At 69.2% G+C, this 228,219-nt stretch carries 208 protein-coding genes, 2 pseudogenes and 1 riboswitch (1 of these 211 running past the window's edge); of the genes and pseudogenes, 96 read left to right on the plus strand and 114 right to left on the minus strand.

Translation table 11 applies throughout. The annotated features are described in order from the left end of the window. From ACQHIV_RS23490 to ACQHIV_RS23545, 12 genes are all read right to left on the minus strand, one after another. Positions 1–2,245, minus strand: partial view of an AAA family ATPase gene (locus ACQHIV_RS23490; protein ID WP_427885149.1) — the 5' portion only. 518 nt of this gene lie to the left of the window's left edge; only the first 2,245 of its 2,763 coding nucleotides appear in the window; the start codon lies at positions 2,243–2,245; its stop codon lies off the left edge, out of view. Positions 2,246–2,354: 109 nt separating this feature from the next. After that, positions 2,355–3,890 (minus strand): amino acid permease, encoded by a 1,536-nt coding sequence (locus tag ACQHIV_RS23495; protein WP_427885150.1) that lies wholly within the window; start codon positions 3,888–3,890, stop codon positions 2,355–2,357. Between the two features lie 87 nt (positions 3,891–3,977). Next, a complete protein-coding gene (locus ACQHIV_RS23500; RefSeq protein WP_427885151.1) occupies positions 3,978–4,697 on the minus strand; it encodes a FadR/GntR family transcriptional regulator in 720 nt (239 codons plus the stop codon). 10 nt (positions 4,698–4,707) lie between these two features. Then, the gene (locus tag ACQHIV_RS23505) at positions 4,708–5,484 is read right to left on the minus strand and encodes a 3-oxoacyl-ACP reductase (protein WP_427885152.1); all 777 of its coding nucleotides are present in this window, start codon (positions 5,482–5,484) and stop codon (positions 4,708–4,710) included. A gap of 3 nt (positions 5,485–5,487) precedes the next feature. Next, the gene (locus ACQHIV_RS23510) at positions 5,488–6,834 is read right to left on the minus strand and encodes an aldehyde dehydrogenase family protein (protein ID WP_427885153.1); all 1,347 of its coding nucleotides are present in this window, start codon (positions 6,832–6,834) and stop codon (positions 5,488–5,490) included. Then, positions 6,831–7,544, minus strand: a complete 714-nt coding sequence (locus ACQHIV_RS23515) for a gamma-glutamyl-gamma-aminobutyrate hydrolase family protein (protein WP_427885154.1) — start codon at positions 7,542–7,544, stop codon at positions 6,831–6,833. The genes ACQHIV_RS23510 and ACQHIV_RS23515 overlap by 4 nt, the downstream gene beginning before the upstream one ends. Further along, the gene (locus ACQHIV_RS23520) at positions 7,519–8,871 is read right to left on the minus strand and encodes a glutamine synthetase family protein (protein WP_427885155.1); all 1,353 of its coding nucleotides are present in this window, start codon (positions 8,869–8,871) and stop codon (positions 7,519–7,521) included. The genes ACQHIV_RS23515 and ACQHIV_RS23520 overlap by 26 nt, the downstream gene beginning before the upstream one ends. 55 nt (positions 8,872–8,926) lie before the next feature. Then, positions 8,927–9,253 (minus strand): hypothetical protein, encoded by a 327-nt coding sequence (locus ACQHIV_RS23525; protein WP_427885156.1) that lies wholly within the window; start codon positions 9,251–9,253, stop codon positions 8,927–8,929. Between the two features lie 140 nt (positions 9,254–9,393). Beyond that, a complete protein-coding gene (locus ACQHIV_RS23530; RefSeq protein WP_427885157.1) occupies positions 9,394–10,017 on the minus strand; it encodes a hypothetical protein in 624 nt (207 codons plus the stop codon). A gap of 1,307 nt (positions 10,018–11,324) precedes the next feature. Continuing rightward, entirely contained in the window at positions 11,325–11,711 is a 387-nt protein-coding gene (locus tag ACQHIV_RS23535; protein WP_427885158.1) for a polymorphic toxin-type HINT domain-containing protein, read from the minus strand. A 377-nt stretch (positions 11,712–12,088) separates the two neighbouring features. Continuing rightward, positions 12,089–12,523 (minus strand): hypothetical protein, encoded by a 435-nt coding sequence (locus tag ACQHIV_RS23540; RefSeq protein WP_427885159.1) that lies wholly within the window; start codon positions 12,521–12,523, stop codon positions 12,089–12,091. A 3-nt stretch (positions 12,524–12,526) separates the two neighbouring features. Further along, a complete protein-coding gene (locus ACQHIV_RS23545; RefSeq protein WP_427885160.1) occupies positions 12,527–21,757 on the minus strand; it encodes a putative adhesin in 9,231 nt (3,076 codons plus the stop codon). A 344-nt stretch (positions 21,758–22,101) separates the two neighbouring features. Here ACQHIV_RS23545 and ACQHIV_RS23550 point away from each other — a divergent pair, with 344 nt between their 5' ends. The 3 genes from ACQHIV_RS23550 (at position 22,102) to ACQHIV_RS23560 (ending at position 26,377) form a co-directional block, all read left to right on the plus strand. Next, positions 22,102–24,087, plus strand: a complete 1,986-nt coding sequence (locus ACQHIV_RS23550; protein ID WP_427885161.1) for a tachylectin-related carbohydrate-binding protein — start codon at positions 22,102–22,104, stop codon at positions 24,085–24,087. A gap of 168 nt (positions 24,088–24,255) precedes the next feature. Then, positions 24,256–25,185 carry a zinc metalloprotease gene (locus ACQHIV_RS23555; protein WP_427885162.1) on the plus strand — a complete coding sequence of 310 codons (930 nt, stop codon included), beginning with the start codon at positions 24,256–24,258 and terminating at the stop codon, positions 25,183–25,185. A gap of 46 nt (positions 25,186–25,231) precedes the next feature. Then, complete coding sequence (locus tag ACQHIV_RS23560) at positions 25,232–26,377, plus strand: D-alanyl-D-alanine carboxypeptidase family protein (protein ID WP_427885163.1); 1,146 nt, start codon at positions 25,232–25,234, stop codon at positions 26,375–26,377. Positions 26,378–26,409: 32 nt separating this feature from the next. Here the strand turns inward: ACQHIV_RS23560 and ACQHIV_RS23565 are convergent, their stop codons facing one another. The 6 genes from ACQHIV_RS23565 to ACQHIV_RS23590 form a co-directional block, all read right to left on the minus strand. Further along, entirely contained in the window at positions 26,410–27,435 is a 1,026-nt protein-coding gene (locus tag ACQHIV_RS23565; protein ID WP_427885164.1) for a YihY/virulence factor BrkB family protein, read from the minus strand. Positions 27,436–27,439: 4 nt separating this feature from the next. Next, positions 27,440–27,952 (minus strand): 2'-5' RNA ligase family protein, encoded by a 513-nt coding sequence (locus ACQHIV_RS23570; RefSeq protein WP_427885165.1) that lies wholly within the window; start codon positions 27,950–27,952, stop codon positions 27,440–27,442. Beyond that, the gene (trpS, locus tag ACQHIV_RS23575) at positions 27,949–28,998 is read right to left on the minus strand and encodes a tryptophan--tRNA ligase (RefSeq protein WP_427885166.1); all 1,050 of its coding nucleotides are present in this window, start codon (positions 28,996–28,998) and stop codon (positions 27,949–27,951) included. Before trpS ends, ACQHIV_RS23570 begins: the two co-directional genes overlap by 4 nt. An 89-nt stretch (positions 28,999–29,087) precedes the next feature. Continuing rightward, the gene (locus ACQHIV_RS23580) at positions 29,088–29,513 is read right to left on the minus strand and encodes a hypothetical protein (RefSeq protein ID WP_427885167.1); all 426 of its coding nucleotides are present in this window, start codon (positions 29,511–29,513) and stop codon (positions 29,088–29,090) included. 29 nt (positions 29,514–29,542) lie between these two features. Then, the gene (ngcE, locus tag ACQHIV_RS23585; RefSeq protein ID WP_427885168.1) at positions 29,543–30,886 is read right to left on the minus strand and encodes an N-acetylglucosamine/diacetylchitobiose ABC transporter substrate-binding protein; all 1,344 of its coding nucleotides are present in this window, start codon (positions 30,884–30,886) and stop codon (positions 29,543–29,545) included. Between the two features lie 28 nt (positions 30,887–30,914). Beyond that, on the minus strand, positions 30,915–31,706 hold the full coding sequence (locus ACQHIV_RS23590; protein ID WP_427885169.1) for a sugar isomerase domain-containing protein: 792 nt from the start codon (positions 31,704–31,706) through the stop codon (positions 30,915–30,917). Between the two features lie 169 nt (positions 31,707–31,875). Here ACQHIV_RS23590 and ACQHIV_RS23595 point away from each other — a divergent pair, with 169 nt between their 5' ends. Then, positions 31,876–32,853 (plus strand): N-acetylglucosamine kinase, encoded by a 978-nt coding sequence (locus ACQHIV_RS23595; protein WP_427885170.1) that lies wholly within the window; start codon positions 31,876–31,878, stop codon positions 32,851–32,853. 47 nt (positions 32,854–32,900) lie between these two features. Here ACQHIV_RS23595 and ACQHIV_RS23600 read toward each other — a convergent pair whose 3' ends face one another. Beyond that, positions 32,901–33,284, minus strand: coding sequence for a YciI family protein (locus ACQHIV_RS23600; RefSeq protein WP_427885171.1), 384 nt, complete (start codon positions 33,282–33,284; stop codon positions 32,901–32,903). 92 nt (positions 33,285–33,376) lie between these two features. On the opposite strand from ACQHIV_RS23600, the gene ACQHIV_RS23605 reads away from it, so the two are divergent. Then, a complete protein-coding gene (locus tag ACQHIV_RS23605) occupies positions 33,377–34,207 on the plus strand; it encodes an alpha/beta fold hydrolase (protein WP_427885172.1) in 831 nt (276 codons plus the stop codon). On the opposite strand, the gene ACQHIV_RS23610 is transcribed toward ACQHIV_RS23605, so the two are convergent. After that, on the minus strand, positions 34,208–35,800 hold the full coding sequence (locus ACQHIV_RS23610) for an MFS transporter (RefSeq protein WP_427885173.1): 1,593 nt from the start codon (positions 35,798–35,800) through the stop codon (positions 34,208–34,210). Between the two features lie 70 nt (positions 35,801–35,870). Here ACQHIV_RS23610 and ACQHIV_RS23615 point away from each other — a divergent pair, with 70 nt between their 5' ends. Continuing rightward, positions 35,871–36,461 (plus strand): helix-turn-helix domain-containing protein, encoded by a 591-nt coding sequence (locus ACQHIV_RS23615; RefSeq protein ID WP_427885174.1) that lies wholly within the window; start codon positions 35,871–35,873, stop codon positions 36,459–36,461. A gap of 3 nt (positions 36,462–36,464) precedes the next feature. Beyond that, the gene (locus ACQHIV_RS23620; RefSeq protein ID WP_427885175.1) at positions 36,465–37,718 is read left to right on the plus strand and encodes an MFS transporter; all 1,254 of its coding nucleotides are present in this window, start codon (positions 36,465–36,467) and stop codon (positions 37,716–37,718) included. Here ACQHIV_RS23620 and ACQHIV_RS23625 read toward each other — a convergent pair. Then, complete coding sequence (locus ACQHIV_RS23625; protein ID WP_427885176.1) at positions 37,669–38,988, minus strand: hemolysin family protein; 1,320 nt, start codon at positions 38,986–38,988, stop codon at positions 37,669–37,671. The genes ACQHIV_RS23620 and ACQHIV_RS23625 overlap by 50 nt on opposite strands. Before the next feature lie 167 nt (positions 38,989–39,155). On the opposite strand from ACQHIV_RS23625, the gene galT reads away from it, so the two are divergent. Together galT and galK are read left to right on the plus strand one after the other, a co-directional pair. Next, positions 39,156–40,202, plus strand: a complete 1,047-nt coding sequence (galT, locus tag ACQHIV_RS23630) for a galactose-1-phosphate uridylyltransferase (protein ID WP_427885177.1) — start codon at positions 39,156–39,158, stop codon at positions 40,200–40,202. Then, positions 40,199–41,329 (plus strand): galactokinase, encoded by a 1,131-nt coding sequence (gene galK / locus ACQHIV_RS23635; protein WP_427885178.1) that lies wholly within the window; start codon positions 40,199–40,201, stop codon positions 41,327–41,329. Before galT ends, galK begins: the two co-directional genes overlap by 4 nt. Here galK and ACQHIV_RS23640 read toward each other — a convergent pair. After that, positions 41,322–42,134, minus strand: a complete 813-nt coding sequence (locus tag ACQHIV_RS23640; protein WP_427885179.1) for a DeoR/GlpR family DNA-binding transcription regulator — start codon at positions 42,132–42,134, stop codon at positions 41,322–41,324. The two genes, galK and ACQHIV_RS23640, sit on opposite strands and share 8 nt — an antisense overlap. A gap of 69 nt (positions 42,135–42,203) precedes the next feature. On the opposite strand from ACQHIV_RS23640, the gene ACQHIV_RS23645 reads away from it, so the two are divergent. The 8 genes from ACQHIV_RS23645 (at position 42,204) to ACQHIV_RS23680 (ending at position 49,483) form a co-directional block, all read left to right on the plus strand. After that, on the plus strand, positions 42,204–43,334 hold the full coding sequence (locus ACQHIV_RS23645) for a GNAT family N-acetyltransferase (protein WP_427885180.1): 1,131 nt from the start codon (positions 42,204–42,206) through the stop codon (positions 43,332–43,334). Between the two features lie 117 nt (positions 43,335–43,451). Further along, positions 43,452–44,114 (plus strand): GNAT family N-acetyltransferase, encoded by a 663-nt coding sequence (locus tag ACQHIV_RS23650; protein ID WP_209697879.1) that lies wholly within the window; start codon positions 43,452–43,454, stop codon positions 44,112–44,114. Between the two features lie 503 nt (positions 44,115–44,617). After that, complete coding sequence (locus ACQHIV_RS23655; RefSeq protein WP_427885181.1) at positions 44,618–44,992, plus strand: CAP domain-containing protein; 375 nt, start codon at positions 44,618–44,620, stop codon at positions 44,990–44,992. A 190-nt stretch (positions 44,993–45,182) separates the two neighbouring features. Continuing rightward, positions 45,183–46,160, plus strand: a complete 978-nt coding sequence (locus ACQHIV_RS23660; RefSeq protein WP_427885182.1) for a CAP domain-containing protein — start codon at positions 45,183–45,185, stop codon at positions 46,158–46,160. Between the two features lie 1,448 nt (positions 46,161–47,608). Beyond that, complete coding sequence (locus ACQHIV_RS23665; protein WP_427885183.1) at positions 47,609–47,743, plus strand: hypothetical protein; 135 nt, start codon at positions 47,609–47,611, stop codon at positions 47,741–47,743. 117 nt (positions 47,744–47,860) lie between these two features. After that, positions 47,861–48,079: a hypothetical protein gene (locus ACQHIV_RS23670; RefSeq protein WP_427885184.1), complete on the plus strand. Its 219-nt coding sequence runs from the start codon at positions 47,861–47,863 to the stop codon at positions 48,077–48,079. A 278-nt stretch (positions 48,080–48,357) separates the two neighbouring features. After that, positions 48,358–49,152 carry a CAP domain-containing protein gene (locus ACQHIV_RS23675; protein ID WP_427885185.1) on the plus strand — a complete coding sequence of 265 codons (795 nt, stop codon included), beginning with the start codon at positions 48,358–48,360 and terminating at the stop codon, positions 49,150–49,152. Between the two features lie 70 nt (positions 49,153–49,222). Next, positions 49,223–49,483, plus strand: coding sequence for a hypothetical protein (locus ACQHIV_RS23680; protein ID WP_427885186.1), 261 nt, complete (start codon positions 49,223–49,225; stop codon positions 49,481–49,483). Here the strand turns inward: ACQHIV_RS23680 and ACQHIV_RS23685 are convergent. Beyond that, the gene (locus tag ACQHIV_RS23685; protein ID WP_427885187.1) at positions 49,459–50,412 is read right to left on the minus strand and encodes a GlxA family transcriptional regulator; all 954 of its coding nucleotides are present in this window, start codon (positions 50,410–50,412) and stop codon (positions 49,459–49,461) included. The genes ACQHIV_RS23680 and ACQHIV_RS23685 overlap by 25 nt on opposite strands. 82 nt (positions 50,413–50,494) lie before the next feature. On the opposite strand from ACQHIV_RS23685, the gene ACQHIV_RS23690 reads away from it, so the two are divergent. The 3 genes from ACQHIV_RS23690 to ACQHIV_RS23700 all read left to right on the plus strand — a co-directional run bounded on the left by ACQHIV_RS23690 (position 50,495) and on the right by ACQHIV_RS23700 (position 52,693). Then, entirely contained in the window at positions 50,495–51,256 is a 762-nt protein-coding gene (locus ACQHIV_RS23690) for an MBL fold metallo-hydrolase (protein ID WP_427885188.1), read from the plus strand. Between the two features lie 114 nt (positions 51,257–51,370). After that, positions 51,371–51,841, plus strand: coding sequence for a lamin tail domain-containing protein (locus ACQHIV_RS23695; protein ID WP_427885189.1), 471 nt, complete (start codon positions 51,371–51,373; stop codon positions 51,839–51,841). Positions 51,842–51,904: 63 nt separating this feature from the next. Then, on the plus strand, positions 51,905–52,693 hold the full coding sequence (locus ACQHIV_RS23700) for a phosphotransferase (RefSeq protein WP_427885190.1): 789 nt from the start codon (positions 51,905–51,907) through the stop codon (positions 52,691–52,693). Positions 52,694–53,222: 529 nt separating this feature from the next. Here the strand turns inward: ACQHIV_RS23700 and ACQHIV_RS23705 are convergent. Continuing rightward, complete coding sequence (locus ACQHIV_RS23705; RefSeq protein WP_427885191.1) at positions 53,223–54,086, minus strand: MOSC domain-containing protein; 864 nt, start codon at positions 54,084–54,086, stop codon at positions 53,223–53,225. A 58-nt stretch (positions 54,087–54,144) separates the two neighbouring features. Between ACQHIV_RS23705 and ACQHIV_RS23710 the strand changes: the two genes are divergently transcribed. After that, complete coding sequence (locus ACQHIV_RS23710; RefSeq protein ID WP_427885192.1) at positions 54,145–54,657, plus strand: helix-turn-helix transcriptional regulator; 513 nt, start codon at positions 54,145–54,147, stop codon at positions 54,655–54,657. A 267-nt stretch (positions 54,658–54,924) separates the two neighbouring features. On the opposite strand, the gene ACQHIV_RS23715 is transcribed toward ACQHIV_RS23710, so the two are convergent. Together ACQHIV_RS23715 and ACQHIV_RS23720 are read right to left on the minus strand one after the other, a co-directional pair. Beyond that, entirely contained in the window at positions 54,925–55,731 is an 807-nt protein-coding gene (locus ACQHIV_RS23715; protein ID WP_427885193.1) for a spermidine synthase, read from the minus strand. Between the two features lie 18 nt (positions 55,732–55,749). Beyond that, positions 55,750–56,853 (minus strand): glycerophosphodiester phosphodiesterase, encoded by a 1,104-nt coding sequence (locus ACQHIV_RS23720; RefSeq protein ID WP_427885195.1) that lies wholly within the window; start codon positions 56,851–56,853, stop codon positions 55,750–55,752. Between the two features lie 193 nt (positions 56,854–57,046). Here ACQHIV_RS23720 and ACQHIV_RS23725 point away from each other — a divergent pair, with 193 nt between their 5' ends. Then, positions 57,047–58,039 (plus strand): malate dehydrogenase, encoded by a 993-nt coding sequence (locus tag ACQHIV_RS23725; protein ID WP_427885197.1) that lies wholly within the window; start codon positions 57,047–57,049, stop codon positions 58,037–58,039. 51 nt (positions 58,040–58,090) lie between these two features. Here the strand turns inward: ACQHIV_RS23725 and ACQHIV_RS23730 are convergent, their stop codons facing one another. The 5 genes from ACQHIV_RS23730 to ACQHIV_RS23750 all read right to left on the minus strand — a co-directional run bounded on the left by ACQHIV_RS23730 (position 58,091) and on the right by ACQHIV_RS23750 (position 67,295). Further along, complete coding sequence (locus ACQHIV_RS23730) at positions 58,091–61,309, minus strand: S8 family peptidase (protein ID WP_427885198.1); 3,219 nt, start codon at positions 61,307–61,309, stop codon at positions 58,091–58,093. Positions 61,310–61,378: 69 nt separating this feature from the next. Then, a complete protein-coding gene (locus ACQHIV_RS23735; protein ID WP_427885200.1) occupies positions 61,379–64,675 on the minus strand; it encodes a S8 family peptidase in 3,297 nt (1,098 codons plus the stop codon). 153 nt (positions 64,676–64,828) lie between these two features. Next, positions 64,829–65,533: a transporter substrate-binding domain-containing protein gene (locus tag ACQHIV_RS23740; RefSeq protein WP_427885202.1), complete on the minus strand. Its 705-nt coding sequence runs from the start codon at positions 65,531–65,533 to the stop codon at positions 64,829–64,831. Positions 65,534–65,588: 55 nt separating this feature from the next. Then, positions 65,589–66,830, minus strand: a complete 1,242-nt coding sequence (locus tag ACQHIV_RS23745) for a M48 family metallopeptidase (protein ID WP_427885204.1) — start codon at positions 66,828–66,830, stop codon at positions 65,589–65,591. Positions 66,831–66,860: 30 nt separating this feature from the next. Next, the gene (locus ACQHIV_RS23750) at positions 66,861–67,295 is read right to left on the minus strand and encodes a GNAT family N-acetyltransferase (protein WP_427885206.1); all 435 of its coding nucleotides are present in this window, start codon (positions 67,293–67,295) and stop codon (positions 66,861–66,863) included. Positions 67,296–67,328: 33 nt separating this feature from the next. On the opposite strand from ACQHIV_RS23750, the gene ACQHIV_RS23755 reads away from it, so the two are divergent. Then, entirely contained in the window at positions 67,329–67,964 is a 636-nt protein-coding gene (locus ACQHIV_RS23755; RefSeq protein ID WP_427885208.1) for a phosphotransferase, read from the plus strand. Here the strand turns inward: ACQHIV_RS23755 and ACQHIV_RS23760 are convergent. Beyond that, positions 67,952–68,911 carry a helix-turn-helix domain-containing protein gene (locus tag ACQHIV_RS23760; RefSeq protein WP_427885210.1) on the minus strand — a complete coding sequence of 320 codons (960 nt, stop codon included), beginning with the start codon at positions 68,909–68,911 and terminating at the stop codon, positions 67,952–67,954. The two genes, ACQHIV_RS23755 and ACQHIV_RS23760, sit on opposite strands and share 13 nt — an antisense overlap. Before the next feature lie 71 nt (positions 68,912–68,982). Between ACQHIV_RS23760 and ACQHIV_RS23765 the strand changes: the two genes are divergently transcribed. Then, positions 68,983–69,294: a cupin domain-containing protein gene (locus ACQHIV_RS23765; protein ID WP_427885211.1), complete on the plus strand. Its 312-nt coding sequence runs from the start codon at positions 68,983–68,985 to the stop codon at positions 69,292–69,294. On the opposite strand, the gene ACQHIV_RS23770 is transcribed toward ACQHIV_RS23765, so the two are convergent. Next, positions 69,291–70,310, minus strand: coding sequence for a pirin family protein (locus tag ACQHIV_RS23770; RefSeq protein WP_427885212.1), 1,020 nt, complete (start codon positions 70,308–70,310; stop codon positions 69,291–69,293). The genes ACQHIV_RS23765 and ACQHIV_RS23770 overlap by 4 nt on opposite strands. A 138-nt stretch (positions 70,311–70,448) precedes the next feature. On the opposite strand from ACQHIV_RS23770, the gene ACQHIV_RS23775 reads away from it, so the two are divergent. From ACQHIV_RS23775 to ACQHIV_RS23790, 4 genes are all read left to right on the plus strand, one after another. Next, a complete protein-coding gene (locus tag ACQHIV_RS23775; RefSeq protein ID WP_427885213.1) occupies positions 70,449–72,374 on the plus strand; it encodes an ArnT family glycosyltransferase in 1,926 nt (641 codons plus the stop codon). Between the two features lie 924 nt (positions 72,375–73,298). Next, positions 73,299–74,156 (plus strand): bifunctional methylenetetrahydrofolate dehydrogenase/methenyltetrahydrofolate cyclohydrolase, encoded by an 858-nt coding sequence (locus ACQHIV_RS23780; RefSeq protein WP_427885214.1) that lies wholly within the window; start codon positions 73,299–73,301, stop codon positions 74,154–74,156. 12 nt (positions 74,157–74,168) lie between these two features. Then, positions 74,169–74,438 (plus strand): DUF3017 domain-containing protein, encoded by a 270-nt coding sequence (locus ACQHIV_RS23785; RefSeq protein ID WP_427885216.1) that lies wholly within the window; start codon positions 74,169–74,171, stop codon positions 74,436–74,438. A gap of 314 nt (positions 74,439–74,752) precedes the next feature. Then, on the plus strand, positions 74,753–75,130 hold the full coding sequence (locus tag ACQHIV_RS23790) for a GNAT family N-acetyltransferase (RefSeq protein WP_427885218.1): 378 nt from the start codon (positions 74,753–74,755) through the stop codon (positions 75,128–75,130). On the opposite strand, the gene fes is transcribed toward ACQHIV_RS23790, so the two are convergent. The 4 genes from fes to ACQHIV_RS23810 all read right to left on the minus strand — a co-directional run bounded on the left by fes (position 75,123) and on the right by ACQHIV_RS23810 (position 79,897). Continuing rightward, positions 75,123–76,331 (minus strand): enterochelin esterase, encoded by a 1,209-nt coding sequence (gene fes / locus ACQHIV_RS23795; protein ID WP_427885220.1) that lies wholly within the window; start codon positions 76,329–76,331, stop codon positions 75,123–75,125. The two genes, ACQHIV_RS23790 and fes, sit on opposite strands and share 8 nt — an antisense overlap. A gap of 5 nt (positions 76,332–76,336) precedes the next feature. After that, positions 76,337–77,896, minus strand: coding sequence for a bifunctional phosphoribosylaminoimidazolecarboxamide formyltransferase/IMP cyclohydrolase (gene purH / locus ACQHIV_RS23800; RefSeq protein ID WP_427885222.1), 1,560 nt, complete (start codon positions 77,894–77,896; stop codon positions 76,337–76,339). Further along, positions 77,893–78,522 carry a phosphoribosylglycinamide formyltransferase gene (purN, locus tag ACQHIV_RS23805; RefSeq protein ID WP_427885224.1) on the minus strand — a complete coding sequence of 210 codons (630 nt, stop codon included), beginning with the start codon at positions 78,520–78,522 and terminating at the stop codon, positions 77,893–77,895. The genes purH and purN overlap by 4 nt, the downstream gene beginning before the upstream one ends. Before the next feature lie 124 nt (positions 78,523–78,646). Then, a complete protein-coding gene (locus ACQHIV_RS23810) occupies positions 78,647–79,897 on the minus strand; it encodes a DUF6350 family protein (protein WP_427885226.1) in 1,251 nt (416 codons plus the stop codon). 174 nt (positions 79,898–80,071) lie between these two features. Here ACQHIV_RS23810 and ACQHIV_RS23815 point away from each other — a divergent pair, with 174 nt between their 5' ends. After that, entirely contained in the window at positions 80,072–81,406 is a 1,335-nt protein-coding gene (locus ACQHIV_RS23815) for a hypothetical protein (protein ID WP_427885228.1), read from the plus strand. 45 nt (positions 81,407–81,451) lie between these two features. Here the strand turns inward: ACQHIV_RS23815 and sucD are convergent, their stop codons facing one another. Further along, the gene (gene sucD, locus ACQHIV_RS23820) at positions 81,452–82,342 is read right to left on the minus strand and encodes a succinate--CoA ligase subunit alpha (protein WP_380200112.1); all 891 of its coding nucleotides are present in this window, start codon (positions 82,340–82,342) and stop codon (positions 81,452–81,454) included. 14 nt (positions 82,343–82,356) lie between these two features. After that, positions 82,357–83,529, minus strand: coding sequence for an ADP-forming succinate--CoA ligase subunit beta (sucC, locus tag ACQHIV_RS23825; RefSeq protein WP_427885230.1), 1,173 nt, complete (start codon positions 83,527–83,529; stop codon positions 82,357–82,359). 127 nt (positions 83,530–83,656) lie between these two features. On the opposite strand from sucC, the gene ACQHIV_RS23830 reads away from it, so the two are divergent. Continuing rightward, positions 83,657–85,294, plus strand: a complete 1,638-nt coding sequence (locus tag ACQHIV_RS23830) for a glycoside hydrolase family 13 protein (RefSeq protein WP_427885232.1) — start codon at positions 83,657–83,659, stop codon at positions 85,292–85,294. Positions 85,295–85,461: 167 nt separating this feature from the next. Here ACQHIV_RS23830 and ACQHIV_RS23835 read toward each other — a convergent pair whose 3' ends face one another. The 4 genes from ACQHIV_RS23835 to ACQHIV_RS23850 form a co-directional block, all read right to left on the minus strand. Continuing rightward, a complete protein-coding gene (locus ACQHIV_RS23835) occupies positions 85,462–86,316 on the minus strand; it encodes a carbohydrate ABC transporter permease (protein ID WP_427885233.1) in 855 nt (284 codons plus the stop codon). Then, entirely contained in the window at positions 86,316–87,371 is a 1,056-nt protein-coding gene (locus tag ACQHIV_RS23840) for a carbohydrate ABC transporter permease (protein WP_427885234.1), read from the minus strand. Before ACQHIV_RS23840 ends, ACQHIV_RS23835 begins: the two co-directional genes overlap by 1 nt. 96 nt (positions 87,372–87,467) lie before the next feature. Next, on the minus strand, positions 87,468–88,790 hold the full coding sequence (locus ACQHIV_RS23845; RefSeq protein ID WP_427885236.1) for an ABC transporter substrate-binding protein: 1,323 nt from the start codon (positions 88,788–88,790) through the stop codon (positions 87,468–87,470). A 296-nt stretch (positions 88,791–89,086) separates the two neighbouring features. Continuing rightward, a complete protein-coding gene (locus ACQHIV_RS23850) occupies positions 89,087–89,503 on the minus strand; it encodes a cobalamin B12-binding domain-containing protein (protein ID WP_427885238.1) in 417 nt (138 codons plus the stop codon). A 134-nt stretch (positions 89,504–89,637) separates the two neighbouring features. Between ACQHIV_RS23850 and ACQHIV_RS23855 the strand changes: the two genes are divergently transcribed. The 5 genes from ACQHIV_RS23855 to ACQHIV_RS23875 all read left to right on the plus strand — a co-directional run bounded on the left by ACQHIV_RS23855 (position 89,638) and on the right by ACQHIV_RS23875 (position 94,171). Then, the gene (locus ACQHIV_RS23855; protein ID WP_427885240.1) at positions 89,638–90,495 is read left to right on the plus strand and encodes an esterase/lipase family protein; all 858 of its coding nucleotides are present in this window, start codon (positions 89,638–89,640) and stop codon (positions 90,493–90,495) included. A 189-nt stretch (positions 90,496–90,684) separates the two neighbouring features. Continuing rightward, entirely contained in the window at positions 90,685–91,590 is a 906-nt protein-coding gene (locus tag ACQHIV_RS23860; RefSeq protein ID WP_427885242.1) for a M23 family metallopeptidase, read from the plus strand. Between the two features lie 42 nt (positions 91,591–91,632). Beyond that, positions 91,633–92,151: a DUF6886 family protein gene (locus ACQHIV_RS23865; protein WP_427885243.1), complete on the plus strand. Its 519-nt coding sequence runs from the start codon at positions 91,633–91,635 to the stop codon at positions 92,149–92,151. After that, a complete protein-coding gene (locus ACQHIV_RS23870) occupies positions 92,115–93,608 on the plus strand; it encodes a lanthionine synthetase LanC family protein (RefSeq protein WP_427885245.1) in 1,494 nt (497 codons plus the stop codon). Before ACQHIV_RS23865 ends, ACQHIV_RS23870 begins: the two co-directional genes overlap by 37 nt. After that, positions 93,605–94,171 carry a DUF6461 domain-containing protein gene (locus tag ACQHIV_RS23875; RefSeq protein WP_427885247.1) on the plus strand — a complete coding sequence of 189 codons (567 nt, stop codon included), beginning with the start codon at positions 93,605–93,607 and terminating at the stop codon, positions 94,169–94,171. The genes ACQHIV_RS23870 and ACQHIV_RS23875 overlap by 4 nt, the downstream gene beginning before the upstream one ends. Here ACQHIV_RS23875 and ACQHIV_RS23880 read toward each other — a convergent pair. Both ACQHIV_RS23880 and pcrA read right to left on the minus strand, forming a co-directional pair. Then, on the minus strand, positions 94,168–94,728 hold the full coding sequence (locus tag ACQHIV_RS23880; protein WP_427885249.1) for a hypothetical protein: 561 nt from the start codon (positions 94,726–94,728) through the stop codon (positions 94,168–94,170). The genes ACQHIV_RS23875 and ACQHIV_RS23880 overlap by 4 nt on opposite strands. Positions 94,729–94,801: 73 nt before the next feature. Further along, the gene (gene pcrA, locus ACQHIV_RS23885; protein ID WP_427885250.1) at positions 94,802–97,117 is read right to left on the minus strand and encodes a DNA helicase PcrA; all 2,316 of its coding nucleotides are present in this window, start codon (positions 97,115–97,117) and stop codon (positions 94,802–94,804) included. A 142-nt stretch (positions 97,118–97,259) separates the two neighbouring features. On the opposite strand from pcrA, the gene ACQHIV_RS23890 reads away from it, so the two are divergent. Beyond that, entirely contained in the window at positions 97,260–97,853 is a 594-nt protein-coding gene (locus ACQHIV_RS23890; protein WP_427885252.1) for a ClpP family protease, read from the plus strand. Further along, a complete protein-coding gene (locus tag ACQHIV_RS23895; protein ID WP_325036536.1) occupies positions 97,850–98,458 on the plus strand; it encodes an ATP-dependent Clp protease proteolytic subunit in 609 nt (202 codons plus the stop codon). The genes ACQHIV_RS23890 and ACQHIV_RS23895 overlap by 4 nt, the downstream gene beginning before the upstream one ends. Positions 98,459–98,707: 249 nt before the next feature. Here the strand turns inward: ACQHIV_RS23895 and ACQHIV_RS23900 are convergent, their stop codons facing one another. Beyond that, positions 98,708–99,778, minus strand: coding sequence for a serine hydrolase domain-containing protein (locus ACQHIV_RS23900; protein ID WP_427885254.1), 1,071 nt, complete (start codon positions 99,776–99,778; stop codon positions 98,708–98,710). 43 nt (positions 99,779–99,821) lie between these two features. Here ACQHIV_RS23900 and ACQHIV_RS23905 point away from each other — a divergent pair, with 43 nt between their 5' ends. The 4 genes from ACQHIV_RS23905 to ACQHIV_RS23920 all read left to right on the plus strand — a co-directional run bounded on the left by ACQHIV_RS23905 (position 99,822) and on the right by ACQHIV_RS23920 (position 103,528). Continuing rightward, positions 99,822–100,535 carry a PIG-L deacetylase family protein gene (locus ACQHIV_RS23905; protein ID WP_427885256.1) on the plus strand — a complete coding sequence of 238 codons (714 nt, stop codon included), beginning with the start codon at positions 99,822–99,824 and terminating at the stop codon, positions 100,533–100,535. A gap of 41 nt (positions 100,536–100,576) precedes the next feature. Beyond that, complete coding sequence (locus tag ACQHIV_RS23910; protein WP_427885257.1) at positions 100,577–101,302, plus strand: alpha/beta fold hydrolase; 726 nt, start codon at positions 100,577–100,579, stop codon at positions 101,300–101,302. 244 nt (positions 101,303–101,546) lie between these two features. Continuing rightward, positions 101,547–102,743 (plus strand): MurT ligase domain-containing protein, encoded by a 1,197-nt coding sequence (locus ACQHIV_RS23915; protein ID WP_427885259.1) that lies wholly within the window; start codon positions 101,547–101,549, stop codon positions 102,741–102,743. Positions 102,744–102,751: 8 nt separating this feature from the next. Continuing rightward, entirely contained in the window at positions 102,752–103,528 is a 777-nt protein-coding gene (locus tag ACQHIV_RS23920; RefSeq protein ID WP_427885260.1) for a type 1 glutamine amidotransferase, read from the plus strand. 10 nt (positions 103,529–103,538) lie between these two features. On the opposite strand, the gene ACQHIV_RS23925 is transcribed toward ACQHIV_RS23920, so the two are convergent. The 3 genes from ACQHIV_RS23925 to ACQHIV_RS23935 all read right to left on the minus strand — a co-directional run bounded on the left by ACQHIV_RS23925 (position 103,539) and on the right by ACQHIV_RS23935 (position 107,279). Further along, on the minus strand, positions 103,539–104,861 hold the full coding sequence (locus ACQHIV_RS23925; protein WP_427885262.1) for an aminopeptidase C: 1,323 nt from the start codon (positions 104,859–104,861) through the stop codon (positions 103,539–103,541). A 91-nt stretch (positions 104,862–104,952) separates the two neighbouring features. After that, positions 104,953–105,594 carry a response regulator gene (locus ACQHIV_RS23930; protein WP_427885263.1) on the minus strand — a complete coding sequence of 214 codons (642 nt, stop codon included), beginning with the start codon at positions 105,592–105,594 and terminating at the stop codon, positions 104,953–104,955. Beyond that, on the minus strand, positions 105,591–107,279 hold the full coding sequence (locus ACQHIV_RS23935; RefSeq protein WP_427885265.1) for a PspC domain-containing protein: 1,689 nt from the start codon (positions 107,277–107,279) through the stop codon (positions 105,591–105,593). Before ACQHIV_RS23935 ends, ACQHIV_RS23930 begins: the two co-directional genes overlap by 4 nt. Before the next feature lie 166 nt (positions 107,280–107,445). Between ACQHIV_RS23935 and ACQHIV_RS23940 the strand changes: the two genes are divergently transcribed. The 10 genes from ACQHIV_RS23940 to ACQHIV_RS23985 all read left to right on the plus strand — a co-directional run bounded on the left by ACQHIV_RS23940 (position 107,446) and on the right by ACQHIV_RS23985 (position 117,453). Beyond that, positions 107,446–108,747 carry a PspC domain-containing protein gene (locus ACQHIV_RS23940; RefSeq protein ID WP_427885267.1) on the plus strand — a complete coding sequence of 434 codons (1,302 nt, stop codon included), beginning with the start codon at positions 107,446–107,448 and terminating at the stop codon, positions 108,745–108,747. Next, on the plus strand, positions 108,744–108,932 hold the full coding sequence (locus ACQHIV_RS23945) for a hypothetical protein (protein WP_427885269.1): 189 nt from the start codon (positions 108,744–108,746) through the stop codon (positions 108,930–108,932). Before ACQHIV_RS23940 ends, ACQHIV_RS23945 begins: the two co-directional genes overlap by 4 nt. Before the next feature lie 110 nt (positions 108,933–109,042). Then, positions 109,043–110,179 carry a Cmx/CmrA family chloramphenicol efflux MFS transporter gene (locus tag ACQHIV_RS23950; protein WP_427885270.1) on the plus strand — a complete coding sequence of 379 codons (1,137 nt, stop codon included), beginning with the start codon at positions 109,043–109,045 and terminating at the stop codon, positions 110,177–110,179. A gap of 27 nt (positions 110,180–110,206) precedes the next feature. After that, complete coding sequence (locus tag ACQHIV_RS23955) at positions 110,207–110,407, plus strand: cold-shock protein (protein WP_427885272.1); 201 nt, start codon at positions 110,207–110,209, stop codon at positions 110,405–110,407. 50 nt (positions 110,408–110,457) lie between these two features. After that, positions 110,458–111,606 carry an L-histidine N(alpha)-methyltransferase gene (locus tag ACQHIV_RS23960; RefSeq protein ID WP_427885274.1) on the plus strand — a complete coding sequence of 383 codons (1,149 nt, stop codon included), beginning with the start codon at positions 110,458–110,460 and terminating at the stop codon, positions 111,604–111,606. Further along, complete coding sequence (locus tag ACQHIV_RS23965; RefSeq protein WP_427885276.1) at positions 111,603–112,166, plus strand: hypothetical protein; 564 nt, start codon at positions 111,603–111,605, stop codon at positions 112,164–112,166. Before ACQHIV_RS23960 ends, ACQHIV_RS23965 begins: the two co-directional genes overlap by 4 nt. Positions 112,167–112,294: 128 nt before the next feature. Further along, positions 112,295–114,313 (plus strand): hypothetical protein, encoded by a 2,019-nt coding sequence (locus tag ACQHIV_RS23970; protein WP_427885278.1) that lies wholly within the window; start codon positions 112,295–112,297, stop codon positions 114,311–114,313. Positions 114,314–114,403: 90 nt separating this feature from the next. Then, positions 114,404–115,669 (plus strand): extracellular solute-binding protein, encoded by a 1,266-nt coding sequence (locus ACQHIV_RS23975; protein WP_427885280.1) that lies wholly within the window; start codon positions 114,404–114,406, stop codon positions 115,667–115,669. A 104-nt stretch (positions 115,670–115,773) separates the two neighbouring features. Further along, the gene (locus ACQHIV_RS23980) at positions 115,774–116,589 is read left to right on the plus strand and encodes a carbohydrate ABC transporter permease (protein ID WP_427885281.1); all 816 of its coding nucleotides are present in this window, start codon (positions 115,774–115,776) and stop codon (positions 116,587–116,589) included. After that, positions 116,590–117,453: a carbohydrate ABC transporter permease gene (locus ACQHIV_RS23985; protein WP_427885282.1), complete on the plus strand. Its 864-nt coding sequence runs from the start codon at positions 116,590–116,592 to the stop codon at positions 117,451–117,453. A 247-nt stretch (positions 117,454–117,700) separates the two neighbouring features. Here ACQHIV_RS23985 and ACQHIV_RS23990 read toward each other — a convergent pair whose 3' ends face one another. After that, entirely contained in the window at positions 117,701–118,666 is a 966-nt protein-coding gene (locus tag ACQHIV_RS23990; protein WP_427885284.1) for an LLM class flavin-dependent oxidoreductase, read from the minus strand. 94 nt (positions 118,667–118,760) lie between these two features. On the opposite strand from ACQHIV_RS23990, the gene ACQHIV_RS23995 reads away from it, so the two are divergent. The 3 genes from ACQHIV_RS23995 (at position 118,761) to ACQHIV_RS24005 (ending at position 122,219) form a co-directional block, all read left to right on the plus strand. Then, positions 118,761–119,861 carry a mandelate racemase/muconate lactonizing enzyme family protein gene (locus ACQHIV_RS23995; protein ID WP_427885286.1) on the plus strand — a complete coding sequence of 367 codons (1,101 nt, stop codon included), beginning with the start codon at positions 118,761–118,763 and terminating at the stop codon, positions 119,859–119,861. 11 nt (positions 119,862–119,872) lie between these two features. After that, positions 119,873–120,826: a dihydrodipicolinate synthase family protein gene (locus ACQHIV_RS24000; protein WP_427885288.1), complete on the plus strand. Its 954-nt coding sequence runs from the start codon at positions 119,873–119,875 to the stop codon at positions 120,824–120,826. Positions 120,827–120,995: 169 nt separating this feature from the next. After that, the gene (locus ACQHIV_RS24005; RefSeq protein WP_427885290.1) at positions 120,996–122,219 is read left to right on the plus strand and encodes a hypothetical protein; all 1,224 of its coding nucleotides are present in this window, start codon (positions 120,996–120,998) and stop codon (positions 122,217–122,219) included. Here ACQHIV_RS24005 and ACQHIV_RS24010 read toward each other — a convergent pair. The 6 genes from ACQHIV_RS24010 to ACQHIV_RS24035 form a co-directional block, all read right to left on the minus strand. Next, positions 122,201–122,581 carry a prolyl oligopeptidase family serine peptidase gene (locus tag ACQHIV_RS24010; protein ID WP_427885292.1) on the minus strand — a complete coding sequence of 127 codons (381 nt, stop codon included), beginning with the start codon at positions 122,579–122,581 and terminating at the stop codon, positions 122,201–122,203. The genes ACQHIV_RS24005 and ACQHIV_RS24010 overlap by 19 nt on opposite strands. A 64-nt stretch (positions 122,582–122,645) precedes the next feature. Next, positions 122,646–123,692 carry a zinc-dependent alcohol dehydrogenase family protein gene (locus tag ACQHIV_RS24015; protein WP_427885294.1) on the minus strand — a complete coding sequence of 349 codons (1,047 nt, stop codon included), beginning with the start codon at positions 123,690–123,692 and terminating at the stop codon, positions 122,646–122,648. A gap of 14 nt (positions 123,693–123,706) precedes the next feature. Continuing rightward, positions 123,707–123,985, minus strand: a complete 279-nt coding sequence (locus tag ACQHIV_RS24020; RefSeq protein ID WP_427885296.1) for a ubiquitin-like small modifier protein 1 — start codon at positions 123,983–123,985, stop codon at positions 123,707–123,709. Then, entirely contained in the window at positions 123,982–125,247 is a 1,266-nt protein-coding gene (gene thrC, locus ACQHIV_RS24025; RefSeq protein WP_427885298.1) for a threonine synthase, read from the minus strand. Before thrC ends, ACQHIV_RS24020 begins: the two co-directional genes overlap by 4 nt. A gap of 14 nt (positions 125,248–125,261) precedes the next feature. Continuing rightward, positions 125,262–125,401: riboswitch (SAM riboswitch) on the minus strand. Between the two features lie 681 nt (positions 125,402–126,082). Further along, on the minus strand, positions 126,083–127,027 hold the full coding sequence (locus tag ACQHIV_RS24030) for a DNA-3-methyladenine glycosylase family protein (protein ID WP_427885300.1): 945 nt from the start codon (positions 127,025–127,027) through the stop codon (positions 126,083–126,085). Positions 127,028–127,056: 29 nt separating this feature from the next. Next, positions 127,057–128,220: a Fic family protein gene (locus ACQHIV_RS24035; RefSeq protein WP_427885302.1), complete on the minus strand. Its 1,164-nt coding sequence runs from the start codon at positions 128,218–128,220 to the stop codon at positions 127,057–127,059. A gap of 97 nt (positions 128,221–128,317) precedes the next feature. On the opposite strand from ACQHIV_RS24035, the gene ACQHIV_RS24040 reads away from it, so the two are divergent. Beyond that, on the plus strand, positions 128,318–128,785 hold the full coding sequence (locus tag ACQHIV_RS24040; RefSeq protein WP_427885304.1) for a hypothetical protein: 468 nt from the start codon (positions 128,318–128,320) through the stop codon (positions 128,783–128,785). Here ACQHIV_RS24040 and otsB read toward each other — a convergent pair. The 3 genes from otsB to ACQHIV_RS24055 all read right to left on the minus strand — a co-directional run bounded on the left by otsB (position 128,751) and on the right by ACQHIV_RS24055 (position 130,560). Then, positions 128,751–129,584 (minus strand): trehalose-phosphatase, encoded by an 834-nt coding sequence (otsB, locus tag ACQHIV_RS24045; RefSeq protein WP_427885306.1) that lies wholly within the window; start codon positions 129,582–129,584, stop codon positions 128,751–128,753. The genes ACQHIV_RS24040 and otsB overlap by 35 nt on opposite strands. A 7-nt stretch (positions 129,585–129,591) precedes the next feature. Next, complete coding sequence (locus tag ACQHIV_RS24050) at positions 129,592–130,188, minus strand: LytR C-terminal domain-containing protein (protein ID WP_427885308.1); 597 nt, start codon at positions 130,186–130,188, stop codon at positions 129,592–129,594. A 63-nt stretch (positions 130,189–130,251) separates the two neighbouring features. Further along, positions 130,252–130,560, minus strand: coding sequence for a DUF3263 domain-containing protein (locus ACQHIV_RS24055; RefSeq protein WP_427885310.1), 309 nt, complete (start codon positions 130,558–130,560; stop codon positions 130,252–130,254). A gap of 148 nt (positions 130,561–130,708) precedes the next feature. Between ACQHIV_RS24055 and ACQHIV_RS24060 the strand changes: the two genes are divergently transcribed. Genes ACQHIV_RS24060 through ACQHIV_RS24075 form a run of 4 tightly spaced genes read left to right on the plus strand, consistent with a single transcriptional unit; the run spans position 130,709 to position 135,918 of the window. After that, positions 130,709–132,112: an amidase gene (locus ACQHIV_RS24060; protein ID WP_427885312.1), complete on the plus strand. Its 1,404-nt coding sequence runs from the start codon at positions 130,709–130,711 to the stop codon at positions 132,110–132,112. Then, complete coding sequence (locus tag ACQHIV_RS24065; protein ID WP_427885313.1) at positions 132,103–133,104, plus strand: Gfo/Idh/MocA family protein; 1,002 nt, start codon at positions 132,103–132,105, stop codon at positions 133,102–133,104. The genes ACQHIV_RS24060 and ACQHIV_RS24065 overlap by 10 nt, the downstream gene beginning before the upstream one ends. 8 nt (positions 133,105–133,112) lie before the next feature. Then, on the plus strand, positions 133,113–134,510 hold the full coding sequence (locus ACQHIV_RS24070; protein ID WP_427896541.1) for an alpha,alpha-trehalose-phosphate synthase (UDP-forming): 1,398 nt from the start codon (positions 133,113–133,115) through the stop codon (positions 134,508–134,510). Further along, entirely contained in the window at positions 134,497–135,918 is a 1,422-nt protein-coding gene (locus ACQHIV_RS24075; protein WP_427885315.1) for an FGGY family carbohydrate kinase, read from the plus strand. Before ACQHIV_RS24070 ends, ACQHIV_RS24075 begins: the two co-directional genes overlap by 14 nt. A gap of 10 nt (positions 135,919–135,928) precedes the next feature. Here the strand turns inward: ACQHIV_RS24075 and ACQHIV_RS24080 are convergent, their stop codons facing one another. After that, positions 135,929–136,537 (minus strand): hypothetical protein, encoded by a 609-nt coding sequence (locus ACQHIV_RS24080; protein ID WP_427885317.1) that lies wholly within the window; start codon positions 136,535–136,537, stop codon positions 135,929–135,931. A 128-nt stretch (positions 136,538–136,665) separates the two neighbouring features. Here ACQHIV_RS24080 and panD point away from each other — a divergent pair, with 128 nt between their 5' ends. Beyond that, positions 136,666–137,106, plus strand: a complete 441-nt coding sequence (gene panD / locus ACQHIV_RS24085; RefSeq protein ID WP_427885319.1) for an aspartate 1-decarboxylase — start codon at positions 136,666–136,668, stop codon at positions 137,104–137,106. After that, entirely contained in the window at positions 137,103–138,536 is a 1,434-nt protein-coding gene (locus tag ACQHIV_RS24090) for an aminopeptidase P family protein (protein WP_427885321.1), read from the plus strand. Before panD ends, ACQHIV_RS24090 begins: the two co-directional genes overlap by 4 nt. On the opposite strand, the gene ACQHIV_RS24095 is transcribed toward ACQHIV_RS24090, so the two are convergent. From ACQHIV_RS24095 to ACQHIV_RS24115, 5 genes are all read right to left on the minus strand, one after another. Next, positions 138,533–139,240, minus strand: coding sequence for an aspartate/glutamate racemase family protein (locus tag ACQHIV_RS24095; RefSeq protein ID WP_427885323.1), 708 nt, complete (start codon positions 139,238–139,240; stop codon positions 138,533–138,535). The genes ACQHIV_RS24090 and ACQHIV_RS24095 overlap by 4 nt on opposite strands. Continuing rightward, positions 139,237–140,745, minus strand: coding sequence for an NCS1 family nucleobase:cation symporter-1 (locus tag ACQHIV_RS24100; RefSeq protein ID WP_427885325.1), 1,509 nt, complete (start codon positions 140,743–140,745; stop codon positions 139,237–139,239). The genes ACQHIV_RS24095 and ACQHIV_RS24100 overlap by 4 nt, the downstream gene beginning before the upstream one ends. Before the next feature lie 134 nt (positions 140,746–140,879). Then, entirely contained in the window at positions 140,880–141,584 is a 705-nt protein-coding gene (locus ACQHIV_RS24105) for a GntR family transcriptional regulator (protein WP_427885327.1), read from the minus strand. A 43-nt stretch (positions 141,585–141,627) separates the two neighbouring features. Continuing rightward, positions 141,628–142,080: an LppP/LprE family lipoprotein gene (locus ACQHIV_RS24110; protein ID WP_427885328.1), complete on the minus strand. Its 453-nt coding sequence runs from the start codon at positions 142,078–142,080 to the stop codon at positions 141,628–141,630. A 278-nt stretch (positions 142,081–142,358) separates the two neighbouring features. Beyond that, positions 142,359–145,049 carry an ATP-binding protein gene (locus tag ACQHIV_RS24115; protein ID WP_427885330.1) on the minus strand — a complete coding sequence of 897 codons (2,691 nt, stop codon included), beginning with the start codon at positions 145,047–145,049 and terminating at the stop codon, positions 142,359–142,361. 117 nt (positions 145,050–145,166) lie between these two features. Between ACQHIV_RS24115 and ACQHIV_RS24120 the strand changes: the two genes are divergently transcribed. After that, a complete protein-coding gene (locus ACQHIV_RS24120; RefSeq protein ID WP_427885331.1) occupies positions 145,167–145,559 on the plus strand; it encodes a DoxX family protein in 393 nt (130 codons plus the stop codon). Further along, positions 145,556–146,857 (plus strand): FAD-binding oxidoreductase, encoded by a 1,302-nt coding sequence (locus ACQHIV_RS24125; protein ID WP_427885333.1) that lies wholly within the window; start codon positions 145,556–145,558, stop codon positions 146,855–146,857. The genes ACQHIV_RS24120 and ACQHIV_RS24125 overlap by 4 nt, the downstream gene beginning before the upstream one ends. Here the strand turns inward: ACQHIV_RS24125 and ACQHIV_RS24130 are convergent, their stop codons facing one another. The 3 genes from ACQHIV_RS24130 to ACQHIV_RS24140 all read right to left on the minus strand — a co-directional run bounded on the left by ACQHIV_RS24130 (position 146,858) and on the right by ACQHIV_RS24140 (position 150,038). Next, positions 146,858–148,801, minus strand: a complete 1,944-nt coding sequence (locus ACQHIV_RS24130) for a M13 family metallopeptidase (protein ID WP_427885335.1) — start codon at positions 148,799–148,801, stop codon at positions 146,858–146,860. It lies immediately after the preceding gene. Positions 148,802–148,894: 93 nt separating this feature from the next. After that, positions 148,895–149,176, minus strand: a complete 282-nt coding sequence (locus ACQHIV_RS24135; protein WP_427885336.1) for an HU family DNA-binding protein — start codon at positions 149,174–149,176, stop codon at positions 148,895–148,897. 76 nt (positions 149,177–149,252) lie between these two features. Next, positions 149,253–150,038 (minus strand): phytanoyl-CoA dioxygenase family protein, encoded by a 786-nt coding sequence (locus tag ACQHIV_RS24140; RefSeq protein ID WP_427885338.1) that lies wholly within the window; start codon positions 150,036–150,038, stop codon positions 149,253–149,255. Positions 150,039–150,108: 70 nt separating this feature from the next. Here ACQHIV_RS24140 and ACQHIV_RS24145 point away from each other — a divergent pair, with 70 nt between their 5' ends. From ACQHIV_RS24145 to ACQHIV_RS24230, 18 genes are all read left to right on the plus strand, one after another. Then, on the plus strand, positions 150,109–150,909 hold the full coding sequence (locus tag ACQHIV_RS24145) for a helix-turn-helix domain-containing protein (protein ID WP_427885340.1): 801 nt from the start codon (positions 150,109–150,111) through the stop codon (positions 150,907–150,909). An 84-nt stretch (positions 150,910–150,993) separates the two neighbouring features. Continuing rightward, on the plus strand, positions 150,994–152,013 hold the full coding sequence (locus ACQHIV_RS24150; RefSeq protein ID WP_427885342.1) for an LCP family protein: 1,020 nt from the start codon (positions 150,994–150,996) through the stop codon (positions 152,011–152,013). A 20-nt stretch (positions 152,014–152,033) separates the two neighbouring features. Further along, entirely contained in the window at positions 152,034–152,669 is a 636-nt protein-coding gene (locus ACQHIV_RS24155) for a YndJ family transporter (protein WP_427885344.1), read from the plus strand. Then, complete coding sequence (locus tag ACQHIV_RS24160) at positions 152,656–153,201, plus strand: DUF1990 family protein (RefSeq protein ID WP_427885345.1); 546 nt, start codon at positions 152,656–152,658, stop codon at positions 153,199–153,201. The genes ACQHIV_RS24155 and ACQHIV_RS24160 overlap by 14 nt, the downstream gene beginning before the upstream one ends. 140 nt (positions 153,202–153,341) lie before the next feature. Continuing rightward, a complete protein-coding gene (locus ACQHIV_RS24165) occupies positions 153,342–154,019 on the plus strand; it encodes a uracil-DNA glycosylase (protein WP_427885347.1) in 678 nt (225 codons plus the stop codon). A 15-nt stretch (positions 154,020–154,034) separates the two neighbouring features. Next, positions 154,035–154,433, plus strand: coding sequence for a hypothetical protein (locus ACQHIV_RS24170; RefSeq protein ID WP_427885348.1), 399 nt, complete (start codon positions 154,035–154,037; stop codon positions 154,431–154,433). 67 nt (positions 154,434–154,500) lie between these two features. Beyond that, positions 154,501–155,202 carry a DUF969 domain-containing protein gene (locus ACQHIV_RS24175; RefSeq protein ID WP_427885350.1) on the plus strand — a complete coding sequence of 234 codons (702 nt, stop codon included), beginning with the start codon at positions 154,501–154,503 and terminating at the stop codon, positions 155,200–155,202. Then, a complete protein-coding gene (locus tag ACQHIV_RS24180; protein ID WP_427885352.1) occupies positions 155,199–156,170 on the plus strand; it encodes a DUF979 domain-containing protein in 972 nt (323 codons plus the stop codon). Before ACQHIV_RS24175 ends, ACQHIV_RS24180 begins: the two co-directional genes overlap by 4 nt. Positions 156,171–156,189: 19 nt before the next feature. Further along, a complete protein-coding gene (locus ACQHIV_RS24185) occupies positions 156,190–157,164 on the plus strand; it encodes a DUF2891 family protein (protein ID WP_427885354.1) in 975 nt (324 codons plus the stop codon). Between the two features lie 145 nt (positions 157,165–157,309). Beyond that, the gene (locus ACQHIV_RS24190) at positions 157,310–158,497 is read left to right on the plus strand and encodes an ROK family protein (protein WP_427885356.1); all 1,188 of its coding nucleotides are present in this window, start codon (positions 157,310–157,312) and stop codon (positions 158,495–158,497) included. A 12-nt stretch (positions 158,498–158,509) separates the two neighbouring features. Continuing rightward, positions 158,510–159,832 carry an ABC transporter substrate-binding protein gene (locus ACQHIV_RS24195; RefSeq protein WP_427885357.1) on the plus strand — a complete coding sequence of 441 codons (1,323 nt, stop codon included), beginning with the start codon at positions 158,510–158,512 and terminating at the stop codon, positions 159,830–159,832. Beyond that, entirely contained in the window at positions 159,829–160,755 is a 927-nt protein-coding gene (locus tag ACQHIV_RS24200) for a carbohydrate ABC transporter permease (protein ID WP_427885358.1), read from the plus strand. The genes ACQHIV_RS24195 and ACQHIV_RS24200 overlap by 4 nt, the downstream gene beginning before the upstream one ends. Further along, positions 160,752–161,576, plus strand: a complete 825-nt coding sequence (locus ACQHIV_RS24205) for a carbohydrate ABC transporter permease (RefSeq protein WP_427885360.1) — start codon at positions 160,752–160,754, stop codon at positions 161,574–161,576. Before ACQHIV_RS24200 ends, ACQHIV_RS24205 begins: the two co-directional genes overlap by 4 nt. Then, the gene (locus ACQHIV_RS24210; RefSeq protein WP_427885362.1) at positions 161,573–162,829 is read left to right on the plus strand and encodes a 6-phospho-beta-glucosidase; all 1,257 of its coding nucleotides are present in this window, start codon (positions 161,573–161,575) and stop codon (positions 162,827–162,829) included. The genes ACQHIV_RS24205 and ACQHIV_RS24210 overlap by 4 nt, the downstream gene beginning before the upstream one ends. After that, complete coding sequence (locus ACQHIV_RS24215; RefSeq protein ID WP_427885364.1) at positions 162,817–163,821, plus strand: N-acetylglucosamine kinase; 1,005 nt, start codon at positions 162,817–162,819, stop codon at positions 163,819–163,821. Before ACQHIV_RS24210 ends, ACQHIV_RS24215 begins: the two co-directional genes overlap by 13 nt. A gap of 81 nt (positions 163,822–163,902) precedes the next feature. Beyond that, the gene (locus ACQHIV_RS24220) at positions 163,903–164,601 is read left to right on the plus strand and encodes a hypothetical protein (protein WP_427885366.1); all 699 of its coding nucleotides are present in this window, start codon (positions 163,903–163,905) and stop codon (positions 164,599–164,601) included. Between the two features lie 39 nt (positions 164,602–164,640). Further along, the gene (locus tag ACQHIV_RS24225; protein WP_427885368.1) at positions 164,641–165,165 is read left to right on the plus strand and encodes a hypothetical protein; all 525 of its coding nucleotides are present in this window, start codon (positions 164,641–164,643) and stop codon (positions 165,163–165,165) included. Positions 165,166–166,286: 1,121 nt separating this feature from the next. Beyond that, entirely contained in the window at positions 166,287–166,625 is a 339-nt protein-coding gene (locus ACQHIV_RS24230; protein ID WP_427885369.1) for a hypothetical protein, read from the plus strand. Between the two features lie 48 nt (positions 166,626–166,673). Here the strand turns inward: ACQHIV_RS24230 and ACQHIV_RS24235 are convergent, their stop codons facing one another. Further along, the gene (locus ACQHIV_RS24235) at positions 166,674–167,519 is read right to left on the minus strand and encodes a mechanosensitive ion channel family protein (RefSeq protein ID WP_427885371.1); all 846 of its coding nucleotides are present in this window, start codon (positions 167,517–167,519) and stop codon (positions 166,674–166,676) included. Between the two features lie 235 nt (positions 167,520–167,754). Between ACQHIV_RS24235 and ACQHIV_RS24240 the strand changes: the two genes are divergently transcribed. Continuing rightward, a complete protein-coding gene (locus ACQHIV_RS24240) occupies positions 167,755–168,210 on the plus strand; it encodes an N-acetyltransferase family protein (protein WP_427885373.1) in 456 nt (151 codons plus the stop codon). On the opposite strand, the pseudogene ACQHIV_RS24245 reads toward ACQHIV_RS24240, so the two are convergent. The 5 genes and pseudogenes from ACQHIV_RS24245 to ACQHIV_RS24265 form a co-directional block, all read right to left on the minus strand. Next, positions 168,203–168,628, minus strand: a pseudogene (locus ACQHIV_RS24245) (neutral zinc metallopeptidase); the annotation flags it as partial. The gene ACQHIV_RS24240 and the pseudogene ACQHIV_RS24245 sit on opposite strands and share 8 nt — an antisense overlap. A gap of 239 nt (positions 168,629–168,867) precedes the next feature. Continuing rightward, positions 168,868–169,557: a neutral zinc metallopeptidase gene (locus ACQHIV_RS24250; RefSeq protein ID WP_427885375.1), complete on the minus strand. Its 690-nt coding sequence runs from the start codon at positions 169,555–169,557 to the stop codon at positions 168,868–168,870. A gap of 35 nt (positions 169,558–169,592) precedes the next feature. Further along, positions 169,593–170,492 (minus strand): neutral zinc metallopeptidase, encoded by a 900-nt coding sequence (locus tag ACQHIV_RS24255; RefSeq protein ID WP_427885376.1) that lies wholly within the window; start codon positions 170,490–170,492, stop codon positions 169,593–169,595. Then, on the minus strand, positions 170,492–171,757 hold the full coding sequence (locus tag ACQHIV_RS24260) for a neutral zinc metallopeptidase (RefSeq protein WP_427885377.1): 1,266 nt from the start codon (positions 171,755–171,757) through the stop codon (positions 170,492–170,494). The genes ACQHIV_RS24255 and ACQHIV_RS24260 overlap by 1 nt, the downstream gene beginning before the upstream one ends. A gap of 18 nt (positions 171,758–171,775) precedes the next feature. After that, positions 171,776–172,984, minus strand: coding sequence for a neutral zinc metallopeptidase (locus tag ACQHIV_RS24265; protein ID WP_427885378.1), 1,209 nt, complete (start codon positions 172,982–172,984; stop codon positions 171,776–171,778). Positions 172,985–173,197: 213 nt separating this feature from the next. Between ACQHIV_RS24265 and ACQHIV_RS24270 the strand changes: the two genes are divergently transcribed. The 3 genes from ACQHIV_RS24270 (at position 173,198) to ACQHIV_RS24280 (ending at position 175,438) form a co-directional block, all read left to right on the plus strand. Continuing rightward, positions 173,198–173,620 carry a hypothetical protein gene (locus ACQHIV_RS24270; protein ID WP_427885380.1) on the plus strand — a complete coding sequence of 141 codons (423 nt, stop codon included), beginning with the start codon at positions 173,198–173,200 and terminating at the stop codon, positions 173,618–173,620. A gap of 89 nt (positions 173,621–173,709) precedes the next feature. Continuing rightward, positions 173,710–174,261, plus strand: a complete 552-nt coding sequence (locus ACQHIV_RS24275; protein WP_427885382.1) for a TetR/AcrR family transcriptional regulator — start codon at positions 173,710–173,712, stop codon at positions 174,259–174,261. Between the two features lies 1 nt (position 174,262). Beyond that, positions 174,263–175,438 carry an FAD-dependent monooxygenase gene (locus tag ACQHIV_RS24280; protein ID WP_427885384.1) on the plus strand — a complete coding sequence of 392 codons (1,176 nt, stop codon included), beginning with the start codon at positions 174,263–174,265 and terminating at the stop codon, positions 175,436–175,438. A gap of 54 nt (positions 175,439–175,492) precedes the next feature. Here ACQHIV_RS24280 and ACQHIV_RS24285 read toward each other — a convergent pair whose 3' ends face one another. The 8 genes from ACQHIV_RS24285 to ACQHIV_RS24320 all read right to left on the minus strand — a co-directional run bounded on the left by ACQHIV_RS24285 (position 175,493) and on the right by ACQHIV_RS24320 (position 183,848). Then, complete coding sequence (locus tag ACQHIV_RS24285) at positions 175,493–176,026, minus strand: MOSC domain-containing protein (protein ID WP_427885385.1); 534 nt, start codon at positions 176,024–176,026, stop codon at positions 175,493–175,495. 1 nt (position 176,027) lies between these two features. Next, entirely contained in the window at positions 176,028–176,777 is a 750-nt protein-coding gene (locus tag ACQHIV_RS24290) for a phosphotransferase (RefSeq protein WP_427885387.1), read from the minus strand. Beyond that, positions 176,731–178,227 (minus strand): arylsulfatase, encoded by a 1,497-nt coding sequence (locus ACQHIV_RS24295; protein WP_427885388.1) that lies wholly within the window; start codon positions 178,225–178,227, stop codon positions 176,731–176,733. The genes ACQHIV_RS24290 and ACQHIV_RS24295 overlap by 47 nt, the downstream gene beginning before the upstream one ends. After that, entirely contained in the window at positions 178,224–179,213 is a 990-nt protein-coding gene (locus ACQHIV_RS24300; protein ID WP_427885390.1) for a LacI family DNA-binding transcriptional regulator, read from the minus strand. Before ACQHIV_RS24300 ends, ACQHIV_RS24295 begins: the two co-directional genes overlap by 4 nt. Before the next feature lie 180 nt (positions 179,214–179,393). Beyond that, complete coding sequence (locus ACQHIV_RS24305; protein ID WP_427885392.1) at positions 179,394–180,269, minus strand: carbohydrate ABC transporter permease; 876 nt, start codon at positions 180,267–180,269, stop codon at positions 179,394–179,396. Beyond that, entirely contained in the window at positions 180,266–181,225 is a 960-nt protein-coding gene (locus tag ACQHIV_RS24310; protein WP_427885394.1) for an ABC transporter permease, read from the minus strand. Before ACQHIV_RS24310 ends, ACQHIV_RS24305 begins: the two co-directional genes overlap by 4 nt. Beyond that, positions 181,225–182,841, minus strand: coding sequence for a sugar ABC transporter substrate-binding protein (locus ACQHIV_RS24315; protein ID WP_427885396.1), 1,617 nt, complete (start codon positions 182,839–182,841; stop codon positions 181,225–181,227). Before ACQHIV_RS24315 ends, ACQHIV_RS24310 begins: the two co-directional genes overlap by 1 nt. 152 nt (positions 182,842–182,993) lie before the next feature. After that, on the minus strand, positions 182,994–183,848 hold the full coding sequence (locus ACQHIV_RS24320; protein ID WP_427885398.1) for a hypothetical protein: 855 nt from the start codon (positions 183,846–183,848) through the stop codon (positions 182,994–182,996). A 204-nt stretch (positions 183,849–184,052) separates the two neighbouring features. On the opposite strand from ACQHIV_RS24320, the gene ACQHIV_RS24325 reads away from it, so the two are divergent. Continuing rightward, entirely contained in the window at positions 184,053–184,640 is a 588-nt protein-coding gene (locus ACQHIV_RS24325; protein ID WP_427885400.1) for a hypothetical protein, read from the plus strand. On the opposite strand, the gene ACQHIV_RS24330 is transcribed toward ACQHIV_RS24325, so the two are convergent. The 5 genes from ACQHIV_RS24330 to ACQHIV_RS24350 are packed head-to-tail and all read right to left on the minus strand — an operon-like array spanning position 184,637 to position 190,079. Next, positions 184,637–185,635: a LacI family DNA-binding transcriptional regulator gene (locus ACQHIV_RS24330; RefSeq protein ID WP_427885402.1), complete on the minus strand. Its 999-nt coding sequence runs from the start codon at positions 185,633–185,635 to the stop codon at positions 184,637–184,639. The genes ACQHIV_RS24325 and ACQHIV_RS24330 overlap by 4 nt on opposite strands. A 13-nt stretch (positions 185,636–185,648) precedes the next feature. Then, positions 185,649–186,467 (minus strand): carbohydrate ABC transporter permease, encoded by an 819-nt coding sequence (locus ACQHIV_RS24335; RefSeq protein ID WP_427885404.1) that lies wholly within the window; start codon positions 186,465–186,467, stop codon positions 185,649–185,651. Continuing rightward, the gene (locus ACQHIV_RS24340) at positions 186,464–187,360 is read right to left on the minus strand and encodes a carbohydrate ABC transporter permease (RefSeq protein ID WP_427885406.1); all 897 of its coding nucleotides are present in this window, start codon (positions 187,358–187,360) and stop codon (positions 186,464–186,466) included. The genes ACQHIV_RS24335 and ACQHIV_RS24340 overlap by 4 nt, the downstream gene beginning before the upstream one ends. Beyond that, positions 187,357–188,616, minus strand: coding sequence for an extracellular solute-binding protein (locus tag ACQHIV_RS24345; RefSeq protein WP_427885408.1), 1,260 nt, complete (start codon positions 188,614–188,616; stop codon positions 187,357–187,359). The genes ACQHIV_RS24340 and ACQHIV_RS24345 overlap by 4 nt, the downstream gene beginning before the upstream one ends. After that, positions 188,613–190,079 carry a sulfatase-like hydrolase/transferase gene (locus ACQHIV_RS24350; RefSeq protein WP_427885409.1) on the minus strand — a complete coding sequence of 489 codons (1,467 nt, stop codon included), beginning with the start codon at positions 190,077–190,079 and terminating at the stop codon, positions 188,613–188,615. The genes ACQHIV_RS24345 and ACQHIV_RS24350 overlap by 4 nt, the downstream gene beginning before the upstream one ends. Positions 190,080–190,181: 102 nt before the next feature. Between ACQHIV_RS24350 and ACQHIV_RS24355 the strand changes: the two genes are divergently transcribed. Then, complete coding sequence (locus ACQHIV_RS24355; RefSeq protein ID WP_427885411.1) at positions 190,182–190,379, plus strand: hypothetical protein; 198 nt, start codon at positions 190,182–190,184, stop codon at positions 190,377–190,379. Here the strand turns inward: ACQHIV_RS24355 and ACQHIV_RS24360 are convergent. From ACQHIV_RS24360 to ACQHIV_RS24370, 3 genes are all read right to left on the minus strand, one after another. After that, positions 190,372–190,995: an aspartate/glutamate racemase family protein gene (locus tag ACQHIV_RS24360; protein ID WP_427885413.1), complete on the minus strand. Its 624-nt coding sequence runs from the start codon at positions 190,993–190,995 to the stop codon at positions 190,372–190,374. The genes ACQHIV_RS24355 and ACQHIV_RS24360 overlap by 8 nt on opposite strands. Positions 190,996–191,033: 38 nt before the next feature. After that, positions 191,034–193,226: a carbohydrate-binding protein gene (locus ACQHIV_RS24365; RefSeq protein ID WP_427885415.1), complete on the minus strand. Its 2,193-nt coding sequence runs from the start codon at positions 193,224–193,226 to the stop codon at positions 191,034–191,036. A gap of 104 nt (positions 193,227–193,330) precedes the next feature. Next, on the minus strand, positions 193,331–193,981 hold the full coding sequence (locus ACQHIV_RS24370) for a DUF1345 domain-containing protein (protein ID WP_427885417.1): 651 nt from the start codon (positions 193,979–193,981) through the stop codon (positions 193,331–193,333). Between the two features lie 91 nt (positions 193,982–194,072). Here ACQHIV_RS24370 and ACQHIV_RS24375 point away from each other — a divergent pair, with 91 nt between their 5' ends. Further along, positions 194,073–194,516, plus strand: coding sequence for a hypothetical protein (locus ACQHIV_RS24375; RefSeq protein ID WP_427885419.1), 444 nt, complete (start codon positions 194,073–194,075; stop codon positions 194,514–194,516). Positions 194,517–194,519: 3 nt separating this feature from the next. On the opposite strand, the gene ACQHIV_RS24380 is transcribed toward ACQHIV_RS24375, so the two are convergent. From ACQHIV_RS24380 to ACQHIV_RS24445, 14 genes are all read right to left on the minus strand, one after another. Next, positions 194,520–194,906, minus strand: a complete 387-nt coding sequence (locus tag ACQHIV_RS24380) for a hypothetical protein (RefSeq protein ID WP_427885421.1) — start codon at positions 194,904–194,906, stop codon at positions 194,520–194,522. 75 nt (positions 194,907–194,981) lie between these two features. Continuing rightward, positions 194,982–195,311, minus strand: coding sequence for a cupin domain-containing protein (locus tag ACQHIV_RS24385; protein ID WP_427885422.1), 330 nt, complete (start codon positions 195,309–195,311; stop codon positions 194,982–194,984). A gap of 68 nt (positions 195,312–195,379) precedes the next feature. Next, positions 195,380–196,495, minus strand: coding sequence for a ring-opening amidohydrolase (locus tag ACQHIV_RS24390; protein ID WP_427885423.1), 1,116 nt, complete (start codon positions 196,493–196,495; stop codon positions 195,380–195,382). Further along, the gene (locus ACQHIV_RS24395) at positions 196,485–197,657 is read right to left on the minus strand and encodes an amidohydrolase (protein WP_427885425.1); all 1,173 of its coding nucleotides are present in this window, start codon (positions 197,655–197,657) and stop codon (positions 196,485–196,487) included. The genes ACQHIV_RS24390 and ACQHIV_RS24395 overlap by 11 nt, the downstream gene beginning before the upstream one ends. 3 nt (positions 197,658–197,660) lie before the next feature. Continuing rightward, on the minus strand, positions 197,661–198,875 hold the full coding sequence (locus ACQHIV_RS24400) for an amidohydrolase family protein (protein WP_427885427.1): 1,215 nt from the start codon (positions 198,873–198,875) through the stop codon (positions 197,661–197,663). Then, positions 198,868–200,217: a hypothetical protein gene (locus tag ACQHIV_RS24405; protein WP_427885429.1), complete on the minus strand. Its 1,350-nt coding sequence runs from the start codon at positions 200,215–200,217 to the stop codon at positions 198,868–198,870. The genes ACQHIV_RS24400 and ACQHIV_RS24405 overlap by 8 nt, the downstream gene beginning before the upstream one ends. Next, complete coding sequence (locus tag ACQHIV_RS24410; protein WP_427885431.1) at positions 200,211–200,999, minus strand: ABC transporter ATP-binding protein; 789 nt, start codon at positions 200,997–200,999, stop codon at positions 200,211–200,213. Before ACQHIV_RS24410 ends, ACQHIV_RS24405 begins: the two co-directional genes overlap by 7 nt. Further along, entirely contained in the window at positions 200,992–201,975 is a 984-nt protein-coding gene (locus tag ACQHIV_RS24415; protein WP_427885433.1) for an ABC transporter ATP-binding protein, read from the minus strand. Before ACQHIV_RS24415 ends, ACQHIV_RS24410 begins: the two co-directional genes overlap by 8 nt. Next, positions 201,972–202,862, minus strand: coding sequence for an ABC transporter permease (locus ACQHIV_RS24420; RefSeq protein WP_427885435.1), 891 nt, complete (start codon positions 202,860–202,862; stop codon positions 201,972–201,974). The genes ACQHIV_RS24415 and ACQHIV_RS24420 overlap by 4 nt, the downstream gene beginning before the upstream one ends. Next, entirely contained in the window at positions 202,859–203,881 is a 1,023-nt protein-coding gene (locus ACQHIV_RS24425; protein ID WP_427885437.1) for an ABC transporter permease, read from the minus strand. Before ACQHIV_RS24425 ends, ACQHIV_RS24420 begins: the two co-directional genes overlap by 4 nt. 17 nt (positions 203,882–203,898) lie before the next feature. Then, on the minus strand, positions 203,899–205,431 hold the full coding sequence (locus ACQHIV_RS24430; RefSeq protein WP_427885439.1) for an ABC transporter substrate-binding protein: 1,533 nt from the start codon (positions 205,429–205,431) through the stop codon (positions 203,899–203,901). Positions 205,432–205,438: 7 nt separating this feature from the next. Then, positions 205,439–206,974: an ABC transporter substrate-binding protein gene (locus ACQHIV_RS24435; RefSeq protein WP_427885441.1), complete on the minus strand. Its 1,536-nt coding sequence runs from the start codon at positions 206,972–206,974 to the stop codon at positions 205,439–205,441. A 141-nt stretch (positions 206,975–207,115) separates the two neighbouring features. After that, positions 207,116–207,781 (minus strand): GntR family transcriptional regulator, encoded by a 666-nt coding sequence (locus tag ACQHIV_RS24440; RefSeq protein WP_427885443.1) that lies wholly within the window; start codon positions 207,779–207,781, stop codon positions 207,116–207,118. 10 nt (positions 207,782–207,791) lie between these two features. Beyond that, positions 207,792–208,694, minus strand: a complete 903-nt coding sequence (locus tag ACQHIV_RS24445) for a hypothetical protein (protein ID WP_427885445.1) — start codon at positions 208,692–208,694, stop codon at positions 207,792–207,794. A 73-nt stretch (positions 208,695–208,767) separates the two neighbouring features. Between ACQHIV_RS24445 and ACQHIV_RS24450 the strand changes: the two genes are divergently transcribed. Continuing rightward, complete coding sequence (locus ACQHIV_RS24450) at positions 208,768–209,838, plus strand: ankyrin repeat domain-containing protein (protein WP_427885447.1); 1,071 nt, start codon at positions 208,768–208,770, stop codon at positions 209,836–209,838. Positions 209,839–209,882: 44 nt separating this feature from the next. Further along, the gene (locus ACQHIV_RS24455; RefSeq protein WP_427885449.1) at positions 209,883–211,442 is read left to right on the plus strand and encodes a N,N-dimethylformamidase beta subunit family domain-containing protein; all 1,560 of its coding nucleotides are present in this window, start codon (positions 209,883–209,885) and stop codon (positions 211,440–211,442) included. A gap of 2 nt (positions 211,443–211,444) precedes the next feature. Here ACQHIV_RS24455 and ACQHIV_RS24460 read toward each other — a convergent pair whose 3' ends face one another. The 4 genes from ACQHIV_RS24460 to ACQHIV_RS24475 form a co-directional block, all read right to left on the minus strand. Then, complete coding sequence (locus ACQHIV_RS24460; protein WP_427885451.1) at positions 211,445–212,167, minus strand: polysaccharide deacetylase family protein; 723 nt, start codon at positions 212,165–212,167, stop codon at positions 211,445–211,447. Positions 212,168–212,191: 24 nt separating this feature from the next. Then, positions 212,192–213,424 (minus strand): alpha/beta hydrolase-fold protein, encoded by a 1,233-nt coding sequence (locus ACQHIV_RS24465; RefSeq protein ID WP_427885453.1) that lies wholly within the window; start codon positions 213,422–213,424, stop codon positions 212,192–212,194. A 49-nt stretch (positions 213,425–213,473) separates the two neighbouring features. Next, positions 213,474–213,677: a hypothetical protein gene (locus ACQHIV_RS24470; protein ID WP_427885454.1), complete on the minus strand. Its 204-nt coding sequence runs from the start codon at positions 213,675–213,677 to the stop codon at positions 213,474–213,476. Positions 213,678–214,344: 667 nt separating this feature from the next. Continuing rightward, entirely contained in the window at positions 214,345–216,231 is a 1,887-nt protein-coding gene (locus ACQHIV_RS24475) for a DNA/RNA helicase domain-containing protein (RefSeq protein WP_427885456.1), read from the minus strand. A 146-nt stretch (positions 216,232–216,377) separates the two neighbouring features. On the opposite strand from ACQHIV_RS24475, the gene ACQHIV_RS24480 reads away from it, so the two are divergent. From ACQHIV_RS24480 to ACQHIV_RS24490, 3 genes are all read left to right on the plus strand, one after another. After that, on the plus strand, positions 216,378–216,725 hold the full coding sequence (locus ACQHIV_RS24480) for a nucleotide pyrophosphohydrolase (RefSeq protein WP_427885458.1): 348 nt from the start codon (positions 216,378–216,380) through the stop codon (positions 216,723–216,725). Positions 216,726–216,928: 203 nt separating this feature from the next. Further along, positions 216,929–217,246, plus strand: a complete 318-nt coding sequence (locus tag ACQHIV_RS24485; RefSeq protein ID WP_427885460.1) for a hypothetical protein — start codon at positions 216,929–216,931, stop codon at positions 217,244–217,246. Between the two features lie 72 nt (positions 217,247–217,318). Beyond that, positions 217,319–217,549 carry a hypothetical protein gene (locus ACQHIV_RS24490; protein ID WP_427885462.1) on the plus strand — a complete coding sequence of 77 codons (231 nt, stop codon included), beginning with the start codon at positions 217,319–217,321 and terminating at the stop codon, positions 217,547–217,549. Here ACQHIV_RS24490 and ACQHIV_RS24495 read toward each other — a convergent pair. Continuing rightward, on the minus strand, positions 217,527–218,033 hold the full coding sequence (locus ACQHIV_RS24495; protein ID WP_427885463.1) for an LCP family protein: 507 nt from the start codon (positions 218,031–218,033) through the stop codon (positions 217,527–217,529). The genes ACQHIV_RS24490 and ACQHIV_RS24495 overlap by 23 nt on opposite strands. A 303-nt stretch (positions 218,034–218,336) precedes the next feature. Further along, on the minus strand, positions 218,337–218,669 hold the full coding sequence (locus ACQHIV_RS24500) for a hypothetical protein (RefSeq protein WP_427885464.1): 333 nt from the start codon (positions 218,667–218,669) through the stop codon (positions 218,337–218,339). 243 nt (positions 218,670–218,912) lie between these two features. On the opposite strand from ACQHIV_RS24500, the pseudogene ACQHIV_RS24505 reads away from it, so the two are divergent. Then, positions 218,913–219,726, plus strand: a pseudogene (locus tag ACQHIV_RS24505) (undecaprenyl-diphosphate phosphatase). 28 nt (positions 219,727–219,754) lie between these two features. Here the strand turns inward: ACQHIV_RS24505 and ACQHIV_RS24510 are convergent. Then, the gene (locus ACQHIV_RS24510; protein WP_427885466.1) at positions 219,755–220,387 is read right to left on the minus strand and encodes a hypothetical protein; all 633 of its coding nucleotides are present in this window, start codon (positions 220,385–220,387) and stop codon (positions 219,755–219,757) included. Between the two features lie 461 nt (positions 220,388–220,848). Between ACQHIV_RS24510 and ACQHIV_RS24515 the strand changes: the two genes are divergently transcribed. Beyond that, a complete protein-coding gene (locus ACQHIV_RS24515) occupies positions 220,849–222,561 on the plus strand; it encodes an alpha/beta fold hydrolase (RefSeq protein WP_427885468.1) in 1,713 nt (570 codons plus the stop codon). Positions 222,562–222,652: 91 nt separating this feature from the next. Here ACQHIV_RS24515 and ACQHIV_RS24520 read toward each other — a convergent pair whose 3' ends face one another. Then, positions 222,653–225,898 (minus strand): S8 family peptidase, encoded by a 3,246-nt coding sequence (locus tag ACQHIV_RS24520; protein WP_427885470.1) that lies wholly within the window; start codon positions 225,896–225,898, stop codon positions 222,653–222,655. Between the two features lie 86 nt (positions 225,899–225,984). Between ACQHIV_RS24520 and ACQHIV_RS24525 the strand changes: the two genes are divergently transcribed. Beyond that, positions 225,985–226,938, plus strand: coding sequence for a LysR family transcriptional regulator (locus tag ACQHIV_RS24525; protein ID WP_427885472.1), 954 nt, complete (start codon positions 225,985–225,987; stop codon positions 226,936–226,938). 159 nt (positions 226,939–227,097) lie between these two features. Here ACQHIV_RS24525 and ACQHIV_RS24530 read toward each other — a convergent pair whose 3' ends face one another. Together ACQHIV_RS24530 and ACQHIV_RS24535 are read right to left on the minus strand one after the other, a co-directional pair. Then, entirely contained in the window at positions 227,098–227,565 is a 468-nt protein-coding gene (locus ACQHIV_RS24530) for a hypothetical protein (RefSeq protein ID WP_427885474.1), read from the minus strand. Positions 227,566–227,572: 7 nt separating this feature from the next. Further along, positions 227,573–228,046 carry a hypothetical protein gene (locus tag ACQHIV_RS24535; RefSeq protein ID WP_427885475.1) on the minus strand — a complete coding sequence of 158 codons (474 nt, stop codon included), beginning with the start codon at positions 228,044–228,046 and terminating at the stop codon, positions 227,573–227,575. Positions 228,047–228,219: the final 173 nt, after the last annotated feature.

Raw genomic sequence — 228,219 nt, forward strand, 5'->3', positions numbered from 1 at the left:
CCGCCCGCGACCGGATCTCGGCGATCAGCGCGGCCGCGTCGTCCAGCCGGCCGGCCGCGACCAGCGCCTCGGCGTAGTCGGCGTGCCACGGGATGATCGCCGGGTCGAACGGCATCGCGGTGTCGCCGGACTCGGCGATCGCGTCGAACGCCTCGACCGCCCGCTGCGGGTCGCCGGCCAGTACGCCGGTCAGGCCGATCGCGGCCAGCGCCGGGCCGGTCCACTCGTCGTTCCCGACCAGCCGGACGGCCTCGAGCGCGGCCTCCGCGAGCTGCCGCGCCATCGTCGCCGTACCGCCGGCCCACTCGGCGCGGCTCGCGATCACCAGGCCGACCTCGGACTCGTCGCCGATGTCCTGCATCAGCTGGTGGCACTCGTGCCCGGCGGCGAGCGCGTCGGCGCCGCGGCCGCTGCGCTCGTAGATCGCCGTCGCGGAGATCAGTACGGACGCCAGCCAGCGCATCGCGCCGTGGTCGCGGACCTCGTCGGCGAGCGCGTTGATCGCGGTGATCGCCTCGGCGGTCCGGCCGCGGAACAGCTCCTGCATCGCGGCCATCTGGCGGGCGTTCACGGTGGTCCGGGTGAGCGGCAGGCCCTTCGCGAGCTCGGCGGCCTGCTGCAGCAGCGCGTCCGCGGACTCACCGGCGTCGCGGACCACCAGCACCGAGCTGGCCGCGCTCAGCGCGTCGACGACCGCCTCGGTGTCACCGGCCTCCCGGGCCAGCTGCTCGGCGGTCCGCGCGTCCTCCCACGCCTCGTCGAGACTGCGGTCGAAGTAGTGGCTGTTGGCGCGTTCGATCCGGACCCGCGCCTCGAGCGCCTTGTTCCCGACGGCGGCCTCGAACGCCTCGGCGAGCAGCTCCACGCGGCGCTCGCGGTCCGGCCAGACCGCGTCGGCGCAGAGCAGCAGCGCCGGCACCTTGGTCGCCGGCGTGGTCGCGATCTGTACGGCGAGTCGCGCCATGTCGGCCGACTCCGCCGGGTGGCCCGCGGCGACCGCGTCGTCGGCGGCCCGGGTCAGCCTGCGGGCGCGCTCGTCCGCCTCGGTGACCGGCGTACGCTCCGCGCTCAGCCGCCACAGGTTCGCGGCGGCGCCGGGTGCGCCCCGGCCGGCGGCGACCGTGGCGGCCTCCTCGATCGCGGCGGCCAGCTGTACGTCGGCCTCCTGGGTGGCGAGCGCGCGGTGGGTGGCGTTCTCGACCGGCTCGTCGACGACGGCGGCGAGCTTGGCGTGCGCGCGGCGCCGGTCCGCCGACGTGGCCTCGGCGTACACGAACTCGCGCAGCAGCGGGTGCGTGAAGCGGAGCCGTTCCGCGGTGACGTCGATCAGGCCGAGCGTCTCGGCGGCCGCCAGATCGGCGTCGATCGGGCGGTCCAGCGACCGGGCGAGCTGCGTCGTGGTCGGGCGCGGCGACGACGCGGCGTGCAGGAGCAGCTCGTGCGTACCGGCGGACATGTCGGCGAGGCGCTCGCTCAGGAGCGTCTTCAGGCGGTTCGAGACGGGGAGCGGGTCGTTGGGCGAGACGCTCTTCGGATGCCGCAGTACGGCGCGACCCAGCTCCAGCGCCATGAACGGGTTGCCGGCGCTCGCGGCGAAGATCCGGCGCGCCGTACGCACCGGGAGCGGGCTGGACAGGCGCTGCCGGAGCAGACCGAGTACGTCGGGCTCGGTCAGCGGCGGGACCTCGAGCTGCAGGACCGGCTCCGGGCACGCGGCCGCCATCACCGGGAGGTCCCCGTCGGCCACCTGCTCGGTCGCCAGCACGTGGACGCCGTCGGACAACCGGCGAGCACAGAACGTGAGCACTTCGAGGCTTGACGGGTCGACCCACTGGATGTCGTCGACGACGATCAGCACGGGTCCGGTCGTGGCGAGGCGGCGGAGGACGTGCAGTACGGCGAGTCGTACGGCCAGCTCGTCACGCACAGTGTCCGGCGCGCTGGCCTTGAGCAGCGCGACCTCGAGCGGCTGCCGGAGGTGGTCGGGCAGCACCTGCCAGGCGAACTCGAGCTGGCTGGACAGCAGGTCGAGGAGCGTGACGTACGGCAGGCCTGCCTCGGCGTTGGACGGCGCCGCGCTCAGCAGGCGACAGCCCTTGCGGGCGAGGTCCGCGACCAGCGCGCGGCCGAGGGCAGACTTTCCGATACCGGTCGGGCCGTAGAGCAGCACACTGCCACTGGTCTCGAGCTGCTTGGTAGCACGCTCGACCAGTGCGGCACGTCCGACCAGCTCGTCGTCTGTCAATCCAGCTCCCTGAAGGATTACCTTCGAGGATTATCACAGCCCGGAGGCACAACGACACGGCACGATCGTGCCGGGGCACGCTTGAGCCCCGGCACGACGGGTGAATCGGCTAGATGGACTCGAGGTCGCGTTCGATCGCGGCGAGCTCCTCCTCGCTGCCCTGGACCTTCGGCCCGGTGAACCAGCGGCGGGCGGACAGGAACCAGTACGCCGCCGCGAACCCGAGTACGACCAGCACCGCGATCGGCGTGTAGTTGAAGGTGCTACCAGTGACCGGGCTGACCTGCGGCAGCATGAACAGGATCGTGATGAACACGACCCAGACGATCGCGACGATGCCGATCGGCCGGCTCCAGCGGCCGAGGTTCCACGGCCCGGGCTGGAAGCGGTCGCCCTGCAGCAGCCGGAGCAGCGTGGGCAGGACGTAGGCGATGTACAGGCCGATCACCGCGATCGACGTCACCGCGGCGTACGCCGTCGCGTTCCACAGGTACGGCAGGCCGAGCACGAACGCGCCGCCGGCTGCCAGCCAGATCGCGTTCGTGGGCGTCCGGGTGCGGTGGTTGATCTTGTGCCAGAACGTCGACCCGGGCAGCGCGCCGTCCCGGGAGAACGCGTAGATCATCCGCGAGTTCGCCGTCACCGACGACATCCCGCAGAACAGCTGCGCGCCGATCACGATCAGCAGCAGGATCTTCCCGGTCACCGCGCCGGCCGCGTCGATGAAGATCTGCGCGGGCGGTACGCCGGTCGAGCTCTTCAGCGCGCCATCGTAGCTCTGGATCGCGAACGTCAGCCCGATCAGCAGCACCCACCCGGCCGCCAGCGAGACCAGGATCGACATCACGATCCCGCGCGGCCCGGAGATCGCGGCGTTCTGCGTCTCCTCGGTCATGTGCGCGGAAGCGTCGTACCCGGTGAAGGTGTACTGCGCCAGCAGCAGGCCGAGCAGCGCGACGTAGAAGGTCGAGCCCCAGCCGGTGTTGTTCACGAAGTGCCCGAACACGAACGACGCCGACTGGTGCTTGGCCGGTACGACGATCAGTACGACGACGATCGCGAGCACGCCGACGATGTGCCACCAGACGCTGATGTCGTTGAGCTTCGCGACCAGCTTCACGCCGAACGAGTTCAGCAGACCGTGCACCAGCAGGATGATCCCGAACAGCAGGATCGTGTGCCCGGGCGTCGCGGCGAAGCCGAACTGCAGGTCGAGGAACGCGTTCAGGAAGAACGCCGCGCCGAAGTCGATGCCGGCCGTCACCGCGACCTGGCCGAGGAAGTTGAACCACCCGGTGAACCACGACCAGGCGGCACCGTTGCTCGGCGCCAGTTTCGCGGCCCAGTAGTACAGGCCGCCGGCGGTCGGGAAGCTCGAGCAGACCTCGGCCATCGCGAGGCCGACGAACAACGTCATCAGGCCGACGACCGGCCAGCCCCAGACGATCATCGTCGGGCCGCCGGTGTTCATCCCGAACCCGTACAGGGTCAGGCAGCCGGACAGGATCGAGATGATCGTGAAGGACACCGCGAAGTTCGAGAACCCGGACATCGTCCGGGACAGTTCCTGGGCGTAGCCCAACTGGTGCAGGCGTTTCTCGTCGTCGGTCATCGGGGCGGCGGACTCGGCACGTTCGTTGCTCACTGCTGGCCTCCTGGACAGTGGCGCCTCAATGGTCTCCCCCCAGACCTTTAGTTCATTGCGCCAGCCGGGCGGCCCGGTGTCAAGGAGTCAGTCGAGAAAGCCGTGCAGGAGTACGGCGGTACCTTGCAGGTGCTCCTGCATCGCGCGCCGGGCGGCCCCGGGATCCGCCGTGAGGATGGCGTCGACGATCGCGGCGTGCTGTTCGTTGGAGTGCTCGATGTTCCGCTCGAGGAGGGGAATCGCGTCCAGTAGTTCGTTGAGGCGCATCCGGACGTCGGCCATCGCGGACGTCAGCGACGGCGAGCCGGTGACCTCGGCGATGGCCAGGTGCAGGCGGGAGTCCAGCCGGCGGTAGTCGGTCAGGGAGGCGGCGGCGTTGTCGGCCAGGCAGCGTTGCAGGTGATCGCGTTCGGCGTCGCCGAGGGTGCGGGACGCGGCGGCTTCGGCGGCACCGGTCTCCAGGACCAGGCGGAGCGTGAGCGCGTCCTCCAGCCCGGCGCCGAGGTCACGGGCGAGCCGTTTGGCCGGCGTACGGCGGGGTTTCGGGAGCTGCTCGTTGACGAACGTGCCGCCGTACCGGCCTCTTCTCGACTCGACGTACCCGGCCTCGGTGAGCGCGTGGATCGCCTCCCGGAGGGTGACCCGGCTGACGTTCAGCCGGGCCGCCAGCTCGCGCTCCGGCGGCAGCCGGTCGCCGGGCACGACGACACCGAGCTTGATTGCCTGCAGCAACCGCTCGACCGTCTCCTCGAACGGGTTCCCGGCCCGCACCGGCCGGAACACCGCGTCATCTGCCTGAACGACCATGTGCTCCAGACTAGAGGGGAGTCACGTAGGCGCCGGAGATTCCCCCGTCCACCAGGAACGTGTTGGCGGTGATGAAGGACGAGTCGTCGCTGGCCAGGAAGGCGACCGCGGCGGCGATCTCCTCGGGTTCGCCGAAGCGGCCCATCGGGACGTGCACCAGCCGGCGCTGGGCGCGTTCGGGGTCCTTCGCGAACAGCTCGGTCAGCAGCGGCGTGTTCACCGGGCCCGGGCAGAGCGCGTTCACCCGGATCCCCTGCCGCGCGAACTCGACGCCGAGCTCCCGGCTCATCGCCAGTACGCCGCCCTTGGACGCGGAGTACGAGATCTGCGACGTCGCCGCGCCCATGATCGCCACGAACGACGCGGTGTTGATGATCGAGCCCTTGCCTTGGCGCTGCATGTACGGGATCGCCGCCTTGCAGCACAGGTACACCGAGGTCAGGTTGACCTCCTGCACCTTCCGCCACGCCTCCAGACCGGTGTCCAGGATCGACGCGTCGTCGGGCGGCGAGATGCCGGCGTTGTTGAACGCGATGTCGACCGCGCCGTACGTGTCGAAGGCCTGCTGGAACAGGTTGTCCACCGCGGCCGCGTCGGTGACGTCGGTCGGCACGAACAGGCCGCCCACCTCGTCCGCGGCGTTCTTGCCGGCTGCCGGGTCGAGGTCGCCGATCACCACGTGGGCGCCCTCCGCGGCCAGCCGCCGTACCGTCGCCAGGCCGATGCCGCTGGCACCGCCCGTCACCACGGCGACGCGGCCTTCGAGCCGGTGAGCGTTGACGTCCATTTCTCAGTCCTCCGTGGAGATGAAGATGTTCTTGATCTCGGTGAACGCGGCGAGCGCGTCCGGGCCGAGTTCCCGGCCGAGGCCGGACTGCTTGTACCCGCCGAACGGGGTCGAGTACCGGACCGAGGAGTTGGAGTTGATCGACAGGTTGCCCGCCTCGATCCCGCGGCCGACCCGGATCGCCCGGCCGACGTCGCGGGTCCAGATCGACCCGGACAGCCCGTACTCGCTGTCGTTCGCGATCCGCACCGCGTCCGCCTCGTCCTCGAACGGAATCACCGCGACGACCGGGCCGAAGATCTCCTCGCGCGCCGCCCGCTCGTCCGGCGGCGCCAACACGGTCGGCGGGAACCAGAACCCCGCACCTGTGGGCGCACTGCCTTGAAATGCAGGGTTCTGGACATACGAGGCGACCCGCTCGAGTTGGGCCTTCGAGATCAACGGCCCCATCTCGGTCGCCGGATCATTGGGGTCACCAACCTTGAAGTTCTTGACCGCGGGCTCGAGCAGTTCCATGAACCGGTCGTACGCCGACCGCTCGACGAGGATCCGGGACCGCGCGCAGCAGTCCTGCCCCGCGTTGTCGAACACGCCGTACGGCGCCTGTGCTGCCGCCTTCTCCAGGTCCGCGTCGGCGAAGACCACGTTCGCGGACTTCCCGCCCAGCTCGAGCGTCACCCGTTTCACCTGGTCCGCGCAGCCCGCCATGATCTCTTTGCCGACGGTGGTGGAGCCGGTGAAGACGACCTTGCGGACGGCCGGATGCGTGACGAAGCGCCGGCCGACCGTCTTCCCAGGACCGGGGACGATTTCCAGGACGCCCTCGGGGAGTCCGGCTTGGAGGGCCAGTTCGCCGAGGCGGATCGCGGTCAGCGGGGTGAGTTCGGCGGGCTTGAGGACGACGGTGTTGCCGGCCGCCAAGGCGGGGGCGAAACCCCAGCCGGCGATCGGCATCGGGAAGTTCCACGGGACGATCACGCCGACCACGCCGAGCGGCTCCTGGAACGTCACGTTGATCCCGCCGGAGACAGGAATCTGCCGACCGAAAAGGCGTTCCGGCGCGGCCGAGTAGTACGTGAGCACGTCGCGGACGTTGCCGGCCTCCCAGCGGGCGTTGCCGATCGTGTGGCCGGCGTTCTCCACCTCCAGCGCCGCCAGGTTCTCCAGGTCCGCGTCGACCGCGTCGGCGAACCGCCGAAGCAGCCGCCCGCGATCGGCCGGCGCCACGTTCCGCCAGGAATCGAACGCCTTCCGGGCCCGTTCGATCGCCGCGTCCGCGGCCGGCACGTCGGCAAGCTCGATCGTCCGCACCACCTTCTCGGTGGCCGGATTGAGTACGTCGTACATCATCGATTACTCCTGATCAGTGCGGTGAAGAGCCGCAGGTCCTCGGGGGTCTCCTCCGGGTGCCACTGGACTCCGAGCGCGAAGGGTTTGCCCTCCACCTCGGCCGCCTCGACCGTGCCGTCGTCGGCGCGGGCGGTGACCTTGAGGGCGGGCGCGACCACGTCGAGGGCCTGGTGGTGGTAGCAGCTACCGGTCGCCCGGTCGCCGAGGATCCGCGCGGTCAGCGTGCCCGGCTCGATCTTCACGTCGACCCGCCCGAACTCCGCCGGCGCCGGGCGGTGCCCGTCGTGCGCGACAACGTCGGGGAGATGCTGCTGCAACGTCCCACCCAGCGCCACGTTCAGCACCTGCAACCCCCGGCACACCGCCAGCAATGGAAGTTCACGGTCCAGGGCTTCTCGGATCAGGACTGTTTCGTGGAGGTCTCGGTCCGGCCTGGTGTCCACGGTCTCGGGATGCGGCGTCGCGCCGTACTGCCCTGGGTCGACGTCGCATCCACCCGCGATGACGAGACCGTCCAGTAGGCCCAGTACTGATGGGTCGGTGCCAACGGGCGGCAGTAGGAGGGGGGTGCCGCCTGCTGCGGCGATTGCGTCGAGGTACACGCGAGGCACCAGTGCGGCCTCGCGGTGCCAGATGCCCCAGGTGGCCGGTTCGAGGTACGTCGTGATGCCGATCCGCGGCCGCTCAGAGCCGTTCGAAACCACGGACACGCTCCCAGTCGGTGACAGCCGCGTCGTACGCGTCGAGCTCCACGCGGGCGGCGTTGCTGTAGTGGTCGACCATCTCGTCGCCGAACGCCGTACGGGCGAGCTTCGAGCCGGTGAACAACGCCGACGCCTCGCGCAGCGTGGACGGGACGTGCTCCTTGTCGGACTCGTACGCGTTGCCCTCCAGCAGCGGCTCGAGTTCGAGCTCCTGCTCGATGCCGTGCAGGCCGGAGGCGATGATCGCGGCGACCGCGAGGTACGGGTTCACGTCGCCGCCGGGGAGCCGGTTCTCGACCCGGAGCGAGTCGCCGTGACCGACCACGCGCAGCGAACACGTCCGGTTGTCGAGGCCCCACGCGACCGCGGTCGGCGCGAAGCTGCCCTTCGCGAACCGCTTGTAGGAGTTGATGTTCGGCGCCAGCAGGTACGTGAACTCGGACAGGCAGGCGAGCTGCCCGGCGATGAAGTACTCCATCAGTTGGGAGAACCCATGATCACGGTCGCCGGCCAGCACCGGGTCGCCGTCGTCGGCGCGGAAGCTCAGGTGGATGTGGCACGAGTTGCCCTCACGTTCGTCGTACTTCGCCATGAACGTCAGGCTCTTGCCGTGCTTGGCCGCGATCTCCTTCGCGCCGGTCTTGTAGATCGAGTGGTTGTCGCAGGTGGCCAGCGCCTCGTCGTACCGGAACGCGATCTCGTGCTGGCCGAGGTTGCACTCGCCCTTCGCGGACTCGACGTACATGCCGGCGCCCTCCATCCCGTTGCGGATGTCGCGCAGCAGCGGCTCGATCCGGGAGGTGCCGACCAGCGAGTAGTCGACGTTGTACTGGTTCGCCGGTGTGAGGTCGAGGTACCGCTGGTTCCAGGCGGTCTCGTAGGTGTCATCGAAGACGATGAACTCGAGCTCGGTCCCGACGTACGCCTTCAGCCCCTTCTCGGCCAGCCGGTCGAGCTGCCTGCGCAACACCTGCCGCGGCGACGCGACCACCGGCGTACCGTCCAGCCACTGCACGTCGCACAGCACCAGCGCGGTCCCCTCCAGCCACGGCACCAGCCGCAACGTGTCCAGGTCGGGCGCCATCACCATGTCGCCGTACCCACGCTCCCAGGAGGACATCGCGTACCCGTCGACGGTGTTCATGTCCACGTCGACCGCCAGCAGGTAGTTACACCCCTCGGTCCCGTGCTTCAGCACCTCCTCCAGGAAGTACCGAGCCCCACACCGCTTCCCCTGCAACCGCCCCTGCATGTCCGTGATCGCCACCAACACGGTGTCAACCACACCGTCCGCCACCAGCCGCCGCAACTCCTCGACACCCAACACGACCACTCCCAGAGCCTATTGGTCTGTTTCCAGTCCATTGACTCAGGCCACCGAACCGCTGTCAACCCGCCGACCGCAACCCCACCCCGTCGAGAAACTCGAGAAACCCCGAGTACGCCGCCTCCACCACCTGATCGTCGTGGTACCAGAAGCTCACCCGCTCCTCACACACCGTCCCGCACCCGAAACCCCCACCAGTCCCCCGTCCCCACCGGCGCCACCGCGACACACCCAGGAATCTGCTCGTCCCAAGCTCCTTCTCGACCGCCCGGATCTCCACCTCCGACACCATCTGCAGCTCGAACAACGGAAACTCCGCGGGCCACCCCGAAGCCACCCGCCCCTCCCGCACCCGCTCCAACCGCCGCGCGAACTCCTCCAGGTCCATCACTGCACCCCGGCATGCCGGCGGATGCACGGTCCCACCGCCACACGTTCCGAAGTGAGGTAGATCCCAGCCGTCCACGGCGATTCCTCCTCATCGGAAATCGCGAACCAGGACGCCAGATCGAAACTCATGCTCCAGCCTCACCCATCCCACTCGACGAGCCGCGCGACGAACTCTCCCATCCCCAGCGCGACCTCGACCCCTGTCGCGGGCACATCGCCGAGAACCACGAGCCGGCGGTCGAAGTCCATCACCACGTCCACCACGTCGAGCCTCAACTCCACCCGGCCGGCATCCTGCTCGATCACCGCGGTCAGCAGAGTACGACGTACCGCTCCGTTCACCTGGTCCTCGAAGAACCGCCGTACCAATGCGACGCCGCCGGCCGCCCCGTCCAAGTCAGCGATCATCTCGTCGACCAACTCCGCGGACACCCTGAACGGCTGAAAACAGAGACCCAGGTAGTCGCGCTTGTCCTCGCGACTGCCTAACGACCCCCACTCCGCGCCCAACCGACGCCGCACCACGCCCCACTCGGCCCGACCCCTGGACATCTCCCGCCAGTCCTCCCACCGCTCTGCCTCCCCGAACCGTCCCTCACGCCGGCACAGAGCAGTCATCTCGTCGACAACTCCGCTGTGCACCTTCGCCAGATACGGACTCCCCAGCAGCGTCGGCGTCTCCGGCTCATCCACGAACCGAGCAGCCATCAACGCCCGATGAACCGCCAGTAATTCGGCGTACTCCTTCAACTCGACAGCCATGCCTCATTCTGTCCTCAGCCGTGCTGCTCCGGTGTCGTCACGCGCGAGGACGAGCCCGCTGTGCTCGACGGCAACGAACGTGTACGACCCCGCCGAGCACCACGCCGAAGATCGCCGTGAGCATCTGGCATGCTGTCTGCACTTCCCGCGGACGGAGCGCGGGTGGCGGGAGTAGCTGATACCGGCACGATCGCCCAGGACGCCGATGGCAGGTACCTGCTTGTCATGCTCGAGGAACGCCCGTGGGGTGCTGACGTCGAGCTCGGGTCGCAGCGAACGCCGCCTGCGGTGACCGTGATCTCACGCCCGAGGATGCGTCCGCGCGCGGTGTCGAAATCTGCGACAGCGCGATCGACACCAGTCGCACCCTGGGAGACAGGACCAGAGCCGCCGCGTCCTCCGGCTCGCCGGACTCCACCCAGCCGCGGTCGGGGATGTAGAAGGGGTGTTCGGTGGTGAGCACTACCTTGTCACCGTTGGCGAGGGTGATGGTCAGCAGGTCTTCGAGGCCGCGCCCCCTGGCTGGAGTCCATTCGGAAGAGCACCGCCGACGGCGGGTCCCTGACGGTGAACTTCAACAACCGCCAGGTCTCGATACGCCGCCAGAAAGCTCTGGACAGGAGCCTTCGATCACCCATCCTCGACGCGACGCCCCGCATCCCTCCAGGTTTGTCCCTCCAGGAACCTCCGGCAGACACCACTCGTTGCGAACCTGAGGGAATCGCAGACCAGAATCCCAGATCGAAGCTCATGGTCGCATTCCTATCGGTCCCGCTTCATCACAGCGCATCCATACGGTGGAGTGATCTGCTCCACGGCGCATGAGCTGCGCGATTCGCTCACTCGCATCCTGTGCATGGCTTAGCGAACGAATCTCCGAGCGCACGCATCCTGACGGAATCTTGCGTCAGCTCGTACGTAGTGTCGCGCTCGGCGAGGAACGTCCGAACAGCATCCGGCTCCCCGTAGACCAAGCGGTCGTGGTGCTCCGCATCGACAATCAACGCGTCGTAACCACACAAGGCCAGTACATAATCAGGATCTACAACCGTGCCGAACGTCCAGCCGGCTGGTATGCGGCCATCCGTGACCTGAAAGAGGTCAGCGTGCAACCAGCCGGGTCGTCCCAGATCAGTAAGCACAAGGAATCCGGCGCCCGATCTCCACCATGCCAATGCGTAGACGACGTACTCCTTTCCGAGACTCACATGAAACACAGACGCCGTTGTATTTCCGGAAAGCTCCAATGAGCGACTGTTGAGATCCGCTCCTCGATTCCCGCGCGCAATAACTCTCACAACGTAATCCTACTTGTCCGGCGGTACGTCATACCAATCCTTGGGCTTGAAATCATCGGTTCTCAAGGTTTCGTGTTGTGCCGGCCATCGCTCGTCCTGCATCCGGAGCGGGAGGCGCTCGCCCTGCTCTGGGTACTCTCGAGCGAGGTCCAGCGCCCACTGTTCCTGCGGGGAAACGTTTGTACGTCCTGTCGATCCCTTGGACGCATCTGATGGCCCGATTGGGCAGTTGTGTACGAGGAGTCCTGCTGTGCCGACGTAGTAGTTGTGGTCGTCTTCTACGGAGAAGTTGTAGACCGTGGCGGCTGCGCGGGCCTGCGTGATGGAGCCGATGTAGGCGGTCTTGCCGTCGCGTTGGAGGAGTTTGTCGCCCGGTTGGAGGTCGCCGGACTCCACTCAACCGCGGTCGGGTGTATGGAAAGGATGCTCGGTGGTCACGGCCACCACACCGCCGCTGACCAGAGTGATTGGTTTCCTGCTTTTGGAAGAGGCCTGTGACCTTGCGGAGCTCGGACTTGCCGGTGACCTGGTCGCGGGCCCAGACGCGGTCGCCGACCTTGATGTTCTCGATCGGCTTCTCGGGTGGCGCCTCGGACTCCCTTGGCCTCTTTCGCGGCTTTGAGGCCTTGTTCGCGTACCTCGTGGCCTTGGTGTCGACGACGCGGATCGCCATCGTTCCGTGGCCGCACTGCACGGCCCCTCAAGAGCAGCCCACCCGAGGGCGATAAACCGACCGCAACCCCGCGCGGTCGCGCACCCCGTCACCATTGACGCTACTGCGACAAGCCCGGGAATCTGCCCCCAAGTTCATCCGGTCCACACTCACTCAAACGCCATTCAACGGCTTCCAAGAATTCCATGGGCGGCTTATATTGATGAGATGAAATATAGTGAACGATCAACGACGGAGCGGAATAGACAATCCCCTGACGGCTGGCCACATGAAACTCACCCATACCCAGCGAGACGTATCCACGCTCGACCGGAGCCGGCACCCTGAGCGGTGACTCCGCATCACAGAAGTCGCAGTCGTGCACCCCCCGAAGGAGCGTGCTGTCGTCTATCGGCCACACGAGCAACGCACGCAAAAAGTCGTCGGGGACCGCACCCCTGGAATAACTGTACTCCGCCGACAACCATCCAATATTCACCATATCTGGCTGATTCGACAGGTATTCGTACGGAGAAAGATCCGCGTAATAACTCACGATTCACCTCGTGTTAGTGCAGGCCGCCCAATGACATACTCCCATGTTCGGGGCCAGCAAATCGCTCAGCGGGGTCCGGCGACCAACAGTTCGGGAGCCGGCGTGGATCGTCAAATTGTCCGGAGTTTTCAAGACATAATTTGGAATAGCCGATCCAGGTCCGTAGATATCAACTGGAACCACTTTTCCTCCTGTCTCGATGGCCCGGCCGATGGAATCTGGAATACCGTCGCCGAGCTTTGAGTAAACATACACCGTCGTTCCGGCGGGGACGACTGTGTCGCCATCTCCCCAACTGTACGTTCCGTGTCCGGCGAAGACCGTTTGGCCGTCTGCCCGCCCGCCCGCGAGCACCTTCGCCGCATAGCCTTCACCGTCTCCTCCCCTCATCACTACTTTGGCACCCTTGGCGGCCTTCGCGGCTTTGAGGCCCTTGTTGGCGTACTTCGTGGCCTTGGCGGCGGTGGCGGCGTAGCCGGCTACGGGGATGGCGGAGGCAGCGCTGAGGGCGGCGTTGACGTAGTCGCCTTCGGCGGCGTACCAGCCGGCGTTCGCTAGGTCGGCGACTTCTCCGACGACCGGGATCAGGCCGATGCCGTCCAGGATGGCGTGGCCGATGTCGGCCTTGTGGTGTTTGACGGTGTCGAGGAAGTCCTTCCAGTTCTGCTTGATGTTCCCCTTGCCAGGGCCGTCGATGCTGTACTGCTGCGATGCGTTGTTGACGACGTTTCCGGTCTGGTTGACGGCGTCCTGGTAGATCTCATCGGTCTGGCCCCGCGTGTCGTTGACCAGGTCCTGAGAGGTGCCGCCTCCGGTCGGGTTGCCCCGCGTGACGATCGGCTTGGTAACGCCAGGTGCGTTGGGTTGCGGGTTGTTCTTGACCTGTTCCTCGAGGTCCTGCCGTGCAGCGATCGCGGGATCCGGCGGCTTCGGCTTCGCCTTGGGCTTGGTCGGCGTCGGGTCGTGCGGCTTGTTCGGCTTGTCGGTGTCGTCCGGCGGGTCGACGGGGCAGGACAGGCGGGGGTCCGGGCACGTCGGCTTCACGGGCGGCGGCTCATCCGGGCACTTTCGCCCACCTTCACAGATGTCCTTCGGGATCTTGCCGCCCGTCCAAGTGCACTGAGTGCTGCTGGCGGAGTACGACGTCGCCGCGGCGAAGGCTGCGATCGCCGGCCCTGCATCGACGGGATATCCGCCGGGCGGTTTGCGGCCGTCGTTGCTTCCACCGGTGCTCTTACCCGGCTTGTCCTTGCAGACCTGCTTGATCGGGCCGTACGGATCTGTGGCGTAGTTGCCGGTGGGGTCGTAGTTGGTCAGCGGGTCGGCGTTCCCGTACAGGTACTTGTTGGCGCCGGCGGACGGGCCACCGGAGTAGCCGACGGTATCCCGCGAAATGAAGGAGCCGGTGTCCGGGTCGTACCACCGGGCGCCCATGTTGACGTTGCCCGTCGAGGGATCGCTCCAGTCGCTCTGGTAACCCACGCCGTACTTCAGTCCCGTGGCGGCCAACTCCTTGCCGAACGGATCGTACGATCGTGAGTCCGGTAGCGCGCTCAGAGTCGCGTCCGCGGGGTCGAAACCGCCGGTGATGTCCGTATGGCCGTCCGACAACAGCAGGCGCCGGGTCTGCCCCTGCGCAAGCGACAACACATCGCCCCCGGCGCCGCGGCCGTACGTCTGTGTGCCGTCGGCAACCACTTCGTCGCCGAGCCCCGCGTACTGCACGTTCGTGCCACCCGCGGTCACCGCACGGTCGTTCCCGTCGTACTGGTACGAGCGTCCGCCCTGCTCGACGATCCGGTCGAAGGCGTCGGACTTCGTGGACTCGGTCACGGATCCGGTGGTCTTCGACAGCAGTGTCCCTCGGGCCGAGTAGCTGTAGTCCGCCGTTCCGTCCGTGATCAGGCGGTTGCGTTCGTCGTACCGTGCGGTCGTCGCATCCACCTCGGTGCGGTTGCCGGAGTCGTCCCAGCCATACGTCGTAGTCTTTCCGCCGACCGTCCAGGTTTTGAGCCGCCCCGCGTCGTCGTAGGTGTACGAGTTGGCGCCGGCCCCTTCGACGCCGGTCGTCGTCTTCCCGGTGAGCCGGTCGTCCAGGTCGAACCCGTACGCGACCGAGCTGACCGTGGCGCCCGTGCTGTTCTTCAAGGCGTCCGACTTCAGCCGGCCCAGGTCGTCGTACTCGAAGGTCCGGACACGGCCGAGGCCGTAGCCGATCGACTTCGGCAGACCGGCATTGTCGTATCCGAGCGTTTCCGTTGTCCTGGTGACCGAGTCCGTGACCGAGGACAGCCGGCCCTTGGTGTACCCGAAGTCGGCCGTTCCGGAGGCGTCGGTCCGCTGCACGAGCGCGCCGTCCGGGTTGAAGGAGAAGCTGGCGTCGCCCGACGTACCCGACGCCGTCAACAGCTGGCCCCGGTCGTTGTAGGTGTAGCCGTTGTCGGTGCCGGGCCCCTTGACCGAGGTCACCCGGCCGAGCGAGTCGTACTCGATGTGGCGCTCGGCGGCCGTTACGCCGGTGCCGCTTCCCGACTCGTCGGTCAGCCGCCCGGCGGCATCGAAGGTACGCGTCCGATTGACTCCACCCGGTTCGGTCAGACCGACCGGATTACCTGCCGCGTCATAGGCTGTGGTCCAGGTTCGATCGGCGGCGGCGGCCGGATGCGCGACCGTCGACGGCTCGATGACCGACTCGGTCAGCCCCAGGCTGTTCAGGGTCGTGTACGTCGAGTTGCCGCGGCCGTCGGTGTAGCGCGTCTGGTTGCCGGCCGCGTCGTATCCGAAGGTTGTGGTGATCGTCTTGCCCGACGTCACCGTCTCCTGTTGCTGGGTCAGCCGGGACAGCGCGTCATAGGTGTACGACGTCTGCCCGCCGACCGGCGGCGTCGCCGTCAGGACGTTGCCGTCCGCATCGACCGTGTAGCTCGTCTTCCGCAGCTGTGTCTGCGCCGCATCCAGATCGCTCTTCTGGAGCAGACGATCCGCCAGGTCGTAGGTCGAGACATTGGTCCGTCCCAGTCCGTCGACCTGTTCGACCTGCCGCCCGAGGAAGTCGTAGCCGAACTGCGTCACGACGTTCGACGGGTCCGTCACCTTGATCGGCTGACCGAGTGTGTCGTACGTCGTGGTGCTCGTCGCACCCGTCGGCGACATGGTCGAGGTGACGTGATCGGAGTCGTCGTAAGTGAACCGGGTGACGAAGTTGTCGGTCGCCGGCTTCCGCTCGACCTGCGTCTGCGTGATGACACGATCGAGGTCGTCGTACGTCGTCTCCACGCGTCCGCCCAGCGCGTCGACGGTGGCCTTCGGATCGCCATTGCCGGTGTACTCGTACGACGACACGGCGCGGTCGTCGTTCGTCGTGGCGGGCTGATCACGTTTGACCAGCCGATTCTGCCGGTCGTAGCTGAGGAGAGTGTCCGCTCCACGAGCATCGGTGACCTTTACGACGTTGCCGTTCGGGTCGTACGCCGTCTTCACCGTCGGCGTGGTCGCGGTGCCACCGGGCGGCGTGTAGGACGGTGCCGTCGACTCGATGGGCAGGCCGAGCTTGTCGTAGACCGTGTGCCCGATGTTGCCGACGGCGTCCTTCGTGGACACGACCGATCCGTAGGCGTCGTAGCCGACGACGGTCACCGGCGACTCCGGTGTCGCGGCCTGACCGTTCGCCTCCACCTGCACCTTCGGCAGCGTCACGACGTCCTGCCGACCGAGCGCGTCGTACCCGTAGGTCGTGGTGAAGTCGGCCGCAACGGCCCCAGCCGCGTTGCCGCGAGGCGACGTCATGGTGGTCTGCAGGCTGCGCTGGTCGTAGGTCCAGCTCGTGGTCAGCCCGGTCGTGGTGTCCAGCCAGACAGTCTGCGACGTGCGCCGCCCGGCCGGGTCGTAGCCGAAGGTCGTCTTGCGCTGCAGACCGCTGACCTGCTGGTGCGTGTTCGAGAAGTCGCCGGTCTCGACCGTCGACAACACGTTGCCACCGAGGTCGTATGTCATCGCGGTCGTCCGGTCGAGACCGCCCGGGTCCACAATGCTGGTCTTCACCCGGCCGGCACCGTCACGGGTGTACGCCGTTTTCGTCTTCCCGTTGTCCGTCACCTGGGTCAACAGGTTCCCGGCACCGTCATAGGTGTCCACCTCGAGGACGAAGTCGCGGGTCGTGCCGTCCGGATCGTGGAAGTCCTTCAGGGTCTTCGACTTCAGCAGCCCGTCGTCGTAGTACTGGTAGCTGACGGTTCGTCCCATGGTGTCGGTCTCGCGCACCACCCGGCCGGTCTGGTCGTACCCGAACGATCGAAGCACCTTGTAGCCGGCGTCCCCCGTACTGTCCGCGTCCCGCAGCCGGACCTCGGCCAGCTTGTTGCGCGCGGTGTACGCATACTCGTACCGGTTGCCGTTGGCATCGATCATGGCAGTCTGGTTGCCGAACGCGTCGTACTCGTAGCTGACCTCGTTACCCGCACCATCGGTCTGCCGTTCGAGCCGGTTGCGGTCGTCGAAGGTGTACGTCGTACGCCGGGGATCGCCTCCACCGAGAAGGTCGACGGTTTCCTGCGCGACTACGTTGCCGTCGTCGTCGTAGCTCAGTGTTGCCTTCTGCTGATGTTGGGTTCCGGTTACCTTGTCCGTCGTGACGGGGCCGGTCGTAGTGCTCAGTCGAGACGCGCGGTCATAGGTGAAGGTCGTCGTGACGCCGTCCGGCTGCGCATCGGACGTCTGGGTCTGGCTGATCTTCCGGCCGACCGCGTCGTACGTGTACGACGTCGACATCCCGCTCGGCGTCGTGACCTTCGCGAGCTGACCCGTCGCGTGGTACGCGTACGTCGTGATCGCGCCGCGCGGATCGGTCGTGGTGCGTACCAGTCCCGACGGCATGAGTCCGGTCGGCCCGACCTCGCTGCCGTTGGTGTAGGTGTTCTTCACCGAGCCTGAATCGACGCTGCTCTGAGTGGCCAGATCGCCTTGCGTCACGTAGGTGTAGCTGGTCTTGAACGAGTCGTCCGTGGGGCCCGACGATCGCCCGTCACGAGAGTCGGAGGGCAGGTTCCAGCGCGCATCGAGCGGGTCGGTGAAACCGGTGGCCGGGAACGTCGTGTAACTGGTGTGGCAGTCCGCCGTACCTGACCGGCAGGCCGTCTGCGAGGTGTTGTTCCCCCTGCTGTCGTATCCGAGGCTCACTGTGTCGCCGACTTCGTCGGTCGTCTTGGTCAGCTGACCCGACTTGTCGTACTCGAAGCTGCGGACCGCGATCCCGTCGAGCGCATGCCAGTCGAAGATCGGATCCTCGGAGCCGGATCCTGGTGTGACCACACAGAACTCGGGATCGCCCGGGTCCGGCGTGTTGCAGGTTGTCGGCGAGGGTGACGGCGTCGGGGAAGTGGGCAGATCCTCCTCACGGGTCCCCAGGCCGTTCGGTACGCCGGACCGCAGCATCCAGCCGCCGATTCCGTCGTACTCGTAGAGGTACCGGCGATCCGCGGGATCGCGAACCTCCACGGTGCGGCGAAGGTCGGCCGCACCGCCGGTGACACTGGGCGCGCTGATCCTCCACAGGCCACCGTTGTCGTCGGTGAACTCCTTGATCCGCTCCGTACCGGTGTCGTACGCCGCTGCCGAGACGACCTTGCCGCTCGGAAGCGTGACCGTCGTCAGCTGATCTGCCGCGTTCTTGCCCAACTGGTAGTGCGCCGCGACGACATCGGCGGGCAGCGGGCGGGAGTAGATCGCGACCTCGTCGATCGATCCCTTCAGGTAGTTGCGAGTCGCCGTGCCCCAGCTCGGCCAGGCACCGGGGGCCGGCGTGAAGGCGGCTCCGAGCTGGTTGCTCACCATGTTCAGGTGGTCGATGTTCTTACCGGTGATCGATCCGGCCACCGCGCCGTCGACGTACAGCGTCTGGGTGGACCCGGACGACGAGATCACGACGTGGTGCCAGCGTCCCTCGTCGACCGGCGAGACGGTGCTGATCGGTGCGGCGGAGCCGTGCCAGAACTGGCCGCGGAGCAGGCCGTCCGCGCCGACGTACAGGATCGGCATCCCGGTTGTGGGGCTGCCCTCGATCGCGGCGTTCTGGTAGCCGATCAGCGGGTTGACCACGCCCTTGGTCAGGATCCGGAACCAGAGTTCGATCGACTGATTGCGGTTGCGCCGAACCATTCCGTCGGGGAGCTTGACGTACGACGGCCCGTTCCCGCCGTTGAAGGTGGCCGCGGTGTCGCTGGATCCCGCGATGCCGCCCGCCGCGCCGTTCGTGACGCTCTTGTACGTGCCGTTGTCCTTGCCGAGGTTCTGGGTCACCTCGCTGCCTGCCGGTCCGGACTCGTCGTCGAGCCGGTAGTACGAGTCCGGCTGCGAGTCGACGACGGCAGACCGGTAATGCGAACCCTGGGCAGAGCCGTACGCCGTGCACTTGCCGTCCGGCGCGCAGACGGACGTGAGGAGGTCGCCCGTGTACGTGTATGACCAGACAAGGGGGGCGCCGTCGACCGCCGCTGTGCTGACCGTCGCGATGTGGGCACCGTTCCAGGTGAAGGTCAGCGCCTGGTTGTTGCCCTGCTGACTCACGACCTTGCTCAGCTTGCCGTCGCCGCCGTACTGGAACAGCATCGGCTTGCCCCAGCGGCCCTTGATCTGTGTGAGCTTCCCGGACACCGAGAACGTGTACGTGTTTCCTCCACCGTCCTTCAGCAGCCACGTGTTCGTCGCGCTGTCGACGGTGAGTCCTGCCTTCCGGCTCAGCGGGGCGACGTAGGTTCCGTCGGGATTCTTGCCGAACCGGACCTGCTGTCCGTCGGCATAGCTGGCCAGGACGTTGCCGTCCGTCTCGACGGTCAGCGCGAAGTCGTACTTGCTCGACCACCCGGCACCGAAGACGCCGGTCCGCCGCGGATCCATGCTGTTGTACGTACGGACGACATCGAGCTCGGGACCGGCGACCGGCACTGAGGCGTCCACGTCCGACGTCAGGAAGTTGCCGATGTTCGGGTCGAACGGCTGGTCACCGGTGCCGTACGGCGCATTGGCGAGATGGGAGGTGATCGCCGGCTGCGGTACGTCGGTCAACAGCGCCATCCGGTCCGGTGCCGGCGGCGACACCGTCACCGCTCCGGTCGTGTCCTTCGCCATCAGCCGCCAGGCGTACTCCTTGTTCCAGGACAGCTTCCCGGCCGGGATGTCCCAGTTGCTCGCGGACTGGTACGCCGAGGTGAAGCAACCGACGTAGGTGCCTGTACCGGTCTTCTCGCAGACCTCGAAACTGTAGGTGATGCCGCTCGTCGGGGCGTCGATGTCGTACGCCCGGCCCCAGAGCTGCGGGGTCAACGTCTGCGGGTGATATCCGTTGTCCGGCGACAACTGGTCCACGACCGGCGGAAGGTTACGGACCTCGATCTTGATCTTCGCCGGGGACACGTTCTCCAGGCTGAAGTCCGGACCGCCGACATGAACCATCGTGAAATAGACCTGGTACTGCCGTGCACCGGCGCCGGCACTCATCGCCTTGATCGTGGCGTCGAGCGTCACGCTCGCACCCCGGCGTAACGTGGTCGGCAGGTCCGCGCCGCGATACTGGTACAGCTGCCTGCCGTTCGTGTCGAGGACGACAGTCTTCAGGTAGTACTGCGAAGGGGCCCAGTCCTCGGCGCCCAGGTTCTTGACGGTGATCTTGAGCTTGCCGTCCTGGTTCTGCAGTACCGGCGGGTTCGGCGAGCTGTTGATCGTGTACTTGGCGTTGTACGCCGTGTGGGTGATGAAGAGCTTCGGCGGGTTCGCGACCCCGGAGCCAGTTCCCGCGAACTCCTTCCACGAGCTGTCGTCGTTCACCGGCGCGCGCAGGGACAAGCCTTGATTCGAGCTCGCGTCGTCCACCCACCGCTGTACCAGCGCTGCCCCAGATGCTCCAAGGTTGAAGCTGATCGGGACCGGCTTACAGGCTGTCGAGGTTGATCCGTTCGGGATGTATCCCTGGGCGAACGACCGCGTTGCCAGCGCTGCACCTACCGCCGGTCCCGGATAGGTCAGGCTCGTGCTCGGCGTCCATGCGCCGGTCACCGCGTAGACCGTGACCGGGCGCGAAGCACACGACGGCGCGTTGAAGGAGCTCACCTGGAGCTGTGCACCGTAGATCGTGTGGTAGCGCAACTCGTCCGGAAGATCGAACTTGAGGTACGCAGCTGATCGGTTGCCGGCCCGGCGGCCGATCATGAAGTCGCTGTCGCTCAGGTAGCTGCCGGAATCCCGGACGGTGACGCCTTGACTCGATCTCGCTTCGGTCACCGTCGGGTCCACCCGAACCGGATAGACCCGCGCCGGATCGTCGAGCCACTGTCCGTCCAGCGTCACCTCGAGTGCTTGCCGGCCGGCGACGTCCGTCAACCGGTAGCTCACTCCGCTCGACGTCGCCGACGCCCCGTCCACCATGAACCCGGCCGGAATCCTGGCCTTCTGGTTGCCCTGGGCATCAACAAGTGCAATGCCGCCGGTGTCCTGCCGGGCGGTCAAACCCTGGAGGTACAACGGGAAGACGTACGAGCGTGCTGACGACTTGGATCGGAGGACGACGGTCTCTTTGATCCCGCCCGGCTGCGCGGTCAACTCGAGGTCGGCGCCGCGCGCGAACGCGGCGTACCGAACGGTGTCCGTTCCACTGGCGACACCGGCCACCTGCGTGCCCTGACCGGCACCCCAGCCGACCTTCTCGCCACCGGCCAGCGTCACCTCGGCAACAGCCTGGCCGGGGATGATCGCTGCCGCCATCGACGAGCGAACGTTGTCTCCGGTGGTGCTCCATCCGTCGCCTGCGATCGCCTGCTGTCGACCGAGGACGACCTTCGCCGGTGACCACGTGCCGTCGGGCTTGAGGTAGTTCGCGGGCGTCGTGGACACCACAGTGGTTTCGGTGCCGTCGGCGTTCGCATAGGTGTTCCGGTAGCGGGACCGCTTGTCCGGGACCTCCCGGCTGGTCCGGCTGTCGAACCCCTTCGCCGCCGTTGCCTGTCCCGAGACGACCTGAACGGCGTTGGAGCCCTTCGGGGTCGTGGGCGTCAACCGCAGTTCCGGATAGCGGGACTTGAGACTCGCCGGGACGGTCCTGTTGACCTCGTCGCCGATGACGTGTGGCTGATTCGCGGCGGTTCCTTCGCGCTGCGCCGGCGCAGGCTGTGGACGATGATCTGCCCGCCCGCTTCGCTGCGCGACGGCCGATGCGGTAGCGCCGAAGTTCACTGCACTCAGTTGCATCGCGGCGACCGCAACCAGTGCCGTCGCCTTGCTCAGCCACCGAGGAAAGATCGTCTGCTTTCGGGCGCGCGACAGCGATCCGGCCATGCGGAGTACCCCCAGGTGAAGTTGCGCTACTCGTCCCCCGAGTCACGACAACGACACGGAACCTAACACTCTGCAACGTCGATTGCAGCCGGTCAGCGAGTAATTGCAGGTTGTTGCAGTTTCCTGCGTCAGACGACGTTCCGCGGGTAGTGTCCGTGCCGATTCAGATCCGCTCACGACGGGCGGACTCACGTGATCTGTCGGGCATGCGGCTCGGGGCGGGTATCGCGCATGCACAGCCTCGACCTGGGGGTTCCATGTTCAGCACAGTTCCGAGCGGTGCGACCGTTGCCGGTTTGCGCCGTAAGCTCACGATCGCCGCAGTGTCCGCGGGCCTCGCCGGCAGCGTTCTGGTCGGCGGAGCGGCCGCACCGGCACAGGCCGAGGACGCGAACATCACCTGCAAGCCGGCCCAAGACGTCTTCGCGGTCGCTGACGACGGCAGTCTGATCCGCTATCAGTTCAACGACCTGAGCACCATCGCATCGCCGGTCCAGGCAGCAGCTCCAGCCACCATCGGCGGCGGGTGGACCAACTTTCAGAAGGTTCTCGCCGGACCGGACGGCTGGCTGTATGCGACGAGCACGGCAGGCACCTGGGCCTACCACTGGGACGGCACGAAGTGGGACGTCTCGGCGAAGTCGCTCGGCACCGGCTTCAGGTCCTACGCGGACCCGTCCCGGCAGAACAAGCTCACCATCGACTCGCGGGGCGACTTCTGGGCGATCCTCGACGACGGCACGCTGCGCCGGTACGAGTACAACGCGACCACGAACGCCTTGACCAGCCGGCCCATCGCGAGCGGCTGGGGAGGGTACAACCTGATCACCGCCGCGGGCGACGGCGTCATCTACGCCAGGACGACGGCAGGTGCCCTGCACCGCTATCAGTTCGAGAAGACGAGCGACCGGCTGATCCAGCGCACCGAATTCGGCGGCGGCTGGAACAACTTCGGCAAGGTGTTCTCCGTCGGTGGTGACATCATCCTTGCGATCGACGCGACCGGCCGGCTCGCGCAGTACCGCTATCGGCCGGTTCCGGACGGAACCTGGGTGCTGATGAACAACACGATCGGGGGCGGGTGGGGCTTCGTCGCAGTCGTCGGAACGTCCAACGCGTGTCGGCTGACGGCGTCGTTCGTTCCTTCCGCCCCGCAAGTGCCGACCGAGCAGAACTCGGCGATCGCCGTACTCCAGACGGCCGGTGGTCAGATCGAGTACAGCTACACCGACAACATCGGCCAGGCGCAATGGGGCCATCAGCCAGACCCCACGGACTTCGGTGGCACGGCGTGGACACCGGTCAACGGCGCCGACGCGTTCACCGGCACGCCTGGTCTTGTTGTCGGCGCCGACAACAAGGTCGACATCACGCTGCACAACATCAACAGCACGTTCGCGGGACGGGTGCAGACCGCCCCGGCATCGACCCAGGTCGGGGCAGCGCTCGATCGCGGTGGGTTCATGGCTTCCAGCGCCGTCTCGGTGCTGAACCCGTCGACCAGCAAGATCGTGATGTTCTCCGTCGACGGGGCCGGCGCGTTGTGGGGGAAGCCCGAGGGCGCCGGTGGGCTCCTCGCCTGGCAGAAGTTCACCAGCCCGGTGTTGTCCGGAGTGCCCGCGGTCGGACCAGGCCCCAGCAACACGACGACAGTCATCGCCCGTGACACCGCCGGCACGTACTGGGCCGCGAACTGGAACGGGACAGAGCTCTCCGCATTCAGCAGCCTCGGAGGGAGCGGATTCGTCGGCAAGGTGTCCATCGTGCGGTACCCAGGTGATCTCCTCAGGGTTTTCGCCAAGGATGCGACAGGGCACCTGGTGACGCAGAAGCAGACCGCGCCGGGGACGGCCTTCCCGGGCACGTGGGAGACGATTGCCGCGGACCAGACCTGGCCCGGTTCGCCTGCGGCAATCATGTCGCCCGCTACCGGCCTGATCGAGATCCTCGTGCGGGGGGCTGACGGCAAGAACTACTTCGCCCAGGAGATCGCCCAGGGCTCCGGCAGTTGGGGAGCCTTCAAGGACACGATGCCGTCGGTGAGCGAGCAGTACACCCCGGATCCGGCGCCGTTCGTCTACACGGCTGACGGCGTCGCCAACTGGGCGTTCGTCACACACACCCAGGACTTCCAGGTTCGGGTCGTGACGGCGAGTTCCGCGTCCGCCGCCAAAACGGCCAAGGTCGCAAAGGTCGCTGACCCGGTGTTCTCCGTGCACAAGCTGCCGAAGGCGCCCAAGTAGCGGCACTGAGGGCGCGGGGTCGTCGGTGGGGGCACCGGCGGCCCCGTGCGGCGTGGTGGTGCCGTGGCACTGGGGGGTCAGGGGATGGGTTGGCTCGGGGCGGGTGGGCGGGGAAAATCTGCGGACTCGGCCGCACCGCCCACGCGGCCCGATCTCTGGAGGACCGCTATGCGATCTTTCATCACCCGTCCCCGCGCTCTGGCCGTGCTGCTGGCCGGGAGCGCACTCGCGTTCAGTCCGCTCGGCGGGCAGGCGACGGCCAAGGCGCCGCTCGACCAGCTCGGGAACCCGGCCTGTTTCACGCCTGAGCAGGGAGCTGCGGCGCGTGGTGGCTTCGGGGCCGACACGCGGGAGTTGTCGGTCCAGGAGCAGCAGGCGATCGACGCCCGTACGGCGCAGATCCTGAAGAGCAAGGGGCACGACGCCAAGCGGCTCGCGGCGGCGAGTGTGCCGGTGTACGTGCACGTGATGCTGAGTACGTCGGGGGCCGGTGACGTCACCGACAACCAGATCGCGCAGCAGATCGCCGAGCTGAACCAGGACTACGCCGGCCAGGAGTCGTCGCAGGCCGCGAACACCGGGTTCACCTTCTACCTGGCCGGGACCGAGCGGATCAAGAACGACCAGTGGCACAACGACAAGCAGTCCACGCAGTACCGGTCGCAGACGCGGCAGGGCGGGAAGAACGCGCTGAACATCTGGCTCGTCGACTTCTCGTACCTCGGCATCGCGACGTTCCCGTGGGACTACGCGAAGAGCCCGAAGATCGACGGGATCCGGGTGCAGTACAGCTCGCTGCCCGGCGGTTCGGCGACCAACTACAACGAAGGCAAGACCGCGTCGCACGAGGCGGGGCACTGGTTCGGGCTCTACCACACGTTCCAGGGCGGTTGCACGAGTACGAACGACTCGGTGGCCGACACGCCCGCGCAGAGCAGCGCGTCCAGCGAGTGCCCGACCGGGCGGGATTCCTGCTCGCTGCCGGGGCTGGACCCGATCCACAACTACATGGACTACTCCTACGACTCCTGCTACAACCAGTTCACGCCCGGCCAGTCAAGTCGCATGAGCAACATGTGGACTGCCTACCGTGGATGAGACCCTACTGTGACATCTGGACCGTTCGGCAACTAGAGTGCGGCCGATGCGTTTGCTTCTGACGGCCTGCGCTACCACCGCCTTGGTGGTCGCCGGACCTCTGACAGCGACTGCCGCCGACCAAGGCCCGCAAGGCCATGACAAAATGGTCGGCGGTGAGTTGCTGACCGCGAAGCCGACGGTGGTCGCCGACGGGGCGGCGCCGCCGGCGGTGCAGGCGTCGGCGTACGTCGTCGCCGATCTGGACACCGGTCAGGTGCTCGCGGCCAAGGCCCCGCACGCCAAGCTGCGCCCGGCGAGCACGCTCAAGACGCTGACCGCACTGGTCCTGCTGCCGCGGCTGAAGAAGACCGATCCGGTCATCGGTACGCCGGCCGACGCCGGCATCATCGGCAGCAAGGTCGGGGTGTACCCGGGCCTGCACTACACCGTCGACCTGCTCTTCCGCGGCATGTTCCTGGCCTCCGGGAACGACGCCGTACACGCGCTCTGCGCGCACGACCAGGGCGGGATCCCGGCGACGATCCAGCGGATGAACGACAAGGCGAAGGACCTCGGCGCGCTCGACACGACCGTCACGGACCCGACCGGGCTGGACGCCGACGGGCAGTACTCCAGCGCGTACGACCTGGCCCTGTTCGCGCAGGCGGGCCTCGCCCGTCAGGACTTCGCGATGTACGCGTCCACGAAGTACACGAACTTCCCGAACGCCGGGAACAAGGGCACCTACCAGGTCGCGAACCAGAACAAGCTGCTGTTCAGCTACGACGGTGCGCTCGGCGTGAAGACCGGGTACACGACGCTGGCCCGGAACACGTTCGTCGGCGCCGCGCGCCGCAACGGGCACACGCTCGTGGTGACGATGATGAACGCGCCGCACGGCATCACGCAGGACGCGGGCAACCTGCTGACCTGGACGTTCGACAACTACGGCAAGCTGAAGCCGGTCGGCACCCTGGTCAAGCCGGCCGCCGCGCCGCCGAAGACGCAGACGCAGGGCAAGAACGGCACCGACGACAAGCCGACCGTCCGCAAGGCCGGCGAACCGCCGACCCGCGCCGCGCTCGGCCCCGGCCAGGCGGTCACGTCGCTCGCCTTCCGGGTCCCGGTCTGGGCGTACGCCGGCCCGCCTGTCCTCCTGCTCGGCCTGTTCCTCCGCCGCCCCCGAGCACTACGCCGCCGCCGTCACTGAACACGCCGCAAGCCGTCACAGGCGCGGAACAGTCACGGGCGGCGTACGGCGCGGATCGCCTTGGCGGCCTGGAGGGCGAGCGTGCTGAGGGTGACCCCGAGGACGGCTCCGGCGGCGACGGCGACCGTGTCGGCCTTCCGTTCCGGGATCGGGACGACCTTGTAGCGCTTGCCCGGCGGGCCGAGCAGCAGCGGCTCGGGTTCGGGCTCGACCTGCTCGACCACGGGCTCCCGGTCGAGCGTCGCCTCCTTGGTCCAGGCGGCGATCAGCATGATCACCCGGATCATCAGGTAGATCCACACGAGCAGCGCGAGCGGCAGGGCCAGCGTGCCGTACGCCGCGTTCGTGCCCATCACGTGGTCGACGTACACGTTGCCCAGCTTCTGCGCCAGGTAGAACACGACACCTCCGGCCAGCGCGCCGATCAGCGCGATCCGCGGCGGCAGCACGATCCGCGGCAGCGCGGTCAGCAGGTACCCGAACAGCAGCGCGCCCGCGCCGATGCCGACCACGATGCTGATCAGGTCGAGGCCCCAGCTCGCCACCCAGGTGCCGTCCAGGTGCGTCGCCCGGACGATCCGCACGGACAGCCCGGTGAGCACCGACGAGGCGCCGGTGGCGACCAGCCCGATCAGGCCGAGCCCGATCAGCGCACCGAAGTCGGCGGCCTTCTGCTGTACGGCGTTCCCGGGCTCGTCGTCGAGCTCGTGCATCAGCCGGATCGAGGCCCGCATCGCGTCGATCCAGCCGAGCCCGGTGAACAGCAGGCCGACCCCGGACACCAGCCCGATCGTGCCGGCGTGCGAGATCAGCCCGTCGATGTCGATGTTGTTGCCGATGCCGGGCAGGTTCTGCCGCAGCGACTCCTTCAGCGCCTCGATCGCGTCGTGCCCGAGCAGCGACCCGACCACCGCGGCCGCCAGCACGATCAGCGGGAACAGCGACAGGAACCCGAAGAACGTACTCGCCGCCGCCAGCCGCCCGCCCCGCTGATGCCCGTACCGCTGCCAGGCCCGCCAGAGCTGAGTACGACTGAACCGGGCCCACGCAGTTTTCACAGGGTCAACCTGCCAGCGGGAACGATCGCTGGGGGCGCCACACGCCGTCGGCGCCGTGTTCGTAACGGCTGAAGTACTCGACCTCGAAGTCGCAGTCGTACTCCGACAACGCGTCGTACGCGCGGTCGAGGGCGTCCTTGTCCAGGTCGTGCGCCACCGTGACGTGCGGGTGGTACGGGAACTTCAGGTCGACCTGCAGCGGGCCGGAGCGGACCTGCGACTGCAGCACCTCGCAGGACGAGATGCCCTCCGCGAGCGGGACGAACACGACCGGCGAGATCGGCCGGAACGTCGCCGTACCGCGCAGCCGGATCCGGAACTTCGGGAACCGGGCGGCGACCGCGAGCAGGTGCTCGTCGATGGTGTCCAGATCCCCGGCCGCGATGTCGGTCGGCGGCAGCAGCGTCACGTGGGTCGGGATCGACGCGGCCATCGGGTCGCCGAAGTCGGCCCGGTACTTCTGCAGCTCCGTGCCGAACGGCTCCGCGATCGGGATCGCGACCCCGATCGTCGTCATGGGGTCGGGCCGGGGACGAAACCGAGGCGGTCGTACACCTTGGCCAGCGTCGGCGCGGTGACCGCGCGGGCGCGTTCGGCGCCGGCCGCCAGGATCGCGTCCAGCTGCGCCTTGTCGTCCAGGTACGTCAGCGTCTTCTCCCGGAACGGGGTGACGAACTCGACCACGACGTCGGCCAGGTCCTTCTTGAAGTCGCCGTACCCGCGACCGGCGTACTCGTCCTCGAGCTCGGAGATCTTGCGACCGGTGAGCGCCGAGTAGATGGTCAGCAGGTTCGCGACGCCGGGCTTGTTCTCCTCGTCGAAGACGACGTCCCGGCCGGAGTCGGTGACCGCGGAGCGGATCTTCTTCGCGCTCGTTTTCGGCTCGTCCAGCAGGTCGATGATGCCGGCCGGCGACGAGCTGGACTTGCTCATCTTCGACGACGGGTCCTGGAGGTCGAAGATCTTCGCGGTCTCCTTGACGATGTACGCCTCGGGCACCCGGAAGGTCTTGCCGAACCGGTGGTTGAAGCGCTGCGCCAGGTCCCGGGTCAGCTCGACGTGCTGGCGCTGGTCCTCGCCGACCGGGACCCGGTCGGCCTGGTACACCAGGATGTCGGCGGCCTGCAGGATCGGGTACGTGAACAGGCCGACGGTGGCGCGGTCGGCGCCGCCCTTCGCGGTCTTGTCCTTGAACTGCGTCATCCGGCTGGCCTCGCCCATCCCGGTGATGCAGGACATCACCCAGGCGAGCTGCGCGTGCTCGGGCACCTGCGACTGGACGAACAGCGTGGACCGCTCCGGGTCGATGCCGGCCGCGAGCAGCTGCGCCGCGGACCGGCGGGTGCGCTCGCGGAGGGCCTTCGGGTCGTACTCCACGGTGATCGCGTGCAGGTCGACGACGCAGTAGAACGCCTCGTGGTCGTCCTGCAGGGCCACCCACTGCCGCAGCGCGCCGAGGTAGTTGCCGAAGTGGAAGGAGTCGGCCGTCGGCTGGATCCCGGACAGCACGCGGGGGCGGCGCTGGGAACCGGCTGCGGAGGGGTCAGGCGCAGCATGAGACATAGGGGTGATTCTGCCAGCGGCCCCGGCGCAGCACGTACCCGGGCGGCGTATCAGTCATATCTCAAGGACTATGTGTCATCAGCCCCGAGTCACCAGGTCCAGCCGCGGGCGGCCAGCGCTTGTTCCTCTTCCCAGCGTTTCGCCTCGGAGCGCTTGGTGTCGGGCGGGTCGGGGCAGCCGGCCAGGCGGCAGGCCTCGTCGAGGAGGTCGTCGTACGCCGCCTCGAGCGCCATCAGGCGGTGGGCCCGGGCGTACACGTGCGGCGTCGACTCGATGCTGCGGATCTTCGTGGAGACCGTGCCGAGGCGGGTCTGCAGCCGGAGCGTGTCGAACGGGTCCGGCTCCGGGGGCGTCACCGGGCGCAGCCGCGCCTTCAGCCGGGCGGCTACGCGCCCCAGGGCGCGCTGCCAGCGCGCCGGCGGCCGGTCCGACAGCAACACGCCGAGCAGACCTCCGAGCAGGACGCAGAGCAGCAGGAACACACTCAACGACGCCAGCCACACCATCGCTCTCACTCACCCTCTTACAGAGAGTACGGCGAGAATCAGTCGCGGTGGTACTTCGTAATCGCGTCGTCTTTCGTGAGCTGGTCCGCGGCGGCCTGGATGCGGGCCGTCCACTCGGACTGCTGCAGCCCGCCGGCCATGAACTGGCCGGTGGCCTCGGCGGCCGTGGTGGCGAAGGCCGGGTACCAGGTGTCGAAGTACCACCGGATCACCTGGTCGCCGGCCGCGGACAGCAGGTCGCGGGCGGAGCTCAGCGCGGTGGTCAGCTCGAGCCCGTCGGCCGAACCGCGGACGATCGTGAGCTGCCTGGACTCCGAGCTGACCTGCGCGGCCACATCCGCGGACAGCAGCGCCCGCAGGTACTCGAGCCCGCCGGCCTTGTTCTTCCCCTTCTCGGGCACGAGGAACGGCGAGGTCGCCGCGACGTGCAGCCCGCTGGCCATCGCGGGCGACGAGTCCAGCGGCGGTACGGCGAACACGGTCAGCGCGAACGCGTCCGGGACCAGGCCCTTCATCTCGTTCTCGAGCCAGTTCCCGCACGGCAGCATCCCGGCCTTCGCGGCGAGGAAGCGCTTCTGCGACCCGATGTGGTCGTACTGCGCGGTGCCGGTGGCGAGCAGGCCGCGCTTGGTGAGTTCGCCGACCGCGTTGATCGCCCGGGTGACGTTCTCGTCCTTCCAGGCGCCGTCCTCGAGGTTGTCGATCCGCTTGGTGACGTCCGGGCCGCCGGTCTTCGCGGCCAGCGTGAGCACCATTTCGAGCAGGTAGTACGGATGCGTGCCCGCGTAGATGAACGGTCCGAGCCCGGCCGCCTTCATGTCGGCGCCCAGCGCCAGCAGGTCCGGCCAGGTCTGCGGCACCTGCCAGCCGTTGCGCTGGAACAGGCTGGCCGAGTACCAGATCCCGTACACGGTGGAGATGTAGTTGAGGGTCCGCTGCGTCCCGTCGAAGTTGCCCGCGTCCAGCATGTCCGGCAGCAACTGGTCCTTGACCTTCGCCGACTGGTTGTCCCACGACGGAGCGTCCAGCAGTTGCTGCAGGTCGGCGAGCTGACCGTCCTTGATCAGGCGGCCGAGCTCCAGCCTCTGGTCGCCGGTGGACAGCACGACGTCCGGCGGCGTACCGGTCGCGAACCGCGGCATCAGCTCGTCCAGCAGCTGCGTGGACAGCTTCGGCGTGATCGTCGCCCCGGCGTACTTCTTCCGGTACGCCGCGGCCGCGAACCCGCCGTACTCCTCGGTGATCACCACGTCCACCGGAGCGTTCCCGTCCACGCTGAACGGGTTCTCCGGCGACACGACCGGGGCGGCCGGCGCGTTGGAGCACCCGCTCAGGACCGCACCGGCCAGCGCCCCTTGCAGTAACGTCCGCCGTTTCAGCACCCCGGCAGGCTAGTACCTCGGAGTGGCTTCAGGCGGTACGTCGGATGCGGCCGGCGTACCGTGCCTCGAGCTCGTGGTTGTGCTCGTCGCCGCCGGGGATGTTCGCGGACAGGTACACCGGCGGGGTCTCGCCGGCGTCGGTCATCCGGCGCAGCACCTCGGCGACCAGCAGCTGGGCGATCAGCGCGGCGGTGATCGACGACACCGCACAGACCTTGCCGGCGTCGCCGGGCAGGTCCAGGACCGAGTCGCCGTACGGCGCGTGGTTGTCGAGCACGACGTCGGCGAAGTCGATCAGCTTCTTGCCGGACGGGTGCCGCGACTCCATCCCGCCGGTGTGCTGCAGCGAGGTGATCGCGATCAGCGGGTGCCCGTGCTCCTTGGCGACGCTGGCCAGCTCGACGATCGAGCCGTTCACGCCGGAGTTCGACGCGATGATGAACATGTCGCCCTCGCGGGCCGCGGACAGTTCGTACAGCTTCCGCGAGTACTGCGGGTCGCGCTCGAGCTCGGCGCTGCGCAGCAGCTCCGGCGGCTCGCCGCCGAGCAGCACCAGGTCGCGCAACGCGATCCGGTTGGTGGCGATCAGGCCGCCGGCCCGGCCGGCGATCTCCATCGCGAGCGCCTCGGAGTGCCCGGAGCCGAAGGCCTGGATGACGCCGTTCGCGCGCAGCGACGCGGTCATCAGGTCGGCGCCGGCCTGGATCGGACCGTCGATCTGGGTGGTGACCGCGGCCAGGATCGGGGTCAGAGTGTGCACGTAGGCCTGCGCACTCACGCCCTGGACACCGTCGGTCTCCCCCGTGTTACTGCTGGCCATCAGGCCCACCCCTCGACTAATCGGCTCTCAGCGACACTCGCGGTGCCGACAAATGCGCAAGTTTGCGGTTTGCTGGACAGAACTTTTCTCAACTCGCAGCTAAAGTCAAGGCTCATCCGTGTCATCTCCCCATTCGGGACCGTTGCGTAAGCAGTTTGGAGCATGGCGTATGTCGGACGAACTGGTCCTGGGCGGGGACCTCGGCGGCACCTCCACCCGGATCCTGATCGCGGACTCCGCGGGCACCGTGGTCGGTCGCGGCGCGGCCGCGGGCGGCAATCCGACCAGCCATCCCGCAAGTGCGGCGGCCAACTTCGGTCAGGCCCTGCACGCCGCGCTCCAAGGGCTCGACGCGGCCGCGGTCAAGGCCGCCGTGGTCGGGATGGCCGGCGGTGTCGCGCTGCAGCGGCCCGAGGTGGCGGCGCAGTTCGAGGCCGCCTGGACCGGCGCCGGGCTCACGTCGACCCCGCAGTACATCGGTGACCTCGAGGTCGCGTTCGCGTCCGGTACGCCGGAACCGGACGGGACCGTGCTGATCGCCGGGACCGGAAGCAACGTCGGGCTGGTCCGCAACCACCAGCTGCAGCGGACCGCGGGCGGGCACGGCTGGCTGCTCGGCGACGACGGGTCCGGGTTCTGGCTCGGCCGGGAGGCGGTGCGCAGCGTCCTGGAGTCGCTGGATCTCGGCGACCCGCTCGGGTTGCTCGGGCAGGCCGTCGTACAGGCGATCCTGCCCGGCCGGGACGAGCCTGCTGCTGCACACCGTGCAGGATACGACGCACTGCGTGATCTTCTGGTGATGACGGTCAACAGCCGGCCACCGGTCATGCTCGCAGAGTTGGCGCCTACCGTGATCGCGGCGTACCACCAGGACGACAAGACTGCGCAGATGCTGGTGAAACGCGCAGCCGAACTGCTCACGGAAACGGCCGCGCGGCTGAAGACGACGTCCGACATCGGCCCGATGGTCCTCGCCGGGAGTGTCGCCGGCGAGTCCTCGCCGGTCGGGCAGCTGATCCGCGAGCACTTCGCCGGCGACGTCCGGACCGCCCGCGACGGCGTCGGCGGGGCGACCTGGCTGGCCCTCGGCGCCCTCGATCCCGCGCTGGCGACCGAGCAGAACCACGCCCGCCTGGTCGAACGCTGACCGGCGGCTCCCACGCGGTGGATCGCACCGCGTGGGAGCTCCGGTTGCTACTCGAAGACGGAGACCGGCCGGACCTCGATCGCGAAGAACTCGGCCTCGGGGATGGTGGCGGCGATCTCCTCGGCGCGGTCCTGGCTCGCGACGTCGATCAGGAAGACGCCGGCGAGCTGCTCCTTCGCCTCGGAGTACGGGCCGTCGGTGGTGGCCCGGACGCCTTCGCGGACCCGGACCACGCGGGTCTTCGACGGCGGGTCGAGCGGTACGGCGTCGATCAGCTCGCCGCTGGTGTGCAGCTCGTCGAGGAGCTTGTCGAGCTGCGCCGCGAGCGCGTCCCGGGCCTTCTTCGGCAGCGCCTTGCCCTCCTCGGTGTGCAGGAACGACGGGTGGCCCCAGGTGATCGGGTTGCTGTGGATCATCAGCAGGTACTTCATGTCCGGATGTCCTTTCAGGTGACTGGATCGTCGCAGCAGAGGTCGGAAGCACCTGCCGGTCCTCGACATTTCCACAATTTAGGCTGACCCCCATGGACGAGATCGACTTCCGGCTCGCGGACGGCCGGGTTCTGCACGGGTACGACAGCGCGCCGGGCGACACCGGCCGGCTCGCCGTGGTCTGGCACCACGGGACACCGAACCTCGGTACGCCGCCCGCACCGCTGGCCGCGGCGAGCGAGCGGCTCGGGATCCGGTGGATCTCGTTCGACCGGCCCGGGTACGGCGGCTCCACGGCCGCACCGGGCCGCACTGTCGCCGATGTCGCGGCCGACCTGACCGCGGTCCTCGACACGCTCGGCATCGGGTCGTGCGCGCAGCTCGGGTACTCCGGCGGCGGCACGTTCGCGCTCGGCGCCGCCGCCCTGCTCGGCGACCGGGTCACCGCGGTCGCCACGCTGGCCGCGATCGCTCCGTATGTCGCACCCGGCCTCGACTGGTACGACGGCATGATCCCGTCCGGCATCGCCTCGCTCCGCGCCGCGGCGGCCGGCCGGGACGCGCGGGTGGCAAACGAGGAGCTCGAGTACGACCCGGAGTTCACCGAGACCGATCTCGCGATGTTCGGCGGCCCGTGGGGCTGGCTCGGCTCGGTCGCCGGCGACAAGGCGATGCCGAACGGCCCGGACGGCGCCGTCGACGACGACTGCGCCTACGTCCTCCCGTGGGGCGCCGACCCCGCGGCCATCACCGCGCCGACGCTGCTCGTGCACGGCACCGCCGACCGGATCATCCCGTGCTCACACGCCCGCTGGCTCGCGGCCCACATCCCGTCCGCGACCCTCGACACCCACGAGAACCTCAGCCACATCACGATCCTGAACCAGGCCGAACGAGCCCTGACCTGGCTGCACGACCACTGATCAGTCCGCCAGCAGGTGCCGCGTGCGCGGTGCTTCGAGGGCGAGCTTCGCGGCGGCGCGGTAGAGGTCGGCGTCGGAGCCGGTGATGCGTTCGTTGTGCTGGCGCAGGTGTTCGGACCAGGTGGCGACCTCGAAGACCTCGACGTACAGGTCCGGACTGCTCACGTCGCGGTACGTCGACCAGCGCCGCGCGCCGGTCCGCTGCCGGGAGACGCCGACCTTCGCGAGCGCCGCCCGGAACTGCTCGGCGTTCTCCGGCGGGACGTGGTACGACACCTCGACCAGCACCGGACCGGCCCGCGGATCGAGGGCTTCCTCCGCCGCGGTCAGGATGGCGATCTCCGGCGCCGGCCACGGCTGGACGACGGTCCGGTCCAGCTCGCCGGTCCGCGAATGGATCGGCAGCACCACCAGCGACACCGCGCCGACGAGCAGCAGCACCCCGGAGACCAGCAACGTGGTGGACGCGCCGAGCGCCGCCGCGAGCAGACCCCAGATGAGTGCGCCGACGCCCTGACCGCCGAGGAACACCATCAGGTAGACGGCGAGCGCCCGCGCGCGAACCCAAGCGGGCAAGGCCAGCTGCAGCGTCGTGTTCAGCGTCGACAACCCGCCGAGCCACCCGGCACCCGCGACCACCAGCAGCAGCGCGACGATCGTTGCGTTGTGCAACAGTGCGACCGCGAGTACGCCGATCGCGTACGCCACGGTCGCCCCGCCCAGCACGGTGTTCCGCCCGGCCCGTGCGCGGATCGGCTTCAGCAGCACGGCTCCCCCGACCGCCCCGAGGCCGAGCGCCGCGAGCAGTACGCCGTACCCGGTCGAGCCGAGGCCGAGACGGTTCACCGCCGCCACCGGGAGGAGGCCCCACAGCGCGGACGCCGGCAGGACGAAGAGCATCGCGCGCAGCAGGATCCGCCGTACGCCAGGCGCGTAGGCGACGTACCGCAGACCGGCGCGGAGGGCGGGCAGCATCGGTTCACCGGCCGCGGCGACGGCGGCCGGGCGGCGCCAACGGAGCAGGGCGACCAGGATCGCGAGGTACGAGACGGCGTTCACCGCGAACACCACGGCCGGACTGCTCAGGCCGAGCAGGAAGCCGGCGAGGGCGGGGCCGACCGCCCGGGCGATGTTGACGTTGAGGCTGTTCAGCGCGGCGGCCTCGGGAAGCTCGGAACGCGGGACGAGCTCCGGCTGGATCGCCTGCCAGGCCGGGCTGGTCAGCGCCTGGCAGGCCCCGAGGACGAACGTGATGGCGATCAGCGAGGTCGGTGTCAGCAGACCGCCCGCGCTCAGTGCCGCGAGGCAACCCGCGACGACCGCCATCGCCAGCGTCACCAGTGCGATCAACCGCCGGCGATCGAGGACGTCGGCGAGTACGCCCGCGGGCAGCGAGACGAACAGCACCGGCAGCAGGCTCGCGGCCTGCACGATCGACGCCAGCGCGGCGGCGTTCGGCTGGTGGACGACGGTCCACTGCGCGCCGACAGACTGCATCCAGCTGCCGACGTTCGACCCGAGCTGCGCGAGCCACAGCGCACGGAAGACTCCCCGGCGCAACGGCGCCCAAGCAGACGACTCCTCGACGGCCATGAGGCATCGTACGGCGGCACATTCCAAGCAATGCCTTGACATCTGATTCGGGGCAGCGCATATTCCAAGCATGTCTTTGGAAAAGGATCCGCGGCGCGCCCGGTTGCTGGACGACCCGCTCGCGATCAGGGCGATGGCGCATCCGGTGCGGCTGGACCTGCTGTCGCTGCTCGGGCGCGAGGGGCCGATGACCGCGGCTGATGCGGCGCGGCACCTGGGGATCAGCCAGGCGCTGGCGTCGCACCATCTGCGGCAGCTGGCGAAGTACGACTTCGTCGAGCCGGCGCCGGGCAAGGACAACCGGGAACGGCCGTGGCGGCAGGTGTCGACCTCGCAGTCGTGGGAGGACGCGATGAAGACGCCGGAGGGCGCCGCGGCCGCCGAGGTCCTCGAGCAGCTGATGGCCGAACGCGCCCTGGACTCGCTGGCCAAGTGGCAGCAGCACCGGCCGGACGCCGACCCGGTCTGGCGGGACAACTCCGGCATCGGCCAGACCGGCATCTACCTGACCGGCGACGAGCTCGCCGAGGTCGTTGGCCAGATCAACGACCTGCTGCAGCGCTGGGTGGACGAACGCCCGATCGACGACAAGTCCACCCGCCCACCCGGCAGCAAGTACGTCTCGTTCACCCAGATCGTCACGATCACCGCGGAGGAGTAGGACATGAAGGACTTGTGGGGCGTCCTTGCCCGGCAGCGCGACTACCGCCTGCTGCTCAGTGCCGGGCTCATCTCGCTGGTCGGCGACTGGTTGCTGCGCACCGGTCTCGCCTTCCAGGTGTACGTACTGACCGGCTCGACGCTGGCCTCCGGTGGGCTGCTGCTGGCCTCGTTCCTGCCCGCCGTACTGCTCGGCTCGCTGGCCGGCGTCTTCGTCGACCGGTGGAGCCAGCGCACCACGATGATCGTGACGAACGTACTGAACGCGGTCGTCCTGCTCCCGCTGATCGCCGTCCACAGCGCGAACCTGATCTGGATCGTGTACGCCGTGGTGCTCGCGCAGAGCTGTCTGCAGCAGTTCTTCACGCCCGCCGAGCAGTCACTCGTCCCGCTGCTGGTGGACTCCGACCAGCTCGTCACCGCGAACGCGCTGAACAGCCAGATCCGCGACCTCGCCCGGCTGATCGGCGCGGCGCTCGGCGGCGTACTCGCGGCCGCCGGCGGACTCACCCTGCTCGCGCTCGGCGACGCCGCGACGTTCGTGGTCGCCGTCGTACTGGTGGCGGCCATGCGGCACCGGCAGCATCGGCCGCCGAAGGACGAGGAGACCGCGGGCGGCGCGATCCGGCGGTTGAAGGAGGAGTGGACCGAGGGGTTGCGGCTGTGCGTCGCGGGCTCGGCGATGCGGCTGTTCTTCGTGTTCTGCCTGGTCACCGGGGTCGGTGAAGGCGTGATGAGCACGCTGTTCGCGCCGTTCGTCAGCGCCGAGCTCGGCGGCGACGGGAAGGTGTACGGGCTGATCGTCTCGTCCCAAGCGGTGGGCGGGATCGTCGGCGGGCTGATCGCCGCCGCGATCGGCTCCCGCCGACCGGCCGCGACGCTCTGGGGGATCGGGGCGCTGGCGTTCGGGCTGATCGACACCGCGCTGTTCCTCTACCCGCTGGTGTCGAGCAGCGTGATCCCGGCGTTCGTCTGCATGATCGTCGTCGGCCTGCCCGGCGCGCTCACCCTGGCCGGCATGATGACCGTCTTCCAGAACCTCACCGTGGACGGCACCCGCGGCCGGATCTACGGCGCGGTCGGCGCCGCCGAGAGCGTCGCGGTGCTGATCGGCATCGCGGGCGCCGGCGTCCTCGGCGACGCCGTCGGCATCATCCCGGTCCTGGTCTTCCAGGGCCTCGGGTACGTCGCCGGCGGGCTGGTGATCCTCAGTCGGCGGCGGGTGCTGGCGATCCAGGCTGCTCCTCAGCCGGTGTGACCTGGTGCAGGCGGACCCGGGCGACCCGGCGGCCGTCCATCTCCGAGACGGTCAGCGTGTGCGCGTCCAGCCGGACCTCGTCGCCGGCCGACGGGACCTTCCCGAGGCGGGCGGCGAGGAACCCGCCGACCGTCTCGTAGGGGCCGTCGGGCAGCTCGATCGCGGTCGCGTCGGCGAAGTCGTCGAGGTTCAGCAGGCCGTCCATCTCCAGGTCGCCGCTGCCCAGCCGGGTGGTCTCGGCCGGTTCCTCGTCGTACTCGTCCTTGATGTCGCCGATCAGCTCCTCGACCAGGTCCTCCAGCGTCACGATGCCCGCCGTACCGCCGTACTCGTCGAGGACGATCGCCAGGTGCGTGCTGCGGCGGCGCATCTCGGTCAGCGTCGGCAGCAGCTTGGCGGTGTCCGGCAGCATCAGGACGTCGCGGGCGAGGTCGCCGACCCGTACCGACCGGGTCGCGACGGCCGGGTCGAACAGGTCCCGGACGTGCACGAACCCGACGATGTCGTCGGCCGAGCCGTTCATCACCGGGTACCGCGAGTGCGGCCTCTCGGCGGCGAACTTGACCGCCTTGTACGCCGGCATCTCGGCGTCCACGAAGTCCACCTCGGTGCGCGGCAGCATCAGCTCGCGGAGCTGCCGGCTGCCGGCCTCGAAGACGTCGTCGACGATCTTCCGCTCCTCCTCGCCGAGCGACTCGCTCGCCGTGACCAGGTCGCGGAGCTCCTCGTCCGACATCACCTCGCGGTTCGCGTTCGGGTCGCCGCCGAGCGCCCGGACCACCAGGTCGGTGGACTTCGAGAGCAGCCAGATCACCGGGCGGGCGCCGGAGGCGATCCGGTCCACCAGCGGGCCGAGCGCGAGCGCGAAGCCCTCCGCCCGCTGCAGCGCGAGGCGTTTCGCGGCCAGCTCGCCGATCACGATCGAGACGTAGGAGATGCAGATCGTGATCAGCACCAGTGCGACGGTGTTCGCCAGCGACTGCGGGAGGCCGAGTTTGCGCAGGTGCGGGGCCAGGCCGTCGGCCAGGGTCGCGCCACCGAAGGCGGCGGACAGGAAGCCCATCAGGGTCACGCCGATCTGCACGGCGGACAGGAAGCGGTTCGGGTTGGCGGCCACCTTGGCGACGATCGCGCCGCGTTTGCCGCGATGGGACAGGGCCTTCAGCTGGCTCTCCCGCAGTGACACGAGAGCCATCTCGGCGGCGGCGAAGACGCCACCGATCAGCACGAAGACCAGGATCAGAACGATGTTCAGCAGGGTGTCGTTCATGGGTCGGGGTTCCTAGCGCCCTCTCGTCAGATGCCGAGAGGGCGTGCGTTGGGCGTAGTCGTCCATTGATCTACTCTACCGGCGGCGGGTATCACGATGCATGTTCGAGTTTGTTGGTTTACGATGATTCCTGGCCGGACGCGTCGTGCGGCCGGGAAGGTCACACGATGAACACACCCCGCGGTGTACGCCGTACCGACACCACTCTGTCGGACGGCCGCGAGCTGATCTACTACGACCCGGCCGACGCGCCGGCCCGGGTGCCGCTCGCGGACACCCGCGGCCTGCCTGCCCCACAGCCGCAGGTGGAGCTGCGCACGGACCCGCTGACCGGGGACGTGATCACCTACGCCACGCACCGGAACACCAGGACGTACCTGCCGCCGGCGGACCAGTGCCCGCTGTGCCCGAGCAAGCCCGGCAACCCGACCGAGATCCCGGACCACGACTACAACGTGGCCGTGTTCGAGAACCGGTTCCCGTCCTTCGCCGGCCCCGGCCGGACCGAGGTCGTGTGCTTCACCAGTGACCACAACGGCTCGTTCACCGGCCTGTCGCAGGGCCAGGCGCGGCTGGTCGTCGACACCTGGGCCGACCGGACCGCCGAGCTCAGCGCCCGCGACGACGTCGAACTGGTCTTCCCGTTCGAGAACCGCGGCCGCGAGATCGGCGTCACGCTGAGCCACCCGCACGGCCAGCTGTACGCGTACCCATTCGTCCCGCCGCGGATGCGCACCCTGCTCACGCAGGCCCGCAAGCACCAGGAGGTTGCCGGCAGCAACCTGTTCGCCGACGTCCTGGCCGCCGAGCGCAAGGACGGCACCCGGGTGATCGGGGAGAACGGCAACTGGACCGCGTTCGTACCGGAGGCCGCCCGCTGGCCGGTCGAGGTGCACCTGTACCCGCACCGCCAGGTCGGCGGCATCGACGAGCTGTCGGTCGGCGAGCGCGACGACTTCGCCGAGCTGTACCTGGACGTCCTGCAGCGCCTCGACGGCCTGTACGGCGAGCCGCTGCCGTACATCGCCGCCTGGCACCAGGCCCCGGTCCGGGTGGACCGCGAGCTCGGCTACCTGCACCTGGAGGTGTTGTCGATCCGGCGGGCCAAGGACAAGATCAAGTACCTCGCCGGCTCGGAGTCCGGCATGGGCGCGTTCATCAGCGACACCCGGCCGGAAGACGTGGCCGAGACTTTGCGGAAGGTTGGTTCGTGAGCTCCTTCGAGGATGTTTTCGGTACGGCGCCCGACGGCAGCTGGCGGGCACCCGGGCGGGTCAACCTGATCGGCGAGCACACCGACTACAACGACGGCGTCGTACTGCCGATCGCGCTGCCGAACCAGATCGTGGTGACCGCGTCCCGGCGTACCGACGGCCAGGTGGCGGTCGCGTCCGGCGGGCACGACGGCGTGGTCGAGTTCGCGCTCGACGAGCTCGCGCCGCGCTCTGTCGGCGACTGGGCGGCGTACCCGGCGGGGGCGGCCTGGGTGCTGCGCGAGTCCGGGTACCCGATCGGCGGCGCGAACCTGCGCTTCGAGTCCGACCTGCCCTCGGGCGCCGGGCTGTCGTCGTCCGCGGCCCTGTTGTGCGCCGCCGCGATCGCGCTGCTCGGGCTCGCCGGTCAGGAGGTCGATCCGGCAGAGGTGGCCCGGCTCGCCCAGCGCGCCGAGAACCAGTACGTCGGTGCGCCCGTCGGCCTGATGGACCAGACCGCGTCGATGTGCTGTACGGCGGGTCACGCGCTGGCCTTCGACATCCGTTCCGGCGCGCTGGACCAGATCCCGTTCGACCCCGAGGCCGACGGGCTGCGGCTGCTCGTCGTCGATGTGAAGGCGCCGCACCGGCACGCCGACGGCGAGTACGCCGCGCGCCGGAAGAGCTGCGAGCACGCCGCGGCCGCCCTCGGCGTACCGGCGTTGCGTTCGGTGGACTACGCCGACCTGGACGCCGCCCTCGCGCGTCTCGACGACGACGTGGACCGGCGCCGGGTCCGGCACGTGGTGACCGAGATCAAGCGCACCGAGGACGCGATCGCGCTGATGCGGGCCGGCCGGCTGCGCGACGTCGGGCCGCTGTTCACCGCGTCGCACGTCTCACTGCGCGACGACTTCGAGGTCACCGTGCCGGAGCTCGACGTCGCGGTCGACGCCGCGCTCGAGGCCGGTGCGCTCGGCGCCCGGATGACCGGCGGCGGTTTCGGCGGCTGCATCATCGCGCTGACCGAGGCCTCCGCGGCGGACGCCGTACTCTCCGCGATCGAGAAAGCCTTTGCGGAGCACGGTTTCACGGCCCCGTCGTCGCTCGCGGCAACCCCGTCGGCCGGCGCTTCGAGGATCAGCTAGCGATCACCAGGTCGCAGCCCGTATCGCGCATCGCCTTGCGGGCTGCGGCCGACAGGCCGTCGTCGGTGACGATCACGTCCAGGTCCGACCAGGTCGCGAACGTGCTCAGGCCGACGGTCCCCCACTTGGTGTGGTCCGCGACCACGACCACCTCGCGGCTCGCGGCGATGAACGACCGGTTGGTCTCGGCCTCCATCAGGTTCGGCGTACTGAGGCCGTGCTCGGCGTCCACACCGTGCGCGCCGAGGAACAGCAGGTCCAGGTGCAGCGACGCCAGCGCCGCGGTCGCGATCGGGCCGACCAGCGCGTCCGACGGCGTCCGGATCCCGCCGATCAGGACGACCGTACGATCCGAGCGGCCGTTGCCGTGGAACACGTCCGCGATCCGCGCCGAGTTCGTGACAACTGTCAAGTTCTCCACCCGCAACAGCTGCCGGGCCAGCGCGTACGTCGTCGTACCGGCGCCGATGCCGATGGCGCTGTCCGGCTGCACCCGGGTCGCCGCCTCGGCCGCGATCGCCTGCTTGGCCGCGGACTCCTGGGTGAGCTTGGCGTCGAACCCCGGCTCGTGCGCACTGCGCAGACCGACCGACGTTGCGCCGCCGTGCACCTTGTGCAGCAGGCCGCTCGAGTCCAGCGCGTCCAGGTCGCGGCGGATCGTCATGTCCGAGACACCGAACCGGTCGACCAGTTCGGCCACCGTGATCGCGCCCCGGCTGTTGACCTCGGCAACGATCGTGGCCTGCCGCTGGGCGGCCAACTGGCCGCCGCGGCCGCGGGGCGGTTCTGCTCCGGCTGCGTTCACACACCACAGAATAGCCCCGCTGGCAGGGAAATCTGTTGCCCGGCCGGTGGCAGCGCGTCACCCTGGAGCATGCGATTCCCCGAAGACGTGCCGGTGCTGTCCGACAACGTGGTGACCCTGCGTGCGCACACGGCCGACGACATCGACCCGGCGTACCGGATGTGCCAGGACCCGGTGATGCAGGAGTGGACGACGATCCCGGTCCCGTACCTGCGCGAGCACGCGGTCGGGTATCTCACCGAGGTGATCCCGGCCGGCTGGCAGGCGAACACCTCGTGGGCCTGGGCGATCGAGTACGCCGGGGCGTACGTCGGCACGATCGACCTGCGCGACGGTGTGGGCGGGGTCGGCGAGGTCGGCTTCGCGGTGTCGCCGGAGGTCCGCGGCAACGGGGTGATGACCCGCGCGCTGCGGCTGGTGGTGCGGTACGCGTTCGACGTGCTGGACTGGAAACGGGTGATCTGGCGCGCGTACGTCGGGAACTTCGCCAGCCGCCGGGTGGCCTGGAAGGTCGGGTTCCGCGGGCTGGTGACGATCCCTGGCGGCGGGCAGTCGCGCGGGGTCCGGAAGGACGAGTGGGTCGCGACGGTCGGCCGCGACGACGAGCTCGAACCGCAGGGCAACTGGTGGACGGTGCCGGTGCTCGAGGGCGACGGGTTCCGGCTGCGGCCGTTGCGCGAGTCGGACGCGCAGCGGGTGATGGAGGCGTGCAGCGACGAGCGGACGCAGCACTGGCTGTCGGGGATGCCGTCGCCGTACGGGCTCGACGACGCCAAGGGCTTCATCGACAGCCGGCAGGACGCGGCGGCCGGTGGTGAGGCCGTTGCCTGGGCGATCGCGGACGCCGAGTCCGACGAACTGCTCGGAAACGTGAGCGTTTTCGGACTGAACGGCCGGATGGACAGGACGCGTGGCGAGATCGGGTACTGGATGCACCCGGAGGCGCGCGGCCGCAAGGTGATGACGAGCGCCGTCCAGTTGCTGATCGCGTTCGCGTTCCGGCCGGTCGAGGACGGCGGGCTGGGCCGGCGCCGGCTGCTGGTGCGGTGCGCCGACGTGAACACGGCGTCCGCGCACGTTGCCGAGGTCAACGGGTTCACCAAGGTCGGGGACGAACGGGCGGCCGATCCGCGGCGGGACGGCAGCTACGACAACCTGCTCACCTACGACCTGCTCGCTGAGGACGTCCTGAGGGGTTGACCCGGTCAACTCGCAGGAGTATTGGTCACCCAGCGCAGGCAGGGATTTACGGCCAGTTGGTGTCATCCGACACCGGTTCCCCTCGCCGTTGTGCGGCCGGGCTGCTTGAATCGACGGGTGATAGATCGTGAGGAACTCGTCCGCCGTTGGCAGGCCGGGTGGTCCGTCTCGCGGGGCTGGACCACGGTTGAGGACGACAACAACGGCATTCTGATCGTCCGGGCAGGTGAGGAGAGCCGGCCGACGGAGTACGTCGTACTGGATGCCGACGGTAAACCGGAACGGGTGGAACGCGCCGCCCAACTGGCGTTCGCCGACGGCGGTGGCCGCGGCTCGGGGTGGATCACGCTGGCCACCGACGACAAGGAGGCCCGGATCGAGCAGCTGGAGGATCTCGGTCTCGAGGTCCAGCAGGACCAGGACTGGCTGATGACTATCCAGCTGTCCGAGCAGCCCGCCCTCAAACTGCACGAACGCTACGCGCTGCACGCCGAACTCGAGGACGACCTGATCATCACCCGCGCCACGCTGCACGGCGGCGTGGTGTCCAGCGGCCGGATGGCCGTGGTCGGCGAGGACGCGGTCGCGGACCGGATCGAGACCGACCCGGCGCACCGGCGGCGCGGCCTCGGCAGTGCGGTGATGGCGTCGCTGGTCGAGGCGGCCGCGGCGAAGGGCGCCAAGCGCGGCATCCTGATCGCCTCGATCGACGGGCTCCGGCTGTACCGAAGTCTTGGCTGGAAGGTGATCGCGGACATCGTGATCGCCCGGTCGCGTTGATTCAAACGATTGCCATCGTCAGAGCTTTGTGAAGTGGTGGCTCTGGTGCGCATCGGCCGGCGGTGAGCTGGGCAAGGCTGCTCAGCATGACGAACCACAGACGGTCACGCAGCTACGGCGTGGCCGGTCCGCTTCTCGCATCCCTGTCGGCGTTGGCATTGATCGCGGGTGTCGGGTGGTTCGTCATGCGGCAGTCGGGTAGGCCGCGCCCGACCAGCCAGGATTCGCCGGTCGCCACGACGACACCGACGCGCTCCGCTACAGCACCCAGCCGGGGTACTACGCGGACGACGTACACACCCAAGCCAACGCCAACCCCGACTCTCACTCCCACTCACACTGCTTCTCGCACGCCTGCTCCGACGCGTGCTACTCGCACTCCGGTTGCTTCACCCAAGCCGACGCCGGCACCCACGCCTCCGCCGACTCCTACGCCGACGAAGAGCAAGACCACGAAGCCGCCGAAGTCCGAGGACGAGGGGAACGGGTCCGCCGAGCAGCAGGTGCTCGTACTCACCAACCAGGAACGCGCGAAGTCCGGCTGCGGTCCACTGAGGATGAACAAGTCGCTGACGAGGGCGGCCGAGGCACACGCCGCCGACATGGTCGCCGAGCACTTCTTCGCCCACGACAGCCTCGACGGCCGCAGCCCGTTCGACCGGATGAAGGCGGCCGGCTTCGGCGGCGGCTCGATGGCCGAGAACATCGCGGTCGGGTACACCAGCCCGGCGGCCGTCGTACAGGGCTGGATGAAGAGCCCCGGGCACCGTGCGAACATCCTGAACTGCGGATACTCGATGATCGGCATCGGGTACGACGCCGGCCAGGTGAAACCCGAGTGGGGCAACGGGAGCTGGGTGCAGGACTTCGGCGGTTGACAACGGCCGGTGGGCGACTTTCAGTCAATCGTTTTCTTCAGGATTCGTTAAGAGGGTTCACGCCCGCGTAACGATGACCTCGCGTGTCGGTTAAGGTCGCTGTTCGGTGACCAGGGGGGACCTGGCTGTACCACGGGGAACGACGCGCTGTTTCGGTATCACGAAGAAACGAAGAGGATTCGCCCACCCCATGACGGATTCGCCAACCCCCCGGCGGCACCGCGGCAGTAGACGAGCTCCCCGGCGGAGCCGCGGCCTGGTCGGCCCCGCTGTCAGCGCGCTCTCGGTGCTGGTCGCGATCGGCCCGGTGGTCTGGCTGATGTCGCACGGGACCTCGCGGACCGACGGTGCCGAGCGGGTCGTGAACGTCGTCGAGAACAGCCGCGTGGACGACGCTACGACGGTTGCCGGGACCTCCACGGGACCGATGATCACGATCACCAAGACCCTGCCGAACGGCGCGACCACCACTGCCGTGGTGGGTCCGGCCGTCGTCGGCTCGGCACCCGCTTCGTCGTCAGCTTCGGCCTCGCCTTCGTCGTCACCCTCGTCTTCGCCTTCGTCCGCGGGCTCCGTCACCACGCCGACCGCTGGGGTCACGACGGTGACCGTGTCACCGACCGCGCCCCGCAGTACCAGCGGTGCGACCGTCCGGCCCAAGCCGAGCGCCAGTACGACGCCTGGCAAGCCGTCGAGTACGCCGACCAAGACCCGGACGACCGAGCCGTCCCCGAGCGACACCCCGCAGCCGCCGGCCGGTGGTGGCGGGACGAACGCCCAGGAACGGCAGGTCCTCGACTACACGAACCAGATCCGCCAGCAGCAGGGCTGCGGTCCGCTCAAGCTGGACAGCGCACTGGTCGAGGCGGCCGGCAAGCACGCGTCGGACATGGTCCGGCGGCACTACATGGACCACACCAACCCCGACGGCCAGGACCCGGGCGACCGGATGGCGGCCGCCGGGTACAAGGGGTCGACCTGGGGCGAGAACATCGCCGCGGGGTACGACACCGCGCAGAAGGTGGTCGCCGCCTGGATGCAGAGCGACGGGCACCGCAAGAACATCCTTAACTGCCGGTTCACCACGATCGGCATCGGCTACGACCCCGGCCAGGTGCGCTCCGACTACGGACCCGGCAGCTGGGTCCAGGACTTCGGCCGAAGCTGATGGCTGTCATTGTCTCGAAAGCACCGACTGTGGCTGGAACGTTGTCCCAAGGCCACAATGTCCGACCGGTTATGGGTCGGTCGCGGCGGGTAACTCCGTCCTTGTCATGTTGCCGGACGTTCCTGGGGGGCTCCGGTGAGGCGGCTGGTGAGGCTCGTCTCGTTGATGAGGCACGTCTTGGGGGCGCGACTTCGAAGGGAACAACGAACTAATGTCCGAGTCCGGCAACGGCCGGTACAAACCACGACGGAAGGCGACCCGAGCGGCCCGCTCGTCGCGCTCCGGCAACCGTCCTACTCCGCCCGCGGAATCCACCCCGCCCACACCGCCCGAACCGCCGCGGTACGCACCACGCTCCAGCGACGAGTCCCCGTTCTGGGCGAACGCACCCAAGGGCGGTACGGAGTCCCCGTTCTGGGCCGGCAGCAACCAGTCCCGCCCGGCCACACCGCAGTACGCCCCCCGCGGCGCACTCCCCAGCTACACAACCCCCGAGGTAGCCACCCCCGAGCCCTCGGCCCCCGAGCCGAGGTCCCCCGAGGCTCCGCACCGCAGCACCCCCTCCTGGGTGAACCAGTCCCTAACCCCAGACCCCCGCCCCGCCCGCACCGGAGAACCCAACCGACCCGCGTACGACAGCAGCACCCCCCTCGGGTCGACCGACGCCTCGCCCGGGTCGACCTCCACCCCTCGCGGGTCTACCGCCGGCAACCGTCTTGGGTCCACCACCGACGCCTCGCTCGGGTCGACCTCCGCTCCTCTCGGGTCAACCACCGCCAACGCTCTCGGGTCCACCACCGACGCCTCGCTCGGGTCGACCCCCACCCCTCTCGGGTCAACCGCTGACGCCTCCCTCGGGTCTACCGCAGCCATCCGTCTCGGGTCGTCCGCCGACGCCCCGGCGGCCGACGCCGGCCGGTCCGCGGCCCGCGGAACCACCGCTGGTACTCCGGCGTCCGCTCCCCTCGGTGAAACCGCCGGCACCTGGTCCTCCCGCCGAGCGGCAGACGACTGGGCCTCCCTCGGCCCCGCAGCAGGCGCGAACTCCGAGCCCGACACCTGGTTCGGCACAGCCTCCACAGACCGCCTGGCCGCCACCACCGGCAGCACGGGTAGCACCGGCAGCACCGGCAGCACCGGCAGCACGGAAACTTCCGCGACCAGCCCGCGCCGCGTACCCGACACGCCCGCCCCCAGGACCCCGCGTCGCGCAGCCGACACCAGCGCAGCAGCAGGCCTGGCAGCTGCCGGCTCCGCAGCCGGCAGCCTCGCCGCCGCAGGCTCAGCCGCCGGCGCCGACCGCACCAACACCACAACCAAGTACGACACCCCGTCACCAACTCCAACCACCACCCCGTCGGCTGCTGCACTGACCGAAGCAGCCGACCCCTACAGCACCCCCACAAGTCCTCGCCGCACCGGAGCCGAGTACGGCACCGCAGCAACTGGTGGAGCCGCCGCAGGTGCTGCGGCCGCCGGAGGCGAATACGGCGCCGCGGCAGGTGCCCGCCAGACGAGCACAGGCGAGTACGGCGACGCAGCAACTGGTGGAGCGATCGCAGGTGAGTACGGCGACGCGGTAGGTCGTGGAGCCGTCGCAGGTGAGTACGGCACCGCAGCAGCTGGTGGAGCCGTCGCAGGTGAGTACGGCACCGCGGTTGGTCGTGGAGCCGTCGCAGGTGAGTACGGCGCCGCCGTAGGTGGTGGAGTCGTCGGGGAGTACGGCGCCGCGGGAAGTGCTGGGCGTACGGGTGCCGCTGGGGACTACGGCACCGCAGATGCTCGACGTACCGCCGCCGCAGGCGAACACGGATCCGCTGCCGGTGCCGGGCGTACCGGCGCCGCCGCGGGTGCTGGTGGTTTGGCGGCGAGCGGCCTCACGGGCGCCGGAGCTTATGCAACCGACGGCGAGCATGTAGCGGCCGCAGCCGGTCGCGGCGGCTCAGGCGCCGGCGGCACCGGAACCCGCCCCGGCGGTTCGGGCCCCGGCCGTTCGGGCCTTGGTGGCTCGGGCTCCGGCGGTTCAGGCCCTGGTAGCTCAGGCCCCGGCGGTTCAGGCTCCGGCGGTTCAGGCGCTGGTGGCTCGGGTCCCGGCGGTACGGGCCCCGGCAGCTCCGGCCCCGGTGGTTCTGGGCCGGGTCGTAGGAGTGCTGGTCGTGTCGGGCGCGCCTCCCGCGGGCGGCGGGCGGTTATTGCGGTGGCGTCCGTGCTTCTGGTGATCACGCCGATCTCCTGGATCCTTCTGCACCAACCGCAGAACGACCCGGCGGACGCGTCGGTGCCGATGGTGACGCGCACCGACGACACCTACATCACCCCCTCCACCAAGGCAGCGGTCGCCACCCCGTCCGCCCGGGTCACGCCGACGGCAACCCCCACGGCGACCCCGACCGCGACCCCCACGGACACGCCGTCCGCCACGCCGACGGACAGCCCGACGGATTCCCCGACCGACACCCCCACGGACTCCCCCACCAAGAAGCCCACCCGCACCCCGACCGACGCCCCCACCTCGGCGTCCACGTCGACGAACCCCACCACGGCCCCCACCTCCCCGGGCCGCACCATCACCACCACGAAGCCCACCCCCACCACCCCACCCCCGACGACGCCGCCTCCTCCGGCGCGCGACGGTGGCATGACCCCCGACGAGCTACAGCTGTTCGACATGCTCGACAGCGCCCGCCAGAACGCCGGCTGCGCACCCCTCGAGCAGGACCCGGGCCTGACAACGAGCGCCCGCTCTGACGCCAAGAGCCGGTCGAAGTCCGGTTCCACGAACAGCTCCAGCGGTTCGAATACGACCGCCGGGGGCGACGACTACACGGCTCAGCAGGCGTACAACCAGATGATGTCGCAGAGCCGCAGCACGGTCCTGAACTGCGGACTGAAGACGCTTGCGGTCGGCTATGCGAGCAACCCGCACTGCAAGATCCTGCTGTGCCTGACCGGTACGGCCGACCGGCATGCCTGGGTCGCCGATTTCGAGTAGTTCAGCACTCTTCTCGCTGGTTGGTGCGACCATGGTTGGGCGACTGGTCCACCAACCCGCGGGAGGCTGGATGTTCTTCGAGCGTGATGACGTGGATCGGGCCGGGCCGGCGCACTACGGGATCCATCCGGACGCGCTGGCCGAGGAGCGTCCGGATCCGCGGCCGGACGAGGCCCGGAAGATGGGGTTGAGCCGGCACACCGAGGAAGGCGCCGTACTGTACTTCGCCTCGTCCCTCGACCGGGGCAAACCCGCGCACCGGATGATGGCCTGGATCCTGCTGGTCACGTTCGCGGCGCCGGTGGTCTACATCCTGCTCGTGCTGCTGTAGAACTCCTGCCGATGCCGTTGCGGCGTCGTACCGAGCACCGTGTGGAAGTGGTGCCGGAGCGCGTCGCTGCTGCCGAACCCGCTTTCGCCCGCGACCCGCTCGACCGACAGATCGGTTGTCTCCAGCAACAACCGGGCCCGGTCGAGCCGCTGCCGCAGCAACCACGCCTGTCCGGAGCTCCCGGTCCGCGCCCGGAACTGCCGGGTGAACGTACGCCGTGACAACGCCACCGCGCCGGCCCATTCGTCGAGCGTCACCGGCTGGTCGAGCCGCGACCGGGCCCACACCATCGCCTTCTCGATCACGTCGTCGGCCGGGTCGGGCGGTACGGGGACCGGGATGTACTGCGCCTGCGACCCGCTGCGGTGCGGCGCGACCACGATGTCCCGGGCGACCTGTTCCGCGATCTCGAACCCGTGGTGGGTCCGGACCAGGTGCAGGCAGCAGTCCAGCGACGCCGCCGTACCGGCCGAGGTCACCAGGTCGCCCTGATCCGACCAGAGCACGTCCGCGCGGACCTTCAGCGCCGGGTACCGTGACCGCAGTTCGTCGGCGAACCGCCAGTGCGTGACCACCTCACGCCCCTCGGCGATCCCGCTCTCCGCGACCAGGAACGCCCCGACACACAGCCCGACGACGGTCGCGCCGCGCTCATGCGCCCGCCGGATCGCGGCCAGCAGTACGTCGGAGGCGACGAGCCCGGGCTCCCAGCTGGGCAGTACGACGACGTCGGCCCGCTCCATCGCGTCGAGCCCGTGGTCGACGGTGATCCCGAACCCGGCGCTCGTCGGGAACGACCCGGGCTGCTCGGCACACACCTGTACGTCGTACCGGTCCGGCAGCCCGCGCCGCTCGCCGAGGACCAAGCACGGCACGGACAGGTGGAACGGGCTCATCCCGGGGTACGCGAGAACCGCGACTGTACGCATGGACCCAGTATGGCCCGATCTTCGGTAACTATGGCTCCCGGGCCAATGGTCCGGGCGTTCGCCGGCGCGGAGGATCGTGGTCATGAAGATCACGCACATCGGCGGCCCGACCGCCGTCCTGAACCTCGGCGGCATCACGTTCCTGACCGACCCGGCCTTCGACGAGCCGCGCGACTACCAGCTGCCCGGACGGGTGATGACGAAGCTGACCGGCCCGGCGATCCCGGCCGCGGACCTCGGCCCGGTCGACGTCGTACTGCTCTCGCACGACGAGCACAAGGACAACCTCGACGACTCCGGCCGGTCCTTGCTGTCGTCGGTGCCGACCGTACTGTCGACGCCCGGAGCGGCGCTGCGCATCGAGGGCGTCCGCGGCCTGGAGAACTGGGAGTCGATCGAACTCCCGCGGCCGGACGGCGGAGTGGTCACGGTGACCGGCGTACCGGCACTGCATGGCCCCCAGGGTGCGGAGGCGGTGGTCGGGTTCGTGACCGGATTCGTCTTACAGGGCGAGGGATTGCCGACGGTGTACGTGTCGGGCGACAACGCTTCCCTGGGCCACGTGAAGGAGATCGCCGACCGGTTCGCACCGATCGACGTCGCGGTGCTGTTCGCGGGCGCCGCGCGTACCGGACTGCTCGACGGGGCGAACCTGACGCTCACGTCGGCGGAGTCGGTCGAGGCGGCCCGGATCCTCGGCGACGCGGTGATCGTCCCGGTTCACACGGAGGGCTGGACGCACTTCAGCGAGGGCCCGGAACAGTTCCTGGCCGCGTTCCGCGAGGCCGACCTGGAGGACCGCGTGGAAATGCTCGCACACGGCGTTCCGACGACGCTTTCCTGAGGCCTTGACGAGCACGGAGCGTGACGGCTAGCGTGTGCGACCGCCGGGGGGAACCGGCAGTTCATGCACACCGGGCCGGGGGGACATCGGCCCACTGCCAAGGGGGCATTTCCTGTGTTCGTACGACGTTTTCGCACGCTCTTCTCCGCCGCGACGGCCGCCGTGGTGCTTGCCGGTACCGCGGTCCTCGCACCACTGACGGCCGACGCGGCGATCACGGCGGTCCTGGGCGGGATCCAGTACGACCCGCCGGGCCCCGACACCCGCACCAACGCCCAGATCAACAACGAGTTCTTCACGGTCCGGAACATCAGTTCGCGCCCGATCAACCTGTCCGGCTTCCGCGTCCTGGACGCCGCGAACCACGTCTTCGTGTTCCCACGCGGCTACGTACTGCCGGGCCGCTCGACGGTGATCGTCCGCACCGGCAAGAACCGCAACCGCGCACTCACCCTGTACTGGAACCAGAGCTGGTACGTCTGGAACAACACCGGCGACACCGCCCGCTTCCAAACCCCAGCAGGCAAAACCTTCGACACCTGCACCTACAAGGCGGTAACCGGCCGCTCCCGCGTCGCCTGCTGACCAGCACAGGTCCGCCGTCCTTGGCGACAGCCTGACAGCGCCTCCGTCTGTCAGGCTTCCGGTATGGCCGAGGAGGAACTGGAAGGCGGGATCGCGAACGCGGGCAAGGTCGTCCGTGCCGGTCCGCATGTGCTTCGGCCGTCGAGTCCGCACTCGCGTTCGGTTCACGCCTTCCTGCGGGCGGTGAAAGCCGCCGGATTCGACGGCGTACCCATGCCGGTCGGCATCGACCAGGACGGCCGCGAGCGTCTCGTGTTCATCGAGGGCGAGGTCCCCGTCGCGCCGTACCCGGACTGGAGCCAGACTGACACCGCACTGGCGTCCATCGCGCGGCTGCTGCGCGGGCTGCACGACGCCGCTCGCGGGTTCGACGCTCAGGGACTCACCTGGAACGACAGCCTCGCTGACCCCGTCGGCGGGACCCTGGTTTGTCACAACGACATAGAACTCTCGAACGTCGTCTTCCGCGACGGCATCGCGGTGGCGCTGCTCGACTTCGAGTTCGCCGCCCCTGGCCGTCCCTTCTACGATCTCGCCCAGCTCGCCCGGCTCTGCGTACCGATCGAGGACGACTTCGACCAAGCCCGCATCGGCTGGCAACCCGCCGACCGGCCGGCACGCCTACGCCTCATCGCCGACGCCTACGGCCTGGACCGAGCCGGCCGCACAGAACTGCTCACCGCCATCGACGACGCCCTCACCCAAATCGAAGCAGCCGCACGCCGCACCCTCAACACGGGCGACCCAAACACCGTCGCCCTCCTGAATCATCACGGAGGCATCGAAAAGTACACCCGCCGACGCCACTGGTGGACCACCCACCACAACCAGTTCGCTGCCGCCCTCAGCTAAGGGGATTGGCCTCCCAACGGGTCCCGCCTGGCGCTCACCCGCAGCCCCTACTCAAGCAGTTCCCCACCTAGCGCTCGCCCGCCGCCCGTACTCAAGCAGTTCCCCACCTAGCGCTCACCCGCCGCCCGTACTCAAGCAGTTCCCCACCTAGCGCTCACCCGCCGCCCGTACTCAAGCAGTTCCCCACCTAGCAGCGCTTACCCGCGTAGCTATTAACCTGACACCACTTCCCCAGGTGGTCGCTCGCCCGCCGACCGTTCTCCGCAGGTGATCCCCCAGCGGATCGCGACGCGTTGGAACTGCTCCCATGAAGCCCTTCGTCAGCTGCTCTCGTGTCAGCCCTTGCAGGCTGATCGCTCGCCCGTCAACTCATCCAAGGTTGAGCGCTTGCTGATATGCGGGTAGATGCTGACCTGTCAGCTTTTCCCCGGGTAGTGGCTTGCCTGTCAGCTTCTCCCCGGGTACTGGCTTGCCTGTCAGCTTCTCCCCGGCTAGTGGCTTACCTGGTAGTTCTTCTCGATGTAGCTGCTCAGTTGTCAGTTCTTGGGTGGGCGGGGTCGGTGTTGGTGGGGATCCATTCGTGGACGGTGATTTCGTCGCCTACGTGGATGGTGCCCGGGGTTAGTACTGCGGCTTTGATGCCGAAGCTGACGCCGCCGCCGTATGCCGGTTCGCGGCGGTAGGTGGCGAGGGTGCGGGTGGGTTCGGGGCCGGACTTGGTGCCGGTGGACTGGTCGACCGTGGGTACGGCGCAGCGGATGCCGCGGGCTGAGTAGCCGATTTCGGCGGTGCCGGCGGTCATTCGGAGGACGTGGTCCTCGGTGTGGGGGTCGGGCCAGCCGGAGATGACGAGGTTGGGGCGGAAGCGGTTCATCGGGATGGCGGTGCCGCCGTGTTCGAGGATGCGGGCGTTGAGGCCGTCGAGGGAGGACTGTGAGGTGATCATCAGCGCGTGCGCGTCGCCGTACCCGGTGAGGCCGCGGTGGGCGCCCCAGCCTGGGCGGTCGTGTTCGGGGGTGACGCGGACGAGGGCGGCCGGCGTGCCGAGGCGTTCGGTGAACCAGGCGTCGGCGTCCGGGTGCTGTACGACGCCTTGCCCGAACCACTTGCCGAACAGGCTGACGTCGCGGCGTTTCCCGTCGTACCGGATCGGGACGTCGAGGTCGGAGGCGTCCGGGGCGGAGAGGCGGAGTACGTCGCCGGCGAGGGCGGCGCGGAGGGTCGCCATCGCGGGGAGTTTGCGTTGACTGAGGAAGGTGCCGTCGGGTTCGACGAGCATGAAGAGGCGGTCGTCGCGCAGGCCCGTTGGGCCTAGTTCGGCGGCGTCGACGGGGACCCCGGCGAGGCCTTTCACCGGGTAGTAGGCGAGGGCGGCGACCTTGGCGACAGACACGCCCTCAAGGGTAACTGGCGCTTGAGTTGTTGAAACATGTTGGGTTATGTTTGATCACGTGCAGGAGGTCGAGGGATTCGCGGCGGCGCTGCGGCGGGTACGGCGGCACGCGGGGCTGACGTACCGCGAGTTGGCGGAGCGGGCGCACTACTCCCACGCGCATCTGATCCGCGCCACCAGCGGGCGGCAGCTGCCGACGTGGGAGGTGGCGGCGGCGTTTCTCGGTGGGTGCGGCGTTCCGGCTGATCTGATGCCGGTATGGCGGCGCCGCTGGGAGCAGGCGAGCCGGGATCCGCGGGATGTCGTGGGGCTGCTCGACGATGCCGAGTCGCTCGAGGAGCTGGGCGCAGCGGTGGCGGCGCTGGTCCGGCCGCGGTCGTTGCGGGTCCTCGCACACGAGACGGGCATTCCCCGGGCGACAATCCAGGCTTGGCTCCGAGGCACTCGCTCGCCCGGGCGCGATCGGCTCGACCACCTGGTGCGCAGCGTAGGCGGAACACACGAAGAACGCGCCGCCGTTGCTCGCACGCTGGATCGGATCAGCACCAGCCAGCCGGTCAGCACAAGCTGACCCCGCGGAGCGGGGCGCGGGAGCGGGGTGCTAGCGCGGGCGCGGGCGCGGGGCGGGGCGGGGCGGGCGGCGGAGGCGCGGGACGCGGGACGCGGGACGCGGGACGCGGGACGCGGGACGCGCGGGCGGCTGAAGCGCGGGCGCGGGACGCGGGAGGCGCGAGGCGCGAGGCGGGCGGAGCTGGGCGCGGGAGCGGGAGGCGCGGGGCGGAGCTCGGCGCGGGAGGGGCAAGGTTCGGAGCGCAAGCGGAGCGGGGCGCAGGGGTGGTTAGCTGCGGAAGACTGAGGCGGGGGCTCGGGGTGGGGTGAAGGGGGCGGCGTCGGTGAGGGGTGTGGCTTTGCCGGCCAGGTCTTGGAGGGGCATGGCGTCGTATGGCGGCTGGGCGCGGCGGCCTGCGTCGACCAGGTCGGGGAGCGGGTGGCGGGAGGCGACCAGGATGACGTTGCCGAAGCCTTTGCCGCGGAGGATCTTGCGTTCGGCGAGGACGGCGCCGGGGCCGATCGCGGCCAGGACAGTGGCGGCCGTACGGCGGATGAACGGCAGCCCGGCCTGTCCGTCGATGAGGTTCGCCACCAGTACGCCGGTCGGCCGCAGGACCCGGGCGCATTCGGCGAAGAACTCCGCCGTCACCAGGTTCGCCGGCACCGCCTCGTGTTCGAACGCGTCGAGGATCAGCACGTCCGTCGAGTCGTCGTACAGTTCGGTGATGCCGGCCCGCCCGGTGACCGGGCGGACCTTGATACCGGAGCGCTTCGGCAGCGGCAGCGCCTCGCGGACGAAGTCGGTCAGGTCCTCGTCGGGTTCGAGCACGATCTGGCGGGACCGCGGACGGGTGACCGCGACGTACCGCGGCAGGCTCAGCGCTGCGCCGCCGACGTGCACGACGGCGATCGGCTGACGTCGTGGGGCGATCGCGTCCACGACGTCGCCGATCCGGCGCATGTACTCGAACGACAGGTGGCTCGGATCGGCCAGGTCGACCTGCGACTGCGGCGACCCGTCGACGCGCAGCACGAACGTCCCGTCCTGCTCCGCCTCGACACTCGCCAGCCCCGAACCCGTCCGCCGCTCCACACGCTCATCTTTCCAGCTTCAGCGGGCTTCCTTCTCCTCGGCCACCGCGATGTCGGTGTTGTCGGTGAACAGCCCGTCGATCCCGGCCCGCCGGTACGCCGCGATCTCGCCGAACAGGTTGCCCGAGTCCGACGGCACCGCCGAGCTGTCGAACTCGGCTGGCAGGAACGTGTTCTCGACCCGGAACGTGTACGGGTGCACCACCAACCCGGCCTTGTGCGCATCAGAGACCAGCGCGGTCGGCGTACCCAGCTTGCCGGTCGCGTCGAGCGGGATGACCTGGTCCTTCGACGGACCGACCCCGTCGGCGTACGTCGCGACCTCGCGCAGCCCGGCCGCGCTGACGATGTCGGCGTACGTGCGCTTGTCGCCGGAGACCACGAAGTCGTACGGCGCGCCGCTCGCGCTGGTCAGCTGCACCAGCGGGACCCGGAGCTCCTTGTGCAGCGCCTTCAGGTTCGCGACCTCGAAGGACTGCACGAAGACCTTGGCGCCCGGCCGGTTCAGCCCGTTCTGGTTCAGGGCCTTCACCAGCAGCGGCTCCAGCGGAAGGCCCTCAGCACGGAAGTACGTCGGGTGCTTGGTCTCCGGGTAGATCCCGATCGGCCGCCCGAGCTCCTTCGAGAGCCGCTTCGACAGGTCGATCACCTCCTGGAACGTCGGGATCTGGTACCGCCCGTTGAACACCGTGTTGTGCTGCCGGACCGCCGGGATGCGCTCGACCGCGCGCAGCGTCTTCAGCTCGGCCAGCGTGAAATCCTCGGTGAACCAGCCGGTGGTGGCGACCCCGTCGAGCATCTTGGTCTTCTTGCGGTCCTTGAACTCCGGGTGGTTCGCGACGTCCGTCGTACCGCTGATCTCCGGCTCGTGCCGGGTGACCAGCACGTGGTCCTTGGTGGTGACCAGGTCCGGCTCGATGTAGTCGGCCCCCATCCGGGCGGCCAGCTCGTACGACGCCAGCGTGTGCTCGGGCCGGTACCCGGACGCGCCCCGGTGCCCCACGATCACGAAATCGTCGTGCTTCTCGCCGGCTACACCGGGCGAAGCGGACGGGACCACCACGGCGGCGGCCACAGCCAGCGCCGACGCGGCAACCGGCAACCACCGGCTGGACAGCTTCATCAGGTACTCCTCACACGTCAGGGGACTCTCAGCTCACCCTCAGGCACGGCGTCGGCCCGGTGAGGTACGCCGGATGACCGATCGGTGAACGATCCATCGGGATGTGAGGTAATCGCGCGGCCCCCAGCGTTGGTACCGGGCACGCGGCTTGCTAGCGTCCCAAGCACACAATCTGATGAGCTAGGAGCGAGTCGTGAGCACTACACCGGTGAAGGTGGCCGTTACCGGGGCCGCGGGGAATATCGGCTACAGCCTGCTGTTCCGGATCGCGAGCGGCGCGCTGCTCGGTCCCGACACCCCGGTGGAGCTGCGGCTGCTGGAGATCACCCCGGCGCTGAAGGCGCTCGAGGGCGTCGTGATGGAGCTCGACGACAGCGCGTTCCCGACGCTGGCCGGGATCGAGATCGGCGACGACCCGAACAAGGTCTTCGACGGCGTCAACGTCGCGCTGCTGGTGGGTGCGCGGCCGCGGACCAAGGGCATGGAGCGCGGCGACCTGCTGGAGGCGAACGGCGCGATCTTCACCGGCCAGGGCAAGGCGCTGAACGACCACGCCGCCGACGACATCCGGATCACGGTGACCGGCAACCCGGCGAACACCAACGCGCTGATCGCGAAGAGCAACGCCCCCGACATCCCGGCCGAGCGGTTCTCGGCGCTGACCCGGCTGGACCACAACCGGGCGCTGGCGCAGCTGGCGAAGAAGGCCGGCGTGCACGTCACCGACCTGAAGAAGATGACGATCTGGGGCAACCACTCCGCGACCCAGTACCCGGACATCTTCCACGCCGAGGTGGCCGGCAAGAACGCCGCCGAGGTCGTGAACGACCAGGCCTGGGTGGAGAGCGACTTCCTGCCGACCGTGCAGAAGCGCGGCGCCGCGATCATCGAGGCCCGGGGCGCGTCCTCGGCCGCCTCCGCCGCGGCCGCCACCATCGACCACACCCGCGACTGGCTGAAGGGCACCGCCGAGGGCGACTGGACCTCGATGGCGGTCGTCTCGGACGGCTCGTACGACGTCCCGGAGGGCCTGATCTCGTCCTTCCCGGTGACCACGAAGGACGGCAACTGGGAGATCGTCCAGGGCCTGGACCTGAACGAGTTCTCCCGCGGCAAGATCGACGCCTCGACCGCCGAGCTCGGCGAGGAGCGCGACGCGGTGAAGGACCTCGGCCTGATCGGCTGACCCAAGCGGAACGAAGGCCCCCGGGAGCGATCCCGGGGGCCTTTGCTGTTCTCAGCGCAGGTTGTACGCGCCGATCACCGTCTGCACAGTGGAGTTCCCGGCCGCGTCCGTCGCGGTCGCCCGCAACGAGACCGTCGTACCGGCAGGCGTCGGGAAGATCGCCTTCCCACCTACGACCGACGCCGTACGCCAGGTGGCCCCGGCGTCACCCGAGTACTCGATCTTGGCGGCGGCGCCCTTGACCTCGAACGGCAGCACCGTCACCGGTTTGCGGACCATCGCGTTGTTCCCGTCCACGTCCGGCCGGAACCCGACGGTGTGGATCGGGACACTCGTCTGATCCGCGGAGGAGCTGAACGTCGCCTCCAACGAGGTACGCGTCGAGAACGGCCAGACCTGCTGCGTCCCGGTGGTGACGAGCTTGTACGACGCCTTCCCGGCCGGCTGGTCCGCGACGCCGATGTCCCCGAACCGGTCGCTGGACCCGATCTCGGCCCCGTCCCGGTAGAGCTTCGTGCTCGCCGAGCTCATCGTGGTGTAGCCGGTGTGCCCGTCCGCGTCGGTCAGGCTCCACAACGAAACCTCGAGTTGCCCACCGGACCGCGTCGCGGCAGCTACCGACGGCACGAACGCGGCCGCGTTCCACCGCTCCTGGTAGTACCGCCCGGCCTTGTACGGTATCGATTCCCCGGTCAGCTGCCACTTCCCGAACGGGAAGTCCGAGCCGTCGGTGTCCTCCTGGGTCGCACCGCCGAAGCCGTACGGCGTCTGGTCCACGAAGTACCTGACCGTCCGTGGCGCGTCGAAGCGGACCACCCGCGCCAGGCCGCTGTCGCCGTTCGGTCCGGTCGGGAACAGCATCTTGAAGAGCCGCCGGCCGTCGGTGGCGTTGATCGTGGCATCGACGGTCGCGAGCTCCGACGACTTCACCGTGCGGTCGAAACCGGTGGGGAAGTCGCCCGCGAAGTAGTTCGCGATCCCGTACAGGTACGGCGTGTTGGTGTAGAGCCCGTCGTCGCCCGGCACGCCCCACTGCGACGTGACATGCCCGGTCAGCTGGTCCGCCGACAGCTTCGGCCCGGCGTTGTAGGTGTACATCTCGCCGGACCTGAAGCCCATCGCGTCGTAGATGTACGGGCCGTTCTTCAACGCACGGTCGTACCCGATGGCCCCGTTCGCCTGCGTGGCGGCCAGGTTCGGGACCGAGGTGGTCACCGGCTCGGCGTCGCGCGCGTCCAGGACGATCGTCCGGTCGGACGTCAGCTTGATGCTCGGCGCGACCATGCTGAAGAAGATCCAGTCGTCGGTCCCCCGCTCGAACTCCTGGAACGTGTCCGCCAGGTACTCGCCCTGCGGCAGCCGCACGGTGTACGTACCGTTCGCGTCCGGCATGTTCGCGAACTGGATCACGTCGTTGTCGACACCCAGCACGTTCACCGGGTAGTCCGTGTCCGGCTCCCCGTCCCGCATCACCATCTTGACGGTGAGGTTGTACGACGGTCCCTCCTGGTTGACTCCGACCGGTACGACGACGGTCTGCCCGCCGCCGGTGGCCGTGATCCGCCCGCTGTACAGGCCGTCCGGGCCGCCGAGCGTGGTGTCGGAGGTCGCCTGCACAGTCGCCGTACCGCCGGCCGGAACCGTCAGCGAGTCGGCGCTCAGCTCGAGCGCACCGGCCGGGGCCGCGGCACCGTCCGGACCGTTCAGCACCGAGGTCAGCGACAGCGTCACCGCGGCGGCGCCGAGGTTGTGGAACGTCACATCACGGGTCACCGGCTTGTCGTCGCTGTGCGGGAACGACGCCAGCCCGAACGACACGCTGCCCGGCTCCGCGACCACGCTCTGCTTGATCGCCGTGGTCAGGTTGATCCGCCCGGCGCCCTGCTGGAACGACGTCTGGTCGGCGGCGACCTTCGCCGAGCCCATCAGCGCGCCCTTCAGGTCGGCCGGTGTCCAGGACGGGTGCTCCTGCAGCAGGATCGCGGCGGCGCCCGCGGTGTGCGGCGTCGCCATCGACGTACCGGACAGTCGCAGGTACTTGTCGCCGACCGGCTCGCCGATCGTCGAGTCCTTCGACTTCGCCGCGACGATGTCGGTACCCGGCGCGGTCACGTCCGGCTTCACGGCGCTGTCGCCGACCCGCGGGCCGCGGCTGGACGTCGGATTCAGCGCGTCCTGCTTGGTCACGTTGCCGACCGTCAACGCGGCGTCCGCACTACCCGGCGATCCGACGGTCCCGTCGCTCGGCCCATCGTTGCCGGCGGCAATGACGAAGAGCGTGCCGGTCTGCACGGTCAGCCGGTTCACGGCCTCCTCGAGCGGGTCGAGCTCCGGGGTGTCGGTGCCGCCGAGGCTGAGGTTGACGATCTTCGCCTTGACGTCGTTCGCGGCCCAGTCCATCCCGGCCAGGATCGCCGACTCCTCGCAGCCGTAGACCTCGCAGACCTTGCCGTCGTAGATCCGCGCGTCCGGCGCGACGCCCTTGTACCTGCCGTCCGAGGCGGCGCCCGTACCCGCGATCGTCGACGCCACGTGCGTACCGTGGCCGACCACGTCGTCCGCGGACTCGGTGGTGAAGTTCTTCTCGCCCGCGATCTGGGTCGCGAGGTCCGGGTGCGTCGCGTCGACGCCGGTGTCCAGGACCGCGACCGAAACGCCCTTGCCGGTGTACCCGGCCTGCCAGGCGTCCGGCCCGCCGATCTGCGGCACCGACTGGTCGAGCTGGATGTGCCGCTTCCCGTCCAGCCACAGCTTGCTGAACCCGGCCGACCCCAGGAAGCTCTTCGCACTGCGCTTGTCGACCTTCATCGCCGTGCCGCCGATCGACGGCAGCTGACGAGTGACCTTCGCGCCCGCCGGCATGGCACGCTTCGACGTTCCGGCGTACGTCGTCAGCACCGGAATCGTGCTGGTGGACGCGTCGTCGTACCCGTCCTTCACCAGCTCCGCGACGTCGAACAGCCGGCGGTCGATCCGGCCGCTGCCGATGTCCTTGCTGACGTCGGCCGGGATCACGTAGGCGTGCCCTGCGTACCGCTGCTTGACGAACGCGACGTGCTGCCGGCCGGCGGCCGGCTCGACGGTGAGCTTGGCCAGGTCGCCACCGGCGACCAGCACTTTGTCGCCGGTGATGAGTGTGACGCTGACGCTCTTACCAGCAACGGATCTTGCGACAGGTTGGGCGGGTGGTGCTGCGTGGGCCGGTGCCAGGCCCGCGACCGCCAGCAAGGCGATCGCGGGCACCGTTCTGCGCATGGATCTCGAACTCACAGGGCCTCCCCAGAATCGGTTGTCTGCGCAACCCCTACAACGCAGCAACCGATCTCCGGGGTTGCGTGCTCAGCGCAAGATGTAGGCCTTGATTACGGTCAGGTCCGTTTGAGCGCCCGAACCGTCGACGAGCTTCGACCGCAGCGAGACACTCTGACCCTCGGGCGTCTCGAAAATCGCCTTGTACCGGCCGTGCCCGATCGGCACGACCGCGGCGTCGTGCCAGGTCTTGCCCTCGTCACCGGAGACCTGGACGGCGAGCTTCCGGATCATCGGCAGCGCCACCCCGGCCTGCGGGTCCACGACGACCGGCAGCACCGTGATCGGCTTCCGGTCGGCGAGGTTGTGGTCGTCGACCTTCGGCTGGTACCGGATCCCCAGCAACGGCAGCGGTGTCGTCGTCGCGGTCGCCGCCGAACTGAACGTCCACTTCAGGTCGGTCCGGGTCGCGAACGGGCTGGTCGACTGCGTCTGCGAGGACTCCAGCGTGTACGTCGACTTCGCCGCCGGCAGGCCGGCCGCCTCGACGTACCCGAAGTACGGCGACTCCGCGACGACCTTCCCGTCCCGGGTCAGCGTGCTCGACCCGGTGTCGGCGAGGATGCCGCCCCCGTGCCCGTCCGCGTCGGCGAGACCGTAGACGGACACGGACAGGTCGCCGCCGGTACGGACCGCCTGGTCGGGCGCGATCGAGAATGCCGCCGCGTTGAACCGCTCGTGGTACGTCCGCCCGGCTCGGTAGGCCTTGACCGGCGAGTTCAGCTCGCTGACGGTCTGCAGGAACGGATCGTTCGGGTCGGTGCTCGGAACGACTTCACTGAGCGTCGTGTGCCAGGTCGCCGGCCCGCCGTCCAGGTAGAGCGTGGTGGTGAGGGGCGCCTTCCCGTACGGCAACGCGATCGCCCAGCCACCGCCCATCCCGGGACCGCTGCCGAACGCGACCCGCTCGTGGTCGTGGTCGGTCGTGGCGTTCACAGCCTGGATCACTGTGGCCTGCTCGCTCGGCTTGACCGCCCGGACGAACCCGGTCGGATACACGCCCGGGAAGGTGTTCACCTGCCCGACGAGGTACGGCGAGTTGGTGAAGTTCCCGTCCGCGTCCGGCTTCGCCCACTGCGACGCCACATGACTCGTGAACTGCTCCGCCGGGAGCACCGCGGAACCGACCTGCGCGGTGTAGCTCTCGCCGAACCCGAACTGCAGGCCCGAGTACCCGCTGCTGTGCAGGCCGTCCGCCGACCGGCGGTCGTACCCGATGTCGGCGAGCGCCGCCTGCGCACCGGCCTGCGGCACGGTCACCTTCACCAGCTTCGCCGTACGGGCGTCGAACACCACCGTGGTGTCCTTCGTGAGCTGGATCGACGGCTGGACGAGGTCGTAGCCGACGTAGTTGCCGTCCGGCTTCTCCAGGAACTGGCTGCCCTGCGCCAGGTACTCGCCCTTCTCCAGGCGAAGGGTCAGCGCGGTGCTCCCATCACCCAGGAACTCGAACAGGTCGCTGTTCACCCCCATCAGCGCGCCGGCGAACTCGGTCGGCTTGCCGTCCGGGCCGATCGCCTTGAGCGTAAGGTTGTAGCTCTCCTTCTCCTTCTCCAGGCCGATCGCCGAGGTGACGCTGACGCCGCCGCCGGTCGCGGTGATCCGGCCCGAGTACAGGCCGTCCGGCCCGTTGTGCTTGGTGTTCGAGGTCGCCTGCACCGCGGCAGTGCCGCCGGCCGGGACCGTGACCGTGGTGGCGCTGAGCTTGAACGCGTCCGCCGGAGCGGCCGCGCCGTCCGGGCCGTTCAGGGTCGCGGCCAGGTTCAGCGTGACCGCCTTGTCGCCGAGGTTGCGGTACGTCAGCGTCTTGGTAACCGGCGTGTCGTCGCCGTGCGGCCAGACCGCCGTACCGAAGGAGAGGTCGCCGGGCTCCGCGATCACGGTCTGTTTGATGCCCTTGGCAACATCCACCCGGCCGGCGCCCTGCTCGAACGCCGTCTGGTCCGCGGCCGGCTTGGCCGAACCCATCAGCGCGCCCTTGAGCTCGGTGGCGGTCCAGTTCGGGTGCTCCTGCGCGAGGATCGCGGCCGACCCGGCGACGTGCGGGGTCGCCATCGACGTACCGTCGAGCCGCAGGTACTGGTCGCCGACCGGTTCGCCGATCACCGAGTCCTTGGCCTTCGCGGCGACGATCGAGACGCCCGGCGCGGAGATGTCCGGCTTCACGGCGCCGTCGCCGACCCGCGGGCCGCGGCTGGAGAAGTCGGCCAGCCCGTTCTGCTTGTCGACCGCGCCGACGGTCAGTGCGGCGTCCGCGCTGCCTGGCGAGCCGATCGTCCGCGCGTTCGGCCCGTCGTTGCCGGCCGCGATCACGAACAGCGTGCCGGTCTGCGCGGTCAGCCGGTTCACGGCCTCCTCGAGCGGGTCGATCCCCGGGGTGTCGGTGCCGCCGAGGCTGAGGTTCACGACCTTCGCCTTGACGCCCTTCGCGGCCCATTCCATCCCGGCCAGGATCGCCGAGTCCTGGCAGGAGCCGCCGTCGTCGCAGACCTTGCCGTCGTACAGCCGCGCGCCCGGCGCAACGCCCTTGTACTTGCCGTTCGACGCGGCCGCCGTACCGGCGATCGTCGAGGCGACGTGGGTGCCGTGGCCGAAGTGGTCGCCGTCCGGGGCGTCGGTGAAGTTCTTCTGTCCGACGACCTGGGTCGCGAGGTCCGGGTGGCCCTTGTCGATGCCGGTGTCCAGGACCGCGACCGGGACGCCCTTGCCGGTGAACCCGGCCTGCCAGGCGGCCGGCGCGCCGATCTGCGGCACCGACTGGTCCAGCGTGACCTTGCGCTTGCCGTCCAGCCAGACCTTGTCGATGCCCGGGCTGGTCAGCACCTTGGCGTCCCTGGTCGCCTTCAATGCGGCGCCGTTGATCACCGGCAACACCCGCGCGACGGTCGCCCCCGGTACGGCGGACCGCTGCTGGGCGGTCCCCCGGTACGTGACGATCAACGGCAGCGTGCTGGTCGAACGGTCGTCGTACCCGTCCTTGATCAGCCCGGCCACGTCGAACAGCCGGCTGTCGAGCTTCCCCTCGGCCAGCCGCGCGCGGACGTCCGACGGTACGACGTACAGATGGCCCTGCTCGCGGTACGAGCTGAAGGCGACCTTGGTGCGGCCCGCGCCGGGCGTGATCGACGCGCGCGCCGGGTCCCCGCCCAGCAGCGTCACCCGGTCACCGGTGATCAGCGTGACGGTGCGGTCCTTCGACTGTTGCTTCGCGGCCGCGGCCGGTGGGCCGGCGGTCGCCTGGCCCGCGGCGGACAGGCCGAACCCCAGAGCGGCGATCGAGGCGACGGCGGCTACGCCGAGGCGCCTCGACCGTGGTGTGGATACCACGATGAGTCCCTCCCGATCGTTGTCCTCACATCGGACCGCACCAGACCACTTACGGAGTGGAACGGGGCGGCCACTCACCGGTAGATGTCCGGGATCGGGCGAAAGGTTGCCAGCAGGACCTGCCACGGCAGGTTCCTGCCTGACTACTTTCGGTTATGGGGCGACGAGCGCGGCGGATTGTCCGGCAGCGGTGAGGGAGGCGGCGACGAAGCCGTCGGCCTTCAGTTCGTCGATCAGGTCCGTGAGGTAGGCGACCGTTTCGGCTTGCTTGTCCTTGGTTGTGCCGACGGCCTGCTGGATCTGCATGAACCGCTCGTCGATGAGCCGGAGGTCCGGGTTCGCGGCGACGTACCGCGTGATCGGCTGCCGGATCCCCGCCGCCACGTCGAGCCCCTCGGCGCGGAACACGTCGACGCCGTCGGAGCCCCGCACGATCGTCGCGTGCCGCACGGTCCGGGTCAGGTAGAGGTCGTACGCCGAGCCCTGCTTCACGCCGATCTGCACGCCCGGGGCGTCCACGTCGGCGACGGTGGTCAGCGTCGACTCTCGCGGTACGGCGAAGACGCCTTCGATCACGACGTACGGCGCGGTGAAGGCGACCTCGGCGGCCCGAGCGGGCTCGATCGCGAGGAAACAGATGTCCGCCTGGCCGGTGGTGAGCGCCTCGAACGACTTGCGGGCCGCGTCGAAACACACCAGCTCCAACGGCACCCCGAGCCGCTTCGCCAGCTCCCGCGCGATGTCGACGGTGATCCCCGCCGGCGCCTCCGCCGTGCCCTGCGCGAGCACCGGGTTACCGAGATTGATGGACGCACGCAACACGCCGCCAGGCGCGAGGTCAGCCGCAACAGTCGTCATACGCGGACCTTATCCATGGACCTGAAGTGGAACCGTGGACGACTGACGGATCCCGTCAGTCGTGCAGCGCGGCCAGCGCTGCCCGTGCGGCCTTCGCGAGTTCGTCGTCCTTGGACGGGGCGAAGACTGTGGTCGTCGGGGTCGGGTGGGCCCGAAGCAGGCGGGTACGTTGCCAGGTGGGCGGGTGATCCGCGTCGCTGCGGCCGTTCTGGGCCTGGTAGACCCGGACCAGCCGCGCGAACTCGTGCTCCGGGATCTCACCGGCGGTACGTCGCAACGTGTCGAGCGGGTCGTCCGCGCGGTCGAACCGGACGGCGCGTTCGGCGGCCCGGAAGCAGATGCCCGCGAGCAGCACCCGTTCCAGCGCGGCCGCCGCCGGCTCGGAGCCGACGTGCTCGGCCACCCGGCGGTCGATCCGGTACTCGCGACGCTGCCGGCCCACCAGGTCCAACCGGCGCAGCAACCGCCGGTACCCGCGGATCGGCGGACCGAGCACCACATTCGACAGCTTCGCCAGCCAGGTGTGCAGAATCTGGTCGTCGCTGCCCTGCCTGACCAGGACGACGCCTTCCATGTGGTGGATCCGGCCGTCCCCGGACGAGTCCAGCCGGCCCGGCGTCACGGTCGCCGCGAGCTCCCCGATGATGTGCTGCGCCGCCCCGAGCACCCGGTCGTGCATTCCGCGCTGGTCGTCGTACATCGCGTGCGCGAGAGCGGCGTACCGTTCCTGCGGCCCGAGGACCGACCACGACGGCAGCCCGATCCGGAGCGTACGCCGGTAGCGCCAGCCGACCCGGTCGACCGCGATCCGCTGGTCGACCGTGACCACCACCTGCTCCAGCTTCGGCGACCCGGTCTGCGCGGCGAGCCGGTCGAGCACGTCGTACAACTGCGGCGCCTCGCTCCGGCTGACCGCCTGAGCGTTGCCCGGGAGCCGGGTGATGCGCGGCCGGAAGACCGCGGTCAGCACGAACAGCACCGCGGCGAACGGCGCCGCGAACCACACCGGACGGTAGAACGCGAGCAACGCGATCCCACCGAGCAGACCAGGCAGCGGCACCAGGAGGACCGGCAGCGAGAGCAGGAACGCGCCGAGCGAACGCTCCGGACCGGACGCGGGCCGCTCGGCGAGAGCGTCGGCCAGTTTGCGTTCCCGCTCGAGCTGCCAAGCAGGTTCCTGCGCGGCCGGCGCCGGCTCCAGGTTCCACTCACAGTGCCGGCACCAGACGGCGTACCGCCGATCCGCCGGCAGCGTCCGACCGCACCGCGGGCAGTCGACCGTACTCTCCATCGTCATCCCGCCAGAATGCTGCTCCCAGGGGCCAACTCACAGCCTTTTCTCGAACAGGACCCGGCGCCGTTCCCCGACCGTCTCCCGACCGGTCTCGACGTACCCGTGGCGGGGGTAGTAGACGAGGTTCTCCGTCATCGCCTCGTTGGTGTACAGGGTGATTCGGCGATAACCCCGCTGCCTGGCCTGCTCCTCGGTGAACTCGAGCAGCGCCCGCCCGACGCCCGCACCCTGGGCCGACGGATCCACGGCGAGCACATCCAGCAGCAGCGAGTCGGCCTCGTCCTCCAGCAGCACGTACCCGACGACCCGGTCGCCGTCCGTCGCGACCCACACCTTGCCGATCGCCTCGGCGTAGTCGACCAGCATCGGGACCGGCGGTACGCCGATCCGCGGGATGTAGTGCTCGAAGGCCGACCGCGCGACCGCCGTGACGGCGTCGGCGTCGGCCGGGGTCGCGGGCCTGATCATGGTTCTGGATTGTAGAGCCGTAGTCTGCGGTGCGTGGATATCGCTGCGCTGCTCGACCGGTTCGGTGCCGACGACGCGGCCGTGATCGAGCTCGGGCACTCGTCGGCGACCGTCGTACGGCTGGAGCGGTCGTCGGAACGGCTGTACTACAAGGCCGGTGCGGGTGTCTCCGCGGAGGGCGATCGGCTTGCCTGGTTGGGAAATGCCGGGTTTCCCTGCCCACGGATCGTTGATCGAGGCAACAACTGGCTGCTGACCGCGGAGCTGCCGGGGCGGGACGCGTCGCAGCCGTGGGGCGACCCGTCCGCCGTACTGCCGGCGATCGCCGAAGGCCTGCGGGCGCTGGACTCGTTGCGCGGATGCCCGTTCCGGTCGCCGTTCCCCGGGGACGGGGATGCGGTGACGCACGGGGACTACGCGGCGCCCAACGTCTTCGTGGACCCGGAAACGCTGCGGTTCACCGGCGTACTGGACGTCAGCCGGCTCGGGACCGGCGATCGGTACGTCGACCTCGCGCTGATGTTCAAGAGCCTCCGCGGCGGGCTGAATCCGCAGTACGGCGGACTTCCGGCGGCGCGGCGGTTCGTCGAACTGTACGGCGGCGACCCGGACGACCCGCGGCTCGAGCACTACATCACGCTCGACGACAGCGACGACTACCTGCCCTGATACGCCCGGCGGTACGCGCTCGGCGTGGTGTGCAGCGCGGCCCGGAATCGGCGCCGCAGGTTGGTCGCCGACGAGAGGCCTACTCGTACGGCGATCGCGTCCACGGAAAGCGCTGTTTCCTCCAGCAGAACACGCGTTCTGGCGATCCGCTGCGCCAGCAACCACTGCCCCGGCGGTACCCCCAACTGCTCCCCGAACCGCCGAGCCAGCGTCCGCTGCGACACGTTCCCTTGACGCGCCAGATCCTCCACGGTCAGCGCCTCCCCCAGCCTCTCCACCGCCCACTCGAGCACCCCTGCCAACGACTCGCCCCCCGCACCCGACGTCGGCGGCCCACTCCCCTCGCCTTCCGGTTCTGGGCCGTCGGAGCGGTACTGCGTTTGCCCCCCTTCGCGATGCGGCGGCATCACCATCCGCCGCGCGACCCGCGCCGCAGACCCCGCCCCGAGATCCCGCCGTACGAGATGCAGACAAAGATCGATCCCCGTCCCCGACCCACCACTGCTCGCCACGTCCCCGTGATCGACGTACAGCACCTCGGGATCCACCACCACCGCGGGAAACCGCCGCTGCAGCTCCTCCGCATACCGCCAGTGCGTCGCCACCCGCCGCCCGTCCAGCAGCCCGGTCGCCGCCAGCAGGTACGCCCCCGAACAGATACTCACCAACCGCGCACCCCGCCGATGCGCCCGACGCAACGCCCGCAGCACCGCGTCCGACGGCTCCCGGTTGATCGGCAACCACCCCGGTACGACGATCGTGCCGGCCCGGTCGAGCGCCCGCAGCCCGGAGCCGACGACCATGTCGAAACCCTCGGTGGTCCGCACGTTCCCCGGCACCTCCGTGCAGACCGAGAACCGGTACGGCGGATCCCGGAACACCGCTGCCGCGCAGCCGAACTCGAAACTCGCCTGCGGAGCGGTGACCAGCGCGACGACGCGGTGCATGGCAGAAAAGTACCTGATCGGGACTATTCAGACACTGGGTTCCGGGCTGTGGAACACGCCAGGATCAGGGCATGGAGAACTACGAGTGGGCGTCGGTCGACGACGCACCGGTCCGCGAACTGTTCCCCGGCATCCGGCTCCTGCCGTTGTGGGCGGGCCCGGTCGCGAAGGCGTTCGTACTGCAGATGGAGCCGGGCTCGGCCTGGGAAGGCATCGACGTCCACGATCCCGGCCCGGAGGAGGTGTTCGTCGTCGACGGCGTCTTCAACGACGGTGAACGCGACTACCCGGCCGGTTCGTTCATCCACGCCCCGGCCGGGTCGTCGCACATCCCGCAGTCCACCGCGGGCTGCACGCTGTTCCTCTTCTACCCCGAGGGTTAGTTCTCGGTACTGCGGAGCTCGGTCGGCGCGCCGTGCACCGCCGGGATCGTGCCGAGCTTGCCGGCCTGGAAGTCCTCGAACGCCTGGATCACCTCGGCGCGGGTGTTCATCACGAACGGCCCGGCCATCGCGATCGACTCGCGGATCGGGCGGCCGCCGATCACCAGGACGTCCAGGTTCGGCTCGGCCTGCGGCTGCGACGTACTCGCCGCCGTACGGATGATGTCGCCGGCACCGAAAACGGCCAGCTGGCCCTTGCGGACCGGGCGGCGGTCGGCGCCGACCGTACCCTGACCGGCCAGCACGTAGACGAGCGCGTTGTAGTCCGGCTGCCAGGGCAGAACCAGCTCAGCGCCCGGGCTGACCGTGGCGTGCACGAGGGTGATCGGAGTGTGGGTCGAACCGGGACCGGCGTGGCCGTCGACCTCACCGGCGATCACGCGGACCAGCGCGCCGCCGTCCGGCGTACTGAGGAGAGCGGAGTCTCCACCGCGGATGTCCTGGTAGCGCGGCGGGGCCCACTTGAGCGCCTTCGGCAGGTTCACCCAGAGCTGGATGCCGTGGAACAGGCCGCCGCTCACGACCAGGTGCTCGGGCGGCGCCTCGATGTGCAGCAGGCCGGAGCCGGCCGTCATCCACTGGGTGTCGCCGTTGGAGATGACGCCGCCACCACCGTTGGAGTCCTGGTGCTCCATGATCCCGTCGAGCATGTACGTGACGGTCTCGAAGCCGCGGTGCGGGTGCCACGGGGTGCCCTTCGGCTCGCCCGGCGCGTACTCCACCTCGCCCATCTGGTCCATGTGGATGAACGGGTCCAGGTCGCGGAGGTCGACGCCGGCGAAGGCACGGCGTACCGGGAAGCCCTCCCCTTCGTAGCCGCTCGGAGCGGACGTCACCGACTGCACGGGACGCTCACGCACCACAGCCGGGTCCTGCGGGCTGATCCGGGGCAGGACGGTGATGTCACTGACGGTCACGGCGGGCATGGTCTGCTCCTCGTTCGGTTGGTAGTTCAAGAATAAACTATCTGCTCGAACTCCGGCAAGAGCGGGCCTATTCCCGGCTCACAGCGACCTCCCAGCCGGCGCCCAGGGTGGCTGGAGTCCCGCTTGGCACCGTCGTCAGTGGAACCGTCCCCCGAACTGGAGATGATCATGACGACGCTGCTCGACAGGCCCACCGCGAAGGACTTCGCCGAACCACCGCGCCGGCCACCCGGCCGGCTCCGGCGGTTCGCCCGCGGGCCGGCATCCCAGTCGGCGTACGTCCGGCCGGCCGCGCTGGCGATGCTCGTCGGTACGGCGTTCCTGTACCTGTGGAACCTCACCGCGTCCGGGTACGGCAACAGCTTCTACGCTGCCGCCGTACAGGCCGGGACGCAGAGCTGGAAGGCCTGGCTGTTCGGGTCGCTCGATGCCGGGAGCGCGATCACGGTGGACAAACCGCCGGGCGCGTTGTGGGTGGCGACGGCGTTCGCGCGGGTGTTCGGGTTCAACAGCTTCACGGTGCTCGCGCCGCAGGCGTTCATGGGGATCGGGGCCGTCGGGCTGCTGTACCTGACCGTTCGCCGGGTCGCCGGGCCGGTCGCGGGGCTCGTTGCCGGTAGTGCGTTGGCGTTGACGCCGGTCGCCGTACTCATGTTCCGGTTCAACAACCCGGACGCGTTGCTCGTGCTATTGCTGGTGGCTGCGGCGTACTTCGTCGTACGGGCGCTGGAACGGGCGTCGGCGCGGTGGTTGATGCTGGCGGGAGCGGCGGTCGGGTTCGCGTTCCTGACAAAGATGGGGCAGGCGTTCCTGGTGCTGCCGGCGTTCGGGCTGGTGTATTTGATCGCGGCGCCTACGTCTTTGCGGAAGCGACTGGTGCACTTGGTCGGCGCTTTCGGTGCGGTCGTCGTGAGCGCTGGGTGGTATGTCGCGGTGGTGGAGCTTTGGCCGGCGTCGAGCCGCCCGTACATCGGTGGGTCGACCAACAACTCGCTGCTGGAGCTGGCCCTCGGCTACAACGGGCTCGGGCGGCTGCTCGGCGGCTCCGGGAACGGTGGTGGTGGGAACACGGGGTTCGGTGGCAGCACCGGCATCACGCGGATGTTCGGCACCGCCTTCGGCACCGAGATCTCCTGGTTGTTGCCCGCGGCCCTGATAGCACTTGCCGGCGGGCTGTGGGTACGTCGCCGGGCACCACGGACCGACCTGCTCCGCGCCGGACTCATCCTGTGGGGCGGCTGGCTCCTCGTCACCGCCGGCGTCTTCAGCTTCATGAGCGGGACCATCCACCCGTACTACGCCGTCGCCCTCGCACCCGCCATCGCCGCACTGGTCGGCCTCGGCACGTGGCTCGGCCGCAAGCACCGCTGGTTGCTCGCGGCAATGGTCCTGCCGACGGCGCTGTGGGACTACGTCCTGCTGACGCGAACACCGACATTCGCACCGTGGCTCAAGTACGCCGTCGTAGCGGCCGGCGTCGTGGCCACCCTGCTCCTACTCCTCGGCCGAGCCCTCCGCCGCACCTTCCCCGCCGCCGTACTAGCAGCCACCCTGACCCTCAGCCTTGCCACCACCGCCTACGCCACCTCCACAGCCGCCCAACCCCACAACGGCTCCATCCCCACCTCCGGCCCCTCCTCCACCGCCACACCCGGCGCCCGCCCCCAAGGCACAACCCGCGGCACCCCCGGCTCGACCAGAGGTGCGGAGATGGGTGCTGGGATGGGTGGAGGAGGAATGGGCGCCGAAGCCTCACCCAGCAGCGAACTGACAGCCCTCCTCTCCAAAACCACCACAACCTGGGCCGCCGCCACCAGCGGCTCCCAATCCGCGGCATCCCTCGAACTCACCACCGGCAAGTCCGTCATCGCCATCGGCGGCTTCAGCGGCACCGACAACGCCCCTACCCTCGCCCAGTTCAAACAATGGGTAGCCGAAGGCAAGATCTCCTACTACATCTCCACCGACCAAGGCACCCGCCAAGCCGGCCCCGGCGGCACCTCCTCCGCAGCCACCGAGATCCAGTCCTGGGTCCAATCCACCTACACCGCCACCACCGTCGGCAACACCACCATCTACAACCTCACCCCCTAAACCCCCACCCACCCGCCCGGCCCTCACCACCCGTCCGGCCACGTCCTTCCACACTCACCGCACAACCCCCCCACCACCCAGTCAGCACCGCCACCACCCTCCAAGCCCCACCGCCGTCCTGCCCCATACCCCACGACCGGCCAACCCCACCGCCCGAGCGCCCCTTCCCCACCACTCGCCACAGCCCCCGACCCACATCCCCACGACTCACCGCCCGGCCAGCCCGCACCGCAACCACCGTCGGCAACACCACCATCTACAACCTCACCCCTAAACCCCCACCCGCCCGACCGGCCCTCAACACCGTCCCGCTCAACGCTGCCCGACCGGACCCGCCACCCCTCAGCAACACCTCACCCGCACAACCGCCCAGCCCCCGTCACGCGCGCCGGCCGCGTGCGGCCGGCTGTCGGCGAGTGGCGGACGCCCAGGCCATCACAATCAGGCGCGCTGCCCACGCCCTGCGCTCAGCGGTGTCCCGCGGCGGCGATTGTGATGGCCTGGCGGTCCGGGAGCCGGACCGCCACCACCCAGCAACACGTTGCCCGCACGACCGGTCGGGCGCCGTCGCGCGTGCCGGTCGGGCGCGACCGAGTGTTGGTGAGTGGCGGACGTCCGGGCCATCACAATCAAGTGCCGTGCAGCCGGTCCGCGCTCAGCTGTCTGCCGCAGCGGCGATTGTGATGGGCTGGCGGTGCGCGAGCCGGACCGCCGCCACTCAGCAACACCTCGCGCGCACGACCGGCCGTCTGCGGTCACGGGCGCCGGTCTGGGTGCGGCTGGGTGTGGCTGGGTGTTGGTGAGGGGGACGTGGGGGCCGTCGGAGTCAGGTGGCGGTTCGCGGTCGGCTGTGGGCTGGAGGGGATTGTGATGGGCTGGTGGTGCGGGGGTGGTTGGTGGGAGGGGGCGTGGGAGACTCTTCGGGTGACGGCGCAGATTTTGGATGGTAAGGCGACGGCGGCGGCGATCAAGGACGAGTTGAAGGTCCGGGTTGCGAAGCTGGCTGAGCAGGGTGTGGTGCCTGGGCTCGGGACGGTTCTGGTCGGGGACGACCCGGGTAGCCGGGCGTACGTGGCCGGCAAGCACCGGGACTGTGCGGCGGTCGGGATCTCCTCGATCCAGGTCGAACTGCCGGACACCGCGACCCAGGACGAGATCGCGGCCAAGGTGCGCGAGCTCAACGAGAACCCGGACTGCACCGGCTTCATCGTCCAGCTCCCGCTCCCGAAGCACGTCGACACCAACGTGATCCTCGGGCTGATCGACCCGGCGAAGGACGCCGACGGCCTGCACCCGATGAGTCTCGGCAAGCTGGTCCTCGGGCAGGACGGCCCGCTGCCGTGTACGCCGAAGGGCTGCGTGGAGATCCTCCGGCGGTACGACGTACCGATCGCCGGCGCGCACGTGGTCGTCGTCGGGCGCGGGGTGACCGCGGGGCGCCCGATGGGGCTGCTGTTCACCCGGCGGAGCGAGAACGCGACCGTCACCCAGTGCCACACCGGTACGAAGGACCTGGGCGCGGTGGTGCGTACGGGCGACATCGTGATCGCGGCGGCGGGTTCGGCCGGGCTGATCACGGCGGACATGGTGAAGCCGGGCGCGGTGCTCCTCGACGTCGGCACCAGCCGGAACGCCGAGGGCAAGATCGTCGGCGACATCGACCCGGCGGCCCGCGAGCAGGCGGCGTGGATCGCGCCGATGCCCGGAGGGATCGGCCCGATGACTCGCGCGATGCTGCTCAGCAACGTGGTCGAGGCTGCCGAAGCAGCCCTCCCGCGGTGAAGTGACGTGCTGATGGCAGGCGAGACCCAGCGTCGGAGCCAGTGGCCGCTGGCGCTGACCCTTCTGGTCGCCCTGACCGGCCTGGTCGTGCTCTGGTTCTACAACTGGCGCAACGGCGTCCTCATCTTCGCCGGCGCCGTAGGCCTGGCGGGCCTCCTCCGAGCCACCCTCACCGACCCCAAAGCCGGCCTCCTGCACGTCCGCAGCCGCATGTTCGACACCACCTTCCTCTTCCTCACCGCCGCCGCCATCGCCTTCCTCGGCCTGATCGTCCCCAACTGATCCACCCCGTACGGTCGGTCCCTGAGCAATCGCAGCGGGCGGCAAGACGGTGGTCCCGACTGTGCGGGCGCTGGAACGGAGCGGCTACCGCCTCTGCGGTCTCCCGGCACGTACGTCGGGTCCTGGGGAGCCACCGACGAGCAGATCGACGCGACCCTGTCGCGCTTCGGCCGGAACCGATAACCACCTGCGAACCGCAGCCCCGCCGGGGAATACTCGGGTGGATGGTGATGATCAGGGGTGCGGTGGGTGGGGACGGGGCGGAGGTTGCGCGGGTTTATGTGGACTCGTGGAACGACGGGTTCGGGGAGCTGATGCCGACCGTGGTGCTGGACGAGCGCCGGGTCGCGCAGTGGACGGACATCGTTGCTGACGGCAACTGGTGGGTGGCCGAGGTGGACGGTGCGATTGCCGGGTTCGTGGGCATCGGTCCGAGCCGCGACCCCCTGGACCCGACCCTCGGCGAACTCGACACCATCGCCGTCGATCGCCCGTACTGGCGCCAAGGCGTAGGCACAGCCCTGATGACCAAAGCCCTGCAAGAGCTGAAGAACCAGTACGACGAAGCCATCCTCTGGACCCTGGCAAACTACCCACAGGGCCAGAACTTCTACGCCAAAACCGGCTGGACCCAAAGCTCAGAAACCCGCGACAACGGACACCAGGTCGCCTACCGCCGCCGTTTCAGATAAGGGCGATCAGAGCGTCGGCGATCGACCCACGCCAGCAGGCGTAGTCATGGCCGCCGTTGAACTCGGAGTACTGCACGTCGTAGCCCTTGCTGCGCAGGATCGTCCGCAGGTGCCGGTTGGCGACCAGGATCGACGGACCGCTGCCGGGCGTCTGACCTCGTTCCTGGAGACCGGCCTCGAGCCAGAGGCGGATGGGTTGGCGCGGAGCTTCGGCGTACTGGCGGTTGAGCCACTCGTGTTCGGGGTCGTCGTCGGGGTGCCACCAGAACGAGCCCGACTGGGAGATCACGTTGCCGAACACATCCGGACGCCGCAGTCCGGCGAAGGCGGCGGCCTGGCCGCCGTGGCTCTGGCCGGCGACGATCGTACGCCCGGGATCGGTCGTGATCCGGTAACGCTCGCGGACCCACGGCAGCAACTCGTCCGTGAGGTACTCCAGGAACGGCGCACCGCACGGGAGTTCGCGGTTCCGGACCTCCTGGGTCAGGCTGTCGACGAGTACGGCGATCGTCGGCGGGATCCGGCCCGCCTCGATCAGGTTGTCGAGGATCGTCGGCATCGGCATCGGACCCAGCACCGTGTCACCGTCGAAGAGCAGCAGCAACGGCAGCGGCTCCGCGTCAGGCGTGTAGCCGGTAGGCGTATACACCCAGATCCGCCGCTCGTTGCCGAGCACCTCACTGCGATGCGAGTACTGCGCCAGCGCACCACGTTCAGGCCCCGGAACGAGCCACGGCTGCGACGGCGCGTCCGGCAAGGAGGCCAATGAGATGACGGTCTCGTGGCTGTCCGTCGCCTCGTCCTCCGGATAGACGAACGTCGCCGGGTTGAGCGGATCGGCGAACCAGTGCGCGGTCCGCTCGGCCCAGTCCTCGGCCTCGGCCGCCGTACTGCCGACATCGTCGACGGCGAGGCGGTACGTGCAGCGCAGATCGGCGCCGACCCGGAAGGTCAGGTACCAGACGTCCGTGCCCGGCAGGTGCTGCATCACGTTGGCCGGCGGGTCCCAGCCGGCCGGTCCGCCGAAGACCGAGACGTCCGACACGGGCTCCCGGGCCCGGTACAGGAACGTCAGCCAGACGTCCCCGTCCGGCGCCGGCTCGACCAGCGGCGTGCCCTGCTCCGCGATCTCGGCCCAGAACTCGGTCGTCCGGGCCGGATCGAGTTCCTGCAGGCGGGGGCTCTCGATCCGGTCGGACATGGCGGTCAGTGGAAGAAGTGGCGGGTGCCGGTGAAGTACATGGTGATGCCGGCCTTGGTGGCGGCTTCGATGGCGGCTTCGTCGCGGATGGAGCCGCCGGGTTGGACGACTGCCTTGACGCCGCCTTCGATGAGGACCTCGAGGCCGTCGGGGAAGGGGAAGAAGGCGTCGGAGGCGGCGACTGAACCGGTGGCGCGGTCGCCCGCGCGGGACACGGCCAGGCGGCAGGAGTCGACGCGGTTGACCTGGCCCATGCCGACGCCGACCGAGGCGCCGTCGGCGGCGAGGAGGATCGCGTTGGACTTGACGGCGCGGCAGGCCTTCCAGGCGAAGGCCAGGTCGGCCAGGACCTCGGCAGAGGCGGGGGCCCCGGCCGCCAGGGTCCACGAGGATGGGTCGTCGCCGGGGGCCTGGAAGCGGTCGCGGTGCTGGAGCAGGAGGCCGCCGCTGATCGCGCGCATTTCGACCCGCTCGTCGGCGGAGACCTCGGGGGCGACCAGCAGGCGGATATTCTTCTTCGCCTGCAGGATCTCGGCGGCGCCGTCCTCGAAGGCGGGCGCGACGAGGACCTCGGTGAAGATCTCCGCGACCTGCTTCGCGAGGTCCACGGTGACCGGGCGGTTCGTCGCGATCACACCGCCGTACGCCGAGACCGGGTCGCACTCGTGCGCGCGGCGGTGTGCCTCGGCGATGTCCTTGCCGACCGCGATGCCGCACGGGTTCGCGTGCTTGATGATCGCGACCGCGGGCTCGCTGAAGTCGTAGGCGGTACGCCGGGCCGCGTCGGCGTCGACGTAGTTGTTGTACGACATCTCCTTGCCGTGCAGCTGCTCCGCCGCCGCGAGACCGCCGCGGCCGTTCAGGTACAGGGCGGCCGGCTGGTGCGGGTTCTCGCCGTACCGCAGGACCGCGGACTTGTCCCAGGACGAGCCGACCCAGGCCGGGAAGCCCGAGCCCTCGCCGGAGTCGGTGAGGACGTTGCCCATCCAGGACGCGACCGCGATGTCGTACTCGGCCGTGTGCACGAACGCCGCCGCGGCCAGCTGCTTGCGCTCCTCGAGCGAGAAGCCGCCCTCGCCGAGCGCCGCCAGCAGCGACGGGTACTGCGCGGCCGACGTCACGACCGCGACGCTCGCGTGGTTCTTCGCCGCGCCGCGGACCATCGACGGGCCGCCGATGTCGATCTGCTCGATGCACTCGTCGACCGACGCGCCGGACGCGACCGTCTCGGTGAACGGGTACAGGTTGCTGATCAGCAGGTCGAACGGCTCGACCCGCATCTCCTGCAGCTGCGCGACGTGGTCCGGCTTGCGCAGATCCGCGAGCAGACCGGCGTGCACGAGCGGGTGCAGGGTCTTGACCCGGCCGTCCAGGCACTCCGGGAACCCGGTCAGCTCCTCGACCTTGGTCACCGGTACGCCGGCCGCGGCGATCCGGGCCGCGGTGGAACCGGTCGACACCAGTTGGACACCGGCGGCGTGCAGCGCCGAAGCGAGCTCCTCCAGACCGGTCTTGTCGTAGACGCTGATCAGCGCGCGGCGGATCGGCCTGCGGTCGGTGCTCACTTCAGTCGAACCTTTCGTCCGGTGATGGTCCAGCCGTCGCGGACCAGCCGGCCGACCCACTCCACCAGCTGGCGGCGTTCGACCTCCTTGATCCGCTCGGTCAGGGTTTCTTCGGTGTCGTCGTCCGCGACCGGGACCACGACCTGCGCGATGATCGGCCCGGTGTCGACGCCGCCGTCCACGAAGAACAGCGTCGCCCCGGCGACCTTCACGCCGTACTCCAGCGCGTCCCGGGGACCGTGGATCCCGGGGAAGGCGGGCAGGAGCGCGTTGTGGGTGTTGATGTAGCGGTCGCCGAACGCGCCCAGGAAGTCGTCGCCGACAAGCTTCAGGAAGCCGGCCGACACGACCAGGTCGGGCTTGTGCTCCGCGACCGACGCGGTCAGCGCACGGTCCCAGTCGGCGCGCTCGGCGTACGACTTCACCTTGTGCACGAACGTCGGCACGCCGGCGGCCGCGGCCCGGTCCAGGCCGGCGATGCCGTCCCGGTCGGCGCCGACGGCGACCACCTGGGCGCCGTACGCCGGGTCCGCGCAGGCGTCCAGCAAGGCCTGCAGGTTCGACCCCGACCCGGAGACGAGCACGACAAGGCGTGCGGAACCGGAGTCAGGTGCAGCAGAAGTCACGGCCGGAAGCCTATCGCCCGGCGTCCACCCACCCGTCATCCGGTCACCGCTCGCCGGGCGGCGCGAGGTGTCAGGCGCGGCCGATGCACCGCTGTCGGGAGCCCTCGGAGGCGTGAAGTGCTGGTCAGGCGGGTGGGTCGGGGTCGGGTGACCGGCGGGCGGCGCGGACCGCGGCGGTGACGGCGGCCCCGATGGCCATGCCGGCGGTCAGGACTCCGGCGGCCGGGAGTGCGCCGGGGACGCCGACCACGGACATCCGGCCCGGTCCGGCCGAGCCGCCCGACATCGCCAGCAGCGCGAACAGTACGACGCCCGCGATCACCGCGGCCATCCCGCCGCGCAGCGCGAACGCGTCCCAGCCGAGCGCGTCCGAGTCCGGCTCCGCGAGGCCCCGCCGTACGACGACCAACCCCGCGACCACCCCGGCGAGCAGCGGTACGAGCGCGGTCAGCGCCAGCAGGTACGTCGGCGTCGACCCGTCCGCGGGCACCGCGGCCAGCAGCGGTAGCGCCGGCAGGCTGCCGACGTTCACGCCGGTCGGCGCGATCGACGTACCGGTCCCGAGCTGGAAACCGGGTCCGGCGAGGAACGCGACGACGTACAGCACCATGTTCGGCATCAGCATCAGGCAGATCGCGAACAGCACGACCGAGCCGATCGCCCCGGCGTTCAGGAGCTCGAGCATCCCGGTGACCCGGGAGAAGTGGATCGCGAGGAGTACGCCGTACAGCACCGCGGCGAGGCCGACGATCGTGAGCACCGCCGCCATCGCGGCCGGTACGGCGTCCCGCAGACCCGCCGGGGTGGCGTCGGCGAGGTCGTGGCCGGCACCCGACTCGACGATGATGCCCGCGAGACCGGCGACCAGGGCCAGGGAGAACGCGCCGAGGAACCCGGACAGCGGCGACACCTTCAGCGAGCCCTGTTCCGTGAGCAACGCCACGACCAGACCGCCGAGGCCGTAGACGGCCGCGAACCCGAGCGCGAGACCGATCAGTTCCTTGGTCCGGTCGGCGCCGCTGGTGCGGGTCGCGGACTTGCCGCCGCGGTACAGGCACCAGGCGAAGAACAGCGTGAGACCGAGCGGCGCGACGCTGATCCGGCCGGTGCCGATCGTGCTGTTGCCAATGGTGACGGCTGCCTTGTGCGCGACCAGCCAGGCGGCGGCACCGGCCCGGACCGCGCCGGACGCACCGCCGAAGGTGGCGCCCAGCCAGCCGATCACCGCGACCGCGGCACAGGTCAGCAGGCCGGTGAGCAGGCAGGCTCCGGCGGAGATCACGGCCGCTACCGGCAGCGGTTTGGTCTGAGCGGTGATCTCCGACGTGGGCGTCTCGCCGTCCCGCGCGCCCGGGCGGCTCAGCATGTCGGTCATCTGGCCCTTATCGTCTCCCCGGCCGCGGACCTGACTCGTCCTGACACGCCGGATGTGGGAGACTTCAGCCCGCTTGCTCACCCTCGGTTCGGCGTGTTCGCCTGGTGGTAGTTGGGTGGGGACGGTATGGGTCCACCGGGTACTGTCAGGTGGAATCAGTCAGGAGGTCGAGCTTTGGCCGGTTCCCACCGTGGACAACGCGGCGGCACCCGCGCCGCTGCCCGGGAGGCGCGGCGCCTGCAGGCGCGCAAGCGGAACCAGACGATCGCGGCAGGCGTGGCGGTCGTGGTCCTGGTCGGCGGCGGCGGCGTCGCGGCGCTGAACGCGTTCGGCGGCGACAAGTCGCCCGGGCCGAAGGCCGGCAGCAGCCCGACCGACGACAAGTCCAGCCAGTCCAACGTGCTGTCGGACGACAAGGTGCTGATGGACGCGACCGCGGCGAAGATGCTCGGCGCGACGGGCGCCTGGAAGGTCACCGGGACGGCCGGCGGGGACTCGGCGCCGGACACCTCGTTCGCCTGCCAGCTGCAGCGGTTCGCCGACCCGTCCGGGGTCCGGACCTGGGTCCGCACGCTGCAGAACCCGACCACCAAGGACACCGCGGTGCAGTACATCGACGTGTCCAACGACAAGGCCACGGCCGCGAAGACGTACAACACGGTCGTCCACTGGCTCAGCCAGTGCACCACTCCGCAGACCCGGCTGTCGGCCGGTTACGTCACCTCCGGCGTCGGCCAGACCGGGGTGATCGCGGTCTTCGGGCAGGTCCCGGGCGCCAAGACGACGAAGTACCGGACCGTCTCGGTGACGCTGGCCGGGCAGGCGACGATGGTCGTCGAGCACGACACGCTCGCGGCGACCCCGCCGACGCCGGACGTCGTACTGGCCACCACCAACGCCGCGGCGAAGAAGATCTGCAACGAGACCGGCGGCTGTGCCACCGGCGCCCCGGTCGCGAAACCGGCCCTGCTGCCGAACACCGACAACCCGGGCTTCATGGCCCCGGTCGACCTGCCGCTGCTCGCCGAGGTGGACAAGCCGTGGGTGAGCACCGCCGCCCAGGCCGGCGACGGCACCGGCTGCGAGAAGCTCAGCCTGAAGAAGGCGAAGCCGGTCAAGTCCGGGACCTTCACGTACGTCGCACCGGAGGCGAAGGTGCCGACCGAGTTCGGGATGGACGACACCGTGGTGAAGTTCGCCACCGCTGCGGCCGCATCGGACTTCGTCGCGAAGATCCGGAAGAACGTCGACGCCTGCGAGAAGAACGTCTCGAACGCGAAGGTCCAGTCCACCGGGACGCTGAAGACCAGCACGATCACGGGCAAGAGCTGGACCGCGACGTACGACAGCGGCGACGGCAAGAAGTACCACTACCGGATCGGGATCGCCGGGTCCGGGGACCGCGCGGTGTACCTGCTGTTCCCGGTGCTGAAGGACCTGGACCTGACCGACGCCGCGTTCAACGAGACACTGGCCCGCGCGGTCGACCGCTCCGCCGCCTACAAATAGGAACGGGACCCACCCCGGCAGGGGCAGGTCCCGTGTCCGCAGGTGCTACTTGTTCAGGCCCTGCATGATCTCGCGCATCAGGTTGGCGGTCTCGGACGGCGTCTTGCCGACCTTCACGCCGACGGCCTCGAGGGCCTCCTGCTTCGCGGCCGCGGTCCCGGACGAGCCGGAGACGATCGCGCCGGCGTGACCCATGGTCTTGCCCTCCGGCGCGGTGAAGCCCGCGACGTACCCGACGACCGGCTTGGTCACGTTCTCCTTGATGAACGCGGCCGCCCGCTCCTCGGCGTCGCCGCCGATCTCACCGATCATCACGATCGCGTCGGTGTCCGGGTCGTCCTGGAACGCCTGCAGCGCGTCGATGTGCGTGGTCCCGATGATCGGATCCCCACCGATCCCGATCGCCGTCGAGAACCCGAACTCCTGGAGCTCGTACATCATCTGGTACGTCAGCGTGCCGGACTTGCTGACCAGACCGATCCGGCCTTGGCCGGCGATGCTGGCCGGGATGATGCCGGCGTTCGACTCGCCCGGGGTGATGATGCCGGGGCAGTTCGGGCCGATGATCCGGGTCTTGCCGGACGCCTGCGCGGCGGCGAAGAACGCCGCGGTGTCGTGCACCGGCACGCCCTCGGTGATCACCACGACCAGCGGCACCTCGGCCTCAACGGCCTCCAGTACGGCGTCCTTGGTGAACTTCGGCGGGACGAAGATGACCGACACGTTCGCACCGGTCTCCTTGACCGCGTCCGCGACGGTGCCGAACACCGCGACCGACTTGCCGTCGAAGTCCTGGGTCTGGCCGGCCTTGCGCGGGTTCACGCCGCCGACGATGTTGGTGCCCGAGGCGAGCATCCGGGTGGTGTGCTTGGTGCCCTCGGAGCCGGTCATGCCCTGGACGATGACCTTGCTGTCCTTGGTCAGGAAGATAGACATTGTTCGGCGATCCCTTACTTCGCAGCCAGCTCGGCGGCGCGCTTGGCGGCGCCGTCCATCGTGTCGACCCGCTCCAGACCGGCGAGACCCGCCTCGTCGAGGATCCGGCGGCCCTCCTCGGCGTTGTTCCCGTCCAGCCGGACGACCAGCGGCTTGGTGACGTGCTCGCCGCGCGAGGCCAGCAGCTCGAACGCCTGCACGATGCCGTTCGCGACCGCGTCGCAGGCGGTGATGCCGCCGAAGACGTTCACGAACACGCTCTTCACCTGCTGGTCGGAGATGATGATCTCCAGGCCGTTCGCCATCACCTCGGCGGAGGCTCCGCCTCCGATGTCGAGGAAGTTCGCGGGCTTCTGGCCGCCGAACTCCTCACCGGCGTACGCCACGACGTCCAGGGTCGACATGACCAGGCCCGCGCCGTTGCCGATGATGCCGACCGAGCCGTCGAGCTTCACGTAGTTCAGGCCCTTGGCCTTGGCCGCCGCCTCCAGCGGGTCGGCCGCGGTGACGTCCTCGAACTCGGCGTGCTCCGGGTGCCGGAAGTCCGCGTTCTCGTCCAGCGTGACCTTGCCGTCCAGCGCCTCGACGTTGCCGTCCTCGAGCTTGACCAGCGGGTTCACCTCGACCAGCGACGCGTCCTCGGCGATGAACACCTCGTACAGCTTGACGATCTCCGGTACGACGGCGTCGATCACGTCGGCCGGGTACTTCGCCGTGGTGGCGATCTCCCGCGCCTTGGCCTCGTCCACACCGGTGGCCGGGTCGATCGAGATCTTCGCGACCGCGTCCGGGTTGGTGTGCGCGACCTCCTCGATCTCCATGCCGCCGGCGGCGGAGGCGATGCACAGGTAGTTGCGGTTGGCCCGGTCGACCAGGAACGAGAAGTAGTACTCCTCGGCGATCGCCGCGGCCGGGACGATGTTCAGGATCTTGACGACGTGACCCTTGATGTCCAGCCCGAGGATCTCGCGGGCCTTCTCCTCCGCCTCGTCCGGGCTGCTCGCCAGCTTGACGCCGCCTGCCTTGCCGCGGCCGCCGGTCTTGACCTGGGCCTTCACGACCACCCGGCCGCCGATCTTCTCGGCTGCCGCGCGCGCTTCCTCCGGAGTCGTGACGACCTCACCCACGGTCGTCCGCACCCCGTGCTTGGCGAAGACCGTCTTCGCCTGGAATTCCATCAGATCCACGAGTGTGGTCCCTCTCTCGCCTGTACGGATTCCTGACACTAGCCACCCTTGTGCCGAGAGCAACAGCCGGGGTACTGGCTGAGACGACTGTCACAGGCTCTCGCCGCGCCGTGCGAGGCTTGTTCGCATGACCGATCCAGACAGCAGACCACTTGACGACTGGTGGCGTAGCGCCGTCGTTTACCAGGTGTACCCCCGTTCGTTCGCGGACGCGGACGGTGACGGCACCGGCGACGTGAACGGCATCCGCGCCCGGCTGCCGTACCTGGCCGACCTCGGTGTCGACGCGCTCTGGATCAGCCCCTGGTACCCGTCCCCGCTGCTCGACGGCGGGTACGACGTGGCTGACTACCGCGACATCAACCCGGAGTTCGGCACGCTCGCCGACGCCGACGCGCTGATCGCCGAGGCGCACGCGCTCGGGCTGCGGATCCTGATCGACCTGGTGCCGAACCACTGCTCCTGGGAGCACCCGTGGTTCAAGGCGGCGCTGGCCGCCGGAAAGGGCTCGCCGGAGCGCGACCTGTTCTGGTTCCGCGACTCCGCCGACGGCAGGCCGCCGACGAACTGGCCGGCCGCGTTCGGCGGGCCGGCCTGGCAGCAGATCGAGGACGGGCAGTGGTACCTGCACCTGTTCGACATCTCCCAGCCGGACTGGAACTGGGACCACCCGAAGGTGATCGAGGAGTTCGACGCGATCCTGCGGTTCTGGTTCGACCGCGGCATCGACGGGTTCCGGATCGACGTCGCGGACTCGATGGCCAAGGACCCGGCGCTGCCCGACGTACCGCTGGACAACGGCGAGCCGACGCGGGAGAAGTACGTCGGGAACCCGTTCTACGACCAGCCCGGCGTGCACACGATCCACCAGCGCTGGCGGGCGATCGCCGACGAGTACCTCGACACGCCGCAGGGTCCGCGGGTGTTCGTGGCCGAGGCGTGGCTGTCCCCGGCCGAGCGGCTCGCGCAGTACGTCCGGTCGCACGAACTGCACTCGGCGTTCAACTTCGACGCGCTGCGGGCGAAGTGGGACGCGAAGGAACTGCGCGAGGTCATCGACCACACCACCGAGAACCTGTGGGCGGTCGGGGCGCCGGCGACGTGGGTGCTGAGCAACCACGACACGATCCGGCACCGCACCCGGTACGGGCGCGCGCTGAAGGACGCGCTGGAGGGTGCGGGCGTCGTACCCACGGATCTCGCGCTAGGTCTGCGCCGGGCCCGGGCCGCGGCGCTGCTGGAGCTGGCGCTGCCTGGTGGCGCGTACATCTACCAGGGTGACGAGCTCGGTCTGCCCGAGGTCGAGGACCTGCCGGAGGACAAGCTCGACGACCCCACGTGGGAGCGCTCCGGGCACACGGTCCGCGGTCGCGACGGCTGCCGGGTACCGATCCCGTGGTCCGGCGCGGAACCGCCGTACGGCTTCGGTCCGGGCAGCCGTCAGCCCTGGCTGCCGCAGCCGGCCGACTGGGCACCGCTGACCGCCGAGGCGCAGGCGGGCGACCCCGACAGCCATCTGAACCTCTACAAGGCGGCGCTCCGCATCCGCCACGCCCACCCGGCCCTCGGCGAAGGCCGCCTGGCCTGGGACACCGACGCCCCCGAAGGCGTCCTCTCATTCACCCGCGCCCCCGGCTTCCGCTGCGTGGTCAACCTGACCAACGCCCCGATCGCACTGCCACCACACCAGAAGGCGCTACTCAGCAGCGAGCCACTGACGAACGACGAGATCCCCGCCGACACCACGGTCTGGTTGCAGGTCTGACCAACGGAAACGGCCGGAGCCTGGTGGCTCCGGCCGTTCTTGTTAACGGTTGCGGTCCCGCCGGTCGCGGTCCTCTCGGTCGCGGCGGTCGCGGTCTTCGCGGTCTCTTCGGTCGCGGTCGTCGCGGTCGCGGCGGTCGCGGTCCTCGCGGTCCCAGCGGTCGCGGCTCACTTGACGCCGCCCGCGGTCAGGCCGGCGACGATCCGGCGCTGGAACAGCAGGACCGCGATCACCAGCGGGATCGTGACCACCACACCGGCGGCCATCTGGCTGCCGAACGGCTGGTCCCGGCCGGTGGTGCCGGTGAACTGCGAGATGATCACGTTCGCGGTCTGGATCGACTTCTTGTTGGTCATGCTCAGCGCGATCAGGAACTCGTTCCAGGCCGCGATGAACGTGATGATCGCGGTCGTGAACACGCCCGGTGCCGCGAGCGGGATGATCACCTTGCGGAACGCCTGGGCCGGCGTACAGCCGTCCACCATCGCCGCCTGCTCGAGTTCCTGCGGCATCTGCCGGAAGAACGCGGTCAGGTTCCACACCGCCAGCGGCAGCGCGAACGACAGGCTGGGCACGATCATCGCCTGATACGTGTTGATCCACTTGATGTCGACGAACAGCTTCAGCAGCGGCACGACCAGCGAGATACCGGGGAACATCGACGTGGTGATGATGATCGCCAGCACGATGTTCTTGCCCTTGAAGTCCAGCCGGGCCAGCGTGTACGCCGCGACCATGCCGATGATCAGCGTCAGGATCGTCACCGACCCGGCCACGATCAGGCTGTTCAGCAGACCCCGGCCGAAGCCGTTGTCCCCGCTGAACACGTCCTTGAAGTTCTGGAACGAGAACGGCGCCGGAATGATCTTGTTCGAGAACTGGTCCGACGGCCGGCGGAACGCCGACACCAGCATCCAGTAGAACGGCGCGAGGCAGTAGATGACGATCACCGCGACGCCGATCAGCGGCGCGAACCGGCGCAGTGGGCCGGCCTCGGCGGGCTGAGGAGCTACGGCAGCCATTACATTCCACCTCCCATGCTGACGGCACCGACCGAGGTGCCCGGCGCGGCCTTGACCGCGTTCTTCCGGCGCCAGCCCTTGCCACCGCCGCCACCACCGGGCTTCTTCGCCCGGGCTTCGCCGATCACGTCGGCGCCGAGGATCTTCACGAACATGTACGCGACCACCGCGACGTACAGGAAGAGCACGGTGGCGTACGCCGCCGCCGGCCCGTACCGCACGTTGAACGCTTCGTCGTACGCCAGCATCGAGAGCGTCTCGACCGAGTCCTTGTGCGGCCCGACCAGCACGAACGGCAGGTCGAAGATCCGCAGCGTGTCGAGGATCCGGAACAGGACCGCGACCAGCAGCGCCGGCTTCACCAGCGGCAGCGTGATCCTGGTGAACGTCTTCCACGCGTTCGCACCGTCGACCTTGGCGGCTTCGTAGACCTCGGCCGGGATGGTCTGCAGCCCGGCCAGGACCAGGAGGCCGATGAACGGCGCGGTCTTCCAGGTGTCGGCGATCACGATCGAGAACTTGGCCTGCCAGCCGTCGGTCGACCACAGCACCTGGGTGCCGATGATCGCGTTGAAGATCCCGTCGGCCTGGAAGATCCACTTCCACAGCAGCGCCGAGATGATGGTCGGGATCGCCCACGGGACCAGGATGCTGGCCCGGACGATGCCGCGGCCCTTGAAGGCCTTGTGCATGATCAGCGCCATCGCGACGCCGAGGATCGTCTCGAGCACGACGCAGACCACGGTGAAGAACGTCGTGTTGTAGAACGCGTTCCAGAACCGGTGCCCGGTGTCGCCGCGGAAGATGTCCGCGTAGTTCTTCAGCCCGACCCACTGCGAGCCCTGGACCACGAACCCGTTCGCGTCCAGGTGCTGGCCGCTCTGGAACAGCGACTCGCGCAGCGCCGAGATGATCGGGAACAGCACCACCAGCGCGAGGACGATCAGCGTCGGGGAGAGCAGGATCGCGGCCAGCCGGCCGGTGCCCTCGTCGAAGCGCTGCTGGCGCTTCGGTTTCTTGACCGGTCGTTCCGCGACCGGCGCACTTACTGTCACCTGAGACTCCTTTGCTCCCCGGGTGACACCCGGGCAGGGACGAACCGGGGCCGGTGCGTGGTCACGACTGCTCCACCCACCGGCCCCGCACGACGATCAGTTCGTGATCAGCGACTGCAGCTTGGTCTGCAGATCGGCCAGCGCCTTGTCCGGCGTCGTGGTGCCGCTCAGAGCGTCGTACGCCGCGGCCTGGATCGCCGCCGTGACGTCGCCGTACTTGACCACCTTCGGTCGCGGCTGCGCACCGAGGATGGAGGCCTTCAGCGGAGTCAGGTACGGGAACTGCTTCTGCAGCGTCGGGTCGTCGTACAGCGACGCCCAGGTCGGGGCCTGCGAGGTCGCCTCGAGGTTCGCCTTCTGGCGGGCCTCACTGGCCATGAAGTTGATGAAGTCGACCGCGGTCGCCTTGTTCTTGGCGAACGCGCTGATCGCGTAGTCGTGACCACCGAGCGAGGAGACACCCGGGCCGGACTTGCCCGGCAGCGGCGCGACCGCGAACTTGCCGGCGACCTTCGACGAGCCGTCGGTCTTGTTGGCCAGCGAGTACACGTACGGCCAGTTGCGCAGGAAGAGCAGCTTGCCGTCCTGGAAGGCGCGGCGGCTCTCCTCCTCCTTGTAGGTGATGGCTTCCTTCGGGATGGCGCCCGTCTTGAACCCGTTCACCAGTTCCTCGAGGCCGGCCTTGGCCTCCGGGGTGTTGACGTTCGGCTTGCCGTCCTTGCCGACGATCACGCCGCCCGCCGAGTTGACCGCCTCGGAGAAGTTGACCGTCAGGCCCTCGTACTTCTCGAACTGGCCGGCGTAGCAGCTCATGCCCTTGGCCTCGGGCAGCGCGGCCACCTTCTGGCAGTCCGCGAGCAGCTCGGTCCAGGTGCTCGGGGCCGCGGTGACACCCGCCTTGGTGAGCAGGTCCTTGCGGTAGTACAGCAGGCCGCCGTCGGAGGTGATCGGCACGCCGTACAGCTTGTCGCGGTACTTCGCGGTCTCCACCGTCGCCGGGATCAGCTTGCCGAGGTCAGGAATCTTGTCCTCGGGGATCTGCGTGACCCACTGGTTGGCCGCGAACTCCGACGTCCAGACGACGTCCATGTTGAGCACGGTGTACGCGCCCGCCTTGGTCTGGGCGTCCTGAACCATCTGCTGCCGCTGCGCGTCCGCGCTCTCCGGCAGCTCCTTCACCTCGACCTTCTCGTTCGGGTGCGCCGCGTTCCAGGCCTCGACCTGCTTCGGCAGGAAGCCGGACGTGTCCTTGCCGGTGGCAAACGTGATCGGGCCCCGGCCTTCGAGTGCCCCGGTCGAACTGCCCCCGCTGCTGCTGCTTCCGTTGCCGCCACTACCACACGCGGCAGCAAGCAGCGCCAGGCTGCCTGCGACGGCGACGAAGGCCGCCCCGCGTGCGTGTGATCGTTCAAACCTCATCGTTTACCTGCCCTCTCCCGATTCGGGACGTCGCTTGGTCCTGCGGTGATGGTTCACAGTTCCCCACCACGCTGCGATCCACCCTGTCCGGACAGTAACCGAGAACCGGCCGATGTGTTCTGAGCCACACACAGCACTCTCTACGGTCTCTGAAACGCACAGCCGCATGGCTGTATGCGACCGCGTTTGGGAAGCCCGCACAACCGGGCATTTCCTAACGATTCGGTATTACCGATTAGTAACCTTGCAGAAACGGGCATGACTGTTCAGAAGTGTTCAGAACGGTCACACACCACCTAAGCGGTGGCCGAGGCGTCTCCCACGTTGGAACGGACCCACTCGACGATCTCGGTGGTCGTCGCGCCCGGGGTGAAGATCTTGTGTACGCCGAGCTCGGCCAGCGGCTGCAGGTCGGCGTCCGGGATGATGCCGCCGCCGAACACCACGATGTCCTCGGCCTCCCGCTCCGCGAGCAGCTCACGGACCCGCTTGAACAGGGTCATGTGGGCGCCGGACAGCACCGACAGGCCGATCGCGTCCGCGTCCTCGGCGATCGCGGTCTCGACGATCTGCTCCGGGGTCTGGTGCAGCCCGGTGTAGATGACCTCCATGCCGGCGTCCCGCAGCGCGCGGGCGACGACCTTGGCACCGCGGTCGTGACCGTCCAGACCGGGCTTGGCGACGACGACGCGCAACGGGCTCGAAGCAGACATGTGGGCAGGCTAACCCGCTGCGTTACTCACAGATAAGACACGGACGCGTGTGTTCGCCCACACGCTCGACGGGAACCGGTTACCGTTGAAAGTGATCGGACCACCGGGGGGTCTGGTTTGGTGAGGAGTCGCCCATGAGCAACTGGCAGGACGACGTCCGCGGCGCGCTGGACGGACTCGCGTACGGCGCCCGCTCCGCGCTCTCGCCGAGCGTGCTGCACGGCGCGGCGGTCGAGCTCGGCTGGCTGACCACCCATCTCGCGATGTACCCGCTAGGCCTGGTCGGACGGGCGCCACTGATGCCCGCCCGGCTGAACCTGGCCGGTCTCGGCCCGGCCCAGCGCGGCCTGCTGGTCAGCGACGTACAGGCCGCCGGTACGCCGATCCTGCTCGCGCACGGGATCATCGACAACCACACGATCTTCGCGCTGATGCGCCGGCACCTGGTCCGGCACGGGTTCGGCAGCATCCACACGTTCTCGTACTCGCCACTGACCCTCGACGTACGCCGTACCGCCGAGCGGATGGGGCGGGAGATCGAGGCGATCTGCGAGGCCTCCGGGTCCGACCAGATCCACGTCATCGGGCACAGCCTCGGCGGGCTGATCGCGCGGTACTACGTGCAGCGGCTCGGTGGCGACGCCCGGGTGCACACCTGCGTCACGCTCGGCACGCCGCACCAGGGCACGATGGCGGCGAAGCTGCTGCCGTGGCCGCTGGTCAAGCAGATCCGGCCGGACAGCGACCTGCTGGCCGAGCTCGACGAGCCGGCGCCGGACTGCCGGACCAGGTTCCTCGCGTTCTACAGCGACGTCGACCAGTTGATCGTGCCGCAGCGCCGGGCCCGGATCCGGCACCCCGACCTGCTGGCGACCAACGTCCGGGTGCACGGGGTCGGCCACCTGTCGTTGCCGTTCCACGGGGACGTCGTCCATCGCATCACCGGCGTGTTGGCACATCTCGATCTCGCTACAGAACTGCCTGACCGGTAAGCCTTCTCAGCGCTCCGGGCGGATGCACGTGCAGCCGCGCATGCAAAAGTTTCGTGAAGGAGCCGCGGAAAAGTGGGTGGCGGGGTTTGTCACCCCGTGACCCTTCCGTTATGGTCTGTGAGTCCTCCCGGGGAATAACCCTCCGAGAGGGCGGACAGTTCCCCTCCCCTGTGACCGAAAGGCCACGTTGTGTCCCAGCACCGTGCCGCGGGAGACCGCGTCACGCCCGGCAACGCTGCGCGCAAGAACGGCGCAGGACGTCATAGTGCCAAGCATCGCGTCGCCAGGCGTAACACCCCGAGCAGTACCCAGATCGTCGGACTGACCGCCGCGCTCGCCGCGGCCGCCGGAGCTGTCGGCTTCAGCCACAGCTCACTGGCGTCACCGACCCAGGCGAACTCCGCGGTCAACCTCGCGGCCCTCAGCCTGGACGGTGGGCAGCAGCTGTCCGGCATCACCACGGCACGCATCCAGGCGCGCCAGCTCGCCACCCGTGACTCCTCCCGGGTCCAGCTGGCCGACACGACGACCACCAAGAAGCAGTCCGCGGCCACCCAGCTGGCCAAGGCCCGCGCCGCGAAGCTGAACGCCAGCAAGGCGCTCACCGCCAAGCGGGCGAACGCACTGGCCCTCGCGAAGGCGAAGGCCGACGCGGCCGAGAAGAAGGCCCGCGAGTCCGCGACCCGCTGTCAGATCATGCTGACCGGCTACCACATCACCGCGACGTTCGGGCAGGGCGGCAACCGCTGGGCTCACAACCACACCGGCCTCGACTTCGCCGCCCCGATCGGTACCCGGATCGGCGCCGTGATGAAGGGCGTGGTGATCTTCGCCGACTGGGCCGGCCCGTACGGCCGCCAGGTCCAGATCCGGCACGAGGACGGCACCACGACCTGGTACAACCACATGTCGAAGTTCAGCGTGTCGGTCGGCGAGACCGTGTACGCCGGTGACCAGGTCGGCGCGGTCGGGATGACCGGCAACACCACCGGCCCGCACCTGCACTTCGAGGTGCACCCGGGCGGCGGCGCCGCGGTCGACCCCGACCCGTGGCTGCGCAACCACTGCGGCCTCAACCCGTACACCGCCATGTGACGAATCCCCCGGGCGCGCGCCTCGGGGACTAGGCTGCGGCGCATGCGTCCGGCCGCTGGTGAGGTACTGCATTTCTCCGAGGATCCGAGCATCGAGATCTTCCGCCCGCACGTCGCGAACACGGCGCGCCAGGGCACCGCGTACGTCTGGGCCGTCGGCCACGAGCGTGCGCCCGACTACTGGTTCCCGCGGGAGTGCCCGCGGGCGATGGCCTGGGTGGGGCCGGACACCACTCCCGAGGACCGCGACCGGATCATCGGCGCCGGCTCCGGTACCCGCGTGCACGCCGTCGAGTACGGCTGGCTGGACGCGATGCGGACCGTCGAGCTGTACGCCTACCGGCTGCCCGCGGGGGCGTTCGTCGCGCACGACGCCGCCGTGGTCGCGACCACCGACGTACGGCCGTTGGGGCCGCCGGAGCGGGTCGGGGACCTGTTCGAGCTGCACGAGGAGGCGGGGATCCAGCTGCGGGTGCTGCCGCGGCTGCACGACTTCTGGGCGGCGGCGACCACCAGCACGCTCGAATGGAGCGGCATCCGGCTGCGGAACGCGAAGCCGTGAGGTACGGCGAGCTCGCGGAGGCGTCGTGGGCGTGGGTGCTCGACCAGGTACGGCGGGACGACGACGGCCCGTGGATCCCGGAGTACGCCGGTGACGAGCACCCGGAGGACCGGGACAGCATGCACAACGGCATCGGCGGACTGGCGCACGTACTGGCCGAGCTCCGGCTGACCCGCCCCTGGACGTCCGCCGAGGAGGACCTGGCGACGGCGATCGGCAACCGGATCCGTACGACGATCCCGTCCACGACCACGACCACGTTCTTCGACGGCCTGGTCAGCTCGATCGGCGTACTCACCGCCCTCGACCAGCCGGGCACCGCCGCAGCCCTCACCCGCCTGCACAACCTGCAAACCACCAACGGCTGGCCCGAAAGCTTCCTCGCCGAGCCCCGCTACACCCCCGGCGCCGTAGCCAACGACATCACCCTCGGCACCGGCGCCATCCTGCTTGGCGCCCTCTGGGCACTCCGCCAAGACACAAACGAAACCGACCCAGCGAGCCGCACGCCGGCCCCACCCCACTCACCCACCCCACCCGATCCGACCACCCGATCCGGTCCTAGCACCCCGTCCCCCGCGCCGGCGGGGGCCGGCGCTCCACCGGCGAGCTTCTCCCGCCGTGCGACCGAGCTGCCCGACGGCGCCCCCACCGCGCTCCGCTCCGCGGCAGTCGAGCTTGCTGGGCGGGCGATCCAGCTGTTGCTTGGGGAGCGGGAGGAGTTGGCTACCGGGGTGAACTGGCAGTTTGTTTCTCGGCGGTTTCGGAGGGACGAGCCGACCGAGATGCCGAACTTCTCGCACGGGCTGGCTGGGATCGCTGCCGTGCTCGCCGTGGCCGGGGTGGAGTTCGGGCGGCCGGAACTGGTCGACGTGGCGCGGCGTGGGGTGGAGCATCTGCTGACGATCGGGATCACCGACGACCGCGGGTTCCGGGTGCCGCGGGTGATTCCGTGGGCGGAGCGGCACGGGGACGAGTTCACCTACAACTGGTGCCACGGCGGCGCCGGTACCGCGGCCGCGTTCGCCGCGCTCGAGTACGCCGGCGTACCGTCGATCGCCGGAGAATCCCCCACCACCTGGCGCCGCCGCTGCCTCGACGGCGTGCGATTCTCCGGGATCCCCGAGCGGCTCCATCCCGGGTTCTGGGACAACGACGGCCGCTGCTGCGGTACGGCGGGAGTCGGCGACGCGTTCCTCGACGCCTGGCACCGCGACGGCGACGACCGGGACCTGGAGTTCGCCGTACGGATGGGTGACACCCTCGTCGCCCACGCCTACCCCGACGGCTACTGGCGGTTCGTCGAGCACCGCAACGACGAACCGCTGCTCCGGCCCGGCGTCGGCTGGATGCAAGGCGCCGCCGGCATCGCCGCCTACCTGTTCCGCCTCCAACGAGCCACTACCGGCGACCACCGCGCTGTCGCCCGCATGGAGAACTGGTGGACCCTCCAATGACCAACTACGACTGGGCCAACTCGATCGACGCCTGGACGATCGCCGTCAGCTCGCACCCGGACGCCCTTCTCGAGGCGTACGGCGCCGAGGAATCCCTCGGCCCCCTCACCTTCTTCGAGGCAGGCGCACTCCAAGGCGAGGCATACCCGGGTCTCACATTCCACGTCCAACTACGCCAAGTCGGTGACTACACGGTCGCACTGGAGAGCAACGGCTGGACCGGCTCCGTCCCACAGGTCGCCCGGCGGTGCTCGGCCGGCGGGCACTTCTTCAGCGTGTACTGGAACGTGAACACCCACGGCTGGCTGACCGAGGCCAAGGACGGCCGGATCACGGCACTCTTCGAGGCGCTGTACCCGTATCACCCCTACGAGGTGCAGTCCGACACACGGCCCGAGTGGGCGATCGGACCCCAGCGTGAGCTGGGTTCGGCGTACGCGCTGTGTCTGGCTCACCTCGAGGCGCAGACCGGGGTCGTGGTCGAGCAGGCGTGGCTGGGTGAGTCGATGCCGACGTACCGGATCGGTGATCCGGCGGTGCTCTACCCGGACCCCTGGGTCTAGCGCTGCCAGACCTCGGCGGTGGTGAGGAAGGCGGAGGAGCCCGGTCGGTCGGGGGAGCCGTCTACCTGGACGAAGCCGGGGACTGAGGCGCCGCCGATGGAGACGGTTGCGGAGCGGACGGGGGCGATGACGAGGCTGAGGCTGTGGTTGCCCTCGGCGAGCTGGAAGTTGTCGGTCGCGAACAGCCGCCGGTCCAGTACGCCGCCCATCTCGATCTGGATGTCCGCGGCCTTCGCGCTCAGCCCGTCCGCGAGGTTCATCGAGACCTGGACCAGATCCCGCTCGACGGCCGGCTCGTGCCACGGCAGCCCCTGGACCTCGAGGAACGAGCGGACGAAGTACCGCTCCAGCCAGGACGCCAGGTCGACGTCCTCGGACACCACCCGGACGATCCCGTCGAACCAGAGCACCACCGCCGTACCCGCACCGCGGATCGACCAGTCGACCATCCAGATCGAGGCGTACGCCGTGACCTTGCCGTGCTCGTCGAACAGCCGGAGGCCAGGATTGGCTCCCGCCAGGATGATCCGGCGGTTGGCGGCCGACGACTTGGGCATAGGGGCGCGCTTCCGGGAGGGGCCGAAGATCCTTGATTGTCTCAATCTCCGGGTCAGATGCAACGCTTATCAGTTAAATCTTTTCCACCGGTGCGTAGCGGAGCAGCAGACGTTTCACGCCTTCGGAGCCGAAATCGATGTCGGCCTGCGCCTGCTGGCCCTCGCCGCGGACCACCACGACGGTGCCCATCCCGAAGCTGTCGTGCACCACCCGGTCGCCCGGGTTCAGGCTGATCACCGGCTTGTCGGACGCCGTTTTGCGGGCCGGTTCGTACCGGCTCGGGATCCCGCTGCCGCGGACCGTGCCGGTGCCGGACCAGCGGGTGATCGCGGAGTCGTCGCGCCGCCAGTCGAGCAGTTCCGCCGGGATCTCCTCCAGGAACCGGGACGGCGGGTTGTGTTGCGGAGCGCCGTACGCCGACCGGACCGCGGCCCGGGAGATCGCCAGCCGCTGCCGCGCCCGGGTGATCCCGACATACGCGAGCCGGCGTTCCTCCTCGAGCTCCTTCAGGTCGGTGAGCGACCGGGAGTGCGGGAAGACGCCGTCCTCCATGCCGGTCAGGAACACGACCGGAAACTCCAGGCCCTTGGCGGTGTGCAGCGTCATCAGCGTGACCACGCCGTCGGTGGCCGCGTCCGGGATCTGGTCGGCGTCCGCGACCAGCGCGACCCGCTCCAGGAACGCCTGCAGGTCGGCCGGCTCGCCCGCCGCGGTCCGCTCCTCGACGAACTCGCGCGCCACCGAGATGAACTCGTCCAGGTTCTCCAGCCTGGTCTCGTCCTGCGGATCCGGCGACTTCTGCAGCGCCTCGTGGTACCCGGAGCGGTGCAGCGCGACGTCCAGGATGTCGTCCGGCGGCGCGCCCGAGTCCACCATCGCGGTCAGCTCGTCGAGGATGTCGACGAAGGCCTGGACGGCGTTCACCGAGCGGGACGCCATCGCCGGTGCGTCCTGGGCGCGGCGCATCGCCTGCGCGAACGAGATCCGGTCCCGCTGCGCGAGCGCCTCGATCGCGGCCTCGGCCCGGTCGCCGATCCCGCGCTTCGGCTCGTTCATGATCCGGCGCAGCGAGACGGTGTCCTCCGGGTTCACCAGCACGCGCAGGTACGCGAGCGCGTCGCGGACCTCCTTGCGCTCGTAGAACCGGACACCGCCGACCACCTTGTACGGATGGCCGGTGCGGATGAACACTTCCTCGAACACCCGGGACTGCGCGTTGGTCCGGTAGAACACCGCGACGTCGGACGGCTTCACCCCGTCGGCGTCGGCGAGCCGGTCGATCTCGTCGGCGACGAACTGCGCCTCGTCGTGCTCGTTGTCCGCGACGTACACCGCGATCTGCTCGCCGGCGCCCTGGTCGGACCAGAGGTTCTTCGCCATCCGGCCCTCGTTGCGCGCGATCACCGCGTTCGCCGCCGACAGGATGGTCTGGGTGGACCGGTAGTTCTGCTCGAGCAGGATCGTCTCGGCGCCGGCGAAGTCCTCCTCGAACGCGAGGATGTTCCGGATCGTCGCCCCGCGGAACGCGTAGATCGACTGGTCCGAGTCACCGACCACCATCAGCTCGGCCGGCGGCGCGGTCGGGCCGTTGTAGTCGGCGGGATCCTCACCACAGAGCTCACGGATCAGCGTGTACTGCGCGTGGTTGGTGTCCTGGTACTCGTCGACGAGCACGTGGCGGAAGCGGCGCCGGTAGTACTCGCGGACCTCGGGGAACGCCTGCAGCAGGTTGACCGTGGTCATCAGCAGGTCGTCGAAGTCCAGCGCGTTCGCCTGCGCGAGCCGCTCCTGGTAGATCCGGTAGCACTCGGCGTACGTCTCCTCGAGATGGTTCTCCGCCTTCGCGGCGGCCGTCTCGTGGTCGATCAGCTCGTTCTTCTGGGTGGAGATCCAGTTCAGCACGGCGCGCGGGTTGTACCGCTTGACGTCCAGGTCGAGCTCGCGGCAGACCAGCGTCATCAGCCGCCGGGAATCCGTGTCGTCGTAGATCGAGAACGTCGAGTTGATCCCGAACCGTTTGATGTCGCGGCGCAGGATCCGCACACAGGACGAGTGGAACGTCGAGACCCACATGATCTTCGCCCGCGGCCCGACCAGGTCGACGACCCGCTCCCGCATCTCCGCGGCGGCCTTGTTGGTGAACGTGATCGCGAGGATCGACCCCGGGTGCGCGTCCCGGGCCGCCAGCAGGTAGGCGATCCGCCGGGTCAGCACCCGGGTCTTCCCCGACCCCGCGCCGGCGACCACCAGCAACGGCTTCCCGGCATGCACCACCGCCGCGCGCTGCTGCGGATTCAGTCCCTCGAGCAGCGCGTCCGGGTCGGGACGGGACGTCTTGGACTCCTCCAGCGGCACCGGAAGCTCATCAGGCGAGAACAGCGTAGTCATCACCCAACACCTTAGGCGCTCCCCCCGACACTTTCCGAAAACCGGTTCGAACCGCGCGTCCGCGGCCGGCTTTGCTGTGGGCAGAGTTGCCGTCAGCAGAAAAGCTGGGATCGGGCGGTCCGGCGCGGACACCCTTGGACACATGGCAGAAGACATGAAACCGCCGCTGTTCAACGAGACCGCCCGGCAACGGCTGCTCGGGCAGCGGATCGTCGTGCTGGACGGCGTGCTCGACGACGACAACGGGACCCTGATCGCCAGCCAGATCATGTCGCTGGCGGCCGAGGACCCGGACACCGGCATCGCGTTGTGGATCCACTCGCCCGGCGGGTCGGTGCCGTCGATGCTGGCGATCCGGGACGTGATGCGGCTGGTGCCGTGCGACGTGTCGACGCTGGCGATCGGGCTGGCCTGCAGCGCGGGCCAGTTCCTGCTGTCGGCCGGTACGCCCGGCAAGCGGTACGCGCTGCGGCACGCCCGGGTGCTGATGCACCAGGGGTCGGCCGGGATCGGCGGCTCCGCGGTGGAGATCGAGATCCAGGCGAACGACCTGCGGCACATCCGCGACACCGTGCTCGGCCTGATCGCGAGCGACACCGGGCAGCCGTTCGAGACCGTGCACGAGGACTCGCTGCACGACCATTGGTACACCGCGGAACAGGCCCGCGAGTACGGCTTCATCGACCACATCGTCGAGTCGTTCGACCAGGTGATGCCACGAAGGGCGGCCGCATGAGCAGCTACACCATTCCGAACGTGATCGCGTCGCACCCTCGGGGTGAGCGGATCATGGACGTCTACTCGCATCTGCTGACCGAGCGGATCGTGTACCTCGGGACGCCGATCGACTCCGGCGTCGCGAACGCGATCATCGCGCAGCTGCTGCACCTGGAGACGGACAGCCCGGAGGCGGAGATCAGCCTCTACATCAACTGCGAGGGCGGCGACATGTCCGCGATGCTGGCGATCTACGACACGATGCGCTACATCCAGGCGCCGGTCGCGACGTACGGCGTCGGGCAGGCGATCTCCGCCGGGGCGGTGCTGCTGGCCGGCGGGACCGAGGGGCGGCGGGCGATCCTGCCGCACGCGCGGGTCGTCCTGCACCAGCCGGCCGGGCGCGGGCAGGGCACCATCCCGGACCTGATCCTGCAGGCCGACGAGGTGGTGCGGGTCCGCGGCCAGGTCGAGGAGATCCTCGCCCGGCACACCGGGCAGACCGTCGAACGCCTCCGCCACGACACCGACCGCGACCACGTCCTCACCGCCGAGGGCGCGAAGGCGTACGGAATCGTCGACCACGTCATCGCCGAACGCCTCCCGGCCCCGGCCCTCGTCTGAGAACGGACCGCCGGCCCATCACCATCGGCCACCCGGCGCCCGCGCTCGTGTGAGGGCGGACGCCAGGCATCACCATCGGCCTCCTGGCGCCGGTCCTCAGGTGAGAGCCGACGCCAGGCAATCACCATCGGCCTCCCGGCGCCGGTCCTGAGGTGAGGGCGGACCGCCAGGCCATCACAATCGGTCGCTCGGCGGGCGCTCACGCCTGAGGACCGGCGCGGTGCCGCGATTGTGATGGCCTGGCGGTCCCTACAGCGCCGCGGCGAGCACCGCGTCGGCGACGGCTGAGTGGTGCTGGAGGTCCGTCTTGGGGTGGCCGACCCGGTTTGTCAGGTAGGCGTAGGCGATCCGGCGGTCCGGGTCGGCCCAGCCGATGCAGCAGTTGCTGCCGTTGTGGCCGAACGTCCGGGGACTGCTCAGCGACCCGAGCGGCGTCCCAGCGCCGTCGAGCCACCGCGGTCCGCCCAGCTGGAAACCGTTCGACCACCGGATCGGCGCCTGCACGGTCCGGTCCAGCTCACCCTCGCTGCTCGGCTCGACCGCGACCGCGAGCGTCGCCGGACCGAGCAGCGCCCCGACCAACAGCCCCTGGTAGAACGTCGCCAGGTCCCGCGCCGTCGTCGAGATCCCGGCCGCCGGTACGACGGCCGCCCGCGTACTCCGCCGGTTCAGCACCGACCGGAAGAACGGCCCCGCCGGACCACTCGCCTTGATCGGCACATGCCGGCCCCACTCCTCCGCCGGCAGCCCGAGGTACGTGTCGGCGAGCCCGAGCGGTTCGAGCACGTCCCGCCGTACCAGCTCCTCGATCGGGAAGCCGCTGCACCGCCGCACCACCTCGGCGAGCACGAACCCGAACGCCAGCGGGCTGTACGCGACGGTCCCGATCGGCCAGCGCGGCCTGGCGTCCTCGATCCGCCGCAGCGACCGCGCCCAGTCGCTCATCGCCCGCGCCTCACCGAGGTACGAGCCGGCGTGCGACACCCCCGACCGGTGTTGTAGCACCTGCCGGACGGTGATCTCGCGCTTCCCGTTCCGCGCGAACTCCGGCCAGTACGCCGCCACCGCGTCGTCGAGGTGCAGCCGCCCGGACTCGACCAACTGGTGGACGACCACCGCGACGAACGGCTTGCTCGCGGAGAAGAGCCAGAACAACGCGTTCGGTGAGCACCCGAACGAGCGGTCGACCGCGACCCGCCCGTTCCGGACGACGCACAGCTGCGCGACCCCACCACGCGCCTCGATCAGCCCGATCGCCTCCGCGAGCCGCTCGGGGTCGAAGCCGGCGTCCTGTGGATCGCAGGTGCCACCGAACTCCATGAATTCCACTGTGCCCGCCCGGGCAAGCAACTAGTGTCAACCCGTGACCGAACCACGACCTGATGAAGAGATCGAGCGGATTCTCGTGGTGGTCGCCCACCCCGACGACATCGACTTCGGCGGCGCCGGCACGGTCGCGCTGTGGACGAAGGCCGGCATCGAGGTGCGGTACTGCATCGTCACCGACGGTCAGGCCGGCGGCTTCGAGCCGGAGCGCGACCGGGCCGAGATCCCCGCCGTACGACGGGCCGAGCAGACCGCCGCCGCGGCGCACGTCGGCGTCCACGACCTGCACTTCCTCGGGTACCAGGACGGCGCCGTCGAGCCGACCGTGGAACTGGTCCGCGACATCAGCCGGGTGATCCGCACGGTCCGCCCGCAGCGCATCCTCACCCAGTCCCCCGAGCGCTCGTGGCACCGCCTGCAGGTCTCGCACCCGGACCACCTGGCCGCCGCCGAGGCGACCGTGCGGGCGTTCTACCCGGCGGCCGGCAACCCGTACGCCTACCCGGAAATGACCGAGGAGGCGTGGGACGTCGGCGAACTGTGGATGATGGACCACCCAACGGCCAACCACTACGTCGACGTCACCGACACGTTCGACCGGAAGCTCGCCGCGCTGATGTCGCACACCAGCCAGCACCGCGACCCCGACGGCCTCCGCACCGGCATCCGGGCGAACTTCGCCCGGGTCGCGAGCACCGCGGGATTCCCGGCCAATCATTACGCCGAGGCATTCACCGTGGTCCGTCTGTAATCGATTTGCCGCAACGCCGACCGGGCAGCGAGGGTGCACGCATGACGATTTCTCATGCGGTGACCGGGGACGGCCCGGATATGTTGCTGGTGCACGCCGGCGTCGCCGATTCGCGAATGTGGGCGCGGCAGGTGGCGGAGCTGAAGACCAGCCATCGGGTGATCACCCTGGACCTGCGGGGGTACGGCGAGACCCCGTCGGCGCCGCAGTACTCCGACGCCGGCGACGTACTCGCGGTCCTCGAGGAGCTCGGCGCGCGGGACGTGACGGCGGTCGGCGCCTCGTTCGGCGGGTACGTCGTACAGCAGGTCGCGAGCCGGCGGCCGGACCTGTTCGCGCGGCTGGTGCTGATCTGCGCGCCGACCGACAACGTGGTGCCCGACGACGACCTGCGCGCCCTGTGGGGCGAGGAGGGCAAGCTCCTCGAGGCGGGCGACGTCGACGGCGCGACCGACCTGACCGTCCGCCGCTGGATCGGCCCGGAGGCCGGCGACGAGGCCCGCGAGCTGCTGCGGACGATGCAGAAGCGCGCGTACGACGTACAGCTCGCCGCCGGGGACGTGGACAACGAGGAATGGCCGGTCGAGCCGGAGAAGCTCACCGTGCCGGTGCGGCTGATCACCGGTGGGCACGACTTCAGGTTCTTCGCCGACAGCGCGGACTACCTCGCCGAGCGGCTGCCCACCGCGGAGCGGATCCACCTCCCGTGGGCCGGCCACCTGCCCACGCTGGAACGTCCCGCCGAGGCATTGAAACTTATTTCCTGAGCATTTACTGAGTTGGGTTTCCTGAGCATTTACTGAGCTGAGCGGACGCTGAGTTCCAATTGACCGCCGGCCGTAGAATTCGGGTATGCGAGAAACGGCTGCGATTGCCCTTGCCCGGACCGTGGCCACGCTCAGCCGGTGGCTCGGCCGGGGCGGCCGGACGCTACCCGGTGTGATCGTCGGAAAAATAGCACCGAACTTGCCCCAGAAATTGGCAGCACAATTACCGGGCGGCTGCATTCTGGTGACCGGCACCAACGGAAAGACCACGACCACGAAGCTGCTGGTCGCGGCGCTGCGCCACGCCGGCGAGTCCGTGCTCACCAACGAGTCCGGCGCGAACCTTCGCAGCGGCGTCGTCTCCGCGCTGCTCTCGGCGGCCGACCTGCGCGGCCGGATCCGCGGCGGAATCGGCGTGTTCGAGGTCGACGAGGCCAGCCTGCGCCTGGTCGCGCCGGAGCTGCGGCCGCGGCACCTCGTGGTGCTGAACCTGTTCCGCGACCAGCTCGACCGGTATGGCGAGGTCGACACGACGGCCGCGCTGCTCGCCGAGGGCATCGCGGCCGTGGACGCCCGGCTGTACCTGAACGCCGACGACGCCCGGGTCGCGAGCCTCGCGGACGCGGCGAGCGGGCCTGACCGGGTCAGCTATTTCGGGGTCGAGCAGCTGCCGGAGCGGCTGACCGACGTACGGTCCGCGGTCGACTCGGACCGGTGCCCGCGGTGCGGTGAGCGGTTGCGGTTCGACCGCGTCTTCTACAGCCACCTCGGTCACTACAGCTGCCCGAACGGCGACTTCGACCGGCCCACGCCGGGCGTCGCGGTCACCGAGGTGACGCATGCGGACCTCGACGGCACGGAGTTCACGGTGTCGGAGGGCGGCGTACGCCGGCAGGTGCGGTGCGGGCTGTCCGGGACGTACAACCTCTACAACGCGCTCGCCGCGGTGAGTGTCGCGGCGGGCGTAGGCCTCGATCCGGCGGTGACGGCAGAGGCCATCGGGACGACCGAGGCGGCGTTCGGGCGGGTCGAGAAGACCGAGGTGCAGGGCCGGACGCTGTGGCTGCTGCTGATCAAGAACCCGGCGGGGTTCGCGCAGGTGCTGGACACGTTCCTGGTCGGGCGGGCGCAGCCGCGCGTACTGATCGCGGTCAACGACCTGCCCGCCGACGGCCGCGACGTGTCCTGGCTGTGGGACGTACCGCTGGAGGCCTTGACGGCCGGTGAGCCCGAGGTCGTGACGGCCGGGACGCGGGCGTACGAGATGGCGTTGCGGCTGCACTATGCCGGAACCGAGGCGGCCGTGGCGTCCAGCGTCGACGACGGGATCTCCCGGCTGCTGGCCGGGCTGCCGCCGGGCGGGGACGGGTACATCCTGCCGACCTACACCGCGATGCTGCAGGTACGCCGGGCCCTTCGCAGCCGGCAGGAGGCCGCATGACCAGGACGGTGCGGATCGCCCACCTGTATCCCCGGGATCTCAACGTGTACGGCGATCTGGGAAATGTCATCACGCTGGCGAAACGGCTGGAATGGCGGGGTTTCCGGGCCGAGATACTGCCGGTCGAACCGGGCCAGGTTTTCGACTTCTCGAGTGTGGACCTGGTGTTCGGCGGCGGCGGCCAGAATTCCGCGCAGACCGCCAATGCGGAGGATTTACTCGCGCGTGGCGACGAATTGCGGAAGATCTCCGCCGACGGGGTCCCGATGCTGCTGATCTGTGGGAGCTACCAGCTGTTCGGCCGGGATTTCTTCGACGCCGACGGGCGGCATTTCCCGGGGCTCGGGATCTTCCGGAGCCGGACCACCGCGGGGCCGCAGCGGATGATCGGGAACATCGTGGTGGACAGCCCGTTCGGGCAACTGGTCGGATTCGAGAACCACTCGGGCCGGACGGTGCTCGACGAGGGCCAGCAGCCGCTCGGGACGGTTCGGCAGGGATTCGGCAACAACGGCGGCACAGGTGAGGAAGGGGCCGTGGTCGGCAACACGATCGGCACGTATCTGCACGGCCCGGCATTGCCGAAGAATCCGGCACTGGCCGATCACCTGCTGCTGTGCGCATTGCAGCGGCGCTACGGCGTCGAAGAACTCGAACCGTTGAACGACGAACTCGCCGTCCGCGCGGCGACGGTCGCGACCGAACGTCCGCAAGGTCGCCAGACCACTCTGCGTCCCCGCCGCAGACGTTTGCACCGCCTGACGGCGGCCCTACGGCGGGGATGAGAGCAAAGGTTCAGTCGGCGAGGGCGCCCATCGGGTCCCAGGCCGGGAGGACGATCGGCTCGTCGTCCAGGCGGGCCTGCAGGTCGGCCGGCAGCGCGGAACGGCGTACGGCGATCTCGAAGACGTGCTCGCCGAACCACGAGTCGTTCATGGTCCAGAAGCCGCTGTCGGCCTTCTCGTCGCCCCAGCTGTTCTCGACCCGCCAGCGCCGCGGCTTGCCGTCCACCACGTCGACACCGGTGAACAGCATCGCGTGCGTCATCAGCGTCTCGTGGTGCACCAGCCGCTCGGCCTTGTCCAGCGAGAACTCGGTGTCGTACACGGCCTCGTAGTCGTACAGCTTGGCGTCCCAGAAGCCGAGGTCGCCGTTCATCTGCTTGCCGACGTCACAGCCGAACCAGACCGGCTCGCCGCCGACGATCGCGTCCTGGGTGAGCTGCTTCATCAGGTCCATCTCGACGTTCAGGTACACCACCGGCGGCGCGTCGATCACGTTGCCGAGGAAGTCCACGGTGAACGTCCGGCCGACCGGACTGGTCGACCGCGGGTCGTGCACCAGGCAGACGTAGTCGTCGACCGGCAGCTGCACGTACTTCGCCGCGAACTCGGTCGGGGTGATCCAGCCGTCGCGGTGGAAGCCCTTGTCGGTGTCCTTCCACTGCCACAGGAACTTCTGCGGCGGCGTCCCCAGGTGGATGCTCAGCACCCGGTGCACGGTGGTCAGGATCTCGCCCTTGCGGTCCCGCCGGGCGTCGTCGCCGTCCAGCGCCCGCAGGTCGCGCGCGCCCTGCCGGAGCAGCTTGCGGAGGATGTCGTTCAGCTGCGCGGTGGCCGACGAGCTCTCGCTCTCCGGCATCGCGCTCTTCGGCACCAGGCCGTGCTTGCGGACCACCGCGATGAACATGTTCCACTGGCCGCCGTCACCGATCGGGTCGGACAGCAGGTGCGCCACCGTCCGGTCGTCGGCGTCCCGGCCGGCGGTCTCGATGATCGCCTCCAGGAAGAAGTTCGCGCGCTCGAACTTGTCCCAGAACAGCACGTAGTTCTGGGAGAACTCGAAGTCCTTGACGCCGAGCTTCCCGGCGGCTCCGACCCGGAGCAGGTTCAGCCCGGCGAACATCCAGCACCGGCCGCTCTTCTTCTGGTTGGTCACCTTCCAGTCGTCCAGCAGATGGGACACCGAATGGTCCATCGACGTGACGACCTGACGATCCAGGGCGATGTTGTTGACCGGCGTCTGCGTGACGGCGTTCTGCATCACCCGGTACTGCGGGTTCGACGCGAACTCCTTCTCGAAGAGCGCGAGCTGATCGGCTGTGAGATTCCGCTCCATAACAGTCGACCGTATAACAGCTCCCAAGCCCGGACCGCCGCTACGGAGTGGCGAATCCATGCCCTGGCCGAAACGCGCCAGTACGCGGTGCTCAGACCAGGCGACGGTCCGTGGCCCAGCGGGTCAGTTCGTGGCGGTTCGAGAGCTGGAGTTTGCGCAGTACGGACGAGACGTGGGTCTCCACGGTCTTCACCGAGATGAACAGCTCGCGGGCGACCTCCTTGTACGCGTAGCCGCGGGCGATCAGCCGGAGCACCTCGCGTTCGCGCTGGGAGAGCCGGTCGAGGTCCTCGTCCACCGAGGCGATGTCGATCGCGCCGGAGAACGCGTCCAGGACGAAGCCGGCCAGCCGCGGCGAGAACACGGCGTCGCCCTCGGCGACCCGGTTGATCGCGTCCACCAGCTCGGTGCCGGAGATGTTCTTGGTCACGTACCCGCGGGCGCCGGCCCGGATCACGCCGATCACGTCCTCGGCCGCGTCGGACACCGACAGCGCCAGGAACTTGATGTCGGGGTGCCGCTGGTGCACCTGCTTCATCACCTCGGTACCGCCGCCACCCGGCAGGTGCACGTCGAGCAGTACGACGTCGGGCTCGGTGCCGACGATCGCCTTCACCGCGGTGTCGACGTCGGACCCCTCCCCGACGATGTCGACCGCCGTACCGATCTCGCTGCGGACCCCGGCCCGGAACATGTCGTGGTCGTCGACGACGACAACGCGCCTGCTGCTCATCTGTCCATCTCCAGTCGCACTTCGGTCCCTGTCTCCGGATCGGACCGCACCGTCGCGCGGCCGCCGTGCCGTTCCATCCTGCCCATCACACTGTGCCGCAAGCCGAGCCGGTCGTCCGGGACCTCGTCCACGTCGAACCCCTTGCCGCGGTCGCGGACGAACATCTCCACCCGGTCGCCGTCCACCTCGACGAACACGTCGATCTTCGCAGCACCGGAGTGCTTGGCCGCGTTCACCATCGACTCCCGCGCGGCCCGGACCATCGACGCCAGCGGCTCGGTCAGGTCGCAGTCGCCGACCGTGACCACCTCGATCGGTACGCCGTGCGAGTCCTCCACCTCGGCGGCCGCCTGTTTCGCGGCGCCGGCGATCGTCTGGTCCTTGTCGTGGTCCTCGTCGTACAGCCAGGACCGCAGCTCGCGCTCCTGCGACCGGGCCAGCCGGGCGACCGCCTTCGGGTCGTCGGCCTGCTTCTGGATCAGCGCCAGCGTCTGCAGGACCGAGTCGTGCAGGTGCGCGGCCATGTCGGCGCGCTCCTGGGAGCGGACCCGCTCGGCGCGCTCGGAGTTCAGGTCCCGGGTCAGCCGGTGCACCCACGGGCCGGCGATCACGCCGATGCCGACGACCGCGAGCAGCAGGGCGATCAGTACGTCGCCGACCATCTGGAGCCGGCCGTTCTGGACCAGGAACAGCGTGACCGCGGTCCCGAGCAGGACCAGGCCGACAGCGATCCGGACCAGCGACTTCCAGCCGCCCTTGCCGAGCACCAGGCCGAGGATCGGGACCCGGATGTCCTGCGTCCACTTGTCCTTCTGCGCCTCGTCGGCCTGCCGCCAGATCAGCGCCAGACCGGTCGCGGCGAACACCAGCGGCCAGAACAGCTTCCCGGCGATGCCGAACCCGGCGACCTGCAGCAGGATCAGCAGGCCGATGCCGATGGCCACCAGCGCGGGCAGCTGCCCGCGGCTCTTCTCCCGTTTCCGCTGCTTCGCCTCGGTGACCGGCGCCGGCTGCTCGTCGGTCCGCATCCCGCTGCGCGTGTGCGCGGCGAGCCCGGGCGCGCCCGGCACCCGGTCCGGCGCGAGCGGCATCAGGAACCACAGTGCCGCGTAGATCAGTACGCCGAACCCGCCCGACACCGTGGTCGCGATCAGCACCAGCCGTACGACGGTGTCCGAGATCCCCAGGTGATCCGCAACCCCACCGGCGACCCCGGCGATCACCCGCCCCTCCGTACGCCGGTACGCCCGCCGCGGCGGGGCGGCCGCCTGCGGCGCCCCGGAGACCGGCTGGCCGTAGCCGGCCGCGCCCCACCCACCGGCAGGCGCACCAACACCCCCAGCCACCCCCGGCCCACCGGCCATCCCCGGCCCACCGAGCCCACCAGGCATCCCCGGCCCACCGGCCCCACCAGGCATCCCCGGCCCACCGGCCCCACCAGGCATCCCCGGCCCACCGGCCCCACCAGGCATGCCCGGTGCGCCGGCGCCACCTGCGCTGCCGTGGGCGGTGCCTGCCGTTCCCATGCGGGCGGCGTACGCCGCATAGGGGCCCTGGTACTGGCCGGGGCCCTCAGGCCCCCAGCCCTTGTAGCGCCACTGGTCCTGGTTCTGCCCAGGCGTAGGCTCGGGCTGGCCCTCCGTCTTCGGAGGTCCGCCCGGCGGCATGGCTGCTGGCTGGCTCATCACAACGATCGTCACATGCGGACCGGTCCGACACCAGCGGGCTTGTCCCCGGCCGCCTCCTCAGCGCCGGCGTACGGCGCTCAGGGTCCGCTCCGGGAGAACCCCGAATTCCACGCACTCCGGGAGCCGTCAGGGTGCGTCCCCGATGTCCGGTCCGGGGATCGGTGTGACCATCGATGACATGGAGCAGAACCAGAGTGGACCCGCCGGGTTCGACCGCGACCGCCTGCAGAACCCCCAGACCTGGCGGCGCAGCAGGTCGGACCGCTGGGTCGCGGGCGTCTGCGGCGGTATCGGCCGCGGGCTGAACATCGACCCCGTGCTGGTCCGCGTGGTGATGGCCGTGCTGATCATCAGCGGCCCCGGGCTGATCTTCTACGTCGCCGCCTGGCTGCTGATGCCCGAGGAGGGCAGCGACCGGGTGCCGGTGCAGGGCCTGCTCGGCGACCGGATCCGGACCGACCACCCGTGGTTCTGGCCGGTCGTGATCGGGATCTGCGTGTTCGCCGCGATCGCGACCATGTCGTCGTTCAAGTTCGGCCACTTCATCCCGGGCCCGGTGATCGTGATCGCGGTCATCTGGCTGCTCTCCAAGCACCGCAAGGCCAACTGCGCCAAGCAAGGTCAGCAGGGTCAGCAGCGCCCGCAGGACACCACCTCGGCGCAGCAGTACAGCTCCGCGTTCATGCCCCCGCAGACCGGTCCGTCGGCTCCGCCGGCGGGCCCGTCGTCCTCGGCCCCACAGCGACCCCAGGACCGCACCGTCGAACCGGTCCAGTCTGTGTGGACCGAGGACGACCCCCTCGGGCTGTACGCCGACGAGCCGCCGAACGGCCCCAGGACACCGGCCGCGAGCACGCCGGCCGCTCCGCCCGCGAAGGGCGTCCGCGGCGTCAAGTCGATCGTCGTCGTCCTGACCGGGCTGGCGATCGCGATCGCGGCGCTGGCCGGGGCGGCGACGTCCACGATGCTGGTGATCGGCCTGGCCACGCTCGGTGCGGGCATGCTGCTCGGCGGGTTCGTCGGCCGCACGCTCGGCCTGCTCCCGCTCGGGATCCTGCTCGCGCTCGGTGCGGTGGTCAGCACGGTCTTCACCGCCGTACCGCGGAACTTCGCCGACACCAACTATGTGGCGCCGGTGGGCCAGACGATCACCGCGACCGGGTCGAGCTACCAGTTCGACGCCGGGTCGGTGAACCTGGACCTGACCAAGGCGAAGTTCGCCCCCGGGGCCAAGGTGGAGGTGCGCGGCGGCGCCGGCGAGGTGGTCGTCAAGCTCCCGGACAACGTCGACGTGAAGGGGCAACTGTCGACCGAGATGGGCAACGTTGCCTTCCTCAACGAGGACCGCAGCGGCCATAATGCGAAGCTGACCCTGGACGACCTGGGCGCGGACGCGAAGCCCGGCGAGCAGGTCACCCTGGACCTGTCCCTCAAACTCGGCAGTATCAAGGTGGAACGCGGATGAGCCAGCAGCGCAGGACCAAGCCGGATGTTCCCGGCGTGGTGGCGGGCACCGTCCTGTCCGGCGCCGCCACGATCTGGATGCTCACCGACAACGGCGTCCTGGAGACCAAGGACCTCGGCGTGACCAGCGCCCTCCTGCTGGTCGCCGCCGGCCTCCTCGGCCTGGCCGCGTCGCACCGGGGCTAGACTCTCCCCCATGTCCAGCCCGGAGGCAGACAAACCGTAACCGCCGGCCGTTCGCACGTTGAACCGGCCGGAGACGACCTCATGCCGTCTTCTGGTTACGGAGTACTTCTATGCCTTTCGTGCTGTACCTGCTCGGCCTTGCCGTTTTCGCGCAGGCCACCTCCGAATTCATGCTCTCCGGGCTCGGCCCGGACATCGCCCAGGACCTGGGCGTCTCGATCCCGGCGGCCGGCTGGCTGACGTCCGCGTTCGCGCTCGGGATGATCGTCGGCGCGCCGGCGATCGCGGTCCTCGGCGCCCGCTGGCCGCGGCGCCGGACGCTGCTCGCGACACTGACCGTTTTCCTCGCGGTGCACGTGGCCGGCGCGCTGACCGGCAGCTTCGCCGTACTGCTCGCCACCCGGGTGCTGGCCGCGCTCGCGAACGCGGGCTTCCTCGCGATCGCGCTCGCCACCGCGACCAGCCTGGTCCGCCCGGACGCCAAGGGTCGCGCGACGTCGGTCCTGCTCGGCGGTACGACGCTCGCGTGCATCGTCGGCGTACCGGCGGGTGCCGTGCTCGGGCGGTACCTCGGCTGGCGGTCCGCGTTCTGGGCGGTCGCGCTGATCTCGCTGCCCGCGCTGATCGGGATCCTCCGCTCGGTCCCCTCCCGCGCCACCGGACCCACCGTTCAGGCCGGCATCCGCGTCTCGCCACGGCTCGTCGTACTGCTGGTGCTCGGCGCCCTGGTCAACGGCGCGACCTTCTGCTCGTTCACCTACCTCTCACCGGTTCTCACCGACGTCACCGGGCTCGACAGTGCGTGGGTCCCGGCACTGCTCGCGCTGTTCGGCGTCGGCTCGTTCGCGGGCGTGACCGTCGCCGGGCGGTACGCCGACCGCCGCGACCACCGGCCCGTACTCGTTGCCGGAGGCATCCTGCTGCTCGGGTGGTGCGCCTTCGCGCTGACGGCGGCGTACGTCGTACCGTCCGTCGTGCTGGTCCTCGTCCAGGGCGCGCTGTCGTTCGCGGTCGGCTCGACGCTGATCGCATACGCGCTGTACGCCGGGTCGGCGTACCCGGTGCTGAGCGGCGGCCTGGCCACCGCCGCCCTGAACGTCGGCGCCGCCGCCGGACCGGTCCTCGGCGGCCTCGCGATCGGCGCCGCCGGCTTCCGTGGCCCGCTCTGGGTGAGCGCGGCTTTGGTGGGCACGGCGCTGATCGCCGGCGGCTCGATTAAGATTGCTGGTCGCGAGGGGCCCGGGTGAAGCGGGTTCCGTGGTCGAGGAGATTCGATGGTGCGCGGCACCGTGAAGTGGTTCAACGCGGACAAGGGGTACGGCTTCCTGGCCGTCGACGGGCAGGACGACGTGTTCGTGCACTGGAGCAAGATCGTCTCCGACGGGTACAAGACGCTCGAGGACGGCCAGCCGGTCGAGTTCCAGATCGTCGACGGGCCGAAGGGCCGGGAGGCCGACGCGGTCACTCCGGTGTGACCAGCGGTCCGGTCCGGTAACCTGACCTCCCACTGTGTGAGGGGTGAGACGTGGCCGATCCGGTACCCGTGATCCGGAAGCTCGAGAAGGCACTGGCGGACGACGACTTCGCCTGGTCGCTGCTGCTGGTCGGCGAGGACCAGGCGGACAAGCTCGCGACGCTGACCGCGGACCTGCGCGGGCCCTTCTCGGCGACCGGTGACGGCAAGCGGGTCACGTCCGGCTTCTCCTATTGGGGCATCGCCCCGACGATCGCCTGGGCGAACGCCACGAACGACCCGTTCTACCTGGTCATGAAGGTCGGCACCGAGTCGTTCCTCAGGCACTGGCGCAAGCTCCGGCCGCAGGTCGAGCGGGGCGGGTTCCACCTCGTCAGTCTCGGCATCGGCACCGGCATCAAGGACCGGACGATCCTCGGCGACATGCGCCGGAACAACCCGGACATGTACTACATCCCGGTCGACATGAGCTCGGAGATGCTGCGGATGGGCACGCTGGAGCCCGTCCGCGGCGCCCGGTTCCCGGTCTCGCAGGTGCTGCCGGTGCAGCTGGACTTCTCGATCGACGACAACATGGACGAGCTGGCGCAGATGCTGGCCCGGCTGGTCGGCGACGAGCCCATCCTGTTCACGCTGACCGGCAACACGCTGGCGAACTTCGAGAGCGACGAGGAACTGCTCGGCACCCTGACCCGGGTGCTGCGGCCGCAGGACCGGCTGCTGCTCGAGGTCGCCAGTACGACGCGGCTCGACCAGGAGGCGGCCGACGCGGCCGCGGACGAGTACCACCAGACCCGGGCGTTCGCGGAGTTCGTGACCAGCGCGCTGCGGTACAACACCGACCTGAAGATCAACAACGACCTGGTCAAGTTCGTCGGCGAGGTCGAGGACGACGGGCTGCTGGTCAAGATCCTCTGGCAGAACGACACCGGCGACGAGGTCCGGATGGAGCTGCCGGACCACACCGAGGTGACGCTGCCGGTCGGCGACACGATCCGGCTCTACACCACCCGGAAGTACTCCGCGGACCGGCTGAAGCGGCTCACCGAGGCGTGCAAGCTGACCCCGGTGGAGGCGATCCAGTCCCAGTTCCGGTACACCCGCCGCCCGAACCCGTTCGGCCTCGAACTGCTGCTGCTCGCGCCGGAGGCCGCCGGTGAGACCGGGCACAGCCTCGCGGACGACATCTGGGCCAGATGAATCGGCGGACCGTGATCGGCGCGGTCACGTACGGACTGCTCGGGCTGGCGTTCGCGCTGGGCGTGATCGGGGTCATCTGGCCGGGCAGCAACCGGCTGGACCCGGCGATCAGCTCGCTCACCCTGGTCGCCGGGCTGACCGGGATCTTCGTGGAGCGGATGACTGCCGAGGCGGAACGCCGTACCGAGGTACTGCGATCCGTCGAGGGCGAGCTGGCCGAGAACAAGCGGCTGCTGAACGACCCGCGGTTCTCGCCGGACGCGCCGACCAGCCGGCAGGTGTACCCGCGGCTGATCGTGTCCGCGGTCGACCTGGCGCTGGTGTCCGGCGCGCTCGGCCTGCACAAGGACGCCGAACTGGTCCGGATGCTGCACCGCTGGCGGGACACCGCGCACCTGTTCAACCGGCGCCTCGACCTGACCGAGGTCAGCACGTTCTCGAACACGATCTCGGCGGCCGAACTGGCCGCCTTCCGGCGGGCGCTGCAGCGCGACGACAGCTACCTCGCCGCCACCCGCGAGCTGCTCCAGGAGCTGCTCGACAAGCTCCCGCCGACCTAACGGCCGGGGCCGTAACCGGGCGGATCGCTGCCAGTAGTGGCAAATTCCGCTGAGCCGTTGACTTCGTCACGCCGCGAGGGCTTCACTTTCGGACAGGACCGTAAATACGGCACCCCGGAGGCAATCGCATGCGACCAGTCCGCTCCCTTCTCGCACTGGCCCTCGTCGCCGTGCTCGGCACCACCCTGACTACCCCGGCGCAGGCGGGGAACAACCCACCCGTGGGCACCGTCGTCTCACTCGGCACCCCGCTGTCCGACGTACTGCTGATCGGCGGCACGGTCGCGCCCGGCCCGAACGGGAAGACCGCGATCTGGAACGTCTCCAGCGGCAGCCCGGCGTACCTGAACGCGATCGACCCGGCCACCGGCGACAGCCTGCTGTCCGCGGCGCTGCCCGGCGCCGACGGCAGCTACGCGGTCGCCGCCGCGCCCGACGGCACGATCTACGCCGGCACCTACAACAACGGCCACCTGTACCGGCTGAAGCCCGGCGCGACCACCGCCGAGGACCTCGGCCGGCCGCTCTCCACCGAGACGTTCATCCTGCGGATCACCGTCGACGAGCAGGGCAACGTGTACGGCGGGACGTACCCGCACGGCAAGGTGTTCCGGTACGACCACGCGACCGGCGCGGTCCGCGACTACGGCACGATCAAGGCCGGCCAGGGGTACGTGAAGAGCATCGACTACTGGAACGGCAAGCTCTACACGGGCTCCGAGCCGGACGCGTACTTCTCCGAGGTCGACGTGAACACCGGCGCGGTCACCGAGATCCCGGCGCCGCCCGGGATGGGCGACCCGAAGGACCAGGTGGTGTACGACCTGAACGTCCGCGGCGGCCGGATGTACGCCCGGGTCAGTACGGCGTTCCCCGGCCCGCTGTACGTCTGGGACATCGCCTCCCGGACCTGGGTCGACACGATCCCGAACGAGCACGGCCTGGACATCTCGCCGATCGGCGCGAACGGCGAGATCTACCTGATCCAGTCGAGCGAGCTGAAGAAGTACGACCCGGCCACGAAGACGCTGACCGGCACCGGCCTGACGTTCACCGGCCGGATCCAGAACGCCCGCTCGATCGGGTACGCCGACCTGAACCTGCCCGACTACCCCGGAACCAGCGTGGTCGGCACGCTCTGGCGCGGCGAGGAGTTCCGGTACAACCCGCAGACCGGCAAGTCCGAGATCTTCCAGACCAGGGTCCGCCGGGAGCCGATCGAGATCCTGTCGGTGGCCGGCGGGAAGAACAGCATCTACGCCGGCGGCTTCCTCAACGGCGGTGTCTCGGTCGTCAACCCGTCGACGGGCGAGGCGAAGTTCAACCGGTTCTCCCAGGTCGAGGCGCTGATGGAGGCGTCCGACGGCACGGTGTACGTCGGCGCGTACCCGGAGGCCCGCCTCTACGCGTACGACCCGGCGAAGACCTGGAGCAGCCCGGAGTACTCCCCCGGACCGCCCGGGACGCCGGACAACCCGAAGCAGCTGCTGAACCTGAAGCCGGACCTGTTCCAGACCCGGGCCCGGGCGCTGACCGAGGTGGACGGCAAGATCGCGGTCGGCACGGTGCCGGACGGCGACCGGCTCGGCGGCGCGCTGGTCATCTACGACCCGCGCACCGGGGCCACCGAGAAGTACCGGAACGTCGTACAGGACGAATCCGTCTTCGGTCTGACGTCGCGGTGCGGCATCGTGTACGGCGGAACGTCGATCGCCGGTGGCCTGACGACCACCCCGCCGACCCGTGCGGCGGGCACAGTGTTCGCGTGGGACGTGACGGGGAAGAAGAAGCTCTGGGAAACCGTGCCGGTGCCGGGTGCGGCGACGGTGTCGTCGGTGACGATCGGGCCGGACGGCCTGCTCTGGGGTGTCGCCGGCAAGACCGTGTTCGCGCTCTCCCCGGGCAACGGCAAGCTGAAGCGCTCCTTCACGCTCGGCACGACGACCTCCAGCGGCGACATCGTCGCCACCTCGGAGGCCGTGTACGTGAGTATCGACCTGAACAAGATCTACCGGATCGCGCCCGGGGCGAAGTCCGTCCCGACGCTGTTCGTCGAGCACGCCCACCGGCGGCTCGGCGTCCGGGGAGACCACCAACTACTGATGACCAGCGGCTCGGAGCTGTTCCGGATTGATATCAGCCGTTGACAGCCGAAATTCACCCCGGCTACTTTCGGTCCTGACCGTTATTCGGTTCCTGCAGTTCCGGCCCTGACTTCCGGACACCCTGGGGGTGCGATGAAACTCACCGTCCGCCGCATCGCGGCACCACTTACGGCGCTCGTGCTGGCCGCCGCGCTCAGTTCCTGCGGCGGCAGTGACAGCGGCAGCAGCGGGGGCAAGAAGAGCCTCACGCTGTGGATGTACCCGGTGATCGCCGACAAGGCGGCCAACGACACGTACTGGAAGAAGGTCGAGACCGACTTCGAGGCCGCCAACTCGACCATCGACCTGAAGATCGAGCAGCAGCCCTGGACCGACCGCGACCAGAAGCTCGCGGCCGCGTTCTCCGGCAAGAAGGGGCCTGACGTCCTGCCGATGATCCCGGACCAGATCCCGCAGTACGTCGTGAACGGGAACCTGGAGCCGGTCGACGACGTGGTGAACCCGCTCAAGGACCAGTTCCTGCCGTCGGCCGTACCGGGCCTGACCGTGCAGGGCAAGGTGTACGGCGCACCGATCTACCACACGGTCACCACGACGATGTACAACAAGACCGTGCTGGCCAAGGCGGGGATCGCCAAGCCCCCGGAGACCTGGGACGAGATCAAGGCCGCGGCGCCGAAGCTGAAGGCCGCCGGGTTCCAGACGCTGGACTACTCGGCCTCGCCGGAGGCGACGCTCAACCTGAACTTCTACCCGCTGCTCTGGCAGGCCGGCGGCAAGGTGTTCGCCGACGACGGCAAGAGCGTCACGTTCAACCAGGCTCCCGGTCTGAAGGCGCTCACGTTCCTGAAGACGCTGTGGGACGAGGACGCGATCCCGAAGACCGCACTCACCGCGGGCAACGTGATCGCCGACTCGCCGCTCGGCAAGGGGAAGGTCGCGATGTCGTTCAGCTCGGTGCTCGCCGACGCCGGCACGGCCGCGAAGACGTGGGGCGCGCCGAACGTCGAGATCGGCCTGCCGCTGAAGGACGAGAAGCAGGCCGCGCTCGGGCTGCCGGGTGGTCTGGTGGTGAACGCGGCGTCGGCGAACATCGACGGCGCGAAGAAGTTCCTGACGTTCATGATGCAGCCGGCCCAGCTCGACGGGCTCGCCAAGGCGTCCGGGTACTACTCCCCGCGCACCGACGCGAAGTCCGAGCTCGCCGACCCGAACGCACCGAAGTTCGCCGCCGCCCTGCAGTACGCCGTACCGGGCGAACCGAACCCGGCGGCGCGGCAGATCATGTCGTTCCTGAGCACCGACATCCAGGCCGTCCTGACCGGCAAGAAGCAGCCCCAGGAAGCCCTCGACGACGCCGCCAAACAAGCCAACGACCTCCTCTCGAGACAACGTTGACCGACACGAACTCGGAGGCAGGCCGGGCGGGGCCTGCCTCCATCCCCCGCTCGTCTCGCGGCGGGCTCCGGCGGCCGTGGGTCGGGTTGGTGTTCGTTGCGCCGATGCTGGTGTTGTTCCTGCTGTTCCGGTTCCTGCCGGTGATCGGCGCGCTCCTGCTCTCGCTGACCGACTACCGGATCAGCGGCAAGTGGGACTTCATCGCCCTCGACAACTACAAGCGCCTGTTCACCGACGGCATGTTCGGCGACGCGCTCGTCGTCACGCTGACGTACACGGTGATCTTCGTACCGCTCACCGTCCTGCTCTCGCTCGGCACCGCCGTACTGCTGCACCGCGTCGTCTGGAACCGCGGCTTCTTCCGCGGCGTCTTCTTCCTCCCGTACGTGACGAGCATCGTCCTCGCCGCCGTCATCTGGAAGTGGATCTACGACGTCCAGGACGGCCTGCTGAACTCGATCCTCGGCATCGTCCACATCGGCCCGATCGACTTCCTCAGCCAATCCAGCACGGTGCTCCCGTCGATCGCCGTCACGTCCGCCTGGAAGGGCTTCGGCTACTCGATGCTGATCCTGCTCGCGGGCCTCCAGGCAGTCCCGAAGTCGTACCTGGAAGCAGCGATGATCGACGGCGCGAGCACCTGGCAACGGTTCCGGTACGTGACCCTGCCGCAGCTCCGCCCGGTCCTCTTCTTCGTCCTGGTGATCGAGACGATCGGCGCGTTCCAGGTCTTCGACGCGATGTACGTGATGACCGGCGGCGGCCCCGTGCACGCCAGCTACTCGATCGTGTACTTCCTGTACGACAGCGGTTTCAAGTACTTCGACTTCGGCTACGCCAGCGCGATCGGTCTGGTGCTGTTCCTGATCGTGCTGATCGTCTCGCTCGTACAGCGCCGGCTCGTCGGGAGGGACGACTAGATGACGCAAGTACTCGACGCCCGCCCGGTGGTCGACACTCCCGTCACGGGCCGCCGTACGACCGCCCGGCTGACGCTGCCGACGCTGCTGACCCTGACCGCGATCGTGACCATCGTGCCGTTCGCGGCGATGGTGCTGGTCGCGTTCGCACCACCGAGCGGGCAGACGTTCCCGGGTGCGCTGAACCCCGCGCACTTCACGCTGCAGAACTTCCGGGACGTGCTGTCCAGCTCGGACATCCCCCGCTGGACGGTGAACTCACTGCTGTACTCGCTGGTGTCGGTGGCGTGCGTACTGCTGTTCGCCTCGATGGCCGGGTACGCCTTCGCGAAGAAGAAGTTCCCCGGCCGGGAGATCATGTTCTGGGCGTTCCTGGCCACGCTGATGGTGCCGTTCCAGGCGACGCTGATCCCGTCGTACATCCTGGTCGCGAAACTGGGCTGGGTGGACAGCTACTGGGGCCTGATCGTGCCCACGCTGGCGAACTCGCAGGCGGTCTTCCTGATGCGCCAGTTCATCATGCAACTCCCCGACGAACTCTTCGAAGCCGCCGAAATCGACGGCGCCGCCGAGTGGCGCATCTTCACGATGATCGTGCTGCCACTCATCCGCCCGGTCCTCGCAACCCTCGGCATCTTCGTCTTCCTCTGGCACTGGAACGACTTCCTCTGGCCGCTCGTCATCGGCCAGTCCGGCAAGATGCAAACCCTCACCGTCGGCCTCGCCACCCTCCAAGGCCAAGCAGTCCCCATCAACCAGGTAATGGCCGGCGCCACCATCACGGTAGTCCCCAGCCTCCTCGTCTTCGGCCTCCTCCAACGCTACCTAACCGACAGCATCGCCATGTCCGGCCTGAAGGCGTAACAGCCCCACTCGCCACGTCCACGCCCCTCACACCACACCCCCGCGCCGCCACCTCGCCCGTCACCACGTCCGCCCTCGCGTAGTACGCCGGCTGAGCAGTCACCCGCGGGCGGCAGCCCGCAACTCGCCGGCGGCAGCCGGCAATAGACCGGGCGCCAGCCCCGCGGCGGGTGGGAGCGCGCGGAGCGGACGCGCCTGAGGAGCACCGCGACGAAGCTAGTGACCGCGGAGCACGCGTGGGGGACTACTACAGGAGGTTGCCGAAGTTTTCGATGGATTTGAGGGTGTCGGCTTGGGTCATGCCGGGGGGCTGGATGCGGAGGATGATGCCGTCGGCGCCCATTTCGGTGTAGTGGGCGAGGCGGTCGGCGCATTCGGACTTGGAGCCGATGAGGCTGCGGGCGGTGATGTCGTCCCAGCCTTGGGTGTAGCGGGCCGCGTCGGTCGACGTGCGCTTCCAGCCGGTGTAGGCGTCGTACAGGTCCCGCAGGGGCTCCTCGAGGGCTGTGCGGGCCTGCTGGGAGGTGTCGGCGCAGTAGCCTTCGCGGCAGAGGATCACCTCGTGGCCGAGGGACGTAGGGCCCTGGGGATACGACCGGTATTCGGCGATCTTCTCCGGCAGGTCGGCGTCGAGTTCGTTGAAGGATGTCGTCCACCCGTCGCACATCCGCGCCGTCCGTTCCAGTACGGCGGACACTCGCCCGCCGTTCCAGATCCGCGGCCGCGGTGACTGCACCGGCCGGGGCGACAGGTACGCCTCGGCGATCGACGTGAACTTCCCGTCGTACGTGACCTCGGAAGACGTCCACAGCCGGGTCAGGATCTCCAGCCCTTCCTCGAACCGCGCGACCCGCTCCGCCTGCCGTACGCCGTACAGCGCGAACTCCTCCGGCCGGTACCCGAGCACGAACCCCGCCGTCAGCCGGCCGCCCGACAGTACGTCGATGTGCGCCAGCGTCTCGGCCAGCACGACCGGGTCGTACAGCGGCGCTACGATGCCCGCCGTCGCGATCCCGATCCGCGAGGTGTGGGCGGCCAGCCAGGTCATCGACGTGAGGATCTCGTGGTATCCGGGCCGGTGCAGGTGCCGTTCGCCGAGCACCACCCATTCGAACCCGGCCTCCTCGGCGAGCTTCGCCTGCTCGACGGCGTCGGCCAACCGGGGCCGCTCGTCCGGGGTGCCGTAGAGGTTCAGATACAGACCCAGCCGCATCAGGGGTGCCACCTTCCGCCGTTGACAGGGAGCGCTTAGGGTATTTACGGTCTTGACCGTAAATGCTTTCCGCCCAGAACGCTAGGAGCCGGTTATGAGTCTTGCAGGAGAGCCGGCCGAAACCGCACCCATCAGTGCGATCAAGACCCGGGTGGTGAGCGCCCGCTACCGGCGCCCGTTCCAGATCAGCAGCGGGGTCAGCAACGAGCTGATCAGCCTGGTCGTCGAGGTGCACACCGCGGACGGCGCGGTCGGGATCGGCGAGACGTCCCCGATGACGGCGTACACCGGTGAGACGCTGGCCGGGGTCCAGGCCGCGATCGAGGAGCACCTGGCGCCGGCGCTGGTCGGCCGCGACCCGCTCGACCGGGCCGGCGCGCACGTCGTGATGGACGGCGTACTGCGCGGCCAGCAGGTCGCCAAGTCCGGCCTCGACATCGCGCTGTTCGACCTCGCCGGCCGGCTGAGCGGCTGGCCCGTGCACGCCCTGCTCGGCGGCAGCGTCCGGGACCGCGTGCAGACCACCTGGGTGGTCGGCCTCGGCACGCTCGACGAGATGGCCGCCGAGGCCGCGGAGTACGCCGGCCGCGGGTTCCGGCACCTGAAGGTCAAGGGCGGCCACGACCCGGCGAAGGACCTCGAGCTGATCCGCGCGGTCCGGGCCGCGATCCCCGCCGACGCCGAGCTCTGCCTGGACGCCAACGAGGGGTACGACGCGACCACCGCGCTCCCGTACCTCGCGAAGATGAGCGCCGCCGGCCTCACGCTCCTCGAGCAGCCGCTCCCCCGCTGGGACCTCGCCGGGCTGGTCCGGCTCCGCGACCGCCTCGACGTCCGGGTGATGGTCGACGAGAGCATGCACTCGCTGCACGACGCGCTGGAGATCGCCCGCCGCGGCGCTGCCGACGTACTGAACATCAAGATCCTGAAGGTCGGCGGCCTGCACCGCGCGCTGCAGATCGCCGCGGTCGCCGAGGCGGCCGGGCTCGCGGTGAAGGTAGGCTCGATGCCGGAGCTGGGCGTCGCCACGCTGGCCGCCGTCCACCTGGCCGCCGCCGTGCCGGGCGCCACCGTCGCGGCCGACCTGGTGGGGCCGCTGATGGTCGACGAGGACCCGCTGGCCCCGACCGTGTTCGCCGACTGCGACGGCTGGATCGACGTACCCAAGCGCCCCGGTCTCGGCCACGACGTGTGAGAGGTCATCTGATGCATCCGCTCGTAGAACGGCTCCGCGGCACCCTCCTCCCCGCGGTCGTCACGCCGATGGACACCGACGGGGTCGTCGCGTACGACGCCTTGTCCGCGTACGCCGTGACGCTGACGAGGCACGCGGTCGGCGGGGTCGCGGTCTGGGCGCACACCGGCCGCGGGCTGTACCTGTCGCCCGGCGACCGGGTCAAGGTACTGGAGACGTGGCGGGCCGCTACCGACGTACCGATCGTGGCGGGGGTCGGCGTACCGAAGTCGGCCGAGGCGCACTCCCTGCAGGAGGCGGCGGACGCGACCGTGGAGATGGCGCGGGCCGCGGCGGCGGGCGGGGCCGACGCGGTGATGGTGTATCCGCTGGCCGGGTTCAACGAGGTGCCGGACGGGCACGCGCAGGCAGTCGCGCTGCACGAGCGGGTGGCGGCGGAGAGCGGGCTGCCGCTGGTCGGGTTCTACCTGCACGGCGAGGCCGGCGGGTACCCGTACTCACCGGACCTGATCCGGGACCTGCTGTCGCTGGACGCGATGCTCGGCGTGAAGACCGCGACGCTGGACCGGGCGATCGGCTGCCAGGACGCGATCTGGGCCGGCCGCGGCACCGGGAAGCTGCTGATCACCGGCGAGGACCGGATGTACGGCCCCTCGTTCATGTGGGGCGCCGACACCGCGCTGGTCGGGATCGCGTCCGCGCAGGTCGAGCTTTCGGCCGCCGTACTGCGGGCCTGGACCGACGGCAAGCACGCGGAGTTCCTGGCCGCGTCGGACCGGCTGGACCGGTTCGCGGCGGCGACGTTCTACGCGCCGATCGAGGGGTACGTGCAGCGGATGCTCTGGGCGGCCGAGTGGGAGGGGCTGGTACCGGCCGCGGCCGCGCACGATCCGTACGGGCCGGCGCTCCCGCCGGGCGAGCGTGAACTGGTGATCCGCTGCCTGCAGGAGTTGCAGGGGCAGTGAGGTGGCGCGCTCCCTCCTTCGCTCCACCACACCCGTCCTCGCGCGACAATTGTGGTATTGACCGAAACTAGGAGAGGTCCGGCCGAACGTCAAGATCTCGGACCTCGCTGCGCTATTCTGCGACCAGAGCGGTACTTGAGGGCCAGGCCAGAAGTCGTGGGAGGCTGCCGTGGGGATCAGTGTCGGGGTCGTCGGGCCTGAGGATCTGGTCCAGCGGGTGACGGCGGTCGGCGCGCCGAGCGGTACGACGCTCGTCCCGCTGGCGTACCGGCACGAGACCGAGGCGGTCGACCTGGTCCGGCAGGCGCACGGCGACGTCGACGCGTTCCTGTTCACCGGGGTCGTCCCGTACACGATCGCCACCGCGGCCGGCGCGGTCGACCGGCCGGCGATGTACGTCTCGTACGACGGCGCGACGCTGCTCCGGGCACTGGTCGAACTGCTCCGGCTCGGGCACAACGTCACGCAGTTCTCGATCGACACGCTCCGGCGTTCCGAAGTACTGGAGACGCTGATCGAGGCGAAGCTGCCGACGGACCGGATCCACGTGCTGCCGTACCGGCCCGGGCTGACCTCGGACGACATCGTCGAGTTCCACCGGAACGCGCGGGCCAAGCACGACACGAAGGTCGCGATCAGCTGCCTCGGGTCGGCGTTCCACCTGATCGAGAACGAGATGCCCTCGGTCCGGCTCGCCCCGTCGCGGTACTCGATCCGCTCGACGCTGCAGGCGCTCGTACTGACGACCACCGGGCAGCACGTCGGCGACGCGCAGGTCGCGCTCGGGGTCATCGACCTCCCGGAGCCGGACGACGCGCTCGCCGCCGACCTGATCACGCTCGGCGGCAGCCTCGCCGCCCTCCCCGACGGCCGGCACCTCGTCGTCACCACCCGCGGCCTGCTCGAGCAGGCGACCGAACAGTTCTCCCGGATGCCGCTGCTGGATCACCTGGCCGCGCGGCACAGCACGGCGTACGTCGGGTTCGGCATCGGCCGCACCGCCGCCGAGGCCGAGGCCCTGGCCCGCCGCGCCGTCGGCCGCGCCGCGTCGATCGGCACCGTCGCGGGCGTCGTGTCGATGTCCGACGACGTCGAGATCGTCATCGAACCCACCGGCGACCAGCCCGCCACCGTCCGCGGCACCGAAAGCCTCCCGCTGCTGGCCCGCCGCGTCGGCCTCAACACCCAAACCCTCGCCCGCATGCGAGAACTGACCGCCACCCTCCCCGACGGCCTCACCACCCAAGACGTCGCCGACCACCTGGCCGTCCAGCTCCGCACCGCCCGCCGAGTCCTCAAACGCCTCGAACGCGCCGGCCTGGCCGCCCCCACCGGCACCCAACAACACGGCCGCACCGGCCGCCCACCCACCGTCTACCTGATCCGCCTGTAACTACGCTCGGCGGAAACAAATGTGCGCCCAGCGCCTAAAACATTCCGCAAATCAGGGGAAACCGCCGACGATCGGCAGCAGCGTGAGGAGGCGCCGACGTCCACCAGCGCGCGGTGGAGCCTCTCGGCGTGCGCGTACGGGACCGTCTCGTCGGCGGTCCCGTGCACGATGAGGAACGGCGGCGCGTCGGCCGCGACGTGTGCGATCGGGCCGACCGCGCGGAGCTGGCCGCGGTGCGTGGTGACGTCGCCTCCGACCAATGCGGTGAAGAGCGGTCGACGCGGACGTCGCCTCCGGGATGAAGGAGGTCGGTCGATGTCGTCCTGGGTGGCGTAGCAGATATCCGTGAGCTGGGTCGGCATCGGGTCCGTCGCCACCTCGGGCGAGGAGCCGAACGTCGCACGTCCGTGCTGCGGCGGTCCAGAGCTACGGGGTGATGACGGTGACGCCGGCGGGGGTGCCGGTGGTGAGGGCTGCGAGGGCGGAGGGGGTTTCTTCGAGGGTGATGGTGCGGGTGATGAGTTGGCGGGGGTTCAGGTTGCCGGTGGCAACTAGGTTGAGCATTTCGGGGTAGGCGTGGGCGGGCATGCCGTGGCTGCCGAGCCAGGAGAGTTCCTGGCCGATCAGGCGGGCCACGTCGAGGTTCACGCCGGCGGGGAGGAGGCCGATCTGGACGTGGCGGCCTCGGGGGCGGAGGGACTGCAGGGCTTGCTGGACGATGTCGCTGGAACCCAGCGCGTCGATGGTGACGTGCGGGCGGCCGAGTTCGCGGAGTTGGGCGACGACGGTGGTCGGCCCGGCGGCGGGCGCCGCGGGTTCTGCAGGGGGTTGGAGAGTGTGGGTGGCGCCGTACGTGCGGGCCAGGGCCAGCGCGTCGGGGTTGGTGTCGATCGCGGTGACCTCGGCGCCCAGGGCGGCGGCGATCATGACCGCGGACAGGCCCACACCGCCGCACCCGAACACGGCTACGTGTTCGCCGGCGGTTACCTGAGCCACCTGATGGACGGCGCGGAACGACGTCGCGAACCGGCAGCCGAGGCCCGCGGCGGTGGCGAAGTCCATGTCGTCGGGGAGCCGGACCAGGTTCACCTCGGCGTACGGCACGGCGACGTACTCGGCGAACGACCCCCAGTAGTTGAACCCCGGCTGCAGCTGATTCGGACACACCTGCTGGTTGCCCTCGAGGCACTGCTCACACGTCCCGCACGCACAGATGAACGGCGTAGTCACCCGATCCCCGACCGCCCACCCGGACACCCCGGCCCCGACCGCCGCGATCGTCCCCGCCAGCTCATGCCCAGGCACATGCGGCAACACAATGTCCGAGTCGTGCCCCATCCACCCATGCCAGTCACTCCGGCACAACCCGGTCGCCTCAACCTTCAAGACGACCGAGCCCGCCTCGACCGGAGGCTCCGGCACCTCCCGAACCTCAGGCAGTACGCCGTACTCCGACACCACAACCGCTCGCATGCGAGCAGACTAATTCAGCAACCGCCCGCGACCGCCGGGATGATGGAGACCTGGCCGCCGTCCTTGATCGCGGTCTGCAGACCCTCGGCGAACCGTACGTCGTCATCGTCGACATACACGTTCACGAAGCGGCGCAGCTCGCCGGACTCGTCGAGGACGCGGCCCTTGATGCCGGGGTACGACGTGTCGAGCGAGTCGAGCACCTCGGTCAGTGTGCCGCCCTCGGCGGAGACCTCGGAGGCGCCCTGGGTGTAGGGCCGCAGGATGGTCGGGACGCGCACACTCACACTCACTGCAGGCCTGCCTTCACGAAGGCGTCGTACGACGCGGGAATGGTCACCTTGGGGCCGACCCGGTCGGCCACGGCGTCAAGCGTCTTCAGCCCGTCGCCGGAGTTGATGATCACCGTCTCGGCCTCGGGGTCGAGCTGGCCGGTGGCGATCAGCTTCTTCAGCGTTGCGACCGTCACCCCGCCCGCGGTCTCGGCGAAGATGCCCTCGGTCCGGGCCAGCAGCTGGATGCCCTCGACGACCTCTTCGTCGCTGACGTCCTCGATCGCGCCGCCGGTACGGCGGGCCACGTCCAGCACGTACGGACCGTCCGCCGGGTTCCCGATCGCCAGCGACTTCGCGATGGTGTCCGGCTTCACCGGCTTCACCACGTCGTGGCCGTCGCGGAACGCCTGCGCCACCGGGGAGCACCCGGTCGCCTGCGCGCCGTACACCTTGTAGTCCGTGGCGTCGACCAGCCCGAGCTTGCCGAGCTCGGTGAAGCCCTTGTCGATCTTGGTCAGCTGGGAGCCGGACGCGACCGGGATCACGATCTGCTGCGGCAGCCGCCAGCCGAGCTGCTCGGCGATCTCGAAGGCGAGCGTCTTGGAGCCTTCGGAGTAGTACGGGCGGACGTTGACGTTGACGAACGCCCAGCCCTCCTCCTCGCCGGCGATCTCGGAGGCGAGCTTGTTCACGTCGTCGTAGTTGCCGTCGACGGCGACCAGCGTGCCGCCGTACACGGCGGTGGTGATGATCTTGGGCCGCTCGAGGTCCTTCGGGATGAAGACCACGGAGCGGATGCCGGCCCGGGCGGCGGCCGCGGCGACGGCGTTCGCGAGGTTGCCGGTGGAGGGGCAGGCGAAGACCTTCATGCCGAGCTCACGGGTCGCGCTCAGGGCGCTGGCCACGACGCGGTCCTTGAAGGAGTGCGTCGGGTTGCCGGAGTCGTCCTTCACCCACAGCTTGCGCAGGCCGAGCTCGCGGGCCAGGTTCTGCGCGTCGACGAGCCGGGTGTAGCCGGGCTCGGTGTTCGGGAAGCTCGCCACGTCGACGGGGACGGGGAGCAGCGGCTGGTAGCGCCAGATATTCTTCGGGCCGGCCTCGATCTGCTCGCGGGTGATGGTCGGGTACTCGTACCCGACCTCCAGCGGACCGAAGCACTCCATACAGGCGTAGAACGGGCCCAGCGGGGACTTCGCGCCGCAGGCGCGACAGCTGAGGTGCGTACCGTTGCCAAAGGCACCTTCACGGAGGGTGTGGGTACCGGCGGCGGTCAGGCTCATGAGTGAGGTTTCCCCTCTCATCTTCCCCGGAACCGGATCTCGGCACGGGACGGATTTGGCACCGTTCCCTCGCGATCGCTCCCGGACGGGGGCTCCACGGGGAGGGTTGCCGGGACGTCAACGGGCCGTTTCCCTCAGTCCCTCTGGATGAGCTCCCCCGAGATTACCCAATCGGGTCCATATTGTGTCTTGTGATCCCACCATTCGAGACGCGCGATCTCACCCCGGACCGGACCTGCAGGCCATCACAATTCCCCCGCCGAGCGACCACCGAGCGGGGCGCGGCGCCTCCCGCGCCGATTGTGATGGCCTGGGCGAACGTGAACCACCCACCAACCGTCCGCCGAGGACGGGAGGCGAGGCAGGAGGTGGCCTGAGAGGCGCGCCCGGAGGCGAGGTGGGAGGCGAGGTGGGAGGCGCGGCGGAACGCGCGGCGAGAGGCGCGGCCGGGAGGCGCGCGGCGGGAGGCGCGGGCGGGAGGCGCGCGGCGGGAGGCGCGGCGGTAGGTCAACGAGTCCTGCAGCCGGGCCGCGACCGCCGCGAGGACGGACTTGCCGGCGTCGCTCGGGCCGCACACCGACGCGCAGCGGAACGGGTCGGCGCGGGGGGACGGCGGCTGGGCGGTCTGGTTAGCGCCGGTGGGTTGCGCCAGGGATGGATGGGGAGGGACTTACGGGGGCCGAAGCGGAGATGGCGGGGCCGGCGAGTGGGGGTGGCGAGTGGGGTGGCCCTTAGCGCCGGTGGATTGCGTCAGGGGTGGGTCGGGAGGGACTTGCGGGCCCGAAGCCGAGGTTGGCGGAGGCCGGCGGGTGGGGTGGCAGGTGGGGTGGGTCGGTTAGAGACGGTGGGTTGCGCCGGGGGTGTGGGTGGGGAGGGACTTGCGGGGGCCGAAGCGGGGGTGACCTAGGCCGGCGAGTTCGAGGAGGCGTTGGACGCGGAAGCGGTGGCCGCGGTACGGCTCGATGAGTTCGGCGCAGCCGTCGTCGTCCAGTTCCTCGCCGATCAGCGCGTACGAGACGTTCCGGGACACGTGGTAGTCCGCGAACGAGAACGCGTCCGCGTCGCCGTGCGCCCGCTGCCGTACTTCGGCCGCCGTCCACACGCCCACCCCCGGCAGCGACCGCAGCCGCCGCTCGACCTCGGCCCCGTCGGTCAGCTCGAGTGTGCGCTCCAGCGCCGACGCCCGCGACGCCGCGGTCAGCACCACCCGCGACCGCCGGCCCTCGACGCCTGCCCGCAGGTACTGCCACGACGGGATCAGCCGCCACTCCTCCGGCGACGGCGGCACCATCAGCACCCGGTTGCCCTGCTCGCGAGGCCCCGGCGCGGGCTCGCCGTACTCACGCAGCAGCAACCGCCACGCGCGGAACGCCTCCTTGCCGGTCACCACCTGCTCGATCCCGGCCGCCGCCATCGCCTCGAACACCGCCCGCGACCGCGGCACCCGGACGTGCGGGAACCGCCGCGCCGCGTCCACCAGCGCCCGGTGCTCCGGCAGCGGCTCGAACCCGTCCCAGCTGTCCCGCTCCCCCAGCAGCTCCGGTACGCCGTCCAGCGCCCACGCCGCCCCCGGTCCCCACGCCTCCGCCTCGACGGTCCCGGCGTACGGCGTCAACCGCAGTAGCACCGGCCCCTCCGGCGTCCGCGTCGCCCGCCACACCGTCCGCCGCCCCGGATCGAACACGTACGCCGGATCACCGGGCCCCTTCCGCAACCCACCGATCACCGAATGCGGATCCACCACCCGCCCCGGACGCCAGACCCGCACCACCGAACTCACCCACCAAGTCTTACCCACCCCACCGACAACTACCGCGCCGGTCTGGGCGCCGCCGCCAATCGCCCGCGCATCCACGGGTAAGGATCGACCAACGGCTCCCGGTTTGCCAACGCTGCTTGCACGATCAGCGTCAGGCGACCGCCCATTACGTAATGCCGCCCTTTGGTCTCTCCGACAGCCTGCAAGAGTTGGAGTTCTGTGAGCTTCGCCAAGTCACGCGATGCTGTCCGCTCTTCGATCCCGGCCCGACGCACATACGTGGAGCGGCGCATCCGGAACCCGAGGGAGGCATCGAACAGTTCGTTCGCTACCCGCTCCGGCAAGTCGAACTCGTCGATCACCTCGTCGAACAGCTGCCAGAGCTTCCCGGCTTCGCGATAGCGCCGCCGAACCGTCTGCGCCTGGATGTGATGCGCCCGCAGGTTGAACTTCACCCACAGCCCGGCCGACCGCTCCGGATGCCAGGCACCGGCGCCTGTCGCCGCGAGCACGGCGTAGTACTCCTCGGTGTTGCTGCCCAGCCACTCCTCGATGCTCGAGAACGCCGGCTCGCCGATACCGCCACAAGACAGCACGAGCGTCTGCAACGCCCGCGCCATCCGGCCGTTCCCGTCGCGGAACGGATGGATCATCACCAGGTTGAGGTGCGCCATCGCGGCCTGTACCAGCGGGTCCACGACATCGGCGGCCATCAGGCTGTCGGTCAACTCGGACACCAGACCCGGCACGTCCTCAGCAGGCGGCCCTTCGTACACGTTCTGGCCGCTGGCCTCGTCGTGGACGTAGACCACACCTTGCCGATAGCTGCCCGGGCTCTTCGACAGATCGTGACCGAGCATCATGAAGTGCATGCCGCGGACGGCGGACACGTCCAGCCGGAAGTCGGGATCCTTCGCCATCGCCAGGACGTAGCCGAGCGCCTGCCGGTAGCCACGGATCTCCGCGAACGTGCGGTCGTCGGCGCTCAACGCTTCCTCGTCGTCGAGAGCAGCGGCGGCGTCGTCGAGCTTGACGTCGTACCCCTCGATGCTGTTCGAGCCCTGGATCGCCCGGGCCAGCATGCTCCGCCTGAGTCCACCGACCCAGCGCCGCGGCACCCGGAGGACGTCGGTGAGCTCGGAGCGGTACGCGTGGATCTGCTCGAGGACCTGTTGGTCCTCGAGATCTGGTTCCGGCGTGCCGAAGATCGTCATCAGGCTCCGATGTCTCAATGTCTTGATTCTTAGGACATCGTATCTTCCGTGTCCTAAGAATTGCGACATCGGGACATCCGGCTCGATACTGAGCGACATGACCGCCTGGCAGTGGGTGAAGCTTGTCGGTAACTTCGTCAATCTGTCGACGCTGGCGGGGGCGGTGGTAGGGGTGGTTGGGCGGGCGCGGTTCAGTCGGGGGCCGCGGGGGTTGTTCTTTGCGAATGGGTATCGGCTGGGGTTCCCGGTGGCGGGGGCGTTCACGATCGGGAACGTGGTTCTGAGCAAGCACGACCGGTCGTACTTCGAGGACGCGGCGCTGGTCCGGCACGAGGAGCGGCACTCGTGGCAGTACTTCTGTCTGCTCGGGCTGCCGATGCTGCCGTTGTACGTCGTCGGCGTCGTCGTCTCGTTCTTGCTCACCGGCGACCCGGCGTCCCGGAACCCGTTCGAGCGGCTCGCGAACCTGAAGGACGGCGGGTACGTCGAGCGTCCGGTCCAGCCACTCGGGCGGACCGTGACGCAGGCGTTCAGCGGGCTGCGATCGCGTCCGAAAGGGCCGTGAGGACGGTCACCACGCCGCTCGGGTCGTCGACCACGATGTCCGCGGCGTCGATCAGCTCGGTCGCGTTCGAGGACCGGGTGGCGAGCAGTACGGCGGGGAGCCCGCCGGCACGCCGCGCCTGGATCGCGCGGTACGCGGCCAGGTCGCCCAGGTCGTCCCCGGCGTACAGGATCGACCGGGCGCCGGTGGACTCGAGCAGGCTGCCGATGGCGACACCCTTGTCGATCCCCGGCGGCCGCAGTTCGAGGACCAGGTTGCCGGGCTCCAGCCGCAGCTCGGTCTCCTCGGCGAGCGCGGTCAACGGCCCACGCAGTACGTCGAACGCCCCGGCGGGATCCTCCAGCCGGCGGGTGTGTACGGCGAGCGAGCTGTCCTTGTCCTCCACGAACGCGTCCGGTACGCCGGCGTCGCGGAGCAGCCCGGGCAACCGGTCGCGGGCCGTCGCCACGCCCGCGGGCACCGGTGCGCTGGTCACCTTGCCGGTGGCGGCGTCCCACCGCTCGAGGCCGTAGTGGCCGAGTACGACGAGGTGCCCGAGGCCGGGGTGGCCGCTGACGCCGGACAGTTCGGTGGCGACCAGGGCGGGCCGGCCGGTGACGATCGCGACCTGCTTCACGGACCGCGCCAGCCGGGCCAGCGCGTCCAGCGCGCCCTCGACCGGGCGGGAGCGGGCCGGGTCCTCGACCAGCGGCGACAGGACACCGTCGAAGTCGGTCGCGATCACCGCGGAGGCCGGGTCGGAGGCGATCGCCTCCCAGCCCTGGTGGCCGGCATCGGTCTTGATGACCGGAGCATTCATCCCGCCATCAACCCACGTAGTCCGAGGTCAGGATCACGGTCAGGCGGTCCTTCTTCATGTTGTCCAGCGCGCCCTTGGACCGGCCGATGCCGAGGTCGTGGGCGAGCTGGTTGGCGGCGGCGAGCATGCCCGGTGGGTAGTACACGGTGCTCTCGGCGACCTTGCCGTGCCAGTTGTCCGGCGAGCCGGAGACGGTCCAGCCCGCGGCGCGGGCGCGGTTCGCGACCGAGTCGGCGAGACCCTTGCGCGGGGTGTTGTTGTACACCTCGATCGCCGGCCGTTCCTCGGCCGGGATGGTCACCGGCTGGGTGGGTCGCGGCGGCTGGGTCGGCTGCGTCGTGGTCGTCTCAGGCGGCGCGGTGGTCGTCGGTGGCTCAGTCGTCTTCGGCGGTTCGGTCGTGGCCGGCGGCTGGGTTGTCTTCTCCGACGGGCGCGGGATGCTCGCCCCGACCGTCGACGGCCCGGTCGTCGGCTTCTTCTCCGGCGTACTCGCGGCGGCCGGCTTCTCGTCGGCCTTGCTGTCGTTGCCGCGGGTGCCGAACAGCACCAGCAGCCCGGCGACGATCGCGACCACGGCGGCGACCGCGACGAGCGACGAGAGCACCTGCCCCTGCTCGCCCCGACGGCGTGGGGCAGTAGGGCACGCCCTCAGGCGGCGGAACATGTGTCAGACCTCGATGCCCAGGCGGCGTGCGGAGCGGGCGCGCTGGCGGGCGGCGCGGAGGCGGCGTAGGCGCTTGACCAGCAGCGGGTCGTGCGCGAGGGCCTCGGGCCGGTCGATGAGCGCGTTCAGGACCTGGTAGTACCGGGTCGCGGACATCTGGAACTGGTCGCGGATCGCCTGCTCCTTGGCACCGGCGTACTTCCACCAGTGCCGCTCGAAGGCGAGGATCTGGCCGTCCCGCTCAGAAATCCCGGCGACGACCGGCGGCGCAGCTTCGGCGGGGCCGGGAGAGCTGGCGTTGGCGCTGTCCATCTGCTGCTGACTCCTGTGCGGTCGGTGATCGTCCGTCCGCCTGCCACTGTACGTGTTGAACAACAGCAATGTCATTCACCGACGACCGACACGAAGCGTGTCGCTGACGAGGCAGCCGGACCCGTTCAACTCTGGCAGGATCTTGAGCGTGAGCTCAACCCATTCCAGCGTGGCGCTGGTGGCGGAGCTGCAGGGGCGGATCGGGGATGTGGACCCTTCGGTCAACGCCATCTGCACGCCGAACCCCGCCGCGCTCACCGAGGCCGCCCGACTCGACACCGAACGTGACGAGGGGCGGGTCCGCGGCCCGCTGCACGGCGTACCGGTGCTGGTCAAGGACAACATCGACACCGCGGACCTGCCGACCACGGCCGGTTCGCTGGCGCTCGCCGAGCAGCCGCCCCCGCCGCAGGACGCACCCGTCGTACGCCGGTTGCGCGAGGCCGGTTGCGTGATCCTGGCCAAGACCAACCTGAGTGAATGGGCGAACTTCCGCGGCGCGGCGTCCTCGTCCGGCTGGAGCGCCTACGGCGGCCTGACCCGGAACCCGTACGCGTTGAACCGCTCCCCCGGCGGCTCCTCGTCCGGTTCGGGCGCGGCGCTCGCGGCGGGACTGGCGGAGTACGCGCTCGGCACCGAGACCAGCGGCTCGATCGTCTGCCCGGCCGCCCTGAACGGCGTGGTCGGCCTGAAGCCCACGGTCGGCCTGATCCCGCAGCAGGGCATCGTCCCGATCTCGCACTCGCAGGACACCGCCGGGCCGATGACCCGGACCGTCGAGCAGACCGCCGCGCTGCTGACGGTGATGGCCGGTGGTCAGCTCGACTACACCGAGGCCTGCCGCGGTACCGACCTCAGCGACGTGCGCATCGGCGTACCGCGGGGTCCGCTGTGGGGGTATTCGAAGGGCCTCGACGAGGTCACCGAGCGGGCGCTGGAGCTGCTCAGCCGGTGCGGGGCGACGCTGGTCGACCATCTGTCGTTGCCGACGCCGGGCGGTGACGAGGACCAGCTGCACATCCTCGCGCACGAGCTGAAGGGCGACCTGGCGGCGTACCTCGCCACCCGCGCTCCTGGCGGCCCGCGCGACCTGGACGACCTGATCGCGTTCAACAACAAGCACGCCGACCAGGAACTGCAGTGGTTCGGGCAGGAGCTGTTCGAGCGTGCCGCCGGGACGGACGGGCTCGACTCCCCGGTGTACGTCGCCGCCCGGCTGACCGCGCTGCGGGCCGGGCGGGACGGGATCGACAACCTGCTCCGCGACAACCAGCTCGACGCGCTGGTGAGTCCGTCGTACCAGCCGGCCTGGACGATCGACCTGGTGAACGGCGACCACGTGATGGGCAGTTCGTCGTCGCACGCCGCGCTGGCCGGCTACCCGCTGCTGTCCGTGCCGTCCGGGATGGTGTCCGGGCTGCCGGTCGGACTGACGATCAGCGGTACGGCGCGGAGTGAGTTCACGCTCATTCGCTTGGCGCACGCCTTCGAAACCGCGAGAATCGCAGCAGACGGACCGTTCCCGACCCCGGAGTTCAGACAGTGGGTATAGATCGCGTCAGGTGGGGAATCGTTGCGACCGGCAACATTTCGACCCAGTTCACGCAGGACCTGGGGCTGCTGCCGGACGACGCGGCCGTCACCGCGGTCGCGTCCCGTTCGCAGCAGAGCGCGGACAAGTTCGCCGCCGAGTTCGGCATCCCGCACGCGTACGACGACTACCGCCGGCTGATCGACTCCGGCGAGGTCGACGTGATCTACATCGGTACGCCGCACCCGCAGCACTACCCGATCGCCCGGACCGCCCTGCAGGCCGGCATCGCCGTACTGTGCGAAAAGCCTGTCACGCTCACCGCCGAGCAGGCGCGGGACCTGGTCGCGGTCGCCCACGAGCACGACACCTTGTTCGCCGAGGCGATGTGGATGCGCACCGATCCGGTGATTCAAGCGCTGTTCAAGGATCTCGCGAGCGGCGTGATCGGTGAACCCCAGCAGGTGACCGCGGACTTCGCGTTCCACAAAGCTTCATTGCCGGTTCGCCTGCTCGACCCCGCGCTCGGGGGAGGCTCGCTGATGGACGGCGGCATCTACCCGATGACCTTCGCGCACATGGCGTTGGGCCGCCCGGCGGAGGTGAAGGCAGTCGGCTCGCTCAACGACGACGGCGTCGACCTGAACGTCGCGATGGCCTGGCGGTACGACTCCGGCGCGGTCGCCGCCCTCACCTGCGGGCTACGGTCGCAGAACCCGTGGGTCGCGGCGATCAGCGGCCCGGAAGGGAACCTGCAACTGCCGCACCGGTTCCACCACCCCGAGTACTACGTGCGTACGACCGCTTCCGGAGCGGAGCGGATCGACGTACCCACGCATGGCCGTGGGTACCACTACGAAGCGAGCGCAGTGATCGCAGCGCTGCGCGCCGGACTGGTCGAGGTACCGGTCCTGCCCCATGCCGCCACCCTCGAGATTCTCGACCTGCTCGACGAGACCCGGAGCCAGATCGGGGTCCGCTACCCCGGTGACGACGACGACCTGAGTGGATGACGCTGAAGATGCCGAACGGTAGGAGTTCCTTCGTTGTGGTGGCCAACCGGCTGCCGGTCGACCGGATCGAGATGCCCGACGGCAGTACGGCGTGGCGGCGCAGCCCCGGCGGGCTGGTGACCGCGCTGGCACCGGTGATGCAGAACCACCACGGCGCCTGGATCGGCTGGACCGGCAGCGCCGACGAGAAGCTCGACCCGTTCGACAACGACGGCATGCACCTGGTCCCGGTGATGCTGAGCGCCGAGGACGTCCAGCTGTACTACGAGGGCTTCTCCAACGCGACGCTCTGGCCGCTGTACCACGACGTGATCGTGGCGCCGGAGTTCCACCGCGAGTGGTGGGAGTCGTACGTCGCGGTGAACCGCCGGTTCGCCGAGGCCGCCGCGGAGGCCGCCGACGACAACGCCGACGTCTGGGTGCACGACTACCAGCTGCAGCTGGTCCCGGCGATGCTCCGGCGGCTGCGGCCCGACGTACGGATCGGGTTCTTCCTGCACATCCCGTTCCCGCCGACCGAGCTGTTCGCGCAGATGCCGTGGCGGCGGCAGATCCTGGACGGGCTGATGGGCGCCGACCTGGTCGGGTTCCAGCGTCCCGGCGCGGCGTCGAACTTCGCCCGGCTGGCCCGGAACCGGATGGGCCTGCGGACCCGCGGCGACCGGATCCACCTGCCGGACGACCGGATCGTGCGGGCGAAGGCGTTCCCGATCTCGATCGACGTGAACGAGCTGGAGAGCCTGGCCCGGCAGCCGGAGACCACCGCCCGGGCGGCCGAGATGCGCCAGGAGGTCGGCAACCCGGAGCACATCCTGCTCGGGGTCGACCGGCTCGACTACACCAAGGGCATCCGGCAGCGGCTGCGGGCGTTCGGCGAGCTGCTCGACGAGAAGCGCGTCTCGGTCGACGACGCGGTCTTCATCCAGGTCGCGACGCCGTCCCGGGAGCGGGTCGAGCAGTACCGGGTGCTGCGCGACGAGATCGAGCTGCTGGTCGGCCGGATCAACGGCGAGCACGGCCGGATCGGTACGCCGGCGATCAACTACCTGCACACGACGTACTCGCGGACCGAGATGGCCGCGCTGCTCCGGGCCGCCGACGTCGCGGTGGTGACGCCGCTGCGGGACGGCATGAACCTGGTCGCGAAGGAATACGTATCCACCCGGTACGACGACACCGGCGCGCTCGTACTGAGCGAGTTCGCGGGCGCGGCGGACGAGTTCCGGCAAGCTTTCCTGGTGAACCCGCACGACATCAACGGGATGAAGGACACCATCGTCGACGCGATGAACACCGACGAACGACAGCTCGGCCGCCGGATGAAGGCCATGCGCAAGCACCTCGCCGCGCATGACGTGAACGTCTGGGCCCAAACCTTCCTGAAGGCACTGCATGACGAAGACTGACGGGCGGATCCTCGCTCTGGACCTTGGTACGTCGTCCGCGCGAGCGCTCGTGCTGGACGAGTCCGACGCGTCCCCGATCCCCGGCGCACTGGCCCGGCACAAGATCTCCCCGACGTACGGGCACGACGGCTCCGCGACGCTCGACCTGCACGAGTACGTCGAGGGGCTGCTCGGCTGCCTGGACGAGCTCCAGCAGAACGGGCACCTGGACGGCATCGGGTCGTTGGTGCTGTCCACGCAGTGGCACTCGATCGTTGCTCTCGACAACAAGGGGGCGGCGCGCACCCCGGTGATCACCTGGGCCGACACGCGCTCGGTGGACCTCGACCTCGGGACGTCGTTCGACGAGCAGGCGTTCCACGCCCGCACCGGGACCTGGCTGCACCGGCTGTACTGGACGCGCCGGATCCCGTGGCTGCTCGCCTCCGACTCGCCCGCCGCCTTCGCCGGCCTGCCCGACCTGGTGCTCGAGCGGCTGACCGGCGAGCGGGTCACCTCGGTGTCGGTCGCGTCCGGGACCGGGACGCTGGACCTCGCGACCGGCGCGTACGACGACGAGGCGCTGGCCGTCGCCGGCGTGACCGCGGACCGGCTGCCGACGATCGTTCCGACCGGCTGGACCGGGCGGCTGTCCAAGGAGTACGAACGCCGCTGGCCCGGGCTCGTCGGCGTACCAGTGCATCCGCCGACCGGCGACGGCGCGGCGTCCAACGTCGGCACCGGCGGGTACGACGCGGGAACGGCCGCGGTGACGGTCGGTACGTCGGCCGCCGTACGGGTCGTGCACCCGATCGAGAACGCGCCCGAGCTGCCGTGGGAGCTGTGGCGGTACCGCGTCGACGACAAGCGCGCCGTGACCGGTATGGCATTCTCCGCGGCCGGAAACCTGCACGCCTGGCTGACCGGCGTACTGCGGCTGGAATCCGACGAACCGCTCGGCGTCGAGATCGGCGGCACGCACGCGATCGCGATCCCGTTCATGGCCGGCACCCGCCCGCCCGCGAACGTGCCGGGCGGCTCCGGGGTGTACTTCGGGCTGTCCTTCGACGACAGCTCCGCCGACCTGCTCGCGGCCGCCCTGCAAGGCGCCTCGCTCGAGATCGACCGCGGCCTCCGCCAGCTCGACGCCCTCTTCGAGCGCCCCCTCGACGTGGTCCTCGGTGGCGGCGGCATCGACGCCTCCGAGTGGTGGCGCCGCTGCCTGACCGCAACCTTCGCCCGCCCCACCACCGTCTGCGCCGAACCCGAAGTCGGCGCCCGCGGCGCCGCCGCCGTCGCCCTCGGCCTCTCCCCCGAACCAGGCGGCGACCACCTGACCCCCGTCGCGGAGGACGTCGCGCGGGTCGACGAGCTGCGCGCCCGGTACGACGTACTCCGAGAGTTGGCTGTGCAGGCGTCGGCGATCTAGTACTGCAGGATCAGGGGGTGATGACGAGCGTCTGAGTCGCCTTGTTCAGCACGAGACCGAGCGTCTTGCTGTCGGCGGGTCGGCCCGCGACGGTGATCTCGGCGTCGGTCAGGGTCCGGCCGTTCTGAGCGACGTACCGCGTGGCCACCCAGCGGGTCACGCTGCCGCTGCGGTACGTGTAGACGATCGTGCTGACGGTGAGCCGGCCCTGGCCGGCGGTGGACGGCATGCCGACGGTCGACGTACCGACGATGTGCAGCCCGCGGGTGCCCTTGAGCGCGGCGATCTTCTGCTTCAGCGCGTTCTGCGGCGTCTGCGGGCCCCACCAGGTGTTGAACCGGATCATCCGGCTGTTCGCGGTGTCGTCGAAGCGGGTCTCGTGCGCGGCGACGTGCACCTCGCGCCAGGTCTTCGGCAGTACGGCGTTCGACAGGTAGCCGTGCGGGTACTTGCGCTCGAAGTACCGCTTCACGAACGTCACCGACGTACTGCTCTGGGCCGCCGTCAACTGGACCGGCTGCCGGGTCTCGGCCGCGCTGCTCGGCTGTGCCGTCCCCAGCAGCACAGCCCCCGTCGCCGCCAGCGCCGCCACCCCTGCCATCACGCCGTACCGCTTCATGTGCGTTCCCCTCGTCAGGCGCTCCCCCGTCGGCAGCGCACCCGTTGAGACACCGCAACAGCACAGAAAGTTGCCGACGTGATTGCGGCCACTGACAACAAGTCGGGTACGACGGATCATTGCCGCTCATGTGGCGCGAACTGATGAAGTCGAAGGTCCACCGGGCGACCGTGACGCAGGCGGACCTGGACTACGTCGGGTCGTGCACGCTGGACGCGGACCTGATGGACGCGGCGGACCTGCTGCCGGGTGAGAAGGTCGACATCGTCGACATCACCAACGGCAACCGGCTGTCGACGTACCTGATCGAGGGCCCGCGCGGGTCCGGGATCGTCGGCATCAACGGCGCCGCGGCGCACCTGATCCACCCGGGCGACCTGGTGATCCTGATCGCGTACGGGATGTTCGACACCGCCGAGGCCAAGGTCTTCGCACCGAGCGTAGTCTTCGTGGACGAGCACAATGCGATCACCCGCATCGGCTCCGACCCCGCGGAGGCGCTGCCAAACAGCAGCACGCTACGCGGGGACCAACTGCACCGTAGCGAGATGAGGACTGGTCGCCGATGACCGAGAACGCTGCCGAAGCCCCGAAGACCGCGTCGCACGACAACGAGCCGAGCCCGAAGCTGCGGGCGTTCATGAACTCGGGGTGGGCCGACTCCGAGCGGCACGATCTGTCACTGAGCGACGTCGGCGTGTGGGCGGCGAAGCGCCGGGACGCGCTGTCGCAGGCGTTCCCGGGCGAGCGGCTGGTGATCCCGGCCGGCACCTACAAGGTCCGTTCGAACGACACCGACTACGTCTTCCGGCCGCACACCGACTACGTGTGGCTCACCGGCAACCAGACCTCCGACGCGGTCCTCGTGCTGGAGCCGAACGGCACCTCCGGCCACGACCCGGTGCTGTATTTCCGCCCGCGCGCCGACCGCGCCGAGGGCGAGGAGTTCTGGCGCGACCGGATGTACGGCGAGCTGTGGGCCGGCCGGCGCCCGTCGCTGACCGAGACCGCGAAGGAGTTCGGGATCGAGACCCGGCACGTCGACCAGCTGGCCGACGCGTTGAAGGGCGACGTACCGACCCGGGTCCGGCGCGACGAGGACGAGTCGATCGCTTCGCTGCTGAGCGGCGCGCACACCGACGACCTGAAGGACAACGAGCTGGCCGCGACGCTGTCCGAGCTGCGGCTGGTGAAGGACGCGTACGAGCTCGAGCAGCTCCGGGACGCGGTCGCGATCACGCACCGCGGGTTCTCCGACGTCCTCGCCGAGATGGACAAGGTCCGGCAGTACGGTGAACGCTGGATCGAGGGCACGTTCTGGCGGCGCGCCCGCGCCGAGGGGAACGACGTCGGGTACACGTCGATCGCCGCGGCCGGCCCGCACGCGACCACGCTGCACTGGATCGAGAACGACGGCCCGGTGAACGACGGCACGCTGATGCTGCTCGACATGGGGGTGGAGAACCGGCAGCTGTACACCGCCGACATCACCCGCACGCTGCCGGTGAACGGCGAGTTCACGCCGCGCCAGCGTGACCTGTACCAGCTGGTCCTGGACGCGCAGAACGCCGGCATCGCCGCGCTCACGCCAGGTGCCGCGTTCCGCGCCGGGCACGAGGCCGCGATGGAGGTCGTCGTCCGCGGCCTCGACGCGATGGAGCTGCTGCCGGTGTCGGCCGAGGAGGCGCTCGACCCGGAGAGCCGCCTGTACCAGCGGTACACGCTGCACGGCGTCAGCCACATGCTCGGCCTCGACGTCCACGACTGCGCGTCGGCCCGCAGCGAGACGTACCGGCAGGGGACGGTGCAGCCCGGGTACGTGCTCACCGTCGAGCCCGGCCTGTACTTCCAGGCCGACGACCTGACCGTCCCGGAGGACCTGCGCGGCATCGGCATCCGGATCGAGGACGACATCCTGATCACCGACGGCACCCCGGAGAACCTCTCCGACGCGATGCCGCGCACCGTCGAAGGCATCCAGAACTGGATGGCCTCCTAAGCGTCCTGATAGCGGGTGTGCGGGGCGAATTCGCCGAGCTTGCCGGTCCGGAGCCGCAGCCGGACCAGCATCTCGACCGTTGTGGTCGCGGCCGCGACGCCGTCGATCACGCTGACGCCGAGCTCGGCCGACAGGTCGTGGCACAGGTCGGCCATCCCGGCGCAGCCGAGCACGATCGCGTCGGACCCGTCCAGTGCGAGGGCTTCCTCGCACGCGCGCAGGATCTTCGCCCGTGCCTGCGGATCCGTCTCCAGCGCGAGGACGGGGATCTCGCACGCGTGGATCCCCAGGCACTGGCGGGCGACGCCGTACTCCTCGGCCAGGTCGTGCGCGTGCCCGACCGTCCGTGCAAGCGTGGTGACGACGCTGAACCCGCGGCCCAGGTACGCCGCCGTACGCATGCCGGCCTCCGCGATCCCGACCACCGGCCCGCGGGCGAGCTCCCGGGCCGCCTTCAGCCCCGGGTCGCCGAAGCACGCGATCACGTACCCGTCGTACCCGGCGGCCTCGCCGTCCACGATCTCCTGCAGCAGCCCCGGTACGGCGTACGCGTCGTCGGCGTGGCTCTCGATCGAGGCCGGTCCGTGCGGCGGGTTCACCGCGTCGACGGTGACCCCCGGACCGGCGACGGCGCGGGCGCAGTCGCCGATCAGCGCGGTCATCGACGCCGTACTGTTCGGGTTGACGACCTTGATCCGCATCATGCCTGCCCTTGGGCGACACCCGCGCGGCGCGCCAGTACGGAGTACAGCGCGAAGCCCGCGCCGCAGCCGATGAACCAGCTGTAGTCGCTGATCCACAACGCCTCGCCGATCCACCGCGGGACCAGGACCGACGCGACCGAGATGACGCCGGCGGCGATCACGGACTGGATCGCGACCGGGTTGTAGCCCTTGCGGTAGTGGTACGCGCCGTCCTTGTCGAGCGTGAACATGTCGTCGACGACCAGCTTCTGCTTGCGGATCAGGTAGAAGTCCGCGATCAGGATGCCGAACAGCGGGCCGATCAGCGCGCCCAGGATGCCGAGCGTGTAGTGGATCGCGGTGTCGTTGTTGTACCAGTTCCACGGCGTCAGCAGCACCGAGCCGACGGCCGCGATCATGCCGCCCATCCGCCAGCTGATCTTCTGCGGGCTGACGTGCGAGAAGTCGAACGCCGGCGAGATGAAGTTCGCGACGATGTTGATGCCGACGGTCGCGGTCACGAAGGTCAGCGCGCCGAGCAGGATCGCGAACGTGTTGTCGATCCGCTCGACGGTCTTGATCGGGTCGGTGAGCAGCTCGCCGTACACGGGAACCGTCGCGCCGGCGGTCAGCACGGTCAGCAGCGAGAAGAAGACGAAGTTGACCGGAAGGCCCCAGAAGTTGCCGCGACGGACGCTCTTGAAGCTGTTGCCGTAGCGGGCGAAGTCGCCGAAGTTCAGCATCGGGCCGGAGAAGTACGAGACCACCAGCGCGATCGCGCTCAGCATCGTGCCGATCGTCGCCCAGCCGGACAGGCTGTGCCCGGACAGGTTCAGGTCGATGTGGAAGTGGGACTTGTACAGCAGGTATCCGCAGAGCAGCAGCATCGTCACGTACACGGCCGGGCCGGCCAGGTCGATGAACTTCCGGATCGTCTCCATCCCGCGCCAGAACAGCGCCGCCTGGGCGACCCACAGGATCGCGAAGCTGACGTACCCGAGCGCCGACAGGCCGAGGAACCCGTGCACATGCGCGTCCGCCCACGGACCGAGGCCGGGCCAGAGCTTCAGGAACACGATGTTCAGCGATTCGGCGGCCAGGAACGTCTGTACGCCGTACCACGCGACGGCGATCAGGCCGCGGATGATGGCGGGGATGTTCGCGCCGAGCACCCCGAACGAGACCCGGCTGATCACCGGGTACGGAACGCCTGCCTGCTGGCTCGGCTTGGCGACCAGGTTGCAGAAGAACTGCACGATGCAGATGCCGGCGATCAGGCAGACGAACACCTGCCAGCTCGTCAGCCCCAGCGCGAACAGGCTGCCCGCGGTCAGGTAGCCGCCGACGCTGTGCACGTCGGACATCCAGAACGCGAAGATGTTGTAGCTGCGCCAGGTCTGCTTCTCCAGCGGCGCGAGGTCCGCGTTCGTCAGGCGCGGGTGGTAGTCACGCTGCGCGTTGCCGGGTCGGGACGGGTAGCCGGCCGCGTCGACGATGTCCGCGGGCACACGGGGTTCGGTCACCATGCTGGCCTCCTCGGGGCCTGGCCGCGGCGCGGGATCGCGCGGCCGAGTGCACCGAAAGCTAGGCCACGCCGAGTGTGCATCGCCATGTAAAACGGTCAAATATAGGAAATGCCGGCCAAATATAGGAGCCGGTGTCAGACCGGGTCCGCGAAGCACTCCGGGTCGTCGGCGAACTCCGCGATCGCGGACTTGAGATGGGCGTAGTGCCGCTCGGACTCGGCGATCAGCGTCTCCAGGTCGCGGGCGACGTACGCGCTGATCAGCCGTTCGTGGTCGGTGCGGAACTCGGCCCGTTCGTGCGCCGGGACCCGGGACATCGGCCGGGCCGGTTCGGTGATGTTCCAGGCGGTCTCGTACATCCGGATCAGCCGGTGCATCCCGGACGGCTCGATCAGCGCGAAGTGGAACCGCCGGGTCGCGGCGGCGTACGCGCGGTCACCCGCGGCACTCGCCGCGGCCAGCGAGTCGTGGGTGGCGCGGATCCGGTCGTGGTCGGCGGTGGTCGCGTTCACGGCGGCGGCGCGCAGCGCGGCGGCCTCCAGCGCCTGGCGTACGTCGTACAGCTCGCGGAACTCCAGGAACGTCAGCTTCGCGACCCGGTACCCGATGTGCGGGCGGTGCTCGACCAGGCCTTCCCCGAACAGGGTCTTCAGCGCCTCGCGGACCGGGATCGCGCTGACCCCGAAGAACGCGGCCACCTCGTCGATCGGCACCGACGTACCGGGCGGCTGGTCCCCGGTCAGGATCGCGTGCCGCAGATCGCTCTCGACCGGCGGCATCTCCCCCGCCGCGGCCGTCGTCCGCACGAGACGCGACGTGAAGTCCGACGATCTCCGCATCTCCGGACGATATGCCCCGGCCCAACCGGCTGTCGAGGAACTGCTAAGACCTCAGGCGGATCGCGACGGGGGTGCCGACGTACGGGCGTGGGCCGCCGCTCGGGGCGAAGCCGTCGTTGTCCTGCCAGGCCCAGTGGATCGTCACCGGCTTCAGCGACGGGCAGCACGCCGGGTCGTCCTTGGCGAAGTGCGTGTACTTGATCGTGAACACGCCCTGGCCGGCGCCGGCGAGGCTGGTCACGCCGGTCGTCTCGGTGTCGCCGTCCCAGCCGGAGAACTTGGTGCCGTGGAAGAAGAACACCACCTGGCCGCCGCTGTCGGCGGCGTTCGAACGGGTGCCGACCACCGCTGTCAGTTTGCCGCCGGTGCCGTCCGGGACGGTGGCCTTCACGGTGCTCGGCACGAAGTGCACGCTCGGCTGCTTGACCTCGACGGTCTGCGCCATCGCGGCCCTGATCGCCGACGCGTCCGGTACGCCGCTGGTGCTCGCCGTCACCGGGGTCACCGACTTCGTGGGTCGCGGCGTAGCGACAGGCGTCGTCGAATCACTGGGGAGCCCACCCGGGTCCGTCGGCGTCCACCCCGGCGAACTCGTGCTCGTAGGGGTTGATGCGTGTGCCGCCGGAGAACTCGCGGTCCCGGACCCGCCGCCAGAGCACCCCGCCAGCGTCCCCGTCGCGACGACCGCAACCGCCAGCATCAGCTTGCGCGTACCCGCCATCATCAGCCCTCCGTCAAGAATCAGGTCGAGACCAAAACTAGCGACGGACCGGCTCACACTTGTTGCCGACCGCCACCATCTACCCCGAGGGCGGCGAGTTCGGTCTGTGCCTCGGCGGCGTGGTCGGGGTGCAGCGCGAGAGTGCTGACGCGTTCGAAGTGTGCCCCGACGCGCTCGAATCCTTCGGCGGCCAGCAGCAAGCCGTCGAGGTCACCGGTAAACCGGGCGCCGGCCCGGGTCCGGCAGGCAGCGGCCCAGTCGTTCTCGGCCGCGTCCGGAGCGGTGGCTTCGAGCAGCTCGGCGGCCTCGGGCAGGTCGGCGAGTACGGCGAGTTCGGCGGCAGCGGACCGTGCGTACGGCGTCCACCAGCGTTCCGCGAAGTCCCCGAACGCCCGCCGTACGATGCCCGGCGCCAACTCGACAGCCCCGAGCTGCACCGCAACCCGCGCCCGCACGAACGTGTACGGCGCCGCCAGCCACGGCGCATCGTCAGCGTCGGTACACCGGGCGACCTCGAGCGCGCGCCCCTGCCACACCTCGAACAACCCGTCGTCCCGCACCCCGTGCACCATCGCGGCCGTCGACAACGCCGACGCCATCCACTCGACCGGCGGCGCCCCTGCCCGCCGCCACCGCTCCCACAACTCGTCCGCCTGAGACACGCAAGCATCGAACTGCCCGGTCAGAGCAGCAACTCGAATCAACCGAGGCAACGAGATGTACGGGTGATCCCCCACCGGATCGTGCGGGGTGCCGACTGCTGCGGCGGCGGCGCGGAGGTCGCCGACGGCGGTTGCGGTGGTGGGGGCGACATGGAAGGCGTCAATGATTTCGGCGGCGGCGTACGGCTCGTGTCGTGGCAACGGGCCGACCAGTTGCAGGCGTTCCACGGCGTACGAGCGGGCGTCGCGGAGGCGGCCGGCGTTCCCGGCGGCCACGGTCAGCGCGTCGAGCGCGCCCGCGATCAGCACCGGATCGCCTGTACGACGGGCCGCGTCGACCGCTGCCTGGGCCAGCTCCGCGTCGGCACCGATGCGGCGGCCGCCGTGTTCCCACGCCGTGGCGGTCGCGAGCAGCGCGGTCACCTGCGCGTCACCCGGCCGCGTGCAGTCGACCGCCTGCCGCAGCAGGTGTTCGGTGCGCTCGACGGGGACGTCGTACAGCGATCCGGTCGGGTACCGGTTCACCGCGATCACCGCGAGTGCCAGCATCGTCGCCCGGACGTTGCCATCAGCAACCGCCCGCTCGGCCGCGTCCAGCAGCAGCCGTACGCCGGTCTCCGCATCCGAGATCGCCAGCGTGGCATCCGCCGCCGACCGCAGGTCCAACGCCGCCGCGACCCCGTCCGCCGCCCGATCGGCAGCCGCCCGGTAGTGCCCGATCGACTCCCGGAACTGCCTCCGCGCGAACCCGAGATGCCCCAACCCGCGCGCCAGCCGATGCGCGGTCTGATCCGGCTCCGCCGCGGTCGCCGCCAGCGCGGCGCGGAGATCGGCGGACACCTCGTCGTACGGCTCCTGCCAGCCGGGCAGGTCCAAGCGGCCTTCCAGGGCGGTGGCGGTATCGGCAGCCCACCACAGGCAGCGCTCCTGGGCGACGGCCAGTTCGTCAGCAGTCAGCTGCTCCCGGGCGAACTCCCGGATCGTCTCCAGCAGCCGCCAGCGCGAACCCCGCCGTACGGCGAGACTCTTGTCGGTCAGCCGCCCCAGCAGATCGGCGACCTCGCCACGACTCAGCTCCGGGCTGGTCGCGCTGGCAGCCTGCAGGTCGAACCCACCGACGTACACCGCCAGCCGCCGGAACAGCAGCCGCTCCGCGTCGTCCAACAGCTCGTAGCTCCAACCGATGACAGCTGCCAGCGACCGGTGCCGGGCATCGATCCCACGCCCACCCGCCAGCAGCCGCAGCCGGTCGTCGAACGCCGCCCGCAACCCGTCCGCCCCGAGCGACCCGATCCGCGCCGCAGCCAGCTCGATCGCGAGCGGCATACCGTCCAGCCGCGCACAGATCTCCGCCAGCTCCTGGTCCGACGCAACAAACTCCGGGTCGACGGCGCGCGCCCGATCCGCGAACAGCTCTGCCGCCGCGTCCAACGGCGGCAGCAGTACGGTCGTCTCCGCCGGTACGCCTAGGCGCTCCCGGCTGGTCGCAAGAATCGTCAGCTCGGGGCACGTACGCAGCAGCTGCTCCGCTAGCTCGGCCACCTCGTCAACCAGGTGCTCACAGTTGTCCAGCACCAGTAACGAGCGCCCCTGCTGCAACTGCTCGACAAGAACCTGCTCCAGGCTCTGGTGTGGCCGCTCAGCCAACCGCAACGCTGTCGCCACAGCCCGGCTCACAAGCCCGTCGCGCACCGGCACCAGATCCACAAACGCCCCAACGCCACCGACCTCAGCCGCGACCACGGCCGCCAGCCGCGTCTTCCCCATCCCTCCAGGCCCCAACAACGTCACCAGCCGAGCCCGCCCGAGCGCCTCCCGTAAGGCCGCCGCCTCACCGGCCCGCCCAACAAACGCCGTCCGCCCCACGGGCAAACCACTGACTCCAGGCGCTGCAGCCTGGTGAGCGCCGGCCAGATCGGCCAACTCGCGACGGTCCGTGGCGCCGTACTTGCGGAGCAGCGACGACACGTGGCTCTCGACCGTGCGTACCGAGATGTGCAGTGCGTGGGCGATCTGCGCGTTCGACCGATGGGCGGCCAGCGCCGCCAGCACCTCGGCCTCGCGTGCGGACACCTCGTTCACGCGCCCCATCATGACCGATCGGTGGGGTTTCCGTGGTGGATCCGTGGTCGGCACGGATGTGGCCCGTGGGCCTCCGGACCGAGAGTCGTCGTACCGGATCAACTCTTGGAGGTAGTGATGAGCTCGACGATGACGACGGCGCGCAGGGCCCGGACGGGGAGCGTGGCGCTGTGGGTGGTGCAGGTGGTGCTGGCGGCGATGTTCGTGATGGCGGCGCTGCCGAAGCTGTCGGGTGACCAGGTGATGGTGGAGATCTTCGACGCGGTGGGCGTCGGTCAGTGGTTGCGGTACGTGGTCGGCGTCCTCGAGATCGCCGGCGCGATCGGCCTGCTGGTCCCGCGACTGTGCGGTCTCGCCGCGCTGGGTCTGTCGTTCCTGCTGGTCGGAGCGGCGCTGACGAACATCTTCGCGCTCGGCGCGTCCCCGGCGATCCCGCTCGGGTACCTGCTGGTCGCGGCCGTCATCGCCTGGTTCCGGCGTACGTCGATCCTGGCGGTGGTCCGGCGATGACGATCGCGGCGTTCGAAGGCCTCCTGACCCGGCCGGGGGACGCGGGCTACGACTCCGGCCGGTCGGTGTGGAACGCGATGGTGGACCGTCGCCCGGCGCTGATCGCGCGCTGTGCGAGTACGGCGGACGTGGTGGCGGCGCTCCGGTACGGCCAGGACGCCGGGCTGGAGATCGGCGTCCGCTGCGGCGGGCACAGCTTCCTCGGGCTGCCCGTCGTGGAGGGCGGGCTGCTGCTGGACCTGTCCGCCATGGACACGGTCCAGGTCGACCCGGTCAGCCGCCGAGCCCGGGTCGGCGGCGGGGCGTTGCTGGGCGCTCTCGACGTGGGCAGCCAGCGGTACGGTCTGGCGACGACGGCCGGCAACGTCTCGCACACCGGCGTCGGCGGTCTCACCTTGGGCGGCGGCGTCGGCTGGCTGGCCCGTGCGTACGGGCTGACCTGCGACAACGTCGCGTCGTACCAGCTCGTCACCGCGGACGGCGCCGTACTGCGGGTCAGCGAGACGTCGTACCCCGATCTGTTCTGGGGTCTGCGCGGTGGCGGCGGGAGCTTCGGGGTGGTGACCGAGTTCGAGTTCCGCCTGCACCCGGTGGGCACGCAGGCGTTGACCGTGGACCTGTACTACGACCTGGCCGACGGCGGTACGGCGTTACGCGGCTGGCGGGACCTCTTCGCGGAAACCCCGCGCGCGGCCACGCCCGTAGCCCGGGTAGGCCGCCGCGACGGCCGGCCGATCGCGAGCATCGGGTACGTGTGGGTGGGCGACGTCGAGGAGGGGCGCCGGCTGATCCCGTCGTACCAGGCCATCGGCCGGCCGATCGAGCAGCGGATCCGCGAGGTCAGCTACCTCGACCTGCAGACCCAGTCCGACGACACCGAGCGGCACGCCCTGCGCCGGTACTGCAAGGGCCACTACCTGCGCTCCCTGCCGGACGCCGCCGTCGACGCCTTCCTGTCCCGGGACCTGCCCGGAGCCCGGTTGACGCTCAACGGCGGCGCGATCACCGACGTACCGGACGACGCGACGGCGTTCAGCCACCGCGACGCCCTGCTCGAGTTCACCACCGGCGACGACTGGACCGACCCCGCCGAAGACGCGGACCGCATCACCACGGCCCGCGCCTACGCAGCCACCCTCGAGCCCTACACCAGCGGCAGCTACGTCAACACCATCGCCGACGAGGACCCAACCGCCGTCCACCGCGCGTACAGCCCCGAGAAACTCACCCGCCTACGCGACCTCAAGTCGACCTACGACCCGACCAACGTCTTCAACCGCACGGCGTTGACCTACTGATCACCAGATGCGGACCCGGTCGTCCGGAGCGAGCCACATCGCGTCGGAGTCCGTGGTGGCGTACGTGGTGTGGAAGACGTCGATGTTCTTCACCACCGCGTTGCAGCGGAATTCCGGCGGCGAGTGGGGGTCGATGGTGAGGCGGCGGGCGGCCTCCTCGGGGCGGGTCTTGGTTGCCCAGGCGTGGGCCCAGGCGGCGAAGAAGCGCTCGGCGCCGGCTTGCAGTTCCTCGTCGGTCTCGGTGCCGTCGAGGGACAGCTGGTAGGCGACGTACGCGATCGACAGGCCGCCCAGGTCGCCGATGTTCTCGCCGAGCGTGAGCTTGCCGTTCACGTTCTGGCCGGGGACCTCGGTGGGCGAGAGGGCGTCGTACTGCGCGACGAGCTTGTCGGTGCGCTGCTCGAACGCGGCCCGGTCCTCGTCGGTCCACCAGTCGTTCAGGTTGCCGGCGGCGTCGTACCGCGAGCCCTGGTCGTCGAAGCCGTGGCCGATCTCGTGGCCGATCACCGCGCCGATCGCGCCGTAGTTGGTGGCGTCGTCGGCGTCCAGCCCGAAGAACGGCGGCTGCAGGATGCCGGCCGGGAAGACGATCTCGTTCATCCGCGGGTTGTAGTACGCGTTCACGGTCTGCGGCGTCATCCGCCACTCGTTCCGGTCGACCGGCTTGCCGAGCTTGTCCAGGTCGCGCTGGGTCTCCACCGCGACCGAGCGGCGGACGTTGCCGAACAGGTCGGCCGGGTCGACCGCGAGTGCCGAGTAGTCCTTCCACTCGTCCGGGTACCCGATCTTCGGCACGAACGTGCCGAGCTTCTCGAGCGCCCGCTGCCGGGTGTCGGGGCCCATCCAGTCCAGCGCCTCGATCCGCTGCCGGTAGGCGGCGACGAGGTTCTGCACGAGCTCGACCATCCGGGCCTTGGCGTCCGGCGGGAAGTGCTCCGCGACGTACAGCTTGCCGAGCGCCTCGCCCATCGCCGACTCGACCGCGCCGACGCCGCGCTTCCAGCGCTCCCGCAGCTCCGGCGCACCGGTCAGCGTCTTGCCGTAGAAGGCGAAGTTCTCGTCGACGAACGCCTGGCTCAGCAGCGGGGCAGCGTTGTGCACGATCCGCCAGCTCAGCCACTCCTTCCACCGGTCGACGTCGACCTCCCGCAGCGCAGCGGCCGCGGCGGTCAGGAAGTCCGGCTCGCGCACCACGACCTCGGCGAACGCACCCTCCGGCACGCCGGCACCGGTCAGCCAGGTCGCCCAGTCGAAGCCCGGCGTGAGCGCGTCCAGCCCGGCCCGGTCCAGCTTGTTGTAGGTGAGCTGGACGTCCCGCTCCTTCACCCGGTCCCAGTGCGCGCCGGCGATCCGGGTCTCGAGCTCGAGGATCCGCTCCGCCGCACCGCTCGGGTCGGCCAGCCCGGCCAGCTCGAGCAGCTTCGCCACGTGCGCGACGTACGCCGTCCGGATCTCGGCGAACGCGTCCTCGCGGTAGTACGACTCGTCGGGCAGGCTGAGGCCGCCCTGGGTCAGGTGCACGATGTTCCGGTCGGACTGCTTGGCGTCGGCGTCGACCCAGTAGTGGAAGACCCCCGGCACGCCCTGCAGCTCGAGCTGCCCCAGCACCGAGACCAGCCCGGCGACGTCGGTGACGCCCCGCACCAGCGCGAGCTGGTCGGCGATCGGGCCGGCGCCCAGCCGCTCGATCGTCTCGGTGTCCATGAAGCTGCTGTAGAGGTCGGCGATCTTCCGCGGCTCGCTGCCGTCGGGGTGCGCGGCGGCGACGGTCTTCTCGACGATCGCGCGGACGTCCTGCTCGGCGGTGTCCCAGAGCGCGTGGAACGCGCCGTGGATCGCCTTGTCCGCCGGGATCTCGTGCTCCGCCAGCCACGCCCCGTTGACGAACCGGTACAGATCGTCCTGCGGTCGCACCGCGGCCGACCCGTCGATTCCTGCTGTCATCCCTGGCCCCTTGTCACGAGTGGAGTTGCTGCCAGCGAACATACCTGTTTCGCCGCGGGCCAGGGACCGGGTATTGCCGCGTTGTGGAAAAGCTCAGCGCCCGGCGCGCGCCGCCGCCTTCAGCCGGCTCCCGCAGGACAGCCGCACCGAGTACCCGGCCGGGATGTCCAGCGGCTCGCCGGTCTGCGGGTTCCGGCCGGTGCGCGGCGCGCGCAGCACCCGCTCGATGCTCAGCAGACCGGTCAGCGACACCTTGTCACCGCGTTGCACGGCCTCGGTGACCACGTCACCCAGCGCGTCGAGGACCTTCTCGGCCTGGTTCCGCGGGATGCCCGCCTTCGCCGCCACGCCGCTGATCAGTTCGTTCCGGTTCACGACTCTCCTCAGACTCGGTTCGCACGTCCGCGCCCACCTTAACTGAAATGATTGTCGTTAGCGAGAAGAGGGCGGGTCAGAGGCCGTCGCGGTCGTGCCAGTGCTGCTGCCAGCGGGCGTCGACGGCGTCGTCCGCACGCTGGTACCGGATGTCGGTGGACAGCCGCATGCCGTCGGACACGTTGTCGAGCGCCGCATGGATCGTGTGTGCGGTGTGTACGACGACGTCCCCGGCCCGATAGTTCGCGACCAGCCAGTCGGCGTCGTACTCCGTCGCCAGAGCGGGCAGGTCCGCGGTCATGGACGCCGCCGGACGCTTGAGCCGGCCGGCCGCCTCGTCGGCGAGTACACGATGGTGGCTGCCCGCGAGGTACGTCAGGCCGCCGCGGCTGACCGGGCAGTCGCCCAGCGGGATCCACGCCGACAGCACCTGGTCGCTCCCCTCCCGCAGGTACACGAGGTCGTAGTGCGCCTGGGTCGCCGTACCGATGCCGTTCTCGCCCGGCGCCGTCTGCCGGATGATCTTCCGGCGGTGCAGGAACGGCTCCCCGCCGAGGAACCACGCGAACCAGTCCTTCAACGCCGGCTGCGTACAGAACGCCGCGTACTCCGGCCCCGGAACGATCTCCTCGAACAGCACCCTCCGGTACGCCGCCCTGTCCGCGGCAGCACCCGTCAGCCCGAAGTAGTACTCGCGGAACGCCCACACCACGGCGGGATCCAGCAGCCCGGTCAGGTACAGGTACCCGTCCCGCCGCAGCCGCGCCCGCAGTACCTCCCGATCGTCACGCTCTTCCTCCGGCACCGCGGCCAGCTCACCCAGCCGCCGCTCATCCAGCACATACCCGTTAGACGTCAGCACACCTCCATTCCAACTGCTTCCGACACCGAACGGAATGGACACCTGGCCCCGGGTCTTGGACTCTTGTGACGTGCATGATTGGTCGATCTACCTGACCCCAGGCGCCGTCGAACGCCAACTTGGACTCTTCTGTCTCGGCGCCGGCGAGCAGACGAACGCCTCCCGGCCAGCACCGGAGCGCGCGCTCGGCTGCCACGCGCTCGTGTGGGTCAAGGAAGGACACGGCCACCTGCTCCACGGCCCAGACCGCCACCTGCTCGAAGTACGTGCACCTGCTCTGCTCACGCTGTTTCCAGGCGTCCTGCACGGCTACCGCCCCGCAACCCGCTGGCGCCAGGCCTGGACGCTCTTCAGCGGACCAGCCACCGAAGCGCTCACCGCATTGGGTCACCTAGACGTCAACCAGCCAGTACGCCGGTACGCCGACCCGCAGGCCGTCGACCGCGCATTCACCCGACTGCTGCGCGTGAGCAAGCAGCACAACGCGGTACAGCTCACAGGCGCGCTGTACGACGTACTGAGCCAGCAGGCACCACCGCAGGACGACGTCACGGCACGACTTGCTGAACTCGCCTGTACACCGATGAGCATGCAGGGCTACGCCAGTGCGTTGGGAGTCACAGTGAAGGAGCTCCGCGACGCAGTACGGCGTACGACCGGCTCAACTCCCCATGAACTGATCCTGGCCACCAGACTCAGCTGTGCAAAGGTTCTGCTGGCCGAGGAGGACCTGGCGGTGAGCGTGGTCGCGCGGCGGGTCGGGTACGACGACCCGGCGTACTTCAGCCGGCTGTTCGCTGCCAGAGTAGGGATGTCGCCGGTCAGCTTCCGGCGCTCCGGTTCGCTCGCGGGCCGGATTTCCTCCCTTTGAAGGAGGTGCCATCGACTTTCCGACGTGTAAAACCATTCACTGGGGTGACGTGTTTGAGGGCCGGGCACCGATACGGTCATGGCTATGAGTGAAACGCAGCGCCTCGACCCGCGAACCGCGAACCCGCCGCCGCGCCGCCCGAAGAAGCGGCGCAACTGGTTCCTCCGGACCGTCGGACTGATCGTCCTGCTGTTCGTGCTCATGCTGATCGCGGTCCCGCTCTACGCCTGGAGCCGGATCGACAAGATCGACGCGATGCCGACCGGCGACCGGCCGGCCGTGACCCCGGGCACGACGTACCTGATGGTCGGGTCGGACGCCCGGGAGAACCTGACCCGCGCCGAGCGCGCGAAGCTGCACACCGGCGGCAACGCCGGACCGGCGCGGACCGACTCGATCATGCTGATGCACGTCCCGAAGTCCGGCCCGACCGTGCTGATCAGCATCCCGCGGGACAGCGCGGTGAACATTCCGGGCGTGTCCGGCAAGCAGAAGATCAACGCCGCGTTCAACAAGGGTCCGGCGCTGCTGATCCAGACCATCGAGAACGTCACCGGGTTGCGGATCGACCACTACGTCGAGGTCGGCTTCGGCGGCTTCGCCTCGGTCATCGACAGCGTCGGCGGCGTCCAGATGTGCTTGCCCAAGGCAATGGACGACAAGCTCGCCCACATCAACCTGCCGGCCGGCTGCCAGCAGCTGGACGGCGTGACCGCGCTCGGCTACGTCCGGTCCCGGCACGCGGACGGGCAGAACGACTTCGGCCGGGTCCAGCGGCAGCGGCAGATGGTCGGCGCGGTCGCGAAGAAGGCCAGCTCGCCGTCGACGTTCCTGAACCCGATCCGCTACTACAACGTGGCGACCAAGGGTGTCGACGCACTGACCGTGGACAAGAGCATGGGCCTGCTCGACTTCGTCCGGTTCGCGAACGGGATGCGGGCGATCTCCGGCAGCGGCGGCGTCACGCTGACGGTGCCGGTCAGCACCGACAACTACCAACTCGGCCACGGCCGCGGCGTCGCGGTGAAGTGGGACACCGAGAAGGCGAAGGCCCTGTTCGACGCGATCAAGCAGGACAAGACCACCGGCCTGAAGAGCAGTTGATCCTCCTCGTTCACGCAGCGGTGAGCCTAGGCATGCTCGTTGTCGTCCCCCTGGGCCTCACCCTCCTCCCAACGCGAACCACCAGCACCCACTGGTGGTTCGCGTTCGCCGTCCCCGGCGCGCTGTCCCTGTGGCTACCGCGCGGCGCAGTATCGATCGCGTTGGCGTCGATCTACTGCGTCGGCACGCTTGTACTGATCGCGCTCGCCGCAAGACACTTCTTGCAGCACAAGAAGCTCGGTGTGCGCCAGGTTGCGCTCTACACCGCTCTGGCCACACCGTCGATCGCTGCGCTCGCACTGGTCGCCGAGAGATCGTCGTACGAACTCTTCGGCTTCAACCTGACGGTCTTGTCGCTGACCGTCGCCCACTTCCACTTCGCCGGCTTTGCAGCAGCCCTGATGGCGTACCTCTCCGCCGACGGCCTGGCCGCCGTGAGCGTCCCGCTCGGCACGGTGATCGTTCTGCTCGGCTTCTTCCTCGGCGACCCGGTCGAGCTCGCGGGAGCTGTGGTGCTGACCATAGGTATGTGGCTGGTCGGCTGGAGGCTCTGGAAGCGGTCGCGCCGGGCAGAACGGAGTACGGCGAATGCGGTTGGGTTTGGGTTGTGTGGGGTGTTGGCGCTGCGGCGGGAGGGGTTCGATGAAGCTGGATGACCTTGCGGGGTTGGAGTTCACGTACGACGAGGTGGGGTGCACGCAGTACGACGAGACGCCGGAGGGGCTCCACCGACTCGAGTACCGCGAACGGATCGGCGACGGGGACGAGGTGTTCCAGCGTGCCGCGGACGCATTGCTGGCATGGCGGATGCAACGGGCGGCCGGACTACCGATGACCGCGACCGACGCACCACCCAAGGTCGGCACCAACTCGTTGGGAGTACTAGGCCCAGGCCTCCTCAGCAGGCGCCTTCAAGGCCGGCTAGGCCTGCCCGTCCCCTGCCGCGTTGTCTGGACCGTCAACGAGCCGGACCGCATCGGCTTCGCCTACGGAACGCTTGAAGGACACCCGGAGTCAGGAGAAGAGTCCTTCCTCGTCACTCGCGCCCCTGACGGCGTGTACGTCGCCATCCGCGCCTACAGCCGCCCCGCGACCTGGTACACGCGCCTAGCCGGCCCCGTAACCCGCAAAGCCCAGCACTACGCAGCCACCCGCTACGCCGCGGCCCTGCGCCGGCTGTCGACATAGCAAGGGCCCCGCAAGCTCATACCTTTGCGGGGCCGCGCCCTTTGTACCGTCCGTAGTGACACCAGCGTTTGAGCGACACGCAAACAGCAGGCGACAACCCGGGGTGCACTACGAACCGCAGTACTGCGAGACTGTGGCGGGTGAGTCCTAAGACGTTGGCGGATCTGGTGGCGCCGGACTGGGCCGAGGCATTGGCGCCGGTCGAAGGCACTGTGGCGCAGATGGGTGAGTTCCTGCGCGGGGAGATCACTGCGGGCCGGGCGTACCTGCCAGCCGGCGAGAACGTGCTGCGGGCGTTCCACCGTCCGCTGGCCCAGGTGAAGGTGCTCGTCGTCGGCCAGGACCCGTACCCGACGCCGGGCCACCCGGTAGGGCTGAGCTTCTCGGTCGCTCCCGACGTACGGCCGATCCCGCGCAGCCTGCAGAACATCTACCGCGAGCTGATGGCGGACGTGGGCGTGGCAGCTCCGTCGAACGGCGACCTGACGCCGTGGGCCGACCAGGGCGTGCTGATGCTCAACAGAGTGCTCACCGTGCAGCCTGGGAAGTCCGGTGCGCACCGTGGCAAGGGCTGGGAGTCCGTCACCGAGCAGGCGATCCACGCGTTGGTGAACCGCGGCGGCCCGCTGGTCGCGATCCTCTGGGGCCGTGACGCACAGACCCTCAAGCCGATGCTGGGCAGTACGCCGTACGTCGAGAGCGCGCACCCGAGCCCGATGTCCGCGGACCGCGGATTCTTCGGCTCCCGCCCCTTCAGCCGGGTCAACGCACTCCTGGCCGAGCAGGGCTCCGCTCCGGTGGATTGGCGCCTCCCCTAGGGCAGTCTGAGGTGCATGACGCGCTATGTGATCGATGCACCCACCCTGTTGCACCTCGTCGACGGTGAGTTGGCCGTCGCCGCACACCATCAGCTGGTCGCGCCCGCGGCCATCCGCTCGGAAGCGCTCGAGCAGCTGCTCCGCGACGTACGCCTCGGCACCCGGACCGAGAAGGACGCGCGGCAGCTGCACACCCGGATGACCGAGGTGAAGATCCGCGCGCTCGGCGACCGGGTGTCCCGCTGGACGGCGTGGAAGATCGCCCGTGACCAGGACTGGGACACGCTCCGGGACGCGGAGTACCTCGCGGTCACGCGGCTGCAGGCGGACGCGCTGATCACGGTCGATCCGGACCTCGCGGCAAAGGCCGAGGGCGTCGTCCCGGTGGAGCCGGTGGAGAATTTGTTCGAATGATCCATTGCAGGATCGTTCAACAATCTCCTATGGTGAGCGGAATCGCCCTGTCCCCCCGGGAGGAACCATGTGGGTTCTGCTCGCCATCGCGGTGGTGGTCGTCGGGTTCGCGCTCCGGATCAACTCGATGCTGGTCGTCACGGCGGCCGGGATCGTGGCCGGCCTGATCGGCGGCCTGTCTCCGGTCAAGATCCTGGACGCGTTCGGCGACGGTTTCGCCGGCAGCCGTTCCGTCACCGTCTTCATCGTCACGCTGCCCGTCATCGGGCTGATCGAGCGCTACGGGCTGCAGCACCAGGCCCGCAAGCTGATCAGCAAACTCAAGGTCCTGACCACGGGCCGCCTGCTCGCGCTGTACATGGTGATCCGGCAGGGCACCGCCGCGGTCGGCCTGACCAGCATCGGCGGGTACGCGCAGGCCGTGCGGCCGCTGATCCACCCGATGGCCGCCGGCGCCGCCGAGCGCAAGTACGGCAAGCTGCCGGAGAAGATGCAGGAGAAGATCAAGGGCTTCGCGGCCAGTTCCGACACGGTCGGGGTCTTCTTCGGTGAGGACATCTTCGTCGCGGTCGGCTCGATCCTGCTGATCACCGGCTTCGTCGACACGACGTACGGCCTGAAGCTCGAGGCGATCGACATCGCGGTCTGGGCGATCCCGACCGCGATCTGCGCGCTGCTCATCCACGGCACCCGGCTGTGGCTGTTGGACCGGCAGCTCGACAAGCTCGCGGCCGCGGCCGCGGCGGACGCCGAGGAGGCCGCGCGATGATCAAGGTCGAGTGGTTCTACTGGCTGTGCGGGATCCTGTTCGTGCTGATCGCGCTGCAGGTGGTCAACGACCGCGGCAACCCGAAACGGCTCGGCAGTGCGGCCTTCTGGGGCCTTCTCGGAGTGTCCTTCGGCTACGGCACGTTCGTCGTCCACAAGCAGGCGCCGGCGTGGGTGCTCGGCCTCGCGGTGATCGCGATCGCGGTACTGGCCGGCTTCGGCTTCCCGGCGCGCGGTCAGGAACGTACGACGACACCGGCCGAGCGGGAGCACTTCGCGAACAGGTTCGGCAACAAGCTCTTCCTGCCCGCACTGGTGATCCCGGTCGTCGCGGCGATCTTCGGCGCCTGGCTGGCCAAGGTCAAACTGAGCAACGGCAAGCTGCTGCTGGAGACCGGTTCGGCGACGATCATCGGCCTCGGGGTCGCGTCGATCCTGGCCTTGATCGTCGGCATGGTGCTGTTCCGCCCGAAATCTCCGGCCGTCCCGTTGCACGAGGGCCGGCGGTTGCTCGAGCACATCGGCTGGGCCGCGATCCTGCCGCAGATGCTGGCCACGCTCGGGCTGCTGTTCACCGCGTCCGGCGTCGGCAAGGCGGTCGGGAACGTCACCAACCACCTGATCCCGAAGGGCTCGCTGATCGCCGCCGTGGCGCTGTACTGCATCGGCATGGCGCTGTTCACGATCATCATGGGCAACGCGTTCGCCGCGTTCCCGGTGATGACGGCGGCGGTCGGCTGGCCGCTGCTGGTGCAGCAGTTCCACGGCACCCCGGCGGTCGTGTTCGCGATCGGGATGCTGGCCGGCTTCTGCGGCACGCTGTGTACGCCGATGGCCGCCAACTTCAACCTGGTCCCGGCGGCGCTGCTGGAGATGAAGGACCAGTACGGCCCGATCAAGGCGCAGATCCCGACCGCGATCCCCTTGCTGGCCTGCAACATCGTCCTGATGTACGTCTTCGCCTTCTAGCCGATCAAGAGGGAGTCCGATGAAGTACGCCGCCGCCTGGGCCAACATCGCCTGCGAGGTACTCGACACCACCTACCCGTACGCCACCCAGCACGCGTCCGCCGGTCCGGACGACGTGGACGTGACGCCGGACCGTCTGCACCCGGCGTTCCACGGGTCGTACGACTGGCACTCCAGCGCGCACATGCAGTGGTCTTTGGTCCGGTTGCTGACGCTTGCACCGGACGAGGTCGGCCAACGCCCGGTAGAGCTGCTGAACAAGCGGCTGACGCCGGAGGCCATTGCTGTCGAGGCTGCGTACCTGCGGGAGCATCCCTCGTACGAGCGTCCGTACGGCTGGGCGTGGGCCGCCATGCTGGTTGCTGCGGCACGTGACACCCCTTGGGCAGCAGCCCTTGCTCCCTTGGGTGATGTGATCGCGGACCTAGTACTGGCGTGGCTGCCGAAGCAGGCGTACCCGGTGCGGCACGGCGTACACCTGAACTCAGCCTTTGCGCTTGCGCTGCTGCATGGGGCGTACGGCGAGCTGGGTCGCGCGGATGTGGTGGAGGCGGTTCGGGCGCGGGCGCTGGAGTGGTACGGCGAGGACACGGCGTACGACACGCGCTTCGAGCCGTCGGGGACCGACTTCTTGTCGCCTGCGCTGTCGGAGGCCGAGCTGATGCGGCGGGTGCTGCCGGATGCCGAGTTCCGGAGCTGGCTGTCGGCGTTCCTGCCGGGGCTTGGGGCTGATACGCATCGGCACTTGCTGGAGGTGCCGGTGACGGACAACACCGGGGACGGGCAGTTGGCCCATCTTGGCGGGCTGGCGTTGTCCCGGGCCTGGCAGTTGCGGACGATCGCTCCTGCCGTGCCGGAGGTCGCCGACGTACTACGGGCCGGAGCTGATCGTCAGGTGGACGCAGTGCTGCCGACCGTGACGGACGGGGACTTCATGTCGACGCACTGGCTGGTGTCGTTCGCCCTCCTCGCCGAACAGGCACAGCCGAGGTAACCGCCACACCCTGACTTTCCAGCGCCGCGATTGACAGCGGCGCCGCTCCGCCGTACCGTCTCGCGCTAATAGGAAACTTTCCTAACAGTTCTGACATTCAGCGCGGCGAGTACCCGCGGGCGGCGAAGGGAGGCAGGGTTGGCTCATGGCAACGACACCCGGAACGCCGCGCCTGCTGCGCGCGATGAACGACCGCGCCGCCCTGGACCTGCTGCTCAGCCAGGGCCCGCTCTCCCGCACCACGCTGGGCAACCTGACCGGGCTGTCCAAACCGACCGCGTCGCAGCTGCTCGCCCGCCTCGAGGCGGCCCGGCTGGTGCGCCCGAGCGGGACCACCGCCGGCCGTCCGGGACCGAACGCGCAGCTGTACGAGATCAACGGCGAGATCGCGTACGTCGCGGGGCTGGACGTCACGCCGACGCGGATCCGGGCCGCGGTCGCCGACCTGACCGGGAACGTGGTGGGCAGCTACGAGCTGGCCACCCCGGGCCGCAGCGCCCGGGGCACGGTCGACCGGGTGCTGAAGGCGATCGACGGTGCCGCCGGCGAGGCCGGGCTGAGCCGGGAACGGCTGCACCGGGTCTCGATCGGTACGCCGGGTGGCTTCGACCCGACGACCGGCCGGCTGCGGTACGCGACCCACCTCCCGGGCTGGCACGCGCCGCACCTGCTGGAGGAGCTGGCCGCGGCGATCGCCGTACCGCTCGAGGTCGAGAACGACGTCAACCTGGCCGCGGTCGCCGAGCAGCGGGTCGGCCATGCCCAGGAGCACGAGAACTTCGTGCTGCTCTGGGGCGAGGAGGGCATCGGCGCCGCGATCGTCATCAACGGCCGCCTGCACCGGGGTGCGACCGGCGGCGCCGGCGAGGTCGCGTTCCTGCCCCTTCCGGGTACGCCGCTGATCCGCAACGTCGGCCGCAACAACGCCGGCGGCTTCCAGGAGCTGGCTGGTGGCGAACCCGTCCTCGAGCTCGCCCGTGAACACGGCCTGAAGGCCCGTACGCCGGAGGCCGCGATCGCGACCGCGCTGCAGACCGAGGGCGCCGGCGACGCCGTACTGAACGAGTTCGCGCACCGGCTCGCGGTCGGTCTGGCGGCGATCGTCGCGGTCGTCGACCCGGAGCTGATCGTGCTGGCCGGCGGTGTGATCACCGCGGGCGGGGAACGCCTGCGCGGGCTGGTCCAGGACGAGCTCGCCGATCTCGCCGTACCGCGGCCGCAGCTGTTGATGACCGCGATCAGCACCGACCCCGTGCTCTCCGGAGCGCTGCAGTCCGCACTGAGCACGACCCGCGACGAGGTCTTCGACACCGCGGGACCACCGATCACGTAACCAGGAGAATGGATGCGAAGCTTCACCCGTGCCGCCCTCGGCACCGCCGCAGTCGCCCTCGCAGCGACGGCCTGCACCGGAACCTCGAACGCACCGCAGGCGAACGACGATGCCACCAAGGACGTGACGATCACGTTCTGGCACGGATGGAGCGCACCTTCCGAGGTGGCCGCGATCTCCGCGAACGTGCAGGCCTTCGAAGCCGAGCATCCGAACATCCACGTCAAGGTCGTCGGCAACATCAACGACGACAAGATCAAGCAGGCGCTCCGGGCCGGCGGCTCCAACGCGCCGGACGTGGTGTCGTCGTTCACCACCGACAACGTCGGCACGTTCTGCGCGTCGAACGTGTTCAGCGACCTGACGCCGTTCCTCGGAAAGTCCGGAATCGACCTGGACACGACGTTTCCTAAACCGTTGCAGGACTACACGCAGTTCCAGGGCAAGCGGTGCACGCTCCCGCTGCTGAACGACGCGTACGGCCTGTACTACAACAAGGACGCGTTCAAGGCGGCCGGGATTTCCGCGCCGCCGAAAACGTTGTCCGAGTTCGACGCCGACGCGAAGAAGCTGACCAGGACCAAGGGCGACAGCTACACGCAGCTCGGCTTCATGCCGAACTTCCACGGGTACGAGTCGACCACGTCGCACTTCGCCGCGCTCTGGAACCCGACGTACTTCACCCCCGACGGCAAGTCGAACCTGGCCAAGGACCCGGCGTTCGCGAGCATGCTGAAGTGGCAGCACGGCCTGGTCGCGCAGCTCGGCGGGTTCGCGAAGCTGGAGAAGTACCGCGCGACGTTCGGCGACGAGTTCGGGGCGAAGAACCCGTTCCACACCGGACAGGTCGCGATGACGATGGACGGCGAGTGGCGGCTCGGGATGGCCCGCGACGCCGGGGCAAAGTTCGGCATCGGCGTGGCGCCGTTCCCGGTGCCCGACGACCAGGCCGACAGCTACGGCAAGGGCTACCTGTCCGGGACCGTGATCGGGATCGCCAGCACCAGCCAGAAGCAGAACGCGGCCTGGGAGCTGGTCAAGTTCATGACCACCGACACCGACGCCGTGGTGAGCTTCGCGAACGCCATCCACAACGTGCCGTCCACGCTGGACGCGCTCAAGTCCCCGAAGCTGAACGCCGACCTCAAGCCGTTCCTCGGCATCGCCCAGCACCCCAAGAGCAGCACCACGCCGGCCAGCCCGAACGGCGGCGCGTACCAGCTGACGCTGCAGGACTTCGGCTACGCCTACGAGTCCGGCAAGGTCCCCGACCTGGCAGCTGGTCTGGCGAAGACGGACGAGCAGATCGACAAAGACCTGGCCCAGGCGAAATGACGCTCCGTCAGAAGCGCCGCAAGGAGACCCTGCGCAACCTCGCCTTCCTGTCACCCTGGCTGATAGGTGTGAGTCTCTTCTTCCTGTACCCGCTGGTCTCGACCGTCTACTTCAGCTTCATGAAGTACGACGGGTTCACCCCGCCGACCTGGACCGGCCTGAAGAACTGGCAGTACGTCTTCACCGACTACCCGTTCTTCTGGCCCGCCCTGCGCAACACCCTGTGGCTGGTAGTCGTCATGGTCACGCTACGAGTCCTGTTCGGCCTCGGCATCGGCCTGCTGATCACCAAGGTGAAGACAGGCGCCGGGTTCTTCCGTACGGCGTTCTACCTGCCGTACCTGGCCCCGCCGGTCGCCGCCACGATGGCGTTCGCGTTCCTGCTCAACCCGGGCACCGGCCCGGTGAACAACATCCTCGGCAGCCTCGGGTTGCCGCAGCCCGGCTGGTTCAACGACCCTGCCTGGTCGAAGCCGGCGTTGACATTGCTCGCGCTCTGGGGCATCGGCGACCTGATGGTGATCTTCATGGCGTCGCTGCTCGACGTACCGCAGGAACAGTACGAGGCGGCGTCGCTTGACGGCGCCGGCGCGTGGCAGCGGTTCCGGTTCGTGACGCTGCCGAACATCTCGCCGATCGTGCTGTTCGCCGTTGTCACGGGCGTCATCCAGACCATGCAGTACTACACGCAGCCGTTGGTCGCCGGGAAGGTCGCCAGCGGGGTCATCGGCGGCTCGGGGCAGCAGTTCGAGCCGGGGTACCCGGAGAAGTCCACGCTGACGCTGCCGCAGCTCGTGTATCACCTGGGCTTCCAGCGCTTCGACACCGGCGGCGCTTCGGTGATCGCGCTGGTGCTGTTCGCGCTGGCGATGGTGTTCACCGGGTTCCTGATGCGCTCCATGAGCGAGAGGAGCGCGGCGTGAACCGCTTCTTTCACTGGCTCGGCGTACATGCGCTCGCCATCGCGGCCGCGTTGTTCTTCGTGCTGCCGCTTGTGTTCATCTTCCTCACGGCACTCATGAGCGACCAGCAGGCGCTCACGCGGAACCTATGGCCCGACAGCTGGCACTGGGAGAACCTACGGACGGTCTGGGAGACGCCCGGGTTCCTGACGTGGTGGAAGAACACCCTCATGTACGCCGTCCTCGGTACAGCGCTCACGTTGCTGTCGAGTATCCCGGTCGCGTACGCCCTCGCCAGGTTCAAGTTCCGCGGCAGGAACGCCGTACTGATGCTGGTGATCGCCACGATGATGCTGCCGCCGCAGGTGGTCATCGTGCCGATGTACCTGTTCTGGGCGAAGCAGTTGCACCTGTCCGGGACGTTGTGGCCGCTGATCATCCCGATGGCGTTCACTGACGCGTTCTCGGTCTTCCTGCTCCGGCAGTTCCTGCTGACGATTCCCAAGGACTACGTGGACGCGGCCAAGGTGGACGGCTGCGGCGAGTTCAGGGCCCTGGTACGGATCGTGCTGCCGATGGCCAGGCCGGCTATCGCGGCTGTGGCGCTGTTCCAGTTCTTCTACTGCTGGAACGACTACTTCGGCCCACAGATCTACGCCAGCGAGAACCCGGCCGCATGGACGCTCAGCTACGGCCTGGAGTCCTTCAAGGGCGCACACCACACCAACTGGAACCTCACGATGGCAGCAACGCTGCTGGTGATGGCCCCGGTGATCATCTTGTTCTTCTTCGCGCAAAAGGCCTTCATCGAAGGCGTCACTCTGACAGGGGTCAAGGGATGAAGCTGACAGTTGTTGGTGGCGGGTCCACCTACACGCCTGAGTTGGTCGACGGGTTCGCCCGGCTGCGGGACTCGCTGCCGGTGTCGGAGCTGGTGCTCGTAGACCCTGTACCGGACCGCTTGGAGCTCGTGGGCGGCCTGGCGCGGCGTATCTTCGCCAAACAGGGCCACGCGGGTCGTGTGATCACCACGTCCGACCTGGACGCCGGTATCGACGGCGCTGACGCAGTACTGCTGCAGCTGCGAGTGGGCGGGCAGGCTGCGCGCAACGAGGACGAGACGTGGCCGTTGGAGTGCGGCTGCGTCGGCCAGGAGACCACCGGCGCCGGCGGTCTCGCCAAGGCGCTACGGACCGTCCCGGTCGTGCTGGACATTGCAGAGCGGGTACGGCGTACCAACCCGGACGCGTGGATCATCGACTTCACCAACCCGGTCGGGATCGTGACGCGGGCCCTGTTGTCGCAGGGGCACAAGGCGGTCGGGCTGTGCAACGTGGCGATCGGGTTCCAGCGCCACTTCGCCGCGCTCTTGGGTGTCACGCCGGAGGAGGTCTCGCTGGACCACGTCGGGCTGAACCATCTGACCTGGGAGCGCGCCGTACGCGTCAACGGCGAGGACGTGCTGCCCCAACTCCTCGAGAAGCACCTCACCGCCATCTCGGACGACCTGCGCCTCCCGGCGGACGTCGTACGGCAGCTAGGCGTGGTCCCGTCGTACTACTTGCGCTACTACTACCAGCACGACGCGGTAGTGAAGGAACTGCTCCACAAGCCCTCACGTGCAGCCGAGGTGGCTGCGCTCGAGAAGGAGCTGCTGGACATGTACGCCGACCCGCAACTCGACGAGAAGCCGGCGCTGCTCGAGAAGCGCGGCGGCGCGTACTACTCCGAGGCTGCCGTCGCGCTGGCGTCGTCCTTGCTCAACGACACCGGCGACGTACAAGTGGTCAACACGCTCAACAACGGGACGTTCCCGTTCCTCGCTGACGACGCCGTGATCGAAGTACCGGCCACGGTGAACGCACAGGGCGCTCAGCCGTTAGCGGTGTCCCCGCTGGAGCCGCTGTACGCCGGCCTCGTCGCACACGTGACGGCGTACGAAGACCTGGCACTGCAGGCCGCCGTACAGGGTGGAGCTGACCGGGTGTTCCAGGCGTTGCTGGCGCATCCGCTCGTCGGACAAGTCTCCATCGCGCAGGAACTCACGGACAAGCTGCTGGCACACAACCAGGCGTACCTGCCGTGGGCGCGCTAGTCCCGGGCGGCGTACTGGCCTTCGACGCCGGTAACAGCAAGACCGACGTCGCACTGGTCGCCGCCGACGGAACAGTGCTCGGTACGGCGCGTGGTGGCGGGTTCGAGCCACAGAAGCTCGGTCCTGATGCCGCGGTGGACCAGCTGGAGCCGCTTGTGCGTGCTGCGGCCGCGGTGGCCGGGCTGCACGTTGGCGACGTACCGCTGGTGCAGCAGGTGTCAGCATGCCTGGCCAACGCCGACCTGCCCATTGAGGTCGAGCAGCTGACCACGGTCTTCCAAGAGCGCGGCTGGGCGGAGTCCGTGTACGTCACCAACGACACGTTCGCGCTGCTGCGGTCGGGAGTGGACGAGCCGCGCGGTGTGGCCGTGGTGTGCGGCGCCGGCATCAACTGCTCCGGGATGCTGCCGGACGGCCGTACGGCGCGGTTCCCGGCGTTGGGGAAGGTGACCGGCGACTGGGGCGGCGGCGCGCAGCTGGCCGAGGAGGCGTTCTGGTCGGCGTCGCGGGCCGAGGACGGGCGCGGGCCGGCGACCGCGTTGGTGACCGCGCTGGCCATGCATTACGGCAAGACTTCCCTGAACGCGGTGATCGAGGCGTTCCACTTCGGCGAGCTGCCGCCGGACCGGCAGCTCGAAGCAGCGCCGGTGCTGTTCCAGGTCGCGGCCGCCGGCGACACCGTTGCCTTGGGCATCGTTCAGCAGCAGGCCGAGGAGATCGTCGCGATGGCGTTCAGCGCGTTGCGGCGGCTCGACCTGCTCGCCGAACCGGTCACCGTCGTACTCGGCGGCGGCGTCCTCACCGCCCGGCATCCCGTGCTCCTCGACCGGGTCACCCGGCTGCTCGCCGATGTCGCCCCGAAGGCGGTGCCGCGGGTGGTCGACGTACCGCCGGTGGTCGGCGCGGCGTTGCTCGGGCTCGACCACACCGCGGCCGGAGCGGCGGCGCAGGAGCGGTTACGCGCGGCGTTCGCGCCACCACCGGCTGCTTGATATTGCAAGCGTGTTGCAGCGCAAACTCCCGGGTCGGATGTGGCGTCCCATGCAGTAGGACCACATCCACTCGGGAGGTCGATGATGATTCGAAGGATCATGGGTCTTGGCGCCACGACGGCTCTTGCGGTGACCGCACCGCTTGTCCTCACCGGCGCGACCCCCGCCAACGCCGCAACCTGTGCGGGTTCGGTGGCGGGCGTCTCCGCGACGACGTACGCCGACCGGCTCGTCCGCGCGTGGGGCAGCGGGAACACCGCGGCCGCCAACTGCTATGCCTCCGCAAGCACCTCACGAACGCTCTTCGGGCAGGCGACGCCGGGCGGGATCCACTGGCGGCGTACCGGCGTCGAGGGTGCGGCCGGGACGATCTATGTCACGTACCACGACGATGCGCGCGGCGGGAACCTCACGGTCGGCGTACAGAACGTGGGGCTGCGCGGCGCCGGCGGCTGGCATGCGGCGTACACGGCCAGGTTCAGCAACGAGCCGAAGGCGTGGAACGCGGTGCAGTGGTCGGACAACCTCGTCCGGGCCTGGGGCCGCGGGGACGCGAAGTGGACGGCGTACTACGCGACGCCGGCCGCCGTACGCCAGCTGCACGGGGTGGCCGCCGTGGGCGGTTCGCACTGGACGCGGATCCGCGCCGAGGGTGCGGCCGGTACGACGTACGTGACCTACCGGAACGACGTCACCCGGCACACGCTGGTGATCGGGGTGTCGAACGTCGGCCTGTCGCAGGGTGACGCGCACGCGGCGTACATGGTGCGGTACCACTGACGGCTTGAGTGCTGCTTGCAGTGGTGTAATCATGATTACATGAGTACGCAGACCGAGCACGAGAAGGTGCGGGGCTGGCTGACCGGGCGGTTGCCGGGCGACTGGTTCGAGGGTGAGACCGAACTGTCGATCGACCGGGACGAGATCCTGATCGTCGGCCGGATCCCCGCACCCGAGCAGAACCAGGACGTGAGCGCCGCCGAGCGCTCCGCCGCCGAGGACGGCCGGATCAAGCAGTTCCGCGAGGACACCCGCGAACGCCGGATCGAGATCGCCCGCGAACTCGAGCACGCCGCCCGCCGCAAGGTCGCCTGGGGCGTCCGCTGCGGCGACACCAGGACCGTCTTCACGTCGCTGTCCGCCCCCGTGATGACCCGCCTCCGCCAGCCCGAACGCCAGGTCCTCGACACCCTCGTCGACGCCGGCGTGGCCCGCTCCCGCAGCGACGCCCTCGGCTGGTGCGTCAAACTCGTCGCCCAGCACAGCGAAACCTGGCTCGCCGACCTCCGCGACGCCATGACCAAGGTAGAAGAAGTCCGCAAGGCCGGCCCGGACAACAACTAACAGGCACCGCCGTACGACGAGCTCCGGGGGGATCGGGTGAGATTCCCCCACCGTCGACACGCCCACCTGCTCCGAGCCCACCCACCCCCTATGCCCCGCACCAAAGGCGCACACGTCCAACCTGCGCCCGCACAACGCGCCTACCCGCCCCACGCACCGGGCAGAGCACCCGAGATCCCCCAACGTCGACACGCCCACCTGCCCCGAGCCCACCGACCGTCCACGCACTGCAGCTGAAGGCGGAGGTCAAGATGCGCTTCCGCTCCAGGCACATGCTCGTTGACAACTGGGATACGTTGGCCGCCCCTCCGCCGCGCCGACCGGGTAGCGCGGCGGGGAAGCTATCAACGAACTCAGCATCAGCGAAGGCCGGCACTCGAGGCCACCAACGCGAACGGACGGTTTGGAGAGCAGGGCACGCGCGGGCGCAGGGACCAGCACGCATACCCCGCCGATTGTGGGGGCTACTCGTCGTCCAGCCACCCCGCGTTGCTGCTGTCCCGGTGATAGCCGTTGTGATACCTGAGAACGCAGACCTGGCCCGGCACAGGATTCCGACCGTCACACGGCTCGGCGTCAGACGGCCGGAGGACCGGCCAGCCTCGCTCGTTCAGAACGACCCCGCGAGACTCCCTGGCCGTGCTCGACAACTCCGACCTGTTACTCATCCGTCGACCTTCCAAACCATCAATCCACTGCGCGGTGGCACCGCACACCCAGTCGGCTCGGTCGCGCTCGTAGTCGCAACCTCACGGCCGACACACTGCCGCGACCTGGCCACCCGGATCGAGCACATTGCCAAAAGGTGCCCCCATTTGCCGACATGCATAATTCCGCCCGAGCACAGATGCCGCCGCTCCAGCCGCGGAGGGGGCAACTTGTGGCAACCGGCTTGACCCCCGGCTGCCGCGGCGAGGAAGGTCAGATGCGGCAACTTCTGGCAACTCTCAACGGAGGCCCTCGGTCAAGCAGTCACCGGCGATCCCGCACGGCGGATCATCGAGATGGTCGCAGATCGTCTTTGACGAGATTCCGGGATCGGCTGACCTGACGGCTCTCAGCCGATTGCCATGCTGGTGCCCGCGCACCCATCGAAAGAACGAAACTGAGATCAGAATCAGATGTCCCAGATCGCCAAGTACTGGCTTCGCGACAGCGGAGGTCCGTACGCGACCTTCCTGGCCGTTGTGGATACGTACTATCACCCGGAAGTTCGCAATGAGAACTTCGACGCTCTCGTGCACCGAGCCCGCGCCAACCGGCCGGACGACACGCAGATGATGACTTTCAAGACCGAATTCGTCCAGCTCCTGGAGAGCGACCGCCAAGGTCTTCATCCGGACGCGATCAGTACGGCAGCGCAGTACGACGAATGGGACGACGACGGCGAGTTTCTCGCGTGGCTGTGGCACGAGCTCTATCCGAGCGAGCCGGTACCAGGCACATCTCCCACTCCCTGACATGCGACGGGCGGCAACCAGGTTCGGTTGCCGCCCGTCTGGGAATGGTTACTGGCCCTGTTGCCAGTTGCCGTTCTGGGGGTTGCCGTTCGACCAGGTGCCCGTGCTGTGGGCGGCCGGGTGCTGTTCGGGCTGCTGTTGCTGGTAGCCGCCCTCGTAGTTGCCCTGGTAGTTGCCCTGCGTCGGGTAGGCCGCCGTACCGTTGGCGTCTGCCGCGTTCGGGTCCGCGGCCGGCTTCTGGAGGTTGTCCTTCGAGAACAGGTTGCCCAGTGCACGGCCGGCCATCTCGCGGCCCCCGAGACCGAAAGCGAGGCCGAGAGCGAGTGCGGCACCCGCGAGCACGATCAGCAGCGTGTTGCCGGTCAGCTGGACCGCGACACCGAGCTGGGTGAGGGCGGCGAACGCGGCGTACACCAGGACGGCGTACCGCGCCACCTTCGCCAGGGTTTCGTTGCCGGTGGCACCGCGGATGATCGCGGCCAGGAAGTTCGCGAACAGCGCCGCCAGGCAGACGATCACGATCGCGGCGAAGATCCGCGGGATGTAGCCGAGCATGTCGCTCATGAAGTTCGAGATCTCCGGTACGCCGAGCGCGGAGGCGAACATCGTGAAGCTGATCAGGAACACGAACCAGAACACGACCTTGCCCAGCATCGCCGAAGCGGTCAGCCCCGTGCCCGACCGTTGCAGCACACCGGAAACGCCGGCCCGCTCCATCCAGTTGTCGAACCCGACCCGGCCGAGAAGCTTGCCGACGAGTTTGCCGAGCACCTTGGCGACGAAGTAGCCGATTACCAGGATGACCAGGCCGCCCAGCAGGTTCGGGATGAACGACAGCAGTTTGCTGAACGCATCCTCGAACGGCTGGGTGAAGTCAATCGCTAACGCTGACATCGGATGAACCTTTCAGGACTGGCCCGCATCCGCTGTCGGCGCATAACTGCCCCAACCCCGGCACGGGCGGATGCAGTGGTGTCCAGTATGACTGTTACCCGCTGATGCCCGAGGCAAACAACGGCGGTCGGCGAGGCGGGCAACGAAAAGTGTTTGCATAAGGCAATCACCATCGCAGTACTTCGGTCCTTACCCCGGCGGCTGAACCGCTTCAGCTGTTTGCCATCCTGGACCCATGACCGACCTCGTGATCCGCCGCGCCACCGCCGCCGACGTCGCCCCGATCGTCACGATGATCGCCGACGACCAGCTCGGCGCCACCCGCGAGTCGACCGCCGACCTGACGCCGTACCTGGCCGCGTTCGAGCAGATCGACGCCGACCCCAACCAGCTCCTCGTGGTTGCCGAACGCAACGACGAGGTGATCGGCACGCTGCAGCTCACGATCATCCCCGGCCTCTCCCGCCGCGGCTCCAGCCGCGGCCTGATCGAAGCCGTCCGCGTCTCCCGCCAGGCCCGCGGCGCCGGCCTCGGCACCACCCTCGTCCAGTGGGCCGTCGAGGAGTCCCGCACCCGCGGCTGCACCCTCGTCCAACTCACCTCGGACAAAACCCGCACTGACGCCCACCGCTTCTACACCAACCTCGGCTTCGAAAACACCCACGAAGGCTTCAAACTCAAACTCACCTGAGGTCGCTGGCAGCCGCCGGCTTCGCCCAGGTGTTGCAGTCTCGCGGCCCGCGCGCGGCGAACCCACGCTCCAGCCACTCGAGAAAATGGTCCGCGCTCCCACTGGGCGTGTACCCGGGGTGACCGAACTGGACGAGCCGCTCACCCTTCAGCCGAAGTGTCTCCCGGTTCGCCCCGAAGAACGCAGCCGCGAAGCAGTGCGCCTGCATCTCGTGGCGGTCCTGTTCACCCTGTTGCGCGCTCGGCTCCGCGGTCCAGTACTCATGTGCGTAGCCGCTCCTCAGCCCAGTCAGTTCCTGCACGTGGTGGCCGTACTCATGGGCCATCAGGTACTGGACCGAAGCACGACCATCTTCCTGACGCTCCGCCTCCTTGACGACGTACGCCGGCCAGTTGAAGTAGATACTGCGCGTCTCATTGCAGTAGAGGGCTGCGACCGATCATCGCCTGCTTGGTCGCCAGCGGGGCGGATGGAGTGCTGCACTTGACGGCGGCCACCTGCCCGGCCTTGTACAAACTGTTCCCCATCAACGACGGATCCGGCAGTGGAATGTCTGTCGTCGTCGGCGTGGACGGCGGGGCTGTGGCGAGCGGGATGGTTGACCGAGTACAGCCGGCGAGGAGGAGCACAGCGAGGAGTGCCGCCGTACGGCGCATGTCAGCTGACTCGTTTCGCGGTGGCCGCCCACGTGTTGCAGGCGGACGGTGACTTGGCCGAGAAGCCGGCGTCGGACCAGGCCTTGTTGTTCTTGTCCGAGCCGTGCTCACGATCGCCGGCGTAGGCCTCGTCCTTGTAGCCGTCGAAGCGATCGCCGTACAGGTTGAGTGTGGCCTGGTTCGCGCCGAGGAACGCGGCGGCCAGGCAGGAGGCCTGCAATTCGATGCGTCGGCTCCGTTCCAGGCTGTCGTCGGAGTACGCCATGATGCCGGCCAGCTGCTGAAGATGATGCCCGAAATCGTGCGCGAGTACTCCCAGCAGGTACGCCGACGCGTACGGCCGGTCGTCCGGGCTCTCCTCGACGTGTTGGGTCCAGTCGACGTAGATGTCCGAGTTGTCGGAGCAGTAGAACGCATCGGCGTCGTCGTCGAAGTCGCCACAGGCCGTCCTTGCGCCCACGGTCACGACGTACAGATCGGTCGGCAAGAAGTTGTCGTCCGTCCGCTCGACAACCGGCTTCCAGGCACGCTCAAGGCAGACGATCATGGCGTCCCCGGAGCGCTGTACGTCGCTTGGCGTCTTCAACGGCACGTCTGGCAGGTTGCAGGGCACCGCGGGCACCTGCCCCGCCGAGTACAGCGGGTTGTGCACCAGGTAGGCGTCTTCCAGCGACGTGCAGCTCGGTGTCATGGTTCGGGGTACCAAGTGCAGGGCCTGCGCACGGTTCAGCTGACTCTCTTGGTGGGGGCGGTGAAGGTGTTGCAGGTGGCGGGGGTGGTGGAGGTGAAGGCGCGGGTGGTCCAGTAGGAGTGGTTCTTGCGGGAGCCGTGGTCGCGGACCTTGCTGTACTCGTCGCCGACGTGGCTGACGACGTACCGCCAGTATCTGAGGCGGAGGCCGGACAGGCCGAAGGTGCGCTTGTTGGCGCCGAGGAAGGCGGCGCCCAGGCAGCTGGCCTGGAGTTCTTTGCGGCGCATGACCTCCAGCTGACGCGCCGCGGACTTGCCGCGCATGAGTTCGTCGTACAGCGTGAGGATGCCGACCGAGAACTGGACATGGTGGCCGTACTCGTGGGCCAGCAGCTGGTCGAAGTTGACCAGATTGAACTCCTGGTCCTTCGTGTCGAGGTAGATGTCGGTGTCGAAGCAGATCTTCCCGGTGACGCCGCTGAAGTAGTAGAACGCATCGGCGCCGCCCGGCGGGTCCGTGCACGCGGGCGTGGCCTTCGGGTGACGGGCGCTGTACGGGATCAGTTCGACCGACGCCTGGATCGCGTCCGCCTTCAGGACGAGCGGGGCCCAGGCTTTGCTCATACAGGCGACCTGCGCGTTGCCGTACGCGACCAGCCCGGCCTTGGTGGTCAGCCGCGGTCGCGGTAACGCACACCGCACCACGGGCACCCAGCCGGCCGCGTAGAGCTTGTTGTGTACGACGTTCGTCGTCAGGTCGATGCTCAACGGCGAAGAAGGCGCCGTGGCCGTCGTCCGGGTGGGCGTTGGTGTCGGCGTCGGCGTAGGGGTGAGCGTAGGAGTAGACGAAGGCGTGGGTACGGCGGTTGGCGCCGTACGCGCGCAACTGGTCGCGGCCAGCACGACAACCGCCAGCACTGCACCGATGCGCCGCATCAGCTCACCTTGGCGGGTGCGGCCGTGAACGTGTTGCAGTCCTTGGGGTTGGCGGAGGCGAAGGCGGGACCGGACCAGGCCCAGTTGCTCTTCCGGGAGCCGTGGTCGCGGATCTTCTCCGGGTTGTACTCGTCGCCGGAGTGCTGCGCCTCCCACTGCCAGGTCTTCAGCTTCTCGCCGGACAACCCGAGGGACTGCTTGTTCGCACCGAGGAAGGCCGCGCCGAAGCAGGTCGCCTGGAGCTCGCGGCGGCGGGCCCATTCGAGCTTCATCGCCTTCGACTTCGTCCAGCCCTCACGGGAGAACGACGCGGTGATCATCTCGGTCATCTGCTGGACGTGGTGGCCGTACTCGTGAGCCATCGTGTCGAGCATCCACACCCGCGCGGCCTGCGGCTCGGCCTTGTAGTACTTGAGGTCTTCCTTCCAGCTGATGTTGATGCTCTCGTCGGCGCTGCAGTAGTACGCCGTGTCCGACTCGCCGGTGCAGTCCTCGTCGTCGGTGACCTGGCTGGTCTGCAGCTTCACCTTCGGCGACCGGAAGTCGTACCCGGCCTTCTTCACGATCGGCGCCCACGCGTTGTTCAGGCAGGGCAGCAGCGCCTGGTAGTAGCGCAGGATCGTGGACTGCGAGTTCGGCTTGATCGCCGGCTCCTTGCAGCTGACCGAGACGACGGCGCCGGCGGTGTAGATCTTGTTCTGCTGCAGCCGCACCATGTCCGGGACGCCCTGGACGGTGACCGTCACGGTGGGGTCCGGCGGGACCGGGATCGGCGCTTCCGACTTCTTGATCGACGGCTGCGACAGCGGGCGCTGGAGACCGTACGAGTCGACGAGCTTGAAGCCTCCGACGGTGGCGCCGGTCAGCATCACGACGACCAGGACCGAGAGGCCGGCGATGATCGGCCGCGAGTACTGGCGCGCCGGCTTGAGCGGCGGCGGTTCGGCGCTGAACTGGGCGCCGGAGCGGGACGGGTTCGAGTGCCAGCCGCTCGGCCGCGCGCCTCCGGCACGACGGGTTCCGGTGAGCGGCGTGTACGGCGCTCCCGTGGCGAGCGGGGCGATCGGCGGGCCGTTGTAGTCGCTCTCGGTCCCGGGCTCGGTCGGCAGCGGACGGGCCTTCCGGCGTACGGACGAATCGTCGTACGCCACCGGGCGCGCCTTCCCGAGACCGATGGGCTGGGCGGTCCTCAGGGTCAGCGGCTGGGATCCGGGCGGCGGCTCGCCAGTGCTGAAGTGGCCCGGCTTCGGGACGGAGTCAGGCATCGATCGTTCCCATCTTGCTCAGCTGACCTTGGCGGATGCTGCGCCGAAAGTGTTGCAGGCGCCGGGGTTGGTTGTCGCGAAGCCCTGGTTCATCCACAACGTGTGGCTCTTGCTCGAGCCGTGGTCGCGGACCTTGTCCTTGCTGAACTCGTCGCCGCTGCGCCGGATCTGGTCGTTCCACTGCTGCAGCAGTTCGCCGCGGAGCGGGAACGTCGACCGCGCGGCGCCGAAGAACACCGCACCGAAGCAGGACGCCTGCAGCGCCGCACGCCGCTGCTGCTCGAGCTCGGCGGTCTTGTTCGCCGCGGTGTCCGCGAGGTTGCCGGCGGCCTCGGCCATCCCGGTCAGGTTCTGCACGTGGGCGCCGTACACGAAGCCGAACGACTGCGCCATCTGCACCCGGGTCGCGGCCCGGTGCTTCGGGTAGTCCTCGACGATCTTCTGCCACGGCATCGTCACGCTGCCGCCCTGCTCGTCCAGGCAGTACGAGGCGAGGTCCTCGTCCTGTACGCCGCAGGCGGTCTCCTCGCCGTCGTCGAAGACGATCAGCCGCGGCGACCGGAACTCGAAGCCTGCCTTGGTGACGAGCGGCTCCCAGGCCTTGTCCATACATGCGGTCAGGGCCTGGTAGTACGACCGCACGTTCTCCTTGGAGGTCGGGCGGAACGCGGGCTCCGGGCAGTTCACCGCCGCGAGCTTCCCGGCGGCGTAGATCGCGTTCTTGCCGACGACGTCCGCGTCCGGGGTGCCCTTGCCGACCGGTGCGGCGCTCGTCGGCGCGCCGCCGGGGCCGTCGCTCGGGTTCGTGGACGGCGTACCGAGGGGGTTGGCGACGAAGCCGTCGTAGTTCGACAGCACCTTGACCGCGAACGTCGCGCCGCCGCCGAGCACCAGCAGCGCCGCGACCACGATCAGCGCGACCAGGCCCTTCGAGCGCTTCTTCGGCACGAACGGGATCGGCTCCGGGTGGAACACCTCCCGGTACGCCGCGGCCGCCCGGTCGTCCGCGGGCGCCGGACCGAGCCGGGTGCCGGACAGCGTCGTACCCCGGGAGTCGATCCGGCTGCCGCGGAGCTGTGGATGGACCGGCTGGTCGTCCCGGCCGAGCCGTGGTGTGGGTGCCGCCAACGGTGCCGATCCGTCCGGCCTGCGCTGGTCCGCCGTCGTCCGGTCCCCGTCGCCGCCGGGCAGGAAATGCCCGGGCTTGGGCGCCGACTCGTCCGCCATAGGTTTCCGCTTCTCCCCAGTACCGGCTGCCGCCGGTCTTCATCAGAAAGGCCGGCACAGACCCCCGAGCCGACCGCCGGCTGATATTACGGCCTGGACCGCCATCCGGAGAACCGGATTGCACCTATTGACACCGTTTCGCGACCGGCACTACGCACCGCACTCAACTGGTTACCTGAACGCATCCCGGAAAGAACCTGGCATGCTGGGGGCATGAGTTGGGCTGTGTATGCGATGCGCGGGCCAGGAGGCGTACGGCGCCTCGACGACGTACCGGTGGACTATGAGCCGCCTTCGGTCGGGACGTCGAGCGATGTGGTGGCCGCGGTTCGGGAGTTGGTGCCGGACGTGGATACCAGCAAGCCGTCGTGGCTGGCGTTGCGGAGTGCGGACTTCGACGTCGAGATGACGATCGGCAAGGGGGTCGAGGTCCGCGACATCACGTTCTACCTGAACGACGGTCCGCGGTCGATCCCGATCGTGATGGAGATCAGCCGCAAGCTCGGCGTCACGCCGTACGACACCGAATCCGGGAACTTCCTCACCGAGGAGTCACGGCCGCCGGTGCCGCCGCCGATGGAGCCGGACGAGATCAAGATGAACAAGCCGAAGTGGTGGAAGTTCGGCCGGAAGTAGTCGCCTCACCAGCCCGGGTCTTGTGCCCGGGCTGTTCTCGGGCCTACGATCAGGACGATCGTACAGGACGATCGCCCTGGAGGATTCGAATGGCGCCGACCGCGAAGCAAGGCCAGGAAGTACGGCTGCGGCTGATGGCGGCGGCGGTCGAGCTGATCCCGGAGCGCGGCTGGTCCGCGGTCAGCACCCGGATCCTGGCCGACCGGGCCGGGGTCACGCCGAGCGTCGTGCACTACCACTTCTCGTCGGTGCAGGAGGTTCTCACCGAGGCCGCGATCGGCGCGATGCGCGAGGTGCTGACGGCGACCGACGAGCTGTTCACCGCCGCGACCACCCCGGCCGCCGCGATCGACGCGTTGCTGGCCTCGCTCGAGCAGTACGACGGGAGCGACCCGACGTCGCTGCTCTTCACCGAGACGTACCTGGCCGCGACCCGCGACGACCGCCTGCGGACCCAGATCGCCGGCCTGGTGACGGATTTCCGCACCCGGGTCGCCGACTGGCTGACGATCCAGCAGGTCGCCGAGCCGGCCGCGACCGCCGCCGTACTCGCCGCCGCCATCGACGGCCTCCTCCTGCACCGCACGCTCGGACCGGAGGCCCCGGCCCTCAGAACCGTTCTGCAAAGGCTGGTGAGTTGAAATGCACGCAATCATCTGCGGAGCCGGGATCGCCGGACTCGCGCTGGCGCACCGCTTGTCGACGCTGTGCCAGGACGTCACCGTCCTCGAACGCAGCCCCGGCCCGCGACCTCAGGGCTACATGATCGACTTCTTCGGCCCCGGGTACGACGCGATGAAGGCGATGGGGCTGCTGCCCGCGCTGCAGGAGGTCGCGTACTACGTCGACGAGGCGACCCTCGTGGACGAGCACGGCCAGAAACAGGCGGGCATCACGATCCGCCAGTTCGCCGACGGCGACCTGCTCAGCGTGATGCGACCGGACCTCGAGCAGGTATTGCGCGATCACCTCCCGAGCGCGGTCGACCTGCGGTACGGCGCGATGCTCACCGGCGTGACGTCGTCCGCGGACGGCGTCCGGGTGCGGCTCGCCGACGGGTCGGCGCTGGACGGGGACCTGCTGATCGGTGCCGACGGCATCCATTCCGCCGTACGCCGGGAGGTGTTCGGGTCGTCGTACCTGCGGTTCCTCGGGTTCCACACGGCGGCGTACAGCTTCGACGCGCCGGCGATCCACGACGAGGTGGGCGGGCGGTTCTGCCTCACCGACACGATGGGGAGCCAGTTCGGGTTCTACTCGTTGCGGAACGGACGGGTGGCAGCGTTCGCGGTGCACCGGACGACGGATCCGGTCGTACCGGCGGATCCCCGGGCGGCGATCCGGTCGGCGTACGCGGGGCTGGGGTGGGTGGTGCCGGAGGCGCTGGCGTTGTGTCCGGAGCCGGAGCAGATCTACTACGACCAGGTGTCGCAGGTGGTGATGCCGCGGTGGAGTTCGGGGCGGGTTGTGCTGGTGGGAGATGCGTGCGGGGCGGTGTCGCTGCTCGCCGGGCAGGGGGCGTCGCTCGGAATCGCCGAGGCTTATCTGCTGGCGGAGAAGCTGGTGGAGGCGTCGTCGGTCGAGGAGGGAATGGCGGAGTACGAGCGGGTCTGGCGGCCGGTGGTGGAGGAGAAGCAGAAGGTGGCGCGGTCGACCGCTCGTTGGTTCCTCCCACGGTCGCGGTGGGAGTTGGTGACGCGGCGGGTGATGTTGCGGGTGCTGCGGCTGCCTGGGTTGCGGACGTTGCTGGCTCCGGCGTTGGCGGGGAAGCCTACGACGCTGATCCGCGAGGCCGCCGGCGTACCGACGAACGGGTAGTGGTGGGGGTTTCGGGGATGCGCTGAGCGTGCCGGCGGCTGGGAAGTGGGGGTACTACCCGTTCTTCGGTAAAAGGGTGAGGTCGGTGGGGCCCAGGCGGAGGGTGCCGGAGGTGAGCGGGGTAGCGCGGATGCCGCCGTGGTTGCGGAGGGCGCGCATCGCGCCGGGGGCGAGGACCTGGTCCATCCAGGCGCAGGGGTTGGCCGGGCGGTTCGCCTGGAACGTGATGCCGCCGAGGGTGAAGCGGCGGCCGGGGATGCGAGCGCCGTCGGGAGTACGGCGGGCGGCGAGGTCGTCGATCGGGAAGCCGCGGAGCGTGATGTTGCGGCGGGTCAGGTGCGGGTCGAGCGGTGCCGGGAGGCCGAGGAGCCGGACGACCTCGTCGAGTGAGGCAGCGTCGATGAGGGTGACGGCCGCGTTCTTGTGGATCGCCTGGCCGTAGTAGCGGTCACCGACGATGCCGAGTTCGGCGCGGACCTCGATCTCGGTGCGGGCAAGCGGTTCGGGATCCGGGCGTGGGCCGTCCTGCGGGCGACCCTCGAAGGCGTGCTGCCGCGAGACGGCCAGTGCGACGATCTCGACATCCATGTCAGCCCCAGGTGAGGGGGTCGAGGAGGCGGTGGAAGTGGAGGCGGCGCTGGTCCGGGTCCGGTACGCCGTACGCCTCGAGGAAGGGGGTCGGGTCGGCGGACCACTCGTCGTGGAGCTGGATCGTGGTGAGGGCGAGGTCGGCGTACCTGTCCGCGACGCCCAGGCGGCCGAGGTCGATCAGGCCGGTCACCTCGAGGGTGTCCGGGTCGAAGAAGATGTTCGGCAGGCAGGCGTCGCCGTGGCAGACGACCGGTTCCAGCACGCTCTCCACATAGGTGCTCTCGGCAACAACCTCCGCCAGCAGGTCCTCCGGCGGAACCTTCCGCCAATCGTCCGTCAAGAAGTTCGGGTTGACGGCCCCACGCCGTACGACGTCGGCCGCCGACGCGATCACCTCCGCCAGCGGCCGCTCGAACGGGCAGTCCGCCAACGAATGCAGTTCCCGCAGCAACCGCCCGAGGTTGCGCATGGCGAGGTCATGGGCAGCTGTTGGAAGCGTGTCGCCAGGCACTCCAGGAACAGCGGACGTCAGCAGACATCCACCCTCCGGCGACTCGATCCAGTCGAGGACTGTTGCGCCCGGGAAGCCGGTTCCGGAGAGCCACCGGATCCGGTCGCGTTCGGCGGCCAACTCGGCGATGCCGGTGGGGGCGCAGCATTTGGCGAAGGTGTTCTCGCGGCGGTAGACGGTCGTGTCGGACTCACCGATGTCGACCGGCGACCAGCCGTCGCCCGGTGGCTTGAGCAAGTTTTTCCCTTGTGTGGTTGAGGATCGGCGTGACCGGACGCCCCGTGACCAGGTCGCCGTTCGCGACGAAGCCTTCCTCGCGCCCGGTCAGGTCCTGGATCAGGCGGGACCGCCAAATCTCCCGCAAGTCCGGCCGCGACGCCAACAGATTGTGCAGCTCCCCCGGATCCGCCTCCAGGTCGAACAGTTGCTCAACGCCCCGCGCCGAGCCCCACACGTACTTGATCTTCCCGTCCGTCACCCACTGCAGCGACTGGTCGAAGTGCAGATGCTCGCCGTGCAACCACTCCCGCACCGGCACCGTCGAGCCGCGCAGGAACGGCGCCAACGAAACCCCGTCCACCGACGACGGCACCGGCACCCCGGCGAGATCCAGCAACGTCGGCATCACGTCCCGCAGCTCGACCACCTGATCCACCACGCCACCGCGGACCGAAGAGGCCGAGGCACGATCCGCCACGATGAACGGCACCCGCGCGGATCCCTCGTACGGCACCGACTTCCGGAACATCCGGTGGTCGCCCATCATCTCGCCGTGGTCGGAGGTGAACGCGATGATCGTGTCGTCGTACACCCCGAAGTCGACCAGCGCCTCGCGGATCCGGTTGACCTGCAGGTCGATCTGCGCCATCAGCCCGTAGTACCCGGCCCGCGCCCGGTGCACCACGCGGTCCGGCAGGTCCCCGATCGCCGCCTGGTAGTCCCCGTCCCGCCGGAACTCGTCCCACGAACTCTCCCAGTCGCCCAGCGTCCGGGAGTACGGCGGCAGCGCGGAGTACCGGTCGAACGCCCACGCCGGCGGGTCGTACGGCGGATGCGGCCGATGGAACGACAGGTACAGGAAGAACGGCCGGGTCGGATCCCGCCGGTACAACCACTCGATCGTCTGCGTACCCACCCACGACGTCGGGTGCAGCTCCTCCGCCTTGTCCCACGGCCGCGCGACCACGGAGTTGCAGTTCACCCCGTGATCGAAGTACTCCGCGTCCGGCGAAACCCCCGGCTGTCGCCGCAACCACGGCACATAGTCGTCGAAGAACCCGAACTGCTGCCGGTACGAACGTCGCGAGTGATGCAGGAACCCGTCGTGCAGTACGACGTCGTCGAACCCGAGCCGCGCCCGCTCCGGCCACACGTGCATCTTCCCGATCGCCTGCGTGTGGTACCCGGCCCGCCGGAACTCCCCCTGCATCGTCACCGGATGCGCGACGTCGAACGGTACGCCGTCGGTGTACCCGACCCGCCCGTGCCGCTCCTGCGACTGCCCGGTGAACAAGGCGACCCGCGCCGGCACGCACGTCGGCGTCGCGGAGTACCCGCGGCTGAACCGCACCCCGTTCCGCGCCAGCTCGTCCAGATGCGGCGTCTCGACGTACGGGTGACCGGCGCACGACAACGCGTCGCCCCGCCACTCGTCGACACAGATCAGTACGACGTTGGGCCGACTCAAGAAGACTCCCGAACGATCAGTTGCCAGGGGAAATCGAACACTTCACCGGGAGCGCCCTCCCGGTCCGTCAGCCGCCCGACGATGATCCGGGCGAGCGCCTCGTTGAAGCCGACGGGGCCGACGGTGGACAGCGCGGGGTCGAGGTGCTCGCCTTCCGGAGTGTTGCCGACTCCGATGATCGCGAGGTCCCGCGGTACGTCGATTCGCAGCCGGTGTGCCGCCCGGACCGCGGCGATCGCGGCGAAGTCCGTCGTGCAGTACAGCGCGGTGGGGCGGTCCGGCCGGGACAGCAGCGCCATCGCGGCCCGGTACGCGCCCTCCGGGTGCTGCTCGAAGACCTCGACGTCGTCGCTGTGCACCGGCTTGCCGGCGGCGCGCAGCGTGTTCACATAAGCGTCGAAGCGCGCGAACCCTGTGGTCCGCGAGGTCAGCGCCCCGATGTGGTCGTGCCGCTCGAGCAGGTGCTGCACCGCGAGGTGACAGCGCGGCTCGGCGCCGGACCGGATCACGTCGAAGCCTCGCGGTTCCAGCGTTTCGGAGAACGCCACGATCTGCACGCCCTGGGAAGCGAACGCGGCGAGTTCCTCGGCCTGCGACGGGTCCGGGACGCTGTCGATGAAGATCGCGTCCGGCGTCCGGTTCGCCAGCACGGTCCGCCAGTCACCGTCGGCCACGATCAGCGCGGTCTTGCCGAACGGGGTCACCGCCGTACTGACCGTCGCCGCGACCGCCTGCGACCAAGGGTCCGCGAGAACGGTCAGCGACAGCAGGACCAGGTCCGACTTGCCGGTCCGGATCGCGCGGGCCGCGTCGTTGCGCCGGTAACCCAGCCGCGACGCGGCCTCGCGGACCCGGTCCGCCGTGGAGTCCTTGATCGTATGGCTGCGGTGCCGCCCGGACAGCACGTAGGACACGGTCGCGACCGAGACGCCGGCCTCCTTCGCCACCATCCGCAGCGTCGGCCGCTCGGCCAAAGGTGAGGACATGGAGTGAGCTTATGCCCCGGGCATGACTCCCGACCCCACGCCGTCGCGAGCAGGTGCTCGGCGGAGCGCCTCGGCGTGCTGGAGGGAAGGCGTCGATGTGGTTCCATCGTCGCCTTTCCTCCAGTGCGGCGAGGTGCCCGTCGAGTGCCGCGCAGTAGGCGTGGGGTCGGGAGTCATGCCCTAGCCCTTGACCGCACCTGTGATGACGCCCTTGGTGAAGTGGCGTTGCAGGAACGGGTAGACCATCGCGATCGGCACCAAGGCGACAACCACGACCGCCATCTGCAGGGACTGCGGCTGCGGTGGCGGATGGACGCCGAGCTGGTCGGCGGACAACGACTTGCCCTGCAGGACGTACGTCCGCAGGATCACCTGGACCGGCCACTTCGACGTGTCGTTCAGGTACAGCAGCGCGTTGAAGAACGCGTTCCAGAAACCGACCGCGTAGAACAGCCCGACGACCGCGATCACGGCCTTCGACAGCGGCATGATGATCTGCCGCAGGATCGTGAAGTCGCTGGCGCCGTCGATCCGGGCGCTCTCCAGCAGCTCGCCCGGCACGTTCATGAAGAACGTCCGCAGTACGACGAAGTTGAACGCGCCGAGCGCCCCCGGGAGGATCAGCGACCACAGGCTGTCCAGCAACCCGAGCTGCTTCACCACCAGGAACATCGGGATGATGCCGGGCGCGAACAGCAACGTGAACAGCACCATCAGCAGCACCGGCCGCCCGAACAGCACCGGCCGCGAGGTCGCGTACGCGAGCGCGATCGTCACCGCCAGCGCGATCGCCGTACCGACGAGCGTCACGAACACGCTGACGAGGATCGCCCTGCCCATCAGCCCGCCGGAGAAGAGCGTCTGGTACGCCTTGAACGTCGGGTGCGACGGCCAGAGCACGTACCCGCCGGCCTTGATGATGTCCCGGTCGCTGGCCAGCGAGGTCGAGATGACGACGATGATCGGGACGATGATGGCGAGGGCGAAGCCGCCCAGGATGACGGCCTTGATCGCCTGGTAGCCGGGAGAGGGCCGCTCCTTCCAGACCGGTCTCATGAAACCCCTCGCTTCTGGAAGATGCCCGGCTCGCCGAGCCGGTGGGCCAGCGTGTTCGCGCCCCACAGCAGCAACGCGCCGACGACGCCCTTGGCCAGCCCGGCCGCGGCGCCACTGCTCCAGTCACCGCCGACCACGCCCGCGTAGTACGTGAACGTGTCCAGCACTTCGGCCGCGCCCGGCCCGACCGAGTCGCGCTGCAGGATGAACTGCTCGAACCCGACGCTGAGGATGTCGCCGATCCGCAGGATCAGCAGCAGCACGATGACGGTCCGCAGCGACGGCAGCGTGATGTGCCACATCCGCCGCCAGCGCCCGGCGCCGTCGGCCGCGGCCGCCTCGTACAGCGAGACGTCCACCGTGGTCAGCGCGGCCAGGAAGATGATCATCGCCCAGCCTGCGTCCTTCCAGATCAGCTGCCCGACGACGAGCAGCGGGAAGGTGTCCGGGTTGGTCATGAACGGGATCGGGTCCAGCCCGGCCTGCCGGAGCAGGTTGTTGACGAACCCCGCTCCGCCCAGCGACTGCTGGAACAGCGTCACGACCAGCACCCAGGACAGGAAGTGCGGCAGGTAGGCAATCGTCTGGAACCATTTCCGGAACCGGTTGCTGACCAGCGAGTCGACGATCAGCGCCAGCCCGATCGGCACCGGGAAGAACAGCAGCAGCTGGACGCCGGCGAGCAACAACGTGTTCCGCAGCGCGTCCCAGAAGTCCGGGTTGTCGTAGAGGTTGACGAAGTTCTGCAGGCCGTTCCACTCGCTGTGCATGATGCCGAGGTACGGCTGGAAGTCCTGGAACGCGACCACGTTGCCGATCACCGGCAGGTAGAAGAACAGCAGCAGGAAGACCACGCCGGGGATCATCAGCAGCACCATCTGCCGGTCCCGGGCCCATTTCGCCTTCAGCGGCAGGCCGTTCTTGGCCTGCCGCTTCGACGAGTTCTGCTTCAGCATCAGGACACCGGCACGCTGGCGGGCAGCACGGCGGCGAACTCGTCGCGCATCTTGTCACCGCCGCCGGACTTCCAGCGCTTCAGCGCCGCGTCGTACGCGTCGATCTTCTGCCGGCCGGTGACGATGTCCACGATCGTGTCCCGGAACGCCGCGGTCAGCTTCGGGCCGACCTTGCTGCTGGTGTCGGAGTACGTGCCCGCGGTCGGGTTCCGGACCGCGAACTCGAGCAGCTTCTGCTCGGTCGCGTAGATCTTCTTGGTGTCGTCCGGGAACGCCGGGTTGAAGATCACGCTCTCCGGCGAGTTCATGATCTGCAGCGCGCTGACCAGACCGGGCGCCTGCTGGTTGCCGGCCTTGGTCAGTACCGGGTTCTGCTGGGCGTCGAGGGTGTACTGCTGCCCCTGGACGCCGAAGTTCTTCACCAGGTACTCCTTGGTGCCGAACGGCGCCGACAGGTAGTCCATCAGCGCGAGCAGCTCGCGGATCCGGCCCTCGTCGGTCTTCTTGAACGGCGTGAACCCGACCGTGCCGTAGCCCATGTCGTACGTCGGCTTCGCCTTGCCGTCGTGGCCGAACGGGATCATCGTGTCGACGAACAGCGTCGGGTCCAGGTTGCGGAAGTCCGCGGTCGCCCGCGGGCCGACCACGACCTGCGCGGCGATCTGCCCGTTCACGGTCTTCGGCGTCGCGTCGGCGAGGTTGAGGTCCGGGTAGAACACCTTCGCGGCCCACAGCTTCGCGGCGTACTCGACGGCGGCCTTGTAGTTGTCGGTCTCGTACAGGTGCGTCAGCGAGCGGTCCTTGTTGACCCGCCACGAGTTCGGGGCGCCGAACCACTCGCCGAACATGTGCAGCATGTTGATGATGGCCGGCTCGAGCGCGTAGTTCGTGCCGTTGGTCAGCTCCTTGCACTTGGCAAAGAACTCGTCGGCGGTCGAGCACTGCAGCCCGCCGACCTTCGCCCAGGTCTTCGGGTTGCCCATCATCACCTGGCCGAACGGCGTCGACGGGATCGGGGCGCCCCAGATCTTGCCGTTCACCACCGCGGTCCGCCAGGAGGCCGGCTTCAGCGCGGCCAGGTTCGGGTACTCCAGGACGGCGTCGCCGGACAGGTACTTGGTCAGGTCCTGGAACTTCGCCTCGAGCATCGGGCCGATGTTCGGGATGCCCTGGTTCGGCGGCAGCCACATGAGGTCCGGCAGCGAGTCGCTGGCCAGCAGCGTGGCGAACTTCTCCGGGTAGCCCGGGTCGGTGCCGATGGTGAGCTTGAGGTCGGCGCCGAGCGCCTGGTTCAGCGCCTGCCACATCGGGTTGCTGCCCATCGGGGGCGGCGGCGTCGCGAACGTCTCGGTGAGCGCGGTCACCGCGTTCTTCAGCGGCGGCGTCTTCACGCTCGCGACGGCGTCCGCCGGGAACTTCAGGAACCCGGGCTCCAGGCCGGACTCGGCCCCCGGCAGGTCGGGGTGCAGCCCTTCGAACGGCTTGTACGTCGGCAGCTTGAGCTCGCTCGAGGCCTTCGCACCCCCGTTCGCGGCGCCACCGTCTCCACAGGCCGCCAGCGTCGAGGCGCCGATCGCCGCCCCGGTCACCTGCAAAAACCGTCGCCGACTGATCATAGTTGCTCCAAGTTTCGAAGAAGTGCTCACTAACACTCACTTAAACGTTAACCCGGACCGTAAACCTCCGCCGCCCCTCAACGCAAGAGCCGACGGCCGCGGGGACTCGAGAACCCGCGGCCGCCGGCCGTCTTCGGTGTTTCAGTACGTGATCAGCAGCGCACGATCAGCCCCGTCAGCGCGGTGCACGTCCGGGTGGCCTTGTCGTTCGCCGCCACCGGGTCGTCCGGCGAACTCGCCGTACGCTCAGCGGTCGCCGTCAGCGAGCCGACCGTCAGCAGGGTGGTGTCCGCCGCCACCGTGCGCGTCGTACTCGCGCCGGCCGCCAGCGAGGCGACGTCGCAGTTGACCGACCGCGTCGTACCGACCCGCGTGCAGGTCGACCCCGCGTAGACCAGGCCGGCCGGGTACGTACCGACGACCCGGATCCCCGACGCGTCGGCCGGCCCGTTGTTCCTGACCGTGATCGTGTACGTGATCCGCGCGGTCAGCACACTCCGCACCGACGCGGAGATGGTGACGGCGAGGTCGGCCGCGGTCGGCGCCTGCGTGACGGTCAGCGCCGGCCCGTCGAAGATGTCGAACGCGTAGTTCTCCCCGATGAACTGGTGCTGCAGTGTGATCGTCCCGAGCGGCGCGTCGTCCTTCACCCGGAACGTGAAGGTCACCGTCCGGGACTCTCCGGGCGGTACGTCGCCGACGCCGCCGCGGACGCTGGTCCCGAGCGTGTCGCAGGCGTAGGCACCCGGACACGACACCAGGTCGACCATGGCCGGCAGCGACGTCTCCTTCGCGTACAGGCCCGCCTTCCCGCCCGTGATGGTGAAGTCCCGGTCGTTGTACACGGTCTGCGTGACCGTGAACGTCCCCCCGCGGGCGACCGAGGTCGCACCCACAACGATCGCGCTGGTCGGCGGCACCGCACTCGCGACCGCCGGCAATGTGACGAGTCCCGCGCCGACGACAGCCGTCGTCAGCGCAGCACGAAATGCTCTCCAAGCATGCACAGCCCAACCCCCTGGTCCCCATGAATCCCCAGCTGCCCCCACAGCCCGCCCGACAGGCGGTGAAAGCAGTATGGAGTCAGCACTGTCCGTGGTCAACGACCTGGAAAATCCCTCGAAATCGCAGTCAACCTTTCGGCGCTCCAGGGTGTCTCAGTGGGTGCGCCGCTCAACAAGGGGCCGCGCAGAATCTTGGGGGAACACATGATGAAGCGGATCGTGACCGGGGTGGCGGCACTGGCGGGCGCGGGTGCACTCCTGCTCGGCGGGGCGCTGCCGAGCCACGCGGCGACGCCGGCCGTTGCGGCGAGCAACAGCTCGGCCGTCGCCTACAAGCTCCGGTACTTCAACCACTCCAGCGAGGGCTACCACGCGAGCGCCGTGCTGCCGGCGAACTGGCGGCTCGTCCAGCTGTCCATCTGGCACGCGCGGTTCGACGACCGCGCGCACAACCGGATGGTCCGGATCAACACGGCGTACAACGGGAATCTCGGCACCGTCACCGCGCTGAACCAGAAGATCAAGTCGCTGAAGAACACCCGCGGCCTGCACATCGTCGGTACGTCGACCGTGACGATGAGGTCGACCACCGGCCAGGGCCCGCTGCGCGCGAGCACCGTCGTCTACACGTACCGCAGCGGCAACACCACCCGCTGGGTCGCGACCCGGTACGTCGGCTGGTCCGGCCGGAACGCCGCCGACGTCGAGTTCTCGGTGGCGGGCGCGCCGAAGGACAGCAAGATGCTCGGAGCAACGATCAACAAGGCGACCGTCTCGCTCACCCTGGCCGGCTAGCTGATTCCGGCCGTGCTCTCGCGGACCACGAGGGTGAACGGCGCCTGCAGGCGGACGGGGGCGCCGCCGGGTCGCTGATCGCGTAACGCCTGCAGGGCCAGGCGCGCGATCGCGACCCGGTCGGGGGCGACCGTGGTCAGGGTCGGGAGGGTGGCGAGGTCGTACGGGATGTCGTCGAACCCGACCACGGCGACGTCCTGCGGGATCCGGAGCCCCCGCAGGACAAGGGCCCGGATCGCGCCCATCGCGAGCCAGTCGGTCGCGGTGAACACCGCGTCCGGCGCCGGATGCCCGGAGGCGAGCCACTCGCCGAGGGTGCGTTCGGCGTCCTGACCGCGCAGCCCGCCGGTCGGCAGCACGATGTCCTCGTCGACCGGCAGCCCGGCCGCGGCGAGCGCGTCGCGGTACCCGTTGATCCGTTCGTCGTCCATCCGCGGGCCGGGCGCCAGCGCCATCACCTGGCGGCGACCCAGCGACAGCAGGTGCTCGGTCGCCACCCGGCCGGCCTCCCGGTTGTCGATCCCGACGTGGTCGGCGTGATGCTCGGTGCCGGCCTTCTCCCCCAGCAGTACGAGCGGGAGTCCCGGGGCGCGGCCTTGCACGTCCTCGGGGGTCAGGCCGAGCGGGCTCATCACGATCCCGTCCAGCCGGGCCGGATGCCGGTCGTTCAGCAGCGCCAGCTCCGCCTCCCGGCGCCCGCCGGTCTGGTGGAACTGCACGATCCACCCGAACGCCTCGGCCTCGTCGAGCATCCGCGCCGCCAGCGACGCGAAGTACGGCCGGTCGAGCTGCGGTACGGCGAGCGCGATCACGCCGCTGCGGCCCTGGGCGAGGTTCCGGGCCGCGATGTTCGGCCGGTAGCCGAGCTTGTCGATCGCGGCGAGCACCTTCTGCCGGGTCTCCTCGCGGACGTGCTCGGCACCGTTGACGACGTTCGACACCGTCTTCATCGACACCCCGGCCGCCTCGGCGACATCGGTCAAGCGCGGCCTCATAGCTGGCAGGATCTCATTTGAGCCCGGTATGAGCCATTCCGGCCAGGATCCGGCGCTGGAAGACCACGAACACCACGACCACCGGCACCAGCGTCACGACGCTCATCGCGAACAGCGCGCCCCACTCCGAACTGCCGGTCGCGTCCAGGAACCCGCGCAGCGCGACCGGGACCGTCAGCTTGGTCCTGGTGGACAGGTAGATCAGCTGGCTGAAGAAGTTGTTCCAGGTCCAGATGAACGAGAAGATCGCGGTCGTCACCAGCGCCGGCGACAGCAGCGGCAGGATGATCCGCCGGTAGATCCCCCAGTAGCCGCAGCCGTCGATCCGGGCCGCGTCGTCCAGCTCGACCGGGATCGACCGGATGAACTGCACCATCAGGAACACGAAGAACGCGTCGGTGGCCAGGAAGCTCGGCACGATCATCGGCCAGAACGAGTCGATCCAGTCCAGCTTCCGAAAGATCGAGTACTGCGCGATCAGCGTCACGTGCGCGGGCAGCATCAGCGTCGCGAGCAACAACGCGAACAACGCCTTCCGGCCGACGAACGTCAGCCGCGCGAACGCGTACGCGGTCAGCGAGCAGGTGATCAGGTTGCCGATCACCACCGCCGCGCAGATGATCAGCGAGTTCACGATGTACACGCCGAAGCTCGTCCCGGTCGAGGACCAGCCGAGCGCGTAGTTGCCGAGCGTCGGGTGCTCCGGGATCAGCCCCGGATGGTCGAAGATCTCGGTGTTCTTGCGCAGCGAGGCGCTGACCATCCAGAGCAGCGGGTAGAGCATGATCAGCGCGCCGGCGGTCAGCCCGGTGTGCGCCAGTACGCGTCTCATCGGCGTACCCCTTCGTCTCCGTAGAACACCCAGGTGCGGCCGAGGACGAAGTTCAGCCCGGTGAAGACCGCGATGATCAGCAGCAGCACCCAGGCCATCGCGGCGGCGTACCCCATCTTGAAGTTGCCGAACGCCTGCTGGTACAGGTACAGCGTGTAGAACAGCGTCGAGTCCGACGGTCCGCCCTTGCCGCCGCTGATCACGAACGCCGGCGTGAACGCCTGGAACGCGCCGATGATCTGCAGTACCAGGTTGAAGAACACCACCGGCGACAGCAGCGGCAGCGTGACCCGCCAGAACCGTTGCCAACGGCCCGCACCGTCGACCTCGGCGGCCTCCAGCACCTCGTCCGGGATCTGCCGCAGCCCGGCCAGGAAGATCACCATCGGCGCGCCGAACTGCCAGACCCGGAGCACGATCAGCGTCCACAACGCCGTACCGGGCTCGGAGATCCAGCCGCGGCCGTGGATCCCGAACACGCCGAGGATGTCGTTCAGCAGGCCGTCGCTGCCGAAGATCTGCTGCCAGAGCAGGGCGATCGCGACACTGCCACCGAGCAGGCTCGGCACGTAGTACAGCGCCCGGTAGACGGCGAGGCCCTTGAGCCCACGGTTCAGCAGTACGGCGACCGCGAGCGCGAAGGTCATCTCGAGCGGGACCGAGACGCCGACGTAGATGAACGTGACCTTCAGCGACTGCAGGTACCGCGAGTCGTGGAAGAGCGCTGTGTAGTTGTGCAGGCCCTGCCACTCGGGGGTGTTGAGCAGCGCATAGTCGGTGAACGAGTAGTAGAGCGACAGCAGCATCGGGCCGATGGTCAGACCAACGAGCCCGATCAGCCAAGGCAGCAGGAACAGGTACGCCGGAACGCTCTGCCGGAGTCGAGCGATCACTGGCCCAAGGTCTTCCCGGCCAGGTCGACGAACTCCTGCGCACCCTTCGCCGGATCGCTCTTGCCGAAGCCGATGTTCTCGGCGATCCGGCCGAACCCGGTGAGCAGCTCGCCGTACCCCTTCGGCCACGGCTTCGGCGACGGCCCGACCTTGTCCGCGATGTCCTCGACGTACTTGATCGCCCGCGCGCCGGCCGATCCGGCGTCGGCGGCGACCAGGTCGCGCGCCTTCTTCGACGGTGGTACGCCGAGCAGGATGCCGATCGCCTTGATCGCCTTCTCGTCGTTCAGCAGGAACCCGATCAGCTTGGCCGCGTCCTCGGGGTGCTTGCTCGCCGACGAGATCGACCACAGGTCGAGGCCCTTGACGAACTGGCCCTTCAGGTCACCCGCCGTACCCTGCGGCACCGGCAGCACGGACAGCGGATTCTTCACCACCGGCTGGTAGAACGTGACCTGCTGGACCCAGCCGAACTGCAGCGGAGCTTTGCCCTTGGCAACCAGCGACTTCTCGATCGCGGTCGTCTCGGCGCTGATGTTCTGCGCGGGCGCCGCCTTCGCCTTGCGCAGGTCCGCCCAGTACTGGAACCACTCCTGCACGGTGTCCTTGCTGGTGGCAAGTTTTCCGCCGTCGTCGGAGAACAGCTCGGTGCCGTGCTGGCGCGCGTACACCTCGAACAGCTGGAAGTTCCCGGCCTGGTCGGTGGATCCGTACGAGCCTTGCACCGATCCGCTGTAGTCGCGGGCGAACTCGGCGAACTTGTCCCACGTCCAGCCCTGCGCCGGGACGGTCCCGCCGGCCTTCTGCACGGCGGCCTCGTCGAGGTACATCGCGTAGCTGATCGAGCTCTGCCCGATGCCGTAGTTCTTCCCGTCGGTCAGCCCGCTGTCCGCGACGTCCTTGTCCAGGCCGGACGTGTCGATGCCTGCCGAGCTCAGGTCCTTCAGCGCGCTCCGCCCCGCGTAGTCGCTGAAGTAGCTCATCGACATCCGCAGTACGTCGGGAGCGTTGCCGCCAGAGGTCTGCGTGGCGAGCTTGTCCCAGTAGTCGTCGAACGGCGCGCTCTCCGCGGTGTACTCCGCGCCACCGCTCGCCTTCCAGGCATCCAGCGCCTTGTTGAGCGCCTTCGTCACCGGATCCGGGCCGTACCAGGAAATCCGCATCGGTCCGGACTTCCCGGAGCAGCCGGGGATCGTGATCGCGGCAGCTGTCGCGGCGCCGAGCCCGAACAGGGTACGGCGGCTGAATGTGCTCATGGTGCTTCTCCTTGGGGAGCCCACCGCCAGTTGTGGGGCAGGCGGAGCGGGATGTAGTTGCCGTTCGGGAGGTCGTCGGTCAGCCGCGCCTGCCAGCGGGTGAGCTGGTGCAGCAGGCGGGCCCGGACGGCCAGGTGCTGTTCGTCGTCGAAGAGGTTCACGAGCTCAGCCGGGTCGGTGTCCAGGTCGTAGAGCTCGCCCGGCAGGTCCGCGTGGACGACGAGCTTCCACTGACCGCTGCGCAGCATCCGGGCGGCGCCCGACTGCGTGACGGTGTTGAGCTCGTCGAAGGTCGGGCCTTCGTAGCTGAAGTGCAGCGGGGGGCGGGCGGTCACGTCGTACGCGCGGCCGCCGTAGCCCTGCTCGGCGATGATGGTTCCGAATTCGTTGTCCGGGGCTTTCCCGCCGTGCGCCAGTGGCAGCAGGCTGCGGCCCTGGACGCCGTCGGGGATGGGTTGGCCGACGGCCTCGCAGATGGTGGGCAGGACGTCGACGATCGAGACCGGTTCGTCGCGTTGCTGTGGCTCGATGCCGTCGCCGGCGACGATCAGCGGGATCCGCATCAGGAACTCGGACAGCCCGGCGCCCTTGCGCTGCAGGCCGTATTCGCCGACGTAGTCACCGTGGTCGGCGAGCACGATCGTCAGGCGCGGTCTGCCGCGGTTCGCCAGGCCGTCGTGCAGGCGGCTGATCTGGTCGTCGAGCAGCCGGAGCATGCCGAGGTAGTTCGCGGTGTAACGGCGCCAGTTGTCGTCGTACCCGGGACGCTTCTCCTCCTGGAGTTTGCGCAGCCAGGCGTAGGTACCTTGCTTGACGTTTGTTGCCTCCGGCCCCGTCAGGCGGTCCGGGACCTCCTCGGGTGCGACGAGGTCGAAGTACGGCCGCGGGACCTGGTACGGGTTGTGCGGCTCGGGGTACGAGACCCAGAACAGGCCGGGGCGGTCCGGGTCCGCGTCGTCGATCGCCCGCAGCGCGTCGCTGGTGATCCGGTACGGGAGCTGGGTGGTGACGTCGTACGGCGTGGGCTCGTCGGCGACGCCGTGGTCGAGCCGCTCGAGCCATTCGTCGAACGCCTCCTCGTCGGCGGTCCGTTCGGGTCCCCGCGTGTGGAAGTACGGCCCGGCGTACGTGTCGAAGTCGGACGGTCCGCGGTGCATGTGGGGCTTGCCGGCGAAGTGCAGCTGGTAGTCGGCAGCCCGCAGTACGTCGAGCAGGTCCTGCTCGTAGTAGGCGTACTGCGCGTTGCTGTTCTGGCGGACCCGGTGCGCGCTCGGGAACCGCCCGGTGAGCAGGCTGGTGCGCGCCGGAACACACGCCGGCGCCGCCGTGTACGCGTTCCGGAAGTCCGTCCCACCGGCCGCCAGCGCGTCCACGAACGGCATCGTGTCCACGCCGTACCCACTCCGCCGCGTCAGCCCCACCCGCTGCTGATCAGTCATCACGATGACGATGTCCGGCCGCACGTAACCTCCAATTTACAGCGCTGTAATGCAGCGCTGTAAACCCTGCCGCACGGAACGGTCGACCGTCAAGAGGTGACCGGCCGGCCGGATATCATCGCCGCCATGATCAACGAGCCGGCCAGCCGCCGGATGATCCTCACCACCACCGCGATCGGCATCGTCCTCGCCGTCGCCGGACTGGTCGCCCGGCCGGCCAACATCACGGTCGCGGTATTCCTCTTCCTCGGCGCGGGGATCGTCTTCTCAGTCGCCGGCTACGCCACCCTCGACCGCCTGGCCGCCCGCCGCAAGGTCAACTGAGCTTCTCCGCCAACCGGCGAACGCCGCGCTCCGGACTGGTCAGCACCACCCGCGAAGCCCCCTCCGCCGCCGACGCCATCGACGCCTGCGCCAGCACGATCACGTCCCCGGACGCCGCCTCGATCGCCGCCGCGACCAGCGCGTCGTGCCGCGCCCGGTCCCCCGCCACCGCCGCCTCGAACGCCCCCTCGACAACGACCTCGTCGATCTCCACCGCCCGCCCGGCGAGCTCGGCCCGCTCCCGCAGCAGCGCGGCCGTCGGCCGAACCGTCGTCGGCAACGTGGCAATCACCGTGACCTGCCCACCGCCCGCCACCGCCGCGTCCGCCATCGCCTCGTCGACGCGATACACCGGTACGCCGAGCCGCTCGGCCAGCGGCCCGGCGTACTGCGAGATCGACGAACACGTGAACATCAACGCCTCCGCCCCGGCCGCGACCGCCGCGTCGCCGAGATCCGCCAGCCGCCGCGCGACGTCCGCACCCGCACCGAGGTCGGCGACGATCTTGTCGTCCAGCAGGTTCTGCACCTCGACTCCCGGCAGATGCTCCGCCGCGAGCCGGGCGAACGTCGGGATGACAACAGCTCCGGTATGCACGAAGGCAACGCGTCCCACGGCGGACTCCAGACGACTAGATATTCAGTATCGGCTGTTCATTCAACCACCGACAGTCGCAGGTAGTCGAGGTTGAAGCCGCCGGTCTCGCAGTAGACGGTGATCGCCTGATCCCCGGCCGGCAGCGCAACCTGTGTGCTGATCGACTGGTAGTTCGCCCAACCACCCGTGTCCGGCACAGTGACCTTGCTCAGCACGGCCCCACTGGCATCCCGGATCGAGATCGCATCCGGAGCCGGGGCGCCGGTGCCGTTCGCGACCCGCAACTCCAGGTTGTACGTCCCCTGCGCGACGTCGACGCGGTACTGCAGCCAGTTCCCCGCCGCCGTCCAGCCGACGTTCTTCCCGCCGCTCGCGGCCGCGTTGTTCTCGATGAAGTTCGCGCCACCCTCGGTCCAGCCGTGCTGGGCGACGTACGACTCCGCCTCGATCTTCTCGCCCGCCGGCGCGCCATGCGGCCGCACCGTCACGTGCACCGTGACGTCGTCGTGCGCCGCGCCGTCCGTCACCCGGAACTTCAGGTCCTGCTCGCCGGAAACCGTGGGATGCATCGTCACCAGCCCGGTGTCCGCGTCGAGTGTGACACCTGCCGGCAGGTCGGTCGCGTAGTACGCCAGCCGGTCGTGGTCGGGATCGGTCGCCCGCAACTGGAGCTGCGTGGTCCGGTACTGGTCCGCGGTCACCGGCTGCACGTCCTCGAACCGCGGCGCACGGCTCCGGTGCGGAACCTGGCCGTGCCAGCGGTACGTCGCATACGCGCCGGCCGGGACCGTCACCGTGAACGACCTGCCCGCCAGCGTGATCCGTACCGCCCTCGGCGTTGCGTTGGCGTTCCCAACGACCGCGACGAAGTTGTCGCCGGGGTCCTTGTACACGACGTTGCTGATCCCGTTCGCCGTACCGCTCGACTCGACCCGGGTATGCTCCGGCCCGAGGTACTTCGCGAACTGCCCCAGTGCGTACAGCTCGTCCCGGACCGAGAACGTCTTCGTACTCGTGTTCACGGTGACCAGCCGGTTCGGCCACTTCGTCGTCCGGCCGACCTCGTTCCAGTCGACGTTGTTGTCGCGGGCCGGCGTCCAGTGCAGCGTGCCGCCGTCCTGGTCGGTGGTCTGCGCCCACAGCACGTACGACGACGCGTCGAGGCGGAAGTAGTCCAGAACGGTCCCCGGATTCAGGTCACTGGTTTCCGTCATGTGCACGGGCTTCCCGTACTGCTCGTACGCGTCCCGCATCACCGTCGGATCACCCCAGTACGGGTGGAACGCGATCGCGTCCGCGGCGGCGCGCGTCTTCGGGTCGTCGAAGATCCGGTAGTAGTTCTTGGTCGCCGTACTGTTCGGGTCCCGCCAGTCCCAGAAGTTGAAGTCGTGCACGTACAGCTGGGTGCGCAGCCCGGCGCGCCGTACCTCGCGCTTGACCGCGACCGCGAGCTTCTGCTGCTGCGCGACGCTGATGTCCATCGCCGGGTAGACCACGTCGATCCCCGGCTCGTTGAGCAGCGTCAGTGCGTCGACCGTGATCCCGTACTTCGCATAGGCCTGCAGGTACTTCACGTAGTACTTCGCGAACACGTCGATGCAGTCGTCGCGAAGCTTGCCGACCTGGTAGTACGACGTCGTACTCCCGGGCTGCAGCGCGACCTCGCCGGTGAACCGGTTGTTGGTCTTCATCCAGGCGGGCGCACTCCACGCCGACGCGAAGAACGTGGCCCGCGGGTTGTACTTCTGGATCAGCTTCACGGTGTCGACGATGTGCAGGTCGACGTCCCGCTTGATCGAGAAGTACTTCAGGCCCCGGTCCTCGGCGACCCCGGCCGGCGGCTCGTCGTACGACCAGAACGGCAGGTGCTCGATGAGGTCGGGGCTGCCGATCGTCAGCCGGAACCGGTCGAATCCGGCGCCGGTCTTCGGGTCCACCAGCAGCCGCACCGCCCGCTCCCGCTGCTCGGCGGTCAGCTTCCACAGGTTCGACACGCTGGTCTCGTCGAGCGAGAACCCGATCCCGGTGTACTTCTGCCTGCTGCTGCTCGGGTCCACCACGATCGTGCTGTCGGCCGGCCCGTCGTTCCCGACGTACGTCGACGGCAACGGCTGCCAGGCGTGCGCGGCGCCGGCCGAGTACGTGCCCTGGACCACCGCCCCGTGCTCCGCCATCGCCTGCCCACCGCCCGCGGCGAGCCCCGCCGCCACCACGCCGATTGCCACCGTCAGCCCCAGAGTTCGCCTCACGAAACCTCCCACGTCGACCGGAAAGCCCTTTCAGGCAGGCCGACTGTAGGTTCGGAAACCGGCGCGCAACACCCCCTGCCGGTTCCGGAACTGGTTCCGGAACCTCAGCTCGAGGCGATGCCCGCGACCAGGTTGATCGTCGCCGCCAGGATGACCGTCGAGAAGACGTAGGCGAGCAGGCAGTGCCGCAGTACGACGGCCCGGATCGCGCTGGTGGACACGCTGGTGTCGGACACCTGGAAGGTCATGCCGAGGTTGTAGCTGAAGTAGAAGAAGTCCCGGTACGACGGGACCTCGGCCTCGTTGTTGAAGTCGATCCCGCCCTCGGGCTCCCGGAAGTACAGGTGCGCGTAGCGGGCGGCGTACATCAGATGCACCGTCGCCCAGGTCATGAACACCCCGACGAGCCCGACCGCGGCGGCGGTGTGCCGGGTGCCGGAGTTGCCGAGCACCAGCAGTACGCCGATGCCGCTCAGGCTGGCGAGCGCGGTGATCACCACGATCAGCTCCTCGGCGAACGGCCGGAAGTCCTCGCGGCGCGCGTACTCCCGGGTCCGGTCCGCCGACATCGGCCAGAGCACCGCCACCCCGGTGCCGACGAAGGTCGCGGTCGCGACGGTGATCCCGGACAGGATGCCCAACGGGACATTTCCGAGAACGCCGACAACGAGCAGGACCGCACCGCCGACGACCGCGGCGATCGTCAGTCGGAGGACTGGATGGAGCAGCGCACCACGTGTCACGTCGGAAGACATGTTGCCACCGCCAATGAATTCTGTCGCCCACCGCACGCCGTCGTGCGCGACACTGGTACGGGTCCGGCGACGATCGACGAGAGGTTCCGTGATGGACAAGCTACGGGTCAAGGATGCTCTGCTGGCACACCTCGAGGCACATCTGCGGGCGACCGACGCCGCGGTCGGCCGCGAGGACGCGGCGGCCCGGCTCGATCCGGACACCGTTTTCTCGGTCGACGACCAGTCCCAGTCCGACGAGGCCGGCGACCTCGGCGGGTTGTTCGAGCACATCGGCGAACGCGAGCACAGTACGGTCGACGAGGCCAGGCGGCTGGACTTCGCCCCGGCCGCCGAGGTCCGGCCGGGCGCGATCGTCGTACTCGACGGCAGCTCGTACGTCGTGGGCGTGATCAGCTCACCGTTCGAGTGCGACGGGGCGACGTACGAGGGCATGACCACCGACGCCCCGCTGTACGGCGCGATCAAGGGCCTGCACGGCGGCGACAAGTTCACGTACGACGCCACCGAGCACGAGATCGAAGCCGTGTACTGACTGTCAGCGGAGCTGCAGCGAGTAGACGTGCAGCCCGTCGGCCTTCGCGTGCCGGCTGAGGTGCTGCAGGTCGATCAGGAAGTCGACCAGGTCCGCCGCCTTGAGCTCCGGGACGAGTTCCGCCCACGGCGTGGCCAGGTCCTGGAGTTCGTCCTGGTCCCGGTCGGCGAGTTCGCCGGCCAGCCGATCGCCCAGCCGGGAGAGCCCTTCGACGGATGTCTCCAGCCAGCGCTGCTCGTCGTCCGGCAGGTCGTCGACCGACTTCCCCCAGACGAGCTCGATCAGGACGCGGAAGTCGCCGCCACTGAGCGTGATCGCGCTGGTCAGCTGCTCGTCGTCGGACTGCTGCGGAGCGTCGGCGTCGGCGCGGGCCGTGTAGTAGGTAGCCATACCTGCCATCATCGGCGGAATCCGGCGTCGCGGGAGGTGCTTTGTGCCTGCTGACGACAAACTCTGTCGCCGGCGTCAGTGCAGTGCGACCGACAGCACCAGTACGGACGCGGCCCGCGCGTGGACGTCGTGCCGCTGCGGCGGGACGGCCACCAGCTCGCCCGCCTGCAGCTCGACCTCGGTGTCACCGGACCGCAGTACGACCTCACCCTGCAGGCACATCAGCGAAGCATCACCCGGACTCTGGTGCTCCCCGAGCGTCTGCCCCGTGTCCAACGCAATCAACGTCTGCCGCAACCGCGCCCCGCCACGCCCGTACAACGTCGTAGAACTCCGCCCGTTGTCACTCTTCCGAGCCAGCCCAAGATGAACAGCCGCCAACTCCTCAACCCGCAGTACGTCCATCAACCGATCGTACGACTCCAGTCGCACCCCCGCTCAGGTCCAGCCCCTAGCCATAGAACACCCGACAGCTAGTCGCCGACGTCGATCACGGCGGCGAGGGTGCCGCCGCCTACGGGGCCTTGGTGGGTGGCGGAGCCGGAGATCCAGATGAGGTTGTCCTGGAGCCAGCCGGCGAACATGCCGGCCACGGCGGCTTTGACCTCGGTGCCGTACGCCGGGTTTTCGACGACCAGGCGGCGGCCGCGGAGGAGGCCGTTCGGGGGCGGGCCGATCTTGACGTAGACGGCGATCACGCGGGCGCGTTGCTCGGGGGTGAGCGGGCCGGTGCCGACGTCCAGTCCGGCGCGGCGGAGGGCGCGTGGGAGGGCGTCGACGTCGAGCATGTCGGCGACCACCGCATGACCCACCCGCAGCCGTCCGCCGGCGCCGGCGCGGTTGCCGAGCAGGATCAGCTGGGTGTCCGGTCCACCCGCGGCGCCTTCCCATTCGTTCGCGGAGACCGAGGCGCGGCCGGTCCACACGTCCATCCGGACGCCGACCTCGTCCCCGTCGAGCACCGGCAGGCCCTCGACCGCCGTACCGATGCCGAGCGCCGCACTCCCGCTCGTCCGGCGGAACAGCGCGTAGTCGTCGTACGCCGGAATCGCCAGCCCGTCGGCCCGCGCCGCCGCCAACACCTCCTGCGGAACGTGATACGCCTTTCCGATCACGTACTCCGCCAGTTCCGGCTCGATCCCCGCCTCGGCGGCCGCGGCCCGGACGGCGGCCGCGGTCTCCTCGATCACGCGCGACGTACCGGTCCACTCCGGCCGCATCTGCGCGGTCCGGGCCGTCCCGAGGTCGAGGCGCGGACCACCGTCCGCGGCGGGTTCCGCGGGCCGTCGGCTGTAGACCACGAGCTGCGGCGTGAGGATGCCCATGCCACCCGAGGTGAAGACCATCGGGAGCTGCGCGATCTGGTCGTCGGACCGGGTGCCGTGCTCGGACAGGAAGCCGCGGATCGCCTGATCGGCATCGACCCGGCTGGTCTCACCAGGAGTGCAGCCTTCGGTCTTGCCGGTCACCGCGACCACTTCGTCGGGCCGCAGCCGGCCGTCGGCGACCAGCTGGGCCAGCCCGGACACGTCCTTGGAATGCCCGAGCGGCACCTGCACAGCATCGACAGCCATCGGTTCACCGGACATCGCGGGCCTCCTCCGCAATCACACGACCTGCCTTGACGACCACCCGTTCGGCGGGCAGTCCGACGACCGCCTCTCCGACCGTTGCACCCGGCAACAGCACGAAATCGGCGGCGGAACCTTCGCGGACTCCGTGGTCCGGCAGCCCCATCACCCGCCCCGACGTCGCGAGGTCCACGGCGAGCTGCAGGTCCTCGTCGCCACCGAACCCGCACCGCCACGCCAGCAGATACACCTTCAGCACCATGTCCGACCGGTTGAACGGACCCCACGAATCCAGTTGCCCATCGCAACCGACCCCGACCGCGACACCCGCCTCGGCCAGCGCCTTCACCGGCGGCATCGGCCCACCGGACGGCACGCACGTGGTCACACCGATCCCGGCCTCGGCCAGGTCGTCGATGATCCGCGCGGCCCGGTCCGCGGACACCGACCCGAGGAAGTCCGGATGGCTGATCACCACCGGCCGCGGCAACTGGACCGCCTTCGCCCGCTCGATGATCAGGCTCGCCGAGAACGCCCCCAGCTCCCCGTGCTCGTGCAGGTGGATGTCGACTCCGGCGCCATGTCGCTCGGCCAGCTTGAAGATCAGATCGACATGCTCGACGGGATCCCGTTCGTACGAACACGGATCCATCCCGCCGACGACGTCCGCCCCCGCGGCCAGTGCCGCGTCGAGCAGTTCCGCCGTCCCCGGCCGGCCACTTACCCCGCTCTGCGCGAACGCGATCACCTGCATCGTGAGCGAGTCCCGCAGCTCGTCGCGGACCTGTAGCATCCCTTCGACGCCGCTCAGCCCGATCTCCGTGTCCACGTCCGCGAAGGCCCGCGTGTGCGTCGCGCCGTTCGCGACCATCACCTCGGCGTTCCGCCGGATCTGCGTCGCGGCGTCCCAGTCCGGCGCGCTCCGCATCGCCCGCTCGTCGGCGAGCAGCTGGTCCAGGTCCCGCGGCTGCCGCGAGTACCAGGGCCGGCCGAGCATCGACTTGTCGAGATGCGAGTGCGCGTCGACGAACCCCGGGAGCAGCACCTTGCCGGTCCCGTCGATCGCCGGTACGCCGGGCGGCGCCTCGATGCTGTCGGCGATCGCGGAGACGGTCCCGCCGTCGACGAGTACGTCGTACCGGCCGGTGCGATGCGGCAGCAGTACGTTCTGGATGATCACAGGTCACAGGTCCTTTCCGGCGTACACCTGCACGCCGCGGTGGAAGACGTACCGCCTGGGTGTCCGCCGGGCGATCGCCTCGGCGGAGCACGTCGCGGGCGTGAGGAAGAAGCTCGCCTGGTCGCCGGCAGCCGGCCAGGCGCGGGTACGGTCGGCCCGCCAGCGGCCGGCGTCGCCCGCCGCGTAGTGCAGGGTCCGCGCGATGCCCCACTCGTCGTACGCGCCGGTGCGCTGGGCGAGGATCCACAGCTGCTCGACCAGATCGCCCGGCCCGAACGGCGTCAGGATGTCCATGATGCTGTCGCTGCCAAGGGTCACCTCGACACCGGCCTGCTCCAGCGCCGCGAACGGGAGCAGCGAGCCGCCGACGCCTACCGTCGTACCGACGCTCACCCGCGCGGCGGCCAGTCGGTCGGCCAACGCCCGGACGGTGTCCGGCGAGGCCCCGGACAGCGCGTTTGCGTTGCTCAAGGCAACCTTTCCTTGCCAGCCCGTCCGCTCGACGTACGAGAGGATCTGCGAGATCTCGTACAACCCGAGGCTGCCCCCATCGTGCAGATGGAAGTCGATACCGGCGCCGTGCGCGACGGCCAGCCCGAACGTCACGTCCAGCGCCTTCGCCACGTCGCCCTCGATCCGCGCCGGATCGATGCCTCCGACAACGGTCGCGCCGAGCCCGAGCGCCTCCTCCAGGAGCGGCGCGATCGTGCCGTCGCGGAGGCCGTGCTGCGGATACGCGATCACCGTCCAGTCGACGTCGGCGCGGGACCGCAGTACGTCGAGGAGCCGCTCGACGTTCCGGGTCCCGACGATGTGGTCGACGTTGCAGTGCGCCGCTACCTCGGTGGTGCCCTTGGAGATGAGCAGGTCGAGGATCGCGTTGCTGCGGACCGGGATCTGCTCCGACATCTCGGGCAGCAGGCGTTCCTCCTCCGCCAGCCACGACCGCCCCGGGATCGGCGCGCGCCACGGACCGCCATAGAACGTTTTGTCCAGGTGGATATGCATGTCCCGCAGCGCCGGCATCAACAGCATCCCGCCCGCGTCGAAGACCCTTCGCCCGTCGCCAGGTGCGCGTTCACCACGGCGTACGTCGACGATCACGCCGTCCTCGATCCGTACGGCGCTGACGTCGACCCGCGTCTCGTACGCCCCGTCGGCCCGCTCCACGATCGCCGCCTCCAGGCCGACCCGATCGAGCCACCAGCCCTCAGTCATCCGTACCCTTCCCGTGCAGTCGTCCGATCAGAGTCGCCTCGACAGTCATCGGCTCCGGCTCGCCACGTAACTCGGCCACCGTCGCGCGCAACAGACCCGCTGCCTCGGCCGGCTCGAGCCACCGGGGGTAGGTGGTTCGTGCGGCGACCGCGGCGTCCAGGCGGGCGCGGACCAGCGGGACCTCGTCGTCGGTCAGCGTGAGGGAGCAGTGCTCCGCGAGGGCTCGGGTCAGGTCGTCCGAGCTGAAGCTGCCCCAGACCCAGCTGACCTCGGCGCCCATCCGCGCCGGCACCAGCCCATGGCTCACCGGCGGAAACGCGTCCTGCCCCGTCCGGATCGCCGCCGCGGCATCGCCCGGCATGTGCTTCAGGTGCGCATACGTCCCGGTCAACGGCTTCAACGCCGGCACCGGCAGTTGCGACTCCTCCGCGACCACCTTCGACACGTGCGCCAACCGATCCAGCCGCAACCCGGTGTCGACGCCGTACAGGACCTCCAAGGCCAGCGCCACCTCCTCCAGCGGCGCGAACCCGCACCGGTACGACATCCCGTTCACCGACACGTCCGGATGCGCCCCCTCGCTCGCCGCCGCGAGCGCCCCCGCGGTGGCCAGCCCGAACTCGTCGTGCATGTGCATCGTGACCCGTACGTCGCGCCCGACCCCGTCCCGGAACCTCCGGACGAACGCCCGCATCGCCTCCGGCCCCATCGAACTGGTCGAGTCCATCAGATCCAGCCGCGTCACCCCGAGCCCCACCGCCTGCCGGCAGGCCGCGACCAACTGGTCGAAGTCCCGCAGCCCGACCTGTGCGAGCGTCAGCGTCGTCGTCACCCCGAGCCGGTCGGCCTCCGCGACGTACGCCGCCAACTGGTCTGCCTGCCGCGCCTCCGCGTCCCGGTCCGGCGCCGGGACGATCCCGGGCGCGATCATCCGCGCCCCCGCGTCGACGAACCGATGCAGCGCCGCCAGCGGATCGAGCTTGCCCTCGTCCCGCCCGTTGCCGAGGAACACGTCCGACCATACGTTCACCTCCAGCGGCAGGTCCGCGCCCAGGATCGTCTCCATCAGCGCCCAGTCCTGCGGCGTCGGTTGATCGGAGCCGCCGAACGTCACGTTCAGGCAGGTCGTCTCGACCCCGAGCTCCACCAGCGCCTCCGCGATCCGCACGTACCCGGCCGGGGTGGCCGCGTTGCCCGCGGTGAAGTACGTCTTGCGGATCGTCGAGTCGATCAGGTGCACCCGGTCCGGGAAGTTGCCGGTCGCAACCACCTCCGGCCAGAAGTTCGCCGCCGACACGTGATGACTGCCGGCCACGGTGGCCTGCCGGTCCGGGTTCAGCATGACTGCCCTTCCGTTGTGGTGGTCCGGGGACGCGGCACCGCCGCGAGCAGGTCCCGGGTGTACTCGTGCTGCGGCCGGTCGAAGATCTGCTCGCGACTGCCCGCCTCCACGATCGTCCCGTGCTGCAGCACGAAGACCCGCGAACACAGGTACCGGATGACCGCGAGGTTGTGGGAGACGAGCAGGATCGACAACCCGAGCTGCTCGCGCATGTCGGCGAGCAGGTTCAGTACCTGCGCCTGCACCGACACGTCCAGCGCCGACACCGGCTCGTCGCAGATCAGCACCTGCGGCTCGACGGCCAGCGCCCGGGCGATCGCGATCCGCTGCAGCTGACCGCCGGAGAACGACGGCGGCCGCCGGTCCATCACCGCCGCCGACAACCCCACCTTGGCCAGCAGCTCGGCGACCCGATCGGGTACTTCGCCGCGCGCGCACCGCTGGTGGATGAGCATCCCTTCGCCGACCAGCTGCGCGACCGTCATCCGCGGATTGAGACTCCCGGCCGGATCCTGGAACACGACCTGCACCCGACGACGGTACGCCGCCAGCTCCTTGCCCCGCAGCTCCGCGACGGCGCGGCCGTCGAACACCACGCTGCCCTGATCCGGGCGCTCCAGCGCGAGCAGGCACCGCAGTACGGTCGACTTCCCGGCACCGGACTCGCCCACCAGGCCGACCGTCTCGGCCGCGCCGACGTCGAGGCTGACGTCGGAGATCGCCCGCACCGGCGGCTTGCCGAAGCGCCTGAACGTCTTCGAGATGCCCCGTACCTCAAGCACGCGCTTGTCCTTCCAGCTCACCGGCCCGGTGACACGCCACCAGCCCTCCGTCACGACGCGGACCCAGCTCCGGTACGTCGGTTTCGCACCGCTCGACGGCGTACCGGCACCGCGGCCGGAACGCACATCCGTCAGCACGCTCGGTCGGCGCGGGCGGCATGCCCGGCAACGCGACCAGCCGTTCCTGCAGCGGCCCGTCGACCCGCGGTACGGCGCCCAGCAGGCCGTCGGTGTACGGGTGCACGGGATGCCCGAGCAGGTCGTCCACGGGTGCCGACTCGATGAACCGGCCGGCGTACATCACCAGCGCCCGCTCGGTCATCGTGCCGACCACCCCGAAGTCGTGGGTGATCAGGATCAGCGCCAATCCACGCGCCGCGACCACGTCCGCCAGCAGTTCGAGGACCTGTGCCTGTACCCGGACGTCCAGCGCGGTCGTCGGCTCGTCCGCGATCAGCAGACTCGGTTCGCTGATCAGCGCCAGCGCCATCACCACCCGCTGCCGCATCCCGCCGGAGAACTCGTGCGGGTACGCCTTCATCCGCCGGGCCGCGTCCGCGACCCCGAGATCGGTCAGCAACGCCTGCGCGCGGGACCGGGCCGCGCCATGACGGGTGCCCCGGGCAACCAACGGCTCGGCCACCTGTTCGCCGATCGGCATCGTCGGGTCGAGGGCGCTGAGCGGGTCCTGGAAGATCATCCCGATCTCGGCGCCGCGGACCTTGCTCAACTGCCGTGGGTTCAAGCCGATCAGTTCCCGGTCCCGCCAGCGGATGCTGCCGCCGAGCTCGGCGGCGGCGTCGAGCTGCATGATCGCGCGCGCCGTCACCGACTTCCCGCAGCCCGATTCGCCCACGATCGCGACCCGTTCGCCGGCGCCGACCGTGAAGCTCAGTCCGTCGACCAGCGTGACCGCCGTACCGTCGTCGGCCGGGACCTTGATCGTCAGACCGTCGACGGCCAGTAGTTCGCTCATGATCGCCTCGCTCGGGTCGGCAGTTTCACGGACGAGTCGCTCCGGGCGTGCAGCAGGTCCCCGAACAGCCCGAACGCGGTGGTGGTCAGCGCGATCGCGAGACCGGGGAAGAACGCGGCCCACCAGGCGCTGGAGACGAGCCCTTGCGCGCTGCTCACCATCGCGCCCCATTCCGGCGACGGCGGTTGCGCGCCGGCGCCGATGAAGGACAGCCCGCCGATCGCGAGGATCGTCGTACCGACGTCGGCGGCCCACTTGATCAGGAGCGGGGGCAACGAGTTGGGCAGGACGTGGACCAGCATCAGCCGCAGCCGGCTCACGCCCAGCGCGGTCGCTCCCTCGACGAACGGCAGGGCCGTGGTCTCACGGATCGTGCCGCGCAGCAGCCGGGCGGTCAGCGGCCAACCTGTGACGGCCAGCGCGATGATCGTCGACTGCAGACTCGGCCCGAGCGCCGCCGCGACCGCCAGTGCGAACACCAGCGAGGGAAACGCGAGTACGACGTCGGTCAGCCGCATCAGCGCCTCGTCCAGCCAACGCGGTCCGAAGGCTGCGATCCCCGCGACGAGACTGCCGATCGTCCCGTACACGCAGACAACCAGGATCGCCGCCGGGATCGTCACCCGCGCCCCGGCGATCAACCGCCAGAAGACGTCCCGGCCTTGCTGGTCTGTACCGAACCAGTGCGCACCACTCGGCGGCTGCAGGGCTTCGAGGATGTGCGACTCGTTCACATCGGGCGCGAACAACGGCCCGAGCAGCGCGACGAGGAGCAGCAGTACGACGGCACCGACCACGACAAGGTCGAAGTACGGCGCTCGCCGCCGGGGACCGCGCAGCCGCGGGATGCCCCATTGGTTGCGGCGCCAACCGCGGAGTTCGCTCATCGGGTGCCTGCACTTTCCCGGGCTCGGATCCGGGGATCGCGGATCAGCTGGATGACGTCGGCGAGCAGGTTCGAGGCGACGACGATCGCGCCGATGATCAGTACGCCGCCCTCGACCATCGTGGTGTCCTTCTGCCCGACGGCGTTCATCATCAGCGACCCGATGCCGCTCTGCCCGAAGATCGACTCGACCAGGATCGCCCCGCCGAACAGCCCGCCGAACTCGGCGCAGAGGATGATGATCGCCGGGGTCAGCGCGTGCGGTACGACGTGCCGCCGGATCACCCACGACTCCGGCAGACCCGCCGCCCGGCTGACCATCACGTGGTTCCGGGCGAGGACGCGGACCAGCTCCGCCCGGACCAGGCGGTAGACGTACCCGATGTTCGGGATCGCCAGCACCAGCGCGGGCAGGAAGAGGTGCTGGATCGCGTCCCACGCAGCCAGCGGATCGCCCGCCAGCAGGGCGTCGACGACCACCGCGCCGGTGACCCGCGGGACCGTGAGCCCCTCCGAGAGGGTGCCCGCGACCGGCAGGATCCCGAGCTTGGCTGCCAGCAGGTTCTGCAGCATCAGAGCGAGCCAGAACGTCGGTACGCCGGCGATCGCGACGACCGCGATCCGCCGTACCGCGTCGGTCACGCCGGAGGTCCGGAACGCCGACAGCGAGGCGAGCGGGATCGCGATCACCACCGTGAAGAAGACAGTCAGCAGGACGAGCTGGGCGGTTGCCGGCAGCAACGTCACGATCTGGTGCGCGACCGGGCTGCGGCTGGAGTTCGACACCCCGAAGTCGCCGTGCAGCAGCCGCCACAGATACCGCCCGTACTGGACGAACACCGGCGAGTCGAGCCCGAGCCGGGCCCGCTCCGCGGCGATCGTCGCGGCACTCGCACCCGGCCCGGCGGCGACGATCGCCTCGTCGCCGGGGACCAGCTTGAGCAGGAAGAAGATCGCCGTCGCGAGGATCAGCAGACTGCCCGCCGCGCCGATCAGCCGCTGCGCGATCAGTCGCGCCATCACTTTCATCGCGGTGCCTAGCGCTTGAGGGTGACGTAGCCGAGGTCCACGCCGCTGGCGGCCGCGATCCGGTCCACCCCGGTCACGCCGGGCGAGTGGTAGACGCCGCTCTTGGCGTAGTTCAGCGGCATGATCACGTCGTCGGCGTCGATCAGTTCCTGCGTCGTGCGGTACAGCTCGCAGCGCTTGTCCGCGTCCGGTTCGGTCGCCGCCTGGTCGAGCAGCGCGTCCACTTTCGGGTTCTTGTAGGCGCCCTTGTTGGTGCCGACTGCCTTCGAGTTGTAGACCTGCGACAGCTCGATGCCCGGCTCGGGATACGGCAGGTTCTCCGACAGCAGCATCAGCTGCGGCACCTGCTTCCAGTCCCGCAGCTTCGTCAGGTAGCTCGGGAACGTGATCGGCTGCAGGTCGAGCGTGACGCCGATCTGCTGCAGGTTCGACTTCAGCAGCGTCGCCTTCTGCGCCTGCTCCGCGAACGCCGGCTGGAACGTCATGGTCAGCCTGAGATTGCTCAGCCCCGCCTCGGCCAGCAGTTGCTTCGCCCGGCCGAGGTCCTGCTTGGACTTCGGCAGATCCGGACGGCACGGCAGGTACGACGGCAACGGCCCGTTCGCGACCTCGCTGTCGCCGGCGTCGATCTTCGCCACCGACCCCTCGTAGTCGAACGCGAGCCGGACCGCCTTGCGGACCTTCGGGTTCGCGGTCGGGCCGTAGCTGGTGTTGAAGAAGATCGCGTCCATCCCGCCGCCCGCGGTCGGCTGGTACTCGATCCCGGCCTTCTCCACCACCGGCCGGTCCTGGCTGTTCACGCCGGTGATGTCGATCGTGCCGCTGACCAGCCCGTCCCGGCGGGCCGCGGTCTCGTCCACCTGGAGCTCGACGAACTTCTTCGGACGCGCGTCGTCGAACGACCAGTAGCCGTCGTACCGCTGGGTCTCGATCCGGCCGGGGACGGACGACGTCAGCGCGTACGGGCCGGAGCCGGCGTCGTGGTTCGCGAGCCAGGACTGGCCCAGGTCGCTGCCCGCGTGCTTCTGCACGAGCGCCGAGTTGACGATGTAGATCCGGCTCAACGCGCCGGCGAACAGCGTGTCCGGCTGCTTCAGCTGGATGGTCAGGCCGAGGTCGCCGTCGACGGTTGTCGAGCGGTACGACTTCGTCAGCATGTCGATGCCCGCGATCTTGGTGTTCCGGTCCAGCGTGTACGCGACGTCCTTGGCGGTGACCGGCGTACCGTCGTGGAACTTCGCGCGGGCGCGGAGCTTGACCTTGATCGAGCGGACGTCGGCGGAGTACGCGAACGACTCGGCGAGCTCGCCGACCAGCTTGCCCTGCTTGTCGTAGGTCACCAGCGTGTCGTAGAGGATCCGGTCGGCGGCGTCGGTCTGCACGTAGTCCGAGCGCGCCGGATCCAGCGTCGGCACCTGGCCGCGGTCGGCGAACACCACGGTGTCCTTGGCGGTCTTGCCGGCGGCGGTGCCGCCACGGCCGGCGGTGCAGCCGGTGACGATCATCGTGACCGCGACGCAGCCTGCCACTGCTCTTCTCATCCGAGCCTCACTTCTTCTGGATCTCGAGCCGGTACAGGTCGAACCCGCCGGTCACCGCGTGCGGATCGATCCCGCCGACGTCGGCGGTGTAACCAATTGCCCCGAGCAACAACATCATCGGCATCACGGCATGGTCGGCCGCGATCAGCGTCTGCGCCTGGCGGTACAGGTCGCACCGCTCGCCGGCCTCCGGCGCGGCCGCGGCCCTGGTCAGCAGCGCATCCACCGTGGGGTTCTCGTACGCCGTCTTGTTGGTGCCGATCGCCTTCGAGCTGTAGCTCTGCAGCAACATCACGCCCGGATCCGGGTACGCCGGCGACTCGGTCGCGAGCATCATCTCCGGCACCGTCTTGAAGTCGCTCAGCATCGTCAGGTACGCCGGGAACGTGATGGGCTCGAGCGCCAGCTTGATGCCGATCGCGGCCAGGTTGGACTGCAACAGCGTCGCCACCTGCGCCTGGTCCGAGAACGACGGCTGGAAACGCAACGTCAGCTTCACGTCGTGCAGACCGGCGTCGGCCAGGATCTTCCGGGCCTTCGCCTGGTCCTGCTGCACCGTCGGCAGGGTGGGACGGCAGTCGAGGTTCGGCGGCAGCGGCCCGTTCGCCAGGGTCCCGTTGCCCAGCTCGATCTTGTCCAGCGCGCCGCGGTAGTCGAACGCGTAGCTGATCGCCTCGCGGACCGCGGGGTTCGCGGCCGCGCCGTACCGCGTGTTGAAGTAGACCGACATCAGGCCGTTGCCGGTCGACCGGTAGATCTGGCCGCCGCCGTCCGTGACCGCCTTCATGTCGTGGACGTCGATGTCGGCGGCGTTGATCCGGCCGGCGACGATCCCGTCCCGCCGGGCGCCCGGCTCGTCGACCTGCAGCTGTACGAACGTCTTCGGGCGGCCTGCTCGCGGTGCGAAGTACGCGTCGTACCGGTGGAGCTCGACGCGGCCGCCGGCGGAGGAGCCGAGCGTGTACGGGCCGGAGCCGGCGTCGTTGCTCGCGAGCCAGGACTGGCCGAGGTCGGTGCCCGCGTTCTTCTGCACGAGCGCGGAGTTGACGACGTACACCCGGCTCAGGGCGCCGAGGACCAGGGTGTCCGGCTTGTTCAGCTTGATGACCAGGTCGTGGTCGCCGGTGACCGTGGTCGACGCGTACGACTTGGTCATCGTGTCGATGCCCTGCCCGATCTTGCGGTTCCGGTCGAGGGTGTACGCGACGTCCTTCGCGGTCAGCGGCGTACCGTCGTGGAACTTCACGTCGTCCCGCAGCTTCACGGTGATCGAGCGGACGTCGGCGGAGTACGCGAACGCCGTCGCCAGCCGGCCGGTGAGCTTCCCGTCGGTGCCGTAGTCGAGCAGCGTGTCGTACAGCAGCCGGTCCACGTCGTTCGTCTGCGAGTAGTCGGACCGGGCCGGGTCCAGCGTCGGCACCTGGCCCTTGTGCCCCCAGACCAGCACGTCCTGGGCCGCACCACCGGAGGCCGCGCGGCCCGCCGTACAGCCGCTCACGGCGACCGCCAGCAGTAGACCAGCGGTGAACCACTTTGTATTCATTCGATCCCCTCATGAAGGCGCAGCCGGATCGGATCTTCTGAAATAGCAGAAGATCACTGAGAGGTGTTGCTATGGAATGTATACATTTTGCGGAGAAGGCAGGCGTGCGTCAAGGCCTCGGGAGGAGGGAATCGCAGCTCGTCAGGCGTCGGGGAAGGTGGCGCGCAGCATCCGCAGGGCCGGCTCGCGGCCGGACTCGATGTGGGCGAGCATGATCGACTCGGCCAGCAGTTCGTTGCCGTCGGCAATCGCCTGGGTGACGGTGCGGTGCTCGGGGCTCGGGCTCTTCGGGTCGCTGCGGATCGACAGGTAGAACATCCACACCAGCCGGCCCGCGACCGCGGCCATCAGCGACGACATCAGCGCGTTGCCGGTCGCGGCGACGACCTCCTGGTGGAAGTCGGCGTTGGCCTGCGCGACCGCGAGCGCGTCACCGGCGCGGATCTGCGCCTCCGACTCCTCCAGCCGCTCCCACAGCCGGTCGAGCTCGGCCTTGCCGTCCGCCGCCCGCCGCGCGGCCAGCCGGGCGGCCTGCCCCTCGATCGCGATCCGTACGTCGAACACGTGGTGCACGGCCTCGTCCGTCCAGCGGCTGACGACCACGCCGCGGCGGGGGAAGCTCTGGATGAAGCCCTCGACCTCGAGCTGCGGCAGCGCCTCGCGCAGCGGGATCCGGGACACGCCCAGCTCCGCGGCGAGGCTCTGCTCGGTCAGCCGCTGCCCCTGGGGGTACACGCCCGTGATGATGCCGCGCCGCAGCTCCTCGTACAGCCGCGACGACAACCGCGGCCCGGACGTTTGCTTCACCCCGTCATCCTTACTCCGAACTGCTCCGGTCGCCCAACCCTACCCCCGCCGTCCGCAGCAGCTCCCGGCCCCAGGACGCGCGCTCGGCCGGGTCGGCCTGCGCACCCGCCTCGCGTGCGGACCGCAGTACGGCGACCAGTTCCGGTACGTCGAGGTCCGGCTGCAGGGCGAGCCAGTTGTCGTCGTACAGCGGCATGTCGAACTCGGCGCGGTGGATGTCGAGGACGTACTCGACCGGTCGGCCGGCGAGCCGCGCGACGATCTCCGGCCAGGGCAGGTCGCCGTCGCCGATCGGCCGGAGCCGGCGCGCGAGTCCTTCCGGCGTACGCACCACCCAGGTGTCGTCGACGAAGACCGTGTGGACCAGGTCGGCCACCCGGTCGAGGGCGCGGAGCGGGTCTTCGAGGCGCGTGACGACGTTGACCGGGCTGAAGCCGACCTGCAGACCCGGCGCTTTCTCCGCGAGCCGGGACAGTTCGAAGGTCGTCATCTCCTCGTGGGTGCGCATCACGAGCGGACGCTCGGCGCGCGCGACCAGCTCGCGAACGCCCTGCTGTCCCACCTCGAGCTGCTCCGACCAACTCGCCAGTCCGGCGAGGCGATCCGCGAGTACGCCGAACGACGTGTGGAAGGCCGTTGCCCCGAGCACCTCGCCGGCCGCCAGCAGCGCGACCTTCTCGTCCATCCGCAGCCGATCGGGGTGGACCTCACCGATGCCCACCTCGACAGTCACGCCTTGCCGGTCGGCCTCGGCCCGCACCTCGCGCAGCTCACCGGGATCGAGCGCGGGGCTCGCGACCCGCGGCGACGGCAGCATCAGCACCCGCCCACCGAGCCCAGCGAGCTCTTCGATCGCTTGGACGACCTGGTCACAGGTGAGATCCCGCAGCGCGGCACCACTCAGCTCAATCATGCTCCAATGTATACAACTCAACCTCCTGATGCGCCAGACTGCTCTTGGCGCCGTCGATCTGTATACTTTCCATATGCCTTTCGACCACGAGCTGATCGCCGCCGCCTGGCAGAACGACGTCCCCGAGGCCGCCCGGCTGATCGCCGCGGGCGCCGACGTGAACGCACTCGACGACACCGTCCAGAGCGCGTTCCTGATCGCCGCCAGCGAGGGGTACGCCGACCTGCTCGACCTCACGCTCGCCCACGGCGCGAACATCCGCAGCCTCGACAGCTACCACGGTACGGCGCTCATCCGCGCTGCCGAACGCGGTCACGCCACCGTCGTCGGCACGCTCATCCGGGCCGGCGTCGCGGTCGACCACGTGAACAACCTCGGCTGGACCGCGCTGCACGAAGCGGTCCTGCTCGGCAAGGGCACCCCGCCGTACGTCGACACCGTGCGGCTGCTGATCGCCGCCGGCGCCGACCGGGACAAGCCCGCGGAACGCGACGGCACGACGCCGCTCCAGGCCGCGACGTCCGACGTACTCGCCGTCCTGGGGACCGCGCGCCCCGAGTACCCCACGACCGCGCTGCTGCAGGCCGCCACGACCGGCGACGCGAACCTCGCGGCGGCAGCGCTGGCAGCCGGTGCAGCGTTGGAGTCCCGCGACGGCAACCGCCGTACCGCCCTGCTCCTCGCGTCCTTGAACGACAACGTCGACGTCGCCCGGCTGCTCGTCGGTCTCGGCGCCGACCCGAACGCCCAGGACGATCGCCTCGACTCCGCGTGGCTCGCGACCGGCGTCACCGGCAGCGTCGCGATGCTCGAGACCCTGCTGCCCGCCGGGCCCGACCTGAACCTCCGCAACCGCTTCGGCGGCATCTCGATCATCCCCGCGAGCGAACGCGGCCACGTCGACTACGTCCGCCGCGTCATCGGGACCGGCATCAACGTCGACCACGTCAACAACCTCGGCTGGACCGCGCTGCTGGAAGCCGTCATCCTCGGCCACGGCACCACCCGCTGGCAGCAGATCGTCCAACTCCTCCTCGACGCCGGCGCCACCCCGGACCTCGCCGACGCGGACGGCGTCACCCCGCTGCAGCACGCCCGCGACCGCGGGTACACCGCGATCGCCGCACTCCTCAGCCAGATGTAAGCGCCCGTGTGCCACCATGGTGCGTGATCTTGGGGAGGAATCACATGGGGGCTGCGCGGACACTGGGGATCGGCGCACTGGTGCTGGCTCTGGCAACAGGTTGTCAGAGCGCGACGAACAAGACGTCGACCGAGAAGCCGACACCGACCCCTGGCGGTACGACGAGCCAGCCGGCCAAGGCCGCCGAGGTCGGGTGGCAGATCCCGAACCGGCTGGTGGCGAAACCGATGGAGCTGTCCGGGTACGCCGACCACGTGAGCGTCCGCAGCGGCGAGGCGTTCCGGCTGTTCGCCACCTCGATGGGGCACCCGTTCACCGTCCGGGCGTTCCGGCTCGGCTGGTACGGCGGGGCCGGGGCGAAGCTGATCTGGACCTCGCCGGAGCTCAAGGGCACCAAGCAGCCGCAGCCGATCCTGACCAAGGAGCGGATGGTCACCGCGATCAACTGGTCGCCGACCACCACCGTGCAGACCAAGGACTGGCCGGCCGGCAGCTACCTGTTGTTGCTCCGGGCATCGACCGGCCGGGAGAACTACGTCCCGATCGTGATCCGGTCGGACTCCGCGCGCGGCGCCGTACTGATCGTCACCGGGGTGAACACCGACGAGGCCTACAACGGCTGGGGCGGCTACAACCTGTACGGCGGACCGGCCAAGCACTCGCACGACCAGCGGTCGCTGATGGTCACCTTCGACCGGCCGTACGCGCACAACCCGGCGCGCGGCGTACTGCACGACAACCTGCCACTGGTCCAGCTGGCCGAGCGCAGCGGCGTACGGCTCGCGTACGCGACCAGCGTCGACCTGCAGGCCGACCCCGGGCTGCTCGCCGGCGCCAGCGCGATCGTGTTCGGCGGGCACGACGAGTACTGGTCGCTGCCGATGCGCGCCGCGGTCACGAAGGCGCGCGACGCCGGGACGAACCTCGCCTTCCTCGGCGCGAACTCGATCTACCGGCGGATCCGGTACGCCGCCGATCCGCACGGGCCGAACCGGATCATCGTCGACTACAAGGACGCCGGGCTGGACCCGATCCACAACGCGCCCGACACCACGGTGAACTGGCGGCAGAACCCGTTCCCCGATCCGGAGAACAGCCTGGTCGGCATGCTGTACGAGTGCTTCCCGGCTATCGGGGCCTTCACGGTCCGGGACCCGAGCTTCTTCCTGTTCGCCGGCACCGGCGCCAAGGCGGGATCGGCGTACCCGGGTCTGGTCGGCAACGAGGCGGACCGCGCGTACCCGATCAAGGGGACGCCGGCGAACCTGCAGGTGGTGGCGCACTCGCCGACCACCTGCGACAAGCGGCACACGTTCTCGGACTCGACGTACTACACCGTGAAGTCCGGCGCGGGCGTGTTCGCGACCGGGTCGATCGAGTGGGTCCGCGCGCTGCAGGGCCCGGACCCGAAGTACGGCGTCGGACCGGTGTCGGTGGCGTTCGCGCAGAAGGTCACGCTGAACCTGTTCACCGCACTCGCGGCCGGGCCGATGGGACGGACGCATCCCTCCGTCGGCAACCTGGCGAGCGTCGGCGACCTCGCCACCACCACAACCGGAACCGGCGGTCCGATCGGGAAGGCGCCGGGGGCGAGCAGCGACTGAGCTCAGCAGGACAAGGCAGGGAAGCCGTAGCCGCGCGCGGCCAGATCAGGCAGGAGCTGGTCCAGCGCCGCGACGGTCTGGGACCGGTTGCCGCCGCCGTCGTGCATGATCACGATGGCGCCCGGCTTCACCGCGGCCAGCACCCGCTTGACGATCATCGCGACACCGGGACGCGACCAGTCCCTCGGGTCGACGTCCCACAGAACCTGTTGGAGCCCGTCGCGGTGGATCTCGGTCAGCACGCGGTGATCGGTCGCGCCGTACGGCGGCCGGAAGCAGCGCGACTGGATGCCGTTCGCGACCTGGGCGTGCAGGGACGCCGGTGAGAGCTTGGTCAGCTTCGGGTGCGACACCGAATGGTTTCCGACCGCGTCACCGGCCGCGCGAACCTCGTCGACCAGGTCCGGGAACCGGCGGGAGTGCTGGGCGAGCATGAAGAAGGTCGCGTGCGCGCCGTGCTTCGCGAGCATCGCCAGCACGCGCGGAGTCCAGACACGGTCCGGGCCGTCGTCGAAGGTCAGATAGACGACCTTCCCGTGCCCCTGCTTGATCGGACCGGTCGGCCGGGGCGACGGTTTCGGCGACACGGACGCCGTCGCATGGGGCGGCTCACTGGCTCGAGCGTTGCGGTTGCCGCCGGAGATCACCGCGTGCAGAGCCCACACGACGAGGATCGCGCCGACCAGCAGCGCGGCCGGCAACCTGGCCTTTCGCCATATCCTCACGAGAGCTGACGCGATGCCGCGCTCTCAGGTTGTCCTGTGCCCGGCGAGTTGGGCGACCAGCCAGGGGAACGCCGTCGCGAACGCCGGTGCCGCGAACTGCCAGGTGTGGGTCCCCGGGGAGATCTCGACCAGCGACCTGATCCCGACGGCGGCCGCTGCCCTGGACAGTTCCTGTGCCTCGTGCTGGTGCCGGATCTCCTCGGTGCTCGTCAGGAACACGCCCGTCAGGTTCGTGTAGTGGCCGTGGGCACGCATGACCAGGAGCGCCTCGTTGGCGTGCTGCGCGGCGACGTTCCCGCCGTACAGATCCTTCAAGGTCTGCGCGGGCGTCCCGGTGTACGGCGCGAGGTCGCCGGAGATGTCGACGAAGTGGTTGAATACGTGCGGGTACTGCAGCACCAGGTCCAGCGCACACGTCCCGCCCATCGAGAACCCGCCGACGGCCCACTGCGCCGGGTTCCTCGAGGCGCCGAACGTCTTCTCGACGTACCGCGGGATGTCCCGCGCCAGGTGGTCCGCGGCGTTTCCCCGCGGACCGTTCACGCACTCGGTGTCGTTGTCGAAATGCCCCGTCGCGTCGGCGAAAACCACGATCGGCGCGTACCCCCGATGCAGGTGCGCGTAGTCGTCGGACACCCGCACGGCGTCGCCGAGCCGCACCCAGTCCCCCGGACCGCCGCGCTCCCCACCGATCAGCTCGACCACCGGCAGCACCGGCCGCCGATGACCGACGAACCAGATCGGCGGCAGGTACACCAGCTCCTGCCGGTGCTCGAAATGGCTGTACGTCGCGGGAATCGTCACCTCGACCAGCTTCCCCGCCGCCGGGACATTCGCCGCTCCGGCCGCGTGCACCGCCCCCGGCAACGACGTCTGCCCCGGCAACGGCTTGTGCGTCCAGTCGTCGAACGCCGCACCGAGGGTCGGGTAGTACCCGACGAACTGGTTGATCCCGTTCGCACACGCGAACGCCGCCAGCCCCACGGCCAGCACCGCCGTACCGCGCCGCCACCACCGCGCGCCACGCCACCCCACCACCAGCACCAGCAACGCCCCCGCCGTCACCGCCAGCCAGAACCACACCACGAACGGAATCGGATCCACCTGCCGAACCGCCGTGGCCCCCGGGTACGCCGCCAGCAACCCCAGCAGCACCGACACCCCGACAATCACCGGCAGCACCTGCCACCGCCACCGCCGATCCCGCCACCCCACCGCAACCAGCAAAACCCCACCGGCGACAACCTGCACCACCACCGGAAACCAACCCCGCAACAACGACCACCCCGTCACACTTCGAGGGTAGCTACCCCCAAAGATCGGCCCGGTACAACTCGATCGCAATCGCGACAACTCCACCGGCTCCGGTCCCCGTACCAAGCACCAACTTGAGCACCCGGTACGCCGACTCCCGCTGCCCGGCGTCCCGCATGAAGATCGCAACGCATCCCGCCAACGCGCTCAGTCCAAGCACGAAGAGGGCATACACCGCGAGGAGGATCGAGATCACCTGATGAAAACACAACGGTGTCCGTCCTGGTGGGGCTCTCCATCGCACTTGAGTTGCCGAATGCGAGGGCTCGGGGTGTCGGTCTGACGCGCCGCCTGACGACGTGCAATCGGGACGACTCAACTCCGCGCGGCGGCGAACTCCGCGCTCAGCGCTCGATGCGCCGAGTGCGATCAACAGCTGATTCAGCTGCGCGGCCCGGGGTACACAGCGGCCGGCGCGCCATCCCTGCAGCGTCGACCGAGAGATGCCGCTGACGGCTTCGAGGCTCCGAAATGACCAAGCACCTCTGCTGGTCGCGAAGGCCGCCAGGGCTGCTCCAAGCATCGGCACGGTCGCGACGCCCCGGATCCTCGTGACCATCGGATCCGGGTCGTCGATGGCGGCGAGCTGATCGACCCAGGCACGCTTGATCGCCGCCCACGAGGCTCAGCCCGACCGGTAGCGCACACCTTCTTGCGTCACATCCGACTGAGTGGCCATCGCCGTCTCCCACTGATGGCGAAGGTGACACTACTCACAGCAGTCTCCGAAGGAGAAGCCCTTCCGCACCGCTGTGGTGCACAGGCCGGTCCACAAATGGGCCTGACCTGGCCAAAGCCGGCCATGGGCGTCCGAACCGCGTCCGACTGGACGGGCTCCGTGAACTACGTGTCCTCGGCGCGGACTACGTACGGCGGGTCGTGGTGATCAGCTGATGCAACGCGTCGCGGGTTTCGGCGTCGGCGGAGTACAGCACCGTGCCCGACATCCCGCGGGTCAGCAGGACCTTGTAGGTGTTGCGGACCAGGCTGTCGAAGGCCTGGTTGTCGGTGGTCTTCCGGTTCTTGAAGGCGGGATCCTTGTTGGCGTCGCGCACCGTCGTGAGCCGCCCGTCGCGCCAGACGAGGTCCGGGCCCAGGATGACGCCGCTCCAGTCGTACTCGAAACCTTGCGCGGTGTAGATGCAACCAACCTGGCCGAACCCGTTCGGGTCGGTCGCCCAGAGTGCCGCCGGTGGAGCGTCGCCGACGTGGCGGTCCGAGTTGACGTTCCACGGGCGGGCCCAGCCGCCGAGCTGCACGTCCTCGACGAGTGTCTTGTCGGGGCGCGGGTTGCTCCACGGCCAGCAGTACCCGGCGGACATCCGCGCACCGTAGCCAGCGGCCAGTTTGTCCCGGAGGAAGGACTCCATGGCCTCGGGGCTGTCGGCAACCCGGACCTCGAAGGCCGGATCCCCCGCCCAGCCGGTCGGCCCGCCGTCGGCCAGGCCGAGAAGTCGCTGGACCCACTGGACGTACTCTTCACTACCTCCACAGCGGAACTGCGCATCCAGGTCGACCTGATGTACGTCGAATCCGAGCGCCGCGGCGTACCGCCTGATCTCGTCCGGCGTACCCAGTTCACCCGGCTTCACAACCTGATGCTGGTCGAGCAGGAACACAGGCACCCGCGCGGCCGCGATCAGTTCGTCGACCTGCGGTCGTCCGGTCCGAAGCGCCGTCTTGGTAAAGCGTGACTCAGAGGTCTGCCGAAGACGGTGTGCCTCGTCCAGGATCAGTACGTCGAGGTCGTTGGGCTCCGCTTCCATGAACTGGTTGAAGTACGAGAAGAGCCTTCCGACGCGAGGCGCTCGCTTGCCGGCGACCTTGCGAAGCGTCTGTGTGAATGATCGTGAGCCCGTGGCATGCATCACGCTTCGCCCCTGCCGTGCCAGCTCTCCCAGAAGGGACAGAGCGATGACGCTCTTCCCACTTCCCGGACCGCCGGTGACGATCACCACCGACTTGGTGTCACAACGCCGCGCACGCTCGACCTCGTGCAGGACCAGCGAGTGCGCCAGCTTCTGCTCCGCGACCAGGACGAACTGTTCCCGTCGCTGAACCTCGTCCGCAGCAACCGCAAGCAGTTGCCTGGACGGCGCCACCGCGGAGTTGATGAGCTGATCGGCGTACGGACCGCCGGGAACATCCGGGTCGAGACGGGAACGGAGAAAGTTGATGAACTCGTCGCGACGCGCGCCGGTGAACAGCCGGCCCTGGTGGTCCTGCGGGTAGTCGTACAGGTCCCGCACGTCCGCCTCGGTCATCGCGTTGTGCAGGTACGCCGCGCCCGCCACCGCCTCGGACTGCCCGTCCAGGAACTTGGCGAAGTCGACCAGGTACTCGCAATACCCGCGGACCTGCGCGATCGGGTTCAGCCGTGGCGCGTTCGGATAACCCTCGATCAGGACGAGTTCCCGGTCGTCCTCCCACGCGGTCGCACGGCTCCACTGCTTGAGTTCGACGACGACGTACGACGGACCGCCCGTCCGCGGGTGCCGCCCGGCGAGAACGACGTCGGCCCGCTTCGAGGTCAGCGGAAGGTGGTGCTCGACAAGCACCTCGACGTTCCCCAGACCGGCCTGCTCCAGGTCCTGAGCGAGGACCGGCAGGCTCCGCTCCCACGACCTGACCTCCGCCGGCGCGGGCCGACGGCCGGTGTGGAACAGCATCTGTTCGGCGATCCTCAGGGCGAACTGCTGCTCGAGCGTCAGCATCACGAAGCCGGCGCCGGATTGGCGGAACAACGTCACAGGTCGAGTCCCCAGGCAGCACGAAACAAGGTCGTGCGGGTGGGGGCATGTCCTGTGAACGCTGACGTTCGGCGGAAGCCCGTCGGGCCGCGCTGCAGACTTTACCCACCGGGCAGGGCACACAGAACCCGTGTCATGCTCACGGCGTGTCCGATCTGACCGAACTACGCGACCGCATGCGCACCTTTACCGAGGAACGCGACTGGGACCAGTTCCACGACCCGAAGTCCCTCATCCTCGCCCTGGTCGGCGAAGTAGGCGAACTGGCCGAACTCTTCCAATGGCTCCCCGCCGACACAGCACGCGACCGTGCGCAGGAGCCCCACCTCCACCAACGAACCGGCGAAGAACTGGCCGACGTACTCCTCTACCTCATCCGCCTGGCCGACGTCCTCGACATCGACCTCGCGCAAGCAGCCCTCCACAAACTGGAAGACTCGACAACCCGCTTCCCACCCAAAAACTTCCACGGCCAGGCCCCAGAAAAACACTGACCGGCTCCAGGACCGGCTCGCGAGCCCGCGGAGTCCCGGGTACGCACGGTGACGGTCGACGGACACCGGTATCCCAGCCGCCCCGCGATCGGGCGCCTTCGAGGTCGTCCCGTTCGCTCATACCGAGGTCTGATCCAGCGTCAGGGATCGTACCGGCGGAACCCCGATGCGTCGGCTGAGTCACCGCCAGTACCGTCGGATGCATGAGAACGACGTACGCGGTGACCATCCGGGGCTTCGTCAGCGATGACCACGCAGCGGCGATGAAGGAGCCGGTCGCCCGTCTCCTCTGCCCGGTGGAGGACCACGCCGGGCCCTGCGAGGTGCCATGGTCGTTCACGCTGGCCGGCGAGGACCACGACCTGATCCTCGGAATCTACGCAACTCTGGACCAGGCCGCAGACGTGACCGATCGGATCCGGCAGATCGCCGGCGAGCACGAGGTCCACCTGATCGAGTGTGCCCCGGAGCGACTCGAAGACCTTGTCGACCAGTACCAGATCGAGCATCCCGGCGTCTGAGCCCTTCCTGGGCATCCTGGCCAGACGGACCCGGGCAACTCATCAGCCCGATGCCAGATCAGGTTCTGCGCCGTGCCAGGGGTCGTGGTCGGGCTGGGCTTCTTCGAGCCTGAGATCGGCTTCCTGGTCGGGGTCGACGTCGATGCGATCGGTTCGGTCTTGGTGGTGCCCGGGTTCAGTGCCTTCTGGACGATCTCGCGGATGCCCGGGCAGTTCGGGTTCTTGCCGGTCGGGAAGTTCTTGTTCTTGTCCAGGTCGATGTTGGTGACCTTGGCGCTCTTCACCTTCGCCGCGAGTGGATGAAGGCGGGCAGCAGCTCTTGAGGAATGTCGGTACGCAGCATCTGCTGGCTGGCCGCCGCGATCTGCTGGTACTTCGTGACCAGCGTGGCCGGGTTCGCGCTGCTGACGATCGCGTGGATCGTGCACCGCTGCCGCTTCTGCCGGGACGGGTCGCTCAACCCGTACCTTCCACGCGCGAACCACAGCGCATGGAAGCCGTCCAGGTGCTGGTTCGGACCGGGCTCGATGTACGCCGACGGCGGCTTCGGCGCGTTCGCTCCCGGGCCGAGGCCGTACTCGCCGCCGATCGGCACCCGGTAGTTCACGTTCACGGTGATACCGCCGAGCGCGTCGACGATCTGCTGGAAACCGGCCAGGTTCACCTGCATGTAGTAGTCCACGTCCAGCCCGAGCGCGGCGCTCGCGGCCAACTTCACGACATCGGCGCCCTCGTTGTCGGTCGCGCCCAAGATCCCCGGATACTTCTTGGGAACCGTGTCGTACATCGAATCGAGGTAGTACTGAGCCTGCTCGGTGTTGCCCAGACTCGGATCCCAGAACCCGCCCGGCTACTTGGCATGCAGCGGTGAGGTCTCCGGGAACGGCATCCGCATCCAGTTCCGGCTCAGCGAGATCAACGAGGTGTTGCCGGTCCTGGTGTCGATGCTCGCGACCATCACGGTGTCGGTGCGGGCCCCGAACGACCCGCACCGTCATCCGCCCCGGGCAGCAAGATGTTCAACCGCGGCGTGTTCGCCCATGGATCCTTGGCGTTCACCTTCGGCCGGGTCGCACTTTTCGAGTTGTCCTCAGACTGGAATACGCTCCCGACCAGATCCCGCTGCGCCATCACGGTCTGCGCCGCGAGCGTCGTCGGTACGGCGATCGCGAAACACAACACGCCGCCCAGAGGCGACCCAGACCCAGCCAACCCCCAGCGCCACGACGACAACCGTTGCGAACAGCAACTGGTTCGGCGACACCGCGAGTGCGAGCATCTCGTCCCGACGGGCCAGCCCCAGGTACGCCCCGATCAGCACCAGACCGCTGCTGACACTCATCACGACCGCCCCGAGCCGCCTCCGCCCACCGATGAAGAGCCCGAGCCCCGGCAGCACCATCCCGAACACCGTCCGCACCATCGCCTGGGACATCGTCCGGGCGCGAGCACTCCGGTGCGTGGGTCGGCGATCCGGTGCTCGTCTGCTGTGCGACATCTCTCCCGAATTCCGCCGGCGGACATAGTGCTGCTTGGTAGTGACGAGCAACCGACAGCTTCGGTTGACCCACGAAACGCCGGCTGTTGCTCCGCACCGACGGTCTCGAGGGCAGGCACGCGGTATCCCTCAGTTGGGGTTCAGCCGCATCTGCTAGCTTCTGCGCCCGTGAACTGGTTCTCCGCCGTCGTTCTCGGTCTCGTCCAAGGGCTGACCGAATTCCTGCCGGTCTCCTCGTCGGCCCATCAGCGCATCGTCGCCGCGCTGGCCGGACCCCGGCGCGGCGTTCACGGCGGTCACTCAGCTCGGGACCGAATCCGCAGTACTCATCTACTTCCGCCGCGACATCGCCCGGATCATCGCCACCTGGTCGAAGTCGCTCGTACGCCGTGAGCTGCGCAGCGACCCCGACGCCAAGCTCGGCTGGTACGTGATCATCGGGACGATCCCGATCGCCGTCCTCGGCGTACTCCTGCAGAACCCGATCGAGACGGCGTTCCGCGACCTTCGACTCGTCGCCGCGGCACTGATCGGCTTCGGCATCGTCCTCGGCATCGCCGACCGCCTCGCCGCCGACGACAAGCCACTCACGCGGCTCACGACCGGAAACGCGATCACGTACGGGTTCGCCCAGGCGCTCGCGCTGATACCCGGCGTCTCGCGCTCCGGCGGCACGATCACCGCCGGCCTGCTGATGGGCTACCGACGCGAAGCCGCCGCCCGCTACTCCTTCCTCCTGGCCATCCCCGCCGTACTCGCCTCCGGCCTCCTCGAACTCACCAAGATCGGCGACAGCAGCGACGCCCCGTCCTGGGGACCCACACTGCTCGCAACCGGGATCGCCTTCGTCGTCGGGTACGCCGCGATCGCCTGGTTCCTGCGCTACATCGCCACCCACCGCTTCACCGGCTTCGTCATCTACCGCATCGCCCTCGGCGTCGTCGTACTCGCTCTGACCACAACCGGAGCGCTAGCGAGCTGACATAGGAGTCTTCGGGTTCTTCGCGGGTCTAGTGTGGTTGGTGGGTGAAGTAGGGCATCGGGTTTCCGGCGGCGCGTGGGCCGGAGTCGAGCCACTCCATGAACGCGTGCGGATCGCGTAGTTCGAGCTCGGCGAGGACGGCCTCCCGGCTGTTCACCACCGCGAGACGTTGCGTGTCCGTCCGGCAGCTCGACAACTCGATGAAACTGCGCCGCCAAGCGAGGCAGAGCTCCTCGACGGTGAGGTCGACGGGGCGAAGTGGTTCCGGCACGGGGCTCTCCGCAGTCCGTACTTCTCCAGAGCCCGACAGGTAGGTCGTCACGGGCGGCGAAGTGCCCGCGATCAGCAGCAGCAATACGAGCGTGGCGGGACCGACACCCGCGACGTACCCACACACGGCCAGCACCAACAGACCAACTCGCAGCGAGCGATCCAGAACCGCGACGACAAGGCTGGCAGCGCCCAGCCCTTGCGCCATTCCCGCCGTGAACTGGGCCGAGCCGCCGATGCTCGCCGCAATCGCGAACACCACCGTGTCGGTCGACCACCCGATGAACACGAACGCGCTCAGCACACCGACCACGGCGAGACCGGTCAGACCGCCGCTCCACGCCTGGCGGCAGCGCGAGCCAGGGTCGGCAACTCCCACGATCACGGCCATTTCGCTCACCGCCGATACATTCCTGACTCCATAGTGCAGCCCACGCCCGGACGAGTTCAACGGTCTCCCTGCAGGGACCCCAAACCCGGGTGCTGCTCGAGGACAGCGACGTCAGCCGTTTGTTACTGCCGCGCCACCAGTCGGCTGCTCCCACAAGCCGCCCACCGCGGCCACAGCGAAGCACATCGTTGCACTAGGCAAAGATATTCTCGCGACATCGCGCCGGCCGGGATGACCCACGGCACGACCTCCGGCTACCTCCAAGCTGTTAGCAACGACCGCGCGGGATGGGTGCTTGTACTGTTGGGTTCGTGCGTTCCTGGGGGCGGGTGGCGTTAGCCGTATTGGTAGTTGCTGTCAGCTGTTCACCGAGTACGGCATCGGCCGGCGAAGCTTCGTGTGTGGTGCCGGTGCCGTCCGGTGCGCGGTGCGGCGTACTCGAGGTCCCTGAGAACCGGTCGGTGGCGACGAGCCGGAAGATCAGCATTCCGTACGTCGTCGTCCCGGCGCGCAGCGGGCGTCCGAGCAAGCCGCCCGTCGTGTTCATGGGCGGCGGCCCTGGGTCCGGGACGATCCAGCTGGCCGGGTATCTCGCGAACGGCGTCGACCTCGCCGCGGACCGCGACGTCGTACTCCTCGAGCAGCGCGGCGGTGATCGCGCGACACCCGACCTGAGCTGCCCGGCCGCCGACGCACAACTCGCCGACATGTTCACTCACACAAGCGACCCGTACGACGAAGCCAAGTCCGTCGCGGACGCGATGCGCTCGTGCCTGGACGCCTTCGTCGCGTCGGGAGGCGATCCGCGCGGCTACACGGCCGGCGAGGCCGCCCTCGATCTGCGCGACCTCAGGATCAAGCTCGGGTACCCGCACTGGTCGCTGTACGGGTTGTCCTGGTCGACCGGCGTGATGGCGCGACTCGCCGCCATCGACCCGAGCGGCGTCGACGCCGTCGTCCTCGACTCGTTCAGCCCGCCGTCGGTCGACTTCGCCCAGAACGGGTACGACGGCCTCCGCGACTCACTCGACGCCCTCGGCCAACGAGCAGGCGGCGACCTCTCCCACCCGTACGACGACCTGATGACCACCACCCGTCTACTGAACACCACCCCGCAGAACGTCCCCGGACACAATCCCGTCACGCATGAGAACCGCATCTACAGACTCACCGGCGACGATCTGGTGACCCTGGTGCATTCGGCGGCCTACGACGTCAACCTCCTACCGATCCTGCCGCTCCTCCTGCACCGCCTGGCCGCCGGCCACTTCGACGCCCTGCACACCTTGGTCTCCGTAGGCATCGGTGAACTGGTCAGCCACAACCTCGGCCAGTACTGGTTCATGCAGTGCCAGGACGAGGTCCCGTACCGCCGCGCCGGCGCCCACCACGCCCGCCCCGTCATCGCCTGGCTCGCCGCCGACGACGTCGTCTGCGCCCGTCTCGGCCTGCCCCCGGCATCCGCGACCACCCGCGAGCCAGTGACCTTCAAGCAACCAACGCTGATCCTCGCCGGCGCCGAGGACCCGATCACCCCTGCCCGAGTGGCGGACCAGGCATCCGAGGGCCTGCCGCGTCGCCAGTTCGTGGAGTTCACCGGCATCGGCCACGCCGTCGTACTTTCCAGTGACTGCGGACGCACCCTGATTGCCGCCTGGCTGGACCAACCCAGCCACCCGTTGGACCAGTGCCAAACCCAGCCGCCATACGCCGTCGTCCAGCCCAACGACCTGCACCCCGCGGCGCGGTTGGCAGCAGGAGTCGCAGGAGCCACCGACGGCCGCATACTGCCCATCATCGCTCCGGCTCTACTCGTCCTTGTCATCACCTTCTGGGCCGTCGGATGGGTCATCTGGATGTTCACCAGATTCGTACGCCGCCAGACGATTCGCCCAGGTCAATGGTTCGCAGTACCACCCCTCGCCGGCCTGCTCTTCCTCGCAACATTCGGCGGCCTGTTGTGGTCGGAGTACGACGAACTCCCAGCACGTCTACTACTCGGCGTACCCAAGCTCGCACCATGGACAGGCCTGCTCCTGCTCGTTCCCCTACCCATCTGGCGCCAGCTCGCCCGCAAGGCACCCGTCCTCGGGCGCGTCGGCCTTGCGGCCGGAGTACTCATCTGGCTAGCTGGCGCCGCGTGGTTCATGAGCGAAGTCGTCCTGCCGAGCTGACGGTGCGCAGGCTACCGACACGCCTACATCGAGATCGCCCACGACACGACCTGATCTTGTACCTGGTTCTCCTCCCCCTCGCTCCCCCGCCTCAGCGGAGGTTGTAGGCGCGGATGACGGTGTAGTCGATGGTGCTGCCGTCGGTGCGGGTGGCGTTGGCGCGGAGGGAGACCGAGCCGGTGGTGGGGTGGCGGAGGGCGGCGAGCCAGGAGTCGGAGCCGGTCGGGATCAGCTTGGCCTGGTGCCAGGTCTTGCCTTCGTCGTACGACACGTCGACGTTTACTCGCTGGACGCGCGAGGCGACCGAGCCTGGTTGCGCCTTCAGGCTGACGGGGACGAAGTACGGCGTGCCGCCGCGCGCCGTGTTGTTCAGGTCGACGTCAGGTGTGAAGGCGAACGATGCCAACGGCAAGTACGTCCACTGGTCGGTGCCGACCTGCCCGGACTTGAACGTCCAGGATCCGCTGATCTTCGTCGACGCCGTGAACCCGGTCGTACGGTCCACGTCGTACTCGAGCCGGTACGTGCTCTCCGCCGCCGGAACCGGTCCGCTCGCGTCATAGAAGTACGTCGGTGTCTCGACGAGCTTGTTCCCGTCCCGGTAGAAGGTCACCCGGCCGCGGTCGAGCAGCGAGTAGCCGGTGTGCCCGGAGTCGTCGTTGAACGGCGGCACGTTGAACAGGATCGTGTTGCCGACCCGGGCGACGTACGTCCGCGCGTTCAGCTTCGGTCCGGCGGGTCCACGCTGCCAGTCGACGACGTACTTGCGTCCAGCCCGGAAGGTCGAGTCGTCGAACCAGAACTGCGTTTGCTGGGGACCGATGACGTCCCAGCGGTTGTTCCAGGTCACGCCCGTGGCGCTGTAGTAGATCGTCCGGATGCTCGGCAGGTCGTACCTGATCGGCCCGGACAGCGCGCTGCCGCCCTCGGGCGCGAATCCCCAGCTGTGCAGGAATCCGACCTGTTTGCCCGGCCACACGCTGTGGTTCCGGTTCACGACTGTCGCAAGCTCGCTCTGCCGCACCCTGTGCGTGTAGTTGCTGAGGAACCGGCCGCGAACGAAGTTCACGATGTCGTACTCGTACGGCGACCCGTAGAACGTCCCGTCCACGGTCGGCTCGGCCCACACGCTGCGCACATCCGACACCATCGTGCCCTCGTCGGCGGTCACCTCGTCACCGAGATCGACCGTGTAGAGCTTGCTGAAATCGCTGCCGGCGATGCGCTGGTTCACGTACACGCCACGCGGCAGCACCCGATCGAAGCCGACCGACGCCATCCGGGTCCGCGCCGAGGCCTTCGGGATCGACACCGATACCGGTGTTCCCTGACGGGCATCGAGTACGACGACCCCATCGTCGGTGTGCCCCACGATCAGATCCGGCTGAACCAGTAGGGTCGAGCTGCCGTCCGGCGAGATCACCGACGCCTGAAGGTGGTAACGACCGGGCCGGAGCTTGGCGCTCACCGTGCCGGACGCGTTGTACGGGGCCTGGTACACGTCGAGGTCCAGGCCAACCGCCGTGAGCGAGTAGTCGCTGGCCGGTGCGCCGGTACGGTCGAGCAGCGTGAAGGTGACGGTCCGCGACTCGTGGCCTTTCGTGATCGCCAGCGGGATACGTACCGACGTACCGTCAGGGTTGCCTGCGACCAGCGCACCGGTGAACGTACCCGTTGCCGACGGCACCCGAGTGTCCGCCGTCACCGTGGCATCCGCCGAACCACCTGCCGGTACGACGACCTGCGCCGGAGTCACCGTGAACAGCCCAGCCGGCCCGCCCGTGGTCGAAAGGTCGAGCGTGACCGGCGTCGTGCCGTCGTTGCGGTAGGTCACGGTCTTGACGACCGGCACGTCGTCCTCCGCCGGCCAGGGCTGCGATCCGAGAGCCAGGCTGCTCACGCTCGGGATCACGGCCTGCTGTACCGCGCGACCGACGTCGACCCGCCCCGCGCCCTGCTGGAACGCGTTGAGGTTCGGGTTCGGTTTCGCCGACGCGACCAGGGCGGCCTTCAGATCAGGGCCGGACCAGGTCGCGTGCTGCTGGGCCAGCAGTGCTGCGGCTCCGGCGACATGCGGCGTCGCCATCGACGTGCCATTGAGTTGCGTGTAACCGGGCGCGTACTGCGGATAGTCCGAGCCCTTCGCCAACGCCGCCACGATCCCGACGCCGGGCGCCGTGATGTCCGGCTTGATCGCGCCGTCGTTGCGCGGTCCGCGGTTGGAGAAGTCGGCCAGATTGTCCTGCTTGTCGACCGCGCCCACCGCGAGCGCCGCGTCGGCCGTGGCCGGTGACGACACTCCCCCGTCGCGCCCGTCGTTGCCTGCGGCAATGACGAACAGCGCACCGGTGGTCGCGGTCAGCCTGTTGACGGCCGCTTCCAGTACGTCGACGCCCGGGAAGTCCTGGCCGCCGAGGCTCATGTTGATCACCTTGGCCTTCGGAGCGGCCCACTCCATGCCGGCCAGGATCGCGGACTCGGCGCAGTTGCGAGTACTGCACACCTTGCCGATCAGCAGCTTCGCGCCCGGCGCCACACCCCGGTACTTCCCGCCCGATTCGGCTCCGGTACCCGCGATGGTCGAGGCGACGTGCGTGCCGTGGCCGACGTTGTCCTCGGTGTCCGCGGCGTCGCTGAAGTTCTGCTCCTCGACGATCTTCCCGGCGAGGTCCGGATGGGTGTGGTCGATGCCGGTGTCCAGGACCGCCACAGTCACCCCGGTGCCGTCGTACCCCGCTTCCCAAGCTGTCGGCGCACCGATCTGCGGCACGCTCTGGTCGAGTGAGACCTCGCGCTTGCCGTCCAGCCAGACGCGCTTGATCACTCCGCTGGTCACGTCGGACCAGAACGCCCGCGTCCTCGTCTTGCCGACCTTGACCGCGGCCGCTCCGAGGCTGGGCAGCGTACGCGTGACCTTGGCCGCGGACTTCACCCGCGCCGCCGACTTCGCGTCGTACGACGTGATCGTGGGCAGCTCGGCCGTGTGCGCGTCGTCGTACCCGTCCTGGATCAGGCCCGTCACGTCGAACAGCCGCTGATCGAGCGTGGCCGCGGAGACGAGCCGCTGCGCGTCGTTCGGTACGACGTACTGATGGCCGTCGTGCGAGGACTGGGTGAAGCCGATCTGCTCCCGGCCGGGTGCGGGTGTCACCGAGATCTTGTTGCCCTCGGCATACACACGGTCACCGGTCAGCAGGGTCACCCAGCTGCCCTTTGGCGCGGCGGAGGGACCGACCTTCCAGGGCGCGGGGTCAGCGCCGGCAGTTGGGATCAGCCCGCCGGTCAGCAGGGCGGTGGTGAGCGCGACTCCGGCCAGGCGCCGGCGAGTCCGAGACATCGAGGTCTCCCTTCCTGAAGCGTCAGGGAGATTCTGGGATCTGGACATCGCTCGCGGGTACTCCTATTTGTCCATAACATCAGTTGATGGACCTCGACATCCGCCACCTGCGGCTGGTCGCCGCGATCGCCGAGGTCGGCAGTATCACCCGGGCGTCCGCCGTACTCGGACTCACCCAGCCGGCCGTCACCGCACAACTGCAGCGGATCGAACGCGCGCTCGGCGGAGTCCTGTTCGCCCGGGACGGATCAGGCGCGAAGCCGACCGCGCTCGGCCGGATGGTCCTCGGCCACGCCCAGGGCATCGTCGCCTTACACGACGACCTGCTGCGCGACGTACGACGGCACGACACCGGCGCCGACCTCTCCGCAGTACGACTCGGCGCGACGGCCGGCCCGATGGTCGCGGGGCTGGTGACGGTGAGCCGCCAGCTCCTGCCGGAGGCGGACGTGTCGCTGAACGTCTGCGATTCGGATGAGGAACTGATCGAGCTACTCGCCGAATCCCGGCTGGAACTCGGCCTCACCGTCGACTACCCCGGCTACGAACTGCCGATCCCGGACGGGCTGAGTGAGACAGTCCTGGTCGTCGAGCCGGTCTTCGTGCTGCTGTCGAAGGATCATCCGCTCGCCGCCGAGTCGGAAATACCCTTGGCCGCGCTGGCCGGTGAGCAATGGTTTCCCGGCGATGGCAAGGACATCCGCATGCGATCCCAGTTCCGCGACGCCTGCCGCCGGGCCGGCTTCGCACCGCGGCGGGTCCAACGCACGAACGCCAGCGTCGTCTTCTCCCTGATCAGCCAGGGCCACGGCGTCTCCCTCTGCCGCGCCACCACCGCCGAACGCGAGAACGTCGTCGTCCGCCCCCTCGCCGGCGACCCCATGTGGGCCCGCCAACGCCTCCTCTGGCCCACCAACGGCGCCATCGCCGACCAGGCCCCGCACATCGCCGACGCCCTCACCAGCATCTACGAGTCCGAGACCACATCCCTGCCCACCTACGCGGCCTGGCGCCGCTCCCGCGCTCAGGTTCTCCCCTGACATCCAGTGGAATTGGTAATCGACCGGTGGTGGAATTCGCAGCCATGGTCATCTCGTGACCGCCGACGGGTCCACTGAGAGACCGGGGCACGGGCAGCCCCGCTCGTCAAGTTGCCGGTTCGTCCGTTACACGCGGGGAGAAGCGGCGACCGAACTGGCTCACCCGATGAGGAACGTGAGAACGGTTCCGGCGGCGCTGATGACAGCGGTGATCAGCATGACCAGGTCGTACAGGCCTCGCCTGGCGTTCGACTCGTTCGGGGGAGTGGGGGTGCGGGCGGGCCGCGGCCTCGTCGGACTGTCAGGCGCGGTCCACGTCACGCGGAACCAGCGGCCCGGGTTGGTTCCGCCGAGGGCGGCGAACATCGCATCGCGCTTCGATCGCCCGTGGTCCCAGCAGCCACGGAGCTTCCCCCGGACGCCGCGATCGCACGGCTTGTTCCGTTGTGTCATGTAATCGCACTTCGTCGGCATCAGAAACGCGATCCAGAACAGCAAGATCGTCGGTACGAGGACGATCCACTCCAGCAGGTATTCATGGGGTGGACACACGTAGTACGCGACGGCGGTCACACAAGCGAGCGCGAGTAGATCGTCGAACTTGGTCGCCTTACGTCGCCTGGCCACGACTCACCTAGCGCCGGGTCAGTACGCCGGCCGCGTCGCGGGTCCACGCGACGTTTGCGCTGTCGCGGAAGGTCAGTTGCTCGACTCGCCATTTGGTGCTCTTGGCAACCGGACGGAGCGGATAGCCGACCTCCTCGACGGGATCCGGATAGGCCCAGTGGTAGCTCGCTTTGATCTTCTCGGCGAAGTACCGTCCGGGCGGCAGGACGGTCAGATCCAGCTTGTCCTGCCGGACGCCGTTACTGTCATTCGCCAGAACGGTGACGTCGTACACCGGCGCCAAAGATCCGTTCGTGAACTCGATGCCGTACGGCGCGTTCTCGCCGTCGAGCTTCACCGAGATCCAGGCCGACACCTGCCGGGCTTGCGCCTGCAGCTCGCGGTCGTCCTCGATCTTGTACAGTCGCCAGGCCGCGATGCCGGCAAAGACCGCGGCGACCAAAGCGCCCAGTGCCGCGAGCGCACTCACCCATTCCGCCACGTCAACCTCCCCCGTAGTCAGCCGTGTACTGAGCGTAAGCGCCGTGAATTCCGGTCTCAACCGGAAGCGAGTCGCGGCCGGCCGTCTGGCCTGGTGGAGCCGTGGTGCTACCTTGTGGCTGGCACTCAAGCTATGAGCACCACCGCACATGCTGACCTGAGGACTCATGGACC

This window comes from Kribbella polygonati, from assembly GCF_050320105.1.
GTDB lineage: Bacteria > Actinomycetota > Actinomycetes > Propionibacteriales > Kribbellaceae > Kribbella.

Coding starts and splice junctions, on each gene's coding strand:
- ACQHIV_RS24355 (WP_427885411.1), top strand. CDS start 190,182: ATGATCAACGAGCCGGCCAGCCGCCGGATGATCCTCACCACCACCGCG.
- ACQHIV_RS23595 (WP_427885170.1), top strand. CDS start 31,876: ATGTCGGACGAACTGGTCCTGGGCGGGGACCTCGGCGGCACCTCCACC.
- ACQHIV_RS23605 (WP_427885172.1), top strand. CDS start 33,377: ATGGACGAGATCGACTTCCGGCTCGCGGACGGCCGGGTTCTGCACGGG.
- galT (WP_427885177.1), top strand. CDS start 39,156: ATGAACACACCCCGCGGTGTACGCCGTACCGACACCACTCTGTCGGAC.
- ACQHIV_RS24450 (WP_427885447.1), top strand. CDS start 208,768: ATGCCTTTCGACCACGAGCTGATCGCCGCCGCCTGGCAGAACGACGTC.
- ACQHIV_RS24435 (WP_427885441.1), bottom strand. CDS start 206,974: ATGAATACAAAGTGGTTCACCGCTGGTCTACTGCTGGCGGTCGCCGTG.
- ACQHIV_RS24455 (WP_427885449.1), top strand. CDS start 209,883: ATGGGGGCTGCGCGGACACTGGGGATCGGCGCACTGGTGCTGGCTCTG.
- ACQHIV_RS24255 (WP_427885376.1), bottom strand. CDS start 170,492: ATGCGGCGCATCGGTGCAGTGCTGGCGGTTGTCGTGCTGGCCGCGACC.
- ACQHIV_RS23965 (WP_427885276.1), top strand. CDS start 111,603: ATGAATCGGCGGACCGTGATCGGCGCGGTCACGTACGGACTGCTCGGG.
- ACQHIV_RS23530 (WP_427885157.1), bottom strand. CDS start 10,017: ATGGCTGTCGAGTTGAAGGAGTACGCCGAATTACTGGCGGTTCATCGG.
- ACQHIV_RS23925 (WP_427885262.1), bottom strand. CDS start 104,861: ATGGAGCGGAATCTCACAGCCGATCAGCTCGCGCTCTTCGAGAAGGAG.
- ACQHIV_RS24230 (WP_427885369.1), top strand. CDS start 166,287: ATGTCCCAGATCGCCAAGTACTGGCTTCGCGACAGCGGAGGTCCGTAC.
- ACQHIV_RS24345 (WP_427885408.1), bottom strand. CDS start 188,616: ATGAGCACATTCAGCCGCCGTACCCTGTTCGGGCTCGGCGCCGCGACA.
- ACQHIV_RS24090 (WP_427885321.1), top strand. CDS start 137,103: ATGACCGAGAACGCTGCCGAAGCCCCGAAGACCGCGTCGCACGACAAC.
- ACQHIV_RS23550 (WP_427885161.1), top strand. CDS start 22,102: ATGTTCAGCACAGTTCCGAGCGGTGCGACCGTTGCCGGTTTGCGCCGT.
- ACQHIV_RS24405 (WP_427885429.1), bottom strand. CDS start 200,217: ATGCTGAACCCGGACCGGCAGGCCACCGTGGCCGGCAGTCATCACGTG.
- ACQHIV_RS23990 (WP_427885284.1), bottom strand. CDS start 118,666: ATGCGGCTGGGTCTGTATCTGAACCTCTACGGCACCCCGGACGAGCGG.
- ACQHIV_RS24080 (WP_427885317.1), bottom strand. CDS start 136,537: ATGAAGCGGTACGGCGTGATGGCAGGGGTGGCGGCGCTGGCGGCGACG.
- ACQHIV_RS24335 (WP_427885404.1), bottom strand. CDS start 186,467: ATGAGACGCGTACTGGCGCACACCGGGCTGACCGCCGGCGCGCTGATC.
- otsB (WP_427885306.1), bottom strand. CDS start 129,584: ATGAATGCTCCGGTCATCAAGACCGATGCCGGCCACCAGGGCTGGGAG.
- ACQHIV_RS24445 (WP_427885445.1), bottom strand. CDS start 208,694: ATGATTGAGCTGAGTGGTGCCGCGCTGCGGGATCTCACCTGTGACCAG.
- ACQHIV_RS23525 (WP_427885156.1), bottom strand. CDS start 9,253: ATGGACCTGGAGGAGTTCGCGCGGCGGTTGGAGCGGGTGCGGGAGGGG.
- ACQHIV_RS24175 (WP_427885350.1), top strand. CDS start 154,501: ATGTGGGTTCTGCTCGCCATCGCGGTGGTGGTCGTCGGGTTCGCGCTC.
- ACQHIV_RS24315 (WP_427885396.1), bottom strand. CDS start 182,841: ATGATCAGTCGGCGACGGTTTTTGCAGGTGACCGGGGCGGCGATCGGC.
- ACQHIV_RS23740 (WP_427885202.1), bottom strand. CDS start 65,533: ATGACGACTGTTGCGGCTGACCTCGCGCCTGGCGGCGTGTTGCGTGCG.
- ACQHIV_RS24305 (WP_427885392.1), bottom strand. CDS start 180,269: ATGAGACCGGTCTGGAAGGAGCGGCCCTCTCCCGGCTACCAGGCGATC.
- ACQHIV_RS24170 (WP_427885348.1), top strand. CDS start 154,035: ATGACGCGCTATGTGATCGATGCACCCACCCTGTTGCACCTCGTCGAC.
- ACQHIV_RS23720 (WP_427885195.1), bottom strand. CDS start 56,853: ATGAAGCTGTCCAGCCGGTGGTTGCCGGTTGCCGCGTCGGCGCTGGCT.
- ACQHIV_RS24195 (WP_427885357.1), top strand. CDS start 158,510: ATGCGAAGCTTCACCCGTGCCGCCCTCGGCACCGCCGCAGTCGCCCTC.
- ACQHIV_RS24265 (WP_427885378.1), bottom strand. CDS start 172,984: ATGGCGGACGAGTCGGCGCCCAAGCCCGGGCATTTCCTGCCCGGCGGC.
- ACQHIV_RS24185 (WP_427885354.1), top strand. CDS start 156,190: ATGAAGTACGCCGCCGCCTGGGCCAACATCGCCTGCGAGGTACTCGAC.
- ACQHIV_RS23615 (WP_427885174.1), top strand. CDS start 35,871: ATGTCTTTGGAAAAGGATCCGCGGCGCGCCCGGTTGCTGGACGACCCG.
- ACQHIV_RS23845 (WP_427885236.1), bottom strand. CDS start 88,790: ATGAGGTTTGAACGATCACACGCACGCGGGGCGGCCTTCGTCGCCGTC.
- ACQHIV_RS23500 (WP_427885151.1), bottom strand. CDS start 4,697: ATGGTCGTTCAGGCAGATGACGCGGTGTTCCGGCCGGTGCGGGCCGGG.
- ACQHIV_RS24210 (WP_427885362.1), top strand. CDS start 161,573: ATGAAGCTGACAGTTGTTGGTGGCGGGTCCACCTACACGCCTGAGTTG.
- ACQHIV_RS23790 (WP_427885218.1), top strand. CDS start 74,753: ATGCCGACCGTGGTGCTGGACGAGCGCCGGGTCGCGCAGTGGACGGAC.
- ACQHIV_RS23900 (WP_427885254.1), bottom strand. CDS start 99,778: ATGGAGTTCGGTGGCACCTGCGATCCACAGGACGCCGGCTTCGACCCC.
- ACQHIV_RS23945 (WP_427885269.1), top strand. CDS start 108,744: ATGAGCCAGCAGCGCAGGACCAAGCCGGATGTTCCCGGCGTGGTGGCG.
- ACQHIV_RS23750 (WP_427885206.1), bottom strand. CDS start 67,295: ATGATCAGGCCCGCGACCCCGGCCGACGCCGACGCCGTCACGGCGGTC.
- ACQHIV_RS24415 (WP_427885433.1), bottom strand. CDS start 201,975: ATGAGCGAACTACTGGCCGTCGACGGTCTGACGATCAAGGTCCCGGCC.
- ACQHIV_RS24250 (WP_427885375.1), bottom strand. CDS start 169,557: ATGACACCGAGCTGCACGTCGCTGGAAGACGCCTACCTGGTGCACAAC.
- ACQHIV_RS23975 (WP_427885280.1), top strand. CDS start 114,404: ATGAAACTCACCGTCCGCCGCATCGCGGCACCACTTACGGCGCTCGTG.
- ACQHIV_RS23890 (WP_427885252.1), top strand. CDS start 97,260: ATGGCAGAAGACATGAAACCGCCGCTGTTCAACGAGACCGCCCGGCAA.
- ACQHIV_RS23560 (WP_427885163.1), top strand. CDS start 25,232: ATGCGTTTGCTTCTGACGGCCTGCGCTACCACCGCCTTGGTGGTCGCC.
- ACQHIV_RS24520 (WP_427885470.1), bottom strand. CDS start 225,898: ATGTCTCGGACTCGCCGGCGCCTGGCCGGAGTCGCGCTCACCACCGCC.
- pcrA (WP_427885250.1), bottom strand. CDS start 97,117: ATGACTACGCTGTTCTCGCCTGATGAGCTTCCGGTGCCGCTGGAGGAG.
- ACQHIV_RS23505 (WP_427885152.1), bottom strand. CDS start 5,484: ATGGACGTCAACGCTCACCGGCTCGAAGGCCGCGTCGCCGTGGTGACG.
- ACQHIV_RS24105 (WP_427885327.1), bottom strand. CDS start 141,584: ATGCGGAGATCGTCGGACTTCACGTCGCGTCTCGTGCGGACGACGGCC.
- ACQHIV_RS23865 (WP_427885243.1), top strand. CDS start 91,633: ATGCGTCCGGCCGCTGGTGAGGTACTGCATTTCTCCGAGGATCCGAGC.
- ACQHIV_RS23510 (WP_427885153.1), bottom strand. CDS start 6,834: ATGATGTACGACGTACTCAATCCGGCCACCGAGAAGGTGGTGCGGACG.
- ACQHIV_RS24300 (WP_427885390.1), bottom strand. CDS start 179,213: ATGTCCTCACCTTTGGCCGAGCGGCCGACGCTGCGGATGGTGGCGAAG.
- ACQHIV_RS23850 (WP_427885238.1), bottom strand. CDS start 89,503: ATGTCTGCTTCGAGCCCGTTGCGCGTCGTCGTCGCCAAGCCCGGTCTG.
- ACQHIV_RS23570 (WP_427885165.1), bottom strand. CDS start 27,952: ATGACGACGATCGGGGTCGCGATCCCGATCGCGGAGCCGTTCGGCACG.
- ACQHIV_RS23895 (WP_325036536.1), top strand. CDS start 97,850: ATGAGCAGCTACACCATTCCGAACGTGATCGCGTCGCACCCTCGGGGT.
- ACQHIV_RS24325 (WP_427885400.1), top strand. CDS start 184,053: ATGAAGCGGATCGTGACCGGGGTGGCGGCACTGGCGGGCGCGGGTGCA.
- ACQHIV_RS23645 (WP_427885180.1), top strand. CDS start 42,204: ATGCGATTCCCCGAAGACGTGCCGGTGCTGTCCGACAACGTGGTGACC.
- ACQHIV_RS24075 (WP_427885315.1), top strand. CDS start 134,497: ATGACGAAGACTGACGGGCGGATCCTCGCTCTGGACCTTGGTACGTCG.
- ACQHIV_RS24055 (WP_427885310.1), bottom strand. CDS start 130,560: ATGGACAGCGCCAACGCCAGCTCTCCCGGCCCCGCCGAAGCTGCGCCG.
- ACQHIV_RS24385 (WP_427885422.1), bottom strand. CDS start 195,311: ATGGACGTACTGCGGGTTGAGGAGTTGGCGGCTGTTCATCTTGGGCTG.
- ACQHIV_RS24330 (WP_427885402.1), bottom strand. CDS start 185,635: ATGAGGCCGCGCTTGACCGATGTCGCCGAGGCGGCCGGGGTGTCGATG.
- ACQHIV_RS23590 (WP_427885169.1), bottom strand. CDS start 31,706: ATGGCCAGCAGTAACACGGGGGAGACCGACGGTGTCCAGGGCGTGAGT.
- ACQHIV_RS23700 (WP_427885190.1), top strand. CDS start 51,905: ATGGCCGAGGAGGAACTGGAAGGCGGGATCGCGAACGCGGGCAAGGTC.
- ACQHIV_RS24225 (WP_427885368.1), top strand. CDS start 164,641: ATGAGTACGCAGACCGAGCACGAGAAGGTGCGGGGCTGGCTGACCGGG.
- ACQHIV_RS24430 (WP_427885439.1), bottom strand. CDS start 205,431: ATGAGAAGAGCAGTGGCAGGCTGCGTCGCGGTCACGATGATCGTCACC.
- ACQHIV_RS23910 (WP_427885257.1), top strand. CDS start 100,577: ATGACGATTTCTCATGCGGTGACCGGGGACGGCCCGGATATGTTGCTG.
- ACQHIV_RS24235 (WP_427885371.1), bottom strand. CDS start 167,519: ATGTCAGCGTTAGCGATTGACTTCACCCAGCCGTTCGAGGATGCGTTC.
- ACQHIV_RS24000 (WP_427885288.1), top strand. CDS start 119,873: ATGCATCCGCTCGTAGAACGGCTCCGCGGCACCCTCCTCCCCGCGGTC.
- ACQHIV_RS24425 (WP_427885437.1), bottom strand. CDS start 203,881: ATGGCGCGACTGATCGCGCAGCGGCTGATCGGCGCGGCGGGCAGTCTG.
- ACQHIV_RS24280 (WP_427885384.1), top strand. CDS start 174,263: ATGCACGCAATCATCTGCGGAGCCGGGATCGCCGGACTCGCGCTGGCG.
- ACQHIV_RS24150 (WP_427885342.1), top strand. CDS start 150,994: ATGAGTGAAACGCAGCGCCTCGACCCGCGAACCGCGAACCCGCCGCCG.
- ACQHIV_RS24015 (WP_427885294.1), bottom strand. CDS start 123,692: ATGCGAGCGGTTGTGGTGTCGGAGTACGGCGTACTGCCTGAGGTTCGG.
- thrC (WP_427885298.1), bottom strand. CDS start 125,247: ATGAGCCTGACCGCCGCCGGTACCCACACCCTCCGTGAAGGTGCCTTT.
- ACQHIV_RS23875 (WP_427885247.1), top strand. CDS start 93,605: ATGACCAACTACGACTGGGCCAACTCGATCGACGCCTGGACGATCGCC.
- ACQHIV_RS23980 (WP_427885281.1), top strand. CDS start 115,774: ATGCTGGTGTTGTTCCTGCTGTTCCGGTTCCTGCCGGTGATCGGCGCG.
- trpS (WP_427885166.1), bottom strand. CDS start 28,998: ATGTCTCATGCTGCGCCTGACCCCTCCGCAGCCGGTTCCCAGCGCCGC.
- ACQHIV_RS23880 (WP_427885249.1), bottom strand. CDS start 94,728: ATGCCCAAGTCGTCGGCCGCCAACCGCCGGATCATCCTGGCGGGAGCC.
- ACQHIV_RS23785 (WP_427885216.1), top strand. CDS start 74,169: ATGGCAGGCGAGACCCAGCGTCGGAGCCAGTGGCCGCTGGCGCTGACC.
- ACQHIV_RS23680 (WP_427885186.1), top strand. CDS start 49,223: ATGTTCTTCGAGCGTGATGACGTGGATCGGGCCGGGCCGGCGCACTAC.
- ACQHIV_RS23775 (WP_427885213.1), top strand. CDS start 70,449: ATGACGACGCTGCTCGACAGGCCCACCGCGAAGGACTTCGCCGAACCA.
- ACQHIV_RS24120 (WP_427885331.1), top strand. CDS start 145,167: ATGAGCTCGACGATGACGACGGCGCGCAGGGCCCGGACGGGGAGCGTG.
- ACQHIV_RS23545 (WP_427885160.1), bottom strand. CDS start 21,757: ATGCAACTGAGTGCAGTGAACTTCGGCGCTACCGCATCGGCCGTCGCG.
- ACQHIV_RS23625 (WP_427885176.1), bottom strand. CDS start 38,988: ATGAACGACACCCTGCTGAACATCGTTCTGATCCTGGTCTTCGTGCTG.
- ACQHIV_RS23970 (WP_427885278.1), top strand. CDS start 112,295: ATGCGACCAGTCCGCTCCCTTCTCGCACTGGCCCTCGTCGCCGTGCTC.
- ACQHIV_RS23600 (WP_427885171.1), bottom strand. CDS start 33,284: ATGAAGTACCTGCTGATGATCCACAGCAACCCGATCACCTGGGGCCAC.
- ACQHIV_RS24035 (WP_427885302.1), bottom strand. CDS start 128,220: ATGACGATCTTCGGCACGCCGGAACCAGATCTCGAGGACCAACAGGTC.
- ACQHIV_RS23855 (WP_427885240.1), top strand. CDS start 89,638: ATGAGCAACTGGCAGGACGACGTCCGCGGCGCGCTGGACGGACTCGCG.
- ACQHIV_RS24400 (WP_427885427.1), bottom strand. CDS start 198,875: ATGACTGAGGGCTGGTGGCTCGATCGGGTCGGCCTGGAGGCGGCGATC.
- ACQHIV_RS23995 (WP_427885286.1), top strand. CDS start 118,761: ATGAGTCTTGCAGGAGAGCCGGCCGAAACCGCACCCATCAGTGCGATC.
- ACQHIV_RS24485 (WP_427885460.1), top strand. CDS start 216,929: ATGAGAACGACGTACGCGGTGACCATCCGGGGCTTCGTCAGCGATGAC.
- sucD (WP_380200112.1), bottom strand. CDS start 82,342: ATGTCTATCTTCCTGACCAAGGACAGCAAGGTCATCGTCCAGGGCATG.
- ACQHIV_RS24495 (WP_427885463.1), bottom strand. CDS start 218,033: ATGTACGACACGGTTCCCAAGAAGTATCCGGGGATCTTGGGCGCGACC.
- ACQHIV_RS23935 (WP_427885265.1), bottom strand. CDS start 107,279: ATGAGCCAGCCAGCAGCCATGCCGCCGGGCGGACCTCCGAAGACGGAG.
- ACQHIV_RS24370 (WP_427885417.1), bottom strand. CDS start 193,981: ATGTCTTCCGACGTGACACGTGGTGCGCTGCTCCATCCAGTCCTCCGA.
- ACQHIV_RS24390 (WP_427885423.1), bottom strand. CDS start 196,495: ATGTCCGGTGAACCGATGGCTGTCGATGCTGTGCAGGTGCCGCTCGGG.
- ACQHIV_RS23745 (WP_427885204.1), bottom strand. CDS start 66,830: ATGACGATGGAGAGTACGGTCGACTGCCCGCGGTGCGGTCGGACGCTG.
- ACQHIV_RS23950 (WP_427885270.1), top strand. CDS start 109,043: ATGCCTTTCGTGCTGTACCTGCTCGGCCTTGCCGTTTTCGCGCAGGCC.
- ACQHIV_RS23690 (WP_427885188.1), top strand. CDS start 50,495: ATGAAGATCACGCACATCGGCGGCCCGACCGCCGTCCTGAACCTCGGC.
- ACQHIV_RS23620 (WP_427885175.1), top strand. CDS start 36,465: ATGAAGGACTTGTGGGGCGTCCTTGCCCGGCAGCGCGACTACCGCCTG.
- ACQHIV_RS24500 (WP_427885464.1), bottom strand. CDS start 218,669: ATGGTGCGGACGGTGTTCGGGATGGTGCTGCCGGGGCTCGGGCTCTTC.
- ACQHIV_RS24260 (WP_427885377.1), bottom strand. CDS start 171,757: ATGCCTGACTCCGTCCCGAAGCCGGGCCACTTCAGCACTGGCGAGCCG.
- ACQHIV_RS24240 (WP_427885373.1), top strand. CDS start 167,755: ATGACCGACCTCGTGATCCGCCGCGCCACCGCCGCCGACGTCGCCCCG.
- ACQHIV_RS24380 (WP_427885421.1), bottom strand. CDS start 194,906: ATGGCTACCTACTACACGGCCCGCGCCGACGCCGACGCTCCGCAGCAG.
- ACQHIV_RS24130 (WP_427885335.1), bottom strand. CDS start 148,801: ATGACAGCAGGAATCGACGGGTCGGCCGCGGTGCGACCGCAGGACGAT.
- ACQHIV_RS24040 (WP_427885304.1), top strand. CDS start 128,318: ATGACCGCCTGGCAGTGGGTGAAGCTTGTCGGTAACTTCGTCAATCTG.
- ACQHIV_RS23830 (WP_427885232.1), top strand. CDS start 83,657: ATGACCGATCCAGACAGCAGACCACTTGACGACTGGTGGCGTAGCGCC.
- ACQHIV_RS23985 (WP_427885282.1), top strand. CDS start 116,590: ATGACGCAAGTACTCGACGCCCGCCCGGTGGTCGACACTCCCGTCACG.
- ACQHIV_RS23870 (WP_427885245.1), top strand. CDS start 92,115: ATGGAGCGGCATCCGGCTGCGGAACGCGAAGCCGTGAGGTACGGCGAG.
- ACQHIV_RS24525 (WP_427885472.1), top strand. CDS start 225,985: ATGGACCTCGACATCCGCCACCTGCGGCTGGTCGCCGCGATCGCCGAG.
- ACQHIV_RS23555 (WP_427885162.1), top strand. CDS start 24,256: ATGCGATCTTTCATCACCCGTCCCCGCGCTCTGGCCGTGCTGCTGGCC.
- ACQHIV_RS23930 (WP_427885263.1), bottom strand. CDS start 105,594: ATGAGCAGCAGGCGCGTTGTCGTCGTCGACGACCACGACATGTTCCGG.
- ACQHIV_RS24070 (WP_427896541.1), top strand. CDS start 133,113: ATGCCGAACGGTAGGAGTTCCTTCGTTGTGGTGGCCAACCGGCTGCCG.
- ACQHIV_RS24100 (WP_427885325.1), bottom strand. CDS start 140,745: ATGGTGACCGAACCCCGTGTGCCCGCGGACATCGTCGACGCGGCCGGC.
- ACQHIV_RS24190 (WP_427885356.1), top strand. CDS start 157,310: ATGGCAACGACACCCGGAACGCCGCGCCTGCTGCGCGCGATGAACGAC.
- ACQHIV_RS23685 (WP_427885187.1), bottom strand. CDS start 50,412: ATGCGTACAGTCGCGGTTCTCGCGTACCCCGGGATGAGCCCGTTCCAC.
- ACQHIV_RS24310 (WP_427885394.1), bottom strand. CDS start 181,225: ATGCTGAAGCAGAACTCGTCGAAGCGGCAGGCCAAGAACGGCCTGCCG.
- ACQHIV_RS24095 (WP_427885323.1), bottom strand. CDS start 139,240: ATGATGCGGATCAAGGTCGTCAACCCGAACAGTACGGCGTCGATGACC.
- ACQHIV_RS23610 (WP_427885173.1), bottom strand. CDS start 35,800: ATGGCCGTCGAGGAGTCGTCTGCTTGGGCGCCGTTGCGCCGGGGAGTC.
- ACQHIV_RS23765 (WP_427885211.1), top strand. CDS start 68,983: ATGGAGAACTACGAGTGGGCGTCGGTCGACGACGCACCGGTCCGCGAA.
- ACQHIV_RS23660 (WP_427885182.1), top strand. CDS start 45,183: ATGACGGATTCGCCAACCCCCCGGCGGCACCGCGGCAGTAGACGAGCT.
- fes (WP_427885220.1), bottom strand. CDS start 76,331: ATGTCCGACCGGATCGAGAGCCCCCGCCTGCAGGAACTCGATCCGGCC.
- panD (WP_427885319.1), top strand. CDS start 136,666: ATGTGGCGCGAACTGATGAAGTCGAAGGTCCACCGGGCGACCGTGACG.
- ACQHIV_RS24200 (WP_427885358.1), top strand. CDS start 159,829: ATGACGCTCCGTCAGAAGCGCCGCAAGGAGACCCTGCGCAACCTCGCC.
- ACQHIV_RS24220 (WP_427885366.1), top strand. CDS start 163,903: ATGATGATTCGAAGGATCATGGGTCTTGGCGCCACGACGGCTCTTGCG.
- ACQHIV_RS24510 (WP_427885466.1), bottom strand. CDS start 220,387: ATGGCCGTGATCGTGGGAGTTGCCGACCCTGGCTCGCGCTGCCGCCAG.
- ACQHIV_RS24285 (WP_427885385.1), bottom strand. CDS start 176,026: ATGGATGTCGAGATCGTCGCACTGGCCGTCTCGCGGCAGCACGCCTTC.
- ACQHIV_RS24420 (WP_427885435.1), bottom strand. CDS start 202,862: ATGAGCGAACTCCGCGGTTGGCGCCGCAACCAATGGGGCATCCCGCGG.
- ACQHIV_RS23810 (WP_427885226.1), bottom strand. CDS start 79,897: ATGACCGACATGCTGAGCCGCCCGGGCGCGCGGGACGGCGAGACGCCC.
- ACQHIV_RS23835 (WP_427885233.1), bottom strand. CDS start 86,316: ATGGCTGCCGTAGCTCCTCAGCCCGCCGAGGCCGGCCCACTGCGCCGG.
- ACQHIV_RS23955 (WP_427885272.1), top strand. CDS start 110,207: ATGGTGCGCGGCACCGTGAAGTGGTTCAACGCGGACAAGGGGTACGGC.
- ACQHIV_RS24125 (WP_427885333.1), top strand. CDS start 145,556: ATGACGATCGCGGCGTTCGAAGGCCTCCTGACCCGGCCGGGGGACGCG.
- ACQHIV_RS23760 (WP_427885210.1), bottom strand. CDS start 68,911: ATGCACCGCGTCGTCGCGCTGGTCACCGCTCCGCAGGCGAGTTTCGAG.
- ACQHIV_RS24010 (WP_427885292.1), bottom strand. CDS start 122,581: ATGCCGACCCAGCTCACGGATATCTGCTACGCCACCCAGGACGACATC.
- ACQHIV_RS24275 (WP_427885382.1), top strand. CDS start 173,710: ATGGCGCCGACCGCGAAGCAAGGCCAGGAAGTACGGCTGCGGCTGATG.
- ACQHIV_RS24270 (WP_427885380.1), top strand. CDS start 173,198: ATGAGTTGGGCTGTGTATGCGATGCGCGGGCCAGGAGGCGTACGGCGC.
- ACQHIV_RS24160 (WP_427885345.1), top strand. CDS start 152,656: ATGAAGCTGGATGACCTTGCGGGGTTGGAGTTCACGTACGACGAGGTG.
- ACQHIV_RS24375 (WP_427885419.1), top strand. CDS start 194,073: ATGGACAAGCTACGGGTCAAGGATGCTCTGCTGGCACACCTCGAGGCA.
- ACQHIV_RS24180 (WP_427885352.1), top strand. CDS start 155,199: ATGATCAAGGTCGAGTGGTTCTACTGGCTGTGCGGGATCCTGTTCGTG.